The 230,686-nt window shown below is 37.6% G+C and carries 211 protein-coding genes and 2 tRNA genes (2 of these 213 cut by a window edge); 95 read left to right on the top strand and 118 right to left on the bottom strand.

Annotated elements, in window-relative coordinates; all coding sequences use genetic code 11:
- Window positions 1-605, bottom strand: partial view of a PQQ-dependent sugar dehydrogenase gene (locus CRO15_RS08335; RefSeq protein ID WP_097045342.1) — the start only. The gene continues 925 nt to the left of window position 1, outside the view; 605 of the gene's 1,530 nt are visible here — the first part of the coding sequence; its start codon is at window positions 603-605; its stop codon lies off the left edge, out of view.
- Between the two features lie 206 nt (window positions 606-811).
- Window positions 812-1,711, bottom strand: a complete 900-nt coding sequence (locus CRO15_RS08330; protein ID WP_097045341.1) for a DUF72 domain-containing protein — start codon at window positions 1,709-1,711, stop codon at window positions 812-814.
- A gap of 242 nt (window positions 1,712-1,953) precedes the next feature.
- Here CRO15_RS08330 and CRO15_RS08325 point away from each other — a divergent pair, with 242 nt between their 5' ends.
- A complete protein-coding gene (locus CRO15_RS08325; protein WP_097045340.1) occupies window positions 1,954-2,940 on the top strand; it encodes a tail fiber protein in 987 nt (328 codons plus the stop codon).
- Between the two features lie 125 nt (window positions 2,941-3,065).
- The gene (locus tag CRO15_RS08320) at window positions 3,066-3,473 is read left to right on the top strand and encodes a glyoxalase (RefSeq protein ID WP_097045339.1); all 408 of its coding nucleotides are present in this window, start codon (window positions 3,066-3,068) and stop codon (window positions 3,471-3,473) included.
- On the opposite strand, the gene CRO15_RS08315 is transcribed toward CRO15_RS08320, so the two are convergent.
- Window positions 3,465-4,145, bottom strand: a complete 681-nt coding sequence (locus tag CRO15_RS08315; RefSeq protein ID WP_097045623.1) for a DUF2461 domain-containing protein — start codon at window positions 4,143-4,145, stop codon at window positions 3,465-3,467. The genes CRO15_RS08320 and CRO15_RS08315 overlap by 9 nt on opposite strands.
- Before the next feature lie 93 nt (window positions 4,146-4,238).
- Here CRO15_RS08315 and epsC point away from each other — a divergent pair, with 93 nt between their 5' ends.
- Entirely contained in the window at window positions 4,239-5,030 is a 792-nt protein-coding gene (gene epsC / locus CRO15_RS08310; protein WP_097045338.1) for a serine O-acetyltransferase EpsC, read from the top strand.
- The gene (cysM, locus tag CRO15_RS08305; RefSeq protein ID WP_097045337.1) at window positions 5,023-5,907 is read left to right on the top strand and encodes a cysteine synthase CysM; all 885 of its coding nucleotides are present in this window, start codon (window positions 5,023-5,025) and stop codon (window positions 5,905-5,907) included. Before epsC ends, cysM begins: the two co-directional genes overlap by 8 nt.
- Before the next feature lies 1 nt (window position 5,908).
- Here cysM and CRO15_RS08300 read toward each other — a convergent pair whose 3' ends face one another.
- Complete coding sequence (locus tag CRO15_RS08300) at window positions 5,909-6,706, bottom strand: alpha/beta hydrolase (protein WP_097045336.1); 798 nt, start codon at window positions 6,704-6,706, stop codon at window positions 5,909-5,911.
- A complete protein-coding gene (locus CRO15_RS08295; RefSeq protein WP_097045335.1) occupies window positions 6,693-7,568 on the bottom strand; it encodes an alpha/beta hydrolase in 876 nt (291 codons plus the stop codon). The genes CRO15_RS08300 and CRO15_RS08295 overlap by 14 nt, the downstream gene beginning before the upstream one ends.
- A gap of 643 nt (window positions 7,569-8,211) precedes the next feature.
- Between CRO15_RS08295 and CRO15_RS08290 the strand changes: the two genes are divergently transcribed.
- Window positions 8,212-8,694 carry a hypothetical protein gene (locus CRO15_RS08290; RefSeq protein WP_097045334.1) on the top strand — a complete coding sequence of 161 codons (483 nt, stop codon included), beginning with the start codon at window positions 8,212-8,214 and terminating at the stop codon, window positions 8,692-8,694.
- Window positions 8,695-8,702: 8 nt separating this feature from the next.
- On the opposite strand, the gene CRO15_RS08285 is transcribed toward CRO15_RS08290, so the two are convergent.
- From CRO15_RS08285 to CRO15_RS08175, 23 genes are all read right to left on the bottom strand, one after another.
- Window positions 8,703-10,172, bottom strand: a complete 1,470-nt coding sequence (locus CRO15_RS08285; RefSeq protein ID WP_097045622.1) for a magnesium chelatase — start codon at window positions 10,170-10,172, stop codon at window positions 8,703-8,705.
- A 16-nt stretch (window positions 10,173-10,188) separates the two neighbouring features.
- Window positions 10,189-11,337 (bottom strand): vWA domain-containing protein, encoded by a 1,149-nt coding sequence (locus CRO15_RS08280; RefSeq protein ID WP_097045333.1) that lies wholly within the window; start codon window positions 11,335-11,337, stop codon window positions 10,189-10,191.
- Between the two features lie 71 nt (window positions 11,338-11,408).
- Window positions 11,409-12,008 (bottom strand): bifunctional phosphoribosyl-AMP cyclohydrolase/phosphoribosyl-ATP diphosphatase HisIE, encoded by a 600-nt coding sequence (gene hisIE / locus CRO15_RS08275; protein WP_097045332.1) that lies wholly within the window; start codon window positions 12,006-12,008, stop codon window positions 11,409-11,411.
- Between the two features lie 2 nt (window positions 12,009-12,010).
- Window positions 12,011-12,766, bottom strand: a complete 756-nt coding sequence (gene hisF / locus CRO15_RS08270; protein WP_097045331.1) for an imidazole glycerol phosphate synthase subunit HisF — start codon at window positions 12,764-12,766, stop codon at window positions 12,011-12,013.
- Window positions 12,767-13,285, bottom strand: coding sequence for a DinB family protein (locus tag CRO15_RS08265; protein WP_097045330.1), 519 nt, complete (start codon window positions 13,283-13,285; stop codon window positions 12,767-12,769).
- A complete protein-coding gene (locus CRO15_RS08260; RefSeq protein WP_097045621.1) occupies window positions 13,278-14,057 on the bottom strand; it encodes a 1-(5-phosphoribosyl)-5-[(5-phosphoribosylamino)methylideneamino]imidazole-4-carboxamide isomerase in 780 nt (259 codons plus the stop codon). Before CRO15_RS08260 ends, CRO15_RS08265 begins: the two co-directional genes overlap by 8 nt.
- Window positions 14,058-14,061: 4 nt before the next feature.
- Window positions 14,062-14,478, bottom strand: coding sequence for a GNAT family N-acetyltransferase (locus CRO15_RS08255; protein ID WP_097045329.1), 417 nt, complete (start codon window positions 14,476-14,478; stop codon window positions 14,062-14,064).
- Complete coding sequence (gene hisH, locus CRO15_RS08250; RefSeq protein WP_097045328.1) at window positions 14,479-15,063, bottom strand: imidazole glycerol phosphate synthase subunit HisH; 585 nt, start codon at window positions 15,061-15,063, stop codon at window positions 14,479-14,481.
- Window positions 15,064-16,200, bottom strand: a complete 1,137-nt coding sequence (gene hisB / locus CRO15_RS08245; protein ID WP_097045327.1) for a bifunctional histidinol-phosphatase/imidazoleglycerol-phosphate dehydratase HisB — start codon at window positions 16,198-16,200, stop codon at window positions 15,064-15,066.
- Window positions 16,200-17,246, bottom strand: a complete 1,047-nt coding sequence (gene hisC, locus CRO15_RS08240) for a histidinol-phosphate transaminase (RefSeq protein ID WP_097045326.1) — start codon at window positions 17,244-17,246, stop codon at window positions 16,200-16,202. Before hisC ends, hisB begins: the two co-directional genes overlap by 1 nt.
- Window positions 17,247-17,306: 60 nt before the next feature.
- The gene (gene hisD, locus CRO15_RS08235) at window positions 17,307-18,596 is read right to left on the bottom strand and encodes a histidinol dehydrogenase (RefSeq protein ID WP_097045325.1); all 1,290 of its coding nucleotides are present in this window, start codon (window positions 18,594-18,596) and stop codon (window positions 17,307-17,309) included.
- Between the two features lie 6 nt (window positions 18,597-18,602).
- Window positions 18,603-19,022 (bottom strand): GNAT family N-acetyltransferase, encoded by a 420-nt coding sequence (locus CRO15_RS08230; RefSeq protein WP_097045324.1) that lies wholly within the window; start codon window positions 19,020-19,022, stop codon window positions 18,603-18,605.
- A gap of 1 nt (window position 19,023) precedes the next feature.
- Window positions 19,024-19,881, bottom strand: a complete 858-nt coding sequence (gene hisG, locus CRO15_RS08225) for an ATP phosphoribosyltransferase (protein WP_097045620.1) — start codon at window positions 19,879-19,881, stop codon at window positions 19,024-19,026.
- A 201-nt stretch (window positions 19,882-20,082) separates the two neighbouring features.
- The gene (locus tag CRO15_RS08220; RefSeq protein WP_097045323.1) at window positions 20,083-20,895 is read right to left on the bottom strand and encodes a prohibitin family protein; all 813 of its coding nucleotides are present in this window, start codon (window positions 20,893-20,895) and stop codon (window positions 20,083-20,085) included.
- Window positions 20,896-20,905: 10 nt separating this feature from the next.
- On the bottom strand, window positions 20,906-22,939 hold the full coding sequence (locus tag CRO15_RS08215; RefSeq protein WP_097045322.1) for a VWA domain-containing protein: 2,034 nt from the start codon (window positions 22,937-22,939) through the stop codon (window positions 20,906-20,908).
- A gap of 5 nt (window positions 22,940-22,944) precedes the next feature.
- On the bottom strand, window positions 22,945-23,691 hold the full coding sequence (gene fabG, locus CRO15_RS08210; protein WP_097045321.1) for a 3-oxoacyl-[acyl-carrier-protein] reductase: 747 nt from the start codon (window positions 23,689-23,691) through the stop codon (window positions 22,945-22,947).
- Window positions 23,692-23,801: 110 nt separating this feature from the next.
- On the bottom strand, window positions 23,802-24,674 hold the full coding sequence (gene sucD / locus CRO15_RS08205; RefSeq protein ID WP_097045320.1) for a succinate--CoA ligase subunit alpha: 873 nt from the start codon (window positions 24,672-24,674) through the stop codon (window positions 23,802-23,804).
- A 65-nt stretch (window positions 24,675-24,739) separates the two neighbouring features.
- Window positions 24,740-25,675 carry a UDP-3-O-(3-hydroxymyristoyl)glucosamine N-acyltransferase gene (locus CRO15_RS08200; RefSeq protein WP_097045319.1) on the bottom strand — a complete coding sequence of 312 codons (936 nt, stop codon included), beginning with the start codon at window positions 25,673-25,675 and terminating at the stop codon, window positions 24,740-24,742.
- Between the two features lie 6 nt (window positions 25,676-25,681).
- Window positions 25,682-26,248 (bottom strand): elongation factor P, encoded by a 567-nt coding sequence (gene efp, locus CRO15_RS08195; protein WP_097045318.1) that lies wholly within the window; start codon window positions 26,246-26,248, stop codon window positions 25,682-25,684.
- A gap of 5 nt (window positions 26,249-26,253) precedes the next feature.
- Entirely contained in the window at window positions 26,254-27,039 is a 786-nt protein-coding gene (lpxA, locus tag CRO15_RS08190; RefSeq protein WP_097045317.1) for an acyl-ACP--UDP-N-acetylglucosamine O-acyltransferase, read from the bottom strand.
- Window positions 27,040-28,452 carry a bifunctional UDP-3-O-[3-hydroxymyristoyl] N-acetylglucosamine deacetylase/3-hydroxyacyl-ACP dehydratase gene (locus CRO15_RS08185; RefSeq protein ID WP_097045316.1) on the bottom strand — a complete coding sequence of 471 codons (1,413 nt, stop codon included), beginning with the start codon at window positions 28,450-28,452 and terminating at the stop codon, window positions 27,040-27,042.
- Complete coding sequence (gene lpxD, locus CRO15_RS08180; RefSeq protein ID WP_097045315.1) at window positions 28,439-29,470, bottom strand: UDP-3-O-(3-hydroxymyristoyl)glucosamine N-acyltransferase; 1,032 nt, start codon at window positions 29,468-29,470, stop codon at window positions 28,439-28,441. Before lpxD ends, CRO15_RS08185 begins: the two co-directional genes overlap by 14 nt.
- Window positions 29,471-29,493: 23 nt before the next feature.
- Window positions 29,494-30,720, bottom strand: a complete 1,227-nt coding sequence (locus CRO15_RS08175) for an HD domain-containing protein (protein ID WP_097045314.1) — start codon at window positions 30,718-30,720, stop codon at window positions 29,494-29,496.
- Window positions 30,721-30,756: 36 nt separating this feature from the next.
- Here CRO15_RS08175 and porX point away from each other — a divergent pair, with 36 nt between their 5' ends.
- The 6 genes from porX to CRO15_RS08150 all read left to right on the top strand — a co-directional run bounded on the left by porX (window position 30,757) and on the right by CRO15_RS08150 (window position 35,297).
- The gene (porX, locus tag CRO15_RS08170) at window positions 30,757-32,301 is read left to right on the top strand and encodes a T9SS response regulator signal transducer PorX (protein WP_097045313.1); all 1,545 of its coding nucleotides are present in this window, start codon (window positions 30,757-30,759) and stop codon (window positions 32,299-32,301) included.
- A gap of 12 nt (window positions 32,302-32,313) precedes the next feature.
- A complete protein-coding gene (gene tsaE, locus CRO15_RS08165; protein ID WP_097045312.1) occupies window positions 32,314-32,727 on the top strand; it encodes a tRNA (adenosine(37)-N6)-threonylcarbamoyltransferase complex ATPase subunit type 1 TsaE in 414 nt (137 codons plus the stop codon).
- Window positions 32,728-32,900: 173 nt separating this feature from the next.
- Window positions 32,901-33,041, top strand: a complete 141-nt coding sequence (locus CRO15_RS19755) for a hypothetical protein (RefSeq protein WP_165769934.1) — start codon at window positions 32,901-32,903, stop codon at window positions 33,039-33,041.
- A 90-nt stretch (window positions 33,042-33,131) separates the two neighbouring features.
- A complete protein-coding gene (locus tag CRO15_RS08160; protein WP_097045311.1) occupies window positions 33,132-33,680 on the top strand; it encodes a hypothetical protein in 549 nt (182 codons plus the stop codon).
- Window positions 33,681-33,722: 42 nt separating this feature from the next.
- Entirely contained in the window at window positions 33,723-34,922 is a 1,200-nt protein-coding gene (locus tag CRO15_RS08155) for an alanine dehydrogenase (protein WP_097045310.1), read from the top strand.
- Between the two features lie 6 nt (window positions 34,923-34,928).
- Window positions 34,929-35,297, top strand: a complete 369-nt coding sequence (locus CRO15_RS08150; RefSeq protein WP_097045309.1) for a hypothetical protein — start codon at window positions 34,929-34,931, stop codon at window positions 35,295-35,297.
- Here CRO15_RS08150 and CRO15_RS08145 read toward each other — a convergent pair.
- Window positions 35,294-36,466, bottom strand: coding sequence for a proline dehydrogenase family protein (locus tag CRO15_RS08145; protein WP_097045308.1), 1,173 nt, complete (start codon window positions 36,464-36,466; stop codon window positions 35,294-35,296). The genes CRO15_RS08150 and CRO15_RS08145 overlap by 4 nt on opposite strands.
- 91 nt (window positions 36,467-36,557) lie before the next feature.
- On the opposite strand from CRO15_RS08145, the gene aroB reads away from it, so the two are divergent.
- Entirely contained in the window at window positions 36,558-37,613 is a 1,056-nt protein-coding gene (gene aroB, locus CRO15_RS08140) for a 3-dehydroquinate synthase (RefSeq protein WP_097045307.1), read from the top strand.
- Window positions 37,614-37,709: 96 nt separating this feature from the next.
- Window positions 37,710-38,048 (top strand): hypothetical protein, encoded by a 339-nt coding sequence (locus CRO15_RS08135; RefSeq protein ID WP_097045306.1) that lies wholly within the window; start codon window positions 37,710-37,712, stop codon window positions 38,046-38,048.
- Window positions 38,049-38,069: 21 nt separating this feature from the next.
- Here CRO15_RS08135 and CRO15_RS08130 read toward each other — a convergent pair whose 3' ends face one another.
- The 3 genes from CRO15_RS08130 to CRO15_RS08120 all read right to left on the bottom strand — a co-directional run bounded on the left by CRO15_RS08130 (window position 38,070) and on the right by CRO15_RS08120 (window position 40,294).
- Entirely contained in the window at window positions 38,070-38,585 is a 516-nt protein-coding gene (locus CRO15_RS08130; RefSeq protein WP_097045305.1) for a DinB family protein, read from the bottom strand.
- A gap of 19 nt (window positions 38,586-38,604) precedes the next feature.
- Window positions 38,605-39,084: an Lrp/AsnC family transcriptional regulator gene (locus CRO15_RS08125; protein ID WP_055392737.1), complete on the bottom strand. Its 480-nt coding sequence runs from the start codon at window positions 39,082-39,084 to the stop codon at window positions 38,605-38,607.
- 100 nt (window positions 39,085-39,184) lie between these two features.
- Complete coding sequence (locus tag CRO15_RS08120; RefSeq protein ID WP_097045304.1) at window positions 39,185-40,294, bottom strand: M14 family metallopeptidase; 1,110 nt, start codon at window positions 40,292-40,294, stop codon at window positions 39,185-39,187.
- Between the two features lie 296 nt (window positions 40,295-40,590).
- Between CRO15_RS08120 and CRO15_RS08115 the strand changes: the two genes are divergently transcribed.
- The 3 genes from CRO15_RS08115 to CRO15_RS08105 are packed head-to-tail and all read left to right on the top strand — an operon-like array spanning window position 40,591 to window position 42,227.
- Complete coding sequence (locus CRO15_RS08115) at window positions 40,591-40,989, top strand: helix-turn-helix domain-containing protein (protein ID WP_097045303.1); 399 nt, start codon at window positions 40,591-40,593, stop codon at window positions 40,987-40,989.
- A 45-nt stretch (window positions 40,990-41,034) separates the two neighbouring features.
- A complete protein-coding gene (locus CRO15_RS08110; protein ID WP_097045302.1) occupies window positions 41,035-41,412 on the top strand; it encodes a DNA topoisomerase IV in 378 nt (125 codons plus the stop codon).
- Window positions 41,413-41,414: 2 nt separating this feature from the next.
- Window positions 41,415-42,227 carry a TerC family protein gene (locus CRO15_RS08105; protein WP_097045301.1) on the top strand — a complete coding sequence of 271 codons (813 nt, stop codon included), beginning with the start codon at window positions 41,415-41,417 and terminating at the stop codon, window positions 42,225-42,227.
- 6 nt (window positions 42,228-42,233) lie between these two features.
- Here the strand turns inward: CRO15_RS08105 and CRO15_RS08100 are convergent, their stop codons facing one another.
- The 5 genes from CRO15_RS08100 to CRO15_RS20010 all read right to left on the bottom strand — a co-directional run bounded on the left by CRO15_RS08100 (window position 42,234) and on the right by CRO15_RS20010 (window position 49,245).
- On the bottom strand, window positions 42,234-43,190 hold the full coding sequence (locus CRO15_RS08100; protein WP_097045300.1) for a sterol desaturase family protein: 957 nt from the start codon (window positions 43,188-43,190) through the stop codon (window positions 42,234-42,236).
- 64 nt (window positions 43,191-43,254) lie between these two features.
- A complete protein-coding gene (locus CRO15_RS08095; RefSeq protein ID WP_097045299.1) occupies window positions 43,255-45,882 on the bottom strand; it encodes a DNA gyrase/topoisomerase IV subunit A in 2,628 nt (875 codons plus the stop codon).
- 30 nt (window positions 45,883-45,912) lie between these two features.
- Window positions 45,913-47,766 (bottom strand): DNA topoisomerase IV subunit B, encoded by a 1,854-nt coding sequence (locus tag CRO15_RS08090; RefSeq protein ID WP_097045298.1) that lies wholly within the window; start codon window positions 47,764-47,766, stop codon window positions 45,913-45,915.
- A 114-nt stretch (window positions 47,767-47,880) separates the two neighbouring features.
- On the bottom strand, window positions 47,881-48,975 hold the full coding sequence (gene ychF, locus CRO15_RS08085) for a redox-regulated ATPase YchF (protein ID WP_097045297.1): 1,095 nt from the start codon (window positions 48,973-48,975) through the stop codon (window positions 47,881-47,883).
- Between the two features lie 141 nt (window positions 48,976-49,116).
- Complete coding sequence (locus CRO15_RS20010; protein WP_280950961.1) at window positions 49,117-49,245, bottom strand: hypothetical protein; 129 nt, start codon at window positions 49,243-49,245, stop codon at window positions 49,117-49,119.
- 109 nt (window positions 49,246-49,354) lie between these two features.
- On the opposite strand from CRO15_RS20010, the gene speB reads away from it, so the two are divergent.
- The gene (gene speB, locus CRO15_RS08080; RefSeq protein ID WP_097045296.1) at window positions 49,355-50,131 is read left to right on the top strand and encodes an agmatinase; all 777 of its coding nucleotides are present in this window, start codon (window positions 49,355-49,357) and stop codon (window positions 50,129-50,131) included.
- Window position 50,132: 1 nt separating this feature from the next.
- On the opposite strand, the gene CRO15_RS08075 is transcribed toward speB, so the two are convergent.
- On the bottom strand, window positions 50,133-50,486 hold the full coding sequence (locus CRO15_RS08075; RefSeq protein ID WP_097045295.1) for a 4Fe-4S dicluster domain-containing protein: 354 nt from the start codon (window positions 50,484-50,486) through the stop codon (window positions 50,133-50,135).
- Between the two features lie 86 nt (window positions 50,487-50,572).
- Here CRO15_RS08075 and CRO15_RS08070 point away from each other — a divergent pair, with 86 nt between their 5' ends.
- From CRO15_RS08070 to CRO15_RS08020, 11 genes are all read left to right on the top strand, one after another.
- Window positions 50,573-51,619: an acyl-CoA reductase gene (locus CRO15_RS08070; protein ID WP_097045294.1), complete on the top strand. Its 1,047-nt coding sequence runs from the start codon at window positions 50,573-50,575 to the stop codon at window positions 51,617-51,619.
- Window positions 51,620-51,737: 118 nt separating this feature from the next.
- Complete coding sequence (serC, locus tag CRO15_RS08065; RefSeq protein ID WP_097045293.1) at window positions 51,738-52,802, top strand: 3-phosphoserine/phosphohydroxythreonine transaminase; 1,065 nt, start codon at window positions 51,738-51,740, stop codon at window positions 52,800-52,802.
- A 3-nt stretch (window positions 52,803-52,805) separates the two neighbouring features.
- The gene (locus CRO15_RS08060; protein ID WP_097045292.1) at window positions 52,806-53,759 is read left to right on the top strand and encodes a D-2-hydroxyacid dehydrogenase; all 954 of its coding nucleotides are present in this window, start codon (window positions 52,806-52,808) and stop codon (window positions 53,757-53,759) included.
- A 72-nt stretch (window positions 53,760-53,831) separates the two neighbouring features.
- Window positions 53,832-54,473 carry a DUF937 domain-containing protein gene (locus tag CRO15_RS08055; RefSeq protein ID WP_097045291.1) on the top strand — a complete coding sequence of 214 codons (642 nt, stop codon included), beginning with the start codon at window positions 53,832-53,834 and terminating at the stop codon, window positions 54,471-54,473.
- Window positions 54,474-54,542: 69 nt separating this feature from the next.
- Window positions 54,543-55,001: a DUF6146 family protein gene (locus CRO15_RS08050; protein WP_097045290.1), complete on the top strand. Its 459-nt coding sequence runs from the start codon at window positions 54,543-54,545 to the stop codon at window positions 54,999-55,001.
- A gap of 197 nt (window positions 55,002-55,198) precedes the next feature.
- A complete protein-coding gene (locus CRO15_RS08045) occupies window positions 55,199-57,379 on the top strand; it encodes a BspA family leucine-rich repeat surface protein (protein WP_097045289.1) in 2,181 nt (726 codons plus the stop codon).
- Window positions 57,380-57,566: 187 nt separating this feature from the next.
- Complete coding sequence (locus CRO15_RS08040; RefSeq protein ID WP_097045288.1) at window positions 57,567-58,082, top strand: DUF6787 family protein; 516 nt, start codon at window positions 57,567-57,569, stop codon at window positions 58,080-58,082.
- Window positions 58,083-58,137: 55 nt separating this feature from the next.
- Window positions 58,138-58,440 carry a hypothetical protein gene (locus CRO15_RS08035; RefSeq protein WP_097045287.1) on the top strand — a complete coding sequence of 101 codons (303 nt, stop codon included), beginning with the start codon at window positions 58,138-58,140 and terminating at the stop codon, window positions 58,438-58,440.
- Window positions 58,441-58,505: 65 nt separating this feature from the next.
- Window positions 58,506-60,905, top strand: a complete 2,400-nt coding sequence (locus CRO15_RS08030) for a TonB-dependent receptor (RefSeq protein ID WP_097045286.1) — start codon at window positions 58,506-58,508, stop codon at window positions 60,903-60,905.
- A 12-nt stretch (window positions 60,906-60,917) separates the two neighbouring features.
- Complete coding sequence (locus CRO15_RS08025; RefSeq protein ID WP_097045285.1) at window positions 60,918-61,508, top strand: type 1 periplasmic binding fold superfamily protein; 591 nt, start codon at window positions 60,918-60,920, stop codon at window positions 61,506-61,508.
- 42 nt (window positions 61,509-61,550) lie between these two features.
- Window positions 61,551-61,883: a hypothetical protein gene (locus CRO15_RS08020; protein ID WP_133067233.1), complete on the top strand. Its 333-nt coding sequence runs from the start codon at window positions 61,551-61,553 to the stop codon at window positions 61,881-61,883.
- Between the two features lie 203 nt (window positions 61,884-62,086).
- Here the strand turns inward: CRO15_RS08020 and CRO15_RS08015 are convergent, their stop codons facing one another.
- Genes CRO15_RS08015 through msrA form a run of 3 tightly spaced genes read right to left on the bottom strand, consistent with a single transcriptional unit; the run spans window position 62,087 to window position 63,572 of the window.
- Complete coding sequence (locus CRO15_RS08015; RefSeq protein ID WP_097045283.1) at window positions 62,087-62,368, bottom strand: hypothetical protein; 282 nt, start codon at window positions 62,366-62,368, stop codon at window positions 62,087-62,089.
- A 40-nt stretch (window positions 62,369-62,408) separates the two neighbouring features.
- Window positions 62,409-63,008, bottom strand: a complete 600-nt coding sequence (gene folE, locus CRO15_RS08010) for a GTP cyclohydrolase I FolE (protein WP_097045282.1) — start codon at window positions 63,006-63,008, stop codon at window positions 62,409-62,411.
- A 3-nt stretch (window positions 63,009-63,011) separates the two neighbouring features.
- A complete protein-coding gene (gene msrA, locus CRO15_RS08005) occupies window positions 63,012-63,572 on the bottom strand; it encodes a peptide-methionine (S)-S-oxide reductase MsrA (protein WP_097045281.1) in 561 nt (186 codons plus the stop codon).
- Window positions 63,573-63,729: 157 nt separating this feature from the next.
- Here msrA and CRO15_RS08000 point away from each other — a divergent pair, with 157 nt between their 5' ends.
- Both CRO15_RS08000 and CRO15_RS07995 read left to right on the top strand, forming a co-directional pair.
- Window positions 63,730-64,392 carry an ABC transporter ATP-binding protein gene (locus CRO15_RS08000; RefSeq protein ID WP_097045280.1) on the top strand — a complete coding sequence of 221 codons (663 nt, stop codon included), beginning with the start codon at window positions 63,730-63,732 and terminating at the stop codon, window positions 64,390-64,392.
- Window positions 64,393-64,401: 9 nt separating this feature from the next.
- Entirely contained in the window at window positions 64,402-65,166 is a 765-nt protein-coding gene (locus tag CRO15_RS07995) for a TIGR02757 family protein (RefSeq protein WP_097045279.1), read from the top strand.
- A 35-nt stretch (window positions 65,167-65,201) separates the two neighbouring features.
- Here CRO15_RS07995 and CRO15_RS07990 read toward each other — a convergent pair whose 3' ends face one another.
- Window positions 65,202-66,338: a Gfo/Idh/MocA family protein gene (locus CRO15_RS07990; RefSeq protein ID WP_097045278.1), complete on the bottom strand. Its 1,137-nt coding sequence runs from the start codon at window positions 66,336-66,338 to the stop codon at window positions 65,202-65,204.
- 177 nt (window positions 66,339-66,515) lie between these two features.
- Between CRO15_RS07990 and mgrA the strand changes: the two genes are divergently transcribed.
- From mgrA to CRO15_RS07920, 14 genes are all read left to right on the top strand, one after another.
- Window positions 66,516-67,532 (top strand): L-glyceraldehyde 3-phosphate reductase, encoded by a 1,017-nt coding sequence (gene mgrA, locus CRO15_RS07985; protein WP_097045277.1) that lies wholly within the window; start codon window positions 66,516-66,518, stop codon window positions 67,530-67,532.
- Window positions 67,533-67,574: 42 nt separating this feature from the next.
- Window positions 67,575-69,062 carry a S10 family peptidase gene (locus CRO15_RS07980; RefSeq protein WP_097045276.1) on the top strand — a complete coding sequence of 496 codons (1,488 nt, stop codon included), beginning with the start codon at window positions 67,575-67,577 and terminating at the stop codon, window positions 69,060-69,062.
- 24 nt (window positions 69,063-69,086) lie between these two features.
- A complete protein-coding gene (locus CRO15_RS07975; protein ID WP_097045275.1) occupies window positions 69,087-69,692 on the top strand; it encodes a carboxymuconolactone decarboxylase family protein in 606 nt (201 codons plus the stop codon).
- A gap of 5 nt (window positions 69,693-69,697) precedes the next feature.
- Window positions 69,698-70,867 carry a heparan-alpha-glucosaminide N-acetyltransferase domain-containing protein gene (locus CRO15_RS07970; protein WP_097045274.1) on the top strand — a complete coding sequence of 390 codons (1,170 nt, stop codon included), beginning with the start codon at window positions 69,698-69,700 and terminating at the stop codon, window positions 70,865-70,867.
- 186 nt (window positions 70,868-71,053) lie between these two features.
- On the top strand, window positions 71,054-74,389 hold the full coding sequence (locus CRO15_RS07965) for a glycoside hydrolase family 2 TIM barrel-domain containing protein (protein ID WP_097045273.1): 3,336 nt from the start codon (window positions 71,054-71,056) through the stop codon (window positions 74,387-74,389).
- 28 nt (window positions 74,390-74,417) lie between these two features.
- On the top strand, window positions 74,418-74,996 hold the full coding sequence (locus CRO15_RS07960) for a hypothetical protein (RefSeq protein ID WP_097045619.1): 579 nt from the start codon (window positions 74,418-74,420) through the stop codon (window positions 74,994-74,996).
- Window positions 74,997-75,050: 54 nt separating this feature from the next.
- Window positions 75,051-75,317 carry a hypothetical protein gene (locus CRO15_RS07955; protein WP_097045272.1) on the top strand — a complete coding sequence of 89 codons (267 nt, stop codon included), beginning with the start codon at window positions 75,051-75,053 and terminating at the stop codon, window positions 75,315-75,317.
- Between the two features lie 45 nt (window positions 75,318-75,362).
- Window positions 75,363-76,052: an SGNH/GDSL hydrolase family protein gene (locus CRO15_RS07950; RefSeq protein WP_097045271.1), complete on the top strand. Its 690-nt coding sequence runs from the start codon at window positions 75,363-75,365 to the stop codon at window positions 76,050-76,052.
- The gene (locus CRO15_RS07945) at window positions 76,049-76,987 is read left to right on the top strand and encodes a Kelch repeat-containing protein (RefSeq protein WP_097045270.1); all 939 of its coding nucleotides are present in this window, start codon (window positions 76,049-76,051) and stop codon (window positions 76,985-76,987) included. The genes CRO15_RS07950 and CRO15_RS07945 overlap by 4 nt, the downstream gene beginning before the upstream one ends.
- A gap of 42 nt (window positions 76,988-77,029) precedes the next feature.
- Entirely contained in the window at window positions 77,030-78,037 is a 1,008-nt protein-coding gene (locus CRO15_RS07940; protein ID WP_097045269.1) for a glycosyltransferase family 2 protein, read from the top strand.
- Between the two features lie 136 nt (window positions 78,038-78,173).
- Window positions 78,174-80,093: a BatA domain-containing protein gene (locus CRO15_RS07935; RefSeq protein ID WP_243396930.1), complete on the top strand. Its 1,920-nt coding sequence runs from the start codon at window positions 78,174-78,176 to the stop codon at window positions 80,091-80,093.
- Complete coding sequence (locus CRO15_RS07930; RefSeq protein ID WP_097045267.1) at window positions 80,090-81,343, top strand: dihydroorotase; 1,254 nt, start codon at window positions 80,090-80,092, stop codon at window positions 81,341-81,343. The genes CRO15_RS07935 and CRO15_RS07930 overlap by 4 nt, the downstream gene beginning before the upstream one ends.
- Window positions 81,344-81,424: 81 nt before the next feature.
- Entirely contained in the window at window positions 81,425-81,670 is a 246-nt protein-coding gene (locus CRO15_RS07925) for a hypothetical protein (protein WP_313788458.1), read from the top strand.
- A gap of 9 nt (window positions 81,671-81,679) precedes the next feature.
- Window positions 81,680-82,339, top strand: a complete 660-nt coding sequence (locus CRO15_RS07920) for an alpha/beta hydrolase (RefSeq protein ID WP_097045265.1) — start codon at window positions 81,680-81,682, stop codon at window positions 82,337-82,339.
- Window positions 82,340-82,549: 210 nt separating this feature from the next.
- On the opposite strand, the gene CRO15_RS07915 is transcribed toward CRO15_RS07920, so the two are convergent.
- From CRO15_RS07915 to CRO15_RS07905, 3 genes are all read right to left on the bottom strand, one after another.
- Entirely contained in the window at window positions 82,550-83,677 is a 1,128-nt protein-coding gene (locus CRO15_RS07915) for an alpha/beta hydrolase-fold protein (RefSeq protein ID WP_097045264.1), read from the bottom strand.
- A gap of 140 nt (window positions 83,678-83,817) precedes the next feature.
- Window positions 83,818-84,312: a hydrolase gene (locus CRO15_RS07910; RefSeq protein WP_097045263.1), complete on the bottom strand. Its 495-nt coding sequence runs from the start codon at window positions 84,310-84,312 to the stop codon at window positions 83,818-83,820.
- 5 nt (window positions 84,313-84,317) lie between these two features.
- Window positions 84,318-85,082 (bottom strand): MBL fold metallo-hydrolase, encoded by a 765-nt coding sequence (locus CRO15_RS07905; RefSeq protein ID WP_097045618.1) that lies wholly within the window; start codon window positions 85,080-85,082, stop codon window positions 84,318-84,320.
- 87 nt (window positions 85,083-85,169) lie between these two features.
- On the opposite strand from CRO15_RS07905, the gene CRO15_RS07900 reads away from it, so the two are divergent.
- Window positions 85,170-86,633: a nicotinate-nucleotide adenylyltransferase gene (locus tag CRO15_RS07900; protein ID WP_097045262.1), complete on the top strand. Its 1,464-nt coding sequence runs from the start codon at window positions 85,170-85,172 to the stop codon at window positions 86,631-86,633.
- Window positions 86,634-86,671: 38 nt separating this feature from the next.
- Here CRO15_RS07900 and bcp read toward each other — a convergent pair whose 3' ends face one another.
- Complete coding sequence (bcp, locus tag CRO15_RS07895) at window positions 86,672-87,124, bottom strand: thioredoxin-dependent thiol peroxidase (protein WP_097045261.1); 453 nt, start codon at window positions 87,122-87,124, stop codon at window positions 86,672-86,674.
- A gap of 41 nt (window positions 87,125-87,165) precedes the next feature.
- On the opposite strand from bcp, the gene CRO15_RS07890 reads away from it, so the two are divergent.
- Window positions 87,166-87,828, top strand: a complete 663-nt coding sequence (locus tag CRO15_RS07890; RefSeq protein WP_097045260.1) for an endonuclease III domain-containing protein — start codon at window positions 87,166-87,168, stop codon at window positions 87,826-87,828.
- A gap of 31 nt (window positions 87,829-87,859) precedes the next feature.
- On the opposite strand, the gene CRO15_RS19750 is transcribed toward CRO15_RS07890, so the two are convergent.
- Both CRO15_RS19750 and CRO15_RS07885 read right to left on the bottom strand, forming a co-directional pair.
- On the bottom strand, window positions 87,860-88,003 hold the full coding sequence (locus tag CRO15_RS19750; RefSeq protein WP_165769933.1) for a hypothetical protein: 144 nt from the start codon (window positions 88,001-88,003) through the stop codon (window positions 87,860-87,862).
- Between the two features lie 72 nt (window positions 88,004-88,075).
- Window positions 88,076-88,657, bottom strand: coding sequence for an RNA polymerase sigma factor (locus tag CRO15_RS07885; RefSeq protein WP_097045259.1), 582 nt, complete (start codon window positions 88,655-88,657; stop codon window positions 88,076-88,078).
- Between the two features lie 249 nt (window positions 88,658-88,906).
- Here CRO15_RS07885 and uvrA point away from each other — a divergent pair, with 249 nt between their 5' ends.
- The 5 genes from uvrA to CRO15_RS07860 all read left to right on the top strand — a co-directional run bounded on the left by uvrA (window position 88,907) and on the right by CRO15_RS07860 (window position 101,690).
- A complete protein-coding gene (uvrA, locus tag CRO15_RS07880; protein ID WP_097045258.1) occupies window positions 88,907-91,684 on the top strand; it encodes an excinuclease ABC subunit UvrA in 2,778 nt (925 codons plus the stop codon).
- A 396-nt stretch (window positions 91,685-92,080) separates the two neighbouring features.
- Window positions 92,081-97,327 carry a gliding motility-associated C-terminal domain-containing protein gene (locus CRO15_RS07875; protein ID WP_097045257.1) on the top strand — a complete coding sequence of 1,749 codons (5,247 nt, stop codon included), beginning with the start codon at window positions 92,081-92,083 and terminating at the stop codon, window positions 97,325-97,327.
- A 68-nt stretch (window positions 97,328-97,395) separates the two neighbouring features.
- Complete coding sequence (locus CRO15_RS07870; RefSeq protein ID WP_243396929.1) at window positions 97,396-98,337, top strand: PorP/SprF family type IX secretion system membrane protein; 942 nt, start codon at window positions 97,396-97,398, stop codon at window positions 98,335-98,337.
- 1 nt (window position 98,338) lies between these two features.
- Window positions 98,339-100,288, top strand: coding sequence for an OmpA family protein (locus CRO15_RS07865; protein ID WP_097045255.1), 1,950 nt, complete (start codon window positions 98,339-98,341; stop codon window positions 100,286-100,288).
- A 115-nt stretch (window positions 100,289-100,403) separates the two neighbouring features.
- Entirely contained in the window at window positions 100,404-101,690 is a 1,287-nt protein-coding gene (locus tag CRO15_RS07860; RefSeq protein ID WP_097045254.1) for a hypothetical protein, read from the top strand.
- A 117-nt stretch (window positions 101,691-101,807) separates the two neighbouring features.
- On the opposite strand, the gene CRO15_RS07855 is transcribed toward CRO15_RS07860, so the two are convergent.
- The 4 genes from CRO15_RS07855 to CRO15_RS07840 are packed head-to-tail and all read right to left on the bottom strand — an operon-like array spanning window position 101,808 to window position 107,256.
- Window positions 101,808-103,268, bottom strand: coding sequence for a lipopolysaccharide biosynthesis protein (locus CRO15_RS07855; RefSeq protein WP_097045253.1), 1,461 nt, complete (start codon window positions 103,266-103,268; stop codon window positions 101,808-101,810).
- Complete coding sequence (locus tag CRO15_RS07850) at window positions 103,253-104,536, bottom strand: glycosyltransferase family 4 protein (RefSeq protein WP_097045252.1); 1,284 nt, start codon at window positions 104,534-104,536, stop codon at window positions 103,253-103,255. Before CRO15_RS07850 ends, CRO15_RS07855 begins: the two co-directional genes overlap by 16 nt.
- On the bottom strand, window positions 104,536-106,971 hold the full coding sequence (locus CRO15_RS07845; protein ID WP_097045251.1) for a YfhO family protein: 2,436 nt from the start codon (window positions 106,969-106,971) through the stop codon (window positions 104,536-104,538). The genes CRO15_RS07850 and CRO15_RS07845 overlap by 1 nt, the downstream gene beginning before the upstream one ends.
- A 24-nt stretch (window positions 106,972-106,995) precedes the next feature.
- Complete coding sequence (locus CRO15_RS07840; RefSeq protein WP_097045250.1) at window positions 106,996-107,256, bottom strand: DUF4834 family protein; 261 nt, start codon at window positions 107,254-107,256, stop codon at window positions 106,996-106,998.
- 84 nt (window positions 107,257-107,340) lie between these two features.
- On the opposite strand from CRO15_RS07840, the gene CRO15_RS07835 reads away from it, so the two are divergent.
- From CRO15_RS07835 to CRO15_RS07825, 3 genes are all read left to right on the top strand, one after another.
- Entirely contained in the window at window positions 107,341-108,324 is a 984-nt protein-coding gene (locus tag CRO15_RS07835) for a transporter (RefSeq protein ID WP_097045249.1), read from the top strand.
- Window positions 108,325-108,390: 66 nt separating this feature from the next.
- A complete protein-coding gene (locus CRO15_RS07830) occupies window positions 108,391-109,515 on the top strand; it encodes a GNAT family N-acetyltransferase (protein WP_097045248.1) in 1,125 nt (374 codons plus the stop codon).
- A 17-nt stretch (window positions 109,516-109,532) separates the two neighbouring features.
- Window positions 109,533-110,477 (top strand): alpha/beta hydrolase, encoded by a 945-nt coding sequence (locus CRO15_RS07825; RefSeq protein ID WP_097045247.1) that lies wholly within the window; start codon window positions 109,533-109,535, stop codon window positions 110,475-110,477.
- Window positions 110,478-110,492: 15 nt separating this feature from the next.
- Here the strand turns inward: CRO15_RS07825 and CRO15_RS07820 are convergent, their stop codons facing one another.
- From CRO15_RS07820 to CRO15_RS07810, 3 genes are all read right to left on the bottom strand, one after another.
- Window positions 110,493-111,752 (bottom strand): cysteate-C-fatty acyltransferase, encoded by a 1,260-nt coding sequence (locus CRO15_RS07820; protein WP_097045246.1) that lies wholly within the window; start codon window positions 111,750-111,752, stop codon window positions 110,493-110,495.
- 125 nt (window positions 111,753-111,877) lie between these two features.
- A complete protein-coding gene (locus CRO15_RS07815; RefSeq protein WP_097045617.1) occupies window positions 111,878-112,918 on the bottom strand; it encodes a cysteate synthase in 1,041 nt (346 codons plus the stop codon).
- A 73-nt stretch (window positions 112,919-112,991) separates the two neighbouring features.
- Complete coding sequence (locus tag CRO15_RS07810) at window positions 112,992-115,130, bottom strand: S9 family peptidase (RefSeq protein ID WP_097045245.1); 2,139 nt, start codon at window positions 115,128-115,130, stop codon at window positions 112,992-112,994.
- Window positions 115,131-115,189: 59 nt separating this feature from the next.
- Between CRO15_RS07810 and CRO15_RS07805 the strand changes: the two genes are divergently transcribed.
- Window positions 115,190-115,516, top strand: a complete 327-nt coding sequence (locus CRO15_RS07805; protein ID WP_097045244.1) for a YbaB/EbfC family nucleoid-associated protein — start codon at window positions 115,190-115,192, stop codon at window positions 115,514-115,516.
- 91 nt (window positions 115,517-115,607) lie between these two features.
- Here the strand turns inward: CRO15_RS07805 and CRO15_RS07800 are convergent, their stop codons facing one another.
- Together CRO15_RS07800 and CRO15_RS07795 are read right to left on the bottom strand one after the other, a co-directional pair.
- Window positions 115,608-116,633 carry a threonine aldolase family protein gene (locus tag CRO15_RS07800; protein WP_097045243.1) on the bottom strand — a complete coding sequence of 342 codons (1,026 nt, stop codon included), beginning with the start codon at window positions 116,631-116,633 and terminating at the stop codon, window positions 115,608-115,610.
- 48 nt (window positions 116,634-116,681) lie between these two features.
- Window positions 116,682-119,084, bottom strand: a complete 2,403-nt coding sequence (locus CRO15_RS07795; RefSeq protein ID WP_097045242.1) for a zinc-dependent metalloprotease — start codon at window positions 119,082-119,084, stop codon at window positions 116,682-116,684.
- Window positions 119,085-119,166: 82 nt separating this feature from the next.
- Here CRO15_RS07795 and prfB point away from each other — a divergent pair.
- The 3 genes from prfB to CRO15_RS07780 all read left to right on the top strand — a co-directional run bounded on the left by prfB (window position 119,167) and on the right by CRO15_RS07780 (window position 121,253).
- Window positions 119,167-120,262 (top strand): peptide chain release factor 2 gene (prfB, locus tag CRO15_RS07790; protein ID WP_116458902.1). Its coding sequence is split into 2 segments (ribosomal slippage): window positions 119,167-119,229 and window positions 119,231-120,262, totalling 1,095 coding nucleotides; the frame shifts between segments, so codons are not numbered across the junction.
- 76 nt (window positions 120,263-120,338) lie between these two features.
- Window positions 120,339-120,680, top strand: a complete 342-nt coding sequence (gene arsC / locus CRO15_RS07785; protein WP_097045240.1) for an arsenate reductase (glutaredoxin) — start codon at window positions 120,339-120,341, stop codon at window positions 120,678-120,680.
- 129 nt (window positions 120,681-120,809) lie between these two features.
- Window positions 120,810-121,253: a hypothetical protein gene (locus tag CRO15_RS07780; RefSeq protein ID WP_243396928.1), complete on the top strand. Its 444-nt coding sequence runs from the start codon at window positions 120,810-120,812 to the stop codon at window positions 121,251-121,253.
- Between the two features lie 30 nt (window positions 121,254-121,283).
- Here the strand turns inward: CRO15_RS07780 and CRO15_RS19745 are convergent, their stop codons facing one another.
- A complete protein-coding gene (locus CRO15_RS19745) occupies window positions 121,284-121,457 on the bottom strand; it encodes a hypothetical protein (protein ID WP_097045238.1) in 174 nt (57 codons plus the stop codon).
- Window positions 121,458-121,597: 140 nt separating this feature from the next.
- On the opposite strand from CRO15_RS19745, the gene fumC reads away from it, so the two are divergent.
- Window positions 121,598-122,995: a class II fumarate hydratase gene (gene fumC / locus CRO15_RS07770; protein WP_097045237.1), complete on the top strand. Its 1,398-nt coding sequence runs from the start codon at window positions 121,598-121,600 to the stop codon at window positions 122,993-122,995.
- Window positions 122,996-123,070: 75 nt separating this feature from the next.
- Here fumC and CRO15_RS07765 read toward each other — a convergent pair whose 3' ends face one another.
- Window positions 123,071-123,958, bottom strand: coding sequence for a hypothetical protein (locus CRO15_RS07765; RefSeq protein WP_097045236.1), 888 nt, complete (start codon window positions 123,956-123,958; stop codon window positions 123,071-123,073).
- A 170-nt stretch (window positions 123,959-124,128) separates the two neighbouring features.
- Here CRO15_RS07765 and CRO15_RS07760 point away from each other — a divergent pair, with 170 nt between their 5' ends.
- Window positions 124,129-124,905, top strand: coding sequence for an MBL fold metallo-hydrolase (locus CRO15_RS07760; RefSeq protein WP_097045235.1), 777 nt, complete (start codon window positions 124,129-124,131; stop codon window positions 124,903-124,905).
- A gap of 66 nt (window positions 124,906-124,971) precedes the next feature.
- The gene (locus CRO15_RS07755; RefSeq protein WP_097045234.1) at window positions 124,972-125,655 is read left to right on the top strand and encodes a hypothetical protein; all 684 of its coding nucleotides are present in this window, start codon (window positions 124,972-124,974) and stop codon (window positions 125,653-125,655) included.
- Between the two features lie 9 nt (window positions 125,656-125,664).
- Here the strand turns inward: CRO15_RS07755 and ettA are convergent, their stop codons facing one another.
- From ettA to CRO15_RS07740, 3 genes are all read right to left on the bottom strand, one after another.
- The gene (gene ettA / locus CRO15_RS07750) at window positions 125,665-127,356 is read right to left on the bottom strand and encodes an energy-dependent translational throttle protein EttA (RefSeq protein ID WP_097045233.1); all 1,692 of its coding nucleotides are present in this window, start codon (window positions 127,354-127,356) and stop codon (window positions 125,665-125,667) included.
- A 32-nt stretch (window positions 127,357-127,388) separates the two neighbouring features.
- On the bottom strand, window positions 127,389-127,565 hold the full coding sequence (locus CRO15_RS19740; RefSeq protein WP_097045616.1) for a CAL67264 family membrane protein: 177 nt from the start codon (window positions 127,563-127,565) through the stop codon (window positions 127,389-127,391).
- A 76-nt stretch (window positions 127,566-127,641) separates the two neighbouring features.
- Window positions 127,642-128,625, bottom strand: a complete 984-nt coding sequence (locus tag CRO15_RS07740) for a Gfo/Idh/MocA family protein (protein WP_097045232.1) — start codon at window positions 128,623-128,625, stop codon at window positions 127,642-127,644.
- A 67-nt stretch (window positions 128,626-128,692) separates the two neighbouring features.
- Here CRO15_RS07740 and CRO15_RS07735 point away from each other — a divergent pair, with 67 nt between their 5' ends.
- The gene (locus tag CRO15_RS07735) at window positions 128,693-130,321 is read left to right on the top strand and encodes an acyl-CoA carboxylase subunit beta (protein WP_097045231.1); all 1,629 of its coding nucleotides are present in this window, start codon (window positions 128,693-128,695) and stop codon (window positions 130,319-130,321) included.
- A gap of 62 nt (window positions 130,322-130,383) precedes the next feature.
- Here CRO15_RS07735 and CRO15_RS07730 read toward each other — a convergent pair whose 3' ends face one another.
- The 13 genes from CRO15_RS07730 to CRO15_RS07670 all read right to left on the bottom strand — a co-directional run bounded on the left by CRO15_RS07730 (window position 130,384) and on the right by CRO15_RS07670 (window position 144,313).
- On the bottom strand, window positions 130,384-131,730 hold the full coding sequence (locus CRO15_RS07730) for a M24 family metallopeptidase (protein WP_097045230.1): 1,347 nt from the start codon (window positions 131,728-131,730) through the stop codon (window positions 130,384-130,386).
- A 22-nt stretch (window positions 131,731-131,752) separates the two neighbouring features.
- Window positions 131,753-132,838: an AMP-binding protein gene (locus tag CRO15_RS07725; RefSeq protein ID WP_097045229.1), complete on the bottom strand. Its 1,086-nt coding sequence runs from the start codon at window positions 132,836-132,838 to the stop codon at window positions 131,753-131,755.
- Complete coding sequence (locus CRO15_RS07720) at window positions 132,813-133,778, bottom strand: CPBP family intramembrane glutamic endopeptidase (protein ID WP_097045228.1); 966 nt, start codon at window positions 133,776-133,778, stop codon at window positions 132,813-132,815. The genes CRO15_RS07725 and CRO15_RS07720 overlap by 26 nt, the downstream gene beginning before the upstream one ends.
- Complete coding sequence (locus CRO15_RS07715; protein ID WP_097045227.1) at window positions 133,769-134,821, bottom strand: o-succinylbenzoate synthase; 1,053 nt, start codon at window positions 134,819-134,821, stop codon at window positions 133,769-133,771. Before CRO15_RS07715 ends, CRO15_RS07720 begins: the two co-directional genes overlap by 10 nt.
- Before the next feature lie 89 nt (window positions 134,822-134,910).
- Complete coding sequence (locus CRO15_RS07710) at window positions 134,911-136,872, bottom strand: sensor histidine kinase (protein ID WP_097045226.1); 1,962 nt, start codon at window positions 136,870-136,872, stop codon at window positions 134,911-134,913.
- A 461-nt stretch (window positions 136,873-137,333) separates the two neighbouring features.
- Window positions 137,334-138,089: a LytR/AlgR family response regulator transcription factor gene (locus tag CRO15_RS07705; RefSeq protein WP_097045225.1), complete on the bottom strand. Its 756-nt coding sequence runs from the start codon at window positions 138,087-138,089 to the stop codon at window positions 137,334-137,336.
- Between the two features lie 33 nt (window positions 138,090-138,122).
- Window positions 138,123-139,031 carry a 1,4-dihydroxy-2-naphthoate polyprenyltransferase gene (locus tag CRO15_RS07700; protein WP_097045224.1) on the bottom strand — a complete coding sequence of 303 codons (909 nt, stop codon included), beginning with the start codon at window positions 139,029-139,031 and terminating at the stop codon, window positions 138,123-138,125.
- A 1-nt stretch (window position 139,032) separates the two neighbouring features.
- Window positions 139,033-139,632, bottom strand: coding sequence for an SPOR domain-containing protein (locus tag CRO15_RS07695; RefSeq protein ID WP_097045223.1), 600 nt, complete (start codon window positions 139,630-139,632; stop codon window positions 139,033-139,035).
- A gap of 153 nt (window positions 139,633-139,785) precedes the next feature.
- The gene (locus tag CRO15_RS07690; RefSeq protein ID WP_097045222.1) at window positions 139,786-140,616 is read right to left on the bottom strand and encodes a CvfB family protein; all 831 of its coding nucleotides are present in this window, start codon (window positions 140,614-140,616) and stop codon (window positions 139,786-139,788) included.
- A 74-nt stretch (window positions 140,617-140,690) separates the two neighbouring features.
- Entirely contained in the window at window positions 140,691-141,032 is a 342-nt protein-coding gene (locus CRO15_RS07685; RefSeq protein WP_097045221.1) for a DUF2853 family protein, read from the bottom strand.
- Between the two features lie 37 nt (window positions 141,033-141,069).
- Entirely contained in the window at window positions 141,070-142,794 is a 1,725-nt protein-coding gene (gene menD, locus CRO15_RS07680; RefSeq protein WP_097045220.1) for a 2-succinyl-5-enolpyruvyl-6-hydroxy-3-cyclohexene-1-carboxylic-acid synthase, read from the bottom strand.
- 54 nt (window positions 142,795-142,848) lie between these two features.
- Complete coding sequence (locus CRO15_RS07675) at window positions 142,849-143,802, bottom strand: isochorismate synthase (RefSeq protein WP_243396927.1); 954 nt, start codon at window positions 143,800-143,802, stop codon at window positions 142,849-142,851.
- Window positions 143,803-143,890: 88 nt separating this feature from the next.
- On the bottom strand, window positions 143,891-144,313 hold the full coding sequence (locus tag CRO15_RS07670) for a PaaI family thioesterase (protein ID WP_097045219.1): 423 nt from the start codon (window positions 144,311-144,313) through the stop codon (window positions 143,891-143,893).
- A 47-nt stretch (window positions 144,314-144,360) separates the two neighbouring features.
- Between CRO15_RS07670 and CRO15_RS07665 the strand changes: the two genes are divergently transcribed.
- Window positions 144,361-145,005 (top strand): alpha/beta hydrolase, encoded by a 645-nt coding sequence (locus CRO15_RS07665; protein ID WP_097045218.1) that lies wholly within the window; start codon window positions 144,361-144,363, stop codon window positions 145,003-145,005.
- 3 nt (window positions 145,006-145,008) lie between these two features.
- Entirely contained in the window at window positions 145,009-145,404 is a 396-nt protein-coding gene (locus tag CRO15_RS07660; RefSeq protein WP_097045217.1) for a VOC family protein, read from the top strand.
- Here CRO15_RS07660 and CRO15_RS07655 read toward each other — a convergent pair whose 3' ends face one another.
- The 4 genes from CRO15_RS07655 to CRO15_RS07640 are packed head-to-tail and all read right to left on the bottom strand — an operon-like array spanning window position 145,405 to window position 149,547.
- Window positions 145,405-146,328, bottom strand: coding sequence for a hypothetical protein (locus tag CRO15_RS07655; RefSeq protein ID WP_097045216.1), 924 nt, complete (start codon window positions 146,326-146,328; stop codon window positions 145,405-145,407).
- A gap of 44 nt (window positions 146,329-146,372) precedes the next feature.
- Window positions 146,373-147,629, bottom strand: coding sequence for an NAD(P)/FAD-dependent oxidoreductase (locus CRO15_RS07650; RefSeq protein ID WP_097045215.1), 1,257 nt, complete (start codon window positions 147,627-147,629; stop codon window positions 146,373-146,375).
- A 1-nt stretch (window position 147,630) separates the two neighbouring features.
- Complete coding sequence (locus tag CRO15_RS07645) at window positions 147,631-148,641, bottom strand: 4-hydroxyproline epimerase (RefSeq protein ID WP_097045214.1); 1,011 nt, start codon at window positions 148,639-148,641, stop codon at window positions 147,631-147,633.
- Window positions 148,642-149,547 (bottom strand): dihydrodipicolinate synthase family protein, encoded by a 906-nt coding sequence (locus tag CRO15_RS07640; RefSeq protein WP_097045213.1) that lies wholly within the window; start codon window positions 149,545-149,547, stop codon window positions 148,642-148,644.
- A 130-nt stretch (window positions 149,548-149,677) separates the two neighbouring features.
- On the opposite strand from CRO15_RS07640, the gene CRO15_RS07635 reads away from it, so the two are divergent.
- On the top strand, window positions 149,678-150,520 hold the full coding sequence (locus CRO15_RS07635; RefSeq protein WP_097045212.1) for an AraC family transcriptional regulator: 843 nt from the start codon (window positions 149,678-149,680) through the stop codon (window positions 150,518-150,520).
- A 68-nt stretch (window positions 150,521-150,588) separates the two neighbouring features.
- Window positions 150,589-152,148 (top strand): M28 family peptidase, encoded by a 1,560-nt coding sequence (locus CRO15_RS07630; protein ID WP_097045211.1) that lies wholly within the window; start codon window positions 150,589-150,591, stop codon window positions 152,146-152,148.
- Window positions 152,149-152,205: 57 nt separating this feature from the next.
- Here CRO15_RS07630 and CRO15_RS07625 read toward each other — a convergent pair.
- Window positions 152,206-152,281, bottom strand: a tRNA-His gene (locus tag CRO15_RS07625).
- A gap of 462 nt (window positions 152,282-152,743) precedes the next feature.
- On the opposite strand from CRO15_RS07625, the gene CRO15_RS07620 reads away from it, so the two are divergent.
- Window positions 152,744-154,702 carry an ATP-binding protein gene (locus tag CRO15_RS07620; protein ID WP_243396926.1) on the top strand — a complete coding sequence of 653 codons (1,959 nt, stop codon included), beginning with the start codon at window positions 152,744-152,746 and terminating at the stop codon, window positions 154,700-154,702.
- Here the strand turns inward: CRO15_RS07620 and bshB1 are convergent.
- From bshB1 to CRO15_RS07590, 6 genes are all read right to left on the bottom strand, one after another.
- Window positions 154,699-155,421 carry a bacillithiol biosynthesis deacetylase BshB1 gene (bshB1, locus tag CRO15_RS07615; RefSeq protein ID WP_097045209.1) on the bottom strand — a complete coding sequence of 241 codons (723 nt, stop codon included), beginning with the start codon at window positions 155,419-155,421 and terminating at the stop codon, window positions 154,699-154,701. The two genes, CRO15_RS07620 and bshB1, sit on opposite strands and share 4 nt — an antisense overlap.
- A 10-nt stretch (window positions 155,422-155,431) precedes the next feature.
- A complete protein-coding gene (locus CRO15_RS07610) occupies window positions 155,432-156,601 on the bottom strand; it encodes a trans-sulfuration enzyme family protein (protein ID WP_097045208.1) in 1,170 nt (389 codons plus the stop codon).
- Between the two features lie 34 nt (window positions 156,602-156,635).
- Complete coding sequence (locus CRO15_RS07605) at window positions 156,636-158,045, bottom strand: MATE family efflux transporter (RefSeq protein ID WP_097045207.1); 1,410 nt, start codon at window positions 158,043-158,045, stop codon at window positions 156,636-156,638.
- Between the two features lie 172 nt (window positions 158,046-158,217).
- Window positions 158,218-161,388, bottom strand: a complete 3,171-nt coding sequence (locus tag CRO15_RS07600; RefSeq protein WP_097045206.1) for a cytochrome c biogenesis protein CcsA — start codon at window positions 161,386-161,388, stop codon at window positions 158,218-158,220.
- Window positions 161,389-161,592: 204 nt separating this feature from the next.
- Window positions 161,593-162,918 (bottom strand): hypothetical protein, encoded by a 1,326-nt coding sequence (locus CRO15_RS07595; RefSeq protein ID WP_207763842.1) that lies wholly within the window; start codon window positions 162,916-162,918, stop codon window positions 161,593-161,595.
- Window positions 162,919-163,078: 160 nt separating this feature from the next.
- Entirely contained in the window at window positions 163,079-163,759 is a 681-nt protein-coding gene (locus CRO15_RS07590) for an RNA polymerase sigma factor (protein ID WP_097045613.1), read from the bottom strand.
- Window positions 163,760-163,866: 107 nt separating this feature from the next.
- Between CRO15_RS07590 and CRO15_RS07585 the strand changes: the two genes are divergently transcribed.
- From CRO15_RS07585 to CRO15_RS07565, 5 genes are all read left to right on the top strand, one after another.
- Window positions 163,867-164,238, top strand: coding sequence for a hypothetical protein (locus CRO15_RS07585; protein WP_097045205.1), 372 nt, complete (start codon window positions 163,867-163,869; stop codon window positions 164,236-164,238).
- A 111-nt stretch (window positions 164,239-164,349) separates the two neighbouring features.
- Window positions 164,350-164,727, top strand: coding sequence for a hypothetical protein (locus tag CRO15_RS07580; protein WP_097045204.1), 378 nt, complete (start codon window positions 164,350-164,352; stop codon window positions 164,725-164,727).
- 82 nt (window positions 164,728-164,809) lie between these two features.
- Window positions 164,810-165,571, top strand: coding sequence for a Rossmann-like and DUF2520 domain-containing protein (locus tag CRO15_RS07575; RefSeq protein ID WP_097045203.1), 762 nt, complete (start codon window positions 164,810-164,812; stop codon window positions 165,569-165,571).
- Entirely contained in the window at window positions 165,555-166,082 is a 528-nt protein-coding gene (locus CRO15_RS07570) for a KdsC family phosphatase (RefSeq protein ID WP_097045202.1), read from the top strand. The genes CRO15_RS07575 and CRO15_RS07570 overlap by 17 nt, the downstream gene beginning before the upstream one ends.
- Window positions 166,075-166,680 carry a Maf family nucleotide pyrophosphatase gene (locus CRO15_RS07565; RefSeq protein WP_097045201.1) on the top strand — a complete coding sequence of 202 codons (606 nt, stop codon included), beginning with the start codon at window positions 166,075-166,077 and terminating at the stop codon, window positions 166,678-166,680. The genes CRO15_RS07570 and CRO15_RS07565 overlap by 8 nt, the downstream gene beginning before the upstream one ends.
- A gap of 8 nt (window positions 166,681-166,688) precedes the next feature.
- On the opposite strand, the gene CRO15_RS07560 is transcribed toward CRO15_RS07565, so the two are convergent.
- Both CRO15_RS07560 and CRO15_RS07555 read right to left on the bottom strand, forming a co-directional pair.
- Window positions 166,689-166,919, bottom strand: coding sequence for a ferredoxin (locus tag CRO15_RS07560; RefSeq protein ID WP_097045200.1), 231 nt, complete (start codon window positions 166,917-166,919; stop codon window positions 166,689-166,691).
- Entirely contained in the window at window positions 166,919-168,163 is a 1,245-nt protein-coding gene (locus tag CRO15_RS07555; protein ID WP_097045612.1) for a peptidase U32 family protein, read from the bottom strand. Before CRO15_RS07555 ends, CRO15_RS07560 begins: the two co-directional genes overlap by 1 nt.
- A gap of 102 nt (window positions 168,164-168,265) precedes the next feature.
- On the opposite strand from CRO15_RS07555, the gene CRO15_RS07550 reads away from it, so the two are divergent.
- From CRO15_RS07550 to CRO15_RS07540, 3 genes are all read left to right on the top strand, one after another.
- Window positions 168,266-169,228 carry a septum formation inhibitor Maf gene (locus CRO15_RS07550; protein ID WP_097045199.1) on the top strand — a complete coding sequence of 321 codons (963 nt, stop codon included), beginning with the start codon at window positions 168,266-168,268 and terminating at the stop codon, window positions 169,226-169,228.
- 99 nt (window positions 169,229-169,327) lie between these two features.
- Window positions 169,328-171,859, top strand: a complete 2,532-nt coding sequence (locus CRO15_RS07545; RefSeq protein WP_097045198.1) for a PIG-L family deacetylase — start codon at window positions 169,328-169,330, stop codon at window positions 171,857-171,859.
- A 110-nt stretch (window positions 171,860-171,969) separates the two neighbouring features.
- Complete coding sequence (locus CRO15_RS07540) at window positions 171,970-173,676, top strand: sodium:solute symporter family protein (protein ID WP_097045197.1); 1,707 nt, start codon at window positions 171,970-171,972, stop codon at window positions 173,674-173,676.
- 49 nt (window positions 173,677-173,725) lie between these two features.
- Here CRO15_RS07540 and CRO15_RS07535 read toward each other — a convergent pair whose 3' ends face one another.
- Window positions 173,726-174,568 (bottom strand): DUF2911 domain-containing protein, encoded by an 843-nt coding sequence (locus CRO15_RS07535; RefSeq protein ID WP_097045196.1) that lies wholly within the window; start codon window positions 174,566-174,568, stop codon window positions 173,726-173,728.
- A 208-nt stretch (window positions 174,569-174,776) separates the two neighbouring features.
- Here CRO15_RS07535 and CRO15_RS07530 point away from each other — a divergent pair, with 208 nt between their 5' ends.
- From CRO15_RS07530 to CRO15_RS07505, 6 genes are all read left to right on the top strand, one after another.
- Window positions 174,777-175,274 carry an SRPBCC family protein gene (locus CRO15_RS07530; RefSeq protein WP_097045195.1) on the top strand — a complete coding sequence of 166 codons (498 nt, stop codon included), beginning with the start codon at window positions 174,777-174,779 and terminating at the stop codon, window positions 175,272-175,274.
- Complete coding sequence (locus CRO15_RS07525) at window positions 175,271-176,581, top strand: cryptochrome/photolyase family protein (protein ID WP_097045194.1); 1,311 nt, start codon at window positions 175,271-175,273, stop codon at window positions 176,579-176,581. Before CRO15_RS07530 ends, CRO15_RS07525 begins: the two co-directional genes overlap by 4 nt.
- Before the next feature lie 114 nt (window positions 176,582-176,695).
- Window positions 176,696-178,123 (top strand): amidohydrolase, encoded by a 1,428-nt coding sequence (locus CRO15_RS07520; protein ID WP_097045193.1) that lies wholly within the window; start codon window positions 176,696-176,698, stop codon window positions 178,121-178,123.
- A 48-nt stretch (window positions 178,124-178,171) separates the two neighbouring features.
- Window positions 178,172-179,056, top strand: coding sequence for a VOC family protein (locus tag CRO15_RS07515; protein ID WP_207763840.1), 885 nt, complete (start codon window positions 178,172-178,174; stop codon window positions 179,054-179,056).
- Between the two features lie 2 nt (window positions 179,057-179,058).
- Window positions 179,059-180,063, top strand: a complete 1,005-nt coding sequence (locus tag CRO15_RS07510; protein ID WP_097045192.1) for a pirin family protein — start codon at window positions 179,059-179,061, stop codon at window positions 180,061-180,063.
- A 4-nt stretch (window positions 180,064-180,067) separates the two neighbouring features.
- The gene (locus CRO15_RS07505) at window positions 180,068-180,955 is read left to right on the top strand and encodes a polysaccharide deacetylase family protein (RefSeq protein WP_097045610.1); all 888 of its coding nucleotides are present in this window, start codon (window positions 180,068-180,070) and stop codon (window positions 180,953-180,955) included.
- Here the strand turns inward: CRO15_RS07505 and murA are convergent.
- The 3 genes from murA to CRO15_RS07490 form a co-directional block, all read right to left on the bottom strand.
- The gene (murA, locus tag CRO15_RS07500) at window positions 180,920-182,227 is read right to left on the bottom strand and encodes a UDP-N-acetylglucosamine 1-carboxyvinyltransferase (RefSeq protein ID WP_097045191.1); all 1,308 of its coding nucleotides are present in this window, start codon (window positions 182,225-182,227) and stop codon (window positions 180,920-180,922) included. The two genes, CRO15_RS07505 and murA, sit on opposite strands and share 36 nt — an antisense overlap.
- Window positions 182,228-182,242: 15 nt before the next feature.
- On the bottom strand, window positions 182,243-182,902 hold the full coding sequence (locus CRO15_RS07495) for a DUF4290 domain-containing protein (protein WP_097045190.1): 660 nt from the start codon (window positions 182,900-182,902) through the stop codon (window positions 182,243-182,245).
- Window positions 182,903-182,986: 84 nt separating this feature from the next.
- Complete coding sequence (locus CRO15_RS07490) at window positions 182,987-183,274, bottom strand: DUF493 family protein (protein ID WP_097045189.1); 288 nt, start codon at window positions 183,272-183,274, stop codon at window positions 182,987-182,989.
- A gap of 88 nt (window positions 183,275-183,362) precedes the next feature.
- Between CRO15_RS07490 and CRO15_RS07485 the strand changes: the two genes are divergently transcribed.
- The 5 genes from CRO15_RS07485 to CRO15_RS07465 all read left to right on the top strand — a co-directional run bounded on the left by CRO15_RS07485 (window position 183,363) and on the right by CRO15_RS07465 (window position 187,895).
- On the top strand, window positions 183,363-183,926 hold the full coding sequence (locus CRO15_RS07485; protein ID WP_097045188.1) for an AAA family ATPase: 564 nt from the start codon (window positions 183,363-183,365) through the stop codon (window positions 183,924-183,926).
- The gene (locus CRO15_RS07480; protein ID WP_097045187.1) at window positions 183,926-185,815 is read left to right on the top strand and encodes a RecQ family ATP-dependent DNA helicase; all 1,890 of its coding nucleotides are present in this window, start codon (window positions 183,926-183,928) and stop codon (window positions 185,813-185,815) included. Before CRO15_RS07485 ends, CRO15_RS07480 begins: the two co-directional genes overlap by 1 nt.
- Window positions 185,793-186,758, top strand: a complete 966-nt coding sequence (gene fmt / locus CRO15_RS07475) for a methionyl-tRNA formyltransferase (protein ID WP_097045186.1) — start codon at window positions 185,793-185,795, stop codon at window positions 186,756-186,758. The genes CRO15_RS07480 and fmt overlap by 23 nt, the downstream gene beginning before the upstream one ends.
- Window positions 186,759-186,934: 176 nt before the next feature.
- Window positions 186,935-187,207 (top strand): HU family DNA-binding protein, encoded by a 273-nt coding sequence (locus tag CRO15_RS07470; RefSeq protein ID WP_073176939.1) that lies wholly within the window; start codon window positions 186,935-186,937, stop codon window positions 187,205-187,207.
- Window positions 187,208-187,334: 127 nt separating this feature from the next.
- Window positions 187,335-187,895 carry a YqgE/AlgH family protein gene (locus CRO15_RS07465; protein WP_097045185.1) on the top strand — a complete coding sequence of 187 codons (561 nt, stop codon included), beginning with the start codon at window positions 187,335-187,337 and terminating at the stop codon, window positions 187,893-187,895.
- A 12-nt stretch (window positions 187,896-187,907) separates the two neighbouring features.
- Here the strand turns inward: CRO15_RS07465 and CRO15_RS07460 are convergent, their stop codons facing one another.
- Both CRO15_RS07460 and CRO15_RS07455 read right to left on the bottom strand, forming a co-directional pair.
- Window positions 187,908-188,753: an aminotransferase class IV gene (locus CRO15_RS07460; protein WP_097045184.1), complete on the bottom strand. Its 846-nt coding sequence runs from the start codon at window positions 188,751-188,753 to the stop codon at window positions 187,908-187,910.
- 54 nt (window positions 188,754-188,807) lie between these two features.
- Entirely contained in the window at window positions 188,808-189,191 is a 384-nt protein-coding gene (locus tag CRO15_RS07455; protein WP_097045183.1) for an START-like domain-containing protein, read from the bottom strand.
- A gap of 135 nt (window positions 189,192-189,326) precedes the next feature.
- On the opposite strand from CRO15_RS07455, the gene CRO15_RS07450 reads away from it, so the two are divergent.
- A tRNA-Met gene (locus CRO15_RS07450) sits at window positions 189,327-189,400 on the top strand.
- Between the two features lie 75 nt (window positions 189,401-189,475).
- On the opposite strand, the gene CRO15_RS07445 is transcribed toward CRO15_RS07450, so the two are convergent.
- The 8 genes from CRO15_RS07445 to CRO15_RS07405 form a co-directional block, all read right to left on the bottom strand.
- The gene (locus CRO15_RS07445) at window positions 189,476-190,612 is read right to left on the bottom strand and encodes a type II secretion system F family protein (RefSeq protein WP_097045182.1); all 1,137 of its coding nucleotides are present in this window, start codon (window positions 190,610-190,612) and stop codon (window positions 189,476-189,478) included.
- On the bottom strand, window positions 190,612-191,082 hold the full coding sequence (locus CRO15_RS07440; protein WP_133067232.1) for a PulJ/GspJ family protein: 471 nt from the start codon (window positions 191,080-191,082) through the stop codon (window positions 190,612-190,614). Before CRO15_RS07440 ends, CRO15_RS07445 begins: the two co-directional genes overlap by 1 nt.
- The gene (locus CRO15_RS07435; protein ID WP_097045180.1) at window positions 191,066-191,407 is read right to left on the bottom strand and encodes a hypothetical protein; all 342 of its coding nucleotides are present in this window, start codon (window positions 191,405-191,407) and stop codon (window positions 191,066-191,068) included. The genes CRO15_RS07440 and CRO15_RS07435 overlap by 17 nt, the downstream gene beginning before the upstream one ends.
- Entirely contained in the window at window positions 191,395-192,657 is a 1,263-nt protein-coding gene (locus CRO15_RS07430; RefSeq protein ID WP_097045179.1) for a hypothetical protein, read from the bottom strand. Before CRO15_RS07430 ends, CRO15_RS07435 begins: the two co-directional genes overlap by 13 nt.
- On the bottom strand, window positions 192,644-193,108 hold the full coding sequence (locus CRO15_RS07425) for a hypothetical protein (RefSeq protein ID WP_097045178.1): 465 nt from the start codon (window positions 193,106-193,108) through the stop codon (window positions 192,644-192,646). The genes CRO15_RS07430 and CRO15_RS07425 overlap by 14 nt, the downstream gene beginning before the upstream one ends.
- A complete protein-coding gene (locus tag CRO15_RS07420) occupies window positions 193,105-193,800 on the bottom strand; it encodes a hypothetical protein (RefSeq protein ID WP_133067231.1) in 696 nt (231 codons plus the stop codon). Before CRO15_RS07420 ends, CRO15_RS07425 begins: the two co-directional genes overlap by 4 nt.
- Window positions 193,801-193,805: 5 nt before the next feature.
- On the bottom strand, window positions 193,806-194,534 hold the full coding sequence (locus tag CRO15_RS07415; RefSeq protein ID WP_097045176.1) for a hypothetical protein: 729 nt from the start codon (window positions 194,532-194,534) through the stop codon (window positions 193,806-193,808).
- A gap of 461 nt (window positions 194,535-194,995) precedes the next feature.
- A complete protein-coding gene (locus CRO15_RS07405) occupies window positions 194,996-195,232 on the bottom strand; it encodes a helix-turn-helix domain-containing protein (protein WP_097045174.1) in 237 nt (78 codons plus the stop codon).
- 123 nt (window positions 195,233-195,355) lie between these two features.
- Between CRO15_RS07405 and CRO15_RS07400 the strand changes: the two genes are divergently transcribed.
- Complete coding sequence (locus CRO15_RS07400; RefSeq protein ID WP_097045173.1) at window positions 195,356-195,769, top strand: hypothetical protein; 414 nt, start codon at window positions 195,356-195,358, stop codon at window positions 195,767-195,769.
- Window positions 195,770-195,890: 121 nt separating this feature from the next.
- Here the strand turns inward: CRO15_RS07400 and CRO15_RS07395 are convergent, their stop codons facing one another.
- Genes CRO15_RS07395 through CRO15_RS07365 form a run of 7 tightly spaced genes read right to left on the bottom strand, consistent with a single transcriptional unit; the run spans window position 195,891 to window position 207,660 of the window.
- Window positions 195,891-196,277, bottom strand: coding sequence for a hypothetical protein (locus tag CRO15_RS07395; protein ID WP_097045172.1), 387 nt, complete (start codon window positions 196,275-196,277; stop codon window positions 195,891-195,893).
- A gap of 2 nt (window positions 196,278-196,279) precedes the next feature.
- Window positions 196,280-200,062, bottom strand: coding sequence for a DUF6443 domain-containing protein (locus CRO15_RS07390; RefSeq protein ID WP_133067230.1), 3,783 nt, complete (start codon window positions 200,060-200,062; stop codon window positions 196,280-196,282).
- 28 nt (window positions 200,063-200,090) lie between these two features.
- Window positions 200,091-203,291, bottom strand: a complete 3,201-nt coding sequence (locus tag CRO15_RS07385; RefSeq protein ID WP_165769931.1) for an RHS repeat domain-containing protein — start codon at window positions 203,289-203,291, stop codon at window positions 200,091-200,093.
- 5 nt (window positions 203,292-203,296) lie between these two features.
- Window positions 203,297-204,511 carry a tail fiber protein gene (locus tag CRO15_RS07380; protein WP_097045169.1) on the bottom strand — a complete coding sequence of 405 codons (1,215 nt, stop codon included), beginning with the start codon at window positions 204,509-204,511 and terminating at the stop codon, window positions 203,297-203,299.
- Window positions 204,492-205,403: an NHL repeat-containing protein gene (locus tag CRO15_RS07375; protein ID WP_097045168.1), complete on the bottom strand. Its 912-nt coding sequence runs from the start codon at window positions 205,401-205,403 to the stop codon at window positions 204,492-204,494. The genes CRO15_RS07380 and CRO15_RS07375 overlap by 20 nt, the downstream gene beginning before the upstream one ends.
- Complete coding sequence (locus CRO15_RS07370) at window positions 205,403-206,626, bottom strand: hypothetical protein (RefSeq protein WP_097045167.1); 1,224 nt, start codon at window positions 206,624-206,626, stop codon at window positions 205,403-205,405. Before CRO15_RS07370 ends, CRO15_RS07375 begins: the two co-directional genes overlap by 1 nt.
- A complete protein-coding gene (locus CRO15_RS07365; RefSeq protein ID WP_097045166.1) occupies window positions 206,623-207,660 on the bottom strand; it encodes a tail fiber protein in 1,038 nt (345 codons plus the stop codon). The genes CRO15_RS07370 and CRO15_RS07365 overlap by 4 nt, the downstream gene beginning before the upstream one ends.
- An 874-nt stretch (window positions 207,661-208,534) precedes the next feature.
- Here CRO15_RS07365 and CRO15_RS07355 point away from each other — a divergent pair.
- A complete protein-coding gene (locus CRO15_RS07355) occupies window positions 208,535-208,864 on the top strand; it encodes a helix-turn-helix domain-containing protein (RefSeq protein WP_097045164.1) in 330 nt (109 codons plus the stop codon).
- A 201-nt stretch (window positions 208,865-209,065) separates the two neighbouring features.
- Here CRO15_RS07355 and CRO15_RS07345 read toward each other — a convergent pair whose 3' ends face one another.
- Genes CRO15_RS07345 through CRO15_RS07320 form a run of 6 tightly spaced genes read right to left on the bottom strand, consistent with a single transcriptional unit; the run spans window position 209,066 to window position 219,689 of the window.
- Window positions 209,066-209,869 (bottom strand): toxin-antitoxin system YwqK family antitoxin, encoded by an 804-nt coding sequence (locus CRO15_RS07345; protein WP_097045162.1) that lies wholly within the window; start codon window positions 209,867-209,869, stop codon window positions 209,066-209,068.
- Window positions 209,862-213,374: a DUF6443 domain-containing protein gene (locus tag CRO15_RS07340; protein WP_133067229.1), complete on the bottom strand. Its 3,513-nt coding sequence runs from the start codon at window positions 213,372-213,374 to the stop codon at window positions 209,862-209,864. Before CRO15_RS07340 ends, CRO15_RS07345 begins: the two co-directional genes overlap by 8 nt.
- Before the next feature lie 4 nt (window positions 213,375-213,378).
- Window positions 213,379-216,744 carry a SpvB/TcaC N-terminal domain-containing protein gene (locus CRO15_RS07335; RefSeq protein WP_097045160.1) on the bottom strand — a complete coding sequence of 1,122 codons (3,366 nt, stop codon included), beginning with the start codon at window positions 216,742-216,744 and terminating at the stop codon, window positions 213,379-213,381.
- Window position 216,745: 1 nt separating this feature from the next.
- Window positions 216,746-217,636, bottom strand: coding sequence for a hypothetical protein (locus tag CRO15_RS07330; RefSeq protein ID WP_097045159.1), 891 nt, complete (start codon window positions 217,634-217,636; stop codon window positions 216,746-216,748).
- An 11-nt stretch (window positions 217,637-217,647) separates the two neighbouring features.
- Window positions 217,648-218,577: a tail fiber protein gene (locus CRO15_RS07325; protein WP_097045158.1), complete on the bottom strand. Its 930-nt coding sequence runs from the start codon at window positions 218,575-218,577 to the stop codon at window positions 217,648-217,650.
- A 2-nt stretch (window positions 218,578-218,579) separates the two neighbouring features.
- Complete coding sequence (locus CRO15_RS07320) at window positions 218,580-219,689, bottom strand: tail fiber protein (protein WP_133067228.1); 1,110 nt, start codon at window positions 219,687-219,689, stop codon at window positions 218,580-218,582.
- A gap of 556 nt (window positions 219,690-220,245) precedes the next feature.
- Between CRO15_RS07320 and CRO15_RS07315 the strand changes: the two genes are divergently transcribed.
- From CRO15_RS07315 to CRO15_RS07290, 6 genes are read left to right on the top strand one after another with little or no spacing between them, the layout of a single operon-like run.
- On the top strand, window positions 220,246-220,671 hold the full coding sequence (locus CRO15_RS07315) for a general secretion pathway protein GspG (protein ID WP_097045156.1): 426 nt from the start codon (window positions 220,246-220,248) through the stop codon (window positions 220,669-220,671).
- Window positions 220,668-221,156, top strand: coding sequence for a hypothetical protein (locus CRO15_RS07310; protein ID WP_133067227.1), 489 nt, complete (start codon window positions 220,668-220,670; stop codon window positions 221,154-221,156). Before CRO15_RS07315 ends, CRO15_RS07310 begins: the two co-directional genes overlap by 4 nt.
- On the top strand, window positions 221,146-222,564 hold the full coding sequence (locus CRO15_RS07305; protein WP_097045154.1) for a GspE/PulE family protein: 1,419 nt from the start codon (window positions 221,146-221,148) through the stop codon (window positions 222,562-222,564). Before CRO15_RS07310 ends, CRO15_RS07305 begins: the two co-directional genes overlap by 11 nt.
- 4 nt (window positions 222,565-222,568) lie before the next feature.
- On the top strand, window positions 222,569-224,800 hold the full coding sequence (locus CRO15_RS07300) for a type II secretion system protein GspD (protein ID WP_097045153.1): 2,232 nt from the start codon (window positions 222,569-222,571) through the stop codon (window positions 224,798-224,800).
- Window positions 224,800-226,017, top strand: coding sequence for a hypothetical protein (locus CRO15_RS07295; RefSeq protein WP_097045152.1), 1,218 nt, complete (start codon window positions 224,800-224,802; stop codon window positions 226,015-226,017). The genes CRO15_RS07300 and CRO15_RS07295 overlap by 1 nt, the downstream gene beginning before the upstream one ends.
- A complete protein-coding gene (locus tag CRO15_RS07290) occupies window positions 226,001-226,519 on the top strand; it encodes a hypothetical protein (protein WP_097045151.1) in 519 nt (172 codons plus the stop codon). The genes CRO15_RS07295 and CRO15_RS07290 overlap by 17 nt, the downstream gene beginning before the upstream one ends.
- A gap of 184 nt (window positions 226,520-226,703) precedes the next feature.
- On the opposite strand, the gene acs is transcribed toward CRO15_RS07290, so the two are convergent.
- The 3 genes from acs to CRO15_RS07275 form a co-directional block, all read right to left on the bottom strand.
- Window positions 226,704-228,611 carry an acetate--CoA ligase gene (gene acs, locus CRO15_RS07285; protein ID WP_097045150.1) on the bottom strand — a complete coding sequence of 636 codons (1,908 nt, stop codon included), beginning with the start codon at window positions 228,609-228,611 and terminating at the stop codon, window positions 226,704-226,706.
- Between the two features lie 169 nt (window positions 228,612-228,780).
- Window positions 228,781-230,556: a sodium:solute symporter family protein gene (locus CRO15_RS07280; protein WP_097045149.1), complete on the bottom strand. Its 1,776-nt coding sequence runs from the start codon at window positions 230,554-230,556 to the stop codon at window positions 228,781-228,783.
- Between the two features lie 3 nt (window positions 230,557-230,559).
- On the bottom strand, window positions 230,560-230,686 hold the final stretch of the coding sequence (locus CRO15_RS07275) for a DUF4212 domain-containing protein (protein ID WP_097045148.1). The gene runs 128 nt beyond the window's last position; the window shows 127 of its 255 coding nt (coding positions 129-255); its start codon lies beyond the right edge, outside the window — the gene reads right to left on this strand; it ends in the stop codon at window positions 230,560-230,562.

Genomic DNA, 230,686 nt, shown 5'->3' with positions numbered 1-230,686 from the left:
AAAAATAATCTCCCGCCTCGCTCGGTGACCAAAATTTCGCCATTGGGCAATTGTTCAATGCCCCATGGAATGCCTGGTATCTTATCCGTAATAGTTTCCAATCGGAAGGTAAGGTCATCCGAGTTGGTAGACCCGGATAGGTCGGGATTCTCTTCCTCCAGTGACTTTTTTGTCTTTCCTTCTATTTCTGCAAGTATATAGTTTGTCAAATCCTTAACTTCTTGATCACTAAAGGTAGAATTGTAAGCTGGCATGCCATTGTTTACATACCCTTTTTGTATGGAATTCAACACCGCTTCTACAGAATTTCCATATGTCCATTCGCGTTCCACAAAAGATCCAAGGTTTTGCCCATGACAGCCGCCGCAATGGTTACGATAGTTAAGGGTCGCTTTTTCTTTATCCACAATTGCGGTTCCTGGATCTGTCTCTTCATTAGGTGGTGTCGTGTTTGTAGAATCTTTACCGCAACTAAACAGTATTAACAAAAGACCAAATAAAAAAGTTACTGTGGACATTCTCAAAACCCTATGAAAGTATTGAATATTAGGAGTGAATAGTTTTATCAAGACTTCTGAAAATGAATTTGGGGCGATTATGTTCATTATGTTCTTTTTAAGAATGGGGTAATTTCCTTTTCAGGGTTGACCTGTATTTATATGTATAACAAGACAAAACCCAAATACCCTAATTTTTTGCTTTGAAAATAAAAAGGCATACATCTTTGTCTTTTTAATCTCACTTAATTGAAAAACAAATTTTTAGTGATACTCAAACATCATTTCTACCTATATAGAAATAACGTTTTCTTTTAAAATAGCGTATTCGGTTTATCTTTTAATAGGTTTTTTGGAATAGAGAGATTGCACTCTAATTGCTTATTCAGCTTTTCAATAAAATATGCAGAAAGTAATGGAGATTCCAATTCTAGGTTTTGATGCACAAAAAAATGAATATTTTTTAAGCCCATTGCTTTCCAAGTAGATAGTCTCTTCACCCAGTCATCCAATCTAGGATAATCAGATTTATGGTTGGCACCAACGTATCTTACAAATGCTTCATTATTTGTTAACCTCATATGCATCAAATCCCTTCTTCCTGCAGTATCCACCAACACATTGGCAATATTATTTTCTTGCAACAAATGATAAAGTTCTTGGGCCACACCTTGCTCATTAAACCAATCCGTATGTCTAAATTCCATTGCAAGAGGAAACTCTTTAGGCCAATATTCCACAAAACGCACTACCCTATCCCAGTTCTTTGGGGCAAAGTTGTTGTGCATCTGCAAAAAAATGGTTCCCAGCTTCTCCTTCAAAAGCGAAGTGACTTCAAGATAGCGGTCCGCCACTTCATAAACTTTATCATTGAGTCTTCTTAGATGACTGACCTCATTGGTTATTTTTGGAAAGAACTTGAAGTTCTCTGGAGTTTTATCGTACCATTTTTGATATTGCTCCGCTGGAAAAATCCGATAAAAAGTAGCATTAAGCTCAATACAATTAAATTGTGAGGAATAATATACTAATTCGTCTTTTGTCCCTCGGGGATAAAAATTCTTGAGATCTTGACGATTCCATTTTGCGCAACCAACATAAACCTTAGTATCTTCATCAGTCTTTTTCTCGGATAATACAACTGTTGTATCTGGATGGTCCTGAGGAATTGTAAAATCTACCTGTTCTGGATAATCTGTCTTGCCAAATTTCATACGGGTATTTTACGTGGAATAGCTAAGATATAAAAACAACTCTTTCTAAAATAAACGAAATAACCAATGGGGTCTGCATTACTCAAAACTGCAGACAAGCTTAATGGACGGACATTTATTACATTTCATAACTAACTGAATTTTATACACGGATATGATTATAAAAATCTGTTCAGTTATTTCGAATTTAACTTTCTTGAAAAGAAATACATTTCTTACTTTTATATTAGAAAATTTATACAATGAAAAAACTAATTTTAATAGGGGCAATTTTTCTTCAAATCAGTTTGACCGCTCAACAAAAAATAGAACTTGATCCAACAGGAGCGGCCGGAGGAGATATTATGGGTTTAAAAGTAACAGAAACAGGAAACAATACTACTAGATTACATGTCTTCAAAAATTTTACAAATGACTCCAACGACATCAATCTACTAACCATTGACAAATATGGAAACACTGAATTAAGAGGTAGTTCCCAATTGAGGTGGAACCCGGTTGGTGCAGCTGGAGGAGACTTTTTTGGGATAAAGGTTACGGAATCTGGCAATAATACCACCAAATTTCACTTTTTCAGAAACTTTACAAATGATACACAAGATATAGACAAACTAGTTATTGATGCTTCTGGCAATGTTGGTGTAGGCACTTCAAATCCAGGGGCCACACTTCATATAATGGACCAAGGTAACACAGGAGTATATTCTTTAAAATTGAACAATAGAATGAGCTTTAGAGGTGATGGCGTTTTTGAATGGGGGGCATCGTCCGATTCAGGAATTTTAAGTTGGGACACCAATAGAGCAATTATAGGAGGTAAAACAGGTCAAGATTTGAGTATTCTTGCCAGTGGTGAGAGAATAAGAATAAAAGCCAATGGTAACGTGGGTATTGGAACTACTTCTCCAGATTCTAAATTAGCAGTTAATGGTAATATCCATGCCAAAGAAGTCAAGGTAGATTTAGCGGGTTGGCCAGATTATGTATTCGAAAAAGAATACCACCTCCCATCTTTGCAAGAAGTTGAAGCCCACATAGAAGAAAAAGGACATTTGAGGAACATCCCAAGTGCCAAGGAAGTGGAAGAAAATGGCATCAAACTTGGGGAAATGAACTCCAAACTGCTTGAAAAGATTGAAGAACTTATGCTTTATACCATCAAACAACAAAAGGAGATTGAAAATCTTAAAAAGGAAATTGTAGAATTAAAATCTACTACAAAAAAATAAAATACACTAAAGCTTTTATTGCAAGACCTAGTTGTGAGGAAGCTGTTCATAACATCGTTAAAAACTAATATAGCCTATAAAAATGTCCATTACATGATTGCGTAGTTTTAATAAAACTTGCAATTATGGACTCACGATCTAATCACCTCATGGGCATTCGTCCTAATATCAGACAAAGTCTTTTGCATGATGACATGAGTACTGAAGAGCGTTTTCAAAACCAGACTTTACGACCAATCATCAAATTTCAAAATACACTTTTAATTGAAGTCTATAAAAACTACATCCGCAAGCACAAAGGCGCATTTTATAATCTTTCTATGGAGAAACGCTTGGATCACATTGAAAAATCCATCCAAAAAGATATCAAATTCAGGAACTCTCTTAAAGGAATCGTTATAGGACAATTTACTTTGGAGGAGTACCAAACTTATATATTAAACTCCTCAGCACTTAATAAAAGAATGATGAACATGGTCATAGAGCGTTTAAAAGACCAAGTGCTGTTATTGGAAAGCGAAGTTCTAGTCTAAAATTGATTCACCATTAAGGTTGGTGGTCAAAATATCGCTCATTAAGTCAAAATAAGGTCTTATTGCTCTAAAAGATGTATCTACTTCTTTTATAAACGTAGTGGAAAGCACTTCTTTATCAGAAAAGTTTTTGACAAAAATGAACTGCTTCTTCTTAATCAGGTCAATATTTGGGTGCTCCTTATCAAAACCCTTAGGGGCAGTCTTCACACCATCGCCTTCTAGCTCTCCCCATATTTTCTTGAAGGATTTATCACTCAAAATCTCTCTTAAATCCGATGCATCCTGCTCAAATTCTTTTCTGATACGAAACAAATCTTCCTTATTGGGTTCCCAAAACCCAGTGGCCACAAAAGATTCTCCCGGTTTAATCCTAAGATAGTACCCTCCTCGTAAATGAGCCCCTAATCTTGAAAATGAGCCTGCAAAGTGTGTTTTATATGGAGTCTTATCTTTTGAAAAGCGAACGTCACGATAAATACGGAACATTTTCATTTTTTCAATTTCGTCATGTTCATTTAAAAGTTCCTGTACATTGGTATAAAAAGATTTAACGTTCGCTTCGTGCGCCTTAAATCTAGTTTTGTTTTCTTGAAACCATTCCTTGTTATTGTTCTTTGCCAGCTCTTTTAAAAAGTTAAAGGCTTCTTTTGTAATTATTGAATTATTCACAGGGCTATAGGGATGTGTTATTTTTAAGCTAAAGTTAGCCATTTTATAACTGAGTGATATTGATTTGGCTATTTTTAAACTTTATTTTCACCTATGGATAAAGAAAAAATTATTGAAGAACTGAACAAGCAAAAAAAACAACCCTATTTAGACTATAGGTTAAAAGCAGCGACTGAAGATTTCACCAATACTCTTTTCTATACTTTGTTTGATGTAAATACTCCCGTGGCGGAAAACTTGGACAAGCTGGAAAGAAAGTTTAGCGAACTCGTCAATCTGGCTTGTTGGGATTTGAACAAGCCGTGCACTAAAGTTTGGGACAACTATGTACAGTCTCTTCCCTTAATTTTGGAAAAATTGAATTTAGATGCTGAAGCCATTCTTAACTGTGATCCAGCTTCGTTGTCCATTCAGGAGGTTTATATGGCCTACCCTGGTTTTTATGCTATTGCCATATACAGACTTGCCCATGAGCTTTATGCTCAAGGTTTTCCATTGGTTCCAAGGTTGATGACAGAGTATGCACATAGACAAACCGGTGTAGATATCAATCCGGGTGCCCAGATAGGCAAATCTTTTTTCATTGATCACGCTACTGGAGTGGTTATTGGTGAAACAGCCGTAATCCATGATAACGTAAAAGTCTATCAAGGTGTTACTTTGGGAGCATTATATGTTGCCAAAAACCTTCAAAAAATTAAGAGACACCCCACTATTAAGTCCAATGTCACTATTTATGCCAATGCGACCATATTGGGAGGAGAAACAGTTATTGGGGAGAACTCGGTAATTGGGGGTAATGCTTGGCTAACAGCATCCGTACCTGCCAATTCAACTGTTTTTCACACACCTGAAATCAAAATAAAAACAGTTTCCAATGTCTAAAAACATTCTTGACCTGATTGGGAACACACCTTTGGTGGAAAGTAGAATTCTCAACACCAATCCCAATGTAAAATTGTTTTTTAAATTAGAAGGGCATAACCCTGGTGGAAGTGTAAAAGACAGACCGGCCCTGAACATGATCAAGAGTGGTTTGGATCGGGGAGAAATCACCAAAGCTACAAAGCTGATTGAGGCAACCAGCGGAAACACTGGAATTGCCCTGGCCATGATTGCAGGAATCTACGGATTGAACATCGAATTGGTTATGCCTGAAAATTCAACAAAAGAACGTGTCCAGACCATGAGAGCATATGGAGCCAAGGTAACATTGACTTCTTCTGATGTCGGTATAGAAGGAGCCCGTGATTATGCCGAAGCTAAAGTCGGCGATGAAGGATATTTAATGCTCAATCAATTTACCAATAATGATAATTGGATGGCTCATTACAAGTCCACAGGTCCCGAAATTTGGAAGGATACCGAAGAAGGAATCACTCATTTTGTGTCAAGCATGGGAACCACAGGTACTATTATGGGCACTTCTACTTTTTTAAAGGAACAAAATAAAAATATCCAAATAGTTGGTGTACAGCCTACAGATGATTCCAGAATTCCAGGGATTAGAAAATGGCCAGAGGAATACTTACCAAAAATATTTGATCCGAAGAAAGTGGATACTGTAATGGAAGTGAGTCAAAAAGAGGCTGAAGAAATGGCAGTATTATTGGCAAAGGAAGAGGGAATCTTTGCTGGGGTCAGTAGCGGAGGTGCTGCGGCAATGGCTTTACGGCTAGCCCAATCTTTGGAAAGTGGTACAATTGTCTCCATTGTTTGTGATCGGGGAGATCGGTATTTATCTTCAGATTTATTTGACTGATTTAATCCAATTCTTGTTTTATCCCTTCCCTGAAGACCTCAAATTCTATTAGGTTGTTATGATTTCCATTTTTTATGGTATACATTTTCTTATCAGAAATCGGTATGGCTTCAAATAGTTTTTTTCCGGATTCATACGGAACCACATCATCCGTTGTTCCATGAAAAATTCGGATTGGACCTTGAACTTTTTGTATGTAGTCAAAAGAAGGCATCTTATATTTCAACACATATCTGACAGGTAAAAATGGAAAACGGCCCTCCGCAACATCCAACAAACTATAAAAAGGGGTTTCCAAGATTAGCTTTTTAGGACTATTGTTTGATGCCAATTGGGTTGCAATACTAGCTCCCAATGAACGCCCATAAACCACAATTTCATTTTCTGGATATTCCTTCAACACATGGTCATAAAACATTTGGGCATCTTTATACAATGCTTTTTCACTTAATGCTCCTGTACTTTTTCCATACCCTCTATAATCCATAACAAGCACATCATAACCTAAATCAACAAAAGGCGACATAATCTGTCCCCATCTGGACAAATCACCTGCATTTCCATGAAAATACAGCACAAGCCCTTTAGGGTTTTCTTTTTTAAAATGAATTGCATTTAGTCTAGCTCCATCATCGGTTTCCAAGAACAGTTCCTCAAAATCATATGGAAAGGAATAATCAAAATCCTGAGGGAGTTTTGTGGGTAAAAAAATGAGTTTTTCTTGAAACATAGTAAGCATAAGGGTCAACAGCGATAATAGAACTAAAACAGAAACACCTATTCGCTTAAGCTTTTGCATTGGCACGTTTTGATGAATGTCTTACATTAATACTGGAACCTTCCAGATTGACCTTTCTTGGTTTTGTTGTAATAATTTCTGTGAGCATTTTATGATAAGATTCAAAAGTATTCAAGTTTTTATGCCCCCCTCCTATTACTGTATAGAGCTTTGTAAGTTCAGGCTTGATTTTGGAAAGCTTCACACTGGTTTTATAGGGAATCAATCGGTCATCTGTTCCATGTATAATATGAATGGGGCAGTTAACGTATTTTAACCATTTATAGGTTGGCATAGGGAACTTAATAAGCAAAGACAAAGGCATAAAGGGTATATATTTTTTTGCAACTTTACTAAGGCTATAATAAGGCGCATCCAATATCAACATTCTTGGATTGTTCATAGAAGCCAGTTTTGCAGCAAAACCGGACCCCATAGACCTGCCATAAAGTATGATATATTTTTCCGTTACTTTCTCCTTGATTTTATTATAAATGACTTGCATATCACGTTTCACTGCCTTTTGTGTTCTTCGGCCCGTACTTTTCCCAAAACCACGGTAATCGACCATAATAACATCATACCCATGACGCGTAAAGTCCACAGCGAACTTCCCCCAACCTTTTATGCTTTTTGAATTTCCCTTTAGGTAGAAAACAACACCCTTTGGGTTTTGTGCCTTAAAACGGAGTCCATTTATAATGGCCCCATCTCTGGTTTCTACATTATACTCCTCTATCTCTTGATTGTCATAAAAAAATTGGAAGTCTTTAGAAAGCTTTTCTGGTTTGAAAAGAAAATAATCTTGAAGAAAGTACAGAGAGACACTGATCAGAATATATGCCAGAAGTACAATTAACAAGATATAGTGCCAATTTTGCATTTAAAAGTGTTTGTTCCAAAATACAAAAAAATCTTGTTAGACTTCTTCATTCATTTATTAATCAGATAATTGATACTGAATCATTTTCAATTGATGTATAATTCATTCAAACAACCTACTAGAAACAATCTGTTATTGCCAATCAACTAATTTCATTCAATCATTGTAATTTATTTAACATAAATGTAAGATTTTACTTATAAATTTATGGTGTATAATAATTAAAACCTTATTCGCATGAGTTTATTGAAAGTATTAGAAGAAAACAAATTAACCCGTAGTCAACTAAGTGAAATTATGGGTGCCGGGAATTCCCTTCAGTATTGTATGCAATCTTATCCATACAATGGTTATGTTGGATGTGCTAACGCAGGGAATTCAACAGAAGGTTATATGTGCCTTTCTAGCTGCAACCCAGACCTTGTTTAATCAATTTATTCTTTATGGCTCATCTAGTATTAGATGGGCCATTTTTAATCATACAATATGAGAAGTTAATCAAACAGTAAAGCAATTTTGATAGCCATGAAGTTATTTCATTTTCGGATTGTCCTGTAATGCCAACTGTTTAACGATTTCTTTATTATAACACATTGGGAATTCAGTTCTTTGTCTTGTATTGAATCCCAAATCTCTAACAAACATGGACTTACTACTCAAGGTATTAAATTGGAAAAGAAACAGTATTGTTCTTTTTATCATATTATTTGCTTTGGTAATTCTAAATTTTTACGGAATTTATACCAATAGGTTTTATTTCTTTAAACCTGACAACTTTATTTTTCCTTTATTGAGTACTATTCATTTTTTGTACCTCTATGTGATTTGGTTCAAAATAACCGAAGGAGAATTACCTGATCCAAAAATGAGAAATTTGGAATATGCACTATATGTACTTATGATTGTATATGCATTTAAAATTTACGACACTGCTCTTATTTTAAACTCTTTTTCAGAATATCAAGAGCATATACTCCCATATACATTTAAGCCGATGGGAATCTTTACACTAGTTTTATATTGTTTGTTACCCTTGCTTACTTTGGTTTCTTTTTGGCACAGAAAACGACTCATAGGGGAATATAACTTTGAAAATTACAACGACAACCTGAATATTTGGCAATAGTCATTAAGCTATAATCCACTAATATAACTACCATACAGGTCTTTGAATTGGTAACCTTGGGTAAAACGATGCTTGCTCAATTTTTTGTGTGCAACCAGTCCCCATAACAACAACTCCTTCATAAAATAAGAATCCTCTTTTGAGATCGAAGGTTGATATTCTTTGAGCAGATGATTTAAAGGGATAACTGAATCCAATTTTGTTCGGTATTCCTTGTCCATATCTTCATCCAACAGTTCAAACCCTTCTCCGTCAAAAAACCAATGTACCAAATCATCGTATACGCTTTCAGCATCTTTCCGTTCCAGTTTGGCTATCTCAGGAAAATAATTGGGAAATAAAGATTTAATGGCGTCTTCCACAAGAATTTCAGCAACTGACCCAGCTCCCTCCTGCTCTCCTTCATAAACCAACTCTATTTTTCCTGTAATGGAAGGAATCACTCCCATGAAATCAGTTAATCGAACTGTAGTTTTCTTATCTCCCGACTTAATAATCCGCCGCTCGGCTGTACTCAACAGATTTTCAAATGCAGTAATGCTCAATCGTGCACTGACCCCACTTTTGGAATCCACATATTCGCTATTTCGTGCTTCAAAACTAATTTGTTCCAAAACATCCATGGCTATTTCTGGAACATGGACAACATCCAGCTGTCTTTTATCCAATTGTGCCTCTTGACGGGTTATTTTCTTCGCTATTTCTAAATTCTCCGGATAATGGGTAAGGATTTGAGAACCAATCCTATCCTTTAACGGGGTAACTATACTACCTCTATTGGTATAATCTTCAGGGTTTGCAGTAAATAGAAATTGAAGGTCCAAAGTAAGGCGAAGTTTGAATCCTCGAATCTGTATATCTCCTTCCTGCAGTATATTAAACAACGCTACTTGAATTCTTGCTTGAAGATCAGGTAATTCATTTATCACAAAAATACAGCGATTGGCCCGTGGTATCATTCCAAAATGAATTACTCTATCATCTGCATAGGAAAGTTTTAAGTTAGCCGCTTTTATTGGGTCAATATCACCTATTAAATCGGCAACGGTTACATCAGGTGTAGCCAGTTTTTCATAAAAACGCTCATCTCGATGTATCCATTCGATGGGAATGTCATCTCCCTCTTCTTTAATTAACTCTGTTGCGTATCTTGAAATGGGTTGAAAAGGGTCATCGTGAACCTCAGAACCTCCCACAATAGGAATCCATTCGTCCAAAAGCTGAACCATCAATCTTGCAAGACGCGTTTTGGCCTGACCTCTCAACCCCAAAAGATTAATGTTGTGCCTGGACAAAATAGCTCGCTCCAATTCCGGAATCACAGAATTTTCATAGCCCCATACCCCATGAAAAGTGTCTTCCCCGTTAGCTATTTTTTCCAAAAGATTCTCACGCAATTCATCTTTAATGCTCTTACTTTGATAACCAGCTGCTTTGAGTTGCCCTAGGGTCGTTATTTTGTTATGGTCCAATTTCATTATCGTGTAAATATGCTTACTTAATTCTTTTTCTTCTATTTTGTTCGTAATCTTCAAAAATCATTTCACCCAACCCCTTAAGGCCTGTATAAAATGCTTTTCCTTTGTTGGCTTGGGTAAATTCCCGTACAAACTGTATTAGGTACGGGTCTTCTGCTATCATAAATGTGGTTATGGGGATATGTAGCTTTCTGGCCTGTTGGGCCATGGCGTAGCATTTCTCCACAATATAATCGTCCAAACCAACACTGTTTTTATAATAGTCGCCATTGGGAAGTCTCAGACATGAAGGCTTCCCATCCGTAATCATAAAAATCTGTTTATTGGTGTTCCGTTTTCTTCTGAGCATATCCATGGCCAATTGAAGTCCCGCAACCGTATTGGTATGGTAAGGACCAACTTTTAAATAGGGCAAATCCTTTATGGGAATGGGCCATGCGTCATTTCCAAACACTAAAATATCCAAAGTATCCTTCGGATATCGGGTTGTAATCAATTCCGCCAAAGCCATGGCCACTTTCTTGGCAGGGGTAATCCTATCTTCGCCATAAAGAATCATGCTATGGCTGATATCAATCATCAGCACCGTACTCATTTGGGCCTTGTACTGGGTATCCTCTACCACTAAATCCTCCTCACTTAATGAAAAACTGTCCAAACCATGATTGATTTGGGCATTTTTAAGGCTTTCTGTCATAGAAATATGTTCCAAGGCATCTCCAAAGCGGTATTCCCTAAACTCTCCGGTATGCTCATCACCCCTTCCAGACTTTCCAGTTTTATGATTCCCAGAGCCACTTCGTTTCAGCTTGCCAAAGATTTGTTCCAAAGCCCTTTGCCGTAACATGCGTTCCAATTTGGCCGTAATAGATAAATTCCCATCTCCATCACCTTCCTTTCCTTCCGTTCTTTCACTATTTGCATCAAGTTCTTCACGGATGAAACCCTTAGCCTTTAAATCTTCGATAAAATCATCAATGGTATAATCATCATCGGTCAGCTCGTATTCCTTATCAAGTTCACGGAGCCAATCCAATGCTTCCTCCACATCTCCAGAGGTATGCGTAATCAATTCTTGAAAAATCTCAAAAAGTTTTTCAAACGGGGTTTGATGAGGAGCTTCGTAGGTAGTGAAACGAAATCCCTTTCTTACATTCATAGCCATTACATAAAGTTAAACTATTTCAATGTAAGGACTTCGGATTTAAAAAAAACTTAACGGTATTGTTTAAGGTTCTATTTGTGACGGGATTTGAGCATATTAATAATGTTTTCCAATTTATATCCCTTCGCTTGCAACAAAATAAGATAATGGAATAACAAGTCGGCACTTTCATTTAAGAACAATTCCTCATCGTCATCTTTTGCCTCTATAACGGTTTCCACGGCTTCCTCCCCTACTTTTTGTGCTATTTTATTGATGCCTTTTCGGAACAACGAAGCTACATAGCTATCAGGATTGTCAGTATCTTCCTTTCTAGAAGTGATGATTTTCTCCAGAGTGGAAAGAAAACCATAATCTTGAACATTTTCTTCGGCCCAACAGGTATCCGTTCCCTTATGACATGTGGGACCAACGGGATTTACAGTTATAAGCAAGGTATCATTATCACAATCATTTTTGATTTTGACCAGGTTTAAAAAATTACCGCTTTCCTCTCCTTTTGTCCATAGCCTTTTTTTACTCCTACTGTAAAATGTTACCTTTTTGGTTTCTTGTGTAGCATTCAATGCCTCTTGATTCATATAGCCCAGCATCAAGACATTTTTGGTTGCTGCATCTTGGATGATAGCTGGGATTAAACCGTCTCTATTTTTATTGAAATTTATTTCCATTTTTATAGTCGAACGGGAATACCGTCTTTTTTTAATTCTTGCTTTAAATCCTTTATTTCTATTTCCTTAAAGTGAAAAATACTGGCAGCAAGTGCTGCATCTGCTTTTCCTTCCGTAAAAGTATCCGTAAAATGTGAAACTTCTCCTGCTCCTCCAGAAGCAATAATGGGAATGTTCACAAGCTTGGACAATTTAGACAATGCTTTGTTGGCAAAACCGTTCTTGGTACCATCATGATCCATAGAGGTGAACAATATTTCTCCTGCACCCCGCTCTTCAACTTCTTTAGCCCATTCAAACAAGTCCATTTCCGTAGGGACTTTACCCCCAACTAAGTGAACCTTCCAGTTTCCATCAATCTGTTTTGCATCTATGGCGACCACAATGCACTGTGAACCAAACTTGGCAACAAGCTCGTTGATCAGCTCTGGTCTTTTTACTGCTGAAGAATTAATGGAAACTTTATCCGCTCCATTTTGAAGCAAAATATCCACATCCTCAACGGAAGAAATCCCGCCTCCAACAGTAAAAGGTATATTGACCTTTTCCGCAACATGATACACTAAATCTGCTAAGGTTTTTCTTCGCTCCTCCGTTGCTGAAATATCCAAGAAAACCAACTCATCCGCCCCTTCTTTGGCATAGATTTCTGCTAATTCCACAGGGTCACCAGCATCTCTAAGATCAACAAAGTTGATACCTTTTACGGTGCGCCCGTTTTTAATGTCTAGACAGGGTATGATTCGTTTTGTCAACATCTAATTTTCGTTTTTTGTATTGAGGTTTATTCCATCATAAAAACCCAAATCAGCATTCTTCAATAGTTTTGTCCACAGTGCTATTTGCCCAGTATGGTAAGAAAAATGCTCCACAACATGAACAATATTTCCAATTCCTGAAAACTCAAATCCTTGAACCGACCTTTTCTCTAATAGTTCTTCTCTATTTGCTTCAGTAAAACTTTTTTTTGCCATTTGAACAGTTTCTGCAAGCTTTTGAAAAAGTTCTTCCTTTGAATATCCAGAAAGTGTGGCAAATTCTGCATCGCGGTTTCTATCATCCTCTAACCCTTTTAATGAGGCTATTCCATATTGGGTAATGTTACCACATAAATGCAAAATTAGATTCCCTATACTATTTGTCGATTCATTCGGTTCTTGCCAAATCACTTTTTCTGGAAGTTTGTCCAAACAAATTTTAATCATCCGAAGACTCTCATCCATCCGATAACATGCATTTGAAATAAACTCTTGCTGTAACTGTGTCTCGCTATCCATTCTCCAAAATATAGTGCTCCAGTTGTTTTAAGCTGATTCTATTCTCGTATATAGCTTTACCGATGATAGTCCCTTCGCAACCAATCTCGGCAAGTTTAGGTAGTTCGTCAAAGACTGAGATACCTCCGCTAGCTATCAAACTAACACCAATTACTTCTTTATCCTCAACACCACTGCCTGTTATTACGGTTTCTGTCTTTTTGGTTTTGGACAGAATCTTTTTGTAAAGCTCAAACGAAGGGCCTTCCAGCATACCATCCTTGCTAATATCAGTACAGATAATGTAGTTTATTCCTTTTTTTTGATAGGATTGAATAAATGGTATCAACTCTTGATCTGATTCTTCTTGCCAACCTGAAACAGCAATTTTTTCATCCATGGCATCCGCTCCCAAAATGATTTTTCCAGATCCGTATTTTTCCAACCATCCCAAGAAAGTGGGTTTATCTTTTACGGCGATGCTACCACCAGTAATTTGACTTGCCCCGCTTTCAAATGCGATGTGTAAATCTTCATCTGTTTTTAATCCGCCACCAAAATCGATTTTTAAGCTGGTATGGCCCGCAATACTTTCCAACACTTTATGGTTAACGATGTGTTTTGATTTGGCTCCATCCAAATCTACCAGATGCAAATATTGGATACCGTGGTCTTCAAATTGCTTGGCAACTTCCAATGGATTCTCATTGTATACCTTTTTGGTATCATAATCCCCTTTGGAGAGTCGCACACATTTCCCTTCAATAATATCTATGGCCGGAATTATTCTCATTTGTTCAATTGTATTTTGCATTGTCTTTTGCCATCCACATTGGTGAATTATTTATCCTACTAAAACCAAAGGATTCGTATAACCCATGTGCATCTTTTGTTTTTAGTGCAATGGTGTGCACTTCTTTTATTTCAGGATGGTTCATAATATGCTCCGTCAACATTTTGCCCAGCCCTTTTCCTCTGTGCGACTCAAAAATTATAAGATCCATTATGTATGCAAAAACCACTTTGTCCGTGAGTACCCGTGCAAACCCCATCATCCCATCAGTTCTTGAATATATTCCAAAGCACATAGAGTTTTCTACGGTCTTTATGGTCATTTCTATATCCCTATAGTTACCCCAATAGGAATCTTTTATGGTTTTATGAATCCTTGCGATATCCAGCTCTTTTTTGTCTGAAGAAATGCGAATGTCCATCTAAATTTCAGTTAAAAAGTTTTTCAATATTTCATTGCCAATTTCACTGCTTTTTTCTGGGTGAAATTGAGTTCCATAAAAATTATCCTTTCGCAAGGCCGCACTATATGGAAGTGCATATTCAGCAGTTGCTATAGTTTCGTTGCTCAACGGGGCATAATAACTATGTACCAAATAAATATGTGCACTTTCAGGGATGTCTGCGAACAGATTGGTTTTTAATCCTTCAATCTGGTTCCATCCTATTTGAGGTACTTTGACCGAATCTGGAAAGCGCACTACATCTAGATCAAAAATCCCAAGCCCTTTAGTATTTCCTTCTTCTGAAGAATTGCACATGAGTTGCATTCCCAAGCAAATACCCAAGACAGGTTGTTTAAGTTCAGGGATCAACATATCCAATTCACTTTCCCGTAATTTTTTCATGGCAGAACTGGCCTCTCCCACACCTGGAAAAATAACTTTATCGGCATTACGGATTTCCTCCACATCATTGCTTAAAACTGCTTCATAACCCAAGCGCTTTATGGCAAACTTGATGCTTTGGATATTACCAGCGCCATAGTTGACAATTACAATCTTCATTTATAGCATTCCTTTGGTTGATGGTAGTACCATCTTTTCAACATCTTGTTTTACGGCCATTTTAATGGACTTTGCAAATGCCTTGAAAATGGCTTCAATTTTATGGTGCTCATTGGTGCCCTCTGCTTTTACATTTAAATTGGCCTTGGCTCCATCAGAGAATGATTTAAAGAAGTGCAAAAACATCTCCGTGGGCATATCCCCAACTTTTTCACGCTTGAAATCTGCATCCCAAACCAACCAATTCCGACCTCCAAAATCGATGGCCACCTGTGCCAAGCAATCATCCATGGGCAAACAGAAACCATACCGTTCTATGCCTAATTTATTGCCAAGCGCGTTAGCAAAAACCTCCCCTAAAGCAATTGCAGTATCTTCAATGGTATGATGTTCATCTACTTCCAAATCTCCCTCAACTTTTATGCTTAAATCCATTTGACCGTGTCTGGCCAATTGATCCAACATATGGTCAAAGAATGCTAAACCAGTATCAATATTGCTTTTCCCAGTACCGTCTAGGTTTAATTTGATGTTGATATCCGTTTCATTGGTTTTTCTAGAAATTTCCGAAACTCTGTTTTCCAACTTTAGAAACTCATATATCTTTTCCCAATCATTGCTTTCCAACTCCACATAATCATCCAGTTCTTCACGTTTCACCGTAATTTCCCCAGTTCCCAAATGGGTGTCATCATTAATAAAAATCCCTTTTGCGCCAAGGTTTTTGGCTAATTCCACATCTGTTAAGCGATCTCCTATGACAAAAGAATTCTCCAAATCATAGGAATCAGAAAAATATTCAGTTAACATTCCAGTGCCCGGTTTTCGGGTTTCCGCATTGTCCTTTGGAAATGTCCTGTCTATAAAAACCTTATCAAAGACAACTCCTTCGTTTTCAAAAGATTTTAAAATAAAATCATGAACTGGCCAAAAAGTATTTTCAGGAAAAATATCTGTTCCCAATCCATCTTGATTGGTTATCATAACCAGTTCATAATCCAATTCTTTTGCAATTTTCCCTAAGAAAGTAAATGCTTTCGGATAGAAAATCATTTTTTCAAAAGCATCTATCTGTTCATCGGCAGTTTCTTTGATGATAGTGCCATCTCTATCTATAAAAAGTACTTTTTTGCCCATTACCCTATCTCTTTTAAAATGGCCATTAATTTTTTATTTTCTTCTAATGTCCCCACGGTGAATCTCAATGTATTCTCACATAAGGGTTGATTGCTTCTGTTCCGAACGACCACATTCGCTTCCAGAAGCTCTTGATACCTTTGATCAGCATTATCCACTTTGACCAACAAGAAATTGGCATCACTTGGATATATGGTTTCCACAAAACTTAATCCTTTTAAGGCTTCGACAAGTAAATCCCTTTCCTTTAAAATTCTTTCGACTTCTGCTTTAACCTGTTTGGAAGCCACCACTCTATCCAATGCCCTATCCTGAGTCAGTTGGTTTACATTATATGGCGGTTTTATCTTATTTAAAATTGATATAATCTCTTTTGAGGCGTAACAAACTCCCAATCGAATTCCAGCCATGCCATAAGCTTTGGAAAGCGTTTGGGTGACAATTAAATTGGGGTAATTCTCCAAACAAGAAACCCAACTTTCATTTGCTGAGAAATCAATATAAGCCTCATCAATAATCACAAGCCCATTAAAGTTTTCCAATAATAGTTTGATACGTTCTTGTGAAAAGGCATTGCCAGTTGGATTGTTTGGTGAGCAAACAAAAGTGGCCTTGGATTTTTCATCTGCAGTATTCAGGATTACAGATACATCTGGTTCAAAATCCGTTGTCAGTAAAACTTCTCTATTTTCAATAGCATTGATATCTGACAGTACTTTATACATTCCATAAGTGGGAGGCAAAGTAATTACGTTGTCCTGATTTGGCTCACAAAAAGCCCTGAAAATCAAATCCAACACTTCGTCACTTCCATTGCCCAATAAAATGTTCTCCTCAGAAACCTTTAGTTGTTTTGCCAACAAAGTTTTGAGACTTCTCTGCTGTGGATCGGGATATCGGTTGACCCCATTTTCAAAAGGGTTTTCGTTGGCGTCCAAAAAAATCATTTCGGAACCATCGGAAACATACTCATCCCTGGCCGAAGAATATGGTTTTAAATCCTTCACAGTTTCTCGAACCAGTTTATTTAAATCAAAATTTTCCATCCTTATAATAGATAATGACTGCTCCTTCGACAAGTTCAGGATGACAGTTGTAGCCGGGGTTTAATTTTCCTTAATACTATTCAATCTAAGTGTCATTGCGTTTTTGTGGGCCTGCAAGCCTTCGGCTTCTGCCATGAGTTCAACCGCACTCCCAATTCCTTTAATACCTTCTTTGGTTATTTTTTGAAAGGTCATACTTTTCATAAAACTATCCAGATTCACACCACTGTATTGTTTTGCATACCCATTTGTAGGCAAAGTGTGGTTGGTTCCCGATGCATAATCTCCTGCACTTTCGGGGGTATAATTCCCAATAAATACAGAACCAGCATTCTGGATGTTGTTGATGTAAAAACTTTCATTTTCAACACAAACAATAAAATGCTCTGGGCCATATTCATTAATCAAATCAATAGCCGTTGCATCATTCTCTATCAAAATCAACTTACTATTTGCTATGGCTTTTTCAGCAATTTCTTCACGCGGCAACTTTTTTAGTTGGTTTTCGATTTCTTGGGTTACTTTGTTCAATAAGTTTTCGGAGATTGAAATCAAAACAACTTGACTATCTGCACCATGTTCTGCTTGACTCAACAAATCAGAAGCTACAAAAGAGGGCTTTGCCGTATCATCGGCAACCACCAATAATTCACTTGGACCTGCAGGCATATCAATGGCAACTCCATACTTTGTCGCCAACTGCTTTGCAACGGTTACATATTGATTTCCAGGACCAAATATTTTATACACTTTGGGAATGGTTTCCGTGCCAAATGTCATTCCTGCAATGGCCTGAATACCCCCTACTTTAAAAACTTTAGTAATTCCGCAAAGGTTGGCTGTAAACAAAATAGCTGGGTTCACCTCTCCGTTTTCGTCAGGTGGCGTACAAAGTACAATTTCCTCACAACCTGCAATCTTGGCTGGCACGGCAAGCATCAAAATTGTTGAAAACAGCGGCGCCGTACCGCCCGGAATGTACAAACCTACTTTTTGTATGGGTCTTTTTTCCTGCCAACAGCTTACTCCGGGCATGGTGTCCAGTTGAATCTTTTCAGTTTTCTGTACGGAATGGAATCGTGAAATATTTCTCTTTGCCAAAGAAATAGCATCTTTTAGATCTTCCGAAATTCGGGTAGAGGCGCTTTCCAATTCTTCTGCTGATACCAAAAAAGAATCCAGTTTGACCTTGTCAAATTTTTCGGTATAATCCCTAACAACCACATCTCCACAATCTTTTACTTCTGAAAAAATTGAAGTAACAGTTTCTTCAATGTCGGCAACCGTTTGGGTAGGTCGTTTTAAGATTTCCTCCCAATTTTTCCGTTTTGGATATCTTATTATTGTCATGCCTTTTCAGAATTTTTTTTGATAGTGGTAACCTACCACTTTGTAACCTTGGCTTTCCCAAAATTTTTGACCAGCCTCGTTCTTTGAATAACAATTAAGCTCTGAACCTTCACAGTCAATAGACTTGGCATAGTCAAAAATCCACTCTACAAGCTGTTTACCTAAATTTTTTCCTTGGTATTCAGGTAAAATAAATACATTGTCTGGTTCAACGTGCTTACCTATATAATACTTGGTCAAAATCCATAAGCCGGAAATTCCTATAAGCTTTGTATCATCATATATACCAATACATTGATATCCATTGGAAAACATGTCATTAAGCCTCTCATTGAGCGTCTGAACCGAAATCGAACTATCAAGTTTACTCAAAAAAGGAATTATTGTTTGTTTATCCTTTTGATCTATAAAGTCTATTTTAAACATATTACAGTACCATTTTCTCAATAGGACATACCAGAATGCCCTCAGCTCCAGCTTGTTTCAATTCGTCAATGACCTCCCAAAAAGTATCACGATTGATTACCGTGTGCACAGAACTCCATCCTTCTTCAGCCAATGGTAAAACCGTAGGACTTCTCATCCCAGGTAAAATTGAAATGATTTCATCCAATTTATTATTGGGAGCATTCAGCAATACATATTTATTTTGACGCGCTTGAAGTACAGATTTTATCCGAAATCGAAGTTTTTCCAGAATTTCTATACGTTCTTCTGAGATTTGAGGGGAAATTGCAAGTACGGCTTCGCTTTTTAGAATTACTTCGACCTCTTTTAAATTGTTTTTAAAAAGTGTACTACCGCTGGAAACAATATCACAAATACCATCTGCCAAACCAATGTTGGGTGCTATTTCTACCGAACCATTAATAATGTGCAAATCCGCCGACACCCCTTTAGATTCTAGATACCCTTTTACCGTATTTGGGTAAGAAGTAGCGATACGTTTTCCTTCAAGGTCTTTAACAGAGTTATACTTCATTCCTTTAGGCACTGCCAAACATACACGACATTTGGAGAAATTAAGTTTTTCCTTGGTATCAATATCAGAACCTTTTTCAACCAAAACATTTTCTCCAATAATGGCAATATCCACTACTCCATCTCTTAGATATTGAGGAATATCGCCATTCCTGAGGTAAAAGACTTCCAAAGGAAAGTTGCGTGCTGTCGCCTTTAACTGATCTTTTCCATTATCAATTGAAATTCCACAGTCTTTTAAAATTTTGAGAGAATCCTCATTTAAGCGTCCACTTTTTTGAACCGCTATTCTAATTCTAGTCATTTCTGTTACATTTTGTTTGGAAACCAAACTGGTCTAAAAACAAAACCCGTTTGATTTCTCAAACGGGTTAGAATATATTTAAAAACAACAATACATTTCTATCTCGCTTGAGGGCAAGTATAAAAATGGTGATGATGTGTGTTTTTATTTCTCATTTCGATTTCAAAAGTAGAATATATTTTTTTATCAAAAAAGCCTTATTTAGTTATTTCCCAAAATTAAAGGCAATCCAGAATCACCACTACCAACAACCACTACTTTTGAGTTGGGTGATTTTGAAAGCTCTAAGGTAGCATCTATCCCTTTATCTTGAAGTATCTTATCGGTTAATGAAGCACTTAATATTCGGTTTGCATCTGCCTTACCTTGAGCTTCTATAGTAACTTTCTCAGCTTCCTTTTTTGCCGTGACCAATCGGAATTCATACTCCAATGATTCTTGCTCTTGTTTTAGTTTACGTTCTATTGCCTCCTTAATGGTAGGTGGCAATTTTACATCTTCAACCAAAACTCTTTTAACGTTAAGAAACTGACCTTCCAATTCATTACGAACTTCATCAAGAATTTCTTGCTCAATAACATCTCGCTTGCTCGAATACAACTGTTCAGGGGTATAACGTCCCACTACACTTCGTGCAGCTGCGTTAATTGCTGGGTTTAACAGTTCAAGGATATATTCCTCTCCTTTTGTTTTTATCAAAAAACCGAGGTTTTTGTACTCGGGCTCAAACCAGATTGTTCCATTTACTTTTACTTCAAGTCCATTAACCGAAAGTACGTTCATCTCATCCGAAATGGATTGTTGACGTACTTTATGAATCAACATGTCGTTCCATGGTGCCACAATATGCCATCCTTCTCCGTAGGTAATATCCGTTACAACTCCACCTCCAGCAGGTCTAAATAATACGCCTCCCTCACCGGGTCCTATTCGTACGATTGATTTTGAAAGTAAAATAATTAAAACAATCGCAATAAAAACCGCAGGCAAAGCAATTCTAGGTAATCTATCCATTTTATCTATTTTATATTAATCCGTTATATTTTCTGATAAACCATTCTAATGAAAGGGCCAATACTATTAGGCCAAGCAAGACTTTAAAATCGATTAAAGATACGACATTTTGCTTGCTCTTTTGGATTGGAGTGTATTGTTCTGATTTGGATAAATCACTTATTAACAAGTCGATATCCTCCGGAAAATAAACTTTTCCATTAGTATTTATTGCCAATCTTTGAAGTTTATTGTAATTGGCAGAAATCATTTGCTTTTCTGGATTAAAATCGAGAATCTTAAAAGACCCAGACCGCTTCAAATTTTCCCCTTCAACGGTTACTGTAAAAACATAATCGCCCGCTTCCAAATCACTTAGGTCCACTTCAAAGAAAGAGCGTTTTAGCAACATGGGAGATTCTCTGGAAAAATCATTGGCAGAATCTTTGACAGTTATCTTGATATTAGCATCCGAGTCAAAACTATAGCTTTCATCAAAGTATGATGCTCGAATCCTTGCCACACTCGTATTAGCAAAAATCAAAGGAAAATCCAATTCCAATCTACTTCTTTGATCATTACTGCTCAGGTACACCATCAATTTCCCAATAAAATCATCAAAGTTTTCAAAATTTTGATCGTTACGATAGCTTTGTACTCGCCATTTCCAAATATTCTCCCCAAACAATATGGCTTCCTTCTGTTTGCCCTCAACAAAAATTGAGAAAAGAGGGTTATCCAATTCTATTCCCTTTATTTTCTGATATAAGATAGTCTCCCCATTTTTTTTGAGTTCAATGCTTCCAAAATTATTCTCTAAAGGAGGAAAATCTTTCACTTCAAAATTTCCCAACCCAAAAACACCAAAAGCACTATTTAGAACAGGTAATATTTCTTCATTTTGGTTGTAGTTTTCTTTGAAGAAGTTCTCCTGGGCCTGATTTAGAAAACCCCAATTTGTTTTGGTGCCACAAATGGTGAAACTATTAGATTTTGATTTAGCAATAAAATCATAAACCGATTTAAACTTGTGATTGGGTTGATATAAAATAAAGAGGTCAACAGTTGCTAATCTATCTTCTGCAACTGTTGGTTTTAATATGGACACAGAGCGCTGTTCATTCGTCTCAATGGATTTCTTTAAAGCTCCAATGTCAGGATGAGACATGTCTGATATAATAGCAACATTTGTCTTTTCATCAATTACCTCTACTGCCGTTTGCTTACTATTGTTGAACTTGTTTTTTTCGTTATCCAGGGGTTCCATCTCGATTTTAATTGATTTCACCCCAATGGACTTGGCTTCTATAAGTTTGGTAACAGTCTTGCTATTCTCATTCGCTCCAAAAGTCAAACGTTCCCGATGTACCAATTCGCCATTTACAGCAATGGTAAGGGTTTTTGAAATGCTCTTAGTTCCATTGTAAAAAACGGTCGCCTCCACGGGAAACTTGTTTTTTAAGAAAGCATAGGTATTGCTGTTTACCAGTCCAATTGAAATATCCTCATATGTTGTGGTATCACCTACAATTACAGGGTAAACAGATAAATCACCACTTAAACTTGTAAAGGCATAATCTCTACCAAGGGTTTGGTTGCCATCTGTAAATAGAACTATTGCATTGGTGTTATTTGCAAAGATTTCATCCGTTGTAGAAAGGGCTTTCTCTATGTCCGTGTTCTTCCATTCAAAATTCAAGGAGTCAACTTGCTGAAGCTTTGTTCCAAAAGCGTATTGTTGAATCTCAAAACGATTATTCAACTTTTCATCTGCTACAACCTTGTTTACTTTATCAGTAATTGTATTTTTATCTGTGGCCTCAAGTATGGATTCGCTATCATCAACCAATAGGATAAGATTGGCTTTTTCTAGAAAGTAATCTTGTTTTGTAAACTTGGGGTTGACCAACAATAACAACGCACTAAAAAGTGCAATAAACCGCAAGCCTGCCAAGATTACCTTTAGCTGCCCTTTTTTGCTGTTTTTATAAAAGTATTGGTAAACTACGACGGTAAGCGCAACGATTGCCGCAAGAATAATAAGAAGTACCGTCTTTATCTCCATCCATTTTAGGTTAGCATACCGCCATCTACATTCAATACCTGTCCGGTAACATACCCAGATAAATCCGAAGCTAAATATAGACATGCATTGGCTACATCTTCAGGACTACCTCCTCTTTTTAATGGAATGGCATCTCTCCAGCCCTGTACAGTTTTCTCATCCAATTTATCTGTCATCTCAGTTTCAATAAACCCTGGAGCTATTGCATTGCAACGAATGTTTCTTGATCCCAATTCCAAAGCAACAGATTTAGTAAAACCAATCATTCCTGCTTTGGAAGCAGCGTAATTGGTCTGACCAGCGTTTCCTTTCACCCCTACTACACTACTCATGTTAACAATAGATCCTTTGCGTTGTTTCAACATGGTACGTTGAACGGCTTTGGTCATATTGAAAACGGATTTTAGATTGATTTCAATTACCTTATCAAAATCTTCTTCCCCCATGCGCATCAATAAATTATCTTTGGTTATACCCGCATTGTTGATCAATACGTCAATCCCTTCAAAATCTTCTAGAACTTTTTCAACCAAAGTTGCCGATTCTTCAAAACTTGCCGCATTACTTTTATAAGCTTTTGCTTTTACGCCCATGGCAGTTAGTTCTTTTTCCAACTCCAATGCAGGAGCTTCGCTGGAACTATATGTAAATGCAACGTTGGCACCGTGTTGTCCAAATACTTGGGCTATACCTTTTCCTATTCCTCTACTTGCTCCAGTAATGATTACGTTTTTGCCTTCTAAAAGTTTCATGATGTTTTAGATTTATTCGATTGGTTGTTAACCAAATATAGTTTTTGTTTTACGCATTGAAGAAAAAAAATCCCGTATTACACGGGATTTACAATAGTTTTAACGGTTGATTACCCAACTACTTCTTTTACTTTTACTCCTATTTCAGCGGGAGAATCCACTACATGGATTCCACATTCACTCATAATTCGTTTTTTGGCTTGTGCAGTATCATCACTTCCTCCAACAATAGCTCCTGCATGTCCCATTGTTCTTCCTGCCGGAGCAGTTTCTCCTGCAATAAAACCAACAATCGGTTTTTTACTACCACTTTCTTGATACCATTTGGCGGCATCCGCTTCCAACTGACCACCAATTTCACCAATCATGACCACACATTCGGTCTCTGGATCATTGATCAATAGTTCTACCGCTTCTTTAGTGGTTGTTCCAATAATGGGGTCTCCACCAATTCCAATAGCGGTTGTAATTCCCAAACCTTGACGTACTACCTGGTCAGCAGCTTCATAGGTCAATGTTCCAGATTTAGAAACAATTCCAACGTTGCCCTTCTTGAAAACAAAACCTGGCATAATACCCACTTTTGCTTCTTCTGGGGTAATGACTCCTGGGCAGTTTGGACCTACAAGTGTACAATCCAAATCCTTTATATAGTCATTTGCCTTTACCATATCAGCTACAGGAATACCTTCCGTAATAGTAATAATAACCTTAATTCCAGCACTGGCGGCCTCCATAATGGCATCTGCGGCAAATGCAGGCGGAACAAAAATAATTGTGGTATCGGCACCAACTTCTTTGACTGCATCTTCAACGGTATTGAAAACAGGTTTTCCTAAATGCTCCTGCCCTCCTTTACCTGGAGTAACTCCCCCAACAACATTGGTTCCATATTCAATCATTTGACCGGCATGGAAAGTTCCTTCACTTCCAGTGAAACCCTGAACAATTATCCTTGAATCTTTATTTACTAAAACACTCATATTTTTTGTTTGTTAAGCTGGACAAAAGTATGGTTTTAGCCATACAATGTAAAGTAATTTTTATGCTATTTCCCTTTAGATTTATTGAGCAATGATGGTATATTTCTAATCATGGCCAACTCTTTCATTTTTGTTCTAGCCTCATCAGCAGGACTACCAAAGTAAGTCTTACCTCCTTCTAAACTTTTTGAAACTCCAGATTGTGCCAAAACGATAGCCTTTTCTCCTATGGTTATTGCACTGGCAATTCCAACTTGTCCCCAAAGAATTACCTCGTCTTCAATGATAACACAACCTGCAATTCCTGTATGGGAAGCAATTTGACATTTTCTTCCAATAATGGTGTCATGCCCTACTTGAATCAAATTATCCAACTTAGCCCATTCTTTTATTATGGTATCTCCGGTTACTCCTCTATCAATGGTGCAGGATGCCCCAATATCCACATTGTCCTCAATAACCACACGACCGCTGGAAAGGAGTCTTTCAAAACCTTCCTGTCTTTTCTTATAATAAAAAGCATCCGACCCCAAAACACTGCCACTATGGATTATAACATTGTTTCCAATAATACAATTATCATTAATAGAAACATTGGCGTGAATTAAACAATTCTCACCAATCTTTACGTTGTTCCCAATAAAAACATTAGGTTGAATAACCGTATTTTTTCCAATTTGCGCTGATTCTGCAATAGCAGAGTTTGCGCTGGTAAAGGGAGCAAAATACTGGGTGAGTTTATTAAAATCTGTAAATGGTTCATCAGAAATCAAAAGAGCTTTCCCCTTTGGGCATTCAACTTTTTTGTTGATAAGAACCACAGACGCTTTGCAATTCAGAGCTTTTTCATAGTACTTTGGATGGTCAACAAAAACAATATCCCCTTTCTCAACCACATGAATTTCATTCATGCCCAAAACAGGAAAATTTGCATCCCCAATAAATTCGGATCCTATAATTTCTGAAATCTCCTTTAAGGAATAGGATTTAGGGAATTTCATTCCTGACTATTCTTTAACTCTTTCTTGATATGTTCCTTTCTCGGTTTCCACTTTGATTTTATCTCCTTCATTGATAAAAAGCGGGACATTGATTCTTGCCCCTGTTTCAACAGTGGCTGGCTTAGTGGCATTTGTAGCTGTATTTCCTTTTACCCCAGGTTCAGTATGTGTTACTTCTAAGATAACACTGGCCGGCATATCTACGGAAAGGGGCATACTGTCCTCTGTATTGAAAAGAATTGTGACCACTTCACCTTCTTTCAATAAATCCGGAGAGTCCAAAGAACTTTTTTGCAATGAAATCTGATTGTAATCATCAGTATTCATAAAATGAAAAGTATCCCCATCTGCATACAAATATTGATAAGAACGTGTCTCTACCCGTACATCATCTATTTTATGACCAGCAGAAAATGTGTTGTCTATAACCTTTCCTGTAGTTACGCTTTTAAGTTTTGTTCTCACAAATGCAGGTCCCTTTCCAGGTTTTACATGTAAAAACTCTATTATTTTAAAGATATCGTGATTGTATTTGATGCACAATCCTTTTCGTATATCTGATGTGTTTGCCATAGTTTTTAGTTTGAACTGAAATAACCTTTCATAATTCCGCGTTGCGAATCCCTAATAAATTGAAGAATTTCGTCACGTTCCGGAGTTGCTTCCATTTCCGCTTCTATTATGGAAGCTGCCTGAGAGTTATTATAGTTTTTTTGATATAGTATTCGATAAATATTCTGAACCTCCCTGATTTTATCCGCGGTAAAACCTCTTCTCCTTAATCCTACTGAATTGATTCCAACATAGGAAAGAGGTTCTCTTGCTGCTTTTACATATGGAGGGACATCTTTTCTTACCAAAGAACCTCCTGTAACAAAAGCATGGTTACCTATGGAAACAAATTGATGCACTGCTACCATACCTGCCAAAACTACATTCTCACCAATAGTAACATGACCTGCTAAAGTAGAATTATTACTAAAAATACATCCATCTCCTATAAAACAATCATGAGCGACATGGCAATAGGCCATAATTAAACAGTTATTCCCAATTACCGTTTTCATACGATCTGCAGTACCCTTGTTAATGGTTGCGCATTCTCTTATTGTGGTATTATTACCAATATGGACAGTTGTTTCTTCTCCTTGATATTTTAAATCCTGTGGCATTGCGGAAATTACAGCTCCTGGAAAAATATTGCAATTCTTTCCTATACGGGCCCCTTCCATAATGGTTACGTTAGAACCAATCCATGTACCTTCGCCTATTGTTACATTATTATGTATAGTGGTAAAAGGTTCAATTACTACATTTTTGGCGATTTTGGCACCTGGGTGCACATATGCTAATGGCTGATTCATTTAAGATTCCGTGTTTTTAGTTTTTACAATCTGTGCCATAAGTTCCGCTTCAGAAACCAATTTTCCATTGGCATAGGCATAGGCCTGCATATGACAAATTCCACGTCTTATAGGTGAAATTAAATCGCACTTAAAAATTAAGGTGTCCCCTGGAACCACCTGTCGTTTAAACTTTACATTATCTATTTTCATGAAGAAGGTCAGATAATTTTCTGGGTCTGGCACGGTACTCAAAACTAAAATGCCCCCGGTTTGGGCCATTGCCTCAACTTGCAAAACTCCAGGCATTACGGGTGCACCAGGAAAATGACCCACAAAAAAAGGCTCATTCATAGTGACGTTCTTTACACCCACAACGTGAGTGTCAGAAAGTTCCAATATTTTATCTACCAATAAGAAAGGTGATCTATGTGGCAGCATTTTCATAATCTGCGTAACATCCATAATGGGTGTTTGGTGCAAATCATAACTTGGAACTTTATTCCTCTTTTCTATCTTGATGATTTTGGAAAGTTTCTTTGCAAACTGAGTATTTACGTAATGACCTGGCTTATTGGCGATTACCTTGCCCCTGATTCTAGTTCCTGCAAGAGCTAAATCCCCTACTACATCAAGTAGTTTGTGTCTAGCGGCCTCATTTGGGTAATGTAATGTCAGGTTATCCAAAATACCATTAGGTTTAACCGACAATTTTTCTTTGTCAAAGGCTTTTTCCAATTTCTTCATAGTGGATTCGGATATTTCCTTATCCACATAAACAATAGCATTGTTTAAATCTCCGCCTTTAATCAGCCCATGCTCCAATAACATTTCCAGTTCGTGCAAAAAGCTAAAAGTACGAGCATCCGCAATTTCCGCTTTAAAATCAGAGATTTTTTCCAAAGTAGCATTTTGTGTTCCCAGAACTTTGGTTCCAAAATCTACCATAGTGGTAATCTGATAGTGGTCAGAAGGAATCACAGTAATCTCGCTTCCGGTTGCTTCATCTTTATAAGATATTACATCCTTTACTACGTATTCCTCACGGTCTTGTTCTTGCTCCACAATGCCCGCTTCTTCCAAAGCTTCAACAAAAAACTTGGAGGAACCATCCATAATGGGAGGTTCTGACGAATTCAGTTCTATAAGAACATTATCAATATCCAAACCAACCAAAGCGGCCAGAACATGTTCTGAAGTTTGAATTTTGACTCCGTTTTTCTCCAAATTTGTGCCTCGCTGTGTATTTATCACATAATTGGCATCGGCTTCAATAATGGGCTCACCTTCTAGGTCTACCCTTTTGAATGCAAATCCATGGTTTTCTTTCGCAGGCACAAAAGTCATTATGACATTTCCACCAGTATGTAACCCTACTCCTTCTAGTGTTACTCTATCCTTAATTGTGCGTTGTTTAGTGCTAGTCTTGCTCACCCTCAACTTTTTTTTCTATGTTGGTGATTGTATTTACCAGTTTTGGTAAATTTTTAAAATGTACGTAAGATTTATTGTAGTCACCATAGTTTAAGGCTGGTGACCCTTGAAGAACTTCATCGTCCTTAACATTTCTTCCTATTCCTGATTGTGCTTGTATCCTAACCCTATCTCCAATTGTTATATGGCCAACAATACCTACTTGCCCTCCAATTAGACAATGTTTGCCAATTTTGGTAGAACCGGCAATTCCCGTTTGGGCAGCAATGGCAGTATGCTCACCAATCTCAACATTATGAGCTATTTGAATTTGGTTATCAAGTTTTACACCTTTTCTAAGTATAGTTGACCCCAAAGTAGCTCGATCTATGGTAGTACCAGCTCCAACATCTACATTTTCCTCCATAATCACATTTCCCGTTTGTGGGACCTTGCTGTATTCCCCATTGGAATTTGGGGTAAAACCAAAACCATCCGCCCCAATAATTGCACCGCTATGAATTACACAGCTATCACCAATTATAGATTCTGAATAGATTTTAGCTCCAGCAAAAATGAGAACATTGTCTCCAACTGTGACATTGTCTCCAATGTACACATTGGGATACACTTTTACATCCTTCCCAATTTTCACATTATTGCCCAAGTATGAAAATGCTCCAAGATAAAACCCTTCGCCATATTCGGCACTTTCAGAAACAAATGATGGATTTTCAATACCCACTTTGTTGTTCTTTACTTGATTGTAATATTCCAATAGTTTGGAAAAAGATTTATAAGCATCATCTACCTTTATAAGGGTTGTGGACAAATCCTGCTCAGGAGTGAAGTCCTTGTTTACTATGGTGATGGATGCCTTGGTGGAATATATGTATGAGGTGTATTTTGGATTGGCCAAAAAGGTAAGAGAACCCTTTTCGCCCTCTTCAATTTTAGATAATTTATGCACAGCTATCTGAGGATTTCCCTCAACTTCTCCCTCTAAAATTCCGGCAATTTGGGTGGCTGTAAATTTCATTGCTGCAAAAGTAACAAAATTTGTTAAACAGGTTCTTTTGGATAGCAGCTATAATATTTGGTAACAGTTTTGGACAATGCTTTCAAGCTAAGTTGGTCCGATTCTTTAAGAACATCAGTAACCTTACCATTTTTTTTAAGAATGTTTATAGCTTGGTATTCTTCATTGTAAGCTTTGTTGAAAATTTCACCTTGAAAAACAAAATATGAAGCTTCCTTCAGGGAAATATTATGTTGTTGCATAAAATTGCTTCGTTTTTCTTCGAATTTTTGAAGAGCAATAGGCTTGTTCTTAATTTTCACATTTAACAACTCTCTATTCAACAACATCTTGCATATCTTGGAAAGCACAAAATCTTCATGAAACTGCCAGGATTTAAGAGCCCCTAATACATCAATGTCGTCCAATTGGGCAAATCTCTCAAGAATTTCAGTATTAAAAGTTAGGAGTGAACTTTGCTCAAGAAAATACAGCAACGCAGTGCTTCCTGACAGCTTAATCCTTGAAAGTATGAGTTCTCTAGCCCTAGCCATGGCACGAATAAGAAGCTGTTCGGCAGCCAGGCCTGTTTTGTGCAGATAAACTTGCCAATACATGAATCTTCGAGCCATTAAAAATTTTTCAACGGCATAAATACCTTTCTCTTCTACCACCAAATGCCCATCAACAACATTGAGCATTGAAATGAGTCTTTCAGAATTGATGTTTCCTTCGGTGACACCAGAATAGAAACTGTCCCTCTTTAAATAATCCAGTCGATCCATATCCAGTTGACTAGACACTAATTGATTCATAAAAGGTTTGGGGTATTCTCCTTTAAAGATGGAAATGGCTGTATTCAACTGTCCATTGAATTCTTTATTTAAATGAGCCATGAAATCCAAGGAAAGCTGCTCATGGTTCAAATCAGAAATTATAAACCCTTCAAGCGCATGAGAAAAAGGTCCGTGCCCAATGTCATGCAACAAAATGGCACAAAGCAGCCCTGTTTCCTCTTCTTGCGTGATTTCCACATTTTTCCATCTTAATATTTGAATGGCCTTCGTCATTAAGTGCATTGCCCCCAATGCATGGTGGAATCGTGTATGGTGTGCTCCTGGGTAAACCAAAAAAGACATGCCCATTTGCGAGATTCTTCTCAACCTCTGAAAATAAGGATGAGCTATCAGACTAAAAATAAGTTCATTTGGAGTTCCAATAAAACCGTAAATTGGATCGTTAAAAACTTTAAGCTTATTGGTTTGCGCCAAGGAAGTTTGTTTTAATTACACAAAGATAACTACTATATGAACAAGATCACAATTCTATGGGTCGATGATGAAATCGATCTCTTAAAACCGCACATCCTTTTCTTAGAAAAGAAAAATTATGAAGTAGTTACAAGCCAAAGTGGACAAGATGCTTTAGAAGAGATTAAGAATACTTTTTTCGATATTGTTTTTTTAGATGAAAATATGCCGGGTATTTCAGGTTTGGAAACCCTGAACGAAATAAAGAAACACGATGCCTCCATTCCCGTTGTCATGATAACCAAGAGCGAGGAGGAATACATTATGGATGAGGCTATAGGGTCAAAGATAGCCGACTATTTAATCAAACCTGTAAATCCAAACCAGATTTTATTGTCCTTAAAAAAGAGTTTGGATAACTCCCGTTTGGTTTCTGAAAAGACAACTTCCAATTACCAGCAAGAATTTCGAAAAATTGCCATGGACCTATCTATGGTAAATAGTTGTGAAGAATGGGAGGAACTTTATAAAAAACTCATTTATTGGGAACTGCAGTTGGAAGAAATTGAAGATTCTGGAATGTTTGAAATTTTGGAATCGCAAAAGGTTGAAGCCAATTCCCAGTTCAGCAAGTTTGTGGACAAAAACTATAACCAGTGGTTTCAGGATGATGATGGTCCCATTATGTCGCATACCCTATTTCGAAATAAGATTCAACCTGAATTAAAGGGAAACAAAACTTTACTCGTTGTTATTGACAATTTAAGGTATGATCAATGGTTGGCCTTTGAAGAAACTTTGGCTGTTCATTATAAGAAGAAACAAGAATCTTCATATTACAGTATCCTTCCTACTGCCACACAATATGCAAGGAATGCAATTTTTTCTGGATTAACACCCTTGGATATGGAAAGACAACACCCAGATTGGTGGAAAAATGACACTGAAGAAGGCGGCAAGAATTTGTTTGAAGCCGAATTTCTTGGAGCCCAATTAAAAAGATTGGGATTGGACTTAAAATGGGAATACCATAAAATCAGTAACCTAAGGCAAGGGAAACAATTGGCTCAAAACTTTAGATCACAAAAAGAAAATGACCTTACGGTCTTGGTCTACAATTTTGTGGATATGCTTTCGCACTCCAAAACTGAAATGGAAGTTATAAAGGAATTGGCCTCCAATGACAAGGCATATAGATCTCTTACACTTAGTTGGTTTAAGAATTCTCCCCTACTAGAGATTATTCAGCAAGCACAAGATCTAGGAATGAAACTAATTTTGACCACAGACCATGGAACAATTAACGTAAAACAACCTTCTAAAGTTATAGGAGATAGGGAAACCAGTCTCAACCTTAGATATAAAACAGGCAGAAGCCTTACCTATGAAAATAAAGATGTTTTGGCTACAAAAAATCCTCAAAGCATCCATTTACCAAATATTAATTTGAGCAGCTGCTTTATTTTTGCGAAGAACGATTTGTTTTTTGCTTACCCCAATAATTATAATCACTATGTGGGTTACTATAGAAACACATATCAGCATGGAGGGGTGTCACTTGAAGAAATGATTGTTCCTTTTGTAGTTTTGGATGCAAAATAAATATGGTAGGGAATGGAATTTCATCTTAATGAGCTCAATAAAGCAGTCTCAAAAATCCTAGAATTTGCCAATAGGGAGAAAACCATTTGTTTTTATGGACAAATGGGTGCAGGCAAAACCACATTGATAAAAGAATTGGTGAATGCATTAGGGGCAACCGACCATGGTAGCAGTCCAACTTTTGGTCTTGTTAATGAATATCATGATAAAAATGGGAATTTGCTTGCCTATCATTTTGATTTTTATAGAATAGAAAATGAAGAACAGGCCATGGATATTGGTTTAGAGGATTACCTTAGTTCAAATGTATGGTTGTTTATAGAATGGCCCGAGAAAATTAAATCTTTATTGCCAAATAATGCTGTCTCCGTTTACTTACACTTTATCGATGAAAACACTCGTTCAATCGAGTTTAGTACTGAATGAAATTAATTACATATATCTTTTTAGAAGTTTCGATTAACGGCAAATCGCTCGACAAAATGCAATCCTTTTAGGATGAAATGCAATTTTTATCGACGAAATGCATTGTAGGTAAGTAATTTTTCCTACATTTGTTATTGAAATGAATTCATTTATTAACCAAAAACTCTTTTACGATGAACACTAAAAGACTATTTTTTGGAGTATTGGCTGTTGCTTTCTTGGCAATGACTGCGGTTTCTACCAATGTTGTTGACGTTGACAAGGATCAGACAACAAGTGTTAAGAAAAAGAATATAGTTAGACCTACTAACTAAGCAAGTTCTTTTTCCTAAAACAAAAAACCCTTTCTTCGGCAAGGGTTTTTTTTTACAATAATTTCAGGTATTTGTAGTTATCCTAATGTAATGAAGGAAAGAAAACCAATTAGGACCAAGCTGATAATTGAGGGATTGATAGCGCTAACAATTGCAATTACACCTGTACTTTTCTATTCCCATAAATATATTGCTGAAGGAAAACAAGAGATTGATATTCTGTTTTTTACCTTAACAGCTAATGGATTTGCTGACGCCGGTACGGCGTTATGGTTCTACTTAGTGAAAATAATTCCATTGACTCTACTGGTCATATGGTTTGTAACATGCAAACAATGGTGGTATCATGCCATATTGATTCCTATCTCCATGTACAGTTTTCAACTCTACAGTGTATTATCTTCAGATTCAGAGGCAGAAGCAATTGATGAAAATGAGATTTTCTACATTATAGCCGTAACTATGGTTGTGGTTCCTATAGTATACTTTATCAGAGTTAAATTAGTGGACAAACATGTTCATGGTATTGATCTGGATGCAATGGATACTGAACTCCAAATATTAAAGGAAAAGGAAGAGTTGCGCAAAGAGCGTGAGAAACTTGAACAACGCCAGAAGACCCTTGCAAAAAAAATGTAAATTTGTCCCATACCTCAGAGGTAATCAACAGATGTACATTGCATGAACCAGCCATCTTCTCCTTTTAGCAAACAACAACTTTTACCACAAGAAGAAACTTTAGAGATTCTAAAGCAAAAGGGAGAACTTTTTATTGGCCTTCCCAAAGAAAATCAATATCAAGAAAAACGTATCTGCCTTACTCCAGATGCCGTGAATGCTATTACGGCCCATGGACACAGGGTTTTAATTGAAGCTGGAGCTGGGGAAGGGGCCAATTTTTCAGATGCTGATTACAGCAATGCTGGTGGAGAGATTACACGTGATACAAAGAAAGTATTTTCATGCCCATTGATTCTTAAAGTAGAACCTCCTACGCTATCCGAAATTGATTTGCTAAATCCGCAGACCACTATCATTTCAGCCCTCCAAATAAAAACACAAAGCAAGGAGTATTTTGAGGCCATGGCCAAAAAACGCCTCACTGCAATTGCCTTTGAATATATTAGGGATGAAGATGGAAAATACCCAGCCGTACGTTCCCTTAGTGAAATTGCAGGGATTTCTTCGATACTTATAGCTTCAGAATTTATGGCCACTACCAATAAAGGGAACGGACTAATGTTCGGCAATATTAGTGGGGTTCCTCCCGTAGAGGTTGTTATTATAGGGGCTGGAACAGTAGGGGAATTTGCCGCACGTTCTGCGTTAGGCCTTGGTGCCAACATTAAGGTGTTTGATAATTCTATTACCAAGCTGAGAAATATTCAGACCAATCTTAACCAAACCATTTATACCTCTACCATTCAACCCAAAAATTTATTGAAAGCGTTAAAAAGATGTGATGTTGCCATTGGTGCAACCCGAGGTAAGGATCGCTCTCCTATTGTTGTTTCCAGTACAATGGTAGAGAATATGAAAAAGGGAGCCGTTATTATTGATGTAAGCATTGATATGGGGGGCTGTTTTGAAACGTCGGAAGTTACCAGTCATGACAAACCCACTATAGAAAAATACGATGTAATTCATTATGGTGTGCCCAATATTCCGTCTCGATATCCAAGAACTTCATCTATTTCTATTAGCAATATTTTCACCCCCTACCTTTTAAAATTGGGTGAGGATGGTGGACTTGAAAATTCTTTACGTTTTGATAAGGGACTCCGGAATGGATTATATATGTACCATGGAATCCTAACAAATAAATCTGTTGGGGACTGGTTTGGGCTCAATTATAGTGATATTAACTTTCTTATTTTCTAATTACGAATGGCATTTTTAAGACGATTGGGATGGTATCTTGTTGGACTATCCATAGGAATTGTATTTCTTGTTTTTTTTCTGAAAAAGAAATCTGGTGAAAACGGTATTGAGTTCTGCTATTTTCCAAACTGCAGGGTTTTGAAAGATATGCGCTCAAAACCAATATTGTTTTCTGATGATTTTAAATCTGAAAAAGACACCATGTTAGTGAAATCATTTTTGACCGAAGGAGATATTGATTTTGGAAAGAGTGATACCGAATCCAAACCATGCAAAACATATCTGATTAACCACGAAACCAAAAACAAAGAATTGATTTTAAAGGCTCAAAACTGCACCGATAAAATAATAATACTGTCGGTGGAAGAAAACTAAAGGTCAAGTTTCCTTCTTTTCTTCTCTTTTTGCAGCAATGAAAGTTCTCGTGTGGTCTGTCCTGCAACCGAGGTGTTTTCTTCTGCACGACGAATCAAATATGGCATCACATCTTTTACAGGTCCGTAAGGCACATATTTTGCAGCATTATACCCTTGACCTGTTAAATTAAAAGTAATGTGGTCACTCATTCCATAAAGCTGACCAAACCAAACATTGTTATCCGAAGAAGTGAGTTTATTCTTTTCCATTAACTCAACCAATTTCAAACAACTTTCTTCATTGTGGGTTCCTGCGAATATGGAAATCCTTTCCAAGTTTTCCATCATATAGGCAATTGCCGCATCAAAATTTTCATCTGTGGCCTTTTTAGACACACATATTGGACTTTTGTACCCCTGCTCTTTTGCTCTTTCATTTTCTTTTTCCATGTAAGCGCCCCGCACTACTTTGAGTCCAATTTTAAAGTTTTCCAAAGCAGCAATCTCATTCAAGTTTTTCAAATAATCCATACGGTCCCAACGGTACATTTGTAACGTATTGAAAACAACAGGTTTATTTTTATTGTATTTGCGCATCATTTGGAGCACAACATCATCTGCCGCATCTTGCATCCAACTTTCTTCAGCGTCAATGAGCAGGGCCACATCAAGATCATGTGCTTTTTTGCAAACTTTATCATATCGGGAAACTACTCTCTCCCATTCGTCAGATTCCGTTTCATTTAAAGATTTTCCAGCTGTTATTTTTTCATAAAGCCCAAAACGTCCAAATCCTGTGGGCTTGAATACTGCAAATGGTATTGCATCCTTTTCTTTGACAAAATCCAATACCTCCAAAGTCTTTTGCAAAGCAAAATCAAATTGATCTTCAACTTCTTTGCCTTCCACAGAATAATCTAAAATGGAGCAAACCTTTTTCTCATACATCTTATCAATGATCGGCATACAATCTTCCTCATTAACTCCACCGCAAAAATGATCAAAAACCGTAGCCCTGATCAAGCCTTCAATAGGGAGGTGCGCCTTAATTGCAAAATTGGTGACAGCGGTACCTATTTTAACCAGAGGTTCGTTGGCAATCAATTTAAATAAAAAGTATGCTCTTTCTAATTCCGAGTCAGTTTTAAGCTGAAATGCAATTGCTGTATTATCAAAATCCGGGTTCATTATTGTGAATCTATTAAAGAATCAAATATAGTAGGTAATCTAGAACAATTTCTATTAAAATAGTCTTTATTTTGCAGTGTAAATTAAGACAATGGAGTCTATTAAATCACAATCTTACGAAGTACATTTAGAAGATCTGGCCGAAGCTGCTCTAAAACAACATATTGCAAAAAACAATTATTCCAAAGTGTTTGTTTTAGTAGATGAGAACACGAAGAAATGTTGTTTGCCATCGTTTAAGGAAAAGTTAGGCTATTCCATTGACAAGGTATTTGAAATTAAATCGGGGGAAGAGCATAAAAACATTAATACTTGTTCCCAACTATGGCAATTGCTGTCTGACCATGATGGCGACCGCAAGAGTCTTCTAATAAATCTTGGAGGGGGGGTCCTTACTGATTTAGGTGGTTTTGTAGCTTCCACTTTTAAAAGAGGTATTGATTTTATAAATGTCCCCACTACCCTTTTATCAATGGTTGATGCATCTATTGGAGGTAAGACAGGCGTGGATTTGGGAGCACTGAAAAATCAAATTGGGGTAATAAACCAACCTCAGATGGTACTCATATTTCCTGAATATTTAAAAACTTTGGAAGACAGACAAGTAAAAAGTGGTTTTGCCGAAATGCTGAAACACGGACTTATCCAAGATGCTGATTATTGGAAATCATTAAAAGATTCAAATGATTACGCCAATGCGGATTATATTAAAAAATCCATAGCGATTAAAAATGATGTTGTAGTTCAAGATCCAACTGAACAAGGTCTCAGAAAAATATTGAATTTTGGGCACACACTTGGCCATGCTATTGAATCTTACTGCTTAGAACATGAGGAAAGACCCACTTTACTGCATGGTGAAGCTATAGCTATAGGCATGATTTTGGAGGGTTATCTTTCTCATCAACTAAAAGGTCTGTCTAAATTATCTTTAGAGGAAATAAAAAATACATTCTTAAAGTATTTTGCTCCCGTAGATTTTAACCCAGAGGATATTGATGCTATTTTGGAACTTTTAAAGTACGATAAAAAGAACTCCCATGGGAATGTGAATTTTGTGTTGTTGCAAAATATTGGCAAGGCCATTGCCGATGTAAAAGTCCCAGAGAATCTTTTTCAAGAAGCGTTTGCATACTACAAAGAATAACTAGTACGCATACTAAATTTTACAGTTTACAACTCTTTCCGTTTATCAGGTTCAAAAATGTATAGCTTAGGATAGGAAACCAAAAACCTATTCATCATGAAAAGAATATTAATCGATTACAAAAAACTGGACCACAAAGTTGCTGCAATTTTGATAGACTCCTATCCTTATGGTTATGGAGACGAGGATATCATTACGCTAAAAAAACCAAACGGAGAAATTATTGAAGCCGTAGAGGTCAAAACAAATGATGCCATCTACTTGGTAAAAATCAGCAAGAGTCTTTCTAGGTTTATTTCTAATTTTGAAGAAAACATTGAAAAAGAACTAGAAAAAAGTAAAGCTGATCAACCTATAGTCAGCAACGAAGGAGAACAAACCATCAATCCGGAATTAGAATCAGATATAGACACCGAAACTGATCACTTATACTAGACAATTACTTAATCAAGTCTCTTACAAATAGCGCTCACGAACAATCTTTAGGTGATGGGCCTGATGTCCACAAATGATGAATCCCATTGCCCTTGTGCTCATGTCAGAACCGCTGGCATTACCAACCCGTTTTAGAGCTTCGTCATTAAATGACCTAAATAGGCTAAGGGTTGATTCCCTGACCGTATTGTATTCGTCAATAATTGTTTTCTTGGTTCTTGACCCCGCATTACTCTCCGGCACGTAAATATCCTGGTCAAAACCAGCCAAAGCTAACTTGTCATTTCTACCAAAGCGTAGAGCCCTGTACTGAAATACCCGTTCAGCATCAATAACATGTAAAATAAGTTCTGCCAAAGTCCATTTACCTTCGGCATACGCATACGATAATTTATCTTTCGAGATATTCTCAAGGAAAGAGATAAACTCATCTTTCCCATTTCCCAATTCAGTAATTAAGTCATTTTCCCCAACCGACAGAATGTAGTTGTGGTAAAAAGGAGCGTACTCCGATGCGGAAAGATCAGAAACAAGCATACTTAATTTGGAGAATATATTAAAGCTCGTTGAAAATTGTGTGCATCAAACGTTTTTTATCATTGATGCTTTCCTCCAAAGATATCATAGTCTCCGTCCTACTGATACCATCAATATCATCAATTTTAAAGATAATATTCTTGGCATGGGTAGTGTCCTTAGCCCTAATTTTACAGAAAATATTAAACTTACCTGTTGTGATATGAGCAACCGTAACGTATGGAATTTGATTTAATCGTTCCAAAACAAACTTGGTCTGATGTGTTTTTTCCAAAAAGATACCTACATAAGCGATGAAGGAATATCCTAATTTAACATAGTCCAGTGTTAACGAAGAACCTTTAATGATACCAGATTCTTCCATCTTTTTAACCCTAACATGAACAGTACCCGCAGAAATCAACAATTTTTTGGCAATATCCGTAAAAGGCGTACGGGTATTATCAATTAACATGTCTAATATCTGGTGATCGATTTCGTCTAATTTTACTTTGCTCATTGTGCTAATATTTTCAACAAAATTAGTTAATTAAGAAATTATACGTAATAAAAAAGCATTTTTTTTAAATAAAATGTAACAATTTGATGAAATTGTCTTTTTATGCTTCAATATTTTTTATAAGTTGAAGTATGTTTGCCTGGGAAGATAGAAGCTTTAAGTCTTTTTGTTGTAAACAATCATAGGTTTTATGACCATAATATCCTTTTAACAAACCAATGTCGGCAACTTCCGGCTCAAATGAAATAGAGTCATCCTTTAAAACCTCTTTAAAACGTATACCAATGCAAGTTTCTTCGTTAAGCTCTGTATTTACTATCTGTGAATTCCTAACTAGGATATCATAAAAAAGCTTCTGGTTTTCAGGAATTTTAAAATAATCTTCAGTTTTAAAATCTTCAACTTGATTTTGTGCAACAACTCCAAGGCTTTCAATAAGCGCATAAAAAACCAACTCCCTTGTTCTTTCCCTATTATAATCATCTGGAAAATGTCCAGCCTCAAAAAGTATGGTAGGAACACCGGCCATTTGGAAGGAGTCACCAACACAGTTGTCATTAAAGCCATCGTCATACCTCCCCACTTGACCCGGAATTAGAGTTTGTAGTTTTTTGTTCATTGCAACAATCAACTTCATCGCCTTTTCCCTGACGGGTGTAAGCTTGCGACTTTCATCACTTGCTGGAGATAAAAAGGCGACTGTTGCTGGTTTGTTGGTATTTCCTGCACTAAAAAGTGTGCGCTGATCGTGAAGATTAAAACAGAAGTTAGGTTTGAAATCCGCAAAAAGCTTTCTTAAAATTTTACTTTCTGGCTGAGTCAATTGTTTGGCATCCCTATTCAAATCAATTTCACTTGCATTTACCCTGGTGTAATTTTTTGCTCCATCTGGATTTAGAATCGGAACAATTAAAAGTGAGCAGTTTTCCAGAATCTCAGTTGCAAATGAATTATCCGAGTTTAAAAAATTGATCAAATCCAAAACAGCTTTTGTAGTCGTGGATTCATTTCCATGCATTTGGGACCACATTAAAATACGATTCTCTCCACTTCCAACGCTAATAGAGAAAATTGTTTCACCATTAACTGAATACCCAACATCTTTAACGCAAGAATTTGGAAGCCGTGTCAGCCAAACGGTTTTAAGAGTTTCACAGGTAACATATCTACCAAAAACAGATTCCTCCTTTACCGCCAAATAATCAATCATTATAATCCCACTAGAGTTGAAGGTTACAAAAGTAAATCATCTGATTGTTACAAATGTCATCAAAATTGTATTGCAACAGCATACAATTGTAATCAATTTTGACTAGCATTGTTCACAAATGCACCAATTTCCATCCTGTCAATTTATAAAATTTATGGTTTAAATTTAATATTCTATAAAACAGAATGTTATGAATTCTTATTTAACTAATTAATTCAATTTTTTATCTTTATAATGATGCTTATTGTTTTGTTTTAGGCAACTACAATCATTACCTTTACTCAATATTTCGTACAATTGTGAACGAAGATGTGATACAACGAATCCGAACCATCATTAAGCACTATGACCTCAGTGTATCTTCCTTTGCGGATAAGATTGGTGTGCAGCGCTCAAGCATTTCCCACTTACTTAATGGAAGAAACAAACCAAGCTTGGATTTTGTTCTTAAAGTGATTCATACCTATCCTGAAGTTAATCTTTATTGGCTATTAAATGGAAAAGGGGAATTTCCATCTAAAGAAAATCCGGACCGCTCCCCTGCCGCTAGTTCAAATACAACCAATACAGGAGCAGGTTCTTCATACGAGGATGTTCCTCAACAAGTGCCAAAATCTTCCACAGTAAAGGAACCTATAAGAATCGTGATTTTTTATACTGATGGAACCTTTGATTCTTTTGATGCAAAAAAATAGTAAGCTTGTTTAGTTACTTCATTACTTTCTCTTTACTTTGTAATCATGTTAAAACCACTACTCTTTATCTTTCTGGTATTTGTTTTTTTTGGATGCCACGAACCTCCTCAACGCAGTTGTAGCAATTTTAAAACTGGAGAGTTTTCATTTACATCAATTATAGACGGGGAAGAAAAAACGACTACTTTTAAAAGAACAATGGACACGGAAGTAGATTTTTTTGAAGGCAAGCAAGACACCTCTTCCATACGATGGATCAATGATTGTGAATACATTTTAAAGAATAAGAACCCAAAAAGCAAGGCTGAAGAAAAATCAATTCACATAAAAATATTGACAACTACGGATTCTTCTTATACATTTGAATACAACGCCATAGGCGATAAACAGAAATTTAAAGGAACTGCTTTCAAAATACACTAACCATGTTTGAAATTTTTACCAGCCCTGATGCCTGGATGGCATTGCTGACTCTGACGTTTTTGGAAATCATATTAGGAATAGATAACATCATATTTATTTCCATTGCAGCGGGGAAACTAGAAAAAAAGGATAGAAGAAAAGCCACCAATCTTGGATTGGTGCTCGCCATGGCAATGAGAATCCTTCTTCTTTTTGGAATAACTTGGCTAACCAAAATGAAGAAACCATTTTTAGTACTGGATGAATCCTGGGTTACTGGAGGCATTAGTTGGCAGGCTGTTATTCTATTCTTGGGCGGTCTTTTTCTTTTATATAAAAGCACCAAGGAAATCCACGAAAAAATTGAGGACCGAGGGCATGACGAACGAGAAGTGACTAAATCACGATCTTCTTCATTGACTAACGCAATAGTTCAAATTACAGTAATAAATATTGTCTTTTCTTTTGACTCTATTTTAACAGCCATAGGGATGACCAATGGCATCTCACCCAATCCAATGGATGCTTTGGTCTTAATGGTCACTGCCGTGGTAATCTCTGTAGTTATTATGATGTTGTTCGCAAACCCTGTTGGAGAATTTGTAAACAGACATCCTTCCGTTCAAGTATTGGGATTATCTTTTCTTATCCTAATCGGCTTTATGTTGATTGCCGAAGCTGCACATCTATCTCATTTGGTTGTATTTGACAATGAGGTAGGTGCCATTCCTAAAGGATATCTCTATTTTGCCATTTCATTCTCATTGATGGTTGAGTTTTTTGACCTCAGAATGCAAAAGAACAAGAAAAAAGGTCAAGAAATTACAGAAGAGTAAATATTTCTAATTGGGTCGCTGATAGGATAGCTCTGGATGATTTTCCTTATGCTCCCTACTAAGTTTTTGCTGTTGTTTAACCGTAAGGGTACTACCATCATGACTCCATCCAGGAGGACCAAAGATATACATTAGCTTATGGGATAGCTTCTTGGATTTTTTCACATCTTTCCATATATCCTTAAACTCATGAGTTAGGATTACAACAGGATTATACGATTCTGGCGAATGAATCACTCCATATTTTACATCGACATCATCATCCAATTCTTTCCATGTTCCAAACATTTTATCAAAAATGTTTAAAAACCCTCCGTGGTTTTTGTCCAAGTATTCAACATTCTGAGCATGGTGCACTTGATGCATGGTATGGGTATTGAATATTTTTTCAATGAACCCCATTTTTGGAACGTAAACGGAATGCAGTTGGAATTGCCAAAGTGCCTCTATCCCCAAACATACAACTACCATTTCTGGTGGAAAGCCAATAGCTGGCAGCCACATATAAAATAAAGGTTTGTATAAAATAGTAAACCATCCGTTGCGTACAGCGGTTCCCAAATTGTAATTATCGGAAGAATGATGTACAATATGCGCTGCCCATAAAATTCGTATTTCATGATTGGCCCTATGAAACCAATAATATGTAAAATCATCAGCTAGTTGGCATAATAACCAAACATACCATGCATAGCCAAAAGACTCGTACCCCAAAAGGTTTTGTCTGACTCCATTGACCAATGGATTACACAGCTCATAAACAGACTCAAAAAGTACAATTGCAAATATGACTTTAAACAGAGGTCCCAACAATGCGGAACCAATTCCCATAAAACCACTAGCGGCTAAATCTTTCCAATTGTAGAGATGATCATCACCATGTGTTTTACTATAAGTAAGTTCAACTAAAATAAAAGCAATAAAAACTGGTACGCCATATACCAGCGGGTTAGTAAAATCCATACGAGGGAATTAGGTTGTTGGTTAGGTGTGTAACTTATAGCGCCAAAATAGGTAGAATAATGCATTAAAACAAAGTGGGTTGATCAGAACCTTCATCTTTTGACTCCTGATTACCGTCCAAAGCATCTATACTTTCCTCATCAACCACCTCTATCTCTTCTGGGGCGGGCTCTTTCGGTTCCTCAAAAGGTAAAGGCTCCAATACGTTAATATTTTTGACTTTTTCAGAGGTGAGCTGATTTCCTACAGCCTTTATTCCTTTTACTGATATAAAACTTTCTATATCTACTTGCTGATTTGGTTTCGCCTCTTTCCCCCTTGGTTTTGGAAACTCAATTTCAATCATGGGTCGCCAATCTGTGGAAACCAGTTCAAGATGGGATTTTGGATGTTCCGAGATAACCGTTTCCTCTTTATTGGAATTCTCAATCAAAAAACGCTTTATATAATATCGCTCTTTTTCACCTTCATAATGAACAACGGAAATGGGTTTTTTAGGATTCCACTTCTCCAATACAATCATATCATCGTTAAAACGAGTTAGAAGGTCCGGCGGAATTGTTTTTACTTTCCCTTTTTGATCCATCACCAATAAAAGGTCTTCACCTCTGAAATCGCCCAAAAGCTCCCCTCTTCCATCAACATTTAATCGGCTCACAATATCATCGAACCAAATTTTTCTTGGCTTAAGGGTTGATACTCCTTTCTCTTTTAGTTCGATACGCTTCACTGCATACTTGGTAACCAAATTACCTTTGGATGCTCTGCCCTTAATCAAAACATCGGCAAAGTCCAAATCCCATTTCAATTTTTTAATACTTCCTGATTGTCTCAATAATACGGTAATGACCTCTGCTTCTCCATTGGGGTTTGCTGAAAAGTAAAGTACCTCCGCAGAAGGTTTACCACCAGCCAAATGATAAATTTTATCTCTAGTGATACTGGTAACATTAAACCTTTTAACATAGCTTGGACCTCCCCTGCCATCCTTATAAATCATATTATAAGTGGTACGATTGTCCTTCTTTTTAAAGACTGCTACGTGCATGATATTCTTGCCAATAAAGATTTTGGAATCCACCTTAGTGACCATCATCTCCCCTTTTTGGGTAAAAACAATAATGTCATCTATATCGCTGCAGTCGGTAACATATTCATCCCTACGCAATGAGGTGCCAATAAACCCTTCTTCCCTGTTTACATAGAGCTTTGTATTTCGGATAACTACTTTAGTGGCCTCAATATCATCAAAGATTTTTATCTCTGATTTCCGCTCACGTCCTTTGCCATATTTCTTTTTAAGTTCCTTAAAATAATCTATGGCATAATCCACCAAATGCTCTAAATGGTGTTTGGTCTGCGCAATTCGCTCATCTAAACTGTCAATAAGTTGTTGGGCTTTTTCCAAATCGAATTTGGAAATTCGCTTGATTCGGATTTCTGTCAAACGAACGATGTCGTCTTCAGTAACAGCCCTTTTCAACTTTTTGGTATGGGGTTTTAAGCCTTTGTCAATCGCAGTAATAACTCCTTCCCAAGTTTCCTCCTCCTCAATATCGCGATAAATTCGGTTTTCAATAAAAATGCGTTCCAAAGAGGCAAAGTGCCATTGTTCTTCTAGTTCACCTAGTTGTATTTCCAGTTCGGCTTTTAGTAGCTCAACTGTATAATCCGTGGAGCGTTCCAACATTTCACGAACTCCAATAAATAAAGGCTTATTATCTTCAATGATACACCCCAATGGCGATATGGATGACTCACAAGCTGTAAAAGCATAAAGGGCATCTATAGTTTTATCAGGGGAAATACCACTTGGCAGGTGCACTAAAATTTCAACATCCGCAGCTGTATTATCCTCAATTTTCTTGATCTTTATTTTACCCTTATCATTGGCCTTAAGGATAGAATCTATTAAAGAAGAAGTATTGGTTCCATAAGGTATCTCATTAATTACCAAGGTGTTTTTATCCAGGGTTGAAATCTTGGCACGCACCCTGACCTTACCGCCACGCAAGCCCTCATTATAGTTGGTGACATCGATAATTCCAGCAGTTGGGAAATCTGGAAACAACTTAAATCGCTGACCTTTCAAATGCTTTATGGAAGCATCTATCAATTCATTAAAATTATGGGGTAAAATCTTTGTGGACAGACCAACAGCAATTCCTTCAGCTCCTTGCGCTAACAGCAAAGGGAACTTGACCGGCAAATTGACGGGTTCTTTTTTACGTCCATCGTAGGATAGTTGCCATTCGGTAATTTTGGGACTATAAACAACCTCAAGCCCAAATTTTGAAAGTCTTGCTTCTATATATCTTGAAGCCGCGGCACTATCCCCTGTAAGAATATTTCCCCAGTTACCCTGAGTATCAATAAGAAGGTCCTTCTGCCCTATCTGCACCATGGCATCCGCAATACTGGCATCGCCGTGAGGATGGTATTGCATGGTATGCCCAACAACATTAGCTACTTTGTTATACCTGCCATCGTCCAATTCCTTTAGTGCATGCATAATTCTACGCTGAACAGGCTTAAAACCATCTTCAATCGCGGGAACAGCACGTTCCAAAATAACATAAGAGGCGTAGTCTAAAAACCAATCTTTGTACATTCCCGTAACCTTTGTAAGGCTATCTTGGGAACTGTCTTGGTTTTCTAAACCTTCATCATTCAAAGCTTCGTTCTCTTCCATTTAGAAGGAGTTCGTTTAGTTGGTTTATAGTTATTTATCATCTATTAAGTCAAGTTCAACTTTAAGGTTTCTTATAATGAATTCTTGACGGTCTGGAGTATTTTTACCCATATAAAACTTTAGCAAGTTATCAATACTCATTGCTTTATCCAGCATTACTGGCTCCAATCGGATATCATCACCAATAAAATGTTTAAACTCATCAGGAGAAATTTCACCCAATCCTTTAAATCGGGTAATTTCAGGTTTACCAGTAAGTTTTTGAATAGCATTCCTCCTTTCCTCCTCGCTATAGCAATAAATTGTCTCCTTTTTATTTCGTACTCTAAAAAGTGGAGTTTGAAGGATATATAGATGATTTTCCTTTATCAATTCAGGAAAAAATTGCAAAAAGAATGTAATAAGTAGTAACCGTATGTGCATTCCATCAACATCGGCATCAGTAGCAATTACAATATTATTATAACGCAAATCCTCCATGGATTCTTCAATGTTCAAGGCTGCTTGCAAAAGATTGAATTCCTCATTTTCATATACAATCTTTTTAGACATTCCGTAGGAGTTCAACGGCTTACCTCGTAAACTAAATACAGCCTGCGTATTTACATCCCTAGATTTGGTGATAGACCCTGAAGCAGAATCTCCCTCTGTTATAAACAGTGTGGATTCCAACCTCCTATCCTTCTTCATATCCTGAAGGTGAACTCGGCAATCACGTAGTTTTTTATTGTGTAAACTTGCCTTTTTGGCTCGGTCACGCGCTAACTTTCGAATACCTGAAAGTTCTTTTCGCTCTTTTTCAGCCTGCACAATCTTACGCTGAATGGCTTCTGCAGTATTTTGATTTTTGTGAAGGTAATTATCAAGATACTTTCCAATAAAATCGTTGATGTATGTCCGAACGGTGGGAAGTTTTCCACCCATATCCGTTGAACCCAATTTGGTCTTGGTCTGACTCTCAAATACCGGTTCCATTACTTTAATGGAAATGGCTGAAATTATTGACTTTCTGATGTCTGAAGCATCATAGTTCTTTCCATAATAATCCCTAACGGTCTTAACAATAGCTTCCCTAAAAGCCGCCTGATGCGTACCTCCTTGAGTGGTATGCTGTCCATTAACAAAGGAATGGTATTCTTCGCTGTATTGGGTTTTACTATGGGTTATGGCCACTTCAATGTCATCTCCCTTCAAGTGGATTATTGGATATAAAAAATCTTCTTCATTATTGTTATCCTCCAATAAATCCTTCAATCCATTCTCTGAATGGAATTTTTCACCATTAAAGACTATAGTCAACCCAGGGTTTAGGTAAACATAGTTTTTGAGCATGCGCTCCACATACTCATTGCGATATTTGAATTTTTTGAAAATGGATTCGTCGGGAATAAAGCTAACCTTGGTCCCTCTTCTACGTGAAGTTTCCTCTAAAAGCTCCTCATTCACCAAATCTCCAGTTTGGAACTCTGCAGATTTTGATTTTCCATCCCTAGTGGATTCCACCTTAAAATATGTGGATAGTGCATTCACCGCCTTGGTACCTACTCCATTCAATCCAACAGATTTTTTAAAGGCACGGGTATCATATTTACCCCCAGTGTTCATTTTGGAAACCACATCCACCACTTTACCAAGTGGTATGCCCCTTCCGTAATCCCGAACATTAACAGTATTTTCCTTTATATTTATTTCTATGGTCTTACCTGCTCCCATGACAAATTCGTCAATACAGTTGTCCATGACTTCTTTAAGAAGAATATAAATACCATCATCCGCGGAAGAACCATCGCCCAGTTTACCAATATACATTCCGGGACGCATGCGAATATGCTCCTTCCAATCCAGTGAACGAATGTTATCCTCTGTATACTGGGTTTCTGCCATAAGAAAAGGGTTAATCCTTGCTAATATAAAATTTAGCCACAAAAATTAAAGTGAAGTAGGCAGAAAGTAATCAACAAAAGCTGTTGATATAACTAGATGTGCTGTAACTCAAGGCTAAACATTAAACCTAAAATGCATTACATCCCCATCTTTAACCACATATTCTTTTCCTTCCACACGCATTTTTCCAGCTTCTTTGACTTTGGCTTCATTGCCGTACTGCACATAATCATCATAAGAAATAACCTCGGCACGAATGAATCCTTTTTCAAAATCGGTGTGAATCACTCCAGCTGCCTGCGGAGCAGTTGCACCCACAGGTATGGTCCATGCTCTTACTTCTTTTTCTCCCGCAGTAAAATAAGTTTCCAAATCCAATAATTTGTACGCACCACGAATCAATTTGGCCGAACCTGGTTCTGATAACCCTAAGTCCTCAAGGAACAATTGGCGCTCTTCGTAAGTTTCCAGTTCGGTAATATCTGCCTCTGTACCAACTGCCAAGAAAATCACCTCTGCATTTTCATTGGCCACAGCGGCTTTTACTTTTTCCACATATGCATTTCCTTCTGTTGCAGCTCCTTCATCCACATTGCAGACATACATTACGGGTTTGTCCGTAATCAATTGCAAAGGTTTTACAAACTCAGCGTGGTCATCCACACTTACTTCAATTGCACGCACTGATTTCCCTGCTTCCAGACCCTCTTTTAATGCACTAAGGACAGTTTCTTCCTTTTGGGCATCTTTATTTCCAGTTTTAGCAGCTCGTTTTACTTTGTCAAGCTTCTTTTCAACACTTTCTAAATCTTTTAGCTGGAGTTCCATATCTATGGTCTCCTTGTCCCTTATTGGGTCTATGGAACCATCTACATGTACAATATTGTCATTGTCAAAGCATCGTAATACATGAAGAATAGCGTCCGTTTCACGAATATTCCCCAAAAACTGGTTTCCCAATCCCTCTCCTTTACTCGCTCCTTTTACCAATCCGGCAATATCCACAATTTCCACGGTGGCCGGAATAACACGTTCAGGGTTTACTAACTCTTCTAATTTTTCCAATCTGGTGTCCGGTACATTCACAACACCAATATTGGGTTCAATGGTACAAAACGGAAAATTGGCACTTTGTGCCTTAGCATTGGACAAACAATTGAACAATGTTGATTTTCCTACGTTTGGCAATCCTACAATACCAGCTTTCATTAAAAAGATATTTAGCTATTAGATTTAGGTAGTCAGTGTCAGATCAATTTTCTACGATATTTGTTCGCTGAAAACTGAATACTGATTTTTCGGTTGCAAATATAAGTTGAAGTTTTGTATGGAAGTATACATTTAGTACCACTAAAAACCCTTAAGAAGAAAATAGATTCCTAAAACCACCACAGATACAATTCCTAAAATGGCAATAACCGAAAGAATACACCCTATCTGCTTCCAAAAACCATTGTATTCCTTCTCTTTTTCTTCCATAAAATTTGAAATTGTCTTGATTCGCCAAAAGTAAAAAGAAATGGTTGGTTAACTAAATTTTCAAAATGGAATTAGATCAAAATCGTTAAGAAGTTTATAGTTTTGATGCATGACCAAAGTAGTAGTTCAAGGTTTCCTGTTTGATGAAAAGTCTTCTTATCTAAAAGGTCCAAGTTTAGCTCCTCCCATAATCCGAAAGGCCTATCACAGTAGTTCTGCCAATTATTATTCAGAGAACGGTTGCCTGATAGCTCCTGAACTGTTCAATGATTTGGGTGATTCTGAAATTAAAGAATACTTCGATATAAACAAGGTGACCCTCAAAAATTTAGAAGCAAGGAAACCTCTTATAACTCTGGGTGGGGATCATTCCATCACTTTTCCAATTATCCAAGCCTTTTATTCCATTTATGGAAAGGTGGATATTTTACACATTGATGCCCACAGTGACCTTTATAAAGATTTTGAAGGTGATACATACTCGCATGCATGTCCTTTTTATAACATTATGGAAAATGGGCTTGCCGAAAATTTATACCAAGTAGGTATCCGAACATTGAATGAAGAGCAACGGGCCAATGCCAAAAAATTTGGTGTAACAATCAATGAAATGAAAGATTTTCAATCTTTTATAATTCCAGTTTTTAAAAATCCGCTATACCTTTCCGTTGATTTAGATGCATTAGACCCTGCGTATGCGCCAGGTGTTTCCCATCATGAACCCGGAGGGTTAAGCACACGGCAACTCATCGAGATAATTCAAAAAATCAATGTTCCTTTAATTGGTGCAGATATTGTTGAATATAATCCAACACGAGACATTAACGACATGACTGCAATGGTCAGTGCTAAGTTGTTTAAAGAAATAGCATCAAAAATGATCTAAGTTAACCGTCTGGGTGCATAAATTTCTGCTTTCCAAGTAGTTCTTCCTCAGATTCCTCCCTATCCTCATCGGGAACACAACAATCAACGGGACAAACTGCTGCACACTGGGGTTCTTCATGAAAGCCCATACATTCAGTACATTTATCGGGTGCTATATAGTAAATCTCATCACTTACAGGAACCTGAACTTCATCCGCATTCACTGCCTTTCCATCCGGAAGTACCACATCTCCAGTCAAAGAAGTACCATCGCTATATCTCCACTCATCCGCTCCTTCGTATATTGCCGTATTTGGGCACTCAGGCTCACAAGCTCCACAATTAATACATTCGTCTGTTATAATAATTGCCATAATTTTCTTTTCCTAATAGGCTGAATCAATTCAGCATGCTTAATTTTGCACAAAAATAAACCCTACTAATTTAGTGTACAAATATAATGAGCAGGTATATCTCAACATTAGAAGCTTTTGTTAAACTTGGAAGTTTTCTCCGTGATTTTTGCGAAAATCGTAATGACAAGAATTCTGATAAATACAACAAAATCAATGACATACTAATTAGGGCGGAGCAAAAAAATGGTTGGTTTACCTATGAAAACCTAATTTTTTCCTTGGAACAATGGGTGGGTCAGCTCACCAATGAAAACCTTACTCATTGGGTCGCCAATTATCCGATAGACCAAGAAAGATCTTCTAAAACCATTGGTATTGTAATGGCTGGCAATATTCCTCTAGTGGGCTTTCATGACTTTTTATGTGTACTATTGACGGGAAACAAGGTTTTGGCAAAACTGTCCTCAAATGACACTGTATTACTGCCATTTTTAGCTGATTGTCTAATTGAGTATGAACCAAGTCTAGCGGATAAAATCCAGTTTATTGAAGGCAAGTTTGAACATTTTGATGCCGTAATAGCTACGGGCAGCAACAACACCAGTCGCTACTTTGAATATTACTTTGGCAAAAAACCTAATATCATCCGAAAGAACAGAAATGCTATAGCCATCATTACAGGAGAAGAATCCAATGAAGAACTTCAGGATCTTGGCAAGGATATTTTCAAATATTTTGGTTTGGGGTGTAGAAATGTCTCAAAAATCTATGTGCCATCAGATTATGATTTTGACCAATTCTTCAATGCAATTTTCACCTATCAAGACATTATTCATCAAAACAAGTATGCCAACAACTACGATTACAACAAAGCAGTGTATTTAATGAGTGAGTTCAAGATTTTAGACAATGGATTTCTCATTTTAAAGGAAGATAGCAGTTTTGCCTCCCCTATTGCTTCCCTTTTCTATGAACGATACGATTCTACCCAAGCATTAAAGCAACAGCTGAAAGAACGAGAGGAAGACATTCAATGTATTGTTTCCAAAGGAATGTTTGATGGGGAAGTTGCTTTTGGTGAAACTCAAAAACCACAGTTGAGTGACTATGCAGATGGTGTGGACACCTTAAAATTTCTTTTGGAACTATAGCACAAAAGGACTGTTTTTTGATCCAAGTTTTTTTAAGACCTTTATCGCTTAATTCAAAAAAGAACCTTGCCCAACCTTTAAGTATTGTTTGGCAATTTTGACTCACATAAACAAGCATATGAAAAAGCACAATTTTAGCGCAGGTCCATGTATCTTACCCCAAGAAGTTATGCTAAAAGCATCCGAAGCCGTAATGGAACTTGATGGTATTGGCCTTTCCCTTATTGAAATATCACATCGTAGTAAGGAATTTGTCGCCATTATGGAAAAGGCCCGCTCTTTGGCTCTAGAACTTTTGGGCTTGGAAGGAAAAGGATATCAAGCACTATTTCTTCAAGGTGGTGCAAGCTCTCAATTTTTGATGGCAGCATATAATCTACTGGAAAAGAAAGCTGGATATGTAAACACTGGAACGTGGAGTCTAAAAGCCATAAAAGAAGCTCGCCTGTTTGGTGATATTGTTGAAGTGGCCTCCTCACAAGATCAAAACTTTAATTATATACCCAAAGGATATAGCATTCCAGAGGATTTAGATTATTTACATCTAACTTCCAACAATACCATTTTTGGAACACAGATAAAGGAGTTTCCAAAAACAAATGTTCCCTTGGTTTGCGATATGAGCTCTGATATTTTTTCCAGACAAATGGATTTTTCCAAGTTTGATTTGATCTATGCCGGAGCACAAAAAAACATGGGGCCAGCCGGAACTACACTAGTAGTGGTAAAAGAAGATATTTTAGGAAAAGTTTCCCGTGAAATTCCATCAATGTTGGACTATGCCGTACATGTTGGCAAAGATAGTATGTTCAACACTCCTCCCGTATTTGCCATTTATGTTTCCATGTTGACCATGCAATGGCTAAAAGACCTTGGGGGAATTGAAGCTATTGAAGAAATAAATGAACGAAAAGCAAACCTTATCTATTCAGAAATAGAATTGAATCCTGTTTTCTCTGGATTTGCTGCCAAGGAAGATCGTTCCATAATGAATGCTACTTTCAATATTACTGATGACACCCTTAAGGAAATATTTGATGAAAAATGCAAAGAAGCTGGAATAAATGGAATAAATGGTCATAGATCTGTAGGAGGATATCGTGCCTCCATGTACAATGCCCTTTCTTTAGAAAGCGTGGGCGTTTTGGTAGATATTATGAGTGAAATGGAAAAAAAGGGGTGATAAATGACAAAAATTTTAGCAAATGATGGTATAGCCCAATCGGGGATAGATTTACTTGAATCTCAAGGATTTGAAGTTGTTACCACCAAAGTAGCTCAAGAACAATTGGTTAACTTCATTAACAAAAATAATATCAGGGCCCTATTGGTTAGAAGTGCAACTGAAGCTCGGAAATCATTGATTGATGCCTGTCCTGATTTAGAACTTATAGGTCGCGGAGGTGTTGGAATGGACAACATAGACGTTGACTATGCCAAATCAAAAGGAGTTCATATCATAAATACCCCTGCAGCGTCTTCAGAATCTGTTGCCGAATTGGTTTTTGCGCATTTATTTGGTGGGGTTCGTTTCTTGTACGATTCAAATCGGAATATGCCCTTAGATGGCGATAGCAAGTTCAAACAGCTAAAAAAGAGCTATGCGGGCGGCACGGAATTACGCGGAAAAACTTTGGGCCTGATAGGATTTGGACGAATTGGTCAGGCAACGGCCAAAATGGCTCTTGGGTTGGGAATGAAGGTTGTATTTAACGATCCACTGATTACCGAGTCTTCATTGGAAGTACCTTTTTTTGACGGCCAATCGGTAACATTCGACTTAAAGAACAGTCAGTTTGAAGAAGTGTTAACAACTTCTGATTTTATTAGTGTTCATGTTCCTGCCCAGAAAAACTATGTTTTAGGTAAAAAAGAATTTGACGTAATGAAGCCCGGGACTGCAGTGATCAATGCATCACGTGGAGGTGTTTTGGATGAAGTTGCTTTGGTTGATGCTTTAGAGAGTGAGAAAATTGCCTTTGCGGGATTGGATGTTTTTGAATCTGAACCCAGTCCTGAAATAAAAATACTGATGCATCCAAAAATTTCTTTGACACCACATATAGGAGCAGCAACAAAAGAAGCTCAGGATAGAATTGGTATAGAGTTGGCCACACAGATTATTGCTTTGTTGAAATAATTTCGTTTCTCGAGCTTTCGTTTTTTAAACATAGTTTTTTGTACATTGTCAATCTAAACTAAACACTATAAAATGTCAGGATTATTAGATTTATTGAATAGCCCAATGGGCAAGCAATTGATTAGCGGGGTTGCTGGTCAAACGGGTCAGCCAGAAAACAAAACAGCAGATGTATTGAGTATGGCCATGCCACTTTTAATGGGGGCCATGAAAAAAAATGCTTCAAGCTCCACCGGAGCAGAGGGGTTGATGAATGCGCTGTCTTCAAAGCACGACGGAAGTATTTTGGATGATTTAGGTGGTCTTTTTGGAGGTGGTGTGGACCAAGGCGTTATGGATGACGGTGCTGGTATTCTTGGCCATGTTTTTGGCTCCAAACAACCTCAAGTAGAAAATGCCCTAAGCAGTAAATCAGGAATTGATGCTGGTGCAATTTCACAAATATTAAAAATTGCTGCTCCAATTTTGTTGGGTTACTTGGGCAAACAAACAAGACAACAAAAAGTAAGTAGTCCAGATGCATTGACCGGATTGTTAGGTGGACTCATGGGAGGTGGCAATACGGCAAATAAACAACAATCTTTGATTGAGACATTTTTGGATTCCGATGGAGATGGCAGTGTCATAGATGATCTAGCTGGAATGGTATTAAACAGTGGGGGACAAAAAAAGAGTGGCCTTGGAGGGCTTCTAGGAGGTCTTTTTGGAAAATAGAATTACATCTTAACTTTATTTAACAATGCCATTTGAGAATTCAAATGGCATTTTTTGTACTTTAAGGTTATGAAAAAGAGAGTTTTACAAAGTTTTATTGCCTTAACCCTTATTTTAGGGTTGTTTGCGTCATGTACTGCGCAAAAAGAGGCCATTTCCGTCACTGACGAAGAAAAAGAGGTGTTCAATTCCAATGGCGAGGAAGAAGTCCAAATCAAGGATGAGGAGTCCGAGTACGAAATCATCATTATTGAACCAGGATTTTATTTTTGGTTACAGAGTATTGCCAGACCAGAAGGCTATTATTCTCAAAGTTTTTTAGAGAATAGAAACCACATAATGGTCATTAACTGGAACCAAAGGGTATTGCAGCCAAATAGGTACAATCCCAATTTATATGAACTTCAGATAGACTATGATCCTACTGTGGATTATGGATATGAAGTGAACTATAAGCTCTATAATTACTTTATCTATTTTCAACGAAAATACAACCAACGCCTAGGTCCTTTCATCCCAAGGATTTGATTGAAAAAATGCAACTAACCCCTAGGTTTTCTAAAGAAGTTTAACCATCTTTTTTTTGGAAGGGCTTCGCTCTCCTTTCACCTTCCCCCAAACCCAAACCCAGTGTCCATCAATCCAAAACGGGCATCCATAGATCAGTATGGGCAACAAGAGGCAATAATCCCCAATTTGCAAGCTTAACCGCAAAATTTTGATCTATGAAAACAACCAAATTATTATTGATGATGGTAGTTCTGTTCGTTGTGGCACTGTCCTGTGGCAAGGACGATGGACCCGAGAACAACGCACCTGCCATAAAGGCACAGACCTTCCCTGCAAAGGAGGATATTGCCAGTGGCACTGTAATAGGTACGGTAAAGGCTTCTGATGAAGATGGCGATGCCCTTACCTATAGCATTACAAAGAACGATGCAGATCTTTTTGCCATTGACAAAGACGGGAAACTAAGCCTGGCCACAGCTAAGAACCTTGACTTTGAGACCAAGACAACACATGCCATTACCGTAGCGGTAAGCGATGGCGATGCCAATGCCTCTGCCACCATTACCATAAACGTTACCGATGTTGATGATGATCCAGAAGAAGGGAACAATGCCCCCACAATAGAGCCACAGAGCTTTAGTGTTGAGGAGAACATTGCCCACACCGATTCCTTTGCAACGGTAAGCGCGGAGGATGCCGATGCAGATGATACCCTTACCTTTAGCATAACGGATGAATCCGGGCTTTTTGTGATCACCGGATCCGGGGAGATTAGCCTAAATGAAGAAAATGAACTTGATTTTGAGGCCTTGGAAGACCCTGCCATTAAAATAACCGTTAAGGTTACCGATGGAAAGGATGAGACACAGGCAGAGGTTACCATAAACGTGACCAATGTGAACGAAAGACCGGTGGTTGACCAAGAGAGCTATGAATTTGAAGCTAAGGAGGACATTGATGCAGACAATGTTATAGGAGAAATAACCGTAACAGACCCAGATGCAGGTGACACCCTTACCTTTAGCATAGCCGATGGAGATGAGAATAACCTGTTCGAGATTAATACAGACGGTGAACTTAGTCTTGCAGACGGAAAGAACCTGGATTTTGAGAATGCCACAAGCCATACTTTGACCGTTAGTGTTTCCGATGCCGCAGAACTCCAAGCGGACAAAAACATTACCATTACCATAAACGTGACCAACGTTATTGAAACATTGTTGGAAGACCCAACTTCCTTTATCACCACATGGAAGAGCGACAACCCTGGTGAAAGCACCGATACACAGATTACCATCCCCACAACCGGTGGCGGTTACAATTATACCGTTTATTGGGAAGAAGTGGGCAACCCTGGCCACAATGGCACAGAAAATAATGTGGATGGTAATATTACAATTGAGTTTGGCACTGCCGGTACATACCAAGTAGCAATTTCAGGTGCTTTTCCTCGTATTTATTTTGAAGGCAACGATGAGGCCAACAACAATAAAATCCTTACCGTAGATCGATGGGGTTCCAACCAATGGTCTTCAATGAATAGAGCGTTTAGTGGATGTTCAAACCTGACCGTTCCGGCAATGGATGTCCCAGATTTGAGCAATGTAACCGAGATGCATCGAATGTTCCAAAGTGCTACCAGTTTTAATAAGGATATCAGCGGTTGGGATGTATCCAACGTAATTTTTATGACAGGCATGTTCGATGAAGCAAAATCTTTTAATCAAAATATAAGCAATTGGGATGTATCCAATGTGGAAGATATGTCCAATATGTTTCATGGAGCAATATCCTTTAATCAACCTTTAAGTTGGGGTAATAAAACAAGCAATGTCACTAATATGCTAGGCATGTTTGAAGGTGCAACAGCATTTGACCAGGACATTGATGATTGGGATGTAAAAAATGTTACGACCATGTTAAGGATGTTCTATGGAGCTACATCTTTCAATAAGTATATTGGTTCTTGGAATGTGTTAGGGGTAGAAAATATGCATTGGATGTTCAGAAATGCTACTAGTTTTAATAAAGATATCAGTAGTTGGGATGTGTCTAGCGTAGAAACAATGCAGGGTATGTTTCAAGATGCAACAGCCTTTGATCAAGACCTTGGAGATTGGAATGTATCCAGTGTGGGCAGCATGATCAATATGCTTTCCAACTCCGGGCTTTCTCCAGAAAATTATGGTGCCACCCTAGTGGGTTGGGCATCTTTAGGTGAAGATGAAAATCCACTAACAAATGTTCCTCAAGATATTACTTTGGGTGCAAATGGATTAGAATATTGTGTACCAGAAGGAGAAGGGGATAACAATGAGGTTTATTTGGCTAGAGCGATTTTATCAGATGAAGGCTGGAATATTCAAGGTGACATCAATATTTGTGGAGAAGATTAGAAATACTTAAGTTATAATTATTGTTTTTTTGAGGGGAGGGAATTTAGCTCTCCCCTTTGTTTTTTTGAGCAAAACGAAAAATCTTTACGCTAATGTCTAAATACTATACTTATCATCCTGAACTTATCTCCTCTCAATTCCAAAAGCTATTATAATATGCTATTTTTGCCATCTTAATTTAATTTAGATGGCAAAATTGAAAACTCGCTGGGACATAACCAAGAATTGGCAATTCTTCTTTCCAATTTTTGGTTCCATTCTTGTAGCTTTAACTGCATACGCTATTGCAAGACGCCTTTTGCACCTTTTCAATCTCAACAACACCGTTTTAGAATGGATTTTTACTTTGGTAATTGGCCTGGGTATGTATTTTCTCATGATTCATTTTTTTCTGTGGTGCTTTAAAAAACTGGCCAATAAATGGCCCGTGGCCCAAAGATGGGAAATGATTGCAATTTTTATTGTGTTTGCCATTACGGGAAGTATCTCTGGAAAACTTGCAGGACCAGTAACCGAATGGTTGGGCATTCAACAAGAAATGGTAAGTGGTTGGATCTACTGGCCAGTTAGAATATTACTGATTTTCCCACTATATCAAGTGTTGTTAGTGCTATTTGGATGGCTATTTGGACAGTTCCGTTTCTTTTGGAGTTTTGAGAAGAAAATGCTGAAACGGATGGGATTAGGTTTTCTAATACCATAAATTATGTTTTTGTTAACGTATTTCTTTATTTCAAAAAATATACCTTTGCTGAAATATGCCCGAGTTTAAGAAGTTTTTTGGGTTTTTCTTGTTTGCCGCCTTGATGCTTGTCAAGATATCGGCACTTCATGTATATACACATGACGACACAGACGTCGATGCAGTCGAGAACTGTACTATTTGTGATATTGCCCTTGAAAATCAAAACTCGGATTTTCAATTAGATAATGATACATTAAAAATTTCTGCTCAAGAGATAAGCCAAGAAGCAATAGGAATTAGTGCAGATCAACAACTAAAACCTATACGTTTTAACTTCCTTCTCTTTTCTAGGCCTCCTCCTTTTTCTGTGTCTTAGATATTCCCAATTCTCACGTTTCATTAAGGAAACATACCTATCACTATTAATTTATTGTACTAAGAATGAAAGCACTGCTTTTAGGCTTTCTTTTGATTATAATCCCATTACAAGGTAAATCACAAGAATGCAAAGATATCCTGACAGGGCAAGTCACTGATTATCACAGCAAAATTCCCTTGGAAAATGCTAGCATACTGATAATTGGCGACTTTCCAGAAGTCAAAACCAATAAAGAAGGAAGGTTTAGAATTCCAAATTTATGCCATGGAACATATCAACTTGAGATTTCCCATCCAGAATGTACAACCATATTGGTTGAAGTTACGGTTGAAGGAAATACCAAGTTTGATATTAAACTGGAACATCATTTGGAAGAACTGGATGAAGTCAATGTTGTTGGAGACGCCATAAAGGATAAAACCAATTCTGCCCAAGAAGAAAAATTGAGGCTTAAAACATTAGAGCTATACAGTTCAGGTAACTTGGGAGACGCTTTAAAAGAATTAGGCGGAGTTTCATCTCTTAATACCGGGGCCAATATTGTAAAACCCACAATTCATGGATTAAACGGAAGTCGAGTACTGATCTTGAATGATGGAGTACGTATGCAGGACATGGAATGGGGTGATGAACATGCCCCAAACGTTGATATCAACGCTTCTGGTTCTGTTTCCGTGATAAAAGGAGCATCAGCTTTACAGTTTGGAGGTGATGCCATAGGCGGCGTAATTGTTATGGAGCAGGCAAAAATCCCGGTTAAGGATACATTGTACGGCAAAACACTAATAAATGGTGTTTCTAATGGTAGAGGAGGAAATATTACCTCAGAACTTGGCAGAACTTTTCAAAATGGATGGTTCGTTAAAGGTCAAGGGTCATTCAAACGCTTGGGGGATCACGAAGCTCCAGATTACATCCTATCCAATACGGGCATACAAGAAATTGGAGCTTCACTCCAATTTGGAAAACGGCAGTTTACATGGGGCTGGGATGCCAGATACTCCTATTTCAACTCAGAAATAGCTGTTTTAAGAGCTTCCCATATTGGTAACGTAGATGATTTGATTCGAAGTATCAATAGTGGACAACCTGAAATTATTAGGTCGTTCACTCGTGACCTTCAAAACCCAAGGCAAGAAGTTACCCATCATCTTGGGAAGGTTAATTTTTATAAACGATTTGAAGGTTTGGGAAAATGGAGCCTGCAATATGATTTTCAAAAGAATCGTCGATTTGAGTTCGATGTCCGTAGAGGAGAAAGGGACAATACCGCTTCAATAGACCTTGAACTCACAACCCATACCCTATCTACAGATTTTAAATGGGATGCTAAAGAAAAATATCAAGTACATGCAGGGCTGCTAGGCAGATATCAAGAGAATTTTGCCAACCCTGATACAGGGGTAAGACGTTTGATACCTGATTATGAAAAGTTCGACTTTGGAGGTTTTGTAATAGGTGAATATCAAGTGAATGATCAATTATTATTAGAAAGTGGCCTTCGATATGATTTTAATCGTGTAGACGCTAAAAAATTCTATCAAACCTCACGCTGGGAAGAACGAGGGTATGATACAGAATTCCAAAATTTAATTATAGACGATCGTGGCACACAATTACTGGTCAATCCAGTTTTTGACTACCATAATATATCGGCTACGTTTGGAAGTAGATTGGAGTTTAACAATAATTCAAACCTAAAACTGAATTACTCACTTTCCCAACGAGCACCCAATCCTTCAGAATTGTTCAGTGATGGCCTACATCACTCTGCTGCGCGAATTGAGTTGGGAGATTTACGAATGGATAGTGAAACTTCACACAAAATAACTGCTTCATTTCAACAGGATTTTGACCATTGGGGAATTGTTTTGGAACCGTATACAAACTGGGTTCATAATTTCATGTTGTTAGAGCCTTCGGGTGTGGAATTTACTATTCGAGGAGCTTTCCCCGTTTGGGAGTACCGCCAAACAAATGCAAGATTAATGGGATTGGATGCTTCCGCTTACGTTGACTGGAAAAAACAACTTAGAACAGAGCACAGATTCTCTGTGGTAAAAGGAAGGGATGTGAAAAATGATTCCCCGCTAATAAATATTCCTTCGGCCAATTTCAGAAACAAAATAACCTTTACCAAACCCGAATGGAAGAGTTTTGAGCTTTCATTAGAAAGTCAATATGTTTTGCAGCAAAATGAGGTTCCAGAAAATATTATGGTCTTTTCACCAGAACAGCAACAAGATGTATTATTGGAAATCAATACAGCTCCAGAAGCTTATCACCTATTAGGTTTGACTTCAAAAATGGAGTTTCCATTTGGTAATGGAACAAGGTTAACCACTTCCTTAGTGGTCAATAACCTTTTAGATACAAATTACAGGGAGTACCTGAACCGTCAACGATTTTTTGCTGACGATTTGGGCAGAAACTTTATTCTACAATTAAAATTTAACTATTAAACTTTATTAAAAATGAAAACAATCAAATTCTTATCATTAGCACTAATTACTGGGCAACTTTTTATCTCATGCTCAAACGATGACGACACTCCGGAAGAAGTAAACGAAGAGGAAACCATTACCACTATGACAGTTACGCTAGTTCCTACAAGTGGCACAACCGTAACCCTATCTTCTAAAGACTTGGATGGAGATGGACCAAATGCCCCAGTAATTAATGTCTCAGGTAGTCTTGCTGAAAATACTACATATTCAGGAACAGTTGTTCTATTGAATGAAACCGAAACACCTGCTGAGAATGTAAATGAGGAAATTGAAGGGGAAGCAGCTGAACATCAATTCTTTTTTGCCTTAGGTGCCAGTCTCAATGCCTCTGCTACATATGATGATAAAGAGTCGGACTATGTATCTGATGAAACAGGTGAGAAATTTACGACCAACAATCCCGTCGGAATAAAATTTACCTTAACCACCACAGATGCCAGTACTGGAACTTTGGCCGTTACTTTACGTCATGAGCCTAAAAAACCTAATGATGGTACACTTGCAGATGCTGGTGGAGAAACTGATATTACCCAGACTTTTAACTTGACCATTGAATAAGCTTAATTAAAAAATAAAATTGTCATTGTACAATTTAAAAATGTGAAAACACGCAACAAACATATTTGGTTGAGTTCTCTGCTAACAGCAATGTTGCTGTTTCAATGGGGATTTACTGTTTTTCATGTTTTCACGTCGCATACGGAATTTCATTCCCAAAATAAAGTTGATAATAGTAATGAAGTGGTTTACGGTGCAGATTATGACTGTGACCTTTGTACTAAGTTAAATACAAAGCCCACCGCACTCATTTTTGCACCGAAAATCGCATTTATCGTCATTACAAATTATGTGACAACAACTTGGAATGATTCTTTAATTTCCACGCTGCCACTTGGCCTTAATCTCCAAAGAGGCCCTCCTTACATCCTTTAAAATTTCTTACTTCTGTTCTTGACATTCACTATGTTGATTTTTAGCATTTTGTGCTTCAAAATCAATATTGATTATTGAATAAAAAGTACATTATTCAAAATACATTCAATCAATAAAAAATACTGTCAAGTTCGTCAGTATGATTATGCTTTTACAGCAATTTTAGATTTTAGTTAGTAAGAACGCCGCAGTAGCGGCGTTCTTTATTTTTTATTTTTTGGAAGCAAATAAGTATAAATCCACATCAAGGTAAAAGAAGGTATAAAATCCAACCCCGGAACAAGCTCTTCAACAAAAGTCACAACTCCAGCTATTTGCCCTATTTTCCCCTTGTACATTCTAGTCATTAGCCATCCGGCCATAGGGGCCCAGATAACATCGGAGAACTCACCTATTCCTGGAATGGCAAAGGATAACATTCCCACGCCATCAAAAAGGAGGCCTAAAAGGAGATACTTGTACTTTGGGTCTTTTTCTTTTGTCATTGAGGAAAAATAGGAAATACGAACGAGACGAAAAAATTGCCTACGACAAATCGGAACTGATCAGTTTCAAAAATTCGTTGCGGGTTTCAATTTTTTCAAATTGACCCCTGAATCCCGAAGTTGTGGTCACCGAATTTTGTTTTTGCACCCCGCGCATCATCATACACATATGCGAAGCTTCAATAACAACAGCTACGCCTTGAGGTTTCAAAGTGTCATTGATACATTCCAGAATATCATGCGTTAAACGTTCCTGCACTTGCAACCTCCGTGCAAAAACATCCACAATACGCGGTATTTTGCTCAATCCCACAATATGTCCGTTAGGAATATAAGCAATATGGGCCTTGCCAAAAAAAGGAAGCATATGGTGTTCACAAAGTGAATACACTTCAATATCCTTGATAATCACCATATCGTCATAATCTTCTTTGAACATTGCGCTTTTTAGAATTTCTTCAGCATCTTGACGATATCCTTGTGTAAGGAACAACATGGCCTTGGCCGCGCGTTCTGGGGTCTTTTGCAATCCTTCGCGATTAACGTCCTCCCCTATTTCATCGATAATCTTAGAAAAACGGTCCTTTACCTCATTGGTGACATTGATATTGTACTCTTCTAAGTTTTGATATGGTGCCATGGGCTATTTTATAGTGTTTAGCTTATTTGAAAAATGCTTGTTCAGCTTTTTAATCTTTGGGTCAATAATAACTTGACAATATGGTTGTGACTGATGATCATTGTAATAATTATGATGCTCTTCCTCCGCCACATAAAAAAGTTGCGCTTCAGAAACAGCGGTAACAATAGGAGACAGAAAGATTTTTTCTTTTTCCAACAATGTAATAAACTGTTCTGCCTGTTCTTTTTGTACCGGATTGGTGTAGAAAATTTCGCTCCTGTACTGTGTGCCTACATCATTACCTTGTCGATTTAGTGTTGTAGGATCATGGGTAGCAAAAAATACTTCGAGCAACTCGTTAAATGAGATTTTTTTGGAATCAAATATAATTTGAATGGCCTCGGCATGTCCTGTACGCCCTGTACATATCTCACGATAGGCCGGATTTTTGATGGTTCCACCGGTATATCCAGATTTTACCTCAATAACACCGTTAAGTCGTTGAAAAACAGCCTCAGTACACCAAAAGCATCCACCTGCAAAAATAGCAGTTTCCAAATTCGAATTGTTTTGATTATCCATTTGTAAATGTAAAGTAAACCAAAGATGTTGATTCTACAACCATGGTTTTGATTAAATGCAATTAAAAGTCGGGATATTGACCGAAACCTTTATTTAAAATGTTGATTTTTGTCTGCTCAATAGATATGATTACTTTCACCCCGTAAAGCATTTTTTAATGATCAAAGCTTTAAACATTCAGAAAAAATACGGAAAACTCCAGGTATTAAAAGGAGTGGATCTAGAAATACAAAAGAAAGAAGTAGTCTCCATTGTTGGTGCGTCGGGAGCTGGAAAAACCACCTTATTACAGATTTTGGGCACTTTGGATTCACCTACAAACTCCAATGATTGCTCTTTATTGGTTAACGATATTGACGTAATGCAGCTAAAGGAAAAAGCTTTGGCCCAATTCAGAAATCAACATATTGGATTTATTTTTCAGTTTCATCAGCTATTACCAGAATTCACAGCTCTTGAAAATGTTTGTATTCCTGCTTTTATAAAAAAAACACCCAAAGGAGAAACTGAGAAACGAGCTAAAGAACTTTTGGATTTTTTGGGACTCAAAGATCGTTGTGATCATAAGCCCAATGCACTATCTGGTGGAGAGCAGCAACGAGTTGCAGTGGCCCGTTCCCTTATTAACAACCCCTCCGTAATTTTGGCGGATGAGCCCAGTGGCAATTTAGATTCTGAAAGCGCGGATAACCTCCATAAACTTTTCTTTCAGCTACGTGATGAGTTTGGACAAACCTTTGTTTTGGTCACTCACAACATGGAATTGGCCAATATGGCCGATCGTAAATTGACCATGGTAGATGGATTGATCGTTTCTTGAAATTGAACCATGACCAAGGCAGAACTAAAGGTTTTTCTAGATGAAAAAGTTGTTCAGTACAATCATCCCAAGTTTTTGGAAGATGATCCTATTCAAGTCCCACATCAATTTTCCAAAAAAGAAGATATAGAAATCAGTGGTTTTTTAACTGCCACTATAGCTTGGGGCAACAGAAAGAGTATTATAAATAATGCTATACGCCTAATGGAACTGCTGGACAATGCTCCACATGACTTTATTGCTAACCATTCAGAAACGGATTTGGAGAAATTGCTCCCTTTTGTACACAGGACCTTTAATGGAATGGATCTTCAATATTTTGTGCAAAGCTTAAAGAACATCTATCATAATCATGGAGGATTGGAGTCTATCTTCGCCAAATACCAAGGCGAAGATTCACTACAACCAGCAATTACCGAATTAAAGAAGGTCTTTTTTGAACTGCCCCATTTACAAAGAACCCAAAAACATGTCTCTGACCCTATAAAAGGTTCTGCCGCCAAACGTATTAATATGTTTTTGAGGTGGATGGTAAGGGACAACAGCACAGGAGTGGATTTTGGCCTATGGAAAAGTTTAAACCCAAGTCAACTTTCCTGTCCTTTGGATGTGCATTCTGGAAATGTGGCCAGAAAACTCAAATTGCTGCAACGAAAACAGAATGATGCCAAGGCACTGGCTGAGCTAGACAAAAATCTAAGAAAGTTGGATTCATTAGATCCCGTTAAATACGATTTTGCTTTGTTTGGATTGGGTGTTTTTGAGAAATTCTAAGTTTTAAGGCTTTTCCTTCTTCTTAAAAAAGCCTACTAACCTCCAAAACCATAGTTTTCAGGAAAATCCAACGGTATTTTCTTTCCTCCTTGTGCAATGGATTCATATATGGCCTCAACAATAATCATGTCCCGTTTGCCCATTTCCCCTGGAGCCTTGTTGGGTTGATTGAATAAAATATGTTTGGCAAAATCATCCACCTGCAATTTTTGTTGACTCTCCTGCGGGAAGTCCAACTTACCGTTCGAAGTTCTCCCGGCCAATGGAATATAGGTGCTTGCCGGGTCCAACTCAAACCAACCGCGCTCACATGAAGCAAAAAGCCGATTGCCACTTACATTGTGCGAAGTCATAATACTCCCCACTACTCCACTTTCAAATTCAAATTGTGCAGTAATGGTTTCATCCGTTTCTTTAAAATAGTCTGGACGGGTACTATATTCTTGTGCGGATACCGAAGTAGGGTTCTCCCCGGTTCCATAAATAACACTTTGAATGGCATAAACTCCCATATTCATCAAAGCGCCTCCTCCGGACAACTTCTTGTCCAATCTCCATTGCTCCGGGTTGGACATAGATCGATAGCCTGCATCCGCGGAAATATAATTGATGCTTCCAAATGTTTTCTCCCTTACAAAACGCTTTACCTCTTGCGTGTACGGTTCAGAATGTAATCGGTAGCCAATACCCAGTTTTACGCCATTGTCCTTACATGCCTTAATTATCGCATCACACTCTTTTACATTCATCGCCATTGGTTTTTCACAAATAACATGTTTTCCTGCATTGGCGGCGCGTATAGAAAAATCGGCATGCATGCTATTGGGCAAAACCACATATACAATATCTATAGATACATTGTTAGTGATATTATCAAAATTCTGGTAATTGTAAATATTCTCCTTGGGAATATCATATTTATTGGCCCAAATCTGCTCTTTGGCCGGAGTTCCTGTAACAATCCCTGCCAAATAACAATATTCAGTTTCCAAAAGTGCCGGCGCTAATTGATAGGTACTATAACTTCCGAGGCCTACAAGTGCAATTCCCAACTTCTTTTTCTTCTTATTGGTTCCCATGGCACATACTAACGGAGATATCGACATTAAGGCAGCAGCCCCGGTTCCCTTTGCAAGAGTGGCATTAAAATTCCGTCTAGAAAACTTACCCATGTTTAAAGTTTTAGGCTTCACTTAAATTTGAAACTTGATCTGCTAGAGAGTACCATTGAAGATACATTTTCATGACCTGGAATTATCAAAAATTTAAGTTAAAATCCTCAAAACCTGAATATCTATATTGAAATGTGATAAATTTAGTTCTCTGAAAAAACAATACTTAGATTTATTATGGCTTTAAATGATTCCTTTGGGATAGAAAATTACCGTCCCAACGAAGCTAGGTATGATAAAATGCAATATCGTCGATGTGGCAACTCTGGGCTTCTACTCCCCCTTATATCACTTGGCTTGTGGCATAATTTTGGTCATACAAACGATTTTCAAAATGCCCGTCAAATTTTGAGGACAGCTTTTGACCATGGGATTACCCATTTTGATTTGGCAAATAATTATGGCCCTCCTTATGGAGCTGCTGAAGATAACTTTGGACGACTCTTCAATAAGGATTTCAAAAATTATAGAGATGAATTAATTGTTTCCACAAAGGCTGGATGGGATATGTGGCCCGGTCCTTATGGTAATTTTGGCTCCAGAAAGTACTTAATTGCTAGTCTTGACCAAAGTCTTACTAGGATGGGCATAGATTATGTTGATATATTTTATCATCATAGGCCTGATCCAGATACTCCATTGGAAGAAACCATGGGAGCCCTGCACCATATCGTTCAACAAGGGAAAGCCTTATATGTGGGAATATCGCAGTACAATGCAGAAGATACTTCTAAAGCCTATGAGATTCTAAAAAACCTTGGCACTCCCCTTCTCATCCACCAACCAAGATATAACATGATGGACAGATGGATAGAAAATGGCCTTCTTGATGTCTTAGGTGAAAAAGGCATTGGTTCCATCCCGTTTTCGCCCTTGGAACAGGGAATACTGACCAATAAATACTTAAAAGGAATTCCAAAAAATTCTAGAGCGGCGAAAGATGCCCGTTATCTAAAATCTGACCATATTACCCCTGAGCTTTTGCAAAAGGTCGAAAAATTGGATGCCATTGCCAACTCAAGAAACCAGAGTTTGGCTCAAATGGCATTAGCTTGGGTTCTAAAAGACGAGCGTATCACCACTGTTTTGATAGGTGCGAGCAGAACGGAACAGCTATTGGACAACATAAAAACTTTAGACAACCTTGCTTTTACCAAGGAGGAACTAGCCAAAATAGAATCTATTCTAAAATAGACAACAATCAAAATAATACGAATCTGACTAATTCAATATAAAATGAAAAAAATCCAATTTATGCTCTGCATGATTATGTGCAGTTCTATTACCCTAGCACAAAATAGAAAATTACCAATTGATACTACAATCACTACTCAACATAGTGTTACCATTAATGGTGCAAATATTGCTTATACCGCAAAAACAGGAACTCAACCTGTATGGGATGAAATGGGAGAACCAATTGCCTCTCTACATTACACCTATTACACCAGAAATAATGTAAAAAACAGAGCAGAGCGTCCTTTGTTGATCTCCTTTAACGGAGGTCCAGGTTCCGGTTCTGTTTGGATGCACCTTGCCTACACAGGTCCACGAATTCTAAAGATTGATGACGAGGGTTATCCCGTACAACCATATGGGGTAAAACACAACCCCTATTCCGTGTTGGATGTTACTGACATTGTTTATGTAAATCCGGCCAACACCGGATATTCACGAACCATTCCTGAGACAGGTGACAAAGTGGACCGCAATAAATTCTTTGGAATCAATGCTGATGTGAAATATTTGGCAGAATGGCTGAATACTTTTATGACCAGAAACAACCGCTGGCGTTCTCCCAAATATATTATTGGGGAAAGTTATGGTGGTACCAGAGTTATGGGACTTTCTTTAGCATTGCAGAACCAACAATGGATGTATTTAAATGGTGTAATTATGGTATCTCCAGCAGATTACAAAGTAATTCGTGTTGGTGGACCCGTTTCAAGTGCTTTGAACCTACCCTATTATACTGCCGCCGCATGGCATCACAAAGCATTACCTTCGGAATTGCAAAACAAGGATCTTTTGGATGTTTTACCAGAATCTGAAGCATATACAATCAACACACTGGTTCCTGCAATTGCAAAAGGTGGTTTTATTTCTGACGCAGAACGCCAAAGCGTAGCCAAAAAAATGGCCTATTACTCTGGGTTGAAAGAAAAAGATATCCTAGACCATAATTTGGACGTACCTACACAATTCTTTTGGAAAAATTTGTTGAAGAATAACGGTGGTTACAACGTGGGAAGGTTGGATAGCCGCTATTTGGGAATCGACAGACAGCTTTTTGGAGAAGGCCCCGATTATTCCGCCGAACTCACCTCTTGGTTACATAGCTTTACTCCTGCCATTAACTATTATCTGCAGGAAGAATTAAAGTTCAAAACGGATATCAAATACAACATGTTCGGCCCAGTACATCCCTGGAACAATGAAGATGATAATACAAGGGATAACTTGAGGCAGGCAATGGCACAAAATCCCTATTTGAATGTTTTGGTGCAATCTGGCTACTATGATGGTGCCACAACCTATTTCAACGCCAAATACACCATGTGGCAAGTGGACCCAAGTGGACGAATGAAAGACCGATTTGATTTTAAAGGGTATAGAAGTGGACATATGATGTATTTGCGAAGAGAAGATTTAAAAAAGGCCAATGACGACTTAAGGGCCTTCATTCTTAGGACAAAGACCAACGGAAAGAGTGCTAAGTATTAATCTATCTCTACATAAAATTTTATTATGGGTTGGATAAAAGTAGTGGAGTATGAAAATGCCGATTCTCGACTTAAAAAAATCTATGATAGGGTTAAAGGCCCAAACAACAACATCGATAATGTGCTTTCCATTCATAGTTTAAGACCACATTCCCTTATTGGACATATGGCTTTGTACAAAAATGTATTGCACAATTCCAACAATGAACTTCCAAAGTGGTATTTGGAGGCAATTGGAGTATATGTAAGTTACCTGAACCTTTGTGATTACTGTGTACAACATCATTTTGAAGGTCTCAAAAGGTTGTTGAATGATAATGAAAAAGCAGCAAGCTTCATGGAAGTCATCAAAAATGATACTTTGGACACTTTTTTTGATGAAAAGTATTTAGCAGGAATGAGTTATTCAAAAAAACTTACTTTGGAACATCATACTATTACCAAAGAAGATATTGAGCATCTTACTTCCAAAGGCTTTAACGATGGACAAATCTTGGAGATAAATCAAGTGGCCAGTTATTTTAACTATGTTAACCGTACTGTTGTTGGTCTTGGTGTAAATACTAAAGGTGATGTTTTAGGACTTTCCCCAAATGATAGTGACGACCCTAACAATTGGAGCCATAATTAACAGATATGAGAATTGCCTCTATTGATATTTTAAGGGCTCTAACCATGGTTTTGATGATTTGGGTAAACGATTTTTGGACTTTGACCAATGTGCCAAAATGGCTGCAGCATGCTTCCGCAACAGAAGATTACCTTGGCTTTTCCGATGTAATTTTCCCATTGTTCCTTTTCATAGTTGGGCTCAGCATTCCATATGCCATTCAACATCGACTTAGCAAAAATGAAGGAACAGCTTCCATTGGAAAACACATCCTCATTAGGTCATTCTCCTTATTACTTATAGGCTTTTTTATGGTTAACTATGAGACGCATAGTGAAACTTTGGGCTTGGGAAAATATTTGTGGTGCCTTTTAATGGCTCTTGCAGTGGTTTTGGTATGGATGAATTGGAATAAAAGTCCGGTTCCTAAAACATGGCATGTTGTCTTTCAACTTGCTGGACTACTCATTTTTGTCTACCTCGCCATTGCTTACAAAGGAGGAGATTCAGGTGAAATACGCATGAAACCTCAATGGTGGGGTATACTAGGTCTCATTGGCTGGGCCTATTTTGCCAATGCATTGGTGTATTTGTTTGCCAAAGGTAATTTTTACGCCATGTTATTTTTATGGTTGTTGTTCAATGTATTGTCGGTTTTGTCCACATCCACTAATTTATTACAGTTTCAAGGAGTTTTGAGTCATATTTCACCTTTGTATTCCGGGACCATTCCTGCATTTACATCGGCTGGAGTGGTGGCAACCCTACTATTCAAAAGACTGAGCAATGGCGATTTTAAGTGGTCTTACATCATTCTCATTACTTTAGGTGTGCTTTGCCTATCATATGGATTCTTCACAAGACCAATCTGGGGCATTTCAAAAATCCAAGGAACTCCATCGTGGTTGGCCATATGTACTGGTGTAGGCTTTTTATCCTTTGTGTTGTTACATTATGTGGCCGATGTTTTAAAAGTGACTCGTTGGGCCGTACCCATTGCACCTGCCGGTACAGCAACACTTACCTGCTATATGATTCCCTATTTTGTTTATCCGCTCCTAAACATCACGGATTTTAGATTACCACAGCTGTTAAATTCAGGTAGTTTGGGATTAATCACGTCTTTTTCCTTCGCACTCTTGGTGGTTTTCTTTGTTGGATGGATAGAGCGCAAAGGATTTAAACTAAAGCTGTAAAAAGGAATCCCATATTAATGTTGGGAAATGTTGGTTCAGTTGGTTTTGTATTTTCCTTCACCTCTTACCCCTATATTAGATTTTGTAAGCTCCAGCTTCTTAATAAATGTAAAAAGTACACTTGTGTGTTGTATATTAGTGCCGACTATTTAATTCGCACTTAAGTATTTATTCAATCAAATTTTTATGAAACTCATTACCACCTTCTTACTTACCGTTTTTATAATTAAATCCCTTCCTGCTCAAAAACTCTCCAAAAACATTTATCATTATATAGAAAATCCACAGGTGATTTCTGAAAACAAAGAAGAAGCCCACGCAGGATTCTACTCTTATAGTACAGAGAAATTAGCATTGGAAAACAATATTGAAGCTTCCAAAAACTACCTTTCACTGAATGGGCAATGGAAGTTCAAATGGGTACGAAAACCAGAAGATAGGCCCTTGGATTTTTTCAAGCCAGAAATTGATGTAAACAATTGGGACAATATCAAAGTGCCCGCCAACTGGGAAATTGAGGGATATGGAATTCCCATTTATGTGAACCATCAGTATGAATTTGCGGATTACAAAGCTCCTGTTTCCCCTGAAATGGAATTTGTGGATAGAATCTATCCTAAAAATCCGGGAAAAGTCCCCCATGATTACAACCCTGTAGGTTCGTATCGAAAAGAATTTACCATTGAGAATTCATGGACGGAAAAGGAAGTGTTTTTGCATATTGGAGCCATGAAATCTGGTGGATTTGTTTGGGTCAACGGAAAATATGTAGGATATTCCCAAGGAAGTAAGCTTCCTGCCGAGTTTAATATCTCTGAATATCTTAAACCAGGGAAGAATACCATAGCATTTCAAATTTTTAGATGGACCGATGGTTCCTATTTGGAATGTCAGGATTTCTGGAGAATCAGCGGAATAGAACGAAGTGTTTTCCTGTATGCCCAACCCAAAGTTCGCATCAAAGACTTTGAAGTTGTAAGCCTTTTGGATGAATCCTACAAAAATGGAAATCTTGAGGTTTCCATGCAACTTCAAAACCATACCAACAAAAAGAAAAAAACTAAGATTTCCTTCCGCTTACTCGATTCCAAGGGCAATGAAATTGTACAAAAAGAAAAAGAAATCACTCAAACTGATTTGGTATCAAAAAGTACGTTTTCAATTCAAGTTCCAAATGTTTTACCCTGGTCCGCAGAACATCCCAACCTCTACACCCTAACAATCACTTCCAAAGATCATAAAGGAAATACGTTGGAATCCGTATCCCAAAAAATCGGTTTTAGAACCGTAGAGATAAAAAATGGCCTGTTATTGGTCAATGGTCAACGAATCACCCTTAAGGGTGTAAACACCCAAGAAGCAGACCCAGAAACTGGTCATGTTATGAGTGAGGAGCTCATGCTCAAAGACGTCCAACTTTGGAAAGAAAATAACATCAATGCTGTTCGATTAAGCCATTATCCACGTATAGATCGCTTTTATGAATTATGCGATGAATATGGAATCTATGTAGTTGATGAAGCCAATATAGAATCGCACGGAATGTACTATGGCAAGTATTCCTTAGCTAAAAAGCCAGAATGGGAAAAGGCCCATTTGGCTCGTATGACCGCAATGGTTAATCGGCATAAAAACTATCCTTCTGTAATTATTTGGTCCATGGGAAATGAAGCCGGCAGCGGAGTTAATTTTTATGCAGGTTACCAAGCAATAAAGGCACTGGACAGCTCTAAAAGACCAGTTCAATATGAGCGTAGCTACAAAGAAAATGATGGAAATCTTTTCGATATGGATACAAACACTGATATCATTGTTCCACAATATCCGTCTCCCGCCACTTTTGAATTGATTGGATCAAATAAGACGGATAGACCTTTCATTCCAAGTGAATATGCCCATGCTATGGGAAATAGTACGGGGAATTTTCAGGACTATTGGGATATTATAGAAAAATATGACAATCTACAGGGAGGCTTTATTTGGGATTGGGTAGATCAATCTGTATGGAAAACCAGTAAAGATGGTGAGCGGTTTTATGCCTATGGTGGAGATTATGGTGAAAATATGCCTACGGACAATACTTTCCTTAACAACGGAATCGTTTTTCCGGATAGATCACCTCAACCTGGGCTATACGAAGTAAAGAAAGCCCATGAGTTTATCAACTTTAAGCCCAAAGGTGTTAATAGAGCCAATGAATTAAGGGTTTTAGTGGAAAACCTTTATGATTTCACCAATCTTGACCGTTTTGTAATAACCTCAAGTATTAAAGCCGATGGAAATCTAATCCAAAAAATGGATTTCGAGGGAATTAGCGTGGAACCCCATATTGGAAAATTGATTAGAATTCCTTTAGATAAAATCACCATTGCTCCAAATACCGAATATTTTGTAGAGTTATCAGCCACTTTAAAAGAGGATTGGGGCATGCTTAAAAAAGGTTTTGAAGTGGCCCATGAGCAAATAAAACTCGGAAACGACGAATGGAAACCAATCTCAATACGAAACGAGGGGCGTTTAAATATGAAGGAAACAAAGGAAACTGTGACTTTTTCCAATGAAAATGTAGCCTTGAAGTTGAATAAAGAAAAAGGTCAGATAACTTCATACATCTTCGGAGGAAATGAGCTCATAAAAGATGGAAATGGCCCAAAACCCAATTTTTGGAGATCACCAACCGATAATGACTTCGGGAACAAAATGACGCAAAAGAATGTTGAATGGAAAAAAGCCTCTCTTTTTGCTAAGGTCAAATCGTTCCAGACTAATAAATTAAAAGATGGCACCATACAAGTTAGTATTGAATATGAATTACCTGGTGTGGAAACCCAATACACCTCGATTTATACCATTCTGAATTCAGGGGCCATACGTATTGAAAACACCTTAGGAAAAACAAGTTATAAGGCAGATATTCCCAGAATTGGAATGCGTATGCAGTTGCTTAAAAAGTATGGTAATATGACCTATTATGGAAGGGGGCCATGGGAAAATTATCAAGATAGAAAAGCTTCAGCTTTTGTGGATTTATATGAAAGTATAGTAAAAGCACAATATGTACCATACATCCGTCCGCAGGAAAACGGGTATAAAACTGATATCCGCTGGGCGGCATTTTCAGATAACAATTCCAATGGCCTTTTAGTAGTTTCATCTTTGAGGAATGAGAAAAATCTTGGTATAGGTGCACTCCATATGCCCAACGAAGATTTTGACGCCACCGCAGGTTTATCGTATGGAGCCACTCAAGACACAAATGATGAGTATAAAATTGACGGCATCCCTGAAATAAATATAAGTAAGCACACAACGGACATCAAAGAACAAGATTTGGTACAACTGAACATAGATTTGACCCAACGGGGCGTTGGTGGGGACGACAGTTGGTATGCCAAACCCCAGGAAAAATATATGTTAAAAGGCGACAAGGAACATAAATATACTTTTTGGCTAATACCTTTTAACAATGGAAACAAAGAGTTTTTCCTTGAAAAGAGTAAATTGTACTACCCTCTTGATTAGAAAGAGGAATAAACAAATATTCAAAATCATGAAAAAATTAATCGCTTTTAGCATTACATGTATCTTGAGCTTTCAGTTTGTGCTATCACAAGAGATACCCTCAAAAGACTGGCAGATAAAAACAGCTTTAATGGCAGTTCCGCAAGATTACAAAGATGGTGCAAAAGTATATGGTTATAATTCTGCAGGGGAATTTACAACGCTTAAAGAAGGCAATAATGACTATATAGCTTTGGCTTCTGATCCCAAAAGAGACAGGTTTTCAACAGCTGCATACCATAAAGAGCTGGAGTCTTTTATGGCTAGAGGGAGAGAATTACGAAAGCAGGGGAAAGATGGTAAAGAAATATTCGATATCCGCGAGGAAGAAGTAAAATCAGGAAAGTTGAAGATGCCAGACAAGGCCACTTTATGCGTATTCACGGGTACCGTAAACGAAGAGACCAAAGAAATTGAAAATCCGTACGTTCGCTATGTTTTCTATATTCCTTTTGCCACAGGGGAATCTACAGGGCTGCCAACAACCCCTACTCCTCCGGGTCACGCCTGGTTGATGAATCCTGGAACTCACAGAGCACATATTATGATCACGCCACCCAAAGACTAGCAATTCTTGTAACAATTATCCCAAAGAATACACCAATAATATAAATAGATTATTATGGGAGGCGCCGGGCATATGTTACATACTATTAAATCTCTTAAGGCTAATCGTGATTTACTGAAAAAACGAAAGCGCAAATCTAAAGAGGACGTCTATGGTGTGGAGACAAGGACAGAGTTAAACTTAAAAAAATCCACTCTTAAGGATATTATGAATATCCGGCGGGAAATTGCGGAGCAAAAGCGAAAAAACAAAGTAGCCGGATTATTGGCCATTTTAATTATGGCCATGTTAGCCGTTATTGGGTATTGGCTTTTTCAATAATTCGAGTACGGGTTTTTATTTCTTATTTTTAGAAAAATCATTCCAATGCTAAAAATTAAGATAAAAGTTCTGATTGTGCTCACATTTTTAGGTCTCTCAAAAACATCTCAGTCCCAAGACTGGCCAAATCTCCAGAAATACCAAGAAGCAAATGCAACTATAGGTGCTCCTAAAGATGGTGAAAATCGGGTAGTGTTTATGGGCAACTCAATTACCGAGGGTTGGTCCGTAGCAAATCCACAATTTTTTGAAGGCAAATCATACATAAACAGAGGGATTAGTGGGCAGACCACACCTCAAATGGTTTTACGGTTTAGGCAAGATGTCATTGATCTACAACCAAAGGTTGTTCTAATTCTAGCTGGCACCAACGACATAGCAGGAAATACCGGACCAATGACGTTGCAACAAATTCATGATAACATTTTATCCATGATAGAACTTGCAGAAGTCAATGGTATTTGTCCTATAGTATGTTCCATTGTCCCTGCCTTTGATTACCCTTGGAAACCAGGTTTGGAACCTAACTTAAAGATTCCAAAATTGAACACTATGTTACAACAAACAACCAATAAAAAAGGAGTTGTCTATTTAGATTATTTTTCCGCCATGGCTGACAAACGAAATGGACTCCCTAAAGAGTTGGCTGAAGATGGAGTGCATCCTACCAAAAAAGGATATGAAATTATGGAAACATTGGCTGAAAAAGCTATCCAAAAAGCTTTAAATAAATGATTAATGGTAGAATTATCGCCTTCTTTTTCTTTTCAATATGGGTTAATGCCCAAGAAGAAATATCTGTCTCTCCAGCGATGGAGGTTTTGAAGGACTTTGATAAAATAAGGGACTTTACCCTATCTGAATCAGGTGATGAAGCCTATTTTACCATTCAATCCCAAACAGAGGAAATTTCCGTTATAGCCCAATCTAGAAAAGGTAAAAATGGTTGGGAAGCACCAACTTTAGCTCCATTTTCTGGCACATACAAGGATTTAGAGCCTTTTCTGGCACCAAACGGCTTAAGGTTGTACTATGTTTCAAATAGACCCATGAACGAGACAAAAATGGAAACAAAGGATTTCGATATATGGTATGTAGAAAGAAATGATAGAACCTCAGATTGGTCACAACCAATCAATTTGGGAGCACCTGTCAATTCCGAAAACAATGAGTTTTATCCTGCTCTTGCCGAAAATGGAAACCTCTATTTTACTTGTGATTGTCCTACCGCTATTGGAAGAGATGATATTTTCTTTTCCAAATTTGAAAATGGAAAGTACTCCGAACCAATTCCTCTAAGTTCAAATGTTAACTCTGAAGGATTTGAATATAATGCATACATCTCAAAAGATGAGTCTTACCTCTTATTTGGTGGCTATAACCGTGAAGATGGTCATGGGAGTGGAGATATCTATATCAGTTATAAAAATTCCAGTGGTGAATGGTCCAAGGCACAACCCTTACCATTGAATATAAATTCAAAATATATGGATTACTGTCCATTTGTGGATGAAACCAATAACATCATATATTTTACAAGTCGCAGAAGTACAAATCCCAATGTTCCTATTGAATCCATAGAATCTCTTTCCAAGTTTCTAGACATCTATGAAAATGGAAATAGTAGGTTGTACAAAGCAGAAATAAACATCAAAATGTTTATAGAATAATTTAACTGATCTATTTTACCTTAGGTTTATTTAATTTGCACAATGCAAAATAACAAGGTCAGTATCCTTATTCCATTCAAGAACACTGCACATTTTCTTCCTGAATGCTTGAATTCCATACTAAACCAGGGCTACATAAATTGGGAAGTTATTGCCATTAACGACCATTCGGAGGACAAGAGCTTTGAAGTGCTCTCAGATTATGCACAAAACGATTCAAGAATAAAAGTTTTTAATAATGAAGGTCAAGGGATTATTCCTGCTCTTCGTACTGCATATGTAAAAACTTCAGGGATTTTCATAACCCGAATGGATTCTGACGACATCATGAAGCCAAATCGAGTAGAACATATGGTCAATGCCCTCATTGAAAATGGTAAAGGGCATGTTTCTGTGGGGCAGGTCAAGTACTTTTCTGAAAGAGGAATCAGCAATGGTTATGAACGGTATGAACAATGGTTGAACCATTTGACTTCTTTTGGAAAAAACTATACAGAAATCTACAAGGAATGTGTGATTCCTTCTCCCTGCTGGATGGCTCATCGGGAAGATTTTGATGTGTCTGGAGCATTTGAACCCGATAGATACCCAGAGGATTATGACCTTACTTTTCGGTTTTATGAAAATGGACTAAAAATTATTCCCTGTACAGAAACTTTGCATTTGTGGCGTGACTATGATAGCCGAACTTCCAGAACCCATGAACACTATGCTCAGAATTATTTTTTGGACATTAAACTGCACTATTTTTTAAAGCTTGATTATGATAAGAATAGGCCATTGACCATATGGGGAGCTGGATTTAAGGGGAAAACCATTGCCAAAAAACTTTTGGAGCATCAAATTGATTTTGTTTGGCTCTGCGACAACCCAAAAAAGATTGGCAAAAAAATCTATGGCAAGGAATTGGTTCATTTTAAAGCATTGGAAAGTTTGGAAAACCCACAAAGCTTGATAACCGTGGCCAATGAAACTGCTCAACAAGAAATTAGGCATTTCTTTTCTGAATTGAAGCAGCTTCCAATGCATGATTATTTTTTCTTCTGTTGATACAATTTATAATTAGTAGCAATCAATTGACAATTCACGGCATCGGTTATAAAAAACTGTTAATTGCTAATTGATTATTACCAATTGTCAACTGAACATTGTTTAAATATCTATATTTGTTCAATCAAAGTTGGGAATGCAGTTTAAACATCCAGAAATCCTTTGGGCCCTAGTACTTCTTATAATTCCTGTTTTAATACATCTTTTTCAGCTTCGCCGGTTTAAGAAAACTCCTTTTACCAATGTTGCCATGCTTCAAAAAGTGGTTGCAGAATCAAGAAAAAGCAATACACTTAAAAAATGGTTGTTACTTTTTACAAGGCTGGCTCTGTTAGCAAGTCTTATCATTGCATTTGCACAGCCCTTTTCTTCTGCAGCAACAGCCTTACAAGAGCAAGAAACTGTTGTTTACTTGGATAATTCCTTTAGCATGCAGGCAAGGGACAATGGACTTTCACTTTTAGAAAAATCTGCTCAAGAGTTGATAAAGAGCATTGATGCTGAAAGTAGTTTCAGTCTTTTCACCAATGACAAAACATATCAGGATGTTACCATTAAGGACATCCAAAACAATTTGCTGGCATTGCCCTATTCTCATAAACAACTAAATTTTGATGAAATCCAATTAAAGGCAGCTTCCATATTTTCCAATGCAGAAAATATCAACCAAAACTTGATTTTGATCTCGGATTTTCAAGAAAGAATTGCGCCCTCTGATTATAAAAAGGATTCTATTACCAACACATATTTTGTTCCGGTTCGTTCAAAGACAATTGAAAACGTAGCAATTGATTCTGTTTACCTTCAAGTTGAACCTACGGAACAATCCAAGCTTTCAGTATTTCTATCAGGTGACCCGAGCGAAGAAAGTTTGCCCATTTCCCTGTTCAATGGTGAAACATTGATTGCAAAGACTTCAGTGGCTTTTAAAGAAAATCGTAGCTCCGAAGTTGTTTTTTCAATTCCTTCCAATCAAGAAATAAATGGTCGCTTGCATATTGTTGACAAGGGTTTGGGCTATGATAATAGTTTCTTTTTCAACATCAATGAAAAGGAAAAAATAAAAGTTCTTGCTGTGAGCGATTCAGATAGCGATTATCTAAAACGTCTGTTCACTCAAGATGAGTTTGTTTTCAACAATTATGCTTTAGCCCAATTGGATTATAGTGCTTTGGACAACAAAAATGTTGTGGTTTTGAACAATTTAAAGTCCATTCCCAACAGTTTGCAAAAAGTACTTCAAACTTTTAAGCAAAATGGTGGTACTATAATAGTTGTTCCTTCTATGCAAAGTGATTTAACATCATACAATCAGTTTTTATCGGGATTTTTTGCCTCTAGTTTTGAAGAAAAGAATAGTGTGGACAAAAAAGTAACTACTATTGCCTTTCAACATCCTATTTATAGAAATGTCTTTGAAAAAGAAGTTTCCAATTTTCAATATCCAACCGTTAATGAATATTTTAAAATAAAATCAAGAGCACCCAAACTGCTTTCCTTAGAAGGTAATACTCCCTTTTTATGTGGTATTGATGGTTTTTATTTTTTCACCGCTTCTTTAGAAACTGGAAACTCCAATTTTAAAAGCTCACCCTTAATCGTGCCTACATTCTATAATATGGCAGCTTTCAGCCTTAAAATGTCTGATTCATATCATCTTTTAGGCAAATCTATAGCAATTGATATCCCAATTACAATTGACAATAATGGGATATTGAATGTATACAGGGAAGGGTATGAATTTATCCCACTACAGCAAAATTTTCCAAATAAGGTAAAGCTCACTTTTGATGAAAACCCGGTAACGGATGGTATTTATAGTGTCAGAAATGCTGATAAACCCCTTGCCAATATCAGCTTTAATTTTCCTAGAGACGAAAGCAAGCTCAATTATTTGGATATTGAAAATAGTACGGTTACCATACAAGATTCTATTTCTTCACTTTTTGAACATTTAGAAGAGGAACACAGTATTACCGCTTATTGGAAATGGTTTGTTATTTTAGCACTGTTTCTAATCCTTGTGGAAGTAATCATTCAAAAATTAGTTACATGAACATTCTGCTGAAGTCCGCAAAAATAGTATGCCCTGAAAATAAGGTGCTACATTTGAAAAAGCGGGATATCCTCATAAGAAAAGGAATTGTTGAAAAGATTGCCTCATCCATAGATTCGCCTTCCAACACCAAAATAGTGGATTACAAGAATCTCCATGTCTCTGTAGGGTGGTTTGACAGCGGAGTAAGTTTTGGTGAACCTGGATTTGAGGAAAGGGAAACCATTGCCAACGGATTATATGTAGCGGGGAGAAGTGGTTTTACCGATGTAGTTCTAAATCCTAACACCAATCCACTTCCTGACACGAGCTCCAATGTTGTTTTTTTAAAAGACAGGTCAAAAGAAAGGAGCACTAATTTATACCCGTTGGGAAGTTTAACGGTAAAATCCGAAGGAAAAGACCTTGCAGAGCTTTTCGATATGAAAAATGCTGGAGCTGTGGCTTTTTATGATTTTAAAAAGCAGATTTCCAATCCAAACTTGTTAAAGATTGCATTACTGTATGCCCAGAATTTTGATGGTTTGGTCTTGTCATATCCGCAAGATGGTCAAATACAAGGGAAAGGTATAGTGCACGAAGGAGAGATTTCCACTTTAATGGGATTAAAGGGAATACCTGCGTTAGCGGAGGAACTACAAATATCACGCGACCTGTTCATTTTAGAATATACTGGTGGAAAATTGCATATCCCGACAATTTCTACGGCAAATTCAGTAAAACTGATTGCCAACGCCAAAAGGAAAGGCCTGGATGTAAGCTGCAGTGTTGCTATACATAATTTAGTCTTTACGGATGAAAATTTGAAAGGTTTTGACAGCAACTATAAGGTTTCACCGCCTTTGCGGGGCAAACCCGATACCAAGGCCCTTATAAAAGGATTAAAAGATGGCTCAGTGGATTTTATAACCACGGACCATTTACCTATAGATATTGAAGAAAAAAGGGTTGAATTTGACAATGCTGTTGATGGCACCATCGGTTTAGAATCAGCATTTGGGAGCCTAAACCAGATTTTTGATTTGGAAGAGACCATTTCATTGTTGACGAAGGGACGTGAACGTTTTGGATTGGAACCTCCTATTTTGAAAGAAGGTGAAAAAGCTTGTTTAACATTGTTTGACCCTTCTGAAGAAACAACGTTTACCAAGGATACTATTTTATCCACTTCCAAGAACAGTATGTTTTTAGAGTCCCAATTAAAAGGAAGGGTTTTTGGGGTTATTAATAATGACCAAATTTCAGTTTAAGTTTTGAGTGAGTCCAGTTCAGGTAAAACAACCGCAATAATATCCTACATCACCATAGTTGGGTGTTTAATTGCAATCACTATGAATATTGAGCCTAAAAATGCATTTGCACGTTTTCATATCCGTCAGGCATTTGGCATTCATTTGCTGTACCATTCCTTTGCCTTTTTCTTGAACTATTCAGGTGTAAATTCTGGATGGATAGTTCTTTATGCAGTTTACTTTCTCTGTTGGGTATATGGATTGCTAGGGGCCATTGGGCAAAAAAAGCAATTGCTCCCAGTTCTGGGGCCATATTTTCAAAAATGGTTTACCTTTATTCCATAATTTAGAACGATGTCCCCCACCCCATTATCTTTAGAATACTTACTACGTCCGTCCACAATAAAATCCGGTAAAAAACCTGTTGTTTTTATGTTTCATGGTTATGGAAGCAATGAGGAAGATTTGTTTTCATTTGCCCCTGAGCTTCCAGAGGAATTAGTGGTAATTTCCGTAAGGGCACCCTATGATCTGGACCCATTTGGCCATGCTTGGTATGCCATAAATTTTGATGCAGAACATGGGAAATGGAGTGATGATGTACAAGCCATAGAGTCTCGTGATAAAATAAAGCAATTCATTGAGGAAGCCTGCACAGCATACGATTTGGATGAGGAAAATATAACCCTATTAGGTTTTAGTCAAGGTACTATTCTTAGTTACGCCGTAGCACTTTCATTTCCTGAAAAAATAAAAAATGTAATTGCATTGAGCGGGTATATCAATGAGGGTATTCTACAAGAAGGATATGAAAGCAAGGACTTTGGTCAATTGCACATTTATGCCTCGCACGGACAGGTCGATCAGGTAATCCCCCTAGAATGGGCCCAAAAAACTCCTGGTTTTCTAAAAAACTTAAATATTCAATTTAAGTATGAAGAGTTTCCTGTTGGGCACGGTGTATCTCCTCAAAACTTCTACTCTTTTAAGGAGTGGTTGGTTGAGCGAATTTAGGACTGATTGTTTTTTTGGAATCACACTTATCGGTCTCGTATAACCATCAGTTACAGGTTAATATACACAGAGACTTTTCGGTTAAGAACAGACTTTAGCAATTTCGAGTGGATTCTAGCCTGTGCTGAGTGCAGGCGAAGCATAGTCGAATCCGTGGGAATTGTGGTTATACATTGTTGTGGAACGTTTTATACTTTTGATTTTAATTGATTAATCTTTCCTGCTTTCTGCGTCCATGACACCCTGTTTCATTTCTTTTTCAAAATTTGAATTTGGGTATTTGGTAAGCCCTGCACTAAAATATTTAATGGCGTTATGGTAGTCTTTATGTTTTAAGTAAAATTGCCCGAAACGATTTTGCCAATATGCTGAATCATATCTTTTTGTGGTCAAAACATCTTTAAATTCAGTCATAAAAATGTTGAAATATTCAAAATTATTTCTGTTCCATGCTAACCAAATTAATCCATTTTTGGTGTTGTCATCTATATGGCTGTCACCACCAAATCGTTTTGTCCGTTCTTTAAAATATGTAGTCAGATAATCCATTCCTCCTAAATCAACATATTGTTGTATGCTTTCAAAAACTGGTGAGTCATAATTATGATAATAGTATTTCAATCCCTTATACATTGCCAAATGTGCCAAGGTTTCATGTACTTCATTATTGAACAAACTGTATTTCCATATAAGATTTTTGGGATTGTTCTTTTTCAATATTTCATAGAATGCGTCAGTTGAACCGATATAATAAATATCTTTTCTGGAGTTGGCCATGAATAGATAAATATCTTTATTTGAAGTAAACTTTTTAACTAGCTCTTCCGAAGCGTAGCCACCGTCGGTTATGATTGCTCCATTAAAGATATCACTCTTTTTTAAAATTAATTCACTTATGTAATAAGCAGCTGCTTCCCAACCAAAAACAACACGTTCTTTATTTGTCCTGTAATTAGAATCGATATAGTGTATGACTTCATTAACAAAAAAATCAGTGAATTTTTCACTTTCATCCCCAAACAATGTCCATCTTGATGAATCATTATCATGAATACCCACTATAATCATTTCTGGAATAGCACCAGGAGTACGTAAGGCTTTTTGAATTGACACACCACTTAAAAAATACCATTGTCCATCTAAAATATAAAGTACCGGATATTCTTTCTTTGAATCTGAATATCCATCAGGTGTATAAATTTGAATTGTTCTATCTTCATTTAATATAGATGACTTAATAGTTTGTTTAATTCCGATTGCAATTGGGGAATTATTCTCTTGTGCTATACCTACTATATTTACAAAACAACAAATGATAAAAACGAAAAATGATTTCATCGGTTTGATTTTTTATTGCAATTACTCAATGTTCTACAACATTTAAGATATTATTCGTTTCAATGATTTATATCCTACGATAAGTGAAGTTCGGGAATTTCTGCTTAAAAAGGGAACCATAGTTCAGCATTTGCTGTCCCTTAATTGCTTCTGGTATACAGCAAATGATCCATTAAAGTAAAATCAACTCCCAAATCGTCCTTAAGTTCGTATTTAATGACCAAGTCTCCCCAGTATTTTCCATCGGAAAAATCGGCCAACAACCATTTATGGTTTAAAACCTTGATCTTGTTTATTTTAAAATCGCTTTCCATACCGTCATAGGGCACCAATGGATTATTTCCCTTCTTTTCGTTGGTTTCCAAAAGTTTATCCTCAATATATCTAACTGGATCCTTTAAGTTCAAATGATCATAATAGGCCAAGGCATCATCATTGTTCTCCAAGGAAAAATATTGCATGTCCAAAATTTTTAGCTGTGTTTGCTGTAAGGAATCCTTTAGACCGGTTATTTCTGTGTTAAGTTTCTCAACATTGGCATTCAAGCTTTTTTGCATGTTGTTTGCACTCACAAATTGATACAAGACAATCAACGCAGCAAAAACAAATAGATATAGAAAAATTTTACTCTTCATAGGTTTTAAATCTTTAACTGTAAATTATCGTAGGCCAAAAATACATTCTTGGGCAGTTTTTTTTCCACTTCTTCATGAAAACCAAGCAAATGGCTAATGTGGGTCAGATAGGTTTTTTCAGCTCCAACTTTGTTGGCAAATTCCAAAGCTTCTTCCAAATTAAAATGGGAGTGGTGGGGCTCCATACGCAATGCATTGATTACCAAAGCTTTTACTCCTTTAATTTTGTTCACCTCACCGTCATCCACTCTTTTTACATCGGTTAGGTAAGCAAAATCTCCAAAGCGATATCCAAACACTTGCAACCTATTATGAAAGGCTTGTATGGGAATGACCTCTAAATTTCCCAATGGAATTGTATAGCCGTTAACAACAGGTGTCACTTTTACTGCTGGTGCACCGGGGTATCTGTTTCCATCCGCAAAAATATAATCGAAACGCTTGATCAATGAATTGATCACTCTTTCATGTCCATAAATGGGGATATCACCTTGCCTAAAGAAGAAAGGACGAATATCATCTATTCCCGCTGTATGGTCCGCATGTTCATGGGTAAAAAGAATACCATCTAATTTGGGTATTGGGTTTCTGAGCATTTGCTGTCTAAAATCAGGTCCACAATCAATCACATAATTGTAACCGCTCCAAGAAATCATTACTGAGACCCGAAGTCTTTGGTCTTTGGGGTCCTTGCTCAGACACACCGGATGATCGCTGCCAATTACGGGGATACCTTGTGAGGTTCCGGTTCCTAAGAAAGTAATGGTCATCACATCATCCATTAAATCCAAAATTATAACTTATTTATTTAATAGATTTAATGAAGAGTGTAACTTTGTCTTTATAAAATTCAGGCTATGTCCACTGCATCCAGCAACAAAAATGCTTTTGAAAACATTCCTTCAATAAAGGCAAAAACCCTAAGAATAAATCTTAATCCAAATATTTATGGCACCTTCGCCGAGATTGGCGCAGGTCAGGAAACGGCCAGACAGTTTTTTAGGGCAGGCGGTGCTTCCGGTACTATTGCAAAGGCCATGAGTGCCTATGACAAATCCTTCAGTGATGCTATCTACGGTTCAGAAAAAGATGGTAGGTATGTGACCCAAGCTAGGTTAAAAACAATGCTGGAGCATGAAATGCGATTGGTAGAGGAACGGATAAGCCGCAAAAACAATCCAGACTACCTGTTTTTTTCTTATGCCAATACGGTAGCCACTATTGATTTTTCAAAACGATACAAAGGCCATGGGTGGATCGGTATTCGGTTTCAGTTAGATCCAGAGCAAAAAGAGTATGATGAAATTGTGCTTCATGTACGTTTTAAACAAACGGAAGCTAGATTACAACAAGAGACTTTGGGTACCTTGGGCGTTAATCTTATTTATGGTGCATTTTTCAAGTACCATAAACCCAAAAAATTATTAAAATATCTTTACGACCACATTGACAAAGACACGATTGAAATTGACATGGTCAATTTTACGGGCCCCAATTTCAAAGATGTTGATAATAGATTGATGAGCCTACAGCTTATCAGGAATGATATGACCGATGCCGTGATGTTTGGTCCAGATGGAAATAATTTGCTGCCTGCCTCTGTGCTTTACAAAAAGAATATTCTTGCCCTCCGTGGAAGTTTTAGACCAGTGACCAAGGTAAACATGGACATGTTCCAAAAATCGTATGATATTTTTATAAGGGAGCAGACCGTTGAATATGAAAATACCATAGTTGTTTTTGAAATAACGCTTTCCAACTTAAAGGCTGCCGGAGAAATTGATGAGCAGGATTTTATGGATCGTGCAGAACTTTTAAGTTCTTTGGGACACACTGTGTTGATATCCAACTTCCAAGAATATTATAAATTGGTGGAGTACTTTAACAATTACACCAAAGCAAAAATTGGCTTGACCATGGGAGTCAACAATTTAGTAGACGTTTTTGATGAAAAATACTATCGTGATCTAAGTGGAGGTATTTTGGAAGCCTTTGGAAAATTGTTCTTCAAAGATCTAAAAGTTTATCTGTATCCAATGAAGGATGCTGCCACCGGGCAGATCATGACAAGCAACAATGTGAAGGTGCACCCTCGTATGAAAGAATTGTACAAGTTCTTCAAATACAATGGAAAAGTGATGGATATTATTGATTATGACCCTGATGTCATGAACATTTTTTCACGGGATGTTCTTAAAAAGATCACCAAAGGAGAAGAAGGTTGGGAAGAAATGTTACCTGAAGGAATTGCTGAAATGATCAAGGAAAAACAGTTGTTTGCCAAAAAAGCACTTACTAAAAAAGAAAAAGAAGAGGCATAAATAAAAAAGGCGCTGTAACCAGCGCCTTTTTTATAAAGTTAGTTCAGCAATTGTGCAGCGTGGTCTTTGGTCTTAACCTTATCTATCACTCTTTCCACTACCCCATTTTCATCTATAACAAAAGTTTTACGGTGTATACCGTCATATTCCCTACCCATAAACTTTTTTGGTCCCCAAACGCCAAACGTGTTAATTACAGTATGGTCCTCATCTGCCAATAACGGGAATTGAAACTTATATTTATTTCTAAAGTTGTTTTGTTTTTTTGGGGAATCCGCGCTCACGCCCAAAAGCTCAAATCCCTGCTCTTGCAATACTTCATAATTGTCCCTTAGATTACAGGCTTCGGCAGTGCAACCGGGCGTGCTTGCCCTAGGGTAAAAAAAGACTACCAATTTTTTTCCAGTATAATCACTTAAGCTTATAGTGTTTCCGTCTTGGTCTATTGAAGAAAATTCTGGTACTTTATCTCCTATTTTCAGTGTATTCATGTATTTTCAAGCTTTAAAAGTTTATTCAAAGCTAACTTAATATGACGAAACAGGACAAGGTAAATTTTACACTTACGACTTTGGACGAAATTTATCCAACAATTCCGATTCCCCTAGACCATAAAGACCCTTACACCTTATTGATTGCGGTACTTTTGTCTGCTCAGAGCACGGATGTAAGGGTCAATAAGATTACTCCCCTCCTATTTGCAAAAGCTGATAACCCGTATGATATGATCAAACTTACGGTGGATGAAATCAGGGAAATCATAAAACCCGTTGGGCTATCTCCAATGAAATCGAAAGGGATTTACGGACTGTCTAAAATATTGATTGAAAAATACAATGGAGAAGTTCCCAAAGAGATTGAACTGTTGGAAGAATTACCGGCCGTTGGTCACAAAACAGCCAGCGTTGTGGTTTCGCAGGCCTTTGGTATCCCAGCTTTTCCTGTAGATACCCATATTCATAGACTCATGTACCGTTGGGGATTCAGTAACGGCAAAAATGTGGTACAGACGGAAAAAGATGCCAAACGTCTTTTTCCAAAGGAAGTTTGGAACAAATTGCACCTACAGATTATTTGGTACGGCCGGGAGTATTCTCCAGCAAGAGGTTGGGATTTGGAAAAAGACATCATTACCAAAACCATTGGAAGAAAAACGGTATTGAACGAATATCTTAAAAACAAAAAGAGCCGCTAATTGCGGCTCTTTTCGTGTTTTCTTGAAGCTTCTAGTTTAAAGTAACTTCAAATTTGTGCTTTTTGTAATCAACTACTTTAATCGATTTAGAGTAGCTAAGCAAGAAATCAATGGTTTCTCGTCTAGCTTTTACCGTTTTTACGGTTCTTTGTTCTTCAGAGTAAATGTTTTCCATATTCTAGCATTAATGTTACAATTAGATAACGCCACTAAAATGGAAATATTGCTGTGTTCGATGGAATGCAGATTAATTCGTTAAAACGATATTATTGCGTTCTACTATTTTTCTTAGGTTAATAAGTGCATAACGCATTCTTCCTAGAGCAGTATTGATGCTAACACCAGTGTTTTCGGATATTTCCTTAAAACTCATATCCTTATAGATTCGCATGATCAACACTTCCTTTTGATCTTCGGGCAATTCCTCTATCAAAAGTGTAAGATCACTATCGATTTGATCTTTTATGATCTGTTTTTCAGCATTTAGCTTTTCATCCTTTATAACGGAGAAGATGTTGAAGTCATCACTACCCTCAAACTTGGGCATTCTCTTGTTTTTACGGAAATGGTCTATAATAAGGTTGTGTGCAATTCGCATAACCCATGGCAAAAATTTACCTTCCTCACTATAAGAACCTCTTTTTAATGTTTTAATTACTTTGATAAAAGTATCTTGAAAGATGTCCTCTGCAACATCTCTGTCCATTACTTTAGAATAAATAAAACTGGAAATTCTTTGATTGTGCCTATTGATGAGTGCCTCTAAACATTTTTCATCTCCGGCAATGTAATTCTTTACTAATATCGAGTCGTCAATCTGTAGTTCCATACAAATTACTTTTTTGGTTAAAATTATTAGCCTCCCTTCTGCTAAGAAAGGCTTAGTGTTGTAAGCTTAATTTTAAAAAAGTAATTATTTCTGTATAGGCCTATCAGCTTTTTAATTACACATCAAATATAGAAAAACAGTATGCCCGTAAAAAAACTATGTTGTGATTTGGGCATTTTCCGATGTTAACTGATACAATATACGTATTAAGTGTGGGGTAGCGTATCTTTGAAACGCAAATTTTAACATATGACCACTATCAAGAACGCAGATCCCAAGCAAAATATTATCATAAAGGGTGCTAAGCTTCATAATCTGAAGAATATAGATGTTGTAATCCCGAGGAATAAGTTGGTGGTCATTACTGGACTTTCCGGTTCTGGGAAGTCAAGTCTTGCATTCGATACTTTGTATGCTGAGGGTCAAAGACGATATGTAGAGAGTCTATCCTCGTATGCAAGACAGTTTTTGGGAAAATTGGACAAGCCAAAAGTTGATTATATAAAAGGTATAGCTCCGGCCATTGCCATAGAGCAAAAAGTAAATTCCACCAATCCAAGGTCCACCGTAGGCACAACTACAGAAATATATGACTATTTAAAACTGCTTTATGCGCGAATTGGTAAAACCCTATCTCCTATTTCTGGGAATGAGGTCAAAAAAAATACGGTAACCGACGTCATTAATTATATAAAACCTTTAGAAGAAGGAACCAAACTCCTTTTGTTGGCTCCTATAGCCATAAAAGAAGAGAGGGATTCCTTAAAATCCTTGGAGCTTTTTTCAAAGCAGGGCTATGCTCGTATCAAATATAAAGGGGAGGTACTAAGAATTGATAAGGCACCCAAGGATATAGGCAAGGAGTTTGATCTGGTTGTGGACAGAATTGTGATAAAGGATGATGAAGATTTTTATAACCGCTTGGCCAATGCTGTGGATAATGCCTTTTTTGAGGGAAAAGGACAATGCACTATTGAAAATTTGGAAAGCAGTGAAATCAAGAACTTTAGCAACCAGTTTGAATTGGATGGATTAAAGTTTTTAGAACCCAACGTACACTTGTTCAGTTTTAACAATCCTTATGGAGCATGTCCCAAATGCGAAGGCTATGGAGATGTTATAGGTATAGATGAAGATTTGGTGGTGCCAAACACTGCTCTATCTGTTTTTGAAAATGCTATTTTCCCATGGCGGGGAGAAAGTATGGGCTGGTACAGAGATCAATTGGTCAACTCTGCCTATAAATTTGATTTCCCCATCCACAAACCTTGGTTTGAACTTACCGATGAACAAAAACAATTGGTTTGGGATGGTAATGAACATTTTATGGGTATCCATGCTTTTTTTCAACAGCTGGAAGAAAAGAGCTATAAAATTCAGAACAGGGTCATGCTATCCCGCTACCGCGGAAAAACCAAATGTACCGTATGCCGGGGAAAACGGTTACGTAAAGAAGCTGATTATGTAAAAGTGGGCGGTCACTCTATTTCTGACTTGATTGAGCTTCCCATCAAAAAGTTGGGTCCTTTCTTTGAAGGACTGCAATTGTCAGAGCATGATAACACCATCGCAAAGCGATTACTGAAAGAAATCACCACACGATTGGATTTTTTGAGCAAAGTTGGGTTGAGCTATCTCACCCTAAACAGAAAATCGAACACCTTATCTGGAGGAGAAAGTCAGCGTATCAATCTCGCTACTTCTTTAGGTAGTAGTTTGGTAGGTTCCATGTATATTTTAGACGAACCCAGCATTGGACTCCATCCCAGGGATACGGAAAATTTGATTGAAGTATTATTATCCCTCCGTGATTTAGGTAATACGGTTATTGTGGTAGAACATGATGAAGATATTATGAAAGCCGCTGATGAAGTCATTGATATAGGCCCTGAAGCTGGAACCTTGGGTGGTGAAGTGGTTGCAACAGGAAGTCTGGACCAAATACTGAAGGCCAATTCCTTAACAGCAGATTATTTAAATGGAAGCAAAGAGATTGCAGTGCCCCCGGAAAGACGAAATTCTAAAAATCATATTCAGATTATAGGAGCAAGGGAAAACAATCTCAAAAATATCAATGCAACCTTTCCACTGAATATGCTAACTGTAATTACCGGAGTATCTGGAAGTGGTAAAAGTACCTTGGTAAAAAAAATATTGTATCCTACTCTTTTAAAAGAAGTGGGGGGGTATGGCGAAAAAGCTGGGCAATTTACCAAAGTAGAAGGTAAATATGCCCATATTAAACATGTAGAGTTTGTAGACCAAAATCCTATTGGCAGGTCTTCACGTTCCAACCCTGTAACCTATATAAAGGCCTATGATGATATCCGCGCTCTTTTTGCTTCTCAAAAATTGAGTAAGCTTCGTGGCTATCAGGCCAAACACTTTTCCTTCAATGTTGATGGTGGGCGTTGTGAAAAATGTAAGGGTGAAGGAGAGATTACGGTAGAAATGCAATTTATGGCCGATGTACATTTAGAATGTGATGTATGCAATGGCAAACGCTTTAAAAAAGAAATCCTGGAAGTTCAGTTTCAAGGAAAGAACATTGATGATATTCTTAATTTGACCATTGATGAGGCCGTTGATCATTTTAGAACCCACGAACAACATAAAATAATCAACAAATTAAAACCCTTACAGGATGTTGGCTTAGGCTATGTCACTTTAGGGCAATCCTCTTCTACCCTTTCAGGTGGAGAAGCACAACGAATTAAACTTGCTTCGTTTTTAGTAAAAGGAAATACCAAAGAAAAAGCTTTGTTCATCTTTGATGAACCTACCACCGGACTCCACTTCCACGACATCAAAAAACTATTAAAGTCTTTTGATGAGTTGATTGCCAAAGGACATTCCGTCATTGTAATTGAACACAATATTGAATTGATTAAATGTGCGGACTATATCATTGACTTGGGTCCTGAAGGTGGTGAAAATGGCGGGTATCTGGTTGCCGAAGGAACTCCTGAGGAACTAATCAAAAATAAGGAATCGCATACAGCCAAATATCTAACAATGAAAATATAAAATCAATTAGTCTCTTACCCAACCTATTAGAGATTAAAGTTTCTATCTACTTGTAGATGAGCTATACTTCTTCTGTAGAGATTATTCAAAAAGTAAGAAATTACTTAAAATTTAAGAAGCCAAAGTACTTATTTTTCATATCGCTTTGATTCATCCGTCAATTCATATCCCTCATCCATAAATCCTACCTCTTTTAAAACCCAATATCTTTTTAAGATTGCAGATTGACAACTAATTGAATATAGTTCATTTGGGTGTATCAATTTTTGACAAAAGATTTATCCTTAATCATTACGCGGAGAAAATCATTCAAAGTTTGAATACTCAACTTAAGTATTCTTGGCTAATAGCCTTGTGCAGATCAACCCCAAATCTAAAACTTAATAACACTTGCATATGCAGAAAGTTTTACTTTTTTCTTTGCCAAAATTGACAATCTTCAAAAATCCAGCTGCGTGCACTATTCTATTCATTGGCTTTTTGGGTTTCACCCATAATGAGGCTATAAATAAAAGTTGGCTTGAAGATACATCTATAGATTTCATTGATTCAAAAATCTCCGATGATAATTCTAGCTCCAAGGTTTCACCCAACTATGTACCCAACATTGCTGTGGTTATGAATGGAACCTTAAATGGGGATTGTTCGGCAATAGATTATACCATTTTAATAAGAAATGCAAGTACAAACAGTGAATCCCTTGATGTAATAGAGGCAATTGACATAAATGACCCTTCATTCGTAGCTAATCTTGCTCCTGTGTCTGGAGATAACAATAACAATGGTGTTCTAGATGCAGGTGAATCATGGCAACTCAACGCCACTAAAAGCCTAAGTCCAACAGACCTTGCTCAACCTACAATTCAAAATCAGGTACGGGTAACCAGTGAAGTTGTGGGTCAACCCGGTGTGACAACATTTGACCTTTCAGATGATGCTTTGCCCAATGAAGATGACCCAACAATTGTGGATATTTCATCATGCAGAAGAATTGGGGCAATATTAGTTTCTGAAACAAAGGATTTTCAGGATAATTCTCCAGGCTGTGCAACTATTGAATACAGCCTAACCGTTCGAAATACAAATAACGCCAATGAATCCTATACTAATGTCGTCATAACCAACCTTGACCCTAATCTAACGTTTACTGGGAGCAACCCAAATATTGGGGACTTAAACAACAATGGCCTTTTTGATGCGGGTGAATCATGGCAATATAACGCTTCAAGGAACTTAAATAGTGGAGATTTTAATATGGGTAGCTTAAACAACCAAGTTACGGTCAATGCCGAATTGGATGGCCAACCAAGTTTAACCGTATCAGATCTTTCAGATGACAACAGCGAATTTGAAGATGACCCCACTGTAACTGACCTAGCACAATGCACTCCCAATATTATTTCAATGGTCATGAGAACAGTAGATGGTTCAAGCTGTGATGAACTCTTTTATGAATTCGAAGTGATCAATCAAAGTGCTACGGCCGTATTGGATACCCCCCTTATTACATCACCACTGTTCACTGGTGCAAAACCAAGCTTTATATCTGGTGATGATAACGATAATAACCTAATTGATCCTGGAGAAATATGGACTTTCTTTAAAGCATATGACATAACTGCTCAGGATTTAGCCAACGAGGAGATAGTAAACCAAGCTTCGGTTTTAGCTCCTGTGGTAGGCCAACCAGGCATCACGGCCTTTGATTTTTCTGATGACATTAGCCATACAGAGGATGGTCCCACAATAACAAATATCGTTGAATGCATTCCCAATATCTCCTTGATCAAGACCGGTACAGCGTTAGATGCTTTGGGTAATCCAGGATGTGAGGAGATTCACTATATTTTTGAAGCAACAAACCTTACCAATTTTAACGCATTTGGTAATCCAATTCTTAAAGATCCTTTGCTTGGCGGTGAACTGCCTGGCCCAGACTCTGGTGACAATAACAATAACAACCAAATTGACCCTGGGGAGACATGGACATATAGTGCTGTTTATGCCATTCTACAGCAAGATATTGATAATACTCAGGTCACCAATCAGGCAACAATTACAGTTGATGTCTTAAGTGAACCTGGATTAACAATTACCGATCTCTCTGATAACAACAGTGCCACAGAAGATGACCCAACTACCACAAGTTTACTCCAATGTAACCCCAATATTGTTTCCTTGGTAAAGACAGGGAGTGCACTAGATGCTGTGGGTGGCCTTGGTTGCGAAGAAATATTATACCAATTTGAGGTAACCAATCAAGGTACTCTGGAAGCGTTTAACAATGTTGTCCTGACCGACCCACTTCTTGGAGGAACCATTCCCGGACCAGATTCCGGAGATGATAACAACAATGCCCAACTGGATCCAGGAGAGACTTGGATGTACATTGCAACATATACTATACTCCAACAGGATATAGATAATGGACAGGTCTCAAATCAGGCCACGGTGACCGCAGATGCAGTTAACCATCCAGGAATTTCAGCATTCGACCTATCGGATGATGATAGCCCGACCGAAGATGACCCTACCGTTGTAAGTCTTGCACACTGTCAGTCCGGTATATCACTAATAAAAAAGACTGGTGATGGCTCAAGTTGTGACGAAATTTTTTATGAATTTGAAGTGTCCAATCAAGGGAATATAGCCTTGACAAATGTGATTATTAATGATCCACTATTAGGAGGAGTAATACCAGGCCCAATATCTGGTGATGATGACAATGATGGGCAATTGGACGTCAATGAAACCTGGATGTATATCGTCACCTATTTTATCACCCAACAAGACATCAACAATGGACAGGTAACCAATCAGGCTACTGTAACTGCTAATGTGATAGGGCAACCGGGCGCAACGGTATCTGACCTTTCAGATGATGACAGTATTACCGAAGACGATCCAACTGTAGTAAGTTTAGCTAACTGCCCTTCTCGCTTATCACTTATAAAAACCGGGAGTGCTTTGGATGCTGTAGGAGGACTCGGTTGTGAGGAAATACTATATTTATTTGAAGTGACCAACCAAGGCGCACAGGAAACTTTTGATAATGTTGTCCTTACCGATCCATTGCTAGGTGGAGCTATTTCAGGGCCTGACTCAGGAGACAACAACAGCAACAACCAATTGGATCCAGGAGAAACATGGGTATACAGTGCAACATACACCATTACACAACAGGACATCATCAATACACAGGTCACCAACCAAGCCATGGTGACCGCAGATGTAACAACACAGCCAGGAGTATCGGAATCAGATCTTTCCGATGACAATAGTATCACGGAAGATGATCCCACTGTAATTGACCTATCACACTGTACCCCTACAATTCCAAATATCGCGCTCATAAAGACAGGCAGTGCAATAGATGCCTTGGGCGGACTTGGATGTGAGGAAATACTATATACTTTCGAGGTAACCAACAATGGTTCATTGGAAGGTTTCGACAATATTGTTCTCACGGATCCATTATTAGGAGGTGTTATTTCAGGGCCTAACTCGGGAGACGATAACAATAATAACCAAATGGATCCCGGTGAGATATGGATTTACAGCGCAACTTACACAATACAACAACAAGACATAAACAATACGCAGGTCACCAATCAGGCAACCGTTACCGCCGATGTAATTGGACAGCCTGGAGCATCTGTCTCTGATTTGTCAGATGATAACACTTTCGCTGAGGATGACCCAACAATTATAGACCTATCCCATTGCACTCCATCAACCCCCAGTATTTCATTGATTAAGACGGGCAGTGCATTAGACGCCATGGGTGGACTTGGATGCGAGGAAATACTATATACTTTCGAGGTAACCAATCAAGATGCACTAGATGTCTTCAATAACGTTGTCCTCACCGATCCTTTGTTAGGGGGAATAGTTTCAGGACCTGACTCGGGAGACGATAACAATAATAACCAAATGGATTCCGGTGAAATATGGATTTACAGCGCAACTTACGCAATACTACAACAAGACATAGACAATGCCCAGGTCACCAATCAAGCAACTGTCACCGCCGATGTAATTGGACAGCCTGGTGTCAGCGTTTCCGATCTATCGGACAACGACAGCCCAACTGAGGATGACCCAACAATCATTGATTTATCACACTGTAGCGCCGGGGCGGCGGGAATTGCACTTATAAAAACAGGTGAACTGGTAAATGGTGGTTGTGATACCATTGAATATACTTTTACAGTCACCAACACTACCGGAAATGACCAAGCTTTGGAAAATGTGGTGTTGGTAGATCTTGACCACCCCACCATTACCATTGTGGGCCCTGAGGGGGATACTGACAACGATGGTGAATTGGATTCCAATGAGAGTTGGGAATTTACTGCAACCTATAATCTTACAGCAACAGACATAACTATTGGCTCTGTATCCAACCAGGCTCAAGTTACGGCTAACATAGTAGGCCAACTTAATTTGGTAGTGACAGATTTGTCAGATTTCCTAGAAATTGACCAGAACAGACCAACAGATATTGACCTTGTAAGCTGTCAAAACCCAGGAATTGGTCTTATCAAACAAGCTAGTCTTTCAGATATTGACCAAGACGGTTGCAACGAAAGTATTCTCTATACATTTTATGTCACAAATATTGGGAACGAGGATTTGATAAACATTGTGGTGAGTGATGATTTATTAAATGGCTCTATATCCAATCTAGTTTTAGAAAGTGATATTAATAATGATGGAATCCTATTTCCGGGTGAAACGTGGGTTTACGAAGCACATTATGGCATTACTGATCAAGATCTAAATGCCAATGTGGTATCCAACCAAGCTTCTGTAACTGCTGAAACTCTGACAAATGTTGAGGTCTCAGATTTATCAGACAACAACAGTAACCAAGAAGATGATGCTACAACCATATCTGTAGGTGGCAGCTGTGAAATTCCTTCTGCGTCAATAGGCCTTATCAAAACCGGCTTCCTTATAGATCAAGACAATGACGAGTGCGCAGATGCGATCAGGTACAATTTTAAAATTGCAAACCTAGGGGGCACTCCTCTTCAGCTTACAACTTTAGTAGATGAATTATTGAGCAATGTCCCAATAAATACCCCAGAATCAGGTGATGAAAACAGCAATAACCTTATTGATATAGGTGAAGAATGGGAATTCAATGTAATATATCAATTAGAAGCCGAAGATATTGCCCAAGATCTGCTTGAGAACCAAGCAACCGTTTTTGCCCAAACAACAGATGTTAATCTAGAGGTATCCGATATGTCAGACAATGACAGTTATAATGAAAATGACCCAACAATTGTGTTTGTCGGTGATGTTTGTGGCTATGGAACCACAAGTATTGATTTTGAGATTTTCACAGGTATTTCACCAAACGGTGATGGGATAAACGATTATTTCCAAATAAATGGTATTGAAAACTATCCAAACAATGTGTTTAGGGTATATAATAGATGGGGAGCAACGGTCTACGAAGTAGAAGGTTATGGGATTGGAAATAAATTGTTCAGGGGTATTTCTGAGGGTAATGCAACGGTTTCCAAGGAAAAAGAACTACCAAGTGGCACTTATTTCTACATACTAGAATTTCCTAATGAAAATCCAGGTGAGGCCAGCTATTCAGGATACTTATACATCAATAACAATTAGAACGGCAAACCTCCTCCTTATCAATGAAAAAATCAAATCTTTTTGTTCAAAGATCAATAAATATCATAGTGAAAAAACTAGCTCTCAGTGTGCTCTTTTTTGGAATGATTTCTCTAATCTCTGCCCAACAAAGTCCACAATACACACAATACATGTATAACACACAGATAATAAATCCAGCTTATGCTGGCTCAAGAGAAACCTTGAGTCTTGGTTTATTGGGCCGTTACCAATGGGTGGATCTTGAAGGTTCTCCAAAAACAGGGACTTTTACTGTTAATCTTCCTGTTGGATTCTATGATAATATGGGGATAGGAGCCTCTATAGTGCATGATCAAATAGGACCAGCCATAGAATCTAATGCGGCTATTGACATAGCATACTCGCTACATTTGGCCAGAAGAAATGTGAGCAAACTTTCATTTGGATTAAAAGCAGGGGTTGACATGTTAGATGTTGATTATTCAAAGATTAACCTGTTCAACCCCAACGATCCTTTCTTTCAGAATAATGTTGACTCCAAAATACAACCACAAGTAGGCGCCGGAATCTATTACAATACTCAAAATTTCTATACTGGAGTTTCAGTTCCGAATTTTCTTTCCACTCAGCACTATGATGAACAATCATTAGTGGATGAAAATATTGATGGTATCGTGGTTGAAAGATTACACTATTTTTTTATTGCAGGTTATGTGTTTGATTTAAGTCCCAACATAAAATTAAAGCCAGCAACCTTATGGAGGCTGGTAAGTGGTGCTCCCATTCAATGGGACTTGTCGGCTAATTTCATGTTCAATGAGAAGTTTGTTATAGGTGCATCCTATAGATGGAACGCTTCTATAAGCGGCCTTTTAGGGTTTCAAATTTCAAACAGCATTTTTGCTGGTGTCGGTTATGATTATCAATCAACAGCAATTGAAGATTATAGTAATGGCTCCTATGAAGTATTCCTCCGATTTGACATTTTTAACCAATCTGAAAAAATTGTAGCTCCTAGATTTTTCTAATATGAACAATACATTACCTCGAACATTACTTATAATCACTATAATAGCATTATCCGTAAATTTGATTTACGCACAATCAAGCGTTATCAAAAAGGCAAATAAAGAATTTGATACTTATGACTTTATCAATGCAAGAGAAATATATCTCAAAGTAGTTGAAAATGGATATGAATCTGCCCAAATCTTTAAAAAATTGGGAGACACCTATTATTTTAACAGTGACTATATAGATGCCGTTAAATGGTACAAGGAGCTAATGGAAAAGTATCCAAATGAAATGGAACCTGTGTACTATCACAGAGCTGCACAAAGCCTTAAAAGTATTGGTGAATACCATGAATCCAAAAAGATCATGGGAAAATATGCAGAGAAATCTTCAACTTCAAGAATAGCTGAAATTTATGTGGATAGTTATCCATCTTTGGATAGCCTAGTCAAGTTTCAATCCAAAAAATTTGAAGTAGAGAATATCACCAAATCTTTTAAAGGTTCAGATTTTGGGCCATCCTTTTTTAAAGATAAAATTGTATATGCCTCTTCATCACAAGAAACTGAAGGGTCTGCAATTCATAACTGGTCCGGGTTGCCATATGTAGATTTATATGAAGCTGATATAAGTGAAGATTGGGGTATTACCAATCCTGAACCTCTTAAGGGAGAAATTAACTCCCCATACCATGAATCTACTGCAGCATTCACAAAGGATGGTAAAACAATATACTTTACAAGAAATAACTATATCAATGGTAAAAGAAAACAAAACAAAGAAAAGCTTGTAACACTTAAAATCTATAGGGCTGAAAAAAATGATGGAGGATTGTGGACCAATGTCAAGGAACTGCCCTTTAACAACGATTCATATTCGGTAGCACATCCTGCATTAAGTCCGGACGAAACCCGTTTATATTTCTCCTCCAACATGGCAGGTACCTTGGGCGAATCTGATATATGGTATGTAAAAATTGCAAATTCTGAAACTTACGGAACCCCGATTAACCTAGGACCAGAAATTAATACTGAAGCTCGGGAAACTTTTCCATACGTTAGTGAAAACAACAATCTATACTTTTCAAGTGATGGACATCTTGGATTGGGTGGATTGGACATTTTTACCATTTCATTGGATAGAAAAGGTGAGTTTATTGAAGTTACAAACTTGAAACAACCCATAAACACCAATAAAGACGATTTTGGATTCATTATTAATGAAGAGAAACAAATAGGATACCTCTCTTCCAATAGAGATGGGGACGAAGGAAGTATTTCTGATGATATTTACAGAGTTTGGGAAAAATGTGGAATTATCAACATTGAAGGAATAGTCACGGATGCAAAAACCAAAATGCCCCTAGACAAATCGATAGTAACCCTGCTCAATGAAAACAATAAGGTAATTTCTCAAGCAATTACAGATAAAAATGGCGCTTACATATTTAGAGATCTCGCTGAGTGCGGCAAACCATATGCTCTACGGGCAGAAAACGACAGTAAAGAATATATACCTGCTGAAAAAAACATTATAACACCTCGTGGATCACATACCTTAGAGTTAAATTTAGAATTGACCCCACCAGATTGTGCCGTTGATGATCTTGGGTGCAGATTAAATCTTCAACCAATTTATTTTGATTACGGTAAATATCATATAAGAAAAGATGCTGAAGTTGAATTAGCTAAGATTCTTGAAGCATTAAAGGAATATCCTCAGCTAAAAATACATATAGAGTCACATACCGACTCAAGGTCTAGCAGTGCATTTAATATGAGGTTATCTTCAAGAAGAGCTCAAACCACAATGAAATGGTTTATCAACAAAGGAATTGATAGAAAGAGGTTATCTGCCAAAGGATACGGGGAAACACAATTATTAAACAATTGTTCAAACGGGATAAAATGTCCTGAAGAAGATCACCAACTCAACCGAAGATCAATGTTCATCATAAAGGATTAATTTTTAATACACTAATAAGCAGTTATTTACGTTTATTCAGGTTTTTTTGGCACGCTGTTTGGTATTTACTTTTCGGAATGTAAATAATTGCATTCAGAATTTAAAACCCTATAGTATGAAAAAGTTAGTACTCATTATAGCAGCAGTTCTGTTGGGTGCTCCAAGCATCCATGCAGCCAAAATAGAAGATAGATCATTTATCAATAGTGCTTATCGATACGGGAACTCATTCATCTTTGTAGAGAATGGGGTAACTTTTTCAGTATACCCAGATGGTGAGTTCGATTTTTACATTGATAATCAAGTAAATGTTGGTGTCGGAGCCAGAATTGGCAATGTGGGCATCACCTTCAACTCAGGATACAACTATAATCCTTATGTACAGTATGACGACTATGGAGCAATAGTTCAAGTAGAAAATATTCCTGTCTATTATGACTATTACGGACGTGTTTCTCAAATAGGAGACGTAGACGTTTGGTACCGAAATGGTCGTGTTCGCAGAGTTGGTGGACTAAATGTTTTCTATAATGGCGGTGCTTTTAGCCATTGTACCGGATATATCAACATTTATAACAGACATTATGCGTATAGACCTTTCCATAGGTACTTTGTAAGACCAGCTGTATCTTATTGTAATGTATATACTAGACCATATAGAAGATATTACAGACCAATTAGATATACCTATTACAGACCCTATAGGAATAACTATAGAAGAAGTTATGCCTCTGTTGGTAAAACATACAGAAACGACAGACATTACAGAAGAGATAATATCTATAGAAATGACAAAAGAGTATCCAGACGCAACCATAGTGTTAGAAGAGATGGAAGCAATTATGGAAGAAGTAATAGAAGTGTTGGACATAATGATTATAGAAAAGGAAATACAGTAAGTCGTTCCAACAACAAAGTGAGAAGAAATAATAATAGCACTGGTAGAACTATAAAGCAAAGTGATTACAGAAGAGGAAGCACTGCTTCACGAAGTAACAACAATGGTAGAACTGTTACACAAAGACAAGTGACACGTAAACCAAGTAGCAGAACTGTTAAACAAAGTGATTACAGAAGAGGAAGTACAGCTTCGAGAAGTAATAACAATGGTAGAACCGTTACCCAAAAGCAGGTGACAAAAAGGCCAAATAGCCGAACAGTCACAAAACGAGAAGTAACCTCTACCCCAAGAAGTAGAACTGTTACTAGAAGTACCTCAAGTACCTACAGAAAGCCGCAGGCCAGAAAAAGTACAGGTAGATCGGTAGCAAGTAGAAGCAGTGCTCCCAAAAGAACGGTTTCCAGAAGTACAAAGACTACTGTTAAGAGAAGTGGAAACACAAATTATAAAAGAAGTAGCAACTCAGGTACTAGATCAAGAAGCTCTAGACGAGTGCAATAAAGATAGTTTTTAGGTTGGTTAGTTGTTTACCCCGTAGTTGGATTTATCCGCTACGGGGTTTCTTTTTGGGTTACAGTTGCTTTGTCATACTGAGCTCGTCGAAGCATGGATGTTGAGCTACTCTTCCCTCCTCCTCAACCATTTAGAAAGTACCCCAGAAACATCTTCGGAAATTTCAAAACGAAATAATATACCCAAGTATATCGCTCCTATTAAAGCTGATTTTAAAAGGATATTAATTATGGGATGAAATGGAAATTGTAATACATAAAACAGTACACCTATCAGTAACAGGGTTGCAAAAACCTTAAAAGTGGCTTTTGAAAAAGGCAAAAAACCAAATTTGAGCTTTACAAATATCAACTTGGACAGATTGAACATAAAAATGGCCATAAAACTGGCCAAAGCAGCACCTTCAATACCATATAAAGGAATCAACCAAAGATTGAGCAAAATAGTAACAACCGCAAAACAGATACCCATCACTAACACCCATTTGTAATATTTAGAATAATACAAAATGGCATTGATGTTCCCTAAAAGCGAATCAAAAACCTTTGCCATCCCAATTAATGCTATTATGCTGAACCCACCACGGTATTCCTCTGGAAGCATCAAAAACAAATCATTGATGTTCAAAACAATCAACACAAATAAAATACCCGAAGCAATAAAAGAAGTAAGAGATGTTTTTTTATACAGACTTTCCAATTCAAAAAAGTTGCCCTCATTTAAATAATTGGCCGTCATAGGATAGGTAATTTGATGCATGGCCCTAGTGGGAACAATAATACTAGTGGCAATATAAATAGCGACACCATAAAAAGCCACATTGTCCAATTCCATAAATTGATTGATCATAAATTTATCAATCTCTAAAAGTATAAGCGCCACGGAGCCACCAAGAACCATTAACATTCCGTACCCCAATATGTTCCATGTATTCTTAGGAAATGTAAAACTCAAAACAGGTCTATGCAAACTATAGGCATATAACTTCATCAAAAGCGTGCGAAGCAAGTAAACCCCAACTAATGCTTTCAGAAAGAAATCTAGGTCAATCACCTCAAAGTACAATAACCCTAGTAAAATGGAAACACAGATTCTAGCAAAAACCTCTTTTAAAAAGTTACCGAATACAGATTTGAGATGTACTTTGCTCCAGGCATAGAACACTTCAAAATAGGCCATGGCAATGCCCACCAAAAATAAGTACCACAAATAATCTTTGACCAAGGTGTTTTTTATGGAAAGAAATTCTCCAATAGGATCATACGCCCACCAAATAATCAATGTTAGGGGCAAAATAATCAGCAATGGAGAAATCATCATCAAGGTTAAAAAACCGTTCCTTGATTCATCCTTTTGCGCACTATAATATTTCACCATGCCGTTGTGTGCACCTGAGGACATAATCGGCATCAAAATAGCGCCCGTTGCCAATATAAAAGTAACCAATCCATAATATGTTGGTTCCAAAATATTGGTATAGAGAAAAAGAGTGTTCAGGGCACCAAATCCAAACCCAATAAAAGTTACAATGGTGTTTTTAAAGGATTGCTTTAAGATGATTCCCATGAGATAAAATTAGCCAATTGTTGGGTCAGTTCTCTTCTATGATATTGTTCAATGCCTTCAGAATCACAGATAAGGGTTCCTTTTTCATAAGCTTTGAACCAATTTAAAAGTACATCTTTAAATTCTGATTTAGAGTTTTTCCCATAAAATGCACCTGCCCCACAGTTTTCTACCATCTGTCCAGCTTCCCACCCATTGGGGCCTATGGCCAAAATAGGCCTTTTGGCACTAAGGTACTCAAACAATTTCCCTGGAATTATGCCTTTGGTCTCTTCAGAATCAATTTCCAGCAATAACAATACCTGTGATCTTTGCTGAACTTCCAATACTTGATCATGGGAAAGGTAACCCAAGCTTGACATATAAGACTCCAGTTGATTCTTACGAATGGATTCCAAAACTTCCTCCCCCACTACTCCAGCCAGCTGGATTTTCAATACCTTTTTAAACAACTCATTTTCTGTGACCAGTTCTTTTAATGCTTCCCACAAGGCTTCAGGGTTTCTTCCGGTAAGTAACGATCCAATGTGAGAGATGGTAAATTTCGAATCCAGTTCAGTCACCTTATGGGAGTCATCAAACCCGTTGGTAATGGTTTTGATGGGTTTATCAGTAAGATGCCCAAATTCTTCTTTAGTAGTGTTGCTGGTCACAACAATCCTATCAGCATTGTTAAGCACTGCGCTTTCCATAGCCTTGTGCTTTTTTTGTGATGCCTTGGTCAATCGTAATTTTTTATGGTAACCTATAGAAGTCCATGGATCGCGAAAATCGGCAATCCATTGGATAGGAAATTTCTTTTTAAGTCCAAGCCCAATCAAATGTACACTATGTGGAGGGCCTGTAGTGATAATAGTATCTATCTTTTCTTTTTCAATAATTGTGGAAAGAAACTTTACAGAAGGTTCTACCCAGAGTTTTCTGGCATCTGGTATAAACAAGTTCCCTCTTACCCATAACAAAAACTTCTCTAAAACTGAAGGATCCTTTTCTTGAATGATACCTGAACTAATGGTCTTGGTTTTCTTTTTTGAGAGTAATCCTGCCCATGCATAGGGTTCTTTAATGGGCTGTTTCAAGATTTTGATTTCCTTGGAAATCTCTATACCAAGATTTTCATCAATAAGGGGGTAAGTTGGATTCTCTGGAATGTATACCCAAGGCTCAATATCAAAATCAGGGAGATATTTTACAAATTTTAGCCAACGCTGCACGCCTGGTCCTCCTGCTGGAGGCCAATAGTATGTTATGACCAAAACCTTGCGCATTATTCCTCTTTGGATTTTTTAGGTCGGGCAACATATGCTATTCCTCCAAGAATAATAAGCCCAAGCAAAATGTTACTGCCCAAGGCTATCTGGCTTCCAGTTTTTATGATTTCTGGTTGAAACTTGAACTCAATTTCATGATCTCCAGCTGGAACCTTCATCCCCCTGAGTGCATAATTCACTTTATAATGCGGTTCAGGCTTTCCATCAACGTAGGCTTGCCAACCAAAGGGATAGTGCATTTCGGAAAATACCGCAAAACCATCATTATTGTTTTTGGTTTGATATTTTAGATAATTGGGTCTATAATCAACTAAACTGATAGCAACCAAGGAATCCTTTTCATAACCCAACTTGGTAACAGTTGGGTATGCCTTCGTATTGATTATCACTTCAGATTTAGAATCAAACTCCTTAAGTGCCTGAATTTCTTCATTTGCTGATGCAACAGGGTTTATTCTTTTTACAAACCATGCATTACCATTGGCATTGTCATTTACCGCAGGGAAACTACTACCCTCATCATCTTGTTGAATAATATACTTCACATTCAACATGTTTAATACCTGAAGGTTGTTTTGATACAGATGATGTTCAAATAAATCTTGAAGTTGTCTCGGTTTTGCGGCATGATAGCCCCCTATGGACTTATGAAAATACGATGTTCTGGCTCCATTCAACCCCTCTTGCGGGTCAAAAACCCTATAAATGGAATCGTCCTGTTGTATCATTTGGTCAATCTGGTTTGCCTGAAACGGAGCATTCACATTTCTTTGGCGAACAAAACCATCTTTGTTCACATACCGAAGGTCCACACCTACTAAATCAAACAAAAGCAATACACCCAAAGCTACGGTCACCAAGTTTTTCCCAATTTTATCCTTTATAAAAAACCAAAGTGCAACGGCTGCCAAAGTAACATATATCAACGAACGGATGGTATCGTTGATATACACGGCCTCCCTATCACGTTGAATCATCGTCATTAATTCATCACCAAATGCGCGGGTACGATAAAACTCATCATTCATTCCTTCAAAATCAAAAAAGCCTTTTATTAAAAAGATAAAAATGCCCAGTCCCAAGGTGATAAAAAAACTAAGCTTTAATGCGCGTAGTTTTTTAGTCTGCTTCAAATTGGATTTAAAAAGTTCTCGAACACCCAAAATTCCCAATACGGGCAAGCACAATTCCAATACTACTTGAATTGAAGAAACTGCTCGGAATTTGTTGTATAAAGGAAAATAATCAATCATAAAATTGGTCAAGGCCGGAAAGTTTTTTCCCCATGACAATAATAACGCCAATAAAGCTCCTCCCAACAACCACCATTTTCTTCGTCCATCTACCAAAAACAGACCTAGAACAAACAAAAAGATAACAATGGCGCCAACATAGGCAGGCGCTGCTACAATGGGCTGTTTTCCCCAATATAATGGCAATCCACTTGATAATTCCAAAGCTTTGGAAGGTGAAAGTCCTTGACCCGTTAAATATTCATAGGCTTTAGAATCTTTACTCAAATCCTCATTGGCAGTACCGCCAAACAAACGGGCAGCAAACAAATTCAATGATTCTCCAATCCCATAACTGTATTGGGTAATATAGTCCTTGTCCAATCCATCTTGAGCTGCTTTTGGGGTTCCATCTGGGTTTATGGTCAATTCCGATTTACCACGAGTACTCCAATCCGCATATTGTTTGGTTGCTAAAAGTCCTGTAGTATTTGTAGCAATGGAAAGTACAACCGCTAAAATTAAGATTCCTACGGAGGCAAAGAAATGCTTCAGTTCTTTCTCCTTTATGGCATAAACAAGACGCACCAACCCCAAAATCACCACCAAAATCATAAAATAATAGGTCATTTGGTAATGGTTGGCATTAATCTCCAAAGCCATTGCCAAAGCGGTCAAAATAAATCCCAATAGATATTTTTTCCGAAACACCAGAATTATTCCGCCCAAAACCATTGGGATGTACCCCAAGGCATGCGCCTTGGCATTATGCCCTACTCCAAGAATGATAATGAGATAGGTTGAAAACCCAAATGCCAATGCCCCTAAAACAGCCAAACGGGGTTCTACCCTTAAACAAAGCATTAAAATATAGAATCCAATAAAATAAAGGAAAAGATAATCTGCAGGTCTTGGTAAAAACCGAATCAACCTGTCCAATTTTTTAATATAATCATGTGGATAATTGGCCCCTAATTGATAGGTTGGCATTCCTCCAAAAGCACTATTGGTCCAGTAAGACTCCTCTCCCGTTAGTTCCTTGTAGTCATTGCGCTCTTTGGCCATACCCTTGTACTGGGCAATGTCCGATTGAAAAATGGCCTTACCCTGAAGTACAGGATAAAAATATAACAGGGAGGATACAATGAACAAAGCAATTACACAAACACTGGTGATAATGGCTTTTATGGAAAGTTTCATGGGTTGATTTTGAAAAGACAAATATTAGTCAATTTCTTCAAAATCTATATATTCTCCAACTTTTTTTGACGGATTGGATTTTCTAAAAGGTTTTTTAGAAATAGTAGCGTCGCTTTCATTGGTGGCGTTGTTTCCAAAATCTTGATAATTACCAAATTGTTGTCCAAACCTTTCTCCTGTTTTCTTAACGGCATAGTTCAAAAGTTTGGGCGCTAACCATTTTAGCAGCAATTTAAGCGCATAGTATACTAATATGAGTATTAAAATCGTTTGTAATAAAACCATATAACAGAGTTATTGAATCAAAATTACATTGTAAGTCTCTTATAAGACCCTAAAGTATCATAAAATAGTATTAAAATAAGTTATATGGATCTCCGCTTTTTCAAAAAGACCCTTTTTTCGTTCTGTTTAGTTCCTGTTTTGGCCAATGCCCAATATACCGATGTCATTAATTCCAACAGACCCGGTAGAGCCGCAAGTGCGTATGCCGTGGGTAAAAATGTTGCCCAGATGGAAATGGGGTTACTTTACGAACAACAAGACAATGCTTCATTGAATACCGATTCCAATATCTTAGGGGTAGACTTTGCTTTTAGATACGGATTGCTTTTTGAATCGCTGGAAATCAATGTGGAGGGATCGTACATATCCCAGGGTATAACATATACACAAACAGGAACGGATGATAGATTAACTGATTTTTCAAGAAGCAGGGCAGGTCTTAAGTATCTGGTTTTCGACCCATTCAAGAACCCAGAGAACAATAAACCCAACCTTTATAGTTGGAGGGCAAACAATGTTTTTCAATGGAAAAACTTGATTCCGGCGGTATCTCTTTATGCGGGAGCTACCTTTAACTTGGGTGAAAATCCATTTTACGTTGGCGACCCTACTATTTCATACCGCGGTGCTGTTGCTACACAAAGCAGGTTATCCCCAAGGTTTGTCTTAATTTCCAATATTGCATATGATCGGATCGGCACAGATTTTCCTGAACTGAGCTACGCTGTTTCTGTAACTCATGCGTTCAGAGATCCTAAATGGAGTGTTTTTATAGAGAATCAGGGTATTAAAAGTGATCGGTATTCCGACATTTTGCTTCGTACAGGTGTTGCTTATTTGATCAGTCCAGATTTTCAAGCAGATTTTCATTTGGGTTCTGGGTTTAAAAATTCACCCTCTCGCATTTTTGCAGTTTTAGGTTTTTCATACCGTCTGGATTTTCATAAGGATACGCTTGTACCCATTGAAGACCAAAAATCCGGAGAAAATGGAAAAATCAAAAAGAATGCTTCCAAGAAAAAAAGAAAGAAAAAAGGTAAAAAAGATAAAGACGAAATAGATTTCTAAGTTTCACAAATATCATTTTTCTGCTGTATAGAATATTGTTAATATTGACCTTGCAAAAAATAATGTATGGTCACTATAAAACAGGTTCAATCCAAGGCCGATTTAAAAAAATTCGTAAAATTTCCATTTAGTCTATACATGGATTCTCCGTACTGGGTCCCTCCTATTATAAAAGATGAGCTGGAATCTTTTGATTCTGAAAAGAACCCAGTTTTTAAGAGCGCGGAAGCCTCTTTCTTTTTGGCCTATAAAGAAGATCAACTAGTAGGACGTGTTGCGGCAATTATCAATTGGATTGAAATCAAAGAACAACAATTGCAAAAAATGCGGTTTGGCTGGTTCGATTTTATTGATGACTTGGAGGTGTCCAGAGCATTATTGGACAAGGTTTCAGAAATAGGACAAGAGCATAAATTGCAATACATGGAGGGTCCTGTAGGTTTTTCCAATTTGGATAAAGTGGGCGTTCTTACAGAAGGGTTCGACCATATTGGCAATATGATTACCTGGTACAACCACCCCTATTATCAATCCCATTATGAAAAACACGGCTTTAAAAAAGAAAAAGAATATCTAGAGAACAAATTTTTGTTTGCCAATGCTGACCCAAAAATATTCTATAAGGCCAATCTTCTTATAAAAAAGAGATATGGGCTAAAGGAACTTAACTTTACCAATAGCAAGGAAATAATGCCTTGGGTCGATAAAATGTTCGATTTGTTCAATGATAGTTACTCAAGTCTTTCCTCTTTTGTGAAAATAACTGATGTTCAAAAAGAATATTTTAAGAAAAAGTATATCAGTTTTATAAATCCGGAGTATATCAAATTTGTTGTTGATTCCAAGAACGAATTGGTGGCCTTTGCCATTGTCATGCCCTCTTTTTCAAAAGCACTTCAAAAGGCAAAAGGAAAATTGTTTCCAACCGGCGTCTTTCATCTTCTAAAAGCCAAAAAGAACAGCAAGGATGTTATTTTCTATTTGATTGGCATTCATCCTGAATATCAAAATAAGGGGGTGACTGCGATTATATTCAACGAATATTATAAGACTTTTCAAGAAAGGGGGATTATTAACTGTATCCGCACACCAGAATTGGAAGAAAATGTGGCCATTAGACAATTATGGAAACACTTTGATCCTGTTATTCACAAAAGACGTAGAACCTATAGAAAAGATTTGGGTTCTTAATCTTCTAAGATTATACTATGGTGAAGAAAATTATAACATTCTCCCTATTGGTGCTATCATGCACAAGTATTCTGTTTGGGCAATTTAAGGAGGAGTCCATTGTACTTGCAACAAATACAGGGGATATTTCAGGAACCCTACTTTTACCTGAATCAATAGCTAAACCCCCAGTTGTTTTAATCATTGCAGGTTCTGGACCAACGGACAGGAATGGAAACAACCCGATGATGACCAACAATTCCCTAAAAATGTTGGCGGAAGGATTGGTTGAAAATACTATTGCATCCGTACGTTTTGACAAACGAGGAGTAGGACAAAGTGTTGGAGCAGCAATCCCAGAATCTGAGCTGCGATTTGAAAACTTTATTGATGATGTCGTGACATGGATTGATTTTCTGACCAATGATTCAAGATTTGGAGACCTAGTTGTTCTTGGACACAGTGAAGGCTCTTTGATTGGAATGGTAGCCGCACAAAACAAACATGTTGACAAATACATTTCAGTGGCCGGAGCTGGAATTTCTGTGGGTGAGTTATTACGCAAACAATTAAAAAATCAACCCTCATTTGTTCTGGAACAATCAACACCTATCCTTGAAAAGCTGGAGCAAGGAGAAACTGTAGAAAATGTACCTCAAATGTTATTTTCGCTTTTCAGGCCAAGTGTGCAACCATATATGATTTCATGGATGAAGTACGATCCAGCTTTAGAAATTGCAAAATTGAAATCTCCCTCATTAATTATTCAAGGTTCAACTGACATCCAAGTGGATGTTTCTGATGCTGAAAAGTTATCAGAATCTAATAAAAAAGCAAAAAAGGTAATCATTGAAGGAATGAACCATATATTTAAACCAGCTCCTTCCGATAGGTTACAAAACATAGCTACTTACAATAATCCAGATTTACCTTTGGTTGAAGGTTTTATCTCGGAAATTGTGGAATTTATAAAAGAAAAGTAAACTCTTTTGGATAAGTTATTCTCCCATTGCAGCGGCAACGGCAGCAGACAATCTTTTGTAAGTGCCATTTTCCAAACGATCTCTAATAGCTGAAAAAGCTTCTAAAGTTTCTTCAATATCCTGCATGGTATGTGTAGCAGTAGGAATCATTCTTAATAAAATCAACCCTTTAGGTATAACGGGGTAAACCACTATAGAACAGAAGATTCCGTAATTTTCGCGAAGATCTTTTACCAAAGCCATAGCTTCAGGGATACTACCGTTTAAATATACGGGGGTAACACAACTTGTTGTCGTTCCTATATCAAAACCTCGTTCTTTAAGTCCATTTTGAAGCGCATTCACGTTCTCCCAAAGCTTTGCTTTGAGTTCTGGCATGGTACGCAACATATCCAAACGCTTAAGTGCACCTTTTACGTACACCATTGGCAAAGACTTGGCAAACATCTGGGATCTTAAATTATATTTTAGATATTCAATAATCTCTTGGTCTGCAGCAACAAAAGCACCAATTCCTGCCATGGACTTGGCAAAAGTGGCTAGGTATACATCAATATCATCCTGGATTCCTTGCTCCTCACCTGCCCCAGCACCTGTTTTTCCAAGGGTTCCAAAGCCATGAGCATCATCAACAAGTAATCTAAATTTGAATTTTTGTTTAAGCTCAACTATTTCCTTGAGGATACCTTGCTCTCCACGCATCCCAAAAACTCCTTCGGAAATCACCAATATTCCTCCTCCAGTTTCCGTGGCCATTTTGGTGGCGCGTTCCAAGTTTTTCTCTAGACTCTCAACATCATTATGCTTGAAAGTAAAACGCTTACCCATATGTAAACGAACACCATCAATGATACAAGCATGACAGTCTACATCGTAAACAATAATATCGTCTTTAGACACCAATGCGTCAATCACTGACATAAAGCCTTGATACCCAAAATTCAATAAATAAGAGGCTTCTTTATGCACAAATGCAGCCAATTCCTGCTCCAATTGCTCATGGTAGTCGGTGTGGCCACTCATCATTCTGGCTCCCATAGGGAAGGCCGCTCCATGCTCATAAGCCGCATCTCCATCAACTTTTTTAATCTCTGGTAAATTAGCCAACCCTAAGTAATCATTGATACTCCACGTAATGACGTCCTTTCCTTGAAACTTCATTCTGTTAGAGATTGGACCTTCCAATTTTGGGAACACAAAATATCCTTCTGCCTGCGATGCCCATTTTCCTAAAGGTCCCTTATTCTCAATGATCCTATCAAATAAATCTCTCATCTACCTTAAAATTGATTCAACTGCAAAAATATATATTTTTGCCAAGCTCACATAACTAATATTCCTATATAAAAAAACGACAATGCAAATCATTGTCGTTCTGATATATAAGATGAGTTAGTAATTTACTTAATATATTCTATTTTTTCTGGTGTTTCAGCGTTCTGAATATCGAAAAAACCTTGGTTTTCCATCCATTCATTGCTGTAAACCTTGCTCATGTACCTAGATCCATGATCAGGAAAGATAACCACAACATTGCTGTCTTCAGAAAATTCCCCCTCAGTATTCAATTGAAATAGGGCCTGCATTGCGGCTCCGCAGGTATAGCCTACAAACATACCTTCGGTCAAGGCTATTTTTCTTGCCATATGTGCGCTTTCCCCATCCGTTACTTTCACATAACGGTCAATAGAATTAAAATCCGTAGCATCAGGAATTAGGTTTTTCCCCAATCCTTCAATTCGATACGGATATACCTCATTATGGTCAAATTCACCAGTTTCATGGTATTTTTTTAGAACAGAACCGTAAGCATCAACTCCCAATACTTTTACATTAGGGTTTTGCTCTTTTAAATATCTTGCAATACCTGAAATAGTTCCACCAGTACCACTACAAGCTACCAAATGGGTAATTGCACCATTGGTCTGTTCCCATATCTCACGACCAGTAGTATGGTAGTGTGCCTCAATATTCAATTCGTTGAAATATTGGTTGATATAAATTGAATCCTTGGTTTCTTTGTGCAAACGCTTGGCTACCTCATAGTATGACCTAGGGTCATCTGCACTTACATGGGCTGGGCATACATATACCTTTGCACCCATAGAACGTAGCATGTCTATTTTATCTGGTGATGATTTTGAACTAACCGCCAAAATACATTTATATCCTTTTACAATGCTTACCATAGCTAAACTGAAGCCAGTATTACCGGAAGTAGTCTCAATAATGGTTCCACCAGGTTTTAGAATACCTTTTCGCTCTGCTTCTTCAATGATATATGCCGCAATCCTATCCTTAGATGAATGTCCAGGGTTAAATGCTTCAACCTTGGCATAAAAGTTTCCAGTAAGGGGTTCGGCTATTTTGTTAAGCTTTACTAGGGGGGTATTTCCAATTAAATCAAGAATATTGCTATGCGCATTTATCTGTTTTCTCATAACTGGGTTTAGGTAAGGTATAAATCTTGAATTTCTTCTCAATTTATCAGGCACAAAAATAGTACTTTTTATTTTAAGGGGTTTTTCCTTCCAAATCAAGTATAAATGCGTATTCTTTGGCAGTTTCCTTTAAAGATTCAAACCGCCCAGAAGCCCCACCATGACCGGCATCCATATTGGTATCCAAAAACAGTAAATTATTGTCCTTTTTATACTCCCGAAGCTTCGCCACCCATTTAGCAGGTTCCCAGTATTGTACTTGGGAGTCATGTAAACCTGTGGAAACGTACATATTTGGATATTCCCTGGCCGCCACATTGTCGTAAGGCGAGTAGGATTTCATATAATGATAGTATTCCTTTTCATTGGGATTCCCCCATTCGTCATATTCCCCAGTTGTAAGTGGGATGGAGTCATCCAACATTGTTGTAACTACATCCACAAAAGGAACGGCCGCAATAATACCTTTGTAGAGTTCTGGTGCCATATTGACCACGGCACCCATCAAAAGTCCGCCAGCAGAGCCACCACTAGCATACAAATGCTCAGCGCTGGTATATTTCTTTTCTATTAGGAATTTGGAACAATCAATAAAGTCTGTGAAAGTGTTCTTCTTTTTAAGGAGTTTTCCATCTTCGTACCATGGCCTTCCTAAATATTCCCCACCGCGAATATGGGCTATGGCATAAATAAAGCCTCTATCCAACAAACTTAATCTAATTGATGAGAAATAAGGGTCAATCGTACTTCCATAAGAACCATATGCATACTGCAACAGCGGACTACTACCATCAAGCTTTGTGTCTTTATGATAAACCAAAGATATAGGGACTTTAACTCCATCTTTGGCAGTGGCCCATAACCGTTCTGTGCGATAGTTTGCTTTATCGAATTTGCCTCCCAAAACCTCTAGTTCCTTGAGTACTTTTTTTGTTTTTTGCTCCATATTAAAGTCAATAATGGCATAAGGAGCACCCATTTCGTTATAGTAATAGCGCAGTTCCTTAGTATCAAAATCCAGATTCACAGAAGTTCCTGCTACATAAGTTTCACTTTCAAAGGGTAAATAAAAGCTATCGGTGCCGTCCCAACGCGAGATCTTGAGTTTGTTTAATCCATTTTTACGTTCAGAAAGCACATAATAGTCTTTAAAAATGTCCACATCCTCCAAAAGCACATCATCTCTGTGTGGAATAAACTCTTCCCAGAACTTTGCATCGGTTTTTTCATCCGTTGCCTTCATTAATTTAAAGTTGGTAGCAGAATCTTTGTTTGTAAGTACAAAAAAGTTACCATTATAGTGCGCAATCGAGTATTCCACTCCTCTTTCTCGTGGAGAGAACATCTTAAAATCCTCTTCTGGATTATTGGCGTCCAAAATCTGATATTCTGAAGTAAGGGTACTTACAGAACCAATAACCAAGTACTTTCTAGATTTGGTTTTGTAAACAAAAGTGTTGAAAGTAGAATCCTTTTCATGAAAAACAAGGATATCCTCTTCCGCTGATGTACCCAAGGTATGCCTATATATTTTATCGGAGCGCAAAGTAACGGGGTCTTTCTTGGCATAGAACAAGGTCTGCCCATCATTTCCCCAAACTGAACTCCCTGTAGTGTTCTCTATTTTATCCTCATATACTTTTCCTGTTTCCAAGTTCTTTACCTGAATGGTATATTGTCTTCTGGAAACTGTATCTGTGGCAAAAGAGGCCAATGTGTTATCTGGACTAATAGAAATTCCCCTTAACTTGAAGTATTCATGATCCTTAGCCAATTGATTGCAATCAAACATCATTTCATCCTTCGATTCCATGTTGTTTTTACGCCTGAGGTAAATGGGATACTCCTGACCTATTTCAAACTTTGTAATATACCAATAGTCATTGTATTTATAGGGAACCGATGAGTCATCCTCCTTTATCCGTGATTTCATCTCCTGGAAAAGCGAATCTTGAAAATCTTTGGTGTGCAAAGTCATCTCCTGGTAATAAGCATTCTCCGCATTTAAATAATCTAGAACTTCTTGGTCTTCCCTATCATTCATCCAATAGTAATCATCTACCCTAACATCACCGTGCTTTTCGAGCTTCTGAGGATTCTTTTTGGCAATTGGAGGTGTATTTCGCATTGGCTTTTCTTTACTATTTTGACAAGAGCCTGCAAAAATAAGGCATAATATGAAAAAACAATTTCTAAGAACAAGTAGTTTCATGGATTTTGATTTGTGCCAAATTATTACTTTTGAACCTGAAAATCACAATAAATACGGATATGTTCGGAGATTTTATGGGAATGATGGGCAAATTGAAGGAGACCCAGGAAAAAGTTAAAGCCACCAAAGAGCGATTGAATTCGGTTTTGATTGATGAAAGTTCTTCTGATGGGCAAATTAAAGTGACAATAACCGCAAATAGGGAAATTAAATCCATAACTGTAGATGATGCTCTTCTACAGGACAAGGAACAACTTGAGGATTATCTGGTTCTGACCCTTAACAAAGCCATTGAAAAGGCAACCAATGTTAACGAAACTGAGTTGGCAGCAGTGGCCAAAGAGGGCATGCCAAATATTCCAGGAATGGATTCTTTGTTTAAATAGCAGATATTGTCAGGTCGAGCGCAGTCGAGACCAATTCACCTTAAATTGTCAATAACCTCTCGACTGCGCTCGAGGTGACAGTTCATGACGTTTACGCAAGAGTTTTCAGCACTTTTAAAAAGTGCAAGTGCATTTCTTGCGTATAATCCAAATGTGTAACAATACGAAGTTTGCCCTGTCCCATACCAATAATCGAAATATTATGTTCTTCTAATTTAGCTAGAAAATTATTGGAGGACATTTTAGTTTCATCCAATTCAAAAATGATGATGTTGGTTTCTATGGGTTCCACTTTTTGAATGATTTCCAGCCTTATCAAAACCTCTCCAATCTCTTTTGCTCGTTTATGATCATCAGCTAATCTATCTATATGGTAGTTCATGGCATAAATGCCAGCTGCAGCAAGAAATCCAGATTGTCGCATACCTCCACCAAGTACCTTACGAACACGGAGAGCATCATCAATCAACTTTTTGTTGCCCGCTAAAACTGAACCCACTGGGCAACCAAGCCCCTTGCTCAAACAAACACTGATTGAATCGAATAGTTTTCCGTAGTCTTTAGGGTTTTCTTGCTTCGCCACCAGAGCGTTCCACAAGCGAGCGCCATCTAGATGATATTTAAGATCATTATCAGTACAAATCTTTTCAATTTTTATGAGCTCATTAAAGTCCCAACAAGCACCGCCTCCCTTATTGGTTGTATTTTCTATACAAACCAAAGAGGTTAATGGACTGTGGTAAAAATCAGGTGGGTTTATGGCCTCTTCCACTTGTTCTGATGTCATCATCCCTCTATTGCCATCAACCAATTTGCAAGATACCCCACTATTAAAACTCACCCCACCGCCTTCATAATTGTACACATGGGCATATTTATCACAAATCAATTGCTCTCCCGGACTTGTATGTAGTTTTATTGCAGTTTGGTTGGCCATGGTTCCACTAGGAAAAAATAAGGAGGCTTCCATTCCAAAGTAATTGGCCACTTTTTCTTCTAGAGCATTAACACTAGGGTCGTTCTTAAAAACATCATCCCCTACTTTTGCTGTCATCATAGCTTCCAGCATTCCTGTGGTAGGCTTTGTGACAGTATCACTGATTAAATTTATTTCCATCTTACAAATTGAATGCTTGAGTTGTTATATTGGCAGATTGCTCATTACTTAATGAAAACAATCCATCCCAATTGGAGAGCCATCAGGGATTTTTGGTACTGGAATCACTTTAAAATTGTTTGGAGCTTTAGTAAAGGCATCTATTCTTCGCACCATTTCTGCGGTAATAGGATTTCTACCATTGTTTAGAAGTAAAATTTTAAGTGATTTCAAGGTTTCGTTAGCAATTGCATTTACCTGCGGATGTACTTCTTTATGGGCCGCCAAATTCATAATATGATAAAGTACTCTAAAATTGATGGTTTGTTGAGCTTCGTTCAAGTAGGCATCTCTATGACTCGTTTCAATAGTGCTCTTTATCAATTTATCCAACAATTGTTGTAAGCCCATTTGATCTTTGTCTAAACTCTTTTGCTGAATCAATCTTGAGGCACGTTCTGGGTGAAGTAAAAGTCCCAAGGTCATGTCCGCAGCAGTTTCGGAAGCTGATAATGCATCAAAAGCCACACCGGCCCTACCATTAAATGATTCCCTTGATTTCCCATAACCAATGGCTCTGGGCGGAAAAAGTTCTAACTTTTTCTTGGGAATCGCAATTTGGGAAGCATCCAAGGTTTTTAGGATGGTTTTTACCGCATTTTCCTGGGTTGCCTGATTTATATAATTTACAGTACGTTGTCCATCTCCTTTAACCGCATAATTGTAATCCAATCCTCCAATAAGTTTTGAAACTCCTTCAGTCTGGTATCTATGGAAAAAGTAGAGCGGCGCAAACACATCTTCCAATACCGAATTGGGTTCTCCAGTTCTAATGTTATCCAAAGAGAAATTGTCAATAGCTTTTCTTCTGATTTTTAATACATTCTCCAACTCTTGAGAGGCATTTTTACCATTATCCCATAAATGTGCCAGTGCATGTGCTCCCCCTCTTGGTCTTGCATCCTGATCAGAAATATATCTTAAACCATCTGTTTGGGCTTGTTGTAAAATAGTGTTCAGGCTTTCTTTTTCATTGGTTCCCTTTGGGAAATCGGAATAGGAATAAGCCACCGTAACCTTGTCCCAATCACCAATTCCTGTATCATAAGCATTTGAAAAATCAATAACATCCCCTTTCAATTCAAACTGGGGATGCGGATAATCCATTACAGATGCTCTATTATTTGTGCTTGCTGCAAAATTGTGAGCAAAGCCAAGAGTGTGCCCAATTTCGTGAGCCGAAAGTTGTCGGATTCTGGCCAAAGCCATTTCCAACATGGGCTGATAATTATCGTCGCGATCAGCAAAAGGTTTGTTCATCAAAGCTTGAGCTATCAAAAAATCTTGACGGATTCGGAGACTTCCCAAACTCACATGACCTTTAATGATTTCACCAGTTCTAGGGTCCGTGACACTACTTCCATAACTCCAACCCCTTGTTGAACGATGCACCCATTGTATGACATTGTACCTAACATCCATGGGGTCTGCCTCGTCTGGTAAAATTTTTAGTTGAAAGGCGTCTTTATATCCAATAGCTTCAAATGCTTGGTTCCACCATTTTCCACCATCCAGCAAAGCTGAACGTACGGGCTCTGGAGTTCCATTGTCCAGATAATAAACAATTGGCTCAACCGCTTCGCTCACTTCGGTATTTGCGTTTTTCTTCTTCAATCGATGCCTAGTTACATACCGTTTTAAAATAGGTTCTTGAACAGGTGTGGCGTAATCGTAGTAAGAGAAAGGGTAGGAACCACAACGTGGATCAAACTCTCTTTTTTCATAATTATCATCTGGTAATTCTATAAAGGAATGGTGTTGTGCCACTGTGACCAATGAAGGGTTTGGCACAACTGAGCGAATCCAACTTCCTTCAGGACTTCCTTTAAAAGTAAGGGTTACATCAAATTCAACATTTCTAGGAAAGGCCTTGGTACGCTCAAAGGCCAAAGCACTCTTTGATATATCCAAACTATATGATCCTTGCTTTGTGTTTTTTAATCTTGCAGATACTCCGTGAGCATCCCGCATTAAAAATTCAGTAATGTCTATCAAATACTTTCCCTTAGATTCTTCCTCTATCTTAAATCCGTGCAAAATCGATTTCGCAAAAGCCTGTTCTATGGATTTCCTCTCCAACGCATTTTCAGTGATCGCCCTAAATTTTAGGTTGGGTTGAATTAGTAATAGTTTGTTTCCCGCTTTTTTAAAAAAAACAACCTGCTCATTACCTAGTTGTCCCCTATCCAAGCCTATATCATTACTGCCAATACCACTGCTCAAAGAATATACGTACAGGAATTCCTTTTTCAAGTTATCTACCTCCAAAAAAATCTTGTCCGTAGTATCATCAAAATAAAAATTATAAAAGCCATTGAATTTTTGATAGGTCTTGGTCTTATCAAAATTTTGGGCACTTAGAAAGTTGATTGTCAACACAATCGTAAACAAGAAATAGAGGTGATTTTTCATATCTGTAAGAGTTCTTGCTAAAATTATATAAATTTCGTTGTCCGGCTATGCCGAAATAGTATTTTTGCCTGAAATAATTTGTATGGTAAACACAGATCAGCATAAAGATCTTATTGAGCGCCTTGGTGCGTTAAGGAGGTATCTTTGACATTGATGCCAAACTTATAGAAATAGAGAACGAAGAGGAGAGAACTGCTGCTCCCGGTTTTTGGGATGATCCCCAAAAGGCACAAGTTCAAATGCAATCGTTAAAATCGAAAAAGAAGTGGGTTGAGAATTTCAATGCTGCCGAGTCACAAATTGGTGATTTAGAGGTTTTATTGGAGTTTCAGCAAGCTGGAGAGATTTCTGAGGATGAAGTAGTCTCGCATTTTGAGAATACCAAATTGACCATTGAAGATCTAGAGTTTAAAAACATGCTTTCTGAAGAGGGAGATGAACTCACTGCCGTTCTTCAAATAACTGCTGGTGCCGGTGGCACGGAAAGTTGTGATTGGGCCTCTATGCTCATGCGCATGTATTTGATGTGGAGTGAAAAGAATGGTTACAAGGTCAAAGAACTTAACTATCAAGAAGGCGACGTTGCAGGAATTAAAACCGTAACCCTTCAAATTGAGGGCGAATTTGCTTTTGGATGGTTAAAGGGTGAAAACGGCGTACACCGCTTAGTGCGAATATCTCCATTTGATAGCAATGCAAAAAGACATACTTCGTTTGCTTCGGTGTATGTTTACCCTCTTGTTGATGATACCATAGAAATTGAGGTAAACCCTGCTGATATTGAAATTACAACCGCCCGTTCCAGTGGAGCCGGTGGACAAAATGTAAATAAGGTGGAGACCAAGGTACAATTGGTACACAAGCCCACAGGTATACAGATTTCTTGTTCAGATTCAAGATCGCAACATGATAATAGGGCCACGGCCATGAAAATGTTGAAATCTCAACTCTACGAAATAGAGCTTCGTAAAAAACAAGAGGCTCGTGCAGAAATTGAATCTACCAAGATGAAGATTGAATGGGGTTCTCAAATCAGAAATTATGTAATGCATCCTTATAAATTGGTTAAAGATGTTCGCACTGCTGAAGAGACAGGCAATGTAGATGCTGTTATGGATGGGGAAATTGACCAGTTTTTGAAAGCGTTTTTGATGATGATGGGACAGAAAGGAGAATGAGGTTAGAAACCACACAATTAAAAATTGACAACTGTTCATTGATTATTGTACATTGACAACTGATAATTGAATATTTATGATTAAAATTTATCACAATCCAAGGTGTAGCAAATCCAGGCAAGGAGTAGAATATCTTGAAAAATCTGGAGCAAAGTTTGAAGTGGTACGGTATTTGGATGATGTGCCCACGGAAAGTGAGCTAAAAGATATTGTCTCCTATCTAGGGATTTCGCCCGAAGAACTGGTTCGGAAAAATGAATCAATCTGGAAGGAAAAATACAAGGGTAAAATATTATCTGATGATGATATTGTTAGTGCCATGGTCAAAAATCCTAAACTAATAGAGCGTCCCATTATAATTAAAAATGGTAGGGCAGTAATAGGGAGGCCAACTGAAAACATAGATAAGTTGTTGTAATGTTTTGAGTTTTCTTATCTTAGGTAAAGTGCTATTTAATAGTTCTTTATGAAGGTTAATACGAATGAATTCTAATTTTGAAATTGTACTTTTAGTGTTATGAAGAAGATACAGACTATCATTTTGTTTATGCTACTTGCAATATTTGCTTCAGATTCCCTTATTGCCCAATACGGTTATGGAAGCCCTTATGGTTATGGCAGTAGATATGGAAGACAACGAAATGCAATACCGCAAGCCCAAAGCACACCTAAAGAACCAGAAAAATTGACGGCTGAGGAAATTGTGAATGAACAAATGCCATCAATTACCGAAGCCATAAATCTAGACCCTTTTGAAGAGGCTGTGGTTCGCACTACTTTGATAAAATCAGTACAACAACGGATAGAGCTTCAAATTTTGGAGTTGGAGGGCTCAAAAATCAAAGAGGCAGTTGAAAAAATAAGGGACCGCCAAAACGAAGAACTTAAAGCAGGGCTTCCAGAAGATAAGTACAAAGCCTTTTTGGAACTTCAGGAAAATAGATTCAAAGTCAAGAAGAAAAAGAAGAAGAAAAAGAAATCCAAGGAATAAAAAAAGAGGCTAAAAAGCCTCTTTTTTTATTTATTCGTTTCGCTTAGCTCTTTTAGCTGCGCGTCTTTCTTGATACATTTCCTTTAAATTGCCAAACAACCAGTAAGGCACTACAAAAGTCAATAGAAAAATCATTAACCAGAAACCTATGGTCACAATGGTTAAAAAAGCTAAAAAACCTAAATATTGGTCAAATTCAAACATGATTTTTTCTTTTGTTATGCAAAGATACCCTCATTTGGTCAAAAAAAACAAATCTCTATAGAAAAAAGTTCAATTGCTGATATCTTTCATTAAATATAAATATTCTAAGGCCTAAATTTGCATAGCTAAAAATTTAAGAAATGGGGTTTAGAATAGAAAAAGATACCATGGGCGAGGTAAAAGTACCTGCTGATAAATATTGGGGAGCTCAAACAGAACGTTCCCGCAATAATTTTAAGATTGGCGCACCAGCTTCAATGCCATTGGATGTTGTATACGGATTTGCTTATTTGAAAAAAGCAGCTGCTTATACCAATCATGAACTTGGTGTTCTGCCAATTGAAAAAAGAGATTTAATTGCCAAGGTCTGTGATGAAATCCTTTCAGGTCAACATGACACCCAATTTCCCTTAGTAATATGGCAAACCGGATCTGGAACGCAAAGTAATATGAATGTCAATGAGGTTATTGCCAATAGGGCCCATGAAATAGCTGGAAAAAAAATTGGAGAAGGTGAAAAAACGATTCAACCAAACGATGATGTCAACAAAAGTCAATCTTCAAATGATACTTTTCCAACGGGAATGCATATTGCAGCCTATAAAAAAATTGTAGAGGTTACTATTCCTGGTGTTGAACAATTGCGAGATACTTTGGTAAAAAAGTCAAAGGAATTCAAAGATGTGGTCAAGATTGGACGTACCCATCTTATGGATGCCACTCCCCTGACCTTGGGCCAAGAATTCTCTGGATATGTATCTCAACTAAATCATGGTTTAAAAGCCTTGAAAAATACATTGCCCCATTTGAGTGAGTTGGCCTTGGGAGGAACTGCAGTGGGTACCGGATTGAACACCCCGAAGGGATATGATGTATTAGTGGCCAAGCATATTGCAGAATTCACGGGTTTACCATTCATTACCGCAGAGAATAAATTTGAAGCTCTTGCAGCTCATGATGCCATAGTAGAGAGCCATGGAGCATTAAAACAATTAGCTGTTTCCCTAAATAAAATAGCCAATGATATACGGATGATGGCCTCTGGACCGCGTTCTGGTATTGGCGAAATTATTATTCCGGCCAATGAACCAGGAAGTTCCATAATGCCAGGAAAAGTGAACCCAACGCAATGTGAAGCTATAACTATGGTCTGTGCGCAAGTAATGGGCAATGATGTAGCAATCTCCGTAGGAGGTACCCAAGGACATTATGAACTGAATGTTTTTAAACCGGTAATGGCGGCAAATATTCTACAATCTGCGCAACTTATTGGAGACGCCTGTATAAGCTTTGATGTTAATTGTGCTGCGGGCATAGAACCAAATCATGAGGTAATTAAAACATTGTTGAACAATTCTTTAATGCTGGTTACTGCACTAAACACTAAAATTGGCTATTATAAAGCTGCGGAAATTGCAAATACCGCTCATAAAAATGGAACTACTTTACGGGAAGAGGCCATTAATCTAGGTTATGTTACTGCGGAGGAATATGATGAATGGGTAAAACCAGAAGATATGGTGGGTAGTTTAAAATAAGTCTGCCCACAATAACAAAAGAAAGCCCGATTCTTAAAGAACCGGGCTTTCTTATTAAATATGGATAGTGTTATACTATTTTAAAGCGAACTTAGAAGTTCCCATCAATTTCAATTTGCTGTCATAAACATTTACCATGTAATTTCCTTTTTGGAAATCAGAAGCAGGCTTATTTATGTAATCACAAACATCCAAAGAACTGTTTTCATAATAGAAGTTAGTTCCTTTGCTATATGTAATGGAAGCCCCATCCTCGCTAGATTTTGAAAAACTGTCACCCAACACATTGCCTTGAGGATCAAGAACTTCAATAAAGAACTCTCTGTCTCCAGCTTCAGCAATAACGTTATCAGCAATGGTAAAACATACTTTGAATTTGTCAGTTGCTTTTGCTCTTGAAGTAGAAACCAATTTACCATTGTTTCTTTCTTTAACGGCATCAACAGTAAAAGTAGACAAGCTCAATGCAGAACCTCTTTCAACGGCATCAGCCAATTGCGTGTTCTGAACAACCAAAGAATCGTTGAAAACAGTTTGTTTTTCCAATTCAACAAAAGTGCTGTCTCTCTGCATTGCCAACAAAGTGTTAGAACTTGTCAAAGAATCAACTTGCTTCAATAATTTTTCCCTTTCAGCTTTAAGAACGCTAACTTGTCTTCTGTATCTTGATAGTGAAGCAATATCTGCTTTCATACCTTGTACCGAATCAATATACTTTGCAATGTTATCTCTTGCAGCAACCAACTCTTCGTTTGTAGCATTACTTTCTAAGATAGCTTTGTCATATTCAGACTTTAAATTATTTAAGTCGTCAACAACCAACTCTTTTTCTTGGGTAAGAGCAGTAGTGGTCTTTTTCTTATCTTGGTAAAGGCTTACAGTATAGATTATTGTTCCTAAAAGAACTACCCCAAGTAAACCAGCTATTACCTTTAATCCGTTGTTACTTTTTGTTTCCGTCATAACTTTTAAATTAATTGATCTTGCGTTTAAAGTGTATTTAATCAATTGTGTTCTGTTTATATACGCTTAAGTTTTTGTTTTGGATTATTATTGAATAAATAATGTTAAAAAAAATGCAACCAACATACTTTAGGGCTTAATTTTATTGACAGTTTCAAAGCCTTTCAATTATGAAAAAAACATACGCCATATTCATTTTTTGCCTATTTCTTATCCATGGGTGTAAAGAAAATAAAGAACAAAAGGATAATACTCCAACAACTTCCAAAGAAACAGAAACCATAAAAATTATTCCTATTGAACATGCAACTGCCATATTGGAATGGAAGAACATTACCATATATATAGACCCCGTTGGAGGGAAAAGAGTTTTTAAGAATCAAAAAAGGCCAGACCTAATCTTAATAACAGATATTCACGGAGATCACTTCAGTTTAGAAACTTTGCAGGAATTAGATACCAAAAAGGCCAAAATAATGGTACCCCAAGCCGTAGCCAACGGGATTCCAAACGAATTTACTCCACAAATAGATATTTTAAACAATGGAGATTCCAAAGAACGATACGGAATCACTGTTGAGGCTATTCCCATGTATAACTTAAGGAAGGAAGCATTAAAGTTCCATAAAAAAGGAAGAGGAAACGGATATATCTTGAATATTGATGGAGAACGGATTTATTTTTCTGGAGATACAGAGGATATACCCGAAATGAGGGCTTTAAAAAACATTGACAAGGCGTTCATCTGCATGAACCTTCCTTATACTATGACAGTTGAAAGTGCAGCAAACGCAGTGTTGGAGTTTAAACCAAAGGAAATCTATCCTTATCATTATAGAGGAAACTCTGATGTAAGCAATGTCAAAGAATTTAAAACGCTGGTTAACCAGGGTAACTCCAATATAAAAGTGGTTCAACTTGACTGGTATCCCAATGATGATTTTTAGTAGAATAAAATATTGATGGATTATTGTCGTTAATGATACAGAATCAAACCAAATCAATACTTAACCATGGCTCCCAAATCCTATGTTTTGTTTGCTTTTGCATTCATTTTTGCAGTAAACTCTTCTTTTTCCAATCAATGTGATAACTTTTACGCCAAAGTCACCTATGGCCTAAGCCATTCTAAAAAAGCAATGGGCGCAACCAATTTTGAGCATCAGATGTATTATGCCGAAAGGGCATTGACTGCTCTTAAAAAATCAAAATCTTTTATGACCGAATGTGGTTGCCCTAAATCTGAGGATAAAACTTTGGATGCCATTGAGAGTTTAAACAAAGCAGTTGCTCCTGTTGATTGGGATGCCGGTCGTTATTTTTCCAAGAAATCAATTGGCATTATCAATGAATTGATTACCATTCTGGATGAATGTACTTTAGGAGTTTCTACAACCGCCATTGTGGAAGACAGCGCAGAAACCTCTTTGGAAAACGAGGCCTATACCGATACGGAAAATGAACAGGAATCCATGGAGATGGAAATGATAAGAGTTTTTGACAAACATTCCAAAGAACGATTGAAATCAACTGAAAAAGCGATTACACAGCTTATTTTACTCTCAAAATCTTTTAATCCTGGGAGTTCTGAAAAGGAAAATGACCCAAATAGTTTAGAAGCCCATCAAAAGGCCTATTTACAAGAAGCAAAAAAACTTCTTGAAGAAGGATTGATAGGGCTTAACCAAAAAGAATAATTCTCTTTATTAACGTATCAATTTCTTATACTTAATTCGCTTGGGCATAATATCCGTTCCCAAGCGTTTCTTTTTGTTCTCTTCATAATCAGAAAAAGAACCTTCAAAGAAATACACTTGCGAATCACCCTCAAAAGCAAGGATGTGAGTACAAATTCTATCCAAGAACCACCTGTCGTGCGAAATAATCACAGCACAACCGGCAAAATTCTCCAAACCTTCTTCCAAGGCACGTAGCGTGTTTACGTCCAAATCATTGGTTGGCTCATCCAAGAGCAATACATTTCCTTCTTCTTTTAGGGTCATTGCCAAATGAAGACGGTTACGCTCACCCCCAGAAAGCATATTCACCTTTTTGTTTTGTTCGCTCCCAGAAAAATTAAAACGACTGAGGTATGCTCTCGAATTGACTTGCTTTCCTCCCATCATTACCAATTCTTGTCCATCACTAAAATTTTCCCAAATGGTTTTGTTTGGGTCAATATTGGAATGACTTTGGTCTACATAGGCTAATTTTGCAGTATCACCTACAATGAATTCCCCTTTATCCGGAGTCTCCTCTCCCATGATCATTCTAAAAATAGTGGTCTTACCAGCTCCATTGGGGCCAATAATGCCCACAATTCCGGCTTGTGGAAGATTAAAGTTTAAATCCTCGTACAATAACTTCTCGCCATAAGCTTTGCTAACGCCTTTGGATTCGATAACATTGGTTCCCAATCTTGGTCCATTGGGAATATAGATCTCCAGTTTCTCCTCCAGCTGTTTCTGGTCTTGACTTAAAAGTTTATCATAATTTTTTAAACGGGCTTTTTGTTTGGTCTGTCTTCCTTTTGCCCCTTGTCTAACCCATTCCAACTCTCGTTCCAATGTTTTTTGACGTTTGGAGGCCTGCTTGCTTTCTTGTGCCAATCTCTTGGATTTTTGATCCAACCAACTGGAATAGTTTCCTTTCCACGGTATACCTTCTCCCCTGTCCAGTTCCAATATCCAACCAGCAACATTGTCCAAGAAATAACGGTCATGAGTAACAGCGATTACAGTTCCCTTGTACTGTGCCAAATGATGCTCCAGCCAATGTACTGATTCAGCATCCAAATGGTTTGTAGGCTCATCCAAAAGCAAAACATCAGGTTCCTGAAGCAATAACCTACACAATGCAACCCTTCTTCGTTCCCCTCCTGATAACACTCCTATTTTCTTGTCTGATTCTGGAGTACGGAGTGCATCCATTGCTATTTCAAGTTTGGTATCCAATTCCCAGGCATTGGAAGCATCGATTTTGTCCTGCAAGGCTGCTTGTTTGTCCATCAGCTTCTGCATCTTGTCCGCATCCTCATAAACTTCGGGCAAGCCAAACATGTCATTGATTTTATTGTACTCATCTAAAATAGCCACAGTTTCAGCTACCCCCTCTTTTACTATTTCGAGTACTGTTTTTTCTTCATCAAGCTGCGGCTCCTGTTCCAAATAACCTACAGAATAACCCGGTGAAAAAACCACATCACCTTGAAAATTCTTATCCACACCTGCAATTATTTTCAACAAGGTGGATTTACCGGAACCATTGAGACCCAAAATCCCAATTTTAGCTCCATAAAAGAAGCTTAGATAAATGTTTTTTAACACCGGAGTGTTTGCTGTTTTAAACGTCTTGGTCACCCCAGACATAGAAAAGATGACTTTCTTATCGTCGGACATTCAATTATTTTTTAGTTAAGAAAAATTGAGAATTATACCCGGCCCTTAAGAGCATTAAAGACCCATGCTATTGCAAAGAAACCAATACCTACAGCCGCAAAACCATACCCTGCAACTTCATCATACTTAAAAGCTCCTAGCGCTATCATTCCTAGTCCCACAAAAATCATGACCCAAGTGGCCCATGCGAGCACTGTATTTTTATTCATTCCCATATTAGTTGTTGGTTTGGTAAGGAATCAAATATCGTAAAAATTGATAAATTCTTAATGGCTTTCTCTTGGTTTATATTTCAAAAGGGAATCTTATCCCAGCCTTTTCTCGAATAGCATCCAATAATTCAACCAAATCCAAGCTATTCTGATGCGACCACAAATCACTTTCCAATTTATTGCTGTTAAGACACTTATGCACTTCCTCTATTTCATAAACAAAGCCATTTCCCAGTACTGGAAGTGCAAAATTTTGGGTCTCCCCATCTTTGACCAAAGAATACCCTCTGGCTTCGTGCCATCTGGGTTCAAGGAACAATTCCCCTTTAGTTCCAGAGATTTCAGCATCCATTTTTGAGGTGCTAGTTATTCCACTATAGAGAACCGCCTGTGCATCGGAATATTGAAAAATCATAGAAGTTTGCAATTCCGTTCCATTGGAGTGAAAATTAGAATGTGCACTTATTTCATCCGGCATGCCCAATAACAAATAAGCCAAAAAAACAGGATAGATTCCAATATCCAACAAGGAACCAGATGCAAGATTCAGGTTTAACACGCGAGAGTCTTCATCCCTGTCCAAACCATAAAAAGCAAAATCGGCATGTAGATAAGATATCTCTCCTATAGCACCCTGCTCAATCAATTGTATTACTTTTTGAATAGATGGATTAAACCTTGACCAAAGACCTTCCATCATAAAGACCTTGTTTTGTTTTGCAGTTTTGACAAGTTCTTCTACTTCAGCTCTATTTACCCCTAATGGTTTTTCACAAAGTACATGTTTACCTGCCTGCATGGCCTTAATGGCCAAATCTTTGTGAAAATTATGGGGTGTTGCTATATAAACAATGTCCGTTGTATCCGATGAAAAAAGTTCATCATAACTCCCATAAGCATGCTCAGCTCTGTACTCGTCCGCAAAACTCTTTGCCTTGTCCAATGACCTTGATGCCACTGCCGAAATCTGTGCCTTTTCAATTAATTGAAGGTCTGATGCAAATTTTCTGGCAATATTCCCTGGGCCAATTATGCCCCATTTAATTTTACTTTCCATATAGAACCAAAAGTAATGATTATAACTCCTTATCTTTAGCCAACAAGACGAAATAGGATTATAAACTATGGATATTAACTTCAATAAAAACGAAGACCATAATAAATTAAAACTTGCCGAGCTTCGTAAAAAACTCAACGAAGTAAAGCTAGGCGGAGGTAAAAAACGGATAGAAAAACATCATGCAAAAGGTAAGATGACCGCTCGTGAACGCATCGATTATCTTTTGGATCCAAATACCAATTCTATTGAGATAGGTGCATTTGCCGGTGAAGGTATGTATGAGGAACATGGAGGGTGTCCATCAGCTGGAGTGGTGGTCAAGATAGGATATGTTCAAGGCAAACAATGTGTTGTTGTTGCCAATGATGCCACGGTAAAAGCTGGTGCATGGTTTCCCATAACCGGTAAAAAGAATTTAAGGGCGCAAGAGATTTCCATTGAAAATAAATTACCGATTATATATTTGGTAGATAGTGCTGGAGTGTATCTACCATTACAAGATGAAATCTTCCCTGATAAAGAACATTTTGGGCGAATTTTTAGGAATAACGCCATCATGAGCAGTATGGGTATTACTCAAATCTCTGCCGTTATGGGCAGCTGTGTTGCAGGTGGAGCATATTTGCCCATCATGAGTGACGAAGCAATGATTGTTGATAAAACCGGAAGTATTTTTTTGGCAGGAAGTTATCTGGTAAAAGCTGCTATTGGGGAAAGTATTGACAATGAAACTCTGGGTGGAGCCACTACCCATTCAGAAATCAGTGGAGTTACGGATTACAAGGCAAAAAACGATAAAGATGCCCTTGATAAAATAAAGAAAATTGTAGGTAAAATAGGGGATTTTGACAAAGCAGGTTTTAATAGAGTTGAATCCAAAAAACCAATAGAGAATCCAGAAGATATTTACGGAATCCTCCCCGCCTCTAGGGGAGATCAGTATGATATGCTGGAAATCATTAAAAGATTAGTGGACAATTCAGATTTTGAACAGTACAAAGAAGGCTATGGAAAAACCATTCTTACCGGATATGCCAGAATTGATGGATGGGCCGTTGGCATTGTGGCCAATCAGCGTAAAGTGGTAAAAACAAAAAAAGGCGAAATGCAATTTGGCGGGGTCATCTATTCCGATTCTGCTGATAAAGCTACCCGTTTTATTGCCAACTGCAATCAAAAGAAAATACCGCTAGTGTTTTTACAGGATGTCACTGGATTTATGGTGGGTAGCAAAAGTGAACATGGTGGGATTATAAAGGATGGTGCCAAAATGGTTAATGCCGTTAGCAATTCTGTAGTACCCAAATTCACAATAGTTGTTGGAAACAGCTATGGAGCTGGAAATTACGCCATGTGCGGAAAAGCATACGACCCACGTCTTATTGTTGCATGGCCCAGCGCGGAACTTGCCGTTATGAGCGGAAACTCCGCAGCAAAGGTTTTATTACAAATTGAAAAAGCTTCCTTAGAAAAAAATGGTGAGGTTTTGAATGCCGAAAAAGAGAAAGCATTGTTTGATAAAGTAAAAAAACGCTATGATTATCAGATTTCACCCTATTATGCTGCATCAAGGTTATGGACAGATGCCATTATAAATCCTTTGGATACCAGAAAATGGATTTCTATGGGCATAGAAGCGGCAAATCATGCCCCGATTGAAAAGCAATTCAATATGGGAGTGCTTCAGGTATAACTTCTGAAAGAATCAAATTAAAAATACAATAGATCGTTGTATTCCTATTTATTTTTTTTGGTTTATTCACCCAAATGTTTTTTAACCCTAGGAATCAACAACAGTTCCGTTTGCCTTCCATTGACATACCTAAACCCATCTTCTCCATAAAATCCTGCCTCTTCCAACATAATGCGGATATCCCGTTTCCATTCTGGAATGTTGATGGTAGTGTTTAATTCTATTGCGTAAACAGTGTTGGGGTTAAGTGGATAGTTTTCACCATCATCTTTCATTACACCACCTTGCGAATCCCACATGCCTATGGTTGTCCCAGCAGAATGCCCGTATGTACCCAATGGATGGGTATAAATAGCTGGGCGAAGGCCAACTGCCTTTGCCTCTTGTAGTGATTTGGCCAAAATTTCATTTCCTGTTCTACCTGTTACCATGTTCTTCGTTAAAAAATCTTGAACCCGATTCCCATCTTTCAAACCATTTATCAAAAACGAAGGGGCTTCTTTCTCATTTGGTCTTAGAACGTATGCTAATTCCTGACAGTCTGTATTCAACCTCAAATAGGTAATTCCAAAATCGCAATGCAATAAATCACCCGGTTGAATAATTAAGTCATCTGGTCTTCCTGAAAATGAATATAAGTGCCCCACAAGTTCTTCACTTGTCCGTTGAACATCCACAGTTGGATGAAACCAGGTCTCCAATCCTAAATCGGTTACTTTTTGCCGCATCCACCATTCAACTTCGGTGGTTGTGGTAATTCCCGGGGTTATAACTTTTTCAGAAAAAGCCTCAGCAATAATATCGTGGGTGATATCCACCAATTGATTATATATTACCATTTCCCTCGGGGTTCTGGTTTCTATCCAACGTACTGCCAATTGCTCCGCTGAACTTACTTTTGAATGGTATTTTTTGGGAAGGTTGGACATAAACTCATCATAATCTGTTTTGTCCAATCCATCCGCAATGTTGTGGTCATTGGAAAAATTAAGGGCAATCGTTTTTGGGTTTCGTTCTTCAATTAGCTCCACAAGTCTTTTCCATTGGTTGGGCTCTTTTTCCTTATCCCAAGCGGATTGAATACTCCTGCCTACATTATACCTTGCCACTGCTAATTTCTCAATGGTGCCTTTTGCTTTATTTCGATAAAAAACAAGAATTGTTCTCCGTCTTGCATTCAACCAAGTTGAAGGCAGCATTGTTTTTAGCACAGGATCTTCGTTGTACTCCCTAGAAATCAATACCCACATATCAATACTTGTCTTGTCCATTAACTCCGGAAGCAGTTTATTGAAACGTTCTTCTAAAATTTCATCTACAACTTTGGCTCGCTCTACTTCTGGAAGAACTTGCTGGGCATGTAAAAAAAATGAGGAAATAAGAAACTGGAAAAACAAGATTTTTTTCATGGGTGATATTTACCCCCTGAATTTACAAAACTCCGCTTAGTTGTTGTAAATTTTTTTTTCGTTGAATTTTACCCGTTTTAGTTTGGATGAAAGATTCCAAAGTATAGATTGCCTTTGGAACTTCATATTTATGAAGGTTATCCAAGTTTTTAATTTGTTCCAAGAGTTTTTTAGTAGAAATTCGTGAACCTTCAACAATCAATATCAACTTTTGTCCAAGAGACTCATCTGGAATACCAGCAACAAAAAAACGGGGATGAATCATAGGGGACAGTTTTTCTTCTATCTGCTCTGGAATCAATTTGATTCCACCTGAATTTATGACTGAATCATATCTTCCTAACCATTTAAACTGACCTTCTCCCAAAAGTTCTACAATATCATTTGTAATTACCGTGCTATCTGAAACATTGGGAGCTGTTATGACCAAACAATTTCTATTATCTGTGGAGATTTTAATGTTGGGCAATGTTTCAAAATAATTGTTATTGCTGCTATCTATTTTCTTTACGGCTATATGGGTAATCGTTTCCGTCATACCATACGCCTCAAATGCCTGGGTGGGAACTGAACCCAATTTTTCCCGTAAACCCTTTGTAGTAGAAGCTCCACCAATCAGCAGTGTTTTAATCCGGTGCAACTGTCCCAGAGAGTTTTGAGCCTGAAGTGGTACCATGGCAACAAAGTCAAACACTTTTGCCGTATCAGCTAAAGGCTTGGAAGAAGGGTCCACATAATCCAGTGCCAGACCCAGTTCCATGGCACGTACCAACATCATTTTTCCCGCAATGCCAGAGCAAGGAAGACAAAGTAATGCTTTGTTACCTGAATGTAATTGGAAATATTCTCCCGTAGCTAAGGCCGAATTCATCATATGCTCCTTTTTGAGCCTTATATTCTTTGGTTTTCCGGTTGAGCCAGAAGTAGGGACCTCAACAAAAATTTCCGAATTTACCCAATCCAAAAGGAATGTGCCAATAGAAGCTTCAAAGGGGGTTCCCTCCTTTACAAAATCATAGCCCAATTCTTCCAGCTCATTAAAATTATAATGAGTGCCATTCAGCTTAAACTGAGGGTGAATCTTATGCCATGTCTGATTCGCTTTCATTTAGGGCTGCAAATTCTTCTTTGGTGAGTACTCTGCCAAACAGTCTTTCTTTCCAGTTTTTCCATCCATACTTTTTCCCGAAGATGAACAGTAGAATGGGAAATATCACAAAAACAGGAATCAAAATATCCCATCCCAATACAGGTTGAGAAACGTCTTTATAGACTGAATGGGTTTGAAAGGCCGTCCAATCGGCAGTTACTAAAAGAGCAGCTGTGAGGTTGTTCGCAGCATGAAACCCTAAAGCCAACTCCAAGCCTTCATCCATCAAAGTAAGTATTCCAAGGAAAAAACCGGTTCCAATATAGAAAATCAGTATCCCATAGCCCATTTTTGCCACTTCAGGATTGAAAATATGCATCAAACCAAAAAGCAAGGAAGTAAAAAGTAAAGGGAACCATCTGTTTTTGGTCATAATTCCCAATCCTTGCATCATATAACCCCTAATGTAATATTCTTCCATACTCGTTTGAATAGGTATCATAATCACCGCAATAATTGCCAAGATCAAAAAGGGAACCAATTCAAAATTCCATTGATAGTCATCTGGAGAAAGGTAAATATCGATTGCTATAAAGAGTGAAGACACCAAAGCCCAAATTGAAAATGAAAAACCTATTCTCTTCCAATCAATTTTTTTGCGGGATGTAGTCAAGTGTTTTATTTGTTGTTTATGTACAAATCTTAAATATCCGAACAAACAAATAATACCTATTGCAAACGTCAACAACATAAAGAATAAAAAGGCATTGCTACCCAAGATACCCGACATTACCCCAAGGTCATCTGTTAAAACAGTGCTTAAAGAATCTGATTTTATGAGCAAGGCAATAATTAAGGGAAACGCACCAATAATCTGCCAACCTAAAAAGACTAGCAAAACCCCTAAAACATACCTCCATGCTTCACTAAGTCCTTTATATCCTTGTTCTATATACATAAATGTTCAATTAAATTTATCTTCCAAGTTTTCGTCTTTCTATAAAAAAGCTTGCCTTCTGCAACCTCTAATGGGCTATCAAAATTATTAGTGAACAAACTTCCCGTACCCAAACCCTGTGGCATTTGAGTGTTCAAAGAATATGTCCACTGAGCAATGGCATTCAGACCAATATTACTCTCCAATGCGCTGGTAACCCACCAACCTATATCATTTTGTTCTGCCAAATTTATCCATTCTTGACATCCTCTATAACCTCCGACCAAACTTGGTTTTAAAATAATGTACTGTGGTTTTATGATTTGTAGCAGTGTTCGTTTTTCTGTTACATCAAAAATGCCAATTAATTCTTCATCCAAAGCTATGGACAATGGGGTTTCTTTACACAAACCAGCCATGGTATCCCATTGACCAGGCTTAATAGGTTGTTCTATGGAATGAATTTGGCATTCTGACAATTGTTTTAGCTTGTCCATGGCATTCTCTTTAGAGAATGCTCCATTGGCATCTACCCGCAGTTCTATTTCATCTACAGTGAACTTTTTGCGGATGAATTTTAATATGGAAAGTTCTTTGTTAAAGTCTATAGCTCCGATTTTCATTTTAATGCATTGGAAGCCATCCTTTAGTTTTTGCTCCAGTTGCTTCAACATAAAACTTTCATCCCCCATCCATATCAAGCCATTAATTGATATTGGAGCTTCATTTTTTGTAAACGCCGAAGGAAACAGTTCAAACGGATTTCTGGATTGAAGGGATAAAAATGCTTGTTCCAGTCCAAACTGTATGGATGGGAACTCTACCAAATGTTCCAATAATATATTTAGACCCAAATGGATATTCTCACAAGTCCATTTAAGTTTTGATTCATAATCCGGAACATCATCAATACTCAACCCTTTTAAAATTCCACACTCCCCAATACCATAATTATCATCATTTTTTAGAATGATGAACCATGTTTCCTTTTCTGTTAATACCCCTCTTGAGGTGCCACTAGGGGTTTTAAAATTGAGTATGTATTTTTTGTAGGTGGCTTTCATGCAGTTGCTCCAAATTTAGTCATATTTTAAATCTAAATAAGGAAAAGGAGAATCAACTATACCTTCTGGGCAATTAAGAAATGGTAGTATTAATTAAAGTTGAACCAGAACCTGACTCCTTCATCAGCTTTGTCTATGTTCAATTTGGATTGCAATTGGTTCACCAACCTGTTCATTAGTCTAATTCCCATAGAGGAATGTGTACGCTCTTCGGTATCCTCCGGCAATCCCACACCATTATCTGTGTATTCAAAATAGCCTTGTTCACCATTCTTGCGTAGATGAATGTAGATTTTTCCATTTTCATCGTTTTCAGGAAACGCATATTTAAAGGAATTTGACACCAGTTCGTTCAAAATCAAACCAAATGGAATGGCACGATCAATATCGAGTTCGGTACCTTCGGCATCAATGGTAATGCTAATATTGTGTCCTCCTTTTTTGTAAACGGATTGTACACTGTTGATTAGACTTTCAATATAGCCCTGCATTTCAATGACGGATAAATCATCATTTTGATAGAGTTTTTGATGAATCAAAGCCATCGCCTTCACCCTACTCTTTCCTTCTTCCAAAGCTTCAATAGCAGATTTGCTCCTGGTATTTTTGGTCTGTAGGCTCAATAAGCTTGAAACCATTTGCAGATTGTTTTTTACCCTGTGATGAATTTCCTTCAGCAAAGAATCTTTTTCTACCAACGCATTCTCAATAATGTGTTTTTGTTCAGCTATCAACCGTTGATTTTTAATACTCTTAAGATAGGCATATACCAATCCGGCAAAACCAAGAAGTGTGAAAATCAGTGAAATAAACACTAAGTTGATTCGCTCATCTTTAGCTTTCATTTCACTGCGCGCCTGTTCGTTTATCCGTTTTTGTTCTTCAATCAAACGCTGCGAGTTTTCCATATCTTCATTAGCTACAATGGTAACCAACTGCTGTTTAATAATGGAAGACTGTTTTTGGGCGAGGGAATCCTTTATTCTTTCATTGCGTTTATAGTAGGTAGCGGCATTTTTAAAATTCTCCACCTTGTCATAGTATGCTGCCAATAAACTGTTACGCTTTATACTTTGCAACATATCTATGCTCTCAAAATCAATATCCAAACTTCTTTTTGCCGTTGAAAACTTCTCCAACTGCAAATTGGCATCTGCCAAGTTCAAGGTATTCTCAATAATCTCGCTTTTATGGTTGTTGTTGGATGAATTTTGCAAAACCTCAATACTACTTTCCAAAAGAGGTACAGCCTCTTCGTACTCATGCAGCAATACATGACACTTTCCTATATTTCCTTCAATTTCAGCTTTTAGAAGGTCGCTCTCAAAAAGTTGTTTTTCCGTTTTTTGAATGGAAATGTCATTTAAGTATACGTCCAAGTAGGCCTTTGCTTTCTTTAACTCACTCAAAGCGGTTGGGGCCGAATTATCCAATCTTAAATAGTTACCTACCTTACTATGGTACTTTGCAAGACCATAGGTGTCGTTGTCGGCAATTGTTGGTTTAACCTCCATGATAAACTGATTCCTTGCCTTCCTGTGTAGTCCCAAGTTACTATAGATATCATAGAACGATATATTATTTGTAAATCCAAGTTCCCGTTTTTTCTTTCGTACTTCAATCTGCTTATCGTACAATTGTAAATTGGCATAATTGTTATCCAGAACATCCAATACAATTTTCTTTAAATCCAGGTTTAGTGAATCTTTTGCTTCATAGAGTTCCTTTGCAAGGGCTGTACTCTTATCGTATTCTCCAAGATCATTGTACAATTGGGTCTGCATAACCCTATATAACTGAGCAGCTATAGTATCGTTGGTTTTTTGAGCATTGGAAAGGTAAACTTTAACGGTATCCAACCAATCGTAGGCAGAATTTTGATTGTACCTATTGACGGAATTGAAAAAAACATCAAACCTATTCTCGGGCACATTGGCATTCTGAAATTCTTTTAAAGCACTGCGATCTTCATTTTCAATTGATTGTGCTGATGCATTCAATAGAAGAACAAAAAACAATCCTGAAAATAACTTTCTGAGGTGATGTGCCATTAATTTAATCCGTAGTGCTTAATGGGAAACTTAAGAATCCCTTATTTACTTTCCTTATATTCTATATATAAAGAACGTTGATTTACCAGCTAAATTAAATCCAATCTAAAAGACTTATTCAGTATTGTTGTGAAAGTGTAGTTTTCTGTTGTGAAAAGTGCTTGACTGTATGTAAAACTCCGTTTATCGATGTTTTGTGCATTTTATGGAGATAAAAAACACCCATAACAAAAAAGGCCCTGCCATTTTGGACAAGACCCTTTTACGAGAACACTATATGAAAATGAAAAAATTACTTTTCTGAATTAATAACACTGCTAAAGTATGGGCACCTTTGTTGAATGGGAAACTATTGTTGTGAACACTAGAAAAGTTGTGGTAACATGATGAAATACGGTTGCGGCACAAAAAAAAGTGCCCTAAGGCACTTTCAATATTATTATAAACAGAGAGAAGTTTTCTTAACTGTTCATTGAAGAGATAATGAATTCCTTAAAATCTTTTGAAATTGGAATAAGGTTATTGTTGATCATTATATCCTTTGAATTGATAGCATCAATGTGGTCCACATTTACAATGTAAGATTTATGTGCTCTGTAAAATTTGTTCTTGGGGAGTTTTTCCAGATAGTCTTTTAAAGGGGAGCGTACCAAAAACTTTTTATCCACTGTATTTACTTCCAAATACACATTATCAGCTTTTATAAACTGAATATCTCCAAATTGGATTCGATAGTAAAGGTGTTGTTTTTTAACAAAGATGGAATCTTTTAAAACCGAATTGGAAGTAAATGTATCCCCTTCATTACCAGTTATCTCTTTGCTATTTTCTTTTCTTGCATAATTAAAATTGGAAAGAGCTATCTCAATTGATGTATAAAGATCTTGCTGCTCAAAAGGTTTAACCAAATAACCATCTGGTTTAACCGTCTTAGCATTCTCCACTGTTGCTCTATCTGAATTAGAGGTAACAAAAATGAATGGGATATTATAGGCGTCCCTAATATGTTTTCCAAGGTCAATTCCAGTTTTATCAGAAGCCAAAATAATGTCGATAAGCACTAAATCGACATGGTTGTTTTTTAATACTTCTACTGCTTGCTCGTAAACTATTACATTGTCAACAATCTCATAGCCGATTTCCTCGAGCATCGATTGCATATCATCTGCAATAATTACATTGTCCTCTACGATTAGTATTTTAATGGGGTGTTCCAAATTGCTTCAAGTTTAGTGAGTTGTTACTCAAAATTACAAAAAAATATTAACTGCCAAGTAGAAGAGAACTGAGAGTAAAAATGTGCTCAGGGCCAGTTTTTTCAGTTCTTTATCCAATTTTACAGGCTCTTGGGTTAACATTACCGTACTCAAATGAGCAAAAATGGGAAGAAATGATAGTAAATAAAATGCGTGTAAAATATTAATTTTTTCTATCCATGTGAAAACCATAAGACATACGAATGCCATTGTAATCAAAAACAAGTGGTAAAACTTGCCATTTGAAAATCCCATTTTAACCACCAAGGTGTTCTTTCCATGTTTTTTATCAGATTCCACATCACGTAAATTGTTCAGGTTAAGAACCCCAACACAAAGCAATCCAATGGTAATCGCTGGCAATACGAATACCCAGCTTAACATTTTAGTATATAGGAACATACTTCCTAAAACCCCAAGTAATCCAAAAAAAAGGAATACAAAAATATCTCCCAATCCCATGTATCCATAGGGTTTTGAACCCATGGTATATTTAATCGCGGCCCATACGGATAGGATGCCAAGAATAAAAAACAAAATAACAAGTTGGAGGTTTTCCTTTCCAAATGCCAAGTAAATCAAGCTAACCGCTAGAACCATACTTGCTAAAACGGAAATAGTTATTCCTTTTTTTAGAGCAGATTTGGTAAGGAGTCCACTTTGTAATGCTCTAGCTGGCCCAATTCTATCCTCATTGTCAGTCCCTTTAACACCATCACCATAATCATTTGCAAAATTAGACGTAACCTGAAACCCGATTGTGGTAAAAAGTGCAAGCACAAAAATGGAAATATCAAAAAAGCCTTGCATCCCGGCTAGCGCAGTACCTACTATTATACCAGATAATGATAGTGGAAGTGTTCTTAGTCTGGCAGCTTGTACCCAAGCCTTAACCTTTCCCAAATTAATACGGATCTTCTATTTTAACTCTCTTTCCATCCTGATAGGACGCAACAAAAGCATCCTTGAAGCCCATATTCACCAATTGTTTTCTAAAGGTTTGAGCTTCATTAAGGGTTTCAAAATTTCCAAGGGAATATGCGTAGAACGGGTTAGTTTTTACGAACAAAGTATTTGTCAAGGCTTCAGACGCCAAGGTGACATTGTTATCTACAAATGATTTCACTTGGACTGAATAAATTTTTTCTTTATCCAAAAAAGCTTTGGCCAAATAAAATTCCTTGACCAAGCTGAGTTCTTCATTTTGTTCCTTTAGGTTGTCAATACGCGCCTTGATTACATCTAAACTATCTATAGAAACCAATAAATTGTTCTGGTTTTCAAACGAATTTTTACTGCTCAAACCTGCCGTAAAAGAAGTTATCGCCAGCGTTCCAACAACAAAAAGAGCTGTAAAGCCAAGGAGGATATTACGCTGGAGCCTTATCTTTTTTAAATCCTTGTTCTTAAATTTTATTTGGTCTAAAAGTCTTTCGTTTATTATTTGGGCCTTATCAAGATCCTTATGGAGGTCCAATAAATCACTTTCTTCAATAAAGGGCATATTAGGCGGTATTAATCTGAGATTATGCTAAAAGCGTATATACCAATAAGTTAATATACACTCTTACAAATGTAAAATTTTTGCTTGAAGAAAAAAACTTAAGGTATCAAATAAATTTTTCTTTCCTTTTAACACTGATTAGCAAGAGTATCCTTATAACAAATAAATACCATCTTCCTTTATATCAATTTTCCTTTCCTTGTAAAGTGTACCGATCGCTTTCTTAAATGACTTTTTGCTTAGGTGCAATTTGTCTTTGATTTCTTCAGGAGATGATTTATCATGCAATGCCAGGTAACCTTTGTTTTGCTGAAGTTTATCAAAAATCATTTTTGCTGTTGGCTCTAACATCTGAGCACCAATAGGCTGCAGAGAGATATCAATCTTATTGTCTGGCCTTATACTTTTAATATACCCTTTCAATTGGTCGCCAATGGCAATAGGCCTATAAACATCACTTTCAAAAACCAATCCCTTATATTTATCTTCAATAATAACTTCCCAGCCTAAAGGTGTCTTTCTGTTTACCATTAGGTTTACTTCATTATTAACCTGAAGGTCAAATCCGTCATTTGATAAAAACCTGTTTATCCTACTAGAGCCTGTTAAACGGAAAGTCTCTTCATCCAAATAGCAGTGCACAACATACTTTCTCCCCTCCTCCATTTTTACAGTCTGCTCCCTATAAGGCACCAATAGGTGTTTCTCCAATCCCCAATCCAAAAATGCGCCGTAGGTTCCAACTTCCACAACTTTTAGATATGCAAATTCATTTCTGCTGATATAAGGCCTCAGGGTAGTTGCAATAGGGCGCTCATTATTGTCCAGATAGCAAAACACTTCTAGTTCGGAGTCAATCTCAAAATCCTCAGGCACATATTTGTTAGGGAGCAATACTTCTGTTCCCTCATTATCACCTAAAAACAGACCGACACTAGTACTTCTAAGTACCTTCAATGTGTTATAATTTCCCAACTCTATCATAATGCAAAGGTAGATTGAAATAAGGGTATAAAAAAGGCTGCTTTAGAGCAGCCTTTTCTTGAAAATGTATGATACTAATTATAAATTGACTCTTTTTTAAAATGTTTTGCCAGCATATAGTAGATTACAGCTCTATATTTATTCTTATCAGACCTTCCATAAGTATCTATTACTTTATTGATTGCGTCCAACAACTCAGGGCCATCAGCAAGGCCTAACTTGCCCATTAAAAAATTATTCTTTACTGTTTCCAATTCCTTTTCACTGGAACCCGAAACTTTTGAGGAATCCAGATTGTAAATAGATGGCCCCAGTCCTACAGTAACTTTGGTCAGTAATTCCATGTCTGGAGCTTCATTAAATTTATCCTTAATGTCAGCTGCATACTTTTCAATCAATTCGTCTCTTCTACTCATTTGGTTGGTATTATTTTATATTAAAATTGCCTCGGTTCTAAGATATAAAATCAAAGTAATCAAGCAAAATATTGTTGTTCTCCAAACGAGGCGTACATACCTCCAAAATCTTAGGATTCTTTGAGGTTTCATAAAACTCTGTCAAGCAGTTTATAAGCTCTTTTTCACTTGCTGCCTTGTCATATGAGAATCCATACATTTTTGCAAGATGGTTTGCCTTATGTTGATGGGTAGTTTCAAAAAAGGTGTCAAATTCTACCGTATTTTCCTTTCCAGGTAGAATTCGGAAGATTCCCCCCCCAGAATTATTGATAATTATTATCCTAAAATCTGATTTAATATAATTGTTCCAAAGCCCATTGCTGTCATAGAAAAAACTTAAATCCCCAGTAATCAATAAAGTTGGAGCTTTCGAGTAGATGGAACCTCCAAGTGCGGTTGAAGTACTTCCGTCAATTCCACTAGTACCTCTATTACAATAAACTTTCAAGGATGCATCCATCGGGAATAATTGGTTGTATCTTACCGTTGAACTGTTTGCTAAATGTACTTGATACTCTTTAGGTATACTTTGTTGTACCTGGTTAAAAACAGAAAAATCAGAAAAACCAATCTGCTTTAAATATGCATCTCTTTTACTCTCATATACATTTTTTATTGTATTCCATTGTGACCTATATTGGCTATTCAATACACAATTTTTGGGAAGAATTGATTCAAAAAAGTATCCAGGTGCAACTTTGATATGATTGGATAAACAGAAAAAAGTATCGTACGCTTTTTTGGAATCTATATGCCAATGTGATTTAGGTTGATACTTCCTTAAAAAGGCTTTTATTTTTTTGGAAACAATCAACCCTCCAAAAGTTACCAATAAGTCTGGTTGCAATGCTTTAAAAAGTTCATTGCTGTTTTCTGACTTCTCAATAGGTGCAATTATGCTATCTACGCTCGGGAAAAAATTGGGATGGTGTAGATTGGAAGTCGTCTCAGTAAATACCAAAACACTATCATCATTAGCTAAAATTTCCAAAACCTCAGCTGAAACCGTATTAGGTGGATTTACTCCAACCAGAATGATTTTACGTTTGCTGGTATTCCAAATAGAACTCAACTCTTGTAAATTTTCAATCTTGGGATCTGCCTTTATCGGTTTCTTTACCCCTGTTATCTCCACTTTTGAAGTTTCAACACTCCCGTACAAAGGTTCTTCAAAAGGTATATTTATATGTACGGGAGCTTTTTCTTTAAAGGCAATGTTCAAAGCTGTTTCTAGCTCCTTGGTATTGTATTTTTGAATTGTCTCTTGACTGTCTCCATTGTTCAAAATTGCATTCCGGGCATGCTCAACATCCTGTTTTAGGTTAGCGGAATAGCCTATATGCCTTTCAAAAACATTATCCTGTCTAATGGTTTGGCCATCTCCAATATCAATCTTGTGGCTTGGTCTGTCCGCAGATACCACAATCAGGGGAATATCGCTATAGAATGCTTCTGCTACGGCTGGATAGTAATTTAATAGTGCGCTCCCCGATGTACAAACCACTGCAACAGGCTCTTTTAATTGTTGGGCCATACCTAAAGCAAAAAAGCCTGCACAACGCTCATCAACAATACTAAAACACTTAAAAAAAGGATTCTTTGTGAAGCTCAAGGTTAACGGAGCATTTCTAGAACCTGGAGAAATCACAATATTCTTAATTCCTACAGATTGAAAATAAAGAACAAGAGTTTGCGCAGAGAGAATATCCGAATACATCATTGGTCACAAAAATACATTCCAAAAATGTATTCCCTAAATTTCTGCTCTATGAAATTAAATCATATCGAGCATCGTCATGCTTTTGTTCTGGGTTTCAGTCCACTCACTTTCTGGGTTAGACGCAGCTGTAATTCCACCACCTACAAAAATAGCGGCCTTTTCCCCCGCAAACTCTACACATCTCAGATTTACAAAAAGATGGGTTTCATTGCTATCCCCCATATTTAACTCTCCTAAAAAACCTGTGTAGTATGTACGCTGGTAGTTTTCATTACTCTGAATAAAATCTTTGGATTCCTCCATTGGAATTCCACAAACCGCAGGAGTGGGATGCAATGCAGCAATAATGTCTCTTATCTTAGCTGTAGAAAATAATTTTCCTTTAATTTCTGATTTTAAGTGCCATAGATTTCCCGCTTTAACAGATTGAGCATTACCCATATGCAATTCTTCCATACTTCCCGACAATCTTTCATTTATATAACTTGAAACCATTTCCTGTTCTTCAATTTCTTTACTCCCCCACTTTGGCTTAAGACCGTGCTTATACGGTAACGTTGCCGCCAAAGACATTGTAGATAGTTTCTGATTTTGAATACGTACCAAAGTCTCTGGTGTTGCTCCACACCATACGCCAACTTTTGGATGAAAAAACAGATAACAGAAAGTATTTCGATAGCTGTCCAATAGGTTTTGAAAAGTTTCTGCAGGACTCCTTGATAATTTTACCTCAATCTTTCTCGATAAAACCACCTTCTTCAATGTTCCTTTTTCAATTGCTGCAATTCCCTTTTCTACAAGTTTCAGGTGAACAGCTTTATCTTGATCTGGAGGAAATTTTTCCGGTTGCTCCCTTTTCTCTTCCATCGAATAAAGAGTGGAGCAGATATCACCTGGCTTTATTACAACTGCATTGTCATCTAAATTAAATGGGGCAAAAACAAATCCCGTGCCTTCAAAATCTGCTACAGTATTTAAGGTGTCATCAGATTGAAAAATACCTTTCACTTCATTCTCTAAAGGTTTTCGGTATATGGAAAAAGGAAGTCCATTTGTAAAACAAGTATCAACCTTCTTCAACAACGCATGGAAATCTTTATTTTCTGGGTAGGGCAATCGTAGTGAGTTTACAGTTGGAAATCAAATCCCCTTCTTCATTTGTAATCTTTATTTCCCATAGTTGGGTGGTTCTTCCTTTATGAATAATAGTGGCCCTGGCATAAACATATCCTTCTCGAATTCCTTTAACATGGTTGGCGGCAATCTCTATCCCTCGCACAAAAAACTCCTGTCCATCCAAAAAAATGTAAGAGGCAGCACTACCTACACTCTCTGCCAATGCTACAGAAGCTCCTCCGTGCAAAACACCATCAGGTTGATGAACTTTTGGGGTAACCGGCATTTTTGCTACCAAAAAATTCTCTCCCACATCTACATAACTAATTTCCAAAGTCTCCATTAACGTATTCTTACAAATACTGTTGCAAACAGATAGAATTTTCTCTTTATGTTCGTTCATCCTTTTAATTTTTGTAAAATTACGCAAAGCTAAGGCAATATTAGTTTATGGAATCGAAGGAAAAAACAGTAACCTATACATCTAAAAACACGTATGCTACATTAAACATCCTCTCTTCCCAAACCAAAAACGTTTGGTTGGTTTTTCATGGCATAGGGTATTTAAGCAAGTATTTTATTAAATATTTTGAAGTTTTAAATGCCGAAGAAAACTACATTATTGCTCCTCAGGCCCCCTCCAAGTACTATCTGAAAAATGAGTATAAGTATGTTGGAGCCAGTTGGTTGACCAAAGAGAACACCATTACAGAAACAAAAAACGTTCTCCATTATATTGATGCTGTTCTTGAAGCAGAAGAGATACCCTCTAACATAAATCTATATCTCCTGGGGTTTTCCCAAGGAGTTTCCGTTACGATGCGCTGGATGACACAAAGAAAAATTAAATGCCATACTCTTGTTCTTTATGCTGGAGGTATTCCAAATGAATTGACAAGTAAGGATTTTGATTACTTGGATTTGAGCTTCACCCAAATTAAGATGGTATATGGAACCCTAGATGGATATCTCAATATTGAACGGTTAAAGTCTGAAAAGACCAAAATTGATAGTCTTTTTGGGGGGAAAGTAGAAATTATCACTTTTGAAGGCGGTCATGAAATGAAACCAGAGATCATCAAAAACTTGATTTGATAAATGGAAGACGCAAAAAAACATCTTGCCCACGTAACTCTAGTAGTAAAAGATTATGATGAAGCCATATTGTTTTACACCCAAAAGCTTGGCTTTTTACTTATTGACGATATTGATTTAGGAAATGGGAAAAGATGGGTTTTGGTAGCACCAAAAAACTCACAAGCCAGTATCTTACTGGGAAAAGCTGATGGAGAAAAACAAAAAGCGGCTATTGGAAACCAAACTGGAGGTAGGGTCTTTCTTTTTTTGCACACCAATGATTTTTGGAAAGACTACCAATCAATGAAGGAAAAAGATATTGTTTTTAAAGAAACTCCAAGAGAAGAAGATTATGGTACCGTTGTGGTATTTGAAGATCTCTACGGAAATTTATGGGACTTGTTACAATTAAAGTAACTAGTTTGGTTTCTCTTCCATTTTTTCGGTAGGATAATATGTTATTCTACGCGTAGTATAGGTATTGTCTGGAGTAATAATTTTTTTGATCCAATTCTTTTCCAGATTACTGTCAAACTGAAAAATGTATTCTTGTGTGAACTCTGAGTTCTCGGTTTTTGTTGTAACCTTACTTAACATACCATCCGTATCATAAACATAGAACATCTTTCTTTCTGATGTAAACTTCTTTTTTGCAATATCGCGCATGAACACTTCCTCTGAGACAAGTTTTCCTGCTCCATTAAAGACTTTTTCCACTGCCTTGTTAGGTTCCCCGTCTATATACTCTTTTGTCAGTACATTTTTTTCCGTTTCTATCCCCCTTTTTCTTTCAGAAGTCCGGATTGATTTTTCCATTACTTCATTAATCAAAATATTGGTAGTTATCTCATCTTTGTATGTAATGTATTCCATTGTAGTCTCATCAACTCCACCTTCATTGGAAGTTGTTATTTTCACTACTCTATTTTCTTCATCAAAAGCATACTCTTGTTGCTCTAAAAATTCTTTATCGTAAGAAATGATTTTCTCTAGAATCTTTCTTTGTGGCACGGTATCTATAGTGTAAAAATTGGCCATTGAAGTGGTCTCATCAAGCAATTTATCCTTATAGCTCTCCATCCTTTTCTCCAAAAGTTCCCTATGTTGATCATATTTATAATAGGTAATATCTTGATCTTCATCATTATATTGGGTGACCGTTTTGGTCAAAAAGCCCTCTTTGTCAAATTCATAAAGTTCCCTACCATAATCTGTGATTACCAAACATGATTTTACCTTTCCATTTAGATCAAAGTCATTAACCTTAAATATTTGAATCTCTTGGGACCATGAATTTACAGTGAGCAACAAAAGGAAAAATGGAATGTAGTTTTTCTTCATGCCATAAAATTAAACAAAAGGAGTGCCAAAGAAAATGCAATCAATCAAAATCTGCGTTCGGGAGCAAAAGAATCAATATTCATGGACAGTTTTTTGTCTGAAATCAGTTCTGTGACCAATTTACCAGTAGCCGGACCCAAACTCCATCCCATCATAGCATGACCTGTTGCCAATGTCAAATTCTCAAATTGTTCGGATGTTCCTATATAGGGTAATCCATCAGGTGTAACGGGGCGTAATCCACATTGTGCGTTACTCTTGTCTTCCTCAGAAATTTTAAGACCCTCATAATAGCGCTCGGCTCCTTGTGCAATGGCGTCTACTCTTTTTTTTCTAATAGTATGGTTGATTCCGGAAAATTCCATTGTACCGGCAAAACGTGTATATCCTTGCATAGGTGTAACGGCCATTTTTGCTTCCATCAAAATAGCAGGCATAGAAATGTTTGTTGGGCTCTCAACATTTATACGATATCCTTTTCCAGCTTGCAATGGTAATTTTATATTCATTTTTTTTGAAAGCATGGAAGTCCAAGAACCGGCTGCAAAAACCACTTCATCTGCTGAGTAACTGGCCTTATTGGTTTTTATCTCTGTGATTTTATTTCCATTGACAGAAACATCCAAAACTTCTTCGTTTTTATTGATTTTCACCCCACACTTGGGCAAATAATCAATCATCCGTTCCATAAATTGCGTGGGAGTGGTATGTCCGTCACATTCATAGTGCACTGCTCCCAAAGCATTAAATTTAACATTTGGCTCTACTTTGTTTAAGCCATCACTATCTAAGTTGGTTACTTCTAACCCCATATCACTTGCTATGCGCGCAACCATCATTTCATGGTCTCCTTCTTTTTGAGTCTGGTATACCATTAAAAGTCCTTTCCGTTCTAAATGAAAATCCCCTAGATCTCCAGAGTTTTTTATGTCTTCAAAAAGTTCGCGACTCAGCAAATTAATATTTTTAATTAACGGCATAGCCAGCTTTACCTTTGCAGTTGTTGATGATTTTTTAAAATACCACGCCCATTTCATAAAATCCAAATCCAACCTTGGTTTCATGTAAAACGGACTGACAGGGTTGAACATATACTTGATTCCTTTCGAAATCATTCCAGGAGAAGCCAAGGGAATAATATGGCTAGGAGTTATATAACCAGCATTGACATAAGATGCTCCCCAATTCATTTCTGATTTGTCCAAAACAGTCACATTATGCCCTTCTTTTTGTAAATAATAAGCGGAAGAAAGACCTACTATCCCCCCTCCTACTATAATTACATTTTTATTTTTGCCCATATTATATCACTTGGAATCCATGTGCATAGGGATCATCTTCCGTATCAATGGTTATAGTATTTCTACCATAAATTTTTGCCCATCCCTGAACACTGGGAACAATCGCTTTTTTGCCATTGAGCATAGTCTCTTGTTCTATCTTTCCAACAAATTTAGAGCCTATATAACTTTCATGCACATATTCTTCCCCTAATTTTAGCATTCCTTTAGCATGTAATTGTGCCATTCGGGCTGAAGTACCTGTTCCGCATGGGGACCTATCTATGGCCTTGTCTCCATAAAAAACAGCATTTCTTCCTGAAGAACTTTCATCAATGGGATTCCCTGTCCAAAGCATATGGGAAACGCCATTTATATTTAGATTTTCTGGATGGATAAATGTTGAAGGATATTTTTCATTGATTGTTTTCCTGACTTCTTGTGAAAATTGAACCAATTGACTCGCGGTAAAATCATGTACGCCAGAAAAGTTTTTTTGTGGATCAACAATGGCATAAAAATTTCCACCAAATGCCACATCAAAAGTTAACTCACCCAAAGCCGAACTAATTACAGTAAGATTTTCAGCTGCTAAATAACTTTTTACATTGGTGAGTTTTACCCACTCCACTTTCTCTTCTGGTTTATGATAGTCAATTTCTACCAATCCGGCCGGAGCCTCCATTCTAACTTTCCCTGGTACGTTAGGTTTTATCAACCCTTCTTCTATAGCAATGGTCATGGTACCTATTGTTCCATGACCACACATGGGCAGACATCCGCTAGTCTCTATAAAGAGTACTGCAACATCATTTTCTGGGTTATGAGGAGGGTAAAGCACACTTCCACTCATCATATCATGGCCTCTGGGTTCAAACATCAAGCCCGTCCTAATCCAGTCGAACTCTTTCATAAAATATTGCCGCTTTTCCTCCATGGTATCCCCCTTTAATTGAGGACCACCTTCCATAACCAATCTAACGGGGTTTCCGCAGGTATGTGCATCAATACATTTAAACGTATGTATACTCATTTACAATACTGGGATTTCTGGTCTTGTTCTTACACCTTCTTCTATAATTGATATCACTCTATCACGCTCTTTTCCTTGAAGTGGAAGTCTAGGTAAACGGACATTTTCAGTTCCAATCCCCGTCGCAACCTCTGCCAACTTAATGTTCTGTACCAATTGAGGATTGATATCAAGTTCCAACAACGGCATAAACCAACGATAAATTGCAGTGGCCTCCGCTATTCTGCCGGCTTTTACCAATTCGCAAATGGCTACGGTTTCTCTTGGAAAAGCACATACTAAACCAGCTACCCATCCATCAGCACCCATTAAGATACTTTCCATTGCCAATGTATCAACTCCGCTCAAAATCTTTAGCCTGTTGCCAAATCTATTTCTTATCCGGGTAATATTGGTAATATCCCTTGTAGACTCTTTAACAGCTTGAATATTGTCGTTTTTCAGCAGTTCCTCAAACATATCTAAGGTAACCTCTATTTTGTAATCTACAGGATTATTGTATACCATTATAGGAAGTGATGTACTTTTAGCAACCGCTTCAAAATAGGCCATTGTTTCGTAATCTGTAGAATTATATCGCATTGGTGGAAGCATCATGAGTCCACTTGCACCATACTTTTCAGCATTTTCAGCAGCTTTGATTGCCCTTTTCGTTGTTTGTTCAGCGATATTCATCACCACTGGGATTTTTCCGGCAACCAAATCTACCGTACTTTCAATAAGTTTCTTTTTTTCATCTTCCTCAAGTGTACTCGCTTCTCCCAATGTACCTCCCAAAATGATTCCGCTTACGCCGGCATCTATTTGTGCTTTTATATTAACAGAAAACATCTCCAAATCCAATGTGTCTTCATTGGTGAATTTTGTAGTAACGGCTGGCATTACACCCTCCCATTCAAATTGCATCATAATAATTTAATTTGCACCAAAAGTAGTTCATCAATTTTGGAAGGAATTCCTGAAAATTAACCAATAATAATACTATATTATCTATATATACCAATAAATATACATTTTTTAGGTAATTTTGATTCATATGAAGGTGTATGCTTTTAGAATTCCCAAAAAACCTGGGGAAAATATTGTTGTTCAACTGGACAAAGGCCCCGTTTTTTTTGACAAACTTCATCAACATGAAGAAATTCAAATAAGTCAGATCATTAATGGAAAAGGGAAGTTAATTGTTGGGGATAGTGTTCATTCATTTGAAAATGGAGATTTTTTTGTAATTGGCAGTGGAATCCCTCATCTCTTTAAAAGCATTGAAGGAGAAGAGGATTCTCATATGATTTCTCTATTTTTTTCTAAAGACTCCTTTGGCTCTTCTTTTTTTGAAAATCAAGAAATGTATGACCTAAAAAGCTTTTTCACCCATTCAGAATCTGGATTCAAGTTGGAGTCCAAAAACAATATGGTTCAAGGTTATATGGAGGACATTGTTACAATGGGGAATTTTTCAAGATTCATCCATTTTTTACAATTACTGAAAAAGGTCAGTTCACTTCATAAAATAAAGCTTTCCAATTTTGTTCATCCAAAAGAAATATCGAATGATCAAGGGGAAAGACTTCGTTCAGTATATGACTTTGTAATGAGAAATTTCAATCAAAAAATAGAGCTTGAAATGATTTCAGAACTTGTACATATGACGCCCAATGCATTTTGTCGCTTTTTTAAGCAACGGACCAACAAAACTTTCTTTAAATTTTTGATTGAGGTTCGGGTAGAACATGCCTGCCAATTACTCTTGCACAATCATGACCTAACAGTAGCGGATATAGCAAACCTATCAGGATTCAATTCTATTTCAAATTTCAACAGAAAGTTCAAGGAAATTAAAGGTATGAATCCTTTAATGTTTACAAAGCAACTGAATTAAATGCTTGTTAAAGAGCATGTCAGTTATTTCTGTTTCGCTATTTTTGGCAAATTATCAAACAAACTTAAATGAAAAAAATACTCTTGGTTGTTGTTGGATTGGCATTTTCATGCAATTCTTCACAAAAAACAGTTGATAGTCAAAATACTATTTCAAAAAATCCGGTTGATCCAATTCCCTACGCTCAAACTATTACTCAAGATGAGCTCAAAGAACATCTTTATGTCTATGCTTCTGATGAATTTGAAGGAAGAGAAACAGGAAAACCAGGGCAAAAAAAGGCTGTTCAATACCTTAAGAATGAGTATGAAAAACTTGACATTCCAGCCGCAAAGGCAAATGGTGATTATTTTCAGAATGTGCCATTGGAAATAGCTCATGTTCCAAATGGGGATATCACAATTAACGGCACTACATTTAAACTTGGAGAAGATGTTTTGACATTTTCTTCTGCAATTGGCGATTATAATGGAATTGTATATGCAGGCTTCGGCGTTGAGGAAGGTGACTATTCGGACTATGGTGGCTTAGATGTAAAAGGTAAATTGGTGTTAATCAAAGCAGGAGAACCCATTAACACTGACGGCACTTACACCCTTTCTGGAACAACTGAAAAATCAGTGTGGAGTAATATGTCCGAAGCCATGGGCAAAAAGACTACTATAGCTGCCGATAAGGGAGCTAAAGGAATTTTATATTTTGACCCACAAAATTTTTCAAGGTATAAGGGTTATTTTGAATTCATGAAAAACAACAAAGGTGGAAAAATGTCTCTTAAAGAAGAAGTTTCCAATAATTTTGTTATTCTCCTCAATGAAAAGCCTGCCGCTTCTTTATTAAAAGATGTTAAGAGTAGTAACACTCCAAAAAATCTAGCTTCCAATATCAAACTCAATATTACAAGTGGTAACGAGTCTGTTAACTCTGAGAATGTAGTAGCTCTTCTTAAAGGAACTGAAAAGCCAAATGAGTATGTGGTAGTGTCTTCGCATTTGGATCATATTGGAGTTACGGCAGATGGGCAAATAAACAATGGAGCTGATGATGACGGTTCTGGTAGTGTAGCTTTATTGGAAATTGCCGAAGCGTTTAAAAAAGCTGCGGAAAATGGACATGGCCCAAAGCGTTCCATAGTGTTTTTGCATGTTACCGGGGAAGAAAAAGGCCTTTTGGGATCTAGATACTATACAGACTATGATCCCATTTTACCTTTATCACAAACTGTTGCCAACTTAAATATTGATATGATCGGTAGAATTGACCCTAAAAGAGAAGGGAATAGAAATTATATCTATTTGATCGGTTCTGATAAATTGAGCAAGGAATTGCACAATCTTTCTGAAGAAATAAACGAAAAATATGCCAATATAGAATTGGACTATAAATATAATGATGAAAATGATCCCAATAGATTTTACTATAGAAGTGATCATTATAACTTTGCCAAAAACAATATTCCCATAATTTTTTATTTTAACGGAACCCACGCCGATTATCATAGGCCCGGAGATACTCCAGATAAAATTAACTATGACCTGTTGGAAAATAGAACCCGGCTTGTATTTCACACAGCCTGGGAAGTTGCCAATAGAGAAAATAAGATTATGGTGGACAAAGCTTCTAAATAGTACACTGGATTGAGTTCCAGAAACAAAAAAGCCCCCTTTAAAAAGGGGGCTTTTTTTGGGTGGAAGACCGGGTTCGAACCGGCGACCTCTGGAACCACAATCCAGCGCTCTAACCAACTGAGCTACAACCACCATTTAAAGCGGATGCAAAAATACCTTTTTTTATTAATTCAATCAAAATAATTTAAGCTTTAGGTTAAAAGAAAAACATAATGTTTTAATGGCCATACTCTTATTCAAAAAATAAATTAAGTTTTATAATCATAAAAAAAAGCATATATCTTCATAGTCAATTTGTTATCTCTTCTTTGGCAGATTTTTATTCCTCAGTTGTATTATTTTGCCAAAACATCGATGAAACACCTGTTTTGTAAGTTAAAACACACATTTTTTGGTGTTTCACAACATTTACTTCCTTAGAAAAACATGTAAGTATATTTTTACTCCAATAGATTTTAAAAATCTCATGTCCCAAAAAGTACATTCTACAAAGCCAAAAAATCTACTTGGAAAAGTGGTCATGGTTTTTTGTTTTCTTCTTTTTAGCTTTTCTATTGCTGCTCAAACTAACAAAAGGGATAGCATCTTGTTTAAAATGAAAAGATTGGAATCTGCCAATCGGTTTAACCCAAAGGATACCACCCATATAGATTTGCTTACCAATCTTGCATCTTCCTATAGGTTCATTAACAACGATAGTTTATATTCTATTTCCCAAAGAGCACTTTCTCTCAGCAGGGCTGTAAAATTTGATCATGGTGAAATAAATTCACTTATTAATATAGGTAGATTCCATACCGATGAGGGCAATATTGAAAAATCAGTGCAGGTACTTAAAAAAGCTCTTAAACTAGCCAGAAAAACTAGGGACAAAGAATGTGAGCTAAATATCATCAATGGATTAGCGTTGGGTTATAGCTATAATGGTAATCATGCAGAAGCGCTAAACCTTTACCTAAAGGGAATTGATGTTGCCAAGCAAGTTGGTAGCAAACAAATGTTATCTATTTTAAACGAAAACATTGCCACATTATATGCCGATCAAAAGGATTTTGACAACGCTCTTATTTTTTATGATACGGTTCAAGCCATAAACCGAGAACTAGGGAATGAGATTATAAATGCAGAGACGCAAAGTAATATGGCGTCATTGTATAAGGATGCCAAGAACTTTGAGTACGCCATGTTCAACATAAACAAAAGTATCACTGCTTTTGAAAAGCATAAAATTTATGAATGGTTGGCCTATGCTTACGAGGTAAAAGGAAGTATTTATTTGGAACAAGAAAAATACCAGTGGGCCCTATATTGGTATGACCAAAGTATTATGCTTCACAATCAGCAATTGGATGATGAACGAGAGAAAATCCAATTACTCAATGGTATGTCCAAAGTATACCTTGGGTTAGGTAAAGACAGTATTTCTATGAAGTATGCCAATGAAGGACTAAATCTGTCAAAAAAAATTAAATCGTTACAAGGACAGATAGATTGTTCTGAAACATTATACCAACTGCACAAAAAGAAGGAAGAACATGTTGTGGCATTATCACATTTAGAAACTTTTAAAAAGCTATCAGACTCTCTTTTTAAAGATAAGAACAAACAAAGTCTTTCCTTGTTAAAGACAAAACTTCAATATGAACAAGAAAAAAGTGAGCTCATAAAAAACAATGAAGCTGCCTTGGCCAAACAAAGAAACTATATCTATTTTGCCATAATAATCTTATTGATCTTAAGTGTTATAACATTCTTGGTGAGGCGCAGTGGACAAATTCAAAAAAAGCTCAACAAAGAACTACATGAAAAGTCTGAGGTCGTTATTGAACGAGAAACTCAATTGAATGAAATCAACAAAACAAAGACAAAATTATTTTCAATCATTGGGCACGATCTTAGAGGACCAATTGGCGCATTACAGGGAATGCTCAAGTTGTTTACTGATGGTGAAATAGGAAAGGATGAATTCTTGGCATTTATACCCAAGTTAAAATCTGACGTTGAAAATATATCATTTGCTCTGAACAATTTATTGTCCTGGGGGCAGTCTCAGCTCAATGGTGTTGTTACCAAACCCAAAAGAGTTTCTTTGGACAAAATAGTGGGTGCAAACATTAAATTATTGTCAGAAATTGCCTCACGAAAGTCTATTAAAATTATGAATCAGTTACCTGAAAACCCATTGATTTGGGCAGACCAAAACCAGATTGATATCGTAATCAGGAACTTGCTGAGCAATGCTATAAAGTTTACTCCAGAAAATGGACTTATCACCATTGAAGCGGAAGAGAAAAGAGATATGTGGCAAATTATGATTCGTGATACAGGTATTGGAATGAACAAGGAAATTCAGAAAAAAATCTTTGAAGATGCATCCAATATAACCACTTACGGAACTAATAATGAGCGTGGTACCGGATTAGGTCTTTCACTCTGCAAAGAAATGATCCTGAAAAACAAAGGTGAGATTTGGGTTGAAAGTGTCCTTCGTAAAGGAACCACTTTCTATTTCACCGTACCCAAAGCTGAGAATAGATATCAAAGGGCCAGTTAGATCAAGCTATCCAGATTATCCACAGCAACAAATCTTTCCACTGTAAAACCTTCGGCATGCTCCACGCCAACCAGTCTTCCCAAATCCCTAGCTCTATAAATCACACTATCAATAAAATTTTTACTGCTAATAGGAGTTTCAGGCTCATCGCTATCAGGGTCAAAAAACTGTGAGCTATAGGCAAGAATAGCTTCAGTCTTTTTCTCAACAAACCCAGAGACATCAACCACAAAATCGGGATCAAGATTTTTCCACTGTATAAAATGATATACCACTTTTGGTCGCCAAGCATCTTGCCACTGACCATCTCCCTCCATTTTCGTATCAATTTTAACCAACCCGCTCAAAAAACAAGCATCACTTACCAGTTTACTTCCTTTAGGGTGATCAATATGTCGGTCATCAATAGCATTGCAGAGCACAATTTCAGGTTTATATTTTCTAATGATTTTAATAATTTCTAGTTGATGCGCCTTGTCGTTTACAAAAAAACCATCGGCAAATTCCACATTCTCCCGAACAGCTATACCCAAAATTTTGGCAGCCTTTGCAGCTTCTTTATCTCTAATTTCGGCGGATCCCCTTGTTCCCAATTCTCCTCGGGTCAAATCGATAATCCCAACTTTCTTTCCTCTTGAAACTTCTTTGGCTATTGTGCCTCCTGCGCCTAGTTCAGCATCATCTGGATGGGCTCCAAATACTAAAATGTCTAATTTCATGTACTATCTTTTATGCAGGCACCTGCATAGATTTAACTTGATTAATCGCCTGTTCAATATCTTGAATCAAATCCTCGGTTTCCTCAATACCCAATGAAAATCTAATCAGGGAGTCCTTGATTCCTTGTTTTTCCCTGTCCCCAGGGCTCATTAAGGCATGTGATGTCTTGGTGGGTGAAAGTACGGTACTTTCAATTCCTGCAAGACTCATTGACGGTTTAATAAGCTTTAATTGTTTGAAAAACTGAGAAACATCTATGCCAGAATGTAATTCAAATGAGAGCATCCCGCCAAAACCGTTCATCTGCGACTTAGCCAAATCATGATCAGGATGTATTTCCAGTCCTGGATAGTATACATTTTCCACATCATCACTTACCGACAAGTATTTGGCCATTTTCATCGCATTCTCATTTTGTGCTTTTACCCGGATTCCCATGGTTTTGATACTGCGTTCCAAAAGCCAAACGGTATAATCACTTAAACTGCCACCAAAACAAATAGCTGTTTGAAAAATCTTTTCCATGTTTTCATTGGAAGTAGCCACAACACCTGCACATATATCAGAATGCCCTCCCATATACTTGGTGGCACTATGGAGTACTACATCAATTCCAAAATTGCCGGGGTTTTGATTTATGGGACTTGCAAAGGTGTTATCAATCATTGTCAAAAGGCCCCGTGACTTTGCCAACTGGGCAATACCTTTCAAATCCGTAACGGTCAACAAAGGATTTGATGGTGTCTCGATGAAAATGACCTTCGTATTCGGTTTTATCTCTTTTTCAAAATCGGGAATGCCCCATCCATTGGTAAATGAAAAGGAGATTCCATATTTCTCCAACTGGGTAACGGCAAAATTATAAGTTCCACCATATAGTGTTTGTTGAAAAACAACGTGATCACCGGCCTGAAGAAAAGACATTAATGCCGTACTTATCGCAGCCATTCCGCTGCCAAAAATCATGGCAGCTTCGGTGTTTTCCAAAGCTGCCAATTTTTTACCCAATGCTTCTTGATTGGGCGTATTAAAGTATCTCGGATAACGTTTAACCTCAACATCCTCAAATTCATAAGAAGTGCTCATGTACAATGGCGAAACAGCACCTTTAAACTCCTTGTCCTTTAATTCGCCTACGTGTGCACAGATGGTATTTACGCCTTTTTTAGGGGTTTTCATCTCTTTAAAATTTATCCTAAAGATACAAAACCACTTATACTTGAACTTGCTTCCAGTTTCCTTTTTTAAACCAGATTATTGCCATGACCGCCAATAGGACTTCTGCCGCTGTAATTGCAATAAATACTCCTTTGGCCCCCCAATCCAATACCAATGCTGCCACATAGGCTATGGGTAATTGAAACATCCAAAAAGAGAAGAAATTGATCTTAGTTGGTGTTTTGGTATCTCCAGCTCCGTTAAAAGCTTGGGTAACCACCATGCCATAAGCATAAAACACATAGCCTACGGCTATAATCTGTAGGCAAAGCGCCCCATTTTCAACAACATTTGGTTTAGTATTGAAGAGAGAAATGATATCCTGGGCGAATATTAAATAAACCAAAGAAACCAATCCCATAAAATAGGCATTGTATTTTCCAGTTTTCCACACAGAGGCTTCTGCCCTATCCGGTTTCTGTGCTCCCAAATTCTGACCAACCAGGGTAGCCGCAGCATTGCTCATGCCCCAAGATGGCATTAAAGTGAACATAATCACCCTAATGGCAATGGTGTATCCCGCCAAAACTTCACTACCAAACTCTGACATGATTCGCATTAAAAATACCCAGCTAGAAGTACCAATCAAAAATTGGGCTATTCCACCTATGGATACCCTAATTAAATTAAGCATTACCTTTAGGTCAATCACCAAATTCTTTACAGTCAATTTTATTTTACCCCAACCAAAAAATAGAATTCCCAATTGAAACAACACTGCAGTTCCACGGCCAATATTGGTGGCAATAGCTGCTCCCATAACTCCATATTCTGGAATTGGGCCCAAACCAAATATAAAAATAGGGTCAAGGATAATATTCAATCCGTTGGACAGCACCAATGCCCACATTGCAATTGAAGCATCTCCTGCACCACGAAATATAGCATTGATCAGGAATAAGAGCATGATGGTGATATTGCCACCAATCAAAAATTTTGTATACCCATACCCTTCGGCAATCAAATCTGGTTCACCACCCATTAAGGCCAATATTTCTTTGGCATATAGGATTCCAACTATTCCAAGGAGAATTGAAATCAGTACGCCCAAACCTATAGCTTGAACTGCGGCGATTCTGGCTCCATCAACATCCTTCTCTCCTATTCTACGTGCCACTACCGCTGTTGCAGCCATACTTAAACCAATGGCCAATGCATATATCAAAGTAATAACAGACTCCGTTAGGCCAATTGTTGCCACTGCATTAACACTAACCTGCGAAACATAAGCAATGTCCACAAGCGCAAAGATGGATTCCATAAGCATTTCCAGAATCATGGGAATGGAAAGCATAAAAATTGCCTTTCGGATGCTTCCAGAAGTAAACTCTGTTTCTTTTCCAGTAACGGCAATCCAGAAATAATTAAGTAATTGTTTAAAAGGAGGTATATTGAAATTTGTCATTTTATAAAAATTATGTGTGAAAAAAGAGTGTAAATGTCACAAGACCGAAAAAGAGTTTCGGTTATTTTTTTGGCTTAAAGCCAATGGTGACATCTATTGAATACATAATTCTTATAACTTCATGATGGCACAAAGATGCACTTTTTTTTTGAAGTTCAATGAAAACCGGAGATTATTTAACGTAGTGGGTCCTGTATCTCCATAGGCTCATAACCCCCAAAACAAACACACCAAATACGGTATACCAGATAAAGGATGGGGTTATCACTTGATCACCACTGGCATAGCTATGTAGTCCTACCAAGTAAAAATTAACTCCGAAATAGGTCATCATAATACTGCCATAGGCAACCACACTCATAAAATTATAAATCCACTTACCTCGCAATCCAGGAACCAAACGCATGTGTAGAACAAATGCATAAATCATAATGGAAATAAGTGCCCAAGTTTCTTTGGGATCCCATCCCCAATAGCGGCCCCAGCTCTCATTGGCCCATTGACCTCCCAAAAAGTTGCCGATGGTCAACATCATTAATCCCACGTTCATGGACAATTCATTGATAATGGTCAACTCTTCAAGGTTGACCCCCATCTTTTTCTTATTCTTTTTAGTAGTAAGCATAATCAGAATCAAGGAAACCACACCCAAGATCATACTTACAGTTAGGGGACCGTAACTGCCCACGATTATCGGCACATGAATCACTACCCAATAACTGTCCAATACAGGCACCAAATTGGCAATTGCAGGGTCTATCCAACTTTGATGGGCAATAAACAGATATATAGAAGACACAAAGGCGCTAGCGGCCAAGGTAAGATCACTCTTTCTCGTAAAAAGCAAGCCCATTCCCATAGCTGCCCAAGACACATACAAAATACTTTCATAGGCATCGCTCCAAGGTGCATGGCCAGAGATATACCATCGTAGCACCAACCCAGCAGTATGCCAAATAAACAATAGTATCACAGTGCCCTTAAGTAAATATGTGGCTGCTTTTAAAAATTCTCGTTCCTTAAAAATTTGAAACACAAGGATTATGAACAGGAATACTGCTACAATAGCGTAATATTGGTACAACCTATTGAAAATGTCCAGTTTGTTGTATAAAATTTCCGTTTGGATTTTTTGTTCAGCCGGAAGAACTTCTGCTCCGTGATTTTTTTGGTTCTGTTTGAAAGCTTCCAACAATTTATCAGGCTGCGAATAATCATTTGAAGCAATAGCACTTTTCAAGGTACCCAAATAATAGGGCATTGCATTTTTAATGAAATTGGAATATAACGAATCAGAAACCTGATATTGTCCAGAACGGTACTCAACAGCCGAAATCCATTTGTTATTCTCATCATTTAACAATGGAAAGATTTTAATAATTTGTCCGCTCAAAGCAATATCCAACAGATTTAATCTCTCAAAAATCTTCTTAAAATCCTTTTCAAAGCTGGATGGGTTGGTAGTTGAAGTAGCCTTCTCTACATAAGTCTTCAACTTAAAATTACCCTTGGCATCAAAAAAATCCGTTGCCTTTACATATTTAGTTCCTTTAGGAACACCGATAATCTTGCGTATGCTGTCATTCTCTCTCTTGGCAAGTTTAATGAACTCTGTATTATACCAAACACCAGGGTTCATCATCATAGAAAGAAACACTTGGTTGGCCGTTAAACCTTCATAAGTATTTTTCTCACTCAGTTTCCTAAGAACTTCAGAAGCAAAAGTGTGAATAGGTTTCATTCTACCTCCCTCATCCTGAATGACCAGTGCCCCAAACTTTTCAGCATGTTCCTCTGCAACAATGGTAGACTTAATAATGGAATCTACTTGTTGTTGTGTGGGAAGATTTGCATGTTCATGGGCATCGGTATCATTTTGTTGGGCTGTAACCAATGAAGTTGCCATAAAAAATGCCATTACCCCCAAGGCAGCCTTTTTCTTCTTCACTTTTTCCAGGGCTTTTCCCAAATCGCGAAAACGGGTCTTTCCAAAAAACATGATGCCCATCAACCCAATATAGAGTAAAAAGTAACCTATATAGGTTATCCATGTCCCCCAAAAATCATGATTAACGGATAATACGGTTCCTTTCTCATCTGGATGGAAACTAGATTGAAAAAAGCGATATCCTCTGTGATCCAGAATATGGTTCATGAAGATATCATAATCAAATGGGCGTTCATCCTCAATGGTCACTTTGCTCATAAATGATTTATATCCCGATTCGGTTCCTGGGTATTTTTCAGCAATGAAATCATTTAATTTAATTGAAAATGGAAGTTCGTACACTTTAGATCCATAACTAAGGGAAAAATCCAGTCCGCCAACTTTAATCTTGTCAGAGAAATTGGAAGTCCCCTTGCTTCCCAATAATTTTTGCTCCACAGTTTCGCCATTTACCGATATGGAAACCACTAAAGCATCCTGGGTTACCTCGGTAACTTCATTTTCAGGGACTTTTACAATTCCGTAACTACCTTTAATCAATGGCTCAGGAATCACAAACTGCATTCCCGCCATATTGTAGAGTGAGCGTAACTGCAATGCTTGTATGCTATCGCTGATGATTTCTCCTTGAAATTGATCAGCCATGCGCATAAAATTACCATCAAACGGCGATTTTATCTGATAGTTGTCTCCATCAGAAAAGATATTGATAGCACCGTTGGTTTCTTTGTTCAAAGAAAACAAAACGTTATGGATACTGGCCACCTTGCCATTCTCTAAATAGTGTTCATGGCGTTGTCCATCCCCAGCTTCAACAATCTTCAAGTATTCTTGTCCATTCTCATCAGGAATCAATCCTTCTTCTGCTCCACCAATAAAATCTACATAGGAAATGGTAAAGAGTTGGCCGTTAAAATCGGATTTCCATGGCAAGGTAGATTTCATTCCTTCGGTAGTAACAATCAAATCGTCCTCCAGAACCTTACGTTTTACTTCTCCGTTAATTTCACCATCAACAAAAGCTGTCAAATAGGTTTTATCAGAAAAAAAACGGTTCTCCGAAGTCCCCTCACGAATAGGCATCATACCTTCATAGCTTATATATCTTGTTACAAAAGCTCCCAAAATAATCAGCACCCAAGACAGGTGGAGTACAAGAACCGGCCACTTTTTCCAACTCAATAGGTTATACCTGAAGATATTCCCTATAAAATTGATCATAAAAAAGACCATTACGGCCTCAAACCAAGTAGCATTATAAATATAAATTCTAGCTGTTTCCGTGCTGTACCAACTTTCCACAAAAGTTCCCATAGCCATTGCAGCGGCAAAAACCAAAAATAGGGTGGCCATAAGTCTTGTAGAAAAAAGGGTCTTTTTAAGGATGTCTATCATCTAGGTTGAAGATGTGTTTTTCAGCTTGCAAAAATAAGCTATTTAGGGAGAAAAAATTCTTAAAAGACAATAAGCTTTGAAGAACCCACACGAAAAATTTTGCCCATACAACGACTACCTCAACTTTTACATTGTGATAATCAAATATGGGCAAATTGGGATGTTGTATTTTCTACTTCATAGCAATACCATTCCCATTAAAAACTACAGCGCGTTTAAATACTCTTTTAAATCACTTTGCTGTCTATCATTTAGATGGAGTTCAAAATAATCATTATAATGATCAATTACTGCATCCAAATCTTCAAATCGTCCATCATGGTAAAACCCTCCTTTTGATTTTGCAAACAGTCCGCGAAGTGGTGGCGTCCTGTATTTCCCAGTAGGAGATCTGTCGGCCTCAAAGCCATCAATACCAATATCTTCTGGAGCGTGCAATTTGTCATCACTAAAGACTGGGGCGGGATGGCAAGTAGCGCATTTGGCTTTATATTGGAAAATTTTCTTGCCCCTTATAGCTGCTTTCACATTAAAACTGCCAGCTTCCGGCTCCGGTGCAAGAAGTGACAATTGATATTCACGTAAGGCTTCCAATTTTGGTCCAACCAAATCCTCATCGACCATAACATTAAAGGCACCTCTTTTTACCGCTATTGGAAACTTGGCAAGATTATTCAATCTTGGGTCCATAAAATTTCCTTGGCCTCCCATTTCCAAAACTGCCACAAATCTGTTCCAATATGTTATGTCTCCCCAACCGGTATAGGTTGCCTTTTCCAATCCTTGAAGTCCATGAGCTGGAGGGATAAGATTGGCTGCAATAGCACCATCAGGTTTGGTAGCCTTTCCATCTATTAAAAGTGCCGCGGGAAAACGTCCTGGACCCCATGCATTCAAAACAGTATTCAATGTAGCCACATCAACTTCCAAGAGTTCCGCTATGGGAGCATTATCTGTAATTCCGATAATTGCACCAACATTTAGGTCTCTATTGGGCCAACCATCCAGTCTTTTTCCAATTCCTTGGACAAAAGAATCATCTACAGTTGAATGACAGAGCGCACAAGAAATTCCCATTGATTCTAAATTCCCGTCACCATCAAAGTTTCCTTTTACGCCCACCACAGCGTCCAAACTCAAAAGTGCCAAGGTTACAGCTGGATCATCCAAATCCACATTACCTGAGGCAATAGCATCAATAATTTCTTGGGGTAAAGCATCGATATCCACTTTTAATCCAACGGCCAAAGCAGTATTTGGATTCAAGCCGGGTCCGAATCCTCCATTATTTTCTCCCAGAACAGCCTTATCAAGTTTTAAAGCTCCACTCCAGAAAGATTCATCACCAAAGGTGTCAAACCTGAAAATTGCTTTTCCCTCCTCAATTAGAGTTGGATTTAAATCCAATACAACAGGAGGCGGAATAATCAATTCCCTGATATCGGGTCCGTCATCACCTTTAAAACAGCGGACAAACAAGAATAAAACAATTAACAACAGTAGTGATGGAAGCGTTTTTTTCAATTTCATGACAGATAGATTTTTGCGATTATTGGAATTTTAAGTGTAGAAAACCTTTAACGATTATGTACACTTTAAGAACAATGTTCTTTGCTACCATCTTTTGATGGGAAATTCAAAAAAAGGTTACAAAACTTGAAGGGTTTTGATTGGAGAAGTGACTAATCTGTTATTTCAAGACAATACGCATAACACTATCGGTGATATTATCACATCTGCTAAATCCAAATCCAAACACATCTTCTTTGTTGGCAGTAAGTTCATAGAGCCTTTCTTTTAACATATTTTTAGCCCTATGAAGGCGCACCTTGACATTGGATTTGGAAACATCCAGACACTCTGAAATCTCGTTAATGCTCATTTCTTCAATTTCTCTGAGCATATATACAGTGCGATATTTTAAACTCAAAGAATCTATGGCATTTTCCAAAAATTGTTTAGCCTCGTTCCTAATGATTCTTTTTTCAGGATTTAACTGATTTTTATCCGGTATTTCCAAAATACTATTTTGCTTTACTTCTGATGGACGTTGGTACAAATTGACGACTTTCTCCTTTTCTTTCAACCGTGCCAAAACTTCATTGATTCCAATTCTAATAAGCCATGTACCGTAGGAAGAGGAATGTTTGAACTGATATAATTTTTCGAAAGCCTTGAGGTACGTATTCTGCATAATATCCTCAATTTCGGAACCATCTTTAATATAACTTCGGATAACCCGAAACAGCTTTTGGTTATTTCTTCTTAAAAGTATTTCGTACAGCTCTTTTTCTCCTGAAAGAATACGTTTTATGATTTCAGATTCTGATAGTTTTTGGTTATTTAAATCGTTGATCTTGATTGTTTCCATCATTCCATCCTTTGCCTTTAGATACTCTTTTGGGTAAATAGTTACAAAATTTTGTAACCATTTTGACCATCTCCAATCTAAAATTAAAAATACTAAACCTAAAAAGGATGAATTCAAACATTGAATTAGTGAAATCAACATTAAAATATACTTATGGCTTAGTGCCAATAATTGCTGGCTTAGACAAGTTTACCAATCTTTTGACTGATTGGAGTCAATACGTTCCTGCAGGATTATTGGATATCATTCCAATGGAAGCAAGCGTGTTTATGATAATAATAGGGATTATAGAAATTACAGCTGGTATCCTGGTATTGCTCAAACCCAAAATTGGAGCACTTGTTGTAATGGGGTGGTTATCTGCAATTGCAATTGTTTTGGTTCTAAGTGGCAACTATGTAGATGTTGCCATTAGAGATCTTGTAATGGCAATAGGTGCATTTTCCTTAGCAAAATTGCATGGTATGAGTTCTGTTTAGCACATAAACCAACAACTTTTGATAAAAATATTGTTAGGTTTTTAATTTACAGACAACTAATAATCAACATGTTACAAAATATCAATTTATTTTAAAACAGATATTATGAAAATGAACAGAAAAACTTTTATTAAAAAAACAACGGGAGCATTACTGGTTGCTTTACCTGCCTATTCAATTTTAAGTTGCTCAAATGACGACAGCACCAATGGAAATCCTGATATTGACCCAAGTGCAAGAGATTGCACGGCAAATGGTGCCAATGCCATTACAATAAGCCGCAATCACGGACATACCCTTATTGTTCCGAAAGCCGATATAGATGCCGGAGTAGCAAAGGAATATTCCATACAAGGAGGGTCTGGGCATAATCATAATGTAAATTTAACTGCAGATCATTTTGCCGCCTTAAAGGCAAATAATCAAATTACTGTTGAGTCCACCAGCGGAAGTGCTCATAGACATGATGTAACTGTAGCCTGTGCATAATCCTATTGTTCTTTTGGTAGAGCCGTCATAACTTGACGGCTTTTTTTATTAACCGTTGCCCGGCATTGGTTATTTTTGCAATATGCAAGATGTCATCATTTTAGGGACAGGAAATGTAGCCGAGCACTTATTTAAGGCTTTCTCCTCTAAAGATTCCGTACAGGTGACACAGGTATACGGAAGAAATTCGGAGTCTTTAAAAAAGTTCAGCGCATATACCGAAACATGTTCTGATCCAAAAACTATCAAAGATGCTGCCATTTATATTATTGCAGTAAACGATATGGCCATTGCCCCTGTTTCCAAATTACTATCAAACAAAAAAGGGATAATAGTTCACACATCAGGAGCTATTAGCATTGATGACATAGCTTCCAAAAATGCTGGCATTTTCTATCCACTTCAGACCTTTACCAAAGGTAAAACCCTAGATTTCAAATCTATCCCTATTTGTATTGAGGCTAAACAAAAATCGGACCTGATTGAACTAAACAAATTGGCAAGTTCTATGTCTGACCATGTTCATGAGATTACTTCTGAACAAAGAAAAAAACTTCACCTTGCAGCTGTTTTTTCCAATAATTTCACCAATCATCTTTATCAAATTAGCAAGGATCTTTGCAAAGACTCCGGGCTATCTTTTTCCCTATTAAAACCTTTGATAAAAGAAACTGCAGACAAAGTGCAATATATACCACCAAAAGATGCACAAACGGGCCCGGCAAGAAGAGGAGATAAAAAAAGTATAGAAAGTCATCTGAATCTATTAAAAAACAAAAAACAAACCGAACTTTACATTTTATTCAGTGAAGCCATAACAAAAATGTATGAAGAAAAATTATAAGGAGCTATTGAGCAATATCACCACATTTGTTTTTGATGTGGATGGCGTATTCACTGATGGTTCCATTTTGATAACATCTGACGGGGAGCTACTCCGTAAAATGAATGTAAAAGATGGATATGCTCTCAAAACCGCTCTGCAAAAGGGGTATAACGTATGTATCATTTCTGGAGGAACCAATGAAGGCGTAAAAGAACGCTTAAAGGGACTTGGGGTAACAGATATTTATTTGGGAGCCCATCATAAACAAGATCCATTGGAAGAGTACTTGGATGTTTATAATATTGACTCGGAAAATGTGTTGTACATGGGTGATGACCTTCCCGATATTCCTCCTATGAAAATGGTGGCATTGGCAACATCTCCACAAAATGCCGTTGCTGAGGTGAAAGCCATTTCTGACTATGTTTCCCATAAAAATGGCGGTGATGGATGCGTCAGGGACATTATAGAGCAAGTATTGAAGGTTAGGGGGGATTGGAACGATAACTTCAGTTCTAAAAATGACTAAGAGTCCTCTCAATCAAAAACTTAAAGGGCGCAAACTAATTTTAGGCTCTGGTTCTCCAAGACGTAAAATGTTCTTGGAAGAAATGGGATTGGATTTCGAGGTTCGACCAAAATCTGTAGAAGAAATTTATCCAGATAACTTAAAGGGAAAGGAAATTTCAAGCTATCTGGCAAAATTAAAGGCAGACCCCTTTAAAGAAGAATTACAAGAAAATGAAATTGTACTTACCTCCGATACCGTAGTTTGGTACAAGGACACTTCTTTGGCCAAAGCTTCAAGTAAGCAAGAAGCTTTTGAAATGCTGCGGACCTTGTCAGGTGATTGGCATGAAGTAATTACATCTGTGTGTTTCACCACCATACAACGTCAAAAAACGGTCAGTGCCACTACCTTGGTTAAATTCAAGGATTTCACGGATGAAGAAATCAACTTTTATATTGAGCAATGCAAACCTTTTGATAAAGCCGGCGCCTATGGCATTCAGGAATGGATCGGAATGATAGGTATTTCTGAAATAAAGGGTTCTTACACAAATGTAGTAGGGCTCCCAACCCAATTGGTCTATCAAACTTTAACGGAATTGGCATTAAACCATTAATTCCATAACTACACCTGTTTAACATCAATAATCTTCACTGGGCAAGCTTTTGATGCTTTTTCACAATTATCATAAATAACATCATCATGGGATTTAATGGTATGGAATCCCTTTTTGTCCTTTGATCGCAATAACACAGATTTGCCATCTTTTTTGGACATAGCAAACTGCTCAGGAGCCATTTCCACACAATAGTTACACCCAATGCACTTGTCGCGCTGTAAGGTAACCACTACCATTAAGCTTCAACCTTGTTTTCTACTATTTTGTAAAGCTTGTCTGATGGCCGTATTCTAAAATCCAAAGGAATAGTGACTGAATCTCCTTTCTGTCCTTTGGACAGTTTGTCATCGTTCACCAACATTTCAGTAACCTCCAACTCCTGTGCACCAGTTGTAGGGCCAGTGATCAAAATATTATCTCCCAAAGAAATATCATAAGCCTCAATTTTAAACTCTCCAATATTGGATTTTGGAAAATAGTGCACTCCTTTTCCTATATAGATTTTCTTTTGGGTAGCTGATGATCCAGGAATAGTACTCCACTCCCCTAATTTTTGACCGAGATAATATCCGCTCCAAAAACCACGATTATAGACCTTTTCCAACTCCTGCATCCATGAAATCACTTTCTCCTTGTCATAAGTGCCGTTATGAAGACTATCTATAGCCTCTCGATAACATTTAATCACCTTTGCCACATATTCAGGAGCTCTACCCCTACCCTCTATCTTCAAAACCTTGATTCCTGCATCTGCCACTTGATCCAAAAAGTCTATAGTACACAAATCTTTGGGTGACATGATGTATTCGTTATCCAGTTCCATTTCAAAACCGGTCTCTTGATCTATAACTGTATATTTTTTGCGGCAATTCTGTTTGCATGCCCCTCTGTTAGCTGATGAGTTGTACGAATGTAAACTCATGTAACATTTTCCCGAAACCGCCATACACAAGGCACCATGCCCAAAAATCTCAATCTCCACCAATCTTCCAGAAGGCCCCTTAACCTGTTCTTTTTCAATTTGTTCAGTGATTTTCTCAACCTGTCTTAAACTTAATTCACGGCTTAGTACCATGGTATCAGCAAACATGGCATAAAACTTTACAGTTTCAATATTGGTAACATTGATCTGCGTAGATATATGAACCTCTAAACCCAATTCTCGAGCTGCCGCTATTACAGCTTGGTCCATTGCAATAATTGCTGTAAGACCAACTTCCTTTGCTTTTTTTAAAAGCGTTTTAACAATGGAAAGATCGTGGTCATAAATGATGGTGTTCAAGGTAAGATATGTCCTTACATTCTTGGCATTACACCTCTTGGCAATCTCCGGTAAATCTTCCAGGGTGAAGTTCATGGTAGCCCTCGCCCTCATATTCAATTGCTCCACTCCAAAATAAATGGAGTCCGCCCCATTGTCTAACGCTGCCTGTAAGGATTCAAAGTTCCCAGCGGGGGCCATTAACTCTATTTGCTGCATACCTATTTTTTTTGCAAAACTACGCAATTACGTTGCTTTACAAAATGTTAAGGTCTATTGCCCTTCCCTTTTACTTGATTAACTTTAACTAAAATTGTTAAGATGAAGAATTTCCCTGCCAAAATTTTCTTGCTCACCTCTCTTATTTCAACAGCCTTATTTTTTGGATGCAAAGACCGTTCCACTGAACGAGACTCCAAAGAACTTGCGTTAAACACAATTGACACATCAACTGCAATAAAAGAAAAACTACCAAAGAAACCGCTATCCGAAGATTTTAAAAAATATTGGTATGGTGGCAAGGCGGAAATAACCTCATATGAATTGGAACAAGCCAGATATGGACAAATAAGGGAAGGGCATTCAGTTCTTATTTATGTTACAGAACCCTTCTTACCCAAAAAGCAAGTCAAAGCAGATGGGAAAAACTCTGATAATGTAAACGTTTTAAAGATAAATGCAACAAAGAAGTTCTTGACCGGAATATACCCATACTCTGTTATGAGCAGCACTTTTTATCCTGTGTATGACAATCAGCATGCTACAAAAACCAGTCTGTCTATGCAAGAGTGGTGTGGGCATGTATATTCTCAAATTAACAACAGGGAGCAGTTTGAATTTACCTCTCATTCTTATTTTGAAAGTGAAGCTGACGAAAACCTGTCATTGGAAAAAGATTTGCTTGAAAATGAAATATGGACCAAAATTAGGATAAACCCTTCGGACCTACCCACAGGAAACCTCAAGATAATTCCTTCACTGGAATATATCAGATTGCGTCATAAAAAGCTTAAAGCCTATAATGCGGTAGCGGATTTGTCCACTCAAAATGGGGTCACCAGTTACATCATAACCTATCCAGGTCTTGAAAGGACCTTGACAATCAACTTTACCTCCAAATTTCCTTATACCATTGAAAGTTGGACGGAGGATTTTAAAAGTGGTTTTGGAGCAAATGCTAAGGTCATGACAACCAAGGCAACCAAACTAAAATCAATGAAATCTGCTTACTGGGGGCAAAACGAAAATAAAGACCTTGTACTAAGGGATAGCTTGGGGCTATAACCTACTTTGACACAAGTATACCCTGTTAAAGATGTTCTAAATTCCATTCTGTCTGGTTCTAAACTTTCTATATTTGGTGCAACTGCTAAAAACCACCCTATGCGAAACTTCTGGGTCAGCTTACTGACTATATTCACTATTGCCTTCAATACTGTTGCCCAAAAGCCGAGTAAACCTTCATCCACAGAAATTCATCACAATCTCCAAAAACTTAACTTTCTAGGTACTGCACTTTATATCGCTGCGCATCCGGATGATGAAAATACAAGACTGATTTCCTATTTGTCTAATCATGACAAGGCAAGAACAGCATATCTGTCCTTAACTAGAGGTGATGGTGGGCAAAATCTTATAGGTTCAGAGCTAAGAGAGCTTTTGGGTGTACTCCGCACACAGGAACTGTTAGCAGCAAGAAGAATTGATGGAGGAGAACAATGGTTTACCAGAGCCAATGATTTTGGATATTCAAAGCATCCAAAGGAAACACTTAAGATTTGGGACAAGGAAAAGGTTTTGGGTGACGTGGTCTGGGCCATCAGAAACTTAAAGCCTGATGTGATTATCAACCGATTTGATCATAGAACCCCTGGCTCTACGCACGGACACCATACCTCATCGGCCATGCTAAGTGTTGAGGCTTTTGATTTGACCAATAATCCAAATGCATATCCTGAGCAATTGGAACTCACTTCAACCTGGCAACCCAAAAGAGTGTTTTTTAATACTTCTTGGTGGTTTTATGGAAGTCGTGAAAATTTTGAAAAAGCAGACAAATCCAAGATGGTGAAATTGGATGTCGGTGTTTACTATCCTGAGTTGGGTCTTTCCAATAATGAGATTGCCTCCATGGCGAGTAGTCAGCATTTATGTCAAGGTTTTGGAAGGGTAACAACTCGAGGGTCACAAGACGAATATGTGGAATTGCTAAAAGGGGATTTACCAGCTAATAACAATTTGTTTGATGGAATCAACACCACTTGGTCCAGAATTAAAGGTGGTAAGGCCATTGGAGATATTTTGTACAGTATAGAGGAGAATTTTGATTTTAAGAATCCCTCAAAACATATTCCTGACTTGGTGAAAGCCTATCAACTGCTTCAAAATGTTGAAGATGAGCATTGGAAAACTTTAAAATCTGAAGAGTTAAAATCCATTATTTTGGATTGTACAGGCCTATATTTGGAAGCCAATGCGGAATCGGCCTCCACTACTCCAGAAAGCAATGCCAAAATCAATGTAGAAGCATTGAACAGGAGTTCACAAACTATCACTCTAAAGGAAATCCAAATTATTGGTGCGAATGTAAAACTGAGCCCAAATAAAGTTTTGGGCAATAACATAAAGGAAAACTTTGAACTTGAACTTCAAGTACCAACAACTACATCAATTTCCAGTCCCTATTGGTTAAACAAATCTGGAAGTCTTGGAATGTACGTAGTAGATGATCAAACCATTATTGGGAAACCTGAAACGCCAAGTGCATTTTTTGCACAATTTGAGTTGGATTTCAATGGTACAGAAATTTCATTTAGAAAACCAGTCATAAGACGTTACTCCAAGCCAGATAAAGGAGAGTTACACGAGCCTTTTGTAGTTCTTCCAGAGGTAACCTCTAAAATTGATGAAAAGGTTTTGATATTTTCCGATTCTACTGCTAAGGAAATAATTGTAAGCGTCAAGGCAGGAAGAGATAGTGTTTCTGGAAAAGTATCATTACAACATCCCCCAGGGTGGAATGCTTCGCCCAAAAGTGCAGCTTTTACAATTTCTCAAAAAGGACAAGAACGATCTGTTATATTTAAGGTAACACCACCTGCGTTAGATAGTGAAGGTACTATTACTTCCGTAGTTATGATTGATGGCAAATCTTATGATAAAGAACTTGTAGAGATTGATTACGATCATATCCCCAAACAATCCATTTTATTACCTTCTGAGGCCAAGATAGTTCGCATGAACATTCAAAAATCTGGAGAGCATATTGGATATATTGTTGGAGCAGGCGATAAAGTGCCTGAAAGTCTTGAACAAATTGGCTACCAAGTACACACTATTAATCCCAAAGACATTCAAAAAGGAACTTTGGAAAAATACGATGCCGTTGTGGTTGGTATAAGAGCTTATAACGTTGTGGAAGATTTGAAGTTTAAGCAACCTCTTTTATTTGATTATGTTGAGAATGGAGGAAACATGATAGTTCAATACAATACGGCGGGTAGATGGGCCAAACAATTTGAAAACATTGCTCCTTATTCCTTAACATTATCCAGAGACCGAGTGACCGATGAAACTGCCAAAGTAAGTATCATTGCTTCGAATCATGCCTTGGTCAATTTCCCGAACACCATTAAAGAGGATGATTTTGATGGATGGGTTCAAGAAAGAGGGTTGTATTTTCCAAAAGAATGGAGTTCAGAATTTACACCAATACTTTCAATGAACGATGAAGGTGAATCTCCCATGGAGGGTAGTCTTTTGGTTGCCCCACATGGAAAGGGCCACTATATCTATACCGGTCTAAGCTTTTTTAGAGAATTACCCGCGGGGGTTTCAGGAGCGTACAAACTTTTTGCAAACATGCTTTCCGCAGGAAAAAGCGAAGTGAAAACTGAAAGCAATGTCAAAGGATAGTATGGACAATAAAATGAACTGGAAAAGGGAGTATAGTATCGTGATTATCCTTAACGTGCTATATATCATTATTTTCTACTTTATAATGACACAAAATAACTAAACTCTTAATGGGCGTATTAGATTGGATTGTTCTTGGTAGTGCACTATTGTTCATTGTTGGTTATGGTGTTTGGAAAACTCGGGGAAGCAAGAATGTTGATGATTATGTGCGTGGTGGCAATGACGCCAAGTGGTGGACAATAGGCCTTTCTGTTATGGCTACCCAAGCCAGTGCCATAACATTTTTATCCACTCCAGGTCAAGCTTTTCATGATGGAATGGGTTTTGTTCAGTTTTATTTTGGGTTACCCCTGGCCATGGTCTTTATCTGTTTGGTCTTTATTCCAATTTATAAAAAACTAAAGGTATTTACAGCTTATGAAATGCTGGAGGGAAGGTTTGATTTAAAAACCCGAAGTTTAACTGCCGTTTTATTCTTGATTCAGCGTGGATTGGCAGCTGGTATTACCATATTTGCCCCGTCCATAATTCTATCCGCCGTATTGGGATGGGATTTGCGCACATTGAATGTCATAATCGGGATTTTAGTGATCATTTATACTGTTTCTGGGGGAACAAAAGCGGTTAGCGTTACCCAAAAACAACAAATGTTCATTATAATGGTGGGCATGTTCTTTGCCTTCTTTTTTATTTTGGGGTCACTTCCAACCGGAGTTTCTTTTGGTGAAGCGCTTAAAATAGCCGGTGCCAATAACAAGCTTCAAATATTGGATTTTAGTCTGGACACCAATAATCGTTACACTTTTTGGAGTGGTATTACGGGGGGATTCTTTTTGGCCCTGGCCTATTTTGGTACAGATCAAAGTCAGGTGCAACGCTATTTATCTGGAAAATCTATCCGGGAAAGCCAGCTGGGGTTAATTTTCAATGGAATTTTAAAAATTCCAATGCAATTCTTCATTTTACTTGTGGGTGTTATGGTGTTTGTATTTTACCAATACAATCCCTCTCCCCTTAATTTTAACCCTGCTGCCACGCAGGCCGTAATGGGGTCTGAATATATAGAGGATTACAGAATATTGGAAGAAGGACATCTAAAACTGGAGCAAGAAAAAAGAATGGCCCAGAGCTCTTTCTCGGCGGCGTATGCTCTAAAAGAATACAACGCTATACAACAGGCAAAACATGATATAATCAAAATAAATGAAAAAGAAAGAGCCAGCAGAAATGCCGCTAAGGCCTTAATATCACAGGCAGATGATTCAGTGGAAACCAATGACAAAGATTATGTCTTTATACACTTTATATTGACCAATTTACCAACAGGACTTATTGGATTGCTATTAGCGGTAATACTTTCGGCAGCCATGTCATCAACCGCATCTGAACTAAATGCCCTTGGTACTATTACAGCATTGGATCTATATAAACGAAATCAGAAAGAAGAAAAGGGCGAAAAACACTATGTCCTTGCCACAAAAGGGTTCACTTTATTGTGGGGGATTATTGCAATACTCATTGCTTGTGTTGCCAATCTTTTTGATAATTTAATACAACTGGTCAACATTATCGGTTCTATTTTCTACGGTAATGTATTGGGGATTTTCCTATTGGCTTTCTTCTTCAAGTTTGTTAAAGGAAACGCAGTCTTTATCGCAGCTCTGGTAACCCAGGTAATTGTAATATTGGGTTGGTATTTGGATTGGATGTCCTATTTATGGTTGAATGCCTTTGGCTGTTTGCTCGTCATTTTCTTGGCCATACTTATTGAAAGCTTTGACGGTTTTCTACGAAAACCTCCTTTAAAAGGATAAAAAAAGCCCACATACATGTGGGCTTCATATTAATTTTGAATGGTTGGGTTTATAGCCCTCCCCATTCTTTCAGCGATTTTTTGTTAAGCTCAACGTAATCAGCGTTACCCGCTTTTTCAGCAACTTCCATAGATTTTTTAGCAGCAGCAATAGCTCCTTTTTTGTCTCCAAGTTTTGCATAAATAAGTGATTGTCTTCTCATAACCCAATAAGCATCTGGTCTTAATTCAACTGCTTTATCTATCCAATTCTTTGCTTTGTTGAGGTCTTTACCTTCCTCAAAATAGTAAGAGGCTGCAGAATAATAATCCCCTGCTCCTGGACCGGCCATAACAGTTTCTATACTCTTTTGAGCCTTAGCCAAGGTAGGCACTTCAAATTTCACACCTACATATGCCTTTTCCCACATCATTCCGAGGGTAGCGCCGTTATTGTGAAGGTCATCAATTGTAATGGTAAAGGTCTCAATATCTACAGGTAAAGGATATACTTCAACCGTAGTTTTTGCTGCAACTTTACTATCGTCCCATTTTTGAGGAGTTCCCCAGTTATTGGTGTCCGCATAGAAAATAACTTCCCATGAAGATTGTCCTGGCTTGGTAAAAATGGCATAAGAACCCGCTTTTACCTCTTGTCCATCAATAGTAACATCATCACTAAAAGAAATTGTTGTGTTCTTGTTGGCTCCGGTTCTCCATAGCTTGTCATTAGGAACCAAATCACCAAAAATTGCTCTTCCACGCATGGAAGGCCTGGAATATTCAACTTCAACTTCCGTAAGTCCCACTGTTTGTTTCAATTTGGAAGATGGACTGGGTTGAGGAGTTTGTAATTGGGCTTCCATAGATACCGCAAATAAAGCGGTAAATGCAAATAATGCTAGTCTTTTCATTCGATAAGAGTTTTAGATTTGTTAGTAAAAACAAAACTAAATATAAAGGCAAGGTAGGTTTGTTAAGAAACACTTAAAAGAAAACCCTTAGAAATTTCAAATATAATTTCTGGGGATTTTTTTTTGGAGAAATTAGCTATAAATTAATTTTGTTTAATTTATATATAAAAATATTAAACAAAATGTTCTATTTTTATAAAAAAGTAGTATGCGCTTATATCAACTCCACGCTGTTCAGACTTTGCCAATATCAAAAACAAAGGCATGGGATTTTCTAAAAAACCCAAAAAACTTAAAAGAGATTACACCTGAGCATATGGGTTTCCGTATTCTTTCAGGTAGTGATAAAAAAATGCATCCAGGGCAAATTATTCAATATAAGGTAAGTCCGTTTCCTGGTATAAGCACAAAATGGGTCACTGAGATTACCCACATGGAAGAAAACAGCTACTTTGTAGACGAACAACGCTTTGGACCTTACGCTTTATGGCATCACAAGCATTTTATTGAAGAGGTTGAAGGCGGTGTTCAAATGGAAGATATAATTGATTATAAATTGCCATTAGGTATTCTAGGTCAATTAATGCACCCTATCTTGGTAAAAAAACAATTGATCAAGATATTTAAGTACCGTGAACAAAAACTTGCTGAACTTTTTGGTAGGATTGAACGAATGCAAAGTTCTTTAGAAATAAAATCAATATGAAGGAAAAGGTCGCTATATTTTGGTTTCGACGTGACCTTAGGTTAGATGATAATGTAGGTCTATATCATGCCCTACAAAGTGGTTTTCCCGTGCTGCCAATTTTTATTTTTGACACTGAAATTTTGGAAAAACTTCCAACCAATGATGCAAGGGTATCTTTTTTTCATGGACAGCTTCAAAAAATGAACTACGAACTAAAATCACATTTTCAAAGCGGAATTGCCATGTATTTGGGGAAACCGATTTCCGTTTTTGAGCAACTTCAAGAACGATATATAATCCATGCCGTATACACCAACCATGATTACGAACCGTATGCTATTCAACGTGATGCCGAGGTTCAAAGCCTTTTGGCGAAGAAAAATATCAATTTTCAATCCTTCAAAGATCAGGTGATTTTTGAGAAAGATGAGGTGGTCAAAGGAGATGGTAACCCATATGTGGTTTATACACCCTACAAAAAAAGATGGAAGGAAAGATTTAACTCGACCACAGATCTTATCGATTTTGATACCTATTCCAACTTTGAAAAAGTATATAAATCTAAAGAAATTCCAAATCTGAGTCTTAGCGATATTGGTTTTGAACCTTCCAACATTCTAGTTACAGGGCACAACATCTCATCTGGTTTAATTCAAAACTATGAGGATACACGAAATTTTCCAGCCAATGAAAATGGCACATCATTTTTAGGTCCACACCTTAGATTTGGTACAATATCAATAAGAAAAATTGTAAAAAAGGTAATTGCCGAGAAAAATGAAGTTTTTTGGAACGAACTCATTTGGAGAGAGTTTTTTATGCAGATTCTTTGGCATTTTCCACATACTGTCAACAAATCCTTTAAACCAAAATATGACCGAATAGTTTGGGAAAACAACGAGAAGGAATTTGAACTTTGGAAAACTGGGAGAACAGGTTATGCCTTTGTAGACGCAGGTATGCGCCAGCTTAATGCCACTGGATATATGCACAATCGTGTCCGCATGATAGTTGCCAGTTTTCTTTGCAAACACCTGCTTATAGATTGGCGTTGGGGCGAAGCCTATTTTGCTCAAAAACTATTGGATTATGAGTTGGCCAGCAATGTGGGCAACTGGCAATGGGCAGCCGGTAGCGGTGTAGATGCAGCACCATATTTCAGGATTTTCAATCCAATAACGCAGATTGCTAAATTCGACACCAAGAAAGCATACATTAACAAATGGGTGCCGGAATTTCAAGAGTTCACTTATCCTACTCCTATGGTAGATCATAAAATGGCTCGAGAGCGTTGCCTAAAAGTTTACAAAGAAGCCATAGGTTAATGCTTTTTCAGTATTTTTAATACCCGGTTTTATTTTAGGGCCTCCAATGAAAATATGAAGTTGTGGCCCAAAAGTACTTACCTCTATAATTCGGACTAATTCAAACTAAATAAAATGAAGCGATTTGCAACCTTAGTACTGCTTTGTATGGTTTCCATAAACCTAACTGCACAAAAATTAAGTTCCAACAAAAAAGCAATTATTGCATCTGTTGAAGCTCACAAAGAAAATCTGATTCAAATAAGTGATTCCATTTGGGCTTTGGCCGAAACTGCGTTTAATGAGTCAAAATCCGCCGAAGTATTGGCAGATTACGCTGAGAAAAATGGATTGAAGGTAACCCGTGGTGTTGCTGATATTCCTACTGCGTTTACAGCTACCTACGGTTCTGGCAAACCAGTGATCAGTGTATTAGGTGAATTTGATGCCCTACCCGGACTTTCACAAAAAACCGTACCAGCCAAAAACCCGGTAACAACTGGTGCACCTGGCCATGGGTGTGGTCATAATATGTTTGGTGCAGCAAGTTTAGGTGCTGCCATTGCCATAAAAGAGCAAATTGAAGCTGGAAAATTAAAAGGTACCGTAAAATTTCTGGGAACTCCCGCGGAAGAAAAATACTTTGCCAAAGTCTGGATGGTAGAAGCTGGTCTATGGGAAGATGTTGATGTGAATATAAGCTGGCATCCAAGTGCCAATATTGAAGCAGATGTGCAAAGTGGCCTTTCATTGATTGATTTTATTGTGGAATTCTATGGTCAAGCTGCCCACGCTTCTGCCGATCCATGGAACGGACGTAGCGCTTCAGATGCATTGGAACTTTATACTACTGGAATCAATTATTACAGAGAACATATTAAACCAACCTCCCGAATTCATTATCACATACAAGATGGTGGGCAAGTAGTCAATGTTGTTCCTGATTATTCAAAAATCTGGGTACGGGTTCGTGATCCAAAACGGAAAATAATGCTTCCAACTTACGAACAAGTCAAGAAAATGGCAGAAGGAGCCGCTATTATGGCCAATGTAGACTACAAAATATCCTTGGTATCCGGAATTTATGAAGTATTGGTGAACAGAACTGGAGGTGAAATCATGCAAAAGAATTTGGAACTTCTGGGTCCAATTACTTACACTGAAGAAGAAACTACTTTTGGAAAAGCCATTCAAAAAGCTACAGGAAAACCAGAAGTGGGTATGGACAGCAAAATTGAACCTCTAAAAGAAACTGCAAAAAATCCAGGAGGAGGTTCTACTGATGTTGGTGATGTAAGCTGGAATGTTCCCAATATCAATCTGAGTGTTACCGTTGCACCAAAAGATACACCTTGGCACTCATGGGCCGTTGTTGCATGTGGAGGAATGAGCATTGGTCACAAAGGTATGGTCTATGCCTCAAAGGCAATGGCAATGACCATGGCCGATCTGTTTGAAAATCCAAAACTGGTAACCAAAGTGAAAGAAGAATTCAAGACCAGAAAAGGTGATGAAAAATACAAGGCTATGATCGACGGTCCACCACCAATAGGAAACAATTAAAAACCATAATCAAAAAAACTAAATACAACCCTATTCAAAACCATTAGAATGATTAAAAAGTTTATGTTATTGTTGACCTTAGGGGCTTTCATTCTAGGTCATGGACAAGAACCATTATCCATTTTTGAGAATTTAATAGGAAAAACTTGGTGTGCGGAAGGAGCATGGGGTAATGGTGCAAAGTTCAAACAAGAAATTCAATTCGAGTATAGTTTGAACAGTACTTTGGTATTGGTTCATTCTAAAGGTTTCACAAATCAAGAACAAACTTCGTACGGTCCAAGAAATCATGGAATTCGAAAATTTGATAAAGAAACTAATACCATCAAGTTTTGGGAGTTCGATGTTTTCGGAGGAGTTACCAAAGGTGAGGTTAGAACTGATGGCAAGGACATAATCTATACGTATGGCTATGGAGAATCTGTTGTTACCGATTATTGGGAGTATGTGGATGAAAATACGTACAACTTTACGGTTGGAAGTTATGAAGAAGGGCAATGGAAACAAGCTTATCTAAAAACCCAGTTCAAGTCATTAAGCGAAAATATTCCCAATTTTGTTTTCGACCATCATTCCTTGGTCGTAACCAATTTGATGAAAACTGGTGATTTTTACAAAGAAGTTTTTGGTTTCGAGGAAATTCCGCATCCAGAGAAGAAATCAGGTTTCCGCTGGTTCAATATGTATGGAAATTCACAACTGCACCTTATTAAAAAAGGTTTTGCTCCTTTCGAAAAAAACAAGAGCATGCATTTGTGTTTGTCCGTGGATGACCTAGAAGGCTTTATAGAAAGGCTTTTGACTAAAAATATAGCTTTTTATGATTGGCCTGGGAACAAAGGTTCTGTAACCGACCGGGCGGATGGGGTAAAACAAATTTACATTCAAGACCCTGAGGGTTATTGGGTTGAGATAAATACTGCAAAACACTAGCTATGAGCGATGCCATACTTCAAATTTTTCCTTTAGGTTTTCCCTGGCAAACCCAAGATCCCTTTTTATTCTGTGTCTATCATCTGGATCATTACCCTAAAGGGAATGAACAAATGGGACCTGACCCATTACTCCTTGAAGGACGGAGTTTGGGTAACGATTTCACTATAAAAGATGGTTGGCGCATGTACCATGGTCAAACCATACCAGGATTCCCCTATCACCCGCATCGTGGTTTTGAGACCATCACTATAGTAAATAAAGGTTTTTGTGACCATTCCGATTCGTTAGGTGCCGCAGGTAGATTTGGCGATGGTGATGTCCAATGGATGACGGCAGGCAGAGGAGTGCAACATTCTGAAATGTTTCCTTTACTAAACACCGAAAAGGACAATCCATTGGAACTTTTTCAAATCTGGTTAAATCTTCCAAAAGCTGATAAGTTTGTGGAACCACACTTTAAAATGTTGTGGCATGAAGATATTCCAATTATTCAGGAAGAAAATGCCCAAATCAAGGTAATAGCAGGGAGTTACAAGGGTACTCAAGCCAATGATCCCGCTCCCAATTCATGGGCAGCCAAAACTGAAAATGAAGTTGTTATTTGGAACATTCACGTAGACGCCAATTCCAAATATACATTGCCAAGGACCAACTCACTAGTGACTCGAACGCTCTATTTTTATGAAGGTAGTGAGATTGAAATTGGAGACAAAAAAATACATCCAGATTTTGGGATTGCCTTAGACCCTTTTCAAAATGTGACCATTACAACAGGAAATGTAAAAGCTCATTTTTTATTGTTGCAAGGAAAGTCCATTGATGAACCTATTGTAAAGCATGGTCCTTTTGTAATGAATACCCAACAAGAAATTAGGGATGCCATGAAAGAATATGGCCTTACCCAATTTGGAGGATGGCCTTGGCCCTACCCCGATAATGTTCATGATAAAGACAAGGGACGCTTTGCATTGTATCCTGATGGGCGCTTGATTGAAAAGGAATGATTTTATGAATTTATCAACGGCACTTGGTTATTCCGAAGACGCAAAACTTCTCATTATCCATGCAGATGATGCCGGATTATCCCATTCTGAAAATAGAGCAACCTTTCAATCGCTTCAGACTGGGGTTGTAAATTCATATAGCATAATGGTACCCTGTCCTTGGTTTTATGAAGCCGCGCTTTTCGCCAAAACTAATCCTGGTTTTGACCATGGAGTTCACTTAACACTCACTTGTGAATGGGAAAATTATAAGTTCGGACCTGTTTTACCTGTCTCTGAAGTTTCCAGTTTGGTGAATGAAAATGGCCATTTTTATAAAACCAGGGAAGCAGCAAGAAATAATGCCATTCCTGAGGAAGTTGAAAAAGAGTTTACGGCCCAAATTGAAAAAGCGATGCAGTTTGGTCTAACTCCAACCCATTTAGATTCCCATATGTATAGTGTAGGTTCAAGACCTGAATTGCTTAACGTTTATAAAGGGTTGGGTAAAAAATATGGTTTACCTATATTATTGAATCCGCAGTTAATGGAAATGGCTGGCATAAATGCAGATAATAATATTGAAGAGGATGATTTGCTGGTGGACAAAGTCCACATTGGTCATTATGATTATTTTGAAAAAGGAGAACTTCAAGATTACTACAGCCAAGTATTTGACAAATTGGTCGAAGGACTGAACATAATTTTAATCCACCCTGCATTTGATGATTCTGAAATGAAAGGAATCACAGTCAACCATCCTAATTTTGGCTCTAAATGGCGACAAATTGATTTTGATACTTTCACCAGTGATCATATCAAATCCAAACTTAAAAAAAGTAATGCAAAATTAATTACTTGGAAGGATATTGGAAAACTACACCCGGTCAATTTTGGCTCCAATCGCCCTTAAACGCTCATCTATATTCTCATAACCACGGTCTATCTGCTCAATGTTATTGATTACAGATGTTCCCTTTGCCGATAAGGCGGCTATCAACAATGAAACCCCCGCTCTAATATCAGGAGATACCATTGTAGTAGACTTTAACGTTGATTTAAAATCATGGCCAATGACCGTAGCCCTGTGAGGGTCGCATAAAATAATCTTTGCACCCATATCTATTAGCTTATCCACAAAGAAAAGTCGGCTTTCAAACATTTTTTGGTGAATTACGACTTCACCTTTAGCTTGAATGGCAACTACCAACAGAATACTCAATAAATCCGGAGTTAATCCTGGCCATGGAGCATCGGCAATGGTAAGAATGGATCCATCTATATAATTTTGCACCTCATAGCCTTCCTTATGTTTGGGGATGAATATATCATCTCCCTTGCGTTCCAATTGAATACCCAATTTTTGAAAAGCATTGGGGATTTGCCCCAAATCGTCCCAACTCACATTTTTAATAGTGAGTTCGCTCTTTGTCATGGCTGCCAATCCAATCCAACTACCTATTTCAATCATGTCCGGCAACATGGTATGCTCTGTTCCTTCAAGGGACTCAACACCTTCAATAGTTAAAAGATTAGAACCAATACCTGATATCTTCGCGCCCATCCTATTCAACATCTTGCACAGTTGTTGTAAATAGGGTTCACATGCAGCATTATATATAGTGGTGGTTCCTTCAGCTAACACAGAAGCCATTACAATATTTGCGGTTCCTGTCACAGAAGCTTCATCCAAAAGCATATAAGTGCCTTTCAATTTTTCCGCCTCTACCCCGTAGAAATGCTCCTCTCTGTTATATCTGAACTTAGCACCCAATTTAATAAAGCCTTCAAAATGGGTGTCCAAACGTCTTCTTCCAATTTTATCCCCGCCAGGCTTGGGGATGTAACCTTTCCCAAATCGGGATAATAACGGTCCTACCAACATAATGGAGCCTCGTAACCCACGGCCGTCTTGCTTAAATTGATCAGATTGCAGGTAATCCAAGTTAATGTCATCAGCCTTAAAGGTATAAGAGCCCTTCCCTTTTTTCTGGATTTTTACTCCCAAATCTTCCAATAAGGCAATTAGCTTATTGACATCAATAATATCCGGAATGTTATTTATTGTAATCTTCTCCGCGGAAAGTAGTACTGCACAAAGAATCTGCAATGCTTCGTTCTTTGCACCTTGAGGTGTAATTTCACCATGCAGTTGGTGTCCACCCTCTATTCGAAATGTTCCCATGAATTCCTTTGGAATTTAGTACCTTTTTTTGCCTCTATTGTTTCGTTGTCCTTTCTTACCGTAATTTCCACCACCATTTCTGTTGGATTTTGCCAAACGGTTTTTAAGGAACTGGCCACTATCTGTCAAGCTTTCACCATCTGGAGCAAGATCTATCTGTCCATCACTCAACTCTTTCAAATGAGCAAAAATTGCCGAATCTTCAACAGTATCCTTGTTCCAATTTAAGTAGCATTTTTTCATATGGTTTGCAATGGCATATTCCAAACCTGAACGCATATCTCCTTTTTCCCATTTTATGGCCACATCTATCATCCTTTTGATATTGTTTCCATAAAACCTGTACTTTGGAAAATTCTGCGGATACTCCAAAGGTTCGGGACGTTGCTGTAAAACCTCTTTTGGGGTTATTGGAAACGGAGAATCAACATCCAATTTAAAATCGGACATGATAAAAAGTTGATCCCATAGTTTATGCTGAAAATCGGGAACATCTCGCAAGTGGGGTTGAAGATTACCCATTACACTGATAATGGACTTTGCCACCTTATTTCGTTCCTCTCTGTCTGCAATGGAAACAGCATGGTCAACCATTTTTTGAAAATGACGTCCGTACTCTGGAATGAAGAGCTTAGGTCGCTCTGTATTATATTCTAAGTTTTCTACTAGATTCAAATTAAAGTATTTAATGAAATTAAATTATCGGGAAGTATATCCAATAACGTCTGCAAATTAATAAAATTATGGCAATCAGCCATTCTAAAGGGAAATTACCCCTTCAACAGTGCTTACCTCCTTGTACTTTGCTATTACCTCATCCGGGTTGTTTAGATGTACAGTAATGGAAATACTCGTATAAGTTCCCTTTTTCGATTTCTTGGACTCAATAACAGCTCCTGTGTTATTAAAAATGTCATTGATCTGTCCAATCTTCTTTTCATCCGTAGGTACAATGAATTTATAGAGGTAATTGGATGGCCATTTGGTGTTTTCCAATAACTGATCCTTCAATCTAGCATAAAACTCATCGGATTTCTCCTTCTCCATGTTGCTATTTTTTACAAATATATGGGTTAGTGCACAATTTTTTTTCCTTCTTCCTATTTCATTACTTTGCGTTTGTAAATATTTGTGTTTGAACCATACAAAAGTAGTTATTACCGGAGCTCCAGGAACTGGAAAAACATCCATTGTAAATGGACTGGAGGAAAAAGGGTTTCATTGTTATCATGAGATTATCAGGGACATGACCTCAAAAGCAAAAAAAGAAGGTGACCCCGCTGGTTTGGTTTCTAATCCCTTGGTTTTTGTTGATGATGCCATGCAGTTCAATAAAGATCTATTGTATGGAAGGGCTGCACATTTTCAAGAATCGCTAACTTCAAAGGCACTTGTTAGTGTTTTTGATCGCGGAATCCCAGATGTATTGGCATATATGGATTTCTTTGGTCAGGAATATGGAGAGGAGTTTATTAATTGCTGTCAAAACAATCGTTATAACACTATTTTTATAACTCCACCTTGGAAAGAAATTTATGTTTCGGACAATGAACGATTGGAAACCTATGAAGAAGCGCAGAAAATACACCATGCTTTAATGGACACATACACCAGATTTGGATATGATCCCATTCTGGTTCCCAAAAACCCTGTACCTGAAAGGGTAGCTTTTATATTGGAAACCCTTAACCAAGTTTAGTGCAACAACCCAAAGCAATTTTAAGGGAATTTTGGAGCCATGAAGATTTTAGGGGCTCACAAGGAAAAATCATCAATGCTGTTATCAAAGGTGAAGATGTCCTTGCCTTGATGCCCACCGGAGGAGGGAAATCTATTTGCTATCAAGTTCCAGCATTAACACAAGAAGGCATTTGCATTGTGGTATCTCCTTTGGTAGCCCTAATTCAGGATCAGGTAAACCAATTAAAGGAAAGAGACATTAAAGCCATTGCACTTATCGGAGGGATTTCTTTTGAGGAGGTTACCAATTTATTGGACAACTGCATCTACGGTAACTACAAATTCTTATATCTGTCACCTGAACGTTTGCAACAATCGTTGGTTCAGGAAAGGATACGGGAAATGAACGTAAACCTTCTTGCTATTGATGAGGCCCATTGTATCTCTCATTGGGGAAACGATTTTAGGCCTGCTTATCTTGATTGTGCCATTCTCAAAGATTTGGCACCAAACGCTCCGATGATTGCCTTAACTGCCACTGCCACTCCAAAAGTGGTTGATGATATTGTTGAAAATCTGAAGTTGGACCAAGTAAAGGTCTTTAAGGATTCCTTTTCCCGAGCAAATATTATTTTCAAAATAAAGAAAACTGAGGATAAGCTTTATCACTTAAAAAAAATAATCCAAGACAACCCGGAAAGCGGTATTGTTTATGTACGTTCCCGAAAAATGACCATATCAATTGCCGATTTTTTGAACAAGAACGGTTTCAAAGCTTCTTTCTTTCACGGAGGTATTTCCAAAAACGATAAAAAAGAAAAACTTGATTCATGGCTAGCTCAAAAGACTAACATCATGGTAGCCACCAATGCCTTTGGTATGGGAGTGGACAAACCCAATGTTAGACTGGTGGTGCACTATCAAATTCCTGATAGCTTAGAAAGTTATTTTCAAGAGGCGGGAAGAGCTGGAAGAGATGGAAAAACTTCAACCGCGGTTCTACTAACTAACAATGAAGATAAAGAAAGGGCAAAACAGCAATTCCTATCCACTTTGCCAGACGTTTCTTTTATAAAAAAGCTTTATGTTCAGTTGAACAATTATTTTCAAATTCCATATGGAGAATTAGTTCAGGAAACTTTGGAATTTGAATTCAATGCATTTTGTAAACGTTACGCATTGAACCCGAACATGACCTATCATGGATTACGCATACTGGACCAAAACTCGGTAATCTCGTTATCTGAGAATTACAACGAGAAGACTACTTTGAAATTCGTTGCTTCCAAAACAGGAATCTTTGAGTATCTCAGAAAACAACATAATTCTGCAGCTATAATTCAAACCATTTTACGTACTTATGGCGGAATTACAGATCATGACACCAAAATAAACATCCTTCTACTCTCCAAAAAAACCGGTGAAAGCGAAAAACGGGTAAAGCAGCTTCTTATGCGATTACATGATGATGGAATCGCTACTTACAAAAGTTCTTCTAGTGATATAGAAATCACTTTTTTGGTTCCCAGAGAGGATGACCGTACCATTAATCCATTTGCAAAAAAGATAAAAGACTTCAACAAGATCAAACACACCAACTTGAAGTCCATGGTAGATTACATAGACAGTACAACCACATGCAGAAGTGTATTCTTGCTTAATTATTTTGGAGAAAGCACCAAAGATAAATGTGGTACATGCGATATTTGTACAGCAAAGAATATTGTAGAGCCTGATACTTTAGAGAATAAAATAATTTCCCTTCTAAAAAAATCTCCTCTTACCTCTAGACAATTGATGCTGTTAACGCATGATGATGAGAAAATTGTTTTAGAAATTCTACAAAGACTGCTTGAAGACCAAATAATACAACTTAATCAAAAGAATGAGTACAAAATCAAAGAATAAAAAGCTACGCATAGTTTTTATGGGTACTCCCGACTTTGCGGTGGGAAGTCTGCAAAGCATCTTAGATGCTGGGTTTAATGTTGTGGGAGTTATCACAGCTCCGGATAGACCGGCAGGTCGTGGAAGGAAAATTCAAAAATCGGCGGTGAAACAATTTGCAGAAGAGCATGATTTAAAAATACTACAGCCTACAAACTTAAAGGATGAAGGGTTTCTAAGTGACCTGAAAAGTTTAAGAGTCAATTTGCAGGTTGTAGTGGCATTTAGAATGTTACCAAAGGTAATATGGCAAATGCCAGAATATGGCACTTTTAACCTTCATGCTTCTCTCCTTCCACAATATCGTGGTGCGGCACCTATAAATTGGACCATAATAAATGGAGATACGGAAACTGGTGTAACCACATTTTTTATTGATGACAAAATAGACACCGGTAATATTATCCTTCAAAAAACGGAACCCATATTCCAAGAGGACAATGTAGGAACCTTGCATGACCGATTAATGAATTTGGGTGCAAAGCTTGTGGTTGAAACCTGTGAACAAATTGAAAGTGGAAATGTGTCGAGCACTCCACAAAAACATTTTCAAAATCTAAGGCCTGCCCACAAAATCTATAAAGAAACATGTAAAGTAGATTGGAATGTCCATATTGACCAAATTCATAACCTAATAAGGGGGTTGAGTCCATACCCTACGGCTTGGACCTATTTAATAAATAATGGAAAAGAGGAAAGCATGAAAATTTATAAGACAACAATGGAAAATGCTGAACACGACCATTCTGTTGGAAAATTATTTTGGGATAAAAAGGAAATGAAGGTGGCAGTTGAAGGGGGATACCTTCAACTTTTGGAAGTACAATTATCAGGTAAAAGAAAAATGACCATAAGAGAAGTTTTGAATGGCCTTACCCTTGATAAAAATGCTCATCTTCGCTAAACCCTTACTACCACTAGGCTAACAAAAGCCCATATTTTTGGTCAACTTTATCAACAAACGTTTCAAGTTATCAACAAAAAGCTGTATTTCCCTTGGTTTTACTTGCGTTGCACGCAAATCCGTATAAATTTGTTCAGCATTAAAATTATATTAACAACAATTAATTTAATTCCATTATGAACAAAACAGAGTTAATCGATGCTATGGCAGCTGATGCAGGCATCACTAAAGCAGCGGCTAAAAAAGCATTGGAGTCTTTCTTAGGAAATGTAGAGGGATCACTTAAAAAAGGAAACAGAGTTTCTTTGGTAGGTTTTGGTTCTTGGTCAGTATCCAGGAGAAATGCAAGAGAAGGTAGAAATCCACAAACTGGACAAACTATCAAGATTGCAGCTAAGAACGTTGTAAAGTTCAAAGCAGGAGCAGAATTGAGCGGTTCAGTAAACTAATCAATTAGGTTTTTAAAATATACCGAAGCGCCCCTTTAAAAGGGGTGCTTTTTTATTTTAAGGAATTCTTGAAGGTTTTTGTAATTATCATATAATATGTTACATTTAGTAATAAGAATCATTTAATATGGTTAGCGATAAGCCTAAAAAAGGGAAATTATTGGTAGCGGAACCAACACTTACGGGTGATGTTTCCTTTAACCGTTCCGTGGTCTTGTTGGCTGAGCATAACCATGAGGGTTCTGTTGGTTTTATCCTTAACAAACCATTGGATTATACCATAGATGATCTTATTTCAGAAATCACGATTCCTTTTAAGGTTTTTAATGGCGGGCCTGTGGAACAGGATAATCTATACTTCATTCATAAAGTTCCACATCTTATTGATGATAGTATTGAAATCTCTGATGGTATTTTCTGGGGCGGTAATTTTGAAAAGACTGTGGAACTTATAAATAATGGAACTATTTCAGAGCAAGATATCCGCTTCTTTCTTGGGTATTCCGGTTGGGATTCCAGCCAACTAGATCAAGAACTTTCTTCCAAATCTTGGGTAGTTGTGCAAAATGAGTATGAGAGTAGTATTTTGGAAAAATCTTCCAATGCATTTTGGAAGGAAAAAATGGTAGAATTGGGTGGAGATTATTTATTATGGTCCAATGCTCCTGAAAACCCTTCTCTAAACTAAAACAGAAAGCTATTATCCTATTCTTGCCTTGGCGTTCAGTTTACCCAGTAAACTCTTGCTTATAGTATTGTCATATTCCTTTTTCCTATATTTTGATATTGGAATTATTCCGATAATGCTGTTCGTAGTAAAAAGTTCATCTGCCTTTTGAAGTTCAAAAGGAGATATGGACTCTTCCAAAAGTTCAAGTTCTTCAGATGAAGTTATGATTTCAATGAGTTTCATTCTAATTATTCCATTTAAACAACCATCACTCAAAGGCGGGGTTTTAATAACTCCATTCCTGACCATAAAAAGGTTCCCATTAATGGTTTCCACTACATTTTTATCAGTATTGATTAAAAGACAATTTTGATATCCATTTTCTTCTGCATACACACTCGCTACCACATTCAAAATTTTGTTGGTAGTCTTTAGATTGGAAAGCATGTCCTTATTTACATAGTAATCTTTAAAAAGTTCTACTTCATAATTCTGGTCATTAATAAGATAGAATGGAGATTCAAGTTTGCTTGTTTCTATTAGATAAGACACTTTGTTGATTTCTGGTTTATATAGACCGCCATCATTTCTAAAAACATTCAATCTCACTCGTATTGCATCTTTTCCAAAATTGTTCTCCCGAATAGTCTTTGTAATTTCTTCCTCTAAAAATTCCAAGGTGAAATTCATGGGAATCTCCATACGAAGAATACGCATGGAGGCCATCAATCTAAAATAATGGTCTTCCCAAAAAAAGATAGTGCCATTTACGTACCGTAATGTTTCAAAGAGAGCATCCCCATATTTTAAACCTCTATTGTTGGAGTTGAGAATATTGGTGCCTCTTGGAAAAATGTTGCCATTAAAATTGACCATAAAAAAAGCCTTGAAAAAATCAAGGCCAAATATACGTTTTAGTTAAGAATACTTCTATTTTGAACCAAGTACTTGTTTTAAATCCGACACTTGGTTTTCCCAGAGCATTTTAGCTTCATCTACTTCATCATCATCCGCAAAATCGGTAATGAACAAAGAAACGTCTTTGGTGATTTCATCTACAATAATGCGCATTTCAAAATAGCTATCATCATCATTTTCCTCCCAAGCAAATTTTACAAACTCATCACTCTTACGCTTTAACATCTTGGCATTTTCTTCAGCGCCATCCCAAATAAATGTAAACAATTCACTTCGCGAATTAACGTTGTCAGCATACCATTCTGATAGGCCAGACGGGGTAGATATATATTGATAAAGCAACTGTGGAGAGGCTTGAATCACAAACTCTATTTCAAATTTAATCTTATCACTCATTCTAATGATTGGTTTTTCCTTTCGACATTCATATTATTCGGGAAGATATAAAAATAAATATCAAATAATAAATTAATTTGAATTTTGATTGAGCAAAAATTAAGCTATATATTTGCACCCGCTTAACGGCACCATGGCGAGGTAGCTCAGGTGGTTAGAGCGCAGGATTCATAACCCTGAGGTCGGGGGTTCAAGTCCCCCTCTCGCTACAAAGGAAAACCCAAGATTTAAATCTTGGGTTTTTTATTTGGATAAAACTATTGAACCAAATTATTGCGTTGAAATCACCCTAATACACTTCCCAACTTGAACATAGGTAAATACATAGCCACTAAAATTACTCCAACACAAATACCAACCACTAAAATTATCATGGGTTCCATCAAAGTGCTCAAAAGCTTTGATTTTTGTTGTACCTCTATGCTGTACTGTTGGTTAAGTCGTTCGAACATGAACTCTGTTTGATTTGTTTCTTCTGCAACCTTTACCATCGAAATCATTTTGTTACTAAAGATTTTGTTGCCCTTTAAACTATTACTCAAGTTTTCTCCTTGCATAATTTTAGTCGAGACCAAATCAAGTGCTTCCCTTAACGGATAAAAATCAATCATTTTACCGGCCAACTCGATACTGTTCAAAACCGGAACTTTGGAAGCGGTCAAAAGGCTAATGGCCCTGGTAAATTGAGCTAAATAGACCGCTTTCAAAAAGCTTCCTACATATGGCATACTTAGTAATAGGTAATCCATGCGTTTTTTAAACCAATCATTGCCAAATAGAGCTTTTCGTAAAAGCAATGCCCCAATAAAAATCAAGACAATCCACCAACCAAAATCCTTAATAAAATCAGAAACGGATACAATAAACTTGGTTATCCAAGGAAGTTCAACATTGTTCTGTTTAAAAATATCCTGAAACATAGGAACTACCAACCTTAGCATAAATATGACCACCAAAATGGCAGTTGTTAAAATAATTATAGGGTATGTCAATGCATTCACCAAATTTCTGCGCTGTTCATTTTTTTTTGCATAGAACGAACCTAATTCTTTGGTTATACTATCCAAAGTCCCTGACTCCTCTCCTATTTTTATGGAATAATACTCATACTCAGTAAACTCTTTTTTACGTCTTATGGCTTCAGAAAAGTTTGATCCAGAGAGTAGGCTTTCTCCCAAATCTTTGAACAATTCTTTTTGTTGTTCCTTTTTTTGCCCTTCTTCAATAAGTAGTAAAGCTTCCTTAAGATTGATACCTGCTTTCAGCAACACTGCCAACTCTGTATAAAAGTCCTCTTTCCTTTTGTTAGAGAAAGATTTACCAAAAAAGGTAAGTTCCCTTTCCAAAAGAGGAACCTTCTTTTTTGGTTCGGCACCGTTTTGCGCTTTTTTGGCAGCTATGTTCTCTAGGTTAAATCCCATTAGTTCATAAAATCAGCAGCTGTATTCTTTTTATATACAAATATCATATTGTCGTTTTCTTTTTCATAATTAGTAGATAACTCAATAGCATCAATCATCCCTTCCATAACCTCATTTCCTTGAAAATATAACTTTCCAACCTTAAAATCGGTGAAAAATGTATCCCGACCACGAGTAACATAACCATCATAAAAGCCATATTGTTTCTCTTCTATTTCATTACTCAACATTATGGAATTGGTTTTACTGGAAAATTCTATTCTGGAATTGGAATTAAAATCAATCCACATACCCTGTTGCAGCAAATTGTCAACTGTTTTCCTTTCATAATTTTCCTGAATTCCAAACATTTGTTTTTGTACGAGTCCCAAAATAGAAAATGCCAGTCCAACTACAATAATCGTTAGCAACAGTACCACTAACATCTCGCTCAAGGTTAATGCACTCAGTTTTTTATAGAATCTCGACATTATCAACTATTCGTTTTAAGGTTCTGGATTCTGAATAAATCTGTTCTTTAGCCTCTAGGAGCACGGTTCCGTCCTTCTGATTTTGAATGCTGATATTCCAGTCATTCCATTCTTCATAATATGGAACGGTCAATTTTCCATTGGAATATAAATATTCCACTTGGTCAAGATGAGTCTTTACTGGTTGGAGGTTTCCCTTTACTTGAGCAACAAAAAGGTTATTTAAAATAAGGCTAGAAAGCATAAAAATAATTACAATGAGCACTGTAGCCACCATGGTTTCCATCAAAGTCGATGCTTTGATTCTTCTTTTTAATACAGCCATTTTGACACTCCTTTTTGCTTGTTCAATAATAGGCCCACATATTGTTCGGACAAAAAGGTAACATTAATGGTACCTCCGAACAGATGATTTTGGTAAACGCTTCCATTTTCCATAGCCATAAAGGCATTCGTAGTTACATTCCCGATAACATCACCTTTTAGCTCAATGTTCTTCTCACAGAATACCTCGCCATAAACCAAAGCCTTTTCAGAAATAACAACCTGAGGAAAAAATTGATTCTCTTGTGTACGCTCAAAATAGGCCACAATACCTTTTATAGAAGAATCCGAACCAATTTCAATATTGGGTTTTCTGGGTTCCTTTGGGTTAGGTGTCACTCCTCTGTCTACAATTATAGCTGATGGATATTCCAAATTTACCCTTCGGTTCATTTTTATATGATTGGATGCAATTGCTTGTAACCTGCCACTAAACCCATTTTCAATTTCAATTTCAGGAGCAATCAGTAACACATCTTGAAGATTGGCACTTTTACTTACAATGATTTTATCCGTTGCCTTCACCAAAATATTCCCTCTTAGTTTAACATCTGACAACCGTAAAACATCTCCTTGAATAAATTGGGTAGGAGATTCGAATGAATTTAACAAGTGTAACCGATTGGAAAAACGGATATTAGTTTCGTTTGACATCTCAAATCCGCCTATTAGTAAGTGTCTGAGATAAGCCTTTAGTTCATCATCTACAGGTGGCAAGACTTTGGTACTTTGTTTTACATTTCCGTAAACCGGGTTGGTAAATTGATAGAATTGTCCTCTAATACTGCCAGGGCGAATGCCCTGTTTAGGCAAATATACGTTTCCAGTTATTTTGGCATTCCCTGCAATAACCACAGGGCGGTCGTTATCTTTAAGATACAGTGCAGAAAAACCTTCGTCCATTCTTCCTCCAACCAAAGCCGTTTTAACAAATTTATTTTTTTTGAATTTAGAAATTACCGCATATTTTTCAAAGATGCCCCAGTGGGATTTCACCACAGTTGTTTTTATACCATCATCTTGTGCGAGATTCAATATCACCGAATCATTCAATTTTAGCTTTTCCTTCATTGCCTTTTGAAGCGCAAAGTCGGTTCTTTTAATCAAATTAATTGTCCTGAAAGTTTTTTTATCAAAAATTGAATGGGTATGGTGCAATAGCGTAAAAGTCAATAAAAGAACGGCAATCACAGCACCGATAAACAGTACAAATTGTAGAGAACCGGCCTGTAGCTTTTTATTGCGTAGCATTTTGAAGAGGTATGGTCTTTAGAATGCCTTTGTAGCGTATCTTAATATTGTTGGATCTACCACTTACCAAAGTAACATCACTCTGTGTATTGCCCACACGCATCAAATATTGGTTACCCGAAATAGTCACAAAAAAGATATGGTTCTTGGTATTTTGGTCCGTTATCAACCCCGTATAGTTAACACTCGGAAATTGCACCTCCCTTTTTTTGACAACCTTTTTGGTTCTCTTTTTAGAAAGAGACAATGTTCCCAAAAATGGATCTCTATAATTTACCAAAATATTAAAAGTGTCCTTCTCGGCTACTTCTTTTGGTTCAAAGTTGACATTTTCGGCCAATGCAAGGGTTTCATCTTCCGGTGACAAAGCACTAAGCACTTTAAATCCTATAATGCCCCAAATAAGCAGCACAATTCCCAACAGCAAGTATGTTTTTATGTTTTTACTCAATTGCTGATAGTAAAATTAAAGGTAGTGCTTATATCACTTTTGTTGCCTGCAAGGTCATAGGCCCTGACCACCCAATAAAAAGTGCCCGAGGCCAAATTGACGCTATAGGTCTTGTTAGCTCCCAAGGCCTTTGTGGAAAGCGTTTGCAGGCTTTCATCAGTATAGACAAAAATACTATCTCGTTCTGCTGTTCCAGGTACATCTTCTCTTGTCCATGAAAAATCAACGGTCGCTTCACTTTGCGAAGCTCCATTGGCTGGAGCTACCAATTGTGGTGTTTTGGGTGGAATAAGGTCCAAGTTTTCATCACCATTCACTTGAAAACCACTCAGAGTATAGACGGTTTGGTAATCACTGTTCATGGCTTTAATGCGCCAAGCATAATTACCATTGATTAAAGTTTGTTTGATTTGGGTACTTACCCTATTTAGACTATCCACTTCAAAAATACTGTCTAGAACCATTTGTTGAGTTGCATCAAAATCAGGAGCAGCCAATTGAAATCGATATGACGTGGCATCTTCGACTTTATCCCAATTGAAATTTACGTCATTGTCATTGACCACTGTTTCGTTTAAAGGAGCATACATAGTAACAGTCTGGTTGGAAATATCCGGTACTTCTAAAATGTCTTCACAACCGTATGAAATGGTAAAAATAACGGTAAAGAGAGTCTTAAATTTGTTCATCATAGGGGTCAGAATTTGAGATATGCTTTGTCTCCGTTTACTTTTGAGGCATTTAAATGGGTGCCCTTGGGGCACTTTTCTCCATCGGAAATTAAATTTTCTATGATTAGATTATGGTATTGGTCCTCTCCCCAACAGAAATTGGTATATTGATATCCAAATACATGAAGTTCGGAGAAAAAGTACCGTTTTTCAAACTCCCCATTAATGACCACTAAAATGATGTTCCCATATTCATCTTTCTGCAACTGTATGGCCTCTGCATGTAAAAAACCGGGCATTTCGGTCTCCGGAACCGTAATGTTCAAGCCCGTAACCAACTTATAGCCATCGTCATTGGAAATATAGGCCCTAAGTTTATCATGGGCTTCGTTGTTCAATAAATTGGTAAATCCAAGCCTATCCAAAAGCTCTAGCCTCAAGTATTTGGGTTTGTACGGCAATGAATCATTATAGGAAATACTATTGATCTTGCCAGCTTGTTGCATGTACTGCGCATAGGAGAAATAACTGGATCTATTAAAAGGAAGTTGTTTTACATCCACTTTTAACACGGACCATTTGGGTATTCCAACCTGCTCTGCAGCATTGTACCATATACCTCCTTTGGTTTTGATCAAGGTCCCCAGTTCTGGGAAATTCAATAAAGCTTCTTGTTTTTGGGCTTTATAAGTGCTACAGTTCCAGAAGAGTAGGACTCCAATACCTATTAACATCAGTTTATTTATCTGCTTCATGTAGTCAATATAAAGACTAAAATACAGAAATTACTTTCCATGACCTTCTTTTTAAAAGGATAATTTTGGTTGAAAATGGCGTTTTTATGTTAAAAATTTTGTTGTAGAATTGGCACTGCTTTTCGAGAGGCAAATTAGAGCAAAAATGTACTGTTTAACAGAGTGGTTTTATGTCCATTTCTTTTGCTCGTCCAAAAGAAACGAACCAAAGAAAACGACACTTTTCCGAAGGAATTTTTCAACACGTGGAAAACCGGCTGGCAAACGCTGCGTCACTCCGTTCCTGAATCTCAGCATTTTCCCAACCTATTCTGCCGGAAAAGAAAAAATCAGCTTTCCTTAAGAGATTTCTCAGTCGCTTTGCTCCTTCGAAATGACGAAACGGGCATCAATGTCACTTCGAGCTGTCATCCTGAGCTTGTCGAAGGAGCAAGCGAGAAATCTAAAGTAGCACCTTTCCTTTAAGAAAAATCAAATAAGTCTTTGAGTTGAATATCTAAAGCTTTGGCAATAAGGTTTAGGTTTGTGATTGAAGTACTGATCTCACCACGTTCAATTCTCCCAATTTGGTTTTTGGACATTTTGGCATCCGTTTCCAATGCAGCTTGGGAAAGCCCCGCCTTCTCACGTAACTCCAGAAGATGTTCTCCGAATTTTTTTAAAAAGTCTAAATCTTCTTGGGTGTATTTTCTTCGCATGACCCAATTTGCATCATGGGCAACAATTTATTTACCACATACATGTGTTAAATGGAATAATTTTGATATTTTCGGAGGTGTGCGCTCTGTATAACCCCTCTAATTCGGAAAAACCACAATACTATGTCCAATATTTTAGGGGAGATCAACTACTTTTTGGAAAAGGGCTTCACAAACACTTTGAAAATCACTTTTCGTCAATTGGAAATTGACACCTACCACAGCGGAGAATTTTTAAAACGAATACAAAAGCCAAATGACAGGATCATTATCCGTAAACTAAAAACCGGCTCCCTTGCCAAAATGGACGTGGTGGACAATATCGCCTTCCGATTTTCTTTTCGGTTTGCAACCCCAACCTCCCATCTATTTTATGAAAGTGAAATGCAGCAACTGCCCAGACCCCTCGCACAAGGTTCTTTGGAAATGAATACTGAAAAACTGGTGTTGGAGTTTATTATCGATGCTCTGGATAAGGAATTACTGGTGAAGGTGAGGCATAGCTATACCCAAATATTGGGTTTGAATGAGAAGTAACATTGGAACACCTTTACTTTAAAAGGAAAAACCAGTTCTTAAAAGAACTGGCCTTTTTTATTTACCTACCCATGTTCTTTACCACGCACGAGTTATAAACTCGCAGTAGCTAGAGAATCCTTTAGATTATTTTTTTATAATGATAAATGTCATGCGATAAGATAAACTGCCGGAAAAGAACTTCAATTACAACTTTCTTCTTAATACCTGTACTTATTTTAATCTCTTTATTTAAATCAAAAATCGAAAACAAATTATATTGTTTAGGGTCTTTATTTAAATCATTGATTAAATATACATGCTTCATCCCTATTCTTTTTTGTATTGAAAAATCAGCAATCTTTAAATCATTAAGTCTTATGTCCTCGTAATAGACAAAATCCTTAAACATAATACTAAGTTGAGCGTTCTCATTGGATAATTTATGTTTTAGCTGTAAGACCAATAAGTTTGGCAGTACAATACTTTTATGAATAAAACACCCTTTAATTAAATCTATATCTTGCATAGTTACTCAATTACTTGAACACCAATCTCTGTGGCAGTTTTTTCAACCCCGTCAAGATGAAACATTGTATTGTTTAATAAATCCGGATTTCTCAAAATTTTGGACAATTCCCATTCTGTTACATTTCCTGATTCCATTATCTCATCAAATGATTTACCATCGAAACCCTTCTTTGCTGCATCAAGAGATACATCACCTAAATCAAATAGTATTTTACCTCCACTATCGACAGTTTCATACATAGCCTTAATGATAGTGTTTGACTTTCCTACTCCGGAAATACCTAGCCCAAACCCATCTCTAAACATATTATAAGTGGATTCTAGTAACTCCGAAGTATAACTATCGAGTTTGTGAGCTTTACCCAGAAGCAATAGTCCTTTCCCTCCTTTTCCAATCCCATCTCCAATACCTAAAGGTATTAAAGAAATTCCGCTAAGCGTAGCATTCGCATAATCCCCATCATAATAATACCAAACAGCATTTACTCCATCGGCTGCTTCTGCAACAATAGGTATCTGGGAAGCACCGGCCACCTCCAATGCAAAATGACTTGCATCTGAAGTTGCTTTGGCGACCTCACCCATACCAGTATATAATTTGGTAGCCCGTTCAATTCTTGCCCGTTCCGTATCAAAGCTTGGGTTTTTACTAGCAGAAATAGAATTGACCACTTTATCATTAGTGCTTGCTTCCCACATTTTGGTAAGCCCTCCATTAAACAGGTCCGCTACTTCTTGTCCCCTTCTTACAATTAGCCAAGATAATCCAAAATCATAGACTTCTGCTCCTTCCAATTCTATACCCATCCCTAACTTATTTTCAGAAAAGGTATAGGTAGCATTATAGGTGTAGTCTTCGGCCTTGGGATCAATATTCCAAAACCGAGCCATTGTAGCATCGTAAAAACGATATTTAAATTCCGTTAACTCTAGTCCCAGTTCATTGTGCAGTTCTTGTGCTTGATAGCTTCTTATTGTGTATTCGCTGCCATTCAATATACTATTATACCCCTTTTGCAATTTACCAAAAGGATAAAAGTTGTTTTCTTGTACAATTTCTGTCTGTGGATCAATACTACCATTACCGTTGGTATCCATAAAAGACATACGCACACTTTCGGTATAATCCTTTAGGTGATAGGCATGATTAAAAGTTCCTCCGGTAGCGGGTTCCAAATAACCAAACGCATGGTTGATAAATTTTAAACTCCCGTTTTGATAAACATGGTTGCCTGCATAAAGTGTAGTTGTGGTCACATTTGGAGTAACAGTCCGATCCAAAACCGTTTTCGTTAGTTTAGCCCCAGAGGCATCATAGAGGTAACTGATATAGCTTGTTTGCCCATTTATAGTCAAGGTTATTCCTACGGGTAGATTAAGGTGGTTATAACTAATGTTGGTAATCTCCTTGTTGGCATCGTCCGTTAAGTTACCGTTGGCGTCATAAAGGTATTCAGTAGCTGTATTTGCCAGATCCTTAAACCCGTAATTGTCATTGCCATTGTCCTGCACCTTGACCAGTTTGTTAGGATTATTGTTTTCATAATTATATACCAAATTGTCCATATTTACATAATCGGAGCTATTTTGCCAACCATTACGAACCAAGCGTTGAATGTTCCCGTTAAGATCATAGCTATAGGATGTGGCGTATTCCCCCGTATTAGCGGCCATATTATCGGTAAAGGCTGCAGTTTTTATCCGGTTCATGGCATCATACGTAAAGCCATAGGCCCTTTTTACATCATCGTTTTTTGAACGCCATAGGGTCTCGGCAATGTTCCCGTTGTACAAGGCGTTCGCTCCCAGACTGCTCACTTCTGGACTGTTAAAATTCAACTTATACGCAAAGAGGTCATTTCCTAAACTGTTCACATTGTTTATTTCCTTAAGCCATCCCCGTATGTTATATTTATAATCCACGGTCTGTAGAGGACTGCTCTCCGTATTCCCCAACTTTTTTTGTTTTACATTGCCCAGTTCATCATATACATTGCTTACCAACACTTCTGTCTGTCCTCCCAAAGTCTGGGTCTGGGTCAATAGACGACCCATATGATCATATTCAAAAATATCTGTAGTCACAATGTCTCCACTTCCCACTCTTTTGTGGGTGGTTTTGGCTTCCAAGGTTCGGCCTGTAAAATCCAATCTGGATTCTTTGATATTGGTAATGGTAGAGTCATAGGCATAAGGCGTTTCCTGCACCTCATAAATAACCCTTCCTTTTTCGTCATATCCAATAACAGTAGTTACCCAAGTATACAGGTTTTGGGGCCAGTCCAGTATTCGAACTTTGGTGCAAGTAGGAAGCCCTGTTGCATTTACATTTGTGGAGATTCCAAATACTGTAGAAGGGACGGATAATCCCTCCATATCAAAGCCTGTATAGTTGTCATAATAATTAATAGTGTAGATTTCTGTGATATTACTGGTTGGGTAAGCCGTGTTATAGTAGCCAACATTCTCTCCATCAACTTGATAATTGGCCTTTCTTCTTACAAAGGTTTCGGAAGCATTATTGGCCTCACCTTGTAGTGTGGCCCTGCTTGCATCACGCACCATTCTACCCGTATAGGCTATTCTTCCATAAGCATCATATTTTGTAAATAACCAGGAATCTGTGGTCTTTAAGTTAGGGTCCTGAGTTAGTATGGGTTGATCATTTACATTGTATACAATAGTTTCCCAATCATTGTTTGCACCACCCTTTCCCGGAATTTTCTTTTCAATCAACCGGTTCTTGAAATCATACTTATACTGATAGCAAATATTGTTCAGTATAGTGGCGGAAATAGTGGTATTTTTTGATGCCTCCGGTGGAATCACAAAAGTTAAGTTGTCATAATCATCATACACATAATAGGTATCATGTCGCACTTGGGTATTTCCCCCAGTATCTGCATAAGTTCTCTTCAGCACCACCCGACCTCTCTTATCTTTAAATTCTTCCTTGGTATGGTTCTTCGCGGAACCTGAATGATTTTCATCTTTTATTACCTCTCGTGTCAACTGGTTGGATGCATATGAACCACTTTCAACCAGTTGTGGGCTTTCGGTATTTCCGTTGGTGAAAGTCACCTCAAAATAGCGCACCCCGTCAGAGGAACTATTCAGCTTATAGTCAAATTCGATTTCATTACCTCCGCCCAGACGCCAATCGTAACCGGGAGATGCCTGTTTTGAAGTACGGCCCAGCAAAGCATCTTCAAATTCCTTTTCGGAAAACGGATTTGGGTTTCCGGAATTTAAATCCCCTCCATATTCAGAGAGATAAAATGTATTTACAGCGGTAAGGGCATCAGACCTATATAAAGCATTGTCCCCTAGCGCCTTATAGGGCAAAAACTCTTTTGCTTGCCTTCCTATATCGTCATATTCAAAAGGTTTTATAAGATCATACCTATAGGGTGTATACTTTACTTCGATATCTTGGCTTGCGCGGCCCAAACCATCATAATACGTAATCTTTTCAATAACATCTGTTAAGCTAGATATTTGGTCTGGGTCAGTGAGCTCTGTTTGATAATTTCTACTGAAAACATAATTTCCCGTTGTGAAAGTTGGTGGTATATAGGCGTCCTCATCTATATGGATAGACACATTACTTCCACTTTTTAGATGACTGTCAGGCTTGATTGTAACACTTCGCGCTGCATCAATAATAATAGGTGTTTGGACGTTCGTGACATAATCCTCTTCAACCCTATCAACCTCTATTTGTGCCAATCCACTTGTGCAAACCAAAACAGTAATGATTAATGTGATAATTTTATTTAACATGGTATTGTTTTTTAAAGTTGTCATTGGTTTATTGCTGGTTTTGTCCTCCACCGCCACTGCTTCCACCTCCCCCTCCGCTAGAGCAAGGAGTGTTGTTGCTGCGAATGATTCTTGTTGAAGTCAATCCTCCACTAGTGGTTACCAATTTTACCCATTGATAAGTACTGCAAGACACATTTAAACGAAATGTGGAAGTTGTACCTGAATGTGTAGATTCAAAATTGGAACTGCTGGTGCCAATTCCTTTGTACCATTTATATGTATATATGCCCGTCCCACCGCTGGCTGAAGCAATAAAATCTTGATACGTATCCGATGAAGCGCCATAAGTAACACCTACTATGAGTTGATTAGCTGAACTCCCATTACCATTGTACTGTGCTAAATAGTGGTACTGGTTTTCAGAAACCAAATAACCATCTTGATCCTTAATATATTGAAGACGATTGAAATCATCATACTCGTAGGTTGTCAAATACCCCCTGGGATCCGTAATACTTGTAACCCCCATCAAAGGCACATAGGTATAACCAGTAACCTTTGCCTCTGCCATAGTAGTATGATTTCTAATTTTATTAATTTCTGCACGCAAAGCGTTTGAACTAGAGCTACTAGCATTTAGAATTGACATGTTAAGACCTATGCCACTATCTGTTGCATCACTGTACGTGGCATTTACAACCTTAACCACTGGATATCGGTTACCATAACCCCATATAATACTTATTGGCACATTGTCATTGCCGTGATATTGCAACACATTGCCGTATGAATCATATCGATCCACCACAAGATTCGTATAGGCATTAAGGTTTTTCTTTTTAAAGTTGGTCTGCTTAGGTAAAGGTGTACCTCCATTGTTGGTATAGCCAAAAGTATTGTATCCAAAAATCCGTTCTTCATGACCTTGTTGCACGTTATTGATATAATCAAACTTTTCAACATAGTCCGAAATTTGGTTGTTTTGTGTAAATCTGTTATTGATCGTACCTGTTAACTCAAACGGATAAGTATAGGATACCTTACCCACATCTCCATTACTAAAACTAGCAGTTTGGGTTTTAACAATAGTGGGTTTTTGGTTGGTGTATGTGTAATCCGTAATAGAAGTTAGACTATTAGCTCCGTCAAAAGTTTTTTCGGTAGACTGTGTTACGCGATAACTCTCATTGGTCTCCAAATACTTGCTAACATAGTATTGAAATTCATTTGCATAATGATGAGGATTTCCAAATGGATCTGGAGCATATTCCTTATACAAGTAAATTTGGTCAAAGGCATAACCCGGTGTACTTTTTAAATTACTGGAATTGGGTTGGTAAATGTTATTAATTTGATATGTTTTATTACCACTTGGGTCTTTTACTACTTTCTCTGTCAACATACCCCGTTGGTATGCCTTTCTTTTGGTTGGTGGGCCAAAAGGTTTTCCCAAAGGAGAGGTATATTCAAGAATATTAGTCACAGTGCCTATAGTTTGCCTGCTATGCGTTCTAAAATAATTATCATTGGAATATGGATCACCATTACTGATCAAATCCGAATATTTGTTAATTTCCTTGCTTCCGTCAGCATATTCCACAATTACCTCTCCATAGGATACTGCAGCTCCATTAAGGTCGAACAACTCACTTAGCGAAGAAGATTGTGTCCTAAATCCGCCATCATACGTCGGCTGTGAATACCCATCAGGTTTTATAAAAGAACTTACGGACTTCCAGCTGTTTTTGTAAATAGGTTTTGAATATTCAGTACCTGAACTGTTGGTCGTTCCTTCATGTACATAGTTGTAATTTGTAACAACAGAATTCCCAAAATTGTCATTATCCTCTTGACTTTCAATTCTAAGCCCACCAGAATCTATATTCGAACTAGAATTATTCCACTGATTAAGTCCATAATTAAATAGAGTCCATCCGCCCGTAGAATATGTTATTTTTTCAAGAATTCTTGCCTTAGCAGCAGATTCATTAGGTGTTCTATGAATATTGATATCATTCGGAGCGTTTCTTGAAATTAAGTTTGCTTGTCCATTTGAATTATAGTAGCCCCAATGATCAATTTCAGGAGAGTCCCTACGTGGCAATTTGGTTGAATTATAATCAAATTCATACTTCTTTATGCTTTTAAGATACCTATACTCTTCACTAACACTTTTAAGTTTGAGTCTTTTACATTCAGGTTGACTACAATTTTCTTTAGATGTAAAATAGTCCTGATTAAGTTTAATAGTTTTAATTAAACTACCTGAATGGTTGTAAAGTTTAAGTTCGGTAATTTTGGTTGCATTAGCTAGATCATTTCTATCCGCAACGCTGACAATATCAACTCTTCCATATCTTGAAGATATTTTACTTAAAGTTTTATGATTATTGACGTCAGTTACATTGGTCACATTTCCGTATCCATTTCCAAAAAGTGCCGAGGTGGTATATAACTCTAGACTGGTCTCGTAAACCAAATCCCCTCTTTGAACATATTCAAAAGTAAATAGTTCTCCATCTGGCATTTCAATGGCACTTAAGTACCATGATGCGATGTAATCTTCTGTTGTACTGACAGATGATCCAAACGTGGAAACCGTTTTACCTTCTTCTTTCTCTAAATTGTTAACACCAAATTTGTACTTAATCCCATTTTTATCAATTATAGTCCAATAATTATTTGTGCTCATTGGCCCAAAGGCTGGCAAGATTTTAAAGTCTCTTTCTGGTGTCATAATAACTTCTCCAGTTGCGCTGAGTACAAATCTTCCAGTTTGTCCAAGAAAGTTAAAAAAGTATACATCGGGTTGAGCATCCCAGGTGTTGAAACTAAATGTGTTGAAATATGGTTTTATTTGATCAAAAATGTAATCTACATTTTGACCTCTTTGGTTAGTTCCAACATATCCATCTTCGTGATCGTCAGGTTTTCCCCGTACTGTTCGGGTTATAACTCCTCCAGCATTAAGCGACCAACCAAGTCCTATTGAACTTGCAATCTCGTTAACTTTATTACCTGCCGAATGGTAAGTTATTGATATGGGGATGTTAAGATTCTTTCCTTTTAGTTCCAAAAGTGGTAAGTTAATTTGAGCTAAACCAGTATATAGATCAACTGGAATTTTGGCGTATTCTGCCATGGCACTTGCTTCTGGCGAAGGAGGAAATATGCCATCAAGTTGATTACTATTTTGGGCAAAACCAAACATTGGTATTAAACACAATACTAATTTTAAAAATCGCATAGAAATCATTTTTTACTATTGGTTAGATATTTTTCCAGTTTTAGAAGCCTTTCTTCCAAACTTTTGTTCTTTTCTTTTTGTAAGGATAATTGCTTTTGTTGTTGTAGGGTATATAGCGTCAACTCCTCAATCTTTTCCAAGAGCAGTTTGTTCATCTCTCCAAGATGGATACCATTTTTCTCCACTTCTTTAGCTGAAGGAATGTTGATCAGGTGACCTTTTTCTTGGATATGCCTTTCTACTTCTTCCAGCGTGGGCAAAACATAATCTTCTTTAAAAACATAATCCGCCCAACCCGTCTCCACCTTGATTTCCTCTGCTCGGATTTTTCCCTTAACAGCCAATTTCCATGTGCCGGGATTAGAAGTCCCAATTCCCACATTTCCTGTAACATCCGTAATCACCATTTTAGGTGCAGCATCCATTGTCAATCCATGGGATATAGAAAATGCATTACCATTATCCTTTACACCTACGGACCATTTTGAATTAGACTCAGATCCTTCAAAAAAACTGATATAGGCATCTCCAGGTCCGGATTCGCCGTTTCCCACTAAATGAATCTGGCCTTGCGATTGTTCTCCACCTTCTCCTTTAACTTGTAACTTACCCGTTGGGCTGGCAGTGCCAATACCAACATACCCCGTTACATCCTTAATAACAAGTTTAGGGGCAGCGTCCATGGTCAGCCCATGGGATATGGAAAATGCATTGTCATTATCTTTAACACCTACAGACCATTTTGAACCGGATTCGGAGCCCTCATAAAAACTTATGTAGGCATCTCCAGGGCCAGTTTCCCCATTCCCAACCAAATGAATCTGTCCTTGTGACTGCTCTCCCGAACCACCTTTAATTTCAAGTTTCCCCAATGGATTAATTGTTCCTATCCCCACATTACCCGAAGTTAAAATGTGCATGCCAAGCAGTGATGCATGGGGACTGGTCCCATGAGCCAGGTATATTCTTTCCTGTGCTGAACCAACACCATACAATCCAACTCCACCCCATTTAGTGGTACCGGTTGGATTATAAAAATGGGTTCCGCGCGCCCATCCACCCGTTGTAGATGGAATTTTAAAACGAAGACTGTACCCATCCATGATTACATCTGAATTTGTGGGATACTGATTTTGGGAAAAACTCTCTTGGGCACTTATTAATAAAAATAGGAACAGACCTATTCCAAAATTGAAAATCTTAATCTTGTGGTTTCTCATTGTTGTTATTTTTTAGGTTTTCTATTTCCTGCTGTTGTATTTCATTTTCTTTTTTTAATTCAAGTACATAAAGAGTCAATTCCTCAATCTTCTCCAACAACAGTCTGTTCATCTCACCAAGTTGGATACCATTTTCTTCTACCTCCTCTGCTGATGGGATATTGATTAGATGGCCATTTTCATGAATGTATTTTTCCACTTCTTCAAGAGTGGGCACATCATATTCTTCTTTGAATACGTAATCTGGCCATCCTATTAGGTCTACCTTTACTTCTTTTGCATGGATGTTTCCATTTACCGCCAACTCTGAATCTGGTGAAGTTGTACCAATTCCAAACCTTCCTGTATTTGTATAGGTAAAAAAAGTAGACGGATTTGAAGAGTTATTTATAAATAGATTATTTCCTGTATGCTGAATTGAGAAATTCCAGCTTTTCCCCCCTCTTTCTACAGCCAGTGCTGCTCCACCGTTTGGGTTTTTAATATGTAGTTTTGAGGAAGGTGCTGTAGTTCCTATCCCCACACTGCCTCCATGCGCAAAGGTTACGACCTGCCCATTATTGTAGTCATTAAAATAAACCGAATCGGTATTTGGGTCATAATCAAACCCTCTGTCTTCTGAAAACCTTATTTTATTTCCTATTGCCCATATGGTACCTTGAGTACTTAAGAATCCATTATTGCTAATGTTGCCCCCAATACCAAAAGTTATGACCTTACCATTATTGTAATCGTTGAAATAGACCGAATCTGTATTTGGATCATAATCAAATCCTCTGCTTTCCGAAAACCTTATCTCGTTCTCTGGAACAAGGTGTTGAGAACTAGTTTTTGTTGGTATAAGTAAGAAGCTTATACAAAGTAGTATTGCCAATTCAATTTTTAAGTTCATTATTCTGATTGGTTCTGGTTTAAAATTTGCTCAAGTTTTTGCAATCGCTCTTCTTGCTCAGTCATTATTAATTTAATCTGGGTGAGTTCTATCTCCATTTTTTTTAGCCCTTGTTTCTTTTCATTCAGTTGTTTTTGCTGTTGTAGGGTATAAAGGGTGAGTTCCTCAATCTTCTCCAACAATAATTTGCTCATCTCTCCAAGTTGAATACCATTTTCTTTCACTTCTTTCGCCGATGGGATATTAATCAGATGTCCTTTTTCCTGAATGTGTTTTTCCACTTCCACTAGTGTGGGAAGATTGTAGTTTTCTTTAAAGACATAATCTGCCCAACCAGTTTCCACTTTAATTTCTTCGGCCCGGATTTTGCCTTTTATAGCAAGTTTCCAAGAACCTGCATTTTTTGTCCCAATTCCAACATTTCCATTTGAGGTGTTTATAGTAAGGGCATCCCAACTTTCTTGACCACTATATCTTGTACCTATTCCAAAAATGTTCCCTCCAAAATTTTCTTCAGAATAACCAATGTTGACTCCCAGCAAACCACCATCCTGTCTTAATTGAATCAAAGGGTTGTCCGATTCGTTATTGTTATCAGTATCTGCCTCCAACCTAAATATGGCATCACCTGTTGTACCCGCTGAAGCATGTAATTTTCCTTGTGGAGAGTTGGTTCCTATACCCACATCTCCATTCCCTTTAAAAACCACCTTATCCGTGGCACCAGTATCGGTCACAGTTCTCAGTCTCATGATATCTCCATTTTTGGTCCCTACAAAAAGTGTACTGTGCCCATAAATTTCATTGGTATCCATAATAATGGAATTGGCACCATCATGAATGGTGAAAATGCTATTGCCTGGATTCCATTTCCCGCCAATAGTTGTGGTTCCAATAACTTTTAATTTTGAATCGGGATTTGTGGTTCCTATACCCACATTACCATTTGGTTTAAAAACCATTTTATGGATACCATTAAAAGCAAACCCTATACCACTGGTTTTATGTAGGTTAATTCCATAAGCTGCGTTATCCAATGTCCCTATTGTTGGGTCGGTTGCAATAAAAGCATTCGGAATCCTTACTTCATTGCTCAATCGCAAGACTGGCCCTACTATTTCATCAGTGGTACTTACCTCATTACTTACTGTTGTTGTATCCCATTGGGCATGGATTGACTGGTTAAGCAAAAAAACCATAACCGCATATCTGAATATTCTCATTCTTTATCTTTTAAAAGTTTTTCGACCGTTTTTTCCAAAAAGGCAATTCTCTTGTTTGAAATCTCTAGTTTTTCAATTTTCCTTTCTTGCTCCAAAGTATAAAGTGTCAACTCCTCAATTTTCTCCAAGAGCTTCATGTTCATCTCGCCTAATTGAATACCATTAGCCTCCATTGTTTTGGCCGAAGGAATATTGGGCAGGTGCCCAAATTCTTTAATATAGTTTTGGACTTCCTCTAAGGATCTAAGGTTATAATCCTCTTTAAAAACATAATCAGGGGCAGGAACGGAGAGATCTACCTTGACCTCCTCTGCATGGATATTGCCCTTTACAGTGAGTTTGGAATCTGGGTTTGTAGTGCCAATTCCAAAATACCCGTTGCTTTTTAGGTATGCATGGTTGGCATCATAGGCTCCTGATCCCGAAAAAATCAATCCTCCCAATGCAGAATGCTTAATCGCTGCATTGGTATGTCCCGCCCTATGAAAGGATAGAACCACATCTCCAGCGTCGCTATTCTGAAGTTCCAAAGTGTGGTTCCCTGTTATCCAATGAGAACCGCTGGAAACACCTATATTCCCACTAATGCTGGCAGTTCCATTTACTTTTAGCATCTCATCGGGTGCAGTGGTGCCTATACCCACTTTGCCACTGGAAGTAAAGGTCACTTTGTTTGGATTGTCATGCCTATTGGCATTTCCAAAATTGAATTGAAGACTGGAATCTCCGTTCCCGCTAGTTGTCTGCCTTGCTATGGACCAAACATCCGTATTGGAAGATGTATTTCCTTCTATTAAATTCAAGGCAGAACCCCAGGTTCCGGAAGAATTTGATATAATGTCTATTTGAGAATCGATAGCTTCAAGAACAAAATCTGAATAGGTGGATTTTACACCAACATTGTCCTTTAGAACATGAATTTTTGTTTCTGGGGTTGTAGTTCCTATCCCTACATCGCCATTAGCGCTTTCATGTACCTGCGCGTTGACTGCCAAAGTGGTAAAAAGTAAAAGTGGTAAGATTTTGATTTTCATATTATATATATTAAAGAGGAAAAGTTTTGAAGAAACAATTGAACAACTTAAACCATGTGATGGTCCAAGTGAAAATAATAGTGTGGCCTGCATTGAAAGAAGAATTGTTGAAACTGGATATCATCATTTTAAAAGTAAGAAAATACTTACTAAAATATGTGATGAAAACATTTTTTATACAAGCATTTTACCCAATAAAATTTAAATGTTTGATTATCAAAATTTTATGTAGAAACAGCACTTTAGTTTTTAGCTGTAAACAACCAAAATTTCATGATTTTCTTAGAGAAGAAACATGGAGGTTTTCCTTTTTTGGGATTCGTTCGATGGGCAAAATTTTAAACCTTAACCAACCATCGTTATGGAGATGTAAAAGCCAGCTTATAAATAAGAACTGGCTCATGTTTATCATGTTTTGTTTACTCTTGTACGCCACTAGTTATAAACTAGCGGGAGCGGGGGCGGGGGATTTTTTTGAAGATATTTCATGAACGATGGCATTTGATAAATTTATTCTATAAAAAACCACGGCAGTAATGCTACGCCACTAGTTATAAACTAGCGGGAGCGGGGGATTTCTTTGAAGATATTTCATGAACGATGGCATTTGATAAATTTATTCTATAAAAAACCACGGCAGTAATGCCGTGGTTTTTATTTCTGTTTACTCTTGCTTCATTCCACTAGTCACAGACTAGCGGTAGCGGGGGTATTTGATTCATTTAACTAATCCTATAAAAATATTTTATTCCTACATATATGTAGCAAAACTATAATATCTTTATGAAAGAACCAAACATAACTTAATTTTATCCTACAAATATTGTTTGTATATTTGACATTTTTTACTAAATGCTGTATAAAACATACATTTATGACTTTTGGTGAACGTTTGGCGATTGTTAGAAAGAGACGTAAGATGTCCCAAGCGGATGTTGGTAAAATAATCAACATTAATGGCGATGCCTATGGAAGATATGAGCGTGATGAAGTTAAACCAACCATTGACATGGCCAACAAGATTGCCAATGCCTTAAAAGTGAGTTTGGATTTCCTTGTTGGTAATACAGATTTGGAACTTGATACAGAGACCTTAAAACGTGTAGAGGATATTTCTAAATTATCTGATGATAACAAAAAGCACATCTATATCCTGTTAGATGCGCTTATTCGTGATTTTAAAACTAAAGAAGCTTACGCTTAAAAAATTTATGAAGCCTATATTAATAATACTATTTCTAATTATTGCATTTTGGTCAGTAATTACAACTTTTAGAGCTATTTACCTTATACTAACAAAACAGTTTAATGGCTCAAAAACAACTTGGATACTTATTGTTATGATAGGATTTATCGGACCTATTCTTTGGCTCACTAAAGGAAAAAAACTGCTTGAAAAATAAGATTATTTTCTTTTAAGCTTTATTTCATTAATAATATCTTTAAACAATCCTTCATATTTAAGAAAAGAATTTTCTTTCTCGTTTAAAGCAAGACCTGTTATTATATAGGTTCTTTTATTACTGAAAATCCACGTAGTAATACCTCCAATATTTATGCCTTGGGAACTTCCAATATAAACTTTCTCAAAGTATGTGTTATCCTCAAAAACATATTCCCGTTTTTTAAGCACTTTATAATTATTTAGGCTTGATTTTAAAACATCATCGTTCTTCTTCAAGTAAGTCTCAATTTCACTTGTATTGATAGATGATTCATACGTAATGGTTAAATTAGGACAGAAAGGAATATCTTTTTCACATTCTTTCTTTAAAGCTAACAAAACAGGGGTTTGGGCATCTTTAATTACTGTCCATTTTTCAGGTATTTCTACTTGCAAAACAGCATCTATTATTTTTGAACGGTACTCAAAATCGCTGGTATCCAAATTATAAACCAAGCTATCGTTGTAAAAATGTTTTGCTGATTTTATTTTACCTAAAGAATCGTAGTATTTCCATAGACCATTTTTCTTTCCTTTGATTTTAACACCAGATTCTTCTACTGTTTGATTTTTAAAGTACTTAAAATAAGCTCCGTGTTCTATTCCTTCTTTTAATTCTGCTCTTAATTTGACATTACCATTAGCATAATACTCTTGTTTTATATCCGAACTTTTATTTGGATTGTTCAATTTGACTTGCTTTGATTCATCTTTACAAGATATTATTGTTATGATAACTATAAGTAAAATATATTTTTTAATCATTGATATTTATTCCAATTTTTAAGTTCACATTAAGTCCTAATCCTAAAGTTGCACCTAATCCAAGGTTTACACCATAAAAATTATCTTGCTTGCCTGTTTTGACATCAGATGAAGGCCCATTAGGGACATTAAGACTACTTGTATTGTTTCCTCCAGACCTTGATTTTGTTTCTGTTATTGGTGCTACAAAGTAAAGACCTCCATCTACATTTGCATCTCCTTCTGAACGATATGTTGCTGATATATCACCACCTACCACAGGATATCCTACCACATCTACTGTTGCTCCGATACTATGAGAAAATTTAGCATCTCCATTATTGCCAATATGGTCTCCTGTATACGAATCTGGATTTAAAGGGTCTGTTAAATCTGCTTGACCAGAAACTAATTCAAAATTTATAGCATTAACATCTACATCTACACCTACAGCTCCTGCTTTAACCTTAAATCCAGCCTGAAGCCCAAGTGTAGCATCTCCCGAAGCTTCTACAACAGGTTCAATTTTATCTAACCCTAAAAAGTTGCTGACTTTATTTATCGTTGACTCAAAAGCTCTTGCTATACCACTTCCATCAAAAGGAAAATTTCCGAGTTCTAAACCTTCCAACTCAACACCCATTCCCATCTTGTTTTCTTGGAACGCATAAGTTGAGTTATATGGGTAGTCCTCGGCCAACGGATCAATTTGCCAAAAACGTCCGATTGCAGGGTCGCTGATACGGTACTTCCATTCGTGGATATTCAATCCTAAATCATCTGTAAACTCTTGGCTTTGATACTGTTTAAAATCATTCTTCACACCTTGAATAATATTATTATATCCACGATGTTCGAGACCATAAGGATAGTAATTTTGCTCTCTCAAGATTTCCGTATCTGGGTCGATAGAGCCATTGCCATCCGTATCAGAATATGTTAATCTTACATTATCCCATATATCTTTGTATTGATAGACATAATCGTAGCCTCCCGAGCCATCGGGCTCAACGTACCCCTCGGGGTGCGGGAACATTTGCAATTGGCCGTTCTCATAGATGTAATTACCGGCATATTCTGTCACAGAACTTCCCGCGGTCTTCTTCAACTTGGTGCCCACGGCATCGTAAATATACGAAATTGTACCGCCGGGCAGGGTCACCGAGACGGGCAAATTCAAATGGTTGTACGCTATCGAGCTTATGCCCTTGTTGTCGTCCTTGGTCATGTTCCCGTTGGCATCGTACCAATAGTCCTGGTCATCAGCAGAGCTATCCTTGAAGCCGTGGCCATCGTTCCCATCGTCACGCACTTTGTAGAGCCTGTTGCTGGTCTCGCTGTTGAAATAGTCGTAGTCCAGCACGTCCATATTGGAATAGCTCCCGTTCTGCCATCCGTTCCTTGTAAGGGTCCCTATGTTACCGTTCTTGTCATAGTCGATGTTGGAGACATTGTAGTTACTACTGTTTGCGGTGGCGCTGGTAATCCTGTTAAGCGCATCGTAACCGTACCGGTACCATTTAAGGTTGCCGTCCGTGTTGGCCGTCCGCCACTCCGTCTCCGCTATGTTGCCATTAAAGAGGGCCGTGCCGCCATGGTCCGCCGTGTTGTAGTTGATATCAAAGGCAAAAAGGTCGCTCCCCAGGTTGTTCGGGTCGTTGATCTGCTTGAGCCACCCCCTCACATTGTAATCGTAGTCCACCATCTGCAGGCCGCCACCTATTTCCTTGGTGATCAACTGCCCGATACCGTCATAAGTGTTCTCCAAGATCGTTTCGGTACTTCCCCCAAGGGTCTGCTCCTGTTTTAACAACCTTGCCATATGGTCGTAGGTAAAATTGTCGGTGGTCACTATCGCTAGATCGCTGCCCTTGGTATGGGTGGCCTTGGTCTCAATGGCCTTGCCCCCAAAGTCCAGTCTGGTCTCCACCACATCGATAGTACTTAGGTAGTTGTTCTTGCTTGCATTGTACACGGCCCTCCCCTTGGTATCATAGCCTGTTATGGTCGTGATCCAGTCATTTGTGGTGAGCACCCATACCTTGCTTACTGTGGCCAGCCCTTTTAGGGCATTGCCGCTTGCCGTGGACTGCCCCAATACCGACGAAGGCACACTGAGACCGTTACTGTCCACATAGCGATCATAATAATTGATGGTGTGCAGTTCGGTGATCCCACTGGTGGGATATACGCTGCCATTGCCTGAATAGTGCACCGAAGTTCCTCCAACTGAGGTGGAAGATGTGCTTCCGGACACAAATTGTACGCTGGTACCATCCGCATTGCCCTGGTGCGTTGTCCTGGAACCACTACTGTTGACCAATCCCGTATAGGCAACACGTCCAAAGGCATCGTACTTGGTAAAGAGCCATTTGTTCTGGGCATCCAAGTTGGCATCCTGCGTCATAATCGGTTGGTCCAGCTTGTTGTACACGATGTGCTCCCATCCCTTGCCGGGAATCTTCTTCTCCACCAAGCGGTTGCGGTGGTCATATCTGTACTGGTAGCAGAGCTCGGAGAGCTCCGTGGAGGATATACTGCTGTCGTGCAACACCTTTGGTGGCAGTACATAGGTGAGGTTGCCATAATCGTCGTACACGTAGTAGGTATCGTGGTCCCCGTTGTTATGGGTACGCTTGAGCACCACCCGTCCTTGTTTGTCCGTGAACTCCTCCGTAGTATGGTTCGTGCCATTACTGTGGTTCTCGTCCCTGGTGATGTTCTTGTACAGCTCATCTGCCCCATAATGGCCATCGGCCACCAAGGTTGGTGTATAGGTGTTGTTGGAAAAGGAAAGGGTGACCTTGTAGCGCCTCACCTCGTTGGCGGCGTTGGATTCGTAGCCAAATTCTATCTCATGCCCGTTGCCTACTTTCCAGTCCTTGCCCGGCGCCCCCTGTTCCATGATACGGTTCAAGGGCGAGGGCTCGAACTCCTTCTGGGAATAGGCGTTCACGTTGCCCGTGGAGAGCCCGGTGAAGTCACTCCCATAGTTGCTCTGGTAATATTGTTGGGTGGGTGTTTCCACATTTCCACGATAACTGCCAATGCTTCCCGTCGGCTCAGGGTAGGGAAGCCACTCCTTGTCCTGCCTCCCATAATCGTCATAGCTTACATGGGTGACGATGTCCTTGACATCATCAGAGGCCTTGAGCGCCATCCGTTGCATCGGCCGGCCCAGACCGTCAAAGTACGTGACCGACTCCAAAACGTCACCTTCCTTGGACGTGGATGCATTAAAACTTGTCATTCCCTTCTGATAGCTACGGGTGAAGATGTAGTTCTCATCGCTCAGCGTTATGGCCTCATAGGGGTATTCCGCCGTGGAATTGCCAAGTACCGTTATGGTAACATTGCTACCAGATTTGAGCCAGGTATTGGGCTTTAGCGTAACGCTCTGTATCGCTATAAGGGTGTCCATTCCCGTTACCGTGTAACTGCCCTGCTTCACTATCGTCTCCGGGGTCTGCGCATGGCCAACTTGAAGGGCCAGCAAAAACAAGATTATCGTGATATACTTTTTCATCTCCTTATTGATTTTTGTAGTGGTACTCATAATCCGTCACCAGTTCGTTGTTCTGGTCCCTGACCTCCTTGAGGCGGTTGAAACTATCGTACACATAATAGATGGTCCGGCCGCCGGGGTCCGTGGTGCTCGTGACACCAACAAGGGGATCATAGGTGTACGTGGTTACAAGGGCATTAGGTAGTCCAGATCTTATCTTGTTAAGTGTGCTTCTCATCGTAGCTTCATTAGCAATTCCATTTTTAACATCGGTCAACTCACCAGGTGTTAAAGTGGCAACGACCTGCGCATGGGTTGCGTTTTCAACTTTTGCCACTGGATATTGCTCACCATATCCCCAGATATAACTTATTGGAGCTCCACTCTCCTTATTTACTTGCAACGGGTTTCCTTTACTGTCATAATCATGATATACAATACGGTTTTCGAGGGTTCCATTACCTTTTGAGGTTCTTATATATTCAGGTAGATAGTTAGAACCAAAAGAGTTATAGATTGTCCTGTGTTCACTGAGTTGCTTTTCTGGGTTGGTTCCAATCTTTTTAAAGCTTTTAACCTGAATAGGTTCTGCAATTCTATTCTTATTTATTAAGGTTTGATTTCCCACATCGTGAGCATACGATGTAGTTGTTTTTAACAACTCTCCCCTGCTGTTTGTAGTTTCAGTTTTAGTGGGCAGCAAATGATTGAGATTTTCATAGAAGTAGTTGGTGGTCTTTATTACTGGGTTACTACCATTTACGTCATAATCTTTCGTGATTGTCTGCGAAAGTGCTTTTCTGCCCAAAGAAATTTCACCGACAAAATAGCTAAAGTGATAATTATTTCGTCCATAAATATGGTTGCTACTAGGCCCAACCCACAGCCCATCATCGAAATCTGGACCCAAATAGATTTTTGAAATCAAATTGATCTTAATGTCAGATGTTACCTGTTCTGTATATTGATTCTCGGTTGTACTGACCTTTGTATACGAAGGGTTTTGTATCGTTCCCGTGTTTTTATAGATTTCTTTTTTATCCAAGGTTCCATAACGCCAATTATCTGTTCTAAAAAAGGAATAAGTATCTGTGTTTAGAGCATTGTCAAAAAGAACAGTCAACAAACCGTATTCATCTATATCTGTAATATCAAACTGAGGGTGTTTAAAAGGTATTGGGGAACCCAACTCCAACAGTCTACGAGAAGCAACAGTGTTGTAATAATATACTGTTTTTCCATTATCACTGGCATCACTAATACTTATGTTATATTCAGTAACTTTTCCGTATTCCACAACAGGTCTGCTTCCTATATTGTTGTCATAGACAACATTTGTAGAGATCAGTTGATTAAGTTGTCTGTTGTTATTTAAGAAAAAGCTAGTCTCACCTCTACTCTTTTTAGGTTGCAACACATTGACTCCCTCATATTCAAACTCTTTTATAGCTACCGGAGTACTTGAAACCCCATCATAGTTTTTAATAGATTTTATCCGTAGGCCTCCATAAACATCATTGTGGGTTATGGTGTTGGTAGTTCCGTCATATTCCCGCCAAGTAGCCATTATACTGGTAATGGGACATCCATAAGCTGAAAAATTACCTGAACCATACTGGTATGCCTCTAAAGTGTGCATACCGGTGCTAAAATCTACGTCCACGGTATAACTTAACTCCGCCATTGATCCATTTGTAGGACCCGAGTATACTTGATTGTCATATTCTGCGCGGGTAAATCCATTGCCATGTGCGGTAACCGGGGCGAAATAGATGTGTAGTTTACCACTTCCGTCCACATATTGACTTCCCACGGTAAACGAGGTATTTGCTTCTGAAGAGCCATAATTGGAATTACATCCCGTTCCATACGCCACAACAGATGCATTTTTACCTACCTCTACCTGCTCGGTTGTTTGATAGGTATGCGTATAAGTATCATATTCAAATACGGTATATCCACCTGTAGGATAGGTTATTTTTTGAAGGGAAGCAGCTTTCATTTTGCTCTCATTCCCATTCCTATCTCCTGTTCCCACATTATAACTTATAGGAGGTCCTGCTGCTCCCAAGGAACTGGTTGTGGAAAAAGTTCCGCTTGTAGGTAATAGCAAACTGCCCGTATTTGTATTTGCATATCCCCATTGATCTTGCTTTGTAGAGCCTCTTAACGGTAACGTCGTACTATTGTATTCAAAGGCATATTCATGACCAACTCCATTTTTACCTATTATTACCTTGTCCAACTTTAAGGATTTGGTTCTACTATTAACCAATCTTGTGCCGGTAAAGGCACTACCAAGTGCTCCCCAATGTCCATCAGGGTAACTACCTCCAGACCTAGTAAAATAGCTATAATTGAACGTGTATTCTTCAACCAATGTTACGTTTGCCCCCCCAAAATTTCCGGAATACACTTTTATGTTATCCAAACGATATTCATCATCCAAATCTTGTCTTCCCAATGCTGAATTGAACAACACATGCCCATTTTCAAATTCAATCCGCTCAAGATATTTTTTATCACTGTACCGTATATTGGGATAAGTTCCTTTTACCGACTCAGCCGAAGGTTGAACAACACTTTCTCCACCAGCCACGGGGTAGTCTCCTGTATTGTTTTTGGCTTTATATTTGAACTTAATGACATCTCCCTTAGGTGATATCATCTCTGTAAGATACCATGCACTTACATAGTCATACGCATTTATATAGTTGTTGGCTGGTATTGTAGAAATCTCTGTAGCATCATGATTATCCAATGCTGTTCCAAAACGTAAGGTAGTTCCATCTGTTCTGACAACTTCAATCTCAGTGCTTGATACAATAGTTACGTTTGCTTTTGTCCGATCCGAAAAAACAATACTATTCCCATTACTAAAATCAAAATAAAATGTACCTGATATACCAGGGGCATTTATGATAAATTCATCTGTCTGACTATCTTTCTGCCCAGACCAAACTCTAAACATATAGTCATAATTGGTTTGGTTAAAAGCCGCATTGTTCAAATCAATAATATCTGAGGTTGCTTTAATATTTTCCGGAATTCCTTTTGTATTCCTAATTATAGCGCCTCCCGCATTCAACGTCCATCCCAAACCGACCCATGAAGCCAATTCATTTACTCTGATACCCTTGGTATTGTAGCTTAAGCTAATATCCATAGTTTGTTTCCCGGTGTTTATGGTATAAATGGGCACACCGGCATTTACGGTACCCAAATTATGATTGGCTGGAAACAAGCCATACTGACCTAAGCTGGCTGCATTGGGAGATACCGGAGCATAACTTTCCAATTCTGGGGTAGAATTTTGTGAATATCCCATAATAGGAATGAGTGCAAGCACCAATATCTTTACAATTATCTTTACATTGTGTTGTACCATCATGTTAGTTTTTTTCTTTAATCATTTTGGATATTAACTTTCTCATTTCCTGCAATTCATTTTCAAGTTTTAGCATCTTGGTATTTTCCGTTTTTAACTGGTCTATTTCTTTTTGCTGTTCGATTGTATAAAGAGTCAACTCCTCAATCTTTTCCAACAGCAGTTTGTTCATCTCACCCAGTTGGATGCCGTTTTCTTCTACTTCCTCTGCCGAAGGGATATTCATCAGATGCCCTTTTTCTTGGATATATTTTTCAACCTCTTCTAAAGTGGGCAGATCGTAATCTGCGTTAAAAACATAATCGGCCCAACCCGTTTCCACTTTGATTTCTTCTGCTCGAATCTTACCCTTTACAGCCAATTTGAAGGAACCGGGATTGCTTGTGCCAATACCCAAATTACTTTCCACATACCAAGACCTATTATAAAAGTGATATCCAAATTCTTGACTCCAATCCCAACCAGAATTATCAGCCAATCTCGGTGCTAGGTAATTCCGATGGTCGGTACCACCGGTATGCTTAGATCCCCAATACATTTTTTCCGCTCCTGTCAAAAAGGTGATGTTCCCATTTACATCCAATTTTGCACCCGCATTTGATGTTCCAATTCCAACGTTACCCCCTTGAGGATTCAAAAATGTATTCCCTTGACTATAATGATTGATATAAGTAGAATAGCCCCCATTTTTAGAATCTAAATGTAAATTACCATTGGTAGTAACCACTGATGCATTAGTCGTTCCGCGTCCATTCCCTCCAACCTTTAAATACTGGCTCCAACTTGTATTTGGACCAAAGAGCAAATAGGCATCGCCTGTATTGGGGTTTCCCGTGGTCTGGGAATACCCCCCCAGAAGTGAAAACAGGCACAACAAAATTGTAATACTTTTCATTAATTTTCTATTTAATTGATTAATAACTTTTCAAGCTTCGATATGCGTAAATCTTGATTTTTGTTTTTCTCTACCTCCCTTTCTAATTGTTCGATTTTCTTTTCCTGCTCCAACGTATAAAGCGTCAACTCCTCTATCTTCTCCAACAGTTTCATGTTCATCTCTCCCAATTGAATTCCGTTAGCTTCCATTTCTTTGGCCGAAGGGATATTAGGCAGGTGCCCAAATTCTTTAATATAGTTTTGGACTTCCTCCAATGATCTAAGGTTATAATCCTCTTTAAAAACATAATCCGGTCCGGGAACGGAGAGGTCCACCTTTACCTCTTCGGCATGGATTTTGCCTTTTACAGTGAGTTTGGAATCTGGGTTTGTAGTGCCAATTCCGACTTTACCACCATGGGGATTGAGGGCCAGGTTATAAAAATTGGCTGATGCTTTGTGCCTCGATTGTATCCATGAATAGAAAAGACCTGAAGCATTAATTCCCATATTGAGGACGCCACCTGTTCCACTACCCCCCATCACTATTCCATTGGTGGGAGTTGTTCCCGAAGCTGTCCCTCCACTTCCCTGATCTAAAACATGAAGTTTAGTCATGGGGGCATTTGTGCCTATTCCAACATTGCCATTAATTTTTACTTTTAAAAATGAAGTGGCAAAATTATTGCTTCCGAAGTCTAAACCATATCCATCACTAATTCTCAAACCATAGGTATACGTATCGGTGTTTGCACCACCATGTTTTAAGTACAAGTAATCTCCAATACCGGACAACCACCCAGTCCTGAGTAAGGGCCTATTATATTGTCCATCATCAATGGCAAAAGAAAAATCTGTAGTAATATTATTTACCCGCCCTGATGAAGAAGAAGAAACCTGGGCATTAGAGAATATAAATGACAGTAAGGCCGTACATGTTAACAATTTTAATCCGTTCATTATTATTGTTTTAAAAGTTTTTCAATCTTTTCTATCCTTTTTTTAAGAGCATTCAACTCCTCTAATTGCTGTTGTTGTCGTATAAGCTTTTTTTCCTGCTCCAACGTATAAAGAGTTAACTCCTCAATCTTTTCCAAGAGCTTCATGTCCATCTCTCCCAATTGAATTCCGTTAGCTTCCATTTCTTTGGCCGAAGGGATATTAGGCAGGTGCCCATGTGCCTTGATATAGTTTTGGACTTCTTCCAGGGATTTGAGGTCATAATCCTCCTTAAAAACATAATCCGGTCCGGGAACGGAGAGGTCCACCTTTACCTCTTCGGCATGGATTTTGCCTTTTACAGTGAGTTTGGAATCCGGGGATTCGGTCCCTATACCAACTTTTCCATTACTCTGCACCTTCATCCTAACATTACCACCACCATCTTCCAACCTGAGTATTGTTGGATTATTTGTGGATTGTGATCCGCCATAACCGCTTTGTACCAATAGCCCTTGTCCATCTCCTCCACCGTTATAAATTTTTGCAGTCCAAGAATTGTTGATGGATTTACGTACCTCAAAAAATGCAGAAGGATTGGATGTGCCTATTCCAAGATTACCACTAAAGTACCATGACCTGTTGTATGCGTGATATCCAAATTCTTGGCTCCAATCCCATCCTGAATTATCTGCTAAACGAGGGGCTAAATAATTTCTATGATCAGTACTCCCAACATGCTTTGAACCCCAATACAACTTTTCAGTTCCTCTCAAAAAGGTGAAATTCTCATTTATGTCCAACTTTGCCCCCGGAGTTGTAGTGCCTATTCCAATGTTTCCTGATGAGTTAATTACCATATCACTAGCAAATCCATATCCAAGTCTTAAATAATTTCCAGAGGGGTCATCCTGTATTGTATAATAATTGTTTCCTGTAAAATCTCCATCACTATCGAACAATAGATAGTTCTTTAATTTTAAAGCCCCTTGAGTGAACATATCATTTGAAGTCCCAGTTTGAATTAAATCTCCATCGTTGATAGTGGCATTTCCATTGGTGGGGAAATTATTGGTCTGTCCTATGGTTATCATTGGAATCATAAGAAACAAGATGAGTGTTTTTCTTTTCATCGTATTATTATTTGTTTTGAATTGATTTTACATTAATCTATTATATCTATAGTTATTATAGAAAATTATTTATCTGGATTTATTAAGAACATAGCCTGATGGAGAAATTGTATATATGATTTTTAGTTTTTCCAATGGGTCATAAACCCATAGTTATAGATTACCCTGATCTAAATCTGTAAGTATAGTTTTGGTGGAGAGTATTTATGGAAATTAGACGGTGAAATTCTTTTAAACAAGAGATGAATACCATTTCAATGGAACTATATGGGTTAGTATTTATTGGTAAGAAAATTACTACTTTTTTAAACTACCCTTACAATTTTTAACACTATTTTTATTTTCAATTAATTGAAAATAAAAACTCTTCATCAAACTATTGAAAACCAAAAACTTAATCCCTCAACATCCTTTCAATATCCAGACATCATTCTTAATCCTAAAATATTTATTGAAAATTCTATATCAGGTTACAAGAAAAAAGCTACATTTAAAATAAGATGAGATTCTTGACAATCCTACTATGTGAAATTATAATGTTGGAATAGTTATTTATATGAAAAAATCAAAAGTCCTTTCATTTCAAAAAAACAAGATTTCGGCCATAAACCTACAGGAAACCCTCATAGTACTTGCTATAATAGGCATATTGCTCTTGTTGGCACTGCCAAATCTTATGCCTTTAATTTCAAAGGCCAAGAGTGTTGAAGCCCAAGTGCAATTAAAAGCCATTTATAACGCCCAGACCACTTATCGTTATATGCACAGCAAATATTCCAATATCATGGGAGAGCTGGATTTTGAGCCACCAAGAACAGTTAAAGAAAATGGAACTGCCAACTATGTTTATGAAATTCTCAGTGCGGATAACGCTACCTTTAAGGCTAGAGCTGAAGCAATTACCGATTTTGATGGAGATGGGGTATTTAATGTATGGGAAGTTGATGAAAATGGGAATCCCAAACAAATTGTAAAGGATTGACCACCACACTAACAGTTTTGACCATGGCATGTATAGGTTGTATTAGCGTTCAGGATTTTAAAGAGCGGAAAGTGTATTGGTGGCTGTTCCCGTTAGTAATGTTACTTTTAGGATATCTTCATTTCTTGAACAGTTCAGATTCATGGGTGTTTCTAAATCACATTTCCTTAAATGCGCTACTTGTTTCCATGATTATATGCATCCTTTATCTGTTTACCCGTATAGTGGCCAAAAAGAAATTTTTGAACCATAGCTTGGGGCTAGGGGATATTCTGTTTTTCTATGGATTTGCTTTGGGCTTTCCAACGCTTACGTTTATCATCCTCTTTTCAAATGCTATTTTGTTTTCACTATTTGTGTTTTTAATACTTAAAAAAAAACGACAGTTAAAGACAGTTCCTTTGGCCGGATTTATGGGTTCTTTTCTGATTTTAATGTTCTTTTATGTTCTAATCTTTAAATTTCCCCTACTATATGCATATTAAGGAAAAAGGATTGCAATTGGCCCCTGAACTTGTGCAATATATTTCTGCTGAGCAAGCATTCCATTATAGGATTGTACCGAAAGAAAACAATAATGGAATCATAACTTTTTATACTGATACTATTCCTCTTGAAGACCTTCTGTCCGAACTGCAGATTGTTTTGGAGTTTCCCTTAAAGCTAGAAACATTAGACACTTCCTTACTTCAAGATTTTTTGAGTGCAAATTACCGGCAAGCTCAGGTCAAACAAAACAGTGAATTACATTATACTCCGGATTTTCTAGAAAAAATATTGATCAACGCTAGGGCTATAGGAAGTAGTGATATTCATTTTGAGCCCTATGAAACCCAATGCAGGGTTCGTTTTAGGTTGGATGGAAAATTAGTGGAGCAATTTAATGTTCCCATAAATGAATATCCCACCATTGTAAACAAAATTAAGATAAGGGCTGATTTGGACATTGCTGAAAAGCGATTGCCACAAGATGGGAGAATTACCGTGAAGTTTAATGAAACTGAATTTGATATCAGGGTCTCATCCCTTCCTACACTTTTTGGTGAAAAAATTGTACTGCGAATCTTGAATAAGGATACGCAATCTGTTAGTTTGGAGGATTTGGGTTTTAATGCTTCTGAACTTCTTAGATATAAAGAAGGAATTAAAAATCCAAACGGAATTATTTTGATTTCCGGCCCAACAGGTTCTGGAAAAACCACCACGCTCTACGCCACCTTAAAATTGCTGAATGATGCTAAGACCAATATTCTTACCATAGAAGATCCCATAGAATATACATTGGAAGGAATCAATCAGGTGCAACTAAAAGAAAATATAGGATTAGACTTTGCCAGTGCCCTACGAACATTTTTACGTCAAGATCCAGATATTATTATGGTTGGTGAGATTAGAGATGTTAAAACAGCCAATATGGCCATAAGAGCTGCATTGACCGGCCATCTGGTGCTTTCTACCATACATACCAATTCTGCATGGGCAACTATTTCAAGATTGATTGATATGGGCATACCCCCATTTCTCATTGCAAATACGCTGAATATAAGTGTTGCGCAACGTTTGGTAAGAAAACTTTGCCCTAAATGTAAAAGAAAGGATGCTATCAAAAAAGAGTTGTTTCCTCAAGGTTTTGATTCGCCAAAAAGCTTGAAGTTTCACTTTTCTCCAGTAGGATGTCAAAAATGTCACCATACTGGCTATAATGGGAGAAAGGCCATTTATGAGATTATTTCAATAAACAAAGCTTTGATTCCACATATCAAGAACAATGTGTTGGACATTCAAGGATATTTAGAAGAGCAACAGATCATGACTTTAAAAGACAATGCCCTTTCTCTAGTGGAAAATGGCGTAACCTCTATAGAAGAAATATATCCCCTGTTAACCAATTAACCAAATGAAGAAAAACTTATTACTTATATTTTTATCTTTTTCCATTTTTGCTTTTTCACAAAACCAGGGAACACGAATACAGAATATCCAGAATAATTTGGAGGCATTGGCTGTTGATAATCCTGAGCTTTCAGAAAACTTAAAACTAGATATTAATGTAAACAGTGTATCGCTGTCCAATTTTCTCTTGGCAGTTTCCCAGGTACATAAGATCAATATCACTATTGATCCTGCTTTACAAGGAATAAACATTGTCAATAATTTCTCTAATGTTACCGTTTCTGACTTACTGGTTTTTTTATGCAAACAATATGATTTAGACATTTCTTTCACTGGAAATATTCTTTCCATCCATAAATATCAGCCACCACCTGAAATTATCCCAGAGAAACAAGTGCAGGCAAGCTTTGACGCTTTGAACAATCTAATCTCCATAGATTTAAAAGGTGACCCTTTGGGAAAAGTATTTAGAAAAATCATAGATATTTCTGGACAAAACCTATTGTATTCCAAGGGAATGGAAAACACCCTCCTTTCCATCTATATCAAGGATGCGCCCCTTGACATAGCTATGAAAAATATGGCTGAGGCCAACAATCTAATCTACTCCAAATCAAGAGATGGATTTTATCTGTTTGACCAAATAAATACAAATGAAGATGTAAATCTTGGACGTTCGCGCAGAGGTACTTCTGGGGAAAACTTCTATTATCAGGTGTTGGATACTGTTAATAGAATATTGGATGTTGATTTTAACAATATCCCTATTGCTAGCATTGTTCAGGAAATAAGTCTAGATCTAGACTTGGATGTTTACATGGCTACGCCGTTAACTCAGGCGGGTAACATTACATTCAAAGCAAAGCAAATTTATTATGATGAATTATTGACAAAAATATTTGAAAGTGAGACTGTTCAACCATCTTATGATACAAATACAAACGGGCAGCGAAATAGTCAACCACAAAACAGAAACAATAGCCCGAACCAAGGAAGAACAGTTTCAACCTCCTCTCCTACTTCAAAGAATACAAATTTCACCTTTAAAAAGGAAAATGATCGTTATTTCTTTGGTACTGCTGACCAATTGAGTGTTAGAAAATTGGAAATAGTGCAAATGATGCACCGTTCTGTGGAATTGTTGGGAGATCCAATGCAATCTACCGGTTATGGAAGATCTGCAGGAAGAACAATTCAAGGTGGAGTCAATTACCTTGGCGCAAATGGATTTCAGAACGGAACGAATGGTTTTGGTAATAACCAAGGAAATTTTAGACAAAACCCCAATACTCCAACTAGAAGAATCAATACCCAAAACAACCAATTTGGTGACTATTCCTCTAATGCAGAAGCAATAGTCAATATTTTACCTGATGATGTAATTGCGGATTTAGACATCAAAATTGATTATGAACTCAACAGTTTTTTGGTCAGCGGGCCGGCAGCCAGTATTAATCGTTTCAAAAAGTTTATAAAACAGATAGACAAGCCTGTTCCGGTCGTCTTGATTGAAGTTATGCTTATTGAAGTGCGAAAATCAGCAACGATTGAAACAGGCATAAGCTGGGGAATTGGTGACGAACCTGTTGCAACGAAGGGGGGTATTTTTCCAGAAACCGATTTGACCCTTGGTGCCAAAACGGTCAACAAGATTATTGGTGGTTTTGATGGTTTTGGGTCTTTCAATATTGGTAGAGTGGTACCAGAGTTTTTTGCAACAATCAAGGCAATGGAAGCCAATGGTAATATCAAAATCAAATCAACACCCAAGCTTTCTACTTTGAACGGGCATCGTGCCAACCTTTCCATTGGAGAGACCACCTACTATGTAGTCACTAGTCAAAACTTTTTTGGTTCCCAAATACCCACTGCTTCTGAGATACGTAACTTTCAACCCATAGATGCACAACTGGCCGTTAGCATAAAGCCTTTGGTTTCAGGAAATGGACAGGTGACCTTAGACATCAATGTCATACAGTCGGATTTTAGCTCGGAACGTATTGATGAGGATGCACCTCCCGGACTTACTTCAAGGGAATTTAGCTCCATCATTAGAATGCAAAACCAAGACTTGGCCATTTTGGGTGGGTTAGAAGAAAAAGTAAAAAATGATTCAGGTAGTGGCGTTCCTTTTTTGGCCAGAATACCTGTTATTAAATGGTTGTTCAGTAAACGAAAGAGAGAAGACTCTAAACAGAAACTGACCATTCTCATTAAACCTACAGTGATTTACTAGTGCTAGATGCTTTAAGAACATACGTAGAAAAAGGAAAAGTATTCCAAGGTCTGGAAATCTTTGAACGTGATGGTACTATTAAATTCCACTTTGTAGAAACTCGTATCAAACAAAAAGAACTGATTATTTCTGAACATCATCAATTTGGTACGCTTTCCCAGCTTCAAAAAGTGGTCCAGCCTTCTGTCCCTCTTTGCTTGGTATACAATGCCAGTGGAGTTATAACTAAAATAGGAAAACCGAGTACTACGCTTAAGGGTAAGGCTTCAGTTGAACAATTGTTCCCGGGGCTTAACTTTGAAAACTTTTATTTTCAAATTGCGCATCTTAAAGAATCCCAAGTTGTGAGTATTGTAAAAAATACGGTTGTAGAGGAATACCTAGCCAAATTGATGGATATGAAACTAAACGTTGTGGGGGTATCTTTGGGCATAAGTTCATTGGAATTGGTTTTGGAGCATATAAATCAGGATACCATCTATACCCATACAAAAAAAATCACCTTGGGTAATACTGATAACCATAGTTTTCATATAACAAAATTTGATGCTCACAATACCTCCCATACATACAATATTAATGGATTGAATATAGACAGTTCTGCCTTATTGACTTTTTCTGGAATTTTAAACTTCCTCTCTCCCACTTCGATAGACAGAACAAATTTTGACCATCTCACCCAAAGCCTACTATTTAAGTTTAAGAATAATAGGATTTTTAGCCTATCACTCCGTACTTCCTTAATTTTTGTCCTTTTTGTATTGTTAGTCAATTTTTTGGTCTTCAGTGCTTATTTCAACAAAACCCAAGCCGTACAGGAAAAATTGGCTTTCGACAATGAGACCAGAAAAAGCCTTACCCTGATTCAAGATCGTGTTTCGGAAAAAGAAAAAAAAGTTGAGGCCGTACTCTCTTCCTCTAATTCGAGAACATCATTTTACATGGATAGAATAGCAGGTAGCATCCCGCAACACATTTTATTAACAGAAATGCAATACCAGCCGCTTAAAAAACCTGTACAAGAGTCAAAACCGATTGAACTGGACATCAATAGTTTTTTGGTTATGGGTACCTGTACGCAAAGTGAGGAGTTTTCAAATTGGATTCAAAAATTAGAAGGTATTGAATGGATTAAAGCCGTGGAGACCATGGATTATGATTATAAAAACTCAAGTAGTTCAATCTTTAAAATAAAGATTTATGTGGAAAAGCCTTAAAAATAAAAACACTTTGTTACTATTCGGTTTTTCTCTTGCAATATTCCTTTGCTATAAGCTGGCCATTTCCAAAACATTGATTCTACGAAAAGAGTACCAAAGGTTGAGCCAAGAGGAACAATTATTTAGGAATGTTCCTCAACAATTAGCCTTGTTATCTAAAAAAGAGAGCCATTTGGACTCGTTGCTGCAGCAGTTAAATCTCAACAATACATCATTGGAAAATGATTTGTTACGCATGGTAAATCATGAAGTTGCAAAAAATGACCTAAAGGTCATTGACTTTAACCCTCCACATGTTTCTGAAATAAATGGAACATTGACCAAAACATACAATTTTACATTACGGGGACCTTTTACCTCATTGATAAGGCTCATCCATACTCTTGAACAACAATACAGCTTTGGTCAGATTACACATTTAGATTTTACAAAGCAGAAGAACTACCGTTCAAGAAAAGATTATTTGGAAGTTACTGTATTTATTCAAAGATTGGAGTGAATCAATTTTAGAATGTACTAGTATTCGGTTACCAGATATGTTCAAAAAATATTTATGAACTTATCAGTTTTATAACAATCCGCGTAAAACCTCAGGTAATTAATCCTTTTAAAAAACTAACTGTTTTTCAAGCTCCGAAAAATAGAAACGGAATTACTGGATTACTGAATTTCATCAAAAGAGTTTATAAACTCTCTTCCATAATCTTTTCCACTACCTCTGGATTTAACAAGGTTGAAATATCTCCAAGATTACTAGTATCCTTTGAAGCTATTTTTCTAAGGATACGACGCATGATTTTTCCGCTTCGGGTTTTGGGAAGTCCGGGTACAAATTGAATCTTGTTCAATTTGGCTATTGGCCCAATATGTTCTGTAATCATCTGGTTGATTTCCTTTTTCAAATTGTCACGATCCCTTGATTCACCAGTTTCTTTTAAGATTACATATCCATAAAGTGCATTGCCTTTTATATCATGTGGAAAACCAACTATTGCCGATTCTGCCACCGCTGGATGTTCATTAATAGCATCTTCAATAGGTGCAGTACCCAAATTATGTCCGGAAACTATTATTACATCATCTACCCTTCCAGTAATACGATAATACCCCACCTCATCACGGAGTGCGCCATCACCGGTAAAATATTTTCCCTCAAAAGCAGAAAAATAGGTATCCTTATAGCGTTGGTGGTCTCCCCAAATGGTTCGGGCCATAGATGGCCATGGGAATTTTATACAAAGTCTACCATCCACTTGGTTGCCATGAATTTCATTTCCATTTTCATCCATCAATGCGGGTTGTACACCAGGCATTGGCAAAGTGGCATAGGTAGGTTTGGTAGGTGTTGAGAAAGGTACAGGGGAAATCAATATTCCTCCTGTTTCTGTTTGCCACCAAGTATCTACAATTGGGCATTTCTTTTCTCCAACATGATCATTGTACCAGTGCCATGCTTCTTCATTAATTGGTTCGCCAACAGTTCCCAATACTTTTAAGCTAGAAAGGTCATGCTTTGTAACAAAGTCTAAATTTTCTTTGGCCAATGCTCTTATCGCTGTTGGCGCTGTATAAAATTGGGTGACTTTATGCTTTTCTACTATTTCCCAAAACCTTCCAAAATCAGGATAAGAAGGTACACCTTCAAACATTACCGTAGTAGCTCCGTTAGCCAATGGTCCATAGACAATATAAGAGTGACCTGTAATCCAACCTATATCGGCAGTACACCAGTACACATCATCTTCACGATATTGGAACACATTTTTAAATGTAAATGCTGTATACACCATGTAACCAGCAGTAGTGTGCATCATCCCTTTAGGTCTACCAGTAGATCCAGAGGTATACAAAATAAATAACGGGTCTTCAGCATCCATAATTTCAGGAGCACAATCCGCATAAGCTTTGTCCAATAGTGGCTGTAACCAATGATCACGACCACTTTTCATATAAATATCAGCTTTGGTTCGTTTAGCCACCAAAACAGTTTCAACTCCAGGACACTGGTCCAATGCATCATCCACAATTCCTTTTAAATCAATGGTCTTTCCCCCTCTGTAAGAACCATCCGAGGTTAACACCATTTTTGCTTCACAATCATTAACCCGTGTAGCCAAAGCTGTGGATGAAAACCCTGCAAAAACCACAGAATGGACAGCACCAATCCTGGCACAGGCTAAAACTGAAATAGCAAGTTCTGGAATCATGGGCAAATAAATCACTACCCTATCTCCTTTCTTAATCCCATTGTCTTTTAAGACATTGGCAAATTTGCACACACGTTCATGAAGCTGTTTATAGGTAATATGTTCAGCTTCCTCGTCTGGGTTATTAGGTTCAAAAAGAATAGCAGTCTTATCCCTTCGGATATGTAAATGTCTATCAATACAGTTTTCTGTAATGTTGAGCTTGGCTCCATTAAACCATTTTACTTCGGGCTTTGAGAAATCCCATTCCAATACATTTTCCCAACGTTTACGCCAAACAAAATGTTCTTCTGCAATTTCTTCCCAAAATGCTTCAGGATTTCTAACTGATTTTCGATATACCTGAAAGTACTCTTCTAAATGTTTAATGTGGTAGTTGCTCATGGTCTTTGCTCCAAAATTTACGAAGAACTAAAAATAGCAAAAATGTTATACTGCCCGATCCCTCTTCATATTTATCTCAACAAAATTGCGCATCTCATATTTTGAGGCACAAAAAAATACTGAATAGCCAATTAAAGTGTAAAATAATTTAGAATCTTATTTTTTTTAATCAATGCTCAATAGCTTCACCTGCTCCACTGGGAATTCTTATGTTCTCCACAATTTCCTGAACGGATTCAGGCGGAGCAGCATAAAATCTTGATACCACTAGTGCTATGGCAAAATTGACCAACATTCCCACGGTTCCAAAACCCTCCGGGGAAATTCCAAACCACCAATCATTTGCAGTACTGGTTTCCGAATCTCCAATCCACCCCAATTTAAAACGTGCAATATAGTATGTGGTTATGACCAACCCAGCAATCATTCCTGTAATGGCTCCTTCCCTATTCATACGCTTACTAAAAATACCCATTACAATGGCTGGAAAAAACGAAGATGCTGCCAAACCAAAAGCCAGGGCCACTACTGAAGCTACAAAACCAGGAGGGTGGATTCCAAAATATCCGGCTACCACAACTGCAAGAACTGCCGCAAGGCGAGCAATCAACAATTCTTTTTTGTCCGAAATGTCTGGAGCAAATTGTTTCTTGATCAAATCATGAGAAATGGAAGTAGAAATTACCAAAAGTAACCCAGCCGCAGTAGAAAGTGCCGCCGCCAATCCGCCAGCAGCCACCAAAGCAATGATCCAATTGGGCAAACCAGCAATTTCCGGATTTGCCAATACGGTAATATCACGATCCACATACAGTTCATTGGCAGTATTACTAGCATTAGATATTTTTCGTTGCCCATGCGTTCCTTTTCCCTGAACAAACATTGGCTTTTTACCCTCTATTGCTGAACCAGGTAGGTATTGGATTTTTCCATCTCCATTTTTATCGGTCCAGGCGATAAGTCCTGTATCTTCCCATTTGGTAAACCAAGATGGAATTTCTTGATATGGTGTATCCTCAACCGTTTCCATCAAATTGGTACGTGCAAAAACAGCAATTGCGGGAGCAGTTGTATACAAAATGGCAATAAACAACAGTGCATACCCTGCCGACTTTCTGGCATCCCTTACCTTAGGTACAGTAAAGAAACGGATGATAACATGAGGCAAGCCAGCGGTACCCAACATCAAGGCTGCTGTGATAAAAAAGACATCAGTTGTTGATTTGGTACCGTCAGTATAAGCTGTAAAACCTAGTTCAGTCATTAATCCATCCAGTTTATCCAATAGAAACACTCCATCTTCACCGGCTGAACCAAAACCTAGTTGCGGAATTGGGTTACCCGTAGCCATTATCGAAATAAAAATGGCAGGAACCATAAATGCAAAAATAAGTACGCAATATTGTGCCACTTGGGTATAGGTAATTCCCTTCATACCGCCCAAAAAGGCATAGAACAACACCACTGCCATTCCAATATAAACCCCTGTATTCACCTCAACATCAAGAAATCGTGAAAAAACCACTCCAACACCTCTCATTTGTCCGGCAACATAAGTAAAGGACACAAAAAGAGCAGCAATCACGGCAACTGTTCGTGCCACATTGCTATAATACCTATCTCCTATAAAATCAGGTACCGTAAATTTTCCAAACTTTCGCAGGTAAGGAGCAAGTAAAAGGGCCAACAGCACATAGCCTCCTGTCCAACCCATGAGATATACAGAACCATCATAACCTGAAAAGGCGATGATTCCCGCCATCCCTAAAAAAGATGCTGCTGACATCCAATCGGCAGCTGTGGCCAACCCATTGGCCAATGGAGAAACTCCTCCCCCAGCAACGTAAAATTCTTTTGTTGAACTGGCCCTGGACCAAATAGCAATTCCAATATATAATGCAAAAGTGATTCCGACGATGATAAACGTCCAAGTTTGAATTTCCATAGCTTATTCGTTTACCTTGTATTTTTTATCCAACTTGTTCATTAAGCGCACATAAATGAAAATAAGGAGCACAAAAACATAAATTGAGCCTTGTTGGGCAAACCAAAAACCTAGTTTAAAGCCCCCTAAG

Source organism: Flagellimonas pacifica, assembly GCF_900215465.1.
GTDB lineage: Bacteria > Bacteroidota > Bacteroidia > Flavobacteriales > Flavobacteriaceae > Flagellimonas > Flagellimonas pacifica.
The sequence above is the reverse complement of the archived record's forward strand: the minus strand, read 5'-3'. Positions and strand labels throughout refer to the sequence as shown.

Coding starts and splice junctions, on each gene's coding strand:
- cysM (WP_097045337.1), top strand. CDS start 5,023: ATGTCTAAAAACATTCTTGACCTGATTGGGAACACACCTTTGGTGGAA.
- CRO15_RS07630 (WP_097045211.1), top strand. CDS start 150,589: ATGAAAAAAATACTCTTGGTTGTTGTTGGATTGGCATTTTCATGCAAT.
- fumC (WP_097045237.1), top strand. CDS start 121,598: ATGGGGTTTAGAATAGAAAAAGATACCATGGGCGAGGTAAAAGTACCT.
- CRO15_RS07670 (WP_097045219.1), bottom strand. CDS start 144,313: ATGAACGAACATAAAGAGAAAATTCTATCTGTTTGCAACAGTATTTGT.
- CRO15_RS07910 (WP_097045263.1), bottom strand. CDS start 84,312: ATGAAGAGTAAAATTTTTCTATATCTATTTGTTTTTGCTGCGTTGATT.
- CRO15_RS07845 (WP_097045251.1), bottom strand. CDS start 106,971: ATGAAACTTTCCATAAAAGCCATTATCACCAGTGTTTGTGTAATTGCT.
- fmt (WP_097045186.1), top strand. CDS start 185,793: ATGAGTACAAAATCAAAGAATAAAAAGCTACGCATAGTTTTTATGGGT.
- CRO15_RS07510 (WP_097045192.1), top strand. CDS start 179,059: ATGAGCGATGCCATACTTCAAATTTTTCCTTTAGGTTTTCCCTGGCAA.
- CRO15_RS07430 (WP_097045179.1), bottom strand. CDS start 192,657: ATGCTACGCAATAAAAAGCTACAGGCCGGTTCTCTACAATTTGTACTG.
- CRO15_RS07725 (WP_097045229.1), bottom strand. CDS start 132,838: ATGAAAGCGAATCAGACATGGCATAAGATTCACCCTCAGTTTAAGCTG.
- CRO15_RS07580 (WP_097045204.1), top strand. CDS start 164,350: ATGAACAGAAAAACTTTTATTAAAAAAACAACGGGAGCATTACTGGTT.
- CRO15_RS07645 (WP_097045214.1), bottom strand. CDS start 148,641: ATGAGTATACATACGTTTAAATGTATTGATGCACATACCTGCGGAAAC.
- CRO15_RS07820 (WP_097045246.1), bottom strand. CDS start 111,752: ATGAGAGATTTATTTGATAGGATCATTGAGAATAAGGGACCTTTAGGA.
- CRO15_RS07965 (WP_097045273.1), top strand. CDS start 71,054: ATGAAACTCATTACCACCTTCTTACTTACCGTTTTTATAATTAAATCC.
- CRO15_RS07795 (WP_097045242.1), bottom strand. CDS start 119,084: ATGAAAAATCACCTCTATTTCTTGTTTACGATTGTGTTGACAATCAAC.
- CRO15_RS07920 (WP_097045265.1), top strand. CDS start 81,680: ATGTCCCCCACCCCATTATCTTTAGAATACTTACTACGTCCGTCCACA.
- CRO15_RS07885 (WP_097045259.1), bottom strand. CDS start 88,657: ATGGAACTACAGATTGACGACTCGATATTAGTAAAGAATTACATTGCC.
- CRO15_RS08045 (WP_097045289.1), top strand. CDS start 55,199: ATGAAAACAACCAAATTATTATTGATGATGGTAGTTCTGTTCGTTGTG.
- CRO15_RS07340 (WP_133067229.1), bottom strand. CDS start 213,374: ATGAAAAAGTATATCACGATAATCTTGTTTTTGCTGGCCCTTCAAGTT.
- CRO15_RS07455 (WP_097045183.1), bottom strand. CDS start 189,191: ATGAGTGATAAGATTAAATTTGAAATAGAGTTTGTGATTCAAGCCTCT.
- CRO15_RS07535 (WP_097045196.1), bottom strand. CDS start 174,568: ATGAAAAGACTAGCATTATTTGCATTTACCGCTTTATTTGCGGTATCT.
- menD (WP_097045220.1), bottom strand. CDS start 142,794: ATGATGTATTCGGATATTCTCTCTGCGCAAACTCTTGTTCTTTATTTT.
- CRO15_RS07665 (WP_097045218.1), top strand. CDS start 144,361: ATGGAATCGAAGGAAAAAACAGTAACCTATACATCTAAAAACACGTAT.
- bcp (WP_097045261.1), bottom strand. CDS start 87,124: ATGAATACACTGAAAATAGGAGATAAAGTACCAGAATTTTCTTCAATA.
- CRO15_RS07355 (WP_097045164.1), top strand. CDS start 208,535: ATGACTTTTGGTGAACGTTTGGCGATTGTTAGAAAGAGACGTAAGATG.
- CRO15_RS07595 (WP_207763842.1), bottom strand. CDS start 162,918: ATGAAATTGAAAAAAACGCTTCCATCACTACTGTTGTTAATTGTTTTA.
- CRO15_RS07650 (WP_097045215.1), bottom strand. CDS start 147,629: ATGGGCAAAAATAAAAATGTAATTATAGTAGGAGGGGGGATAGTAGGT.
- CRO15_RS07940 (WP_097045269.1), top strand. CDS start 77,030: ATGCAAAATAACAAGGTCAGTATCCTTATTCCATTCAAGAACACTGCA.
- CRO15_RS07440 (WP_133067232.1), bottom strand. CDS start 191,082: ATGTCGAGATTCTATAAAAAACTGAGTGCATTAACCTTGAGCGAGATG.
- CRO15_RS07385 (WP_165769931.1), bottom strand. CDS start 203,291: ATGCGATTTTTAAAATTAGTATTGTGTTTAATACCAATGTTTGGTTTT.
- CRO15_RS08060 (WP_097045292.1), top strand. CDS start 52,806: ATGACAAAAATTTTAGCAAATGATGGTATAGCCCAATCGGGGATAGAT.
- CRO15_RS07915 (WP_097045264.1), bottom strand. CDS start 83,677: ATGAAATCATTTTTCGTTTTTATCATTTGTTGTTTTGTAAATATAGTA.
- CRO15_RS19750 (WP_165769933.1), bottom strand. CDS start 88,003: ATGGAAAACATTTACTCTGAAGAACAAAGAACCGTAAAAACGGTAAAA.
- tsaE (WP_097045312.1), top strand. CDS start 32,314: ATGGAATTTCATCTTAATGAGCTCAATAAAGCAGTCTCAAAAATCCTA.
- CRO15_RS07900 (WP_097045262.1), top strand. CDS start 85,170: ATGTCCACTGCATCCAGCAACAAAAATGCTTTTGAAAACATTCCTTCA.
- CRO15_RS07525 (WP_097045194.1), top strand. CDS start 175,271: ATGAAGGAAAAGGTCGCTATATTTTGGTTTCGACGTGACCTTAGGTTA.
- CRO15_RS07620 (WP_243396926.1), top strand. CDS start 152,744: ATGAAAAGATTGGAATCTGCCAATCGGTTTAACCCAAAGGATACCACC.
- CRO15_RS07850 (WP_097045252.1), bottom strand. CDS start 104,536: ATGCGCAAGGTTTTGGTCATAACATACTATTGGCCTCCAGCAGGAGGA.
- folE (WP_097045282.1), bottom strand. CDS start 63,008: ATGGCACCATATCAAAACTTAGAAGAGTACAATATCAATGTCACCAAT.
- CRO15_RS08150 (WP_097045309.1), top strand. CDS start 34,929: ATGGCATTTTTAAGACGATTGGGATGGTATCTTGTTGGACTATCCATA.
- CRO15_RS07280 (WP_097045149.1), bottom strand. CDS start 230,556: ATGGAAATTCAAACTTGGACGTTTATCATCGTCGGAATCACTTTTGCA.
- CRO15_RS08100 (WP_097045300.1), bottom strand. CDS start 43,190: ATGGATTTTACTAACCCGCTGGTATATGGCGTACCAGTTTTTATTGCT.
- hisD (WP_097045325.1), bottom strand. CDS start 18,596: ATGACAATAATAAGATATCCAAAACGGAAAAATTGGGAGGAAATCTTA.
- CRO15_RS07505 (WP_097045610.1), top strand. CDS start 180,068: ATGAATTTATCAACGGCACTTGGTTATTCCGAAGACGCAAAACTTCTC.
- CRO15_RS07405 (WP_097045174.1), bottom strand. CDS start 195,232: ATGCGAAGAAAATACACCCAAGAAGATTTAGACTTTTTAAAAAAATTC.
- CRO15_RS07345 (WP_097045162.1), bottom strand. CDS start 209,869: ATGATTAAAAAATATATTTTACTTATAGTTATCATAACAATAATATCT.
- CRO15_RS07955 (WP_097045272.1), top strand. CDS start 75,051: ATGGGAGGCGCCGGGCATATGTTACATACTATTAAATCTCTTAAGGCT.
- CRO15_RS07830 (WP_097045248.1), top strand. CDS start 108,391: ATGGTCACTATAAAACAGGTTCAATCCAAGGCCGATTTAAAAAAATTC.
- mgrA (WP_097045277.1), top strand. CDS start 66,516: ATGGCTTTAAATGATTCCTTTGGGATAGAAAATTACCGTCCCAACGAA.
- CRO15_RS08200 (WP_097045319.1), bottom strand. CDS start 25,675: ATGAAATTCCCTAAATCCTATTCCTTAAAGGAGATTTCAGAAATTATA.
- CRO15_RS08260 (WP_097045621.1), bottom strand. CDS start 14,057: ATGAGAATAATTCCGGCCATAGATATTATTGAAGGGAAATGTGTGCGA.
- CRO15_RS07460 (WP_097045184.1), bottom strand. CDS start 188,753: ATGGTCAATTTTAATGGCAACATTTTTCCAAGAGGCACCAATATTCTC.
- CRO15_RS07530 (WP_097045195.1), top strand. CDS start 174,777: ATGCGCTTATATCAACTCCACGCTGTTCAGACTTTGCCAATATCAAAA.
- CRO15_RS07995 (WP_097045279.1), top strand. CDS start 64,402: ATGACCAAGGCAGAACTAAAGGTTTTTCTAGATGAAAAAGTTGTTCAG.
- ychF (WP_097045297.1), bottom strand. CDS start 48,975: ATGAAAGCTGGTATTGTAGGATTGCCAAACGTAGGAAAATCAACATTG.
- CRO15_RS07685 (WP_097045221.1), bottom strand. CDS start 141,032: ATGAGTAGAAGAGACGAATTGATTGAAAAGTATGCAGCTGACATTAAG.
- CRO15_RS08290 (WP_097045334.1), top strand. CDS start 8,212: ATGGACTTACTACTCAAGGTATTAAATTGGAAAAGAAACAGTATTGTT.
- CRO15_RS07780 (WP_243396928.1), top strand. CDS start 120,810: ATGCTACTTGCAATATTTGCTTCAGATTCCCTTATTGCCCAATACGGT.
- CRO15_RS07570 (WP_097045202.1), top strand. CDS start 165,555: ATGAAGAAAAATTATAAGGAGCTATTGAGCAATATCACCACATTTGTT.
- CRO15_RS07695 (WP_097045223.1), bottom strand. CDS start 139,632: ATGCCCTTTATTGAAGAAAGTGATTTATTGGACCTCCATAAGGATCTT.
- CRO15_RS08030 (WP_097045286.1), top strand. CDS start 58,506: ATGAAAGCACTGCTTTTAGGCTTTCTTTTGATTATAATCCCATTACAA.
- CRO15_RS08300 (WP_097045336.1), bottom strand. CDS start 6,706: ATGCAAAAGCTTAAGCGAATAGGTGTTTCTGTTTTAGTTCTATTATCG.
- arsC (WP_097045240.1), top strand. CDS start 120,339: ATGATTAAAATTTATCACAATCCAAGGTGTAGCAAATCCAGGCAAGGA.
- CRO15_RS07540 (WP_097045197.1), top strand. CDS start 171,970: ATGGGCGTATTAGATTGGATTGTTCTTGGTAGTGCACTATTGTTCATT.
- CRO15_RS08280 (WP_097045333.1), bottom strand. CDS start 11,337: ATGGCTATGAATGTAAGAAAGGGATTTCGTTTCACTACCTACGAAGCT.
- CRO15_RS08220 (WP_097045323.1), bottom strand. CDS start 20,895: ATGGATAGATTACCTAGAATTGCTTTGCCTGCGGTTTTTATTGCGATT.
- CRO15_RS07520 (WP_097045193.1), top strand. CDS start 176,696: ATGAAGCGATTTGCAACCTTAGTACTGCTTTGTATGGTTTCCATAAAC.
- CRO15_RS07655 (WP_097045216.1), bottom strand. CDS start 146,328: ATGAAGAAAAACTACATTCCATTTTTCCTTTTGTTGCTCACTGTAAAT.
- serC (WP_097045293.1), top strand. CDS start 51,738: ATGAAAAAGCACAATTTTAGCGCAGGTCCATGTATCTTACCCCAAGAA.
- CRO15_RS07515 (WP_207763840.1), top strand. CDS start 178,172: ATGATTAAAAAGTTTATGTTATTGTTGACCTTAGGGGCTTTCATTCTA.
- hisC (WP_097045326.1), bottom strand. CDS start 17,246: ATGGAAAATTTTGATTTAAATAAACTGGTTCGAGAAACTGTGAAGGAT.
- CRO15_RS07435 (WP_097045180.1), bottom strand. CDS start 191,407: ATGGCTGTATTAAAAAGAAGAATCAAAGCATCGACTTTGATGGAAACC.
- CRO15_RS07590 (WP_097045613.1), bottom strand. CDS start 163,759: ATGGAAACAATCAAGATCAACGATTTAAATAACCAAAAACTATCAGAA.
- CRO15_RS08130 (WP_097045305.1), bottom strand. CDS start 38,585: ATGCTTGTTTCTGATCTTTCCGCATCGGAGTACGCTCCTTTTTACCAC.
- CRO15_RS07380 (WP_097045169.1), bottom strand. CDS start 204,511: ATGAGAAACCACAAGATTAAGATTTTCAATTTTGGAATAGGTCTGTTC.
- CRO15_RS07865 (WP_097045255.1), top strand. CDS start 98,339: ATGAACAATACATTACCTCGAACATTACTTATAATCACTATAATAGCA.
- CRO15_RS07325 (WP_097045158.1), bottom strand. CDS start 218,577: ATGAACGGATTAAAATTGTTAACATGTACGGCCTTACTGTCATTTATA.
- CRO15_RS07635 (WP_097045212.1), top strand. CDS start 149,678: ATGAAGGTGTATGCTTTTAGAATTCCCAAAAAACCTGGGGAAAATATT.
- CRO15_RS08125 (WP_055392737.1), bottom strand. CDS start 39,084: ATGAGCAAAGTAAAATTAGACGAAATCGATCACCAGATATTAGACATG.
- CRO15_RS08075 (WP_097045295.1), bottom strand. CDS start 50,486: ATGGCAATTATTATAACAGACGAATGTATTAATTGTGGAGCTTGTGAG.
- CRO15_RS07855 (WP_097045253.1), bottom strand. CDS start 103,268: ATGGGAATCATCTTAAAGCAATCCTTTAAAAACACCATTGTAACTTTT.
- msrA (WP_097045281.1), bottom strand. CDS start 63,572: ATGGATAATCAAAACAATTCGAATTTGGAAACTGCTATTTTTGCAGGT.
- CRO15_RS07315 (WP_097045156.1), top strand. CDS start 220,246: ATGAAAAAATCAAAAGTCCTTTCATTTCAAAAAAACAAGATTTCGGCC.
- CRO15_RS07305 (WP_097045154.1), top strand. CDS start 221,146: ATGCATATTAAGGAAAAAGGATTGCAATTGGCCCCTGAACTTGTGCAA.
- CRO15_RS07320 (WP_133067228.1), bottom strand. CDS start 219,689: ATGAAAAGAAAAACACTCATCTTGTTTCTTATGATTCCAATGATAACC.
- CRO15_RS19755 (WP_165769934.1), top strand. CDS start 32,901: ATGAACACTAAAAGACTATTTTTTGGAGTATTGGCTGTTGCTTTCTTG.
- CRO15_RS07335 (WP_097045160.1), bottom strand. CDS start 216,744: ATGATGGTACAACACAATGTAAAGATAATTGTAAAGATATTGGTGCTT.
- CRO15_RS08070 (WP_097045294.1), top strand. CDS start 50,573: ATGAGCAGGTATATCTCAACATTAGAAGCTTTTGTTAAACTTGGAAGT.
- CRO15_RS08095 (WP_097045299.1), bottom strand. CDS start 45,882: ATGGAAGAGAACGAAGCTTTGAATGATGAAGGTTTAGAAAACCAAGAC.
- sucD (WP_097045320.1), bottom strand. CDS start 24,674: ATGAGTGTTTTAGTAAATAAAGATTCAAGGATAATTGTTCAGGGTTTC.
- CRO15_RS08255 (WP_097045329.1), bottom strand. CDS start 14,478: ATGGACATTCGCATTTCTTCAGACAAAAAAGAGCTGGATATCGCAAGG.
- epsC (WP_097045338.1), top strand. CDS start 4,239: ATGGATAAAGAAAAAATTATTGAAGAACTGAACAAGCAAAAAAAACAA.
- CRO15_RS07925 (WP_313788458.1), top strand. CDS start 81,425: ATGAATATTGAGCCTAAAAATGCATTTGCACGTTTTCATATCCGTCAG.
- CRO15_RS07420 (WP_133067231.1), bottom strand. CDS start 193,800: ATGATGAACAAATTTAAGACTCTCTTTACCGTTATTTTTACCATTTCA.
- porX (WP_097045313.1), top strand. CDS start 30,757: ATGAACAAGATCACAATTCTATGGGTCGATGATGAAATCGATCTCTTA.
- CRO15_RS08285 (WP_097045622.1), bottom strand. CDS start 10,172: ATGAAATTGGACCATAACAAAATAACGACCCTAGGGCAACTCAAAGCA.
- CRO15_RS08325 (WP_097045340.1), top strand. CDS start 1,954: ATGAAAAAACTAATTTTAATAGGGGCAATTTTTCTTCAAATCAGTTTG.
- CRO15_RS08120 (WP_097045304.1), bottom strand. CDS start 40,294: ATGATTGATTATTTGGCGGTAAAGGAGGAATCTGTTTTTGGTAGATAT.
- CRO15_RS07375 (WP_097045168.1), bottom strand. CDS start 205,403: ATGAACTTAAAAATTGAATTGGCAATACTACTTTGTATAAGCTTCTTA.
- hisH (WP_097045328.1), bottom strand. CDS start 15,063: ATGAAGATTGTAATTGTCAACTATGGCGCTGGTAATATCCAAAGCATC.
- CRO15_RS07810 (WP_097045245.1), bottom strand. CDS start 115,130: ATGAAACTACTTGTTCTTAGAAATTGTTTTTTCATATTATGCCTTATT.
- CRO15_RS07640 (WP_097045213.1), bottom strand. CDS start 149,547: ATGCAATTTGAATGGGAGGGTGTAATGCCAGCCGTTACTACAAAATTC.
- CRO15_RS07935 (WP_243396930.1), top strand. CDS start 78,174: ATGCAGTTTAAACATCCAGAAATCCTTTGGGCCCTAGTACTTCTTATA.
- hisF (WP_097045331.1), bottom strand. CDS start 12,766: ATGTTGACAAAACGAATCATACCCTGTCTAGACATTAAAAACGGGCGC.
- CRO15_RS07610 (WP_097045208.1), bottom strand. CDS start 156,601: ATGAAAACCCCTAAAAAAGGCGTAAATACCATCTGTGCACACGTAGGC.
- CRO15_RS07400 (WP_097045173.1), top strand. CDS start 195,356: ATGTCCAATATTTTAGGGGAGATCAACTACTTTTTGGAAAAGGGCTTC.
- CRO15_RS07840 (WP_097045250.1), bottom strand. CDS start 107,256: ATGGTTTTATTACAAACGATTTTAATACTCATATTAGTATACTATGCG.
- CRO15_RS07755 (WP_097045234.1), top strand. CDS start 124,972: ATGGCTCCCAAATCCTATGTTTTGTTTGCTTTTGCATTCATTTTTGCA.
- CRO15_RS07805 (WP_097045244.1), top strand. CDS start 115,190: ATGTTCGGAGATTTTATGGGAATGATGGGCAAATTGAAGGAGACCCAG.
- CRO15_RS07765 (WP_097045236.1), bottom strand. CDS start 123,958: ATGACGGAAACAAAAAGTAACAACGGATTAAAGGTAATAGCTGGTTTA.
- acs (WP_097045150.1), bottom strand. CDS start 228,611: ATGAGCAACTACCACATTAAACATTTAGAAGAGTACTTTCAGGTATAT.
- CRO15_RS07835 (WP_097045249.1), top strand. CDS start 107,341: ATGGATCTCCGCTTTTTCAAAAAGACCCTTTTTTCGTTCTGTTTAGTT.
- CRO15_RS07370 (WP_097045167.1), bottom strand. CDS start 206,626: ATGAGAATATTCAGATATGCGGTTATGGTTTTTTTGCTTAACCAGTCA.
- CRO15_RS07720 (WP_097045228.1), bottom strand. CDS start 133,778: ATGTATATAGAACAAGGATATAAAGGACTTAGTGAAGCATGGAGGTAT.
- CRO15_RS07390 (WP_133067230.1), bottom strand. CDS start 200,062: ATGTTAAATAAAATTATCACATTAATCATTACTGTTTTGGTTTGCACA.
- CRO15_RS08145 (WP_097045308.1), bottom strand. CDS start 36,466: ATGAACCCGGATTTTGATAATACAGCAATTGCATTTCAGCTTAAAACT.
- CRO15_RS07415 (WP_097045176.1), bottom strand. CDS start 194,534: ATGAAGCAGATAAATAAACTGATGTTAATAGGTATTGGAGTCCTACTC.
- CRO15_RS07300 (WP_097045153.1), top strand. CDS start 222,569: ATGAAGAAAAACTTATTACTTATATTTTTATCTTTTTCCATTTTTGCT.
- CRO15_RS07825 (WP_097045247.1), top strand. CDS start 109,533: ATGGTGAAGAAAATTATAACATTCTCCCTATTGGTGCTATCATGCACA.
- CRO15_RS07980 (WP_097045276.1), top strand. CDS start 67,575: ATGAAAAAAATCCAATTTATGCTCTGCATGATTATGTGCAGTTCTATT.
- CRO15_RS07600 (WP_097045206.1), bottom strand. CDS start 161,388: ATGATAGACATCCTTAAAAAGACCCTTTTTTCTACAAGACTTATGGCC.
- CRO15_RS08050 (WP_097045290.1), top strand. CDS start 54,543: ATGAAAAAGAGAGTTTTACAAAGTTTTATTGCCTTAACCCTTATTTTA.
- lpxD (WP_097045315.1), bottom strand. CDS start 29,470: ATGAAATTTACAGCCACCCAAATTGCCGGAATTTTAGAGGGAGAAGTT.
- CRO15_RS07470 (WP_073176939.1), top strand. CDS start 186,935: ATGAACAAAACAGAGTTAATCGATGCTATGGCAGCTGATGCAGGCATC.
- CRO15_RS07975 (WP_097045275.1), top strand. CDS start 69,087: ATGGGTTGGATAAAAGTAGTGGAGTATGAAAATGCCGATTCTCGACTT.
- bshB1 (WP_097045209.1), bottom strand. CDS start 155,421: ATGAAATTAGACATTTTAGTATTTGGAGCCCATCCAGATGATGCTGAA.
- CRO15_RS07890 (WP_097045260.1), top strand. CDS start 87,166: ATGACGAAACAGGACAAGGTAAATTTTACACTTACGACTTTGGACGAA.
- murA (WP_097045191.1), bottom strand. CDS start 182,227: ATGGGAACATTTCGAATAGAGGGTGGACACCAACTGCATGGTGAAATT.
- CRO15_RS07710 (WP_097045226.1), bottom strand. CDS start 136,872: ATGGCACATCACCTCAGAAAGTTATTTTCAGGATTGTTTTTTGTTCTT.
- CRO15_RS08160 (WP_097045311.1), top strand. CDS start 33,132: ATGAAGGAAAGAAAACCAATTAGGACCAAGCTGATAATTGAGGGATTG.
- hisG (WP_097045620.1), bottom strand. CDS start 19,881: ATGACTAGAATTAGAATAGCGGTTCAAAAAAGTGGACGCTTAAATGAG.
- efp (WP_097045318.1), bottom strand. CDS start 26,248: ATGGCAAACACATCAGATATACGAAAAGGATTGTGCATCAAATACAAT.
- hisIE (WP_097045332.1), bottom strand. CDS start 12,008: ATGGAAATAAATTTCAATAAAAATAGAGACGGTTTAATCCCAGCTATC.
- CRO15_RS08320 (WP_097045339.1), top strand. CDS start 3,066: ATGGACTCACGATCTAATCACCTCATGGGCATTCGTCCTAATATCAGA.
- hisB (WP_097045327.1), bottom strand. CDS start 16,200: ATGGGCAAAAAAGTACTTTTTATAGATAGAGATGGCACTATCATCAAA.
- CRO15_RS07395 (WP_097045172.1), bottom strand. CDS start 196,277: ATGCAAGATATAGATTTAATTAAAGGGTGTTTTATTCATAAAAGTATT.
- CRO15_RS07660 (WP_097045217.1), top strand. CDS start 145,009: ATGGAAGACGCAAAAAAACATCTTGCCCACGTAACTCTAGTAGTAAAA.
- CRO15_RS07760 (WP_097045235.1), top strand. CDS start 124,129: ATGAAAAAAACATACGCCATATTCATTTTTTGCCTATTTCTTATCCAT.
- CRO15_RS07945 (WP_097045270.1), top strand. CDS start 76,049: ATGATTAATGGTAGAATTATCGCCTTCTTTTTCTTTTCAATATGGGTT.
- aroB (WP_097045307.1), top strand. CDS start 36,558: ATGGAGTCTATTAAATCACAATCTTACGAAGTACATTTAGAAGATCTG.
- speB (WP_097045296.1), top strand. CDS start 49,355: ATGACCAAAGTAGTAGTTCAAGGTTTCCTGTTTGATGAAAAGTCTTCT.
- CRO15_RS07730 (WP_097045230.1), bottom strand. CDS start 131,730: ATGAAAAAAATCTTGTTTTTCCAGTTTCTTATTTCCTCATTTTTTTTA.
- ettA (WP_097045233.1), bottom strand. CDS start 127,356: ATGTCCGACGATAAGAAAGTCATCTTTTCTATGTCTGGGGTGACCAAG.
- CRO15_RS08155 (WP_097045310.1), top strand. CDS start 33,723: ATGAACCAGCCATCTTCTCCTTTTAGCAAACAACAACTTTTACCACAA.
- CRO15_RS07290 (WP_097045151.1), top strand. CDS start 226,001: ATGTGGAAAAGCCTTAAAAATAAAAACACTTTGTTACTATTCGGTTTT.
- CRO15_RS07585 (WP_097045205.1), top strand. CDS start 163,867: ATGAATTCAAACATTGAATTAGTGAAATCAACATTAAAATATACTTAT.
- CRO15_RS08110 (WP_097045302.1), top strand. CDS start 41,035: ATGTTAAAACCACTACTCTTTATCTTTCTGGTATTTGTTTTTTTTGGA.
- CRO15_RS08015 (WP_097045283.1), bottom strand. CDS start 62,368: ATGACAAAAGAAAAAGACCCAAAGTACAAGTATCTCCTTTTAGGCCTC.
- CRO15_RS08000 (WP_097045280.1), top strand. CDS start 63,730: ATGATCAAAGCTTTAAACATTCAGAAAAAATACGGAAAACTCCAGGTA.
- CRO15_RS07490 (WP_097045189.1), bottom strand. CDS start 183,274: ATGGAGAAGGAGAAATCCGATGAGTTTTATGCTAGATTGAAGGATCAG.
- CRO15_RS07575 (WP_097045203.1), top strand. CDS start 164,810: ATGCAAGATGTCATCATTTTAGGGACAGGAAATGTAGCCGAGCACTTA.
- CRO15_RS07800 (WP_097045243.1), bottom strand. CDS start 116,633: ATGGAAATAAATTTAATCAGTGATACTGTCACAAAGCCTACCACAGGA.
- CRO15_RS19740 (WP_097045616.1), bottom strand. CDS start 127,565: ATGAATAAAAATACAGTGCTCGCATGGGCCACTTGGGTCATGATTTTT.
- CRO15_RS07960 (WP_097045619.1), top strand. CDS start 74,418: ATGAAAAAATTAATCGCTTTTAGCATTACATGTATCTTGAGCTTTCAG.
- CRO15_RS08265 (WP_097045330.1), bottom strand. CDS start 13,285: ATGGATAGCGAGACACAGTTACAGCAAGAGTTTATTTCAAATGCATGT.
- CRO15_RS07465 (WP_097045185.1), top strand. CDS start 187,335: ATGGTTAGCGATAAGCCTAAAAAAGGGAAATTATTGGTAGCGGAACCA.
- CRO15_RS20010 (WP_280950961.1), bottom strand. CDS start 49,245: ATGGAAGAAAAAGAGAAGGAATACAATGGTTTTTGGAAGCAGATAGGG.
- lpxA (WP_097045317.1), bottom strand. CDS start 27,039: ATGAATCAGCCATTAGCATATGTGCACCCAGGTGCCAAAATCGCCAAA.
- CRO15_RS08055 (WP_097045291.1), top strand. CDS start 53,832: ATGTCAGGATTATTAGATTTATTGAATAGCCCAATGGGCAAGCAATTG.
- CRO15_RS08215 (WP_097045322.1), bottom strand. CDS start 22,939: ATGGAGATAAAGACGGTACTTCTTATTATTCTTGCGGCAATCGTTGCG.
- CRO15_RS07950 (WP_097045271.1), top strand. CDS start 75,363: ATGCTAAAAATTAAGATAAAAGTTCTGATTGTGCTCACATTTTTAGGT.
- CRO15_RS07550 (WP_097045199.1), top strand. CDS start 168,266: ATGAAGAATTTCCCTGCCAAAATTTTCTTGCTCACCTCTCTTATTTCA.
- CRO15_RS08035 (WP_097045287.1), top strand. CDS start 58,138: ATGCCCGAGTTTAAGAAGTTTTTTGGGTTTTTCTTGTTTGCCGCCTTG.
- CRO15_RS07860 (WP_097045254.1), top strand. CDS start 100,404: ATGAAAAAGTTAGTACTCATTATAGCAGCAGTTCTGTTGGGTGCTCCA.
- uvrA (WP_097045258.1), top strand. CDS start 88,907: ATGACCACTATCAAGAACGCAGATCCCAAGCAAAATATTATCATAAAG.
- CRO15_RS08330 (WP_097045341.1), bottom strand. CDS start 1,711: ATGAAATTTGGCAAGACAGATTATCCAGAACAGGTAGATTTTACAATT.
- CRO15_RS07970 (WP_097045274.1), top strand. CDS start 69,698: ATGAGAATTGCCTCTATTGATATTTTAAGGGCTCTAACCATGGTTTTG.
- CRO15_RS08230 (WP_097045324.1), bottom strand. CDS start 19,022: ATGTTTAAAATAGACTTTATAGATCAAAAGGATAAACAAACAATAATT.
- CRO15_RS07560 (WP_097045200.1), bottom strand. CDS start 166,919: ATGGTAGTGGTTACCTTACAGCGCGACAAGTGCATTGGGTGTAACTAT.
- CRO15_RS08105 (WP_097045301.1), top strand. CDS start 41,415: ATGTTTGAAATTTTTACCAGCCCTGATGCCTGGATGGCATTGCTGACT.
- CRO15_RS07905 (WP_097045618.1), bottom strand. CDS start 85,082: ATGACCATTACTTTCTTAGGAACCGGAACCTCACAAGGTATCCCCGTA.
- CRO15_RS07735 (WP_097045231.1), top strand. CDS start 128,693: ATGGATATTAACTTCAATAAAAACGAAGACCATAATAAATTAAAACTT.
- CRO15_RS08295 (WP_097045335.1), bottom strand. CDS start 7,568: ATGCAAAATTGGCACTATATCTTGTTAATTGTACTTCTGGCATATATT.
- CRO15_RS08040 (WP_097045288.1), top strand. CDS start 57,567: ATGGCAAAATTGAAAACTCGCTGGGACATAACCAAGAATTGGCAATTC.
- CRO15_RS19745 (WP_097045238.1), bottom strand. CDS start 121,457: ATGTTTGAATTTGACCAATATTTAGGTTTTTTAGCTTTTTTAACCATT.
- fabG (WP_097045321.1), bottom strand. CDS start 23,691: ATGAAACTTTTAGAAGGCAAAAACGTAATCATTACTGGAGCAAGTAGA.
- CRO15_RS07445 (WP_097045182.1), bottom strand. CDS start 190,612: ATGGGATTTAACCTAGAGAACATAGCTGCCAAAAAAGCGCAAAACGGT.
- CRO15_RS08135 (WP_097045306.1), top strand. CDS start 37,710: ATGAAAAGAATATTAATCGATTACAAAAAACTGGACCACAAAGTTGCT.
- CRO15_RS07565 (WP_097045201.1), top strand. CDS start 166,075: ATGACTAAGAGTCCTCTCAATCAAAAACTTAAAGGGCGCAAACTAATT.
- CRO15_RS07990 (WP_097045278.1), bottom strand. CDS start 66,338: ATGGGTAAGTTTTCTAGACGGAATTTTAATGCCACTCTTGCAAAGGGA.
- CRO15_RS07930 (WP_097045267.1), top strand. CDS start 80,090: ATGAACATTCTGCTGAAGTCCGCAAAAATAGTATGCCCTGAAAATAAG.
- CRO15_RS07715 (WP_097045227.1), bottom strand. CDS start 134,821: ATGAAAGCCACCTACAAAAAATACATACTCAATTTTAAAACCCCTAGT.
- CRO15_RS08090 (WP_097045298.1), bottom strand. CDS start 47,766: ATGGCAGAAACCCAGTATACAGAGGATAACATTCGTTCACTGGATTGG.
- CRO15_RS07555 (WP_097045612.1), bottom strand. CDS start 168,163: ATGCAGCAAATAGAGTTAATGGCCCCCGCTGGGAACTTTGAATCCTTA.
- CRO15_RS07545 (WP_097045198.1), top strand. CDS start 169,328: ATGCGAAACTTCTGGGTCAGCTTACTGACTATATTCACTATTGCCTTC.
- CRO15_RS08025 (WP_097045285.1), top strand. CDS start 60,918: ATGAAAACAATCAAATTCTTATCATTAGCACTAATTACTGGGCAACTT.
- CRO15_RS07330 (WP_097045159.1), bottom strand. CDS start 217,636: ATGAAAAGTATTACAATTTTGTTGTGCCTGTTTTCACTTCTGGGGGGG.
- CRO15_RS07815 (WP_097045617.1), bottom strand. CDS start 112,918: ATGAGAAAACAGATAAATGCGCATAGCAATATTCTTGATTTAATTGGA.
- CRO15_RS07365 (WP_097045166.1), bottom strand. CDS start 207,660: ATGAAAATCAAAATCTTACCACTTTTACTTTTTACCACTTTGGCAGTC.
- CRO15_RS07740 (WP_097045232.1), bottom strand. CDS start 128,625: ATGGAAAGTAAAATTAAATGGGGCATAATTGGCCCAGGGAATATTGCC.
- CRO15_RS07875 (WP_097045257.1), top strand. CDS start 92,081: ATGCAGAAAGTTTTACTTTTTTCTTTGCCAAAATTGACAATCTTCAAA.
- CRO15_RS07605 (WP_097045207.1), bottom strand. CDS start 158,045: ATGACAAATTTCAATATACCTCCTTTTAAACAATTACTTAATTATTTC.
- CRO15_RS07690 (WP_097045222.1), bottom strand. CDS start 140,616: ATGATAGAGTTGGGAAATTATAACACATTGAAGGTACTTAGAAGTACT.